The 230,686-nt window shown below is 66.8% G+C and carries 192 protein-coding genes, 1 tRNA gene, 1 rRNA gene, 1 pseudogene and 1 riboswitch (1 of these 196 cut by a window edge); of the genes and pseudogenes, 109 read left to right on the top strand and 86 right to left on the bottom strand.

The genetic code is table 11. The annotated features are described in order from the left end of the window. From ASD22_RS13790 to ASD22_RS13740, 11 genes are all read right to left on the bottom strand, one after another. A protein-coding gene (locus ASD22_RS13790; RefSeq protein ID WP_235577646.1) for an alpha/beta fold hydrolase crosses the window boundary here: on the bottom strand, positions 1–792 show its 5' portion. It extends 354 nt beyond the left edge of the window; the window shows 792 of its 1,146 coding nt (coding positions 1–792); the start codon lies at positions 790–792; its stop codon lies off the left edge, out of view. Continuing rightward, positions 789–2,876 carry an alpha-L-arabinofuranosidase C-terminal domain-containing protein gene (locus tag ASD22_RS13785; RefSeq protein ID WP_235577645.1) on the bottom strand — a complete coding sequence of 696 codons (2,088 nt, stop codon included), beginning with the start codon at positions 2,874–2,876 and terminating at the stop codon, positions 789–791. Before ASD22_RS13785 ends, ASD22_RS13790 begins: the two co-directional genes overlap by 4 nt. A gap of 47 nt (positions 2,877–2,923) precedes the next feature. Next, a complete protein-coding gene (locus ASD22_RS13780) occupies positions 2,924–5,590 on the bottom strand; it encodes a glycoside hydrolase family 3 C-terminal domain-containing protein (RefSeq protein ID WP_056084770.1) in 2,667 nt (888 codons plus the stop codon). Positions 5,591–5,655: 65 nt separating this feature from the next. Beyond that, positions 5,656–7,131, bottom strand: a complete 1,476-nt coding sequence (trpE, locus tag ASD22_RS13775) for an anthranilate synthase component I (RefSeq protein ID WP_056085166.1) — start codon at positions 7,129–7,131, stop codon at positions 5,656–5,658. A gap of 194 nt (positions 7,132–7,325) precedes the next feature. Continuing rightward, positions 7,326–9,350: an ATP-binding protein gene (locus tag ASD22_RS13770; protein WP_056084767.1), complete on the bottom strand. Its 2,025-nt coding sequence runs from the start codon at positions 9,348–9,350 to the stop codon at positions 7,326–7,328. A 32-nt stretch (positions 9,351–9,382) separates the two neighbouring features. Continuing rightward, positions 9,383–9,970: a hypothetical protein gene (locus tag ASD22_RS13765; protein WP_235577655.1), complete on the bottom strand. Its 588-nt coding sequence runs from the start codon at positions 9,968–9,970 to the stop codon at positions 9,383–9,385. An 8-nt stretch (positions 9,971–9,978) separates the two neighbouring features. Beyond that, a complete protein-coding gene (gene pdsR / locus ASD22_RS13760) occupies positions 9,979–10,668 on the bottom strand; it encodes a proteobacterial dedicated sortase system response regulator (protein ID WP_056084764.1) in 690 nt (229 codons plus the stop codon). 115 nt (positions 10,669–10,783) lie between these two features. Beyond that, positions 10,784–11,584, bottom strand: coding sequence for a hypothetical protein (locus tag ASD22_RS13755; RefSeq protein ID WP_056084761.1), 801 nt, complete (start codon positions 11,582–11,584; stop codon positions 10,784–10,786). A 535-nt stretch (positions 11,585–12,119) separates the two neighbouring features. Continuing rightward, positions 12,120–12,797 (bottom strand): ribulose-phosphate 3-epimerase, encoded by a 678-nt coding sequence (gene rpe / locus ASD22_RS13750; protein ID WP_056084758.1) that lies wholly within the window; start codon positions 12,795–12,797, stop codon positions 12,120–12,122. Between the two features lie 150 nt (positions 12,798–12,947). Next, entirely contained in the window at positions 12,948–13,748 is an 801-nt protein-coding gene (gene djlA, locus ASD22_RS13745; protein ID WP_056084757.1) for a co-chaperone DjlA, read from the bottom strand. After that, on the bottom strand, positions 13,745–14,056 hold the full coding sequence (locus ASD22_RS13740; protein WP_056084754.1) for a c-type cytochrome: 312 nt from the start codon (positions 14,054–14,056) through the stop codon (positions 13,745–13,747). Before ASD22_RS13740 ends, djlA begins: the two co-directional genes overlap by 4 nt. A gap of 150 nt (positions 14,057–14,206) precedes the next feature. On the opposite strand from ASD22_RS13740, the gene ASD22_RS13735 reads away from it, so the two are divergent. The 3 genes from ASD22_RS13735 to ASD22_RS13725 are packed head-to-tail and all read left to right on the top strand — an operon-like array spanning position 14,207 to position 16,004. Continuing rightward, the gene (locus ASD22_RS13735; RefSeq protein WP_056084751.1) at positions 14,207–15,103 is read left to right on the top strand and encodes a phosphoribosylaminoimidazolesuccinocarboxamide synthase; all 897 of its coding nucleotides are present in this window, start codon (positions 14,207–14,209) and stop codon (positions 15,101–15,103) included. Positions 15,104–15,129: 26 nt separating this feature from the next. Then, positions 15,130–15,600, top strand: coding sequence for an Mpo1-like protein (locus ASD22_RS13730; RefSeq protein ID WP_056084748.1), 471 nt, complete (start codon positions 15,130–15,132; stop codon positions 15,598–15,600). After that, entirely contained in the window at positions 15,597–16,004 is a 408-nt protein-coding gene (locus ASD22_RS13725) for a hypothetical protein (protein ID WP_056084744.1), read from the top strand. The genes ASD22_RS13730 and ASD22_RS13725 overlap by 4 nt, the downstream gene beginning before the upstream one ends. Before the next feature lie 9 nt (positions 16,005–16,013). On the opposite strand, the gene ASD22_RS13720 is transcribed toward ASD22_RS13725, so the two are convergent. Both ASD22_RS13720 and ASD22_RS13715 read right to left on the bottom strand, forming a co-directional pair. Then, the gene (locus ASD22_RS13720) at positions 16,014–18,137 is read right to left on the bottom strand and encodes a hypothetical protein (RefSeq protein ID WP_056084740.1); all 2,124 of its coding nucleotides are present in this window, start codon (positions 18,135–18,137) and stop codon (positions 16,014–16,016) included. Positions 18,138–18,278: 141 nt separating this feature from the next. Then, positions 18,279–19,607, bottom strand: coding sequence for an amino acid permease (locus ASD22_RS13715; protein WP_056084736.1), 1,329 nt, complete (start codon positions 19,605–19,607; stop codon positions 18,279–18,281). A 136-nt stretch (positions 19,608–19,743) separates the two neighbouring features. Here ASD22_RS13715 and dinB point away from each other — a divergent pair, with 136 nt between their 5' ends. Next, positions 19,744–20,880 carry a DNA polymerase IV gene (gene dinB / locus ASD22_RS13710; protein ID WP_082520277.1) on the top strand — a complete coding sequence of 379 codons (1,137 nt, stop codon included), beginning with the start codon at positions 19,744–19,746 and terminating at the stop codon, positions 20,878–20,880. Between the two features lie 55 nt (positions 20,881–20,935). On the opposite strand, the gene lpdA is transcribed toward dinB, so the two are convergent. The 10 genes from lpdA to ASD22_RS13660 all read right to left on the bottom strand — a co-directional run bounded on the left by lpdA (position 20,936) and on the right by ASD22_RS13660 (position 29,655). Beyond that, positions 20,936–22,708 (bottom strand): dihydrolipoyl dehydrogenase, encoded by a 1,773-nt coding sequence (lpdA, locus tag ASD22_RS13705; RefSeq protein ID WP_056084731.1) that lies wholly within the window; start codon positions 22,706–22,708, stop codon positions 20,936–20,938. Positions 22,709–22,760: 52 nt separating this feature from the next. Next, the gene (locus tag ASD22_RS13700; protein WP_056084728.1) at positions 22,761–23,672 is read right to left on the bottom strand and encodes a mechanosensitive ion channel domain-containing protein; all 912 of its coding nucleotides are present in this window, start codon (positions 23,670–23,672) and stop codon (positions 22,761–22,763) included. A gap of 10 nt (positions 23,673–23,682) precedes the next feature. Further along, the gene (aceF, locus tag ASD22_RS13695) at positions 23,683–25,347 is read right to left on the bottom strand and encodes a dihydrolipoyllysine-residue acetyltransferase (protein ID WP_056084724.1); all 1,665 of its coding nucleotides are present in this window, start codon (positions 25,345–25,347) and stop codon (positions 23,683–23,685) included. Between the two features lie 262 nt (positions 25,348–25,609). Beyond that, a complete protein-coding gene (locus ASD22_RS13690) occupies positions 25,610–25,939 on the bottom strand; it encodes a DUF2845 domain-containing protein (RefSeq protein WP_056084723.1) in 330 nt (109 codons plus the stop codon). A 135-nt stretch (positions 25,940–26,074) separates the two neighbouring features. After that, a complete protein-coding gene (locus ASD22_RS13685; protein WP_056084720.1) occupies positions 26,075–26,650 on the bottom strand; it encodes a DUF924 family protein in 576 nt (191 codons plus the stop codon). Between the two features lie 11 nt (positions 26,651–26,661). After that, entirely contained in the window at positions 26,662–27,108 is a 447-nt protein-coding gene (locus tag ASD22_RS13680) for a DUF2383 domain-containing protein (protein WP_056084717.1), read from the bottom strand. 85 nt (positions 27,109–27,193) lie between these two features. Then, the gene (locus ASD22_RS13675; RefSeq protein WP_156459030.1) at positions 27,194–27,943 is read right to left on the bottom strand and encodes a DUF2884 family protein; all 750 of its coding nucleotides are present in this window, start codon (positions 27,941–27,943) and stop codon (positions 27,194–27,196) included. An 83-nt stretch (positions 27,944–28,026) separates the two neighbouring features. Then, the gene (locus ASD22_RS13670) at positions 28,027–28,554 is read right to left on the bottom strand and encodes a hypothetical protein (RefSeq protein ID WP_056084714.1); all 528 of its coding nucleotides are present in this window, start codon (positions 28,552–28,554) and stop codon (positions 28,027–28,029) included. Then, positions 28,554–29,084 carry a peroxiredoxin gene (locus tag ASD22_RS13665; RefSeq protein ID WP_056084711.1) on the bottom strand — a complete coding sequence of 177 codons (531 nt, stop codon included), beginning with the start codon at positions 29,082–29,084 and terminating at the stop codon, positions 28,554–28,556. Before ASD22_RS13665 ends, ASD22_RS13670 begins: the two co-directional genes overlap by 1 nt. Positions 29,085–29,196: 112 nt before the next feature. Further along, on the bottom strand, positions 29,197–29,655 hold the full coding sequence (locus tag ASD22_RS13660; protein ID WP_056084707.1) for a hypothetical protein: 459 nt from the start codon (positions 29,653–29,655) through the stop codon (positions 29,197–29,199). Positions 29,656–29,865: 210 nt separating this feature from the next. On the opposite strand from ASD22_RS13660, the gene ASD22_RS13655 reads away from it, so the two are divergent. Both ASD22_RS13655 and ASD22_RS13650 read left to right on the top strand, forming a co-directional pair. Continuing rightward, positions 29,866–30,282 carry a universal stress protein gene (locus tag ASD22_RS13655; protein WP_056084705.1) on the top strand — a complete coding sequence of 139 codons (417 nt, stop codon included), beginning with the start codon at positions 29,866–29,868 and terminating at the stop codon, positions 30,280–30,282. Between the two features lie 132 nt (positions 30,283–30,414). Continuing rightward, on the top strand, positions 30,415–31,236 hold the full coding sequence (locus ASD22_RS13650) for a ferritin-like domain-containing protein (protein ID WP_056084702.1): 822 nt from the start codon (positions 30,415–30,417) through the stop codon (positions 31,234–31,236). Between the two features lie 8 nt (positions 31,237–31,244). Here ASD22_RS13650 and ASD22_RS13645 read toward each other — a convergent pair whose 3' ends face one another. The 3 genes from ASD22_RS13645 to ASD22_RS13635 all read right to left on the bottom strand — a co-directional run bounded on the left by ASD22_RS13645 (position 31,245) and on the right by ASD22_RS13635 (position 34,764). Further along, entirely contained in the window at positions 31,245–31,982 is a 738-nt protein-coding gene (locus ASD22_RS13645) for a hypothetical protein (protein WP_056084699.1), read from the bottom strand. An 81-nt stretch (positions 31,983–32,063) separates the two neighbouring features. After that, a complete protein-coding gene (locus ASD22_RS13640; RefSeq protein WP_056084696.1) occupies positions 32,064–32,366 on the bottom strand; it encodes a DUF3247 family protein in 303 nt (100 codons plus the stop codon). Positions 32,367–32,508: 142 nt separating this feature from the next. Next, complete coding sequence (locus ASD22_RS13635; protein WP_056084693.1) at positions 32,509–34,764, bottom strand: glycoside hydrolase family 3 C-terminal domain-containing protein; 2,256 nt, start codon at positions 34,762–34,764, stop codon at positions 32,509–32,511. Between the two features lie 342 nt (positions 34,765–35,106). On the opposite strand from ASD22_RS13635, the gene ASD22_RS13630 reads away from it, so the two are divergent. After that, positions 35,107–35,775: a glutathione S-transferase gene (locus ASD22_RS13630; RefSeq protein ID WP_056084690.1), complete on the top strand. Its 669-nt coding sequence runs from the start codon at positions 35,107–35,109 to the stop codon at positions 35,773–35,775. Between the two features lie 88 nt (positions 35,776–35,863). Continuing rightward, positions 35,864–36,196 carry a hypothetical protein gene (locus tag ASD22_RS13625; RefSeq protein WP_056084687.1) on the top strand — a complete coding sequence of 111 codons (333 nt, stop codon included), beginning with the start codon at positions 35,864–35,866 and terminating at the stop codon, positions 36,194–36,196. 80 nt (positions 36,197–36,276) lie between these two features. Here ASD22_RS13625 and aceE read toward each other — a convergent pair whose 3' ends face one another. The 4 genes from aceE to rsgA all read right to left on the bottom strand — a co-directional run bounded on the left by aceE (position 36,277) and on the right by rsgA (position 44,066). Continuing rightward, the gene (aceE, locus tag ASD22_RS13620; RefSeq protein WP_056084684.1) at positions 36,277–38,973 is read right to left on the bottom strand and encodes a pyruvate dehydrogenase (acetyl-transferring), homodimeric type; all 2,697 of its coding nucleotides are present in this window, start codon (positions 38,971–38,973) and stop codon (positions 36,277–36,279) included. Between the two features lie 151 nt (positions 38,974–39,124). Beyond that, positions 39,125–41,422 carry an NADP-dependent malic enzyme gene (locus tag ASD22_RS13615; protein ID WP_056084681.1) on the bottom strand — a complete coding sequence of 766 codons (2,298 nt, stop codon included), beginning with the start codon at positions 41,420–41,422 and terminating at the stop codon, positions 39,125–39,127. Positions 41,423–41,617: 195 nt separating this feature from the next. Beyond that, on the bottom strand, positions 41,618–42,904 hold the full coding sequence (locus tag ASD22_RS13610; protein ID WP_056084678.1) for a flavohemoglobin expression-modulating QEGLA motif protein: 1,287 nt from the start codon (positions 42,902–42,904) through the stop codon (positions 41,618–41,620). Between the two features lie 106 nt (positions 42,905–43,010). Further along, positions 43,011–44,066 (bottom strand): ribosome small subunit-dependent GTPase A, encoded by a 1,056-nt coding sequence (gene rsgA, locus ASD22_RS13605; RefSeq protein WP_056085159.1) that lies wholly within the window; start codon positions 44,064–44,066, stop codon positions 43,011–43,013. Between the two features lie 213 nt (positions 44,067–44,279). Here rsgA and ASD22_RS13600 point away from each other — a divergent pair, with 213 nt between their 5' ends. The 3 genes from ASD22_RS13600 (at position 44,280) to grxD (ending at position 47,183) form a co-directional block, all read left to right on the top strand. Beyond that, entirely contained in the window at positions 44,280–45,536 is a 1,257-nt protein-coding gene (locus ASD22_RS13600; RefSeq protein ID WP_200945420.1) for an aminotransferase class I/II-fold pyridoxal phosphate-dependent enzyme, read from the top strand. Positions 45,537–45,556: 20 nt separating this feature from the next. After that, positions 45,557–46,159 (top strand): GDSL-type esterase/lipase family protein, encoded by a 603-nt coding sequence (locus ASD22_RS13595; protein WP_056085156.1) that lies wholly within the window; start codon positions 45,557–45,559, stop codon positions 46,157–46,159. Between the two features lie 100 nt (positions 46,160–46,259). Next, positions 46,260–47,183: a Grx4 family monothiol glutaredoxin gene (grxD, locus tag ASD22_RS13590; protein WP_056084675.1), complete on the top strand. Its 924-nt coding sequence runs from the start codon at positions 46,260–46,262 to the stop codon at positions 47,181–47,183. A 23-nt stretch (positions 47,184–47,206) separates the two neighbouring features. Here grxD and ASD22_RS13585 read toward each other — a convergent pair whose 3' ends face one another. Then, the gene (locus tag ASD22_RS13585; RefSeq protein WP_056084671.1) at positions 47,207–47,998 is read right to left on the bottom strand and encodes an AMP nucleosidase; all 792 of its coding nucleotides are present in this window, start codon (positions 47,996–47,998) and stop codon (positions 47,207–47,209) included. 132 nt (positions 47,999–48,130) lie between these two features. On the opposite strand from ASD22_RS13585, the gene ASD22_RS13580 reads away from it, so the two are divergent. Next, positions 48,131–49,075: a DegV family protein gene (locus ASD22_RS13580; protein ID WP_056084669.1), complete on the top strand. Its 945-nt coding sequence runs from the start codon at positions 48,131–48,133 to the stop codon at positions 49,073–49,075. Between the two features lie 159 nt (positions 49,076–49,234). On the opposite strand, the gene ASD22_RS13575 is transcribed toward ASD22_RS13580, so the two are convergent. Beyond that, on the bottom strand, positions 49,235–50,017 hold the full coding sequence (locus ASD22_RS13575; protein ID WP_056084666.1) for an SDR family oxidoreductase: 783 nt from the start codon (positions 50,015–50,017) through the stop codon (positions 49,235–49,237). A gap of 83 nt (positions 50,018–50,100) precedes the next feature. On the opposite strand from ASD22_RS13575, the gene ASD22_RS13570 reads away from it, so the two are divergent. Beyond that, positions 50,101–50,313, top strand: a complete 213-nt coding sequence (locus tag ASD22_RS13570) for a hypothetical protein (protein WP_007081285.1) — start codon at positions 50,101–50,103, stop codon at positions 50,311–50,313. A gap of 214 nt (positions 50,314–50,527) precedes the next feature. Then, the gene (locus ASD22_RS13565; RefSeq protein WP_056084663.1) at positions 50,528–51,373 is read left to right on the top strand and encodes an ATP-binding cassette domain-containing protein; all 846 of its coding nucleotides are present in this window, start codon (positions 50,528–50,530) and stop codon (positions 51,371–51,373) included. A gap of 6 nt (positions 51,374–51,379) precedes the next feature. Here ASD22_RS13565 and sppA read toward each other — a convergent pair whose 3' ends face one another. Further along, a complete protein-coding gene (gene sppA / locus ASD22_RS13560) occupies positions 51,380–53,257 on the bottom strand; it encodes a signal peptide peptidase SppA (protein ID WP_056084660.1) in 1,878 nt (625 codons plus the stop codon). Next, positions 53,254–54,675, bottom strand: coding sequence for an MATE family efflux transporter (locus tag ASD22_RS13555; protein ID WP_056084657.1), 1,422 nt, complete (start codon positions 54,673–54,675; stop codon positions 53,254–53,256). Before ASD22_RS13555 ends, sppA begins: the two co-directional genes overlap by 4 nt. 398 nt (positions 54,676–55,073) lie before the next feature. On the opposite strand from ASD22_RS13555, the gene ASD22_RS13550 reads away from it, so the two are divergent. The 10 genes from ASD22_RS13550 (at position 55,074) to ASD22_RS13505 (ending at position 67,591) form a co-directional block, all read left to right on the top strand. Next, positions 55,074–56,276 (top strand): DUF3667 domain-containing protein, encoded by a 1,203-nt coding sequence (locus tag ASD22_RS13550; RefSeq protein ID WP_056084654.1) that lies wholly within the window; start codon positions 55,074–55,076, stop codon positions 56,274–56,276. Between the two features lie 402 nt (positions 56,277–56,678). Beyond that, entirely contained in the window at positions 56,679–58,853 is a 2,175-nt protein-coding gene (locus ASD22_RS13545; protein WP_056084644.1) for a primosomal protein N', read from the top strand. A gap of 89 nt (positions 58,854–58,942) precedes the next feature. Next, positions 58,943–60,799 (top strand): M1 family metallopeptidase, encoded by a 1,857-nt coding sequence (locus ASD22_RS13540; protein ID WP_056084640.1) that lies wholly within the window; start codon positions 58,943–58,945, stop codon positions 60,797–60,799. Between the two features lie 177 nt (positions 60,800–60,976). Then, positions 60,977–61,921 (top strand): alpha/beta fold hydrolase, encoded by a 945-nt coding sequence (locus tag ASD22_RS13535; protein ID WP_056085154.1) that lies wholly within the window; start codon positions 60,977–60,979, stop codon positions 61,919–61,921. A gap of 131 nt (positions 61,922–62,052) precedes the next feature. After that, positions 62,053–62,637: a sterol desaturase family protein gene (locus ASD22_RS13530; RefSeq protein WP_056084637.1), complete on the top strand. Its 585-nt coding sequence runs from the start codon at positions 62,053–62,055 to the stop codon at positions 62,635–62,637. Between the two features lie 294 nt (positions 62,638–62,931). Beyond that, positions 62,932–63,708 carry a TIGR02391 family protein gene (locus tag ASD22_RS13525; RefSeq protein WP_056084634.1) on the top strand — a complete coding sequence of 259 codons (777 nt, stop codon included), beginning with the start codon at positions 62,932–62,934 and terminating at the stop codon, positions 63,706–63,708. Between the two features lie 421 nt (positions 63,709–64,129). Then, a complete protein-coding gene (locus tag ASD22_RS13520) occupies positions 64,130–65,263 on the top strand; it encodes a TIR domain-containing protein (RefSeq protein WP_162245078.1) in 1,134 nt (377 codons plus the stop codon). Between the two features lie 351 nt (positions 65,264–65,614). Further along, complete coding sequence (locus ASD22_RS13515) at positions 65,615–66,493, top strand: AraC family transcriptional regulator (protein WP_056084628.1); 879 nt, start codon at positions 65,615–65,617, stop codon at positions 66,491–66,493. Between the two features lie 221 nt (positions 66,494–66,714). Beyond that, a complete protein-coding gene (locus ASD22_RS13510) occupies positions 66,715–67,113 on the top strand; it encodes a metalloregulator ArsR/SmtB family transcription factor (protein ID WP_235577644.1) in 399 nt (132 codons plus the stop codon). Next, on the top strand, positions 67,091–67,591 hold the full coding sequence (locus tag ASD22_RS13505) for an SRPBCC family protein (RefSeq protein ID WP_056084621.1): 501 nt from the start codon (positions 67,091–67,093) through the stop codon (positions 67,589–67,591). Before ASD22_RS13510 ends, ASD22_RS13505 begins: the two co-directional genes overlap by 23 nt. Positions 67,592–67,643: 52 nt before the next feature. On the opposite strand, the gene ASD22_RS13500 is transcribed toward ASD22_RS13505, so the two are convergent. Beyond that, positions 67,644–68,534 carry a LysR family transcriptional regulator gene (locus ASD22_RS13500; RefSeq protein WP_056084619.1) on the bottom strand — a complete coding sequence of 297 codons (891 nt, stop codon included), beginning with the start codon at positions 68,532–68,534 and terminating at the stop codon, positions 67,644–67,646. Positions 68,535–68,682: 148 nt separating this feature from the next. Here ASD22_RS13500 and ASD22_RS13495 point away from each other — a divergent pair, with 148 nt between their 5' ends. Together ASD22_RS13495 and ASD22_RS13490 are read left to right on the top strand one after the other, a co-directional pair. Next, entirely contained in the window at positions 68,683–69,282 is a 600-nt protein-coding gene (locus ASD22_RS13495) for an NADPH-dependent F420 reductase (RefSeq protein WP_056084617.1), read from the top strand. Between the two features lie 73 nt (positions 69,283–69,355). Beyond that, positions 69,356–70,150, top strand: a complete 795-nt coding sequence (locus ASD22_RS13490; protein ID WP_056085152.1) for an SDR family oxidoreductase — start codon at positions 69,356–69,358, stop codon at positions 70,148–70,150. 68 nt (positions 70,151–70,218) lie between these two features. Here the strand turns inward: ASD22_RS13490 and ASD22_RS13485 are convergent, their stop codons facing one another. From ASD22_RS13485 to ASD22_RS13475, 3 genes are all read right to left on the bottom strand, one after another. Then, positions 70,219–70,989 carry a YgjP-like metallopeptidase domain-containing protein gene (locus ASD22_RS13485; protein ID WP_056085150.1) on the bottom strand — a complete coding sequence of 257 codons (771 nt, stop codon included), beginning with the start codon at positions 70,987–70,989 and terminating at the stop codon, positions 70,219–70,221. A gap of 131 nt (positions 70,990–71,120) precedes the next feature. After that, the gene (locus ASD22_RS13480; protein WP_056084614.1) at positions 71,121–72,038 is read right to left on the bottom strand and encodes a recombination-associated protein RdgC; all 918 of its coding nucleotides are present in this window, start codon (positions 72,036–72,038) and stop codon (positions 71,121–71,123) included. A 150-nt stretch (positions 72,039–72,188) separates the two neighbouring features. After that, positions 72,189–73,388, bottom strand: coding sequence for an amino acid aminotransferase (locus tag ASD22_RS13475; RefSeq protein WP_056084611.1), 1,200 nt, complete (start codon positions 73,386–73,388; stop codon positions 72,189–72,191). Between the two features lie 224 nt (positions 73,389–73,612). Between ASD22_RS13475 and ASD22_RS13470 the strand changes: the two genes are divergently transcribed. Further along, the gene (locus tag ASD22_RS13470) at positions 73,613–73,819 is read left to right on the top strand and encodes a DUF465 domain-containing protein (protein ID WP_040670585.1); all 207 of its coding nucleotides are present in this window, start codon (positions 73,613–73,615) and stop codon (positions 73,817–73,819) included. A gap of 43 nt (positions 73,820–73,862) precedes the next feature. After that, positions 73,863–74,465, top strand: a complete 603-nt coding sequence (locus ASD22_RS13465) for a GNAT family N-acetyltransferase (protein ID WP_056084610.1) — start codon at positions 73,863–73,865, stop codon at positions 74,463–74,465. A 6-nt stretch (positions 74,466–74,471) separates the two neighbouring features. On the opposite strand, the gene pssA is transcribed toward ASD22_RS13465, so the two are convergent. The 3 genes from pssA to ASD22_RS13450 all read right to left on the bottom strand — a co-directional run bounded on the left by pssA (position 74,472) and on the right by ASD22_RS13450 (position 79,353). Beyond that, positions 74,472–75,875 carry a CDP-diacylglycerol--serine O-phosphatidyltransferase gene (gene pssA, locus ASD22_RS13460; protein WP_056085148.1) on the bottom strand — a complete coding sequence of 468 codons (1,404 nt, stop codon included), beginning with the start codon at positions 75,873–75,875 and terminating at the stop codon, positions 74,472–74,474. Between the two features lie 97 nt (positions 75,876–75,972). Beyond that, a complete protein-coding gene (locus tag ASD22_RS13455) occupies positions 75,973–76,377 on the bottom strand; it encodes a DUF4156 domain-containing protein (protein WP_056084607.1) in 405 nt (134 codons plus the stop codon). Between the two features lie 120 nt (positions 76,378–76,497). Continuing rightward, on the bottom strand, positions 76,498–79,353 hold the full coding sequence (locus ASD22_RS13450; RefSeq protein ID WP_056084605.1) for a pitrilysin family protein: 2,856 nt from the start codon (positions 79,351–79,353) through the stop codon (positions 76,498–76,500). 27 nt (positions 79,354–79,380) lie between these two features. On the opposite strand from ASD22_RS13450, the gene ASD22_RS16800 reads away from it, so the two are divergent. From ASD22_RS16800 to ASD22_RS13415, 8 genes are all read left to right on the top strand, one after another. Next, on the top strand, positions 79,381–79,629 hold the full coding sequence (locus ASD22_RS16800) for a hypothetical protein (protein ID WP_156459028.1): 249 nt from the start codon (positions 79,381–79,383) through the stop codon (positions 79,627–79,629). Continuing rightward, positions 79,626–79,832: a hypothetical protein gene (locus ASD22_RS13445; protein WP_056084602.1), complete on the top strand. Its 207-nt coding sequence runs from the start codon at positions 79,626–79,628 to the stop codon at positions 79,830–79,832. Before ASD22_RS16800 ends, ASD22_RS13445 begins: the two co-directional genes overlap by 4 nt. A 43-nt stretch (positions 79,833–79,875) precedes the next feature. Then, on the top strand, positions 79,876–80,349 hold the full coding sequence (gene trmL, locus ASD22_RS13440; RefSeq protein WP_056084600.1) for a tRNA (uridine(34)/cytosine(34)/5-carboxymethylaminomethyluridine(34)-2'-O)-methyltransferase TrmL: 474 nt from the start codon (positions 79,876–79,878) through the stop codon (positions 80,347–80,349). A gap of 135 nt (positions 80,350–80,484) precedes the next feature. Beyond that, positions 80,485–81,132 (top strand): SCP2 sterol-binding domain-containing protein, encoded by a 648-nt coding sequence (locus ASD22_RS13435; RefSeq protein WP_056084597.1) that lies wholly within the window; start codon positions 80,485–80,487, stop codon positions 81,130–81,132. Then, on the top strand, positions 81,129–82,778 hold the full coding sequence (gene ubiB / locus ASD22_RS13430) for a ubiquinone biosynthesis regulatory protein kinase UbiB (RefSeq protein WP_056084594.1): 1,650 nt from the start codon (positions 81,129–81,131) through the stop codon (positions 82,776–82,778). Before ASD22_RS13435 ends, ubiB begins: the two co-directional genes overlap by 4 nt. A gap of 160 nt (positions 82,779–82,938) precedes the next feature. Next, on the top strand, positions 82,939–83,658 hold the full coding sequence (locus tag ASD22_RS13425) for a pseudouridine synthase (protein WP_056084591.1): 720 nt from the start codon (positions 82,939–82,941) through the stop codon (positions 83,656–83,658). Positions 83,659–83,757: 99 nt separating this feature from the next. Then, the gene (gene arfB / locus ASD22_RS13420; protein ID WP_056084588.1) at positions 83,758–84,180 is read left to right on the top strand and encodes an alternative ribosome rescue aminoacyl-tRNA hydrolase ArfB; all 423 of its coding nucleotides are present in this window, start codon (positions 83,758–83,760) and stop codon (positions 84,178–84,180) included. Next, complete coding sequence (locus ASD22_RS13415) at positions 84,177–84,770, top strand: 1-acyl-sn-glycerol-3-phosphate acyltransferase (protein WP_056084587.1); 594 nt, start codon at positions 84,177–84,179, stop codon at positions 84,768–84,770. Before arfB ends, ASD22_RS13415 begins: the two co-directional genes overlap by 4 nt. 6 nt (positions 84,771–84,776) lie before the next feature. On the opposite strand, the gene ASD22_RS13410 is transcribed toward ASD22_RS13415, so the two are convergent. The 6 genes from ASD22_RS13410 to ASD22_RS13385 all read right to left on the bottom strand — a co-directional run bounded on the left by ASD22_RS13410 (position 84,777) and on the right by ASD22_RS13385 (position 91,428). Continuing rightward, positions 84,777–85,358 (bottom strand): hypothetical protein, encoded by a 582-nt coding sequence (locus ASD22_RS13410; RefSeq protein ID WP_056084584.1) that lies wholly within the window; start codon positions 85,356–85,358, stop codon positions 84,777–84,779. 19 nt (positions 85,359–85,377) lie between these two features. Beyond that, the gene (locus tag ASD22_RS13405) at positions 85,378–86,787 is read right to left on the bottom strand and encodes a DUF2235 domain-containing protein (RefSeq protein WP_082520275.1); all 1,410 of its coding nucleotides are present in this window, start codon (positions 86,785–86,787) and stop codon (positions 85,378–85,380) included. Positions 86,788–86,800: 13 nt separating this feature from the next. Beyond that, positions 86,801–87,316: a hypothetical protein gene (locus tag ASD22_RS13400; protein WP_056084580.1), complete on the bottom strand. Its 516-nt coding sequence runs from the start codon at positions 87,314–87,316 to the stop codon at positions 86,801–86,803. Between the two features lie 338 nt (positions 87,317–87,654). After that, the gene (locus ASD22_RS13395; RefSeq protein ID WP_056084577.1) at positions 87,655–89,445 is read right to left on the bottom strand and encodes a sodium:proton antiporter; all 1,791 of its coding nucleotides are present in this window, start codon (positions 89,443–89,445) and stop codon (positions 87,655–87,657) included. A 76-nt stretch (positions 89,446–89,521) separates the two neighbouring features. Further along, entirely contained in the window at positions 89,522–91,036 is a 1,515-nt protein-coding gene (locus tag ASD22_RS13390) for a YifB family Mg chelatase-like AAA ATPase (RefSeq protein ID WP_056084574.1), read from the bottom strand. 131 nt (positions 91,037–91,167) lie between these two features. Beyond that, the gene (locus ASD22_RS13385; protein ID WP_007081320.1) at positions 91,168–91,428 is read right to left on the bottom strand and encodes an accessory factor UbiK family protein; all 261 of its coding nucleotides are present in this window, start codon (positions 91,426–91,428) and stop codon (positions 91,168–91,170) included. 181 nt (positions 91,429–91,609) lie between these two features. On the opposite strand from ASD22_RS13385, the gene glnK reads away from it, so the two are divergent. The 4 genes from glnK (at position 91,610) to ASD22_RS13365 (ending at position 96,268) form a co-directional block, all read left to right on the top strand. Further along, on the top strand, positions 91,610–91,948 hold the full coding sequence (gene glnK / locus ASD22_RS13380; protein ID WP_056084571.1) for a P-II family nitrogen regulator: 339 nt from the start codon (positions 91,610–91,612) through the stop codon (positions 91,946–91,948). A 125-nt stretch (positions 91,949–92,073) separates the two neighbouring features. Continuing rightward, positions 92,074–92,288: riboswitch (cobalamin riboswitch) on the top strand. A 148-nt stretch (positions 92,289–92,436) separates the two neighbouring features. Then, positions 92,437–94,872, top strand: a complete 2,436-nt coding sequence (locus ASD22_RS13375; protein WP_056084568.1) for a ribonucleoside-diphosphate reductase subunit alpha — start codon at positions 92,437–92,439, stop codon at positions 94,870–94,872. A gap of 16 nt (positions 94,873–94,888) precedes the next feature. Then, entirely contained in the window at positions 94,889–95,113 is a 225-nt protein-coding gene (locus ASD22_RS13370; protein WP_056084566.1) for a hypothetical protein, read from the top strand. Positions 95,114–95,251: 138 nt separating this feature from the next. After that, on the top strand, positions 95,252–96,268 hold the full coding sequence (locus ASD22_RS13365; protein WP_056084564.1) for a ribonucleotide-diphosphate reductase subunit beta: 1,017 nt from the start codon (positions 95,252–95,254) through the stop codon (positions 96,266–96,268). 152 nt (positions 96,269–96,420) lie between these two features. On the opposite strand, the gene ASD22_RS13360 is transcribed toward ASD22_RS13365, so the two are convergent. Next, entirely contained in the window at positions 96,421–98,757 is a 2,337-nt protein-coding gene (locus tag ASD22_RS13360) for a S9 family peptidase (protein ID WP_056084561.1), read from the bottom strand. Between the two features lie 305 nt (positions 98,758–99,062). After that, a complete protein-coding gene (locus ASD22_RS13355) occupies positions 99,063–99,440 on the bottom strand; it encodes a hypothetical protein (protein WP_056084559.1) in 378 nt (125 codons plus the stop codon). A 15-nt stretch (positions 99,441–99,455) separates the two neighbouring features. Here ASD22_RS13355 and ASD22_RS16795 point away from each other — a divergent pair, with 15 nt between their 5' ends. Continuing rightward, entirely contained in the window at positions 99,456–99,608 is a 153-nt protein-coding gene (locus tag ASD22_RS16795; protein WP_156458427.1) for a hypothetical protein, read from the top strand. Between the two features lie 117 nt (positions 99,609–99,725). On the opposite strand, the gene ASD22_RS13350 is transcribed toward ASD22_RS16795, so the two are convergent. Next, positions 99,726–100,625, bottom strand: a complete 900-nt coding sequence (locus ASD22_RS13350; RefSeq protein ID WP_056084556.1) for a LysR family transcriptional regulator — start codon at positions 100,623–100,625, stop codon at positions 99,726–99,728. Between the two features lie 103 nt (positions 100,626–100,728). On the opposite strand from ASD22_RS13350, the gene ASD22_RS13345 reads away from it, so the two are divergent. The 4 genes from ASD22_RS13345 (at position 100,729) to ASD22_RS13330 (ending at position 104,702) form a co-directional block, all read left to right on the top strand. After that, positions 100,729–101,721, top strand: a complete 993-nt coding sequence (locus ASD22_RS13345) for an aldo/keto reductase (RefSeq protein WP_056084553.1) — start codon at positions 100,729–100,731, stop codon at positions 101,719–101,721. A gap of 128 nt (positions 101,722–101,849) precedes the next feature. Continuing rightward, the gene (locus tag ASD22_RS13340) at positions 101,850–103,259 is read left to right on the top strand and encodes a coniferyl aldehyde dehydrogenase (RefSeq protein ID WP_082520274.1); all 1,410 of its coding nucleotides are present in this window, start codon (positions 101,850–101,852) and stop codon (positions 103,257–103,259) included. 55 nt (positions 103,260–103,314) lie between these two features. Next, positions 103,315–104,139, top strand: a complete 825-nt coding sequence (gene queF / locus ASD22_RS13335) for an NADPH-dependent 7-cyano-7-deazaguanine reductase QueF (RefSeq protein ID WP_056084549.1) — start codon at positions 103,315–103,317, stop codon at positions 104,137–104,139. Next, positions 104,136–104,702: a hypothetical protein gene (locus tag ASD22_RS13330; RefSeq protein ID WP_056084546.1), complete on the top strand. Its 567-nt coding sequence runs from the start codon at positions 104,136–104,138 to the stop codon at positions 104,700–104,702. Before queF ends, ASD22_RS13330 begins: the two co-directional genes overlap by 4 nt. A gap of 10 nt (positions 104,703–104,712) precedes the next feature. On the opposite strand, the gene ASD22_RS13325 is transcribed toward ASD22_RS13330, so the two are convergent. Further along, a complete protein-coding gene (locus ASD22_RS13325; protein WP_056084544.1) occupies positions 104,713–105,282 on the bottom strand; it encodes a hypothetical protein in 570 nt (189 codons plus the stop codon). 240 nt (positions 105,283–105,522) lie between these two features. Next, positions 105,523–105,906, bottom strand: coding sequence for an HU family DNA-binding protein (locus tag ASD22_RS13320; RefSeq protein ID WP_007081333.1), 384 nt, complete (start codon positions 105,904–105,906; stop codon positions 105,523–105,525). Positions 105,907–106,235: 329 nt separating this feature from the next. Here ASD22_RS13320 and ASD22_RS13315 point away from each other — a divergent pair, with 329 nt between their 5' ends. Genes ASD22_RS13315 through ASD22_RS13305 form a run of 3 tightly spaced genes read left to right on the top strand, consistent with a single transcriptional unit; the run spans position 106,236 to position 113,835 of the window. Then, positions 106,236–110,942, top strand: coding sequence for a PAS domain S-box protein (locus ASD22_RS13315; protein WP_056084541.1), 4,707 nt, complete (start codon positions 106,236–106,238; stop codon positions 110,940–110,942). Next, positions 110,939–111,397, top strand: a complete 459-nt coding sequence (locus ASD22_RS13310; RefSeq protein ID WP_056084539.1) for a response regulator — start codon at positions 110,939–110,941, stop codon at positions 111,395–111,397. The genes ASD22_RS13315 and ASD22_RS13310 overlap by 4 nt, the downstream gene beginning before the upstream one ends. Further along, entirely contained in the window at positions 111,394–113,835 is a 2,442-nt protein-coding gene (locus ASD22_RS13305) for an EAL domain-containing protein (RefSeq protein WP_056084535.1), read from the top strand. The genes ASD22_RS13310 and ASD22_RS13305 overlap by 4 nt, the downstream gene beginning before the upstream one ends. An 82-nt stretch (positions 113,836–113,917) precedes the next feature. Here the strand turns inward: ASD22_RS13305 and ASD22_RS13300 are convergent. Next, positions 113,918–113,994, bottom strand: a tRNA-Arg gene (locus tag ASD22_RS13300). 222 nt (positions 113,995–114,216) lie between these two features. Beyond that, on the bottom strand, positions 114,217–115,713 hold the full coding sequence (locus ASD22_RS13295) for an outer membrane protein transport protein (RefSeq protein WP_056084525.1): 1,497 nt from the start codon (positions 115,711–115,713) through the stop codon (positions 114,217–114,219). 253 nt (positions 115,714–115,966) lie between these two features. Between ASD22_RS13295 and ASD22_RS13290 the strand changes: the two genes are divergently transcribed. After that, entirely contained in the window at positions 115,967–116,260 is a 294-nt protein-coding gene (locus ASD22_RS13290) for a YcgL domain-containing protein (RefSeq protein ID WP_040670630.1), read from the top strand. A gap of 88 nt (positions 116,261–116,348) precedes the next feature. After that, positions 116,349–119,813: an ankyrin repeat domain-containing protein gene (locus ASD22_RS13285; protein ID WP_056084522.1), complete on the top strand. Its 3,465-nt coding sequence runs from the start codon at positions 116,349–116,351 to the stop codon at positions 119,811–119,813. 124 nt (positions 119,814–119,937) lie between these two features. On the opposite strand, the gene ASD22_RS13280 is transcribed toward ASD22_RS13285, so the two are convergent. Then, on the bottom strand, positions 119,938–121,761 hold the full coding sequence (locus ASD22_RS13280) for a monovalent cation:proton antiporter-2 (CPA2) family protein (RefSeq protein WP_056084520.1): 1,824 nt from the start codon (positions 121,759–121,761) through the stop codon (positions 119,938–119,940). A gap of 103 nt (positions 121,762–121,864) precedes the next feature. Here ASD22_RS13280 and ASD22_RS13275 point away from each other — a divergent pair, with 103 nt between their 5' ends. After that, positions 121,865–122,647 carry a glutaminyl-peptide cyclotransferase gene (locus tag ASD22_RS13275; protein ID WP_056084517.1) on the top strand — a complete coding sequence of 261 codons (783 nt, stop codon included), beginning with the start codon at positions 121,865–121,867 and terminating at the stop codon, positions 122,645–122,647. A gap of 214 nt (positions 122,648–122,861) precedes the next feature. On the opposite strand, the gene ASD22_RS13270 is transcribed toward ASD22_RS13275, so the two are convergent. Both ASD22_RS13270 and hemB read right to left on the bottom strand, forming a co-directional pair. Next, the gene (locus tag ASD22_RS13270; protein ID WP_156459027.1) at positions 122,862–123,536 is read right to left on the bottom strand and encodes a DUF6624 domain-containing protein; all 675 of its coding nucleotides are present in this window, start codon (positions 123,534–123,536) and stop codon (positions 122,862–122,864) included. Positions 123,537–123,551: 15 nt separating this feature from the next. Beyond that, positions 123,552–124,544: a porphobilinogen synthase gene (gene hemB, locus ASD22_RS13265; protein ID WP_056084510.1), complete on the bottom strand. Its 993-nt coding sequence runs from the start codon at positions 124,542–124,544 to the stop codon at positions 123,552–123,554. A 178-nt stretch (positions 124,545–124,722) separates the two neighbouring features. Between hemB and glk the strand changes: the two genes are divergently transcribed. The 4 genes from glk (at position 124,723) to ASD22_RS13245 (ending at position 127,951) form a co-directional block, all read left to right on the top strand. Beyond that, entirely contained in the window at positions 124,723–125,748 is a 1,026-nt protein-coding gene (glk, locus tag ASD22_RS13260; protein ID WP_056084505.1) for a glucokinase, read from the top strand. 179 nt (positions 125,749–125,927) lie between these two features. Next, the gene (locus ASD22_RS13255; protein ID WP_056084503.1) at positions 125,928–126,611 is read left to right on the top strand and encodes an HAD family hydrolase; all 684 of its coding nucleotides are present in this window, start codon (positions 125,928–125,930) and stop codon (positions 126,609–126,611) included. A 96-nt stretch (positions 126,612–126,707) separates the two neighbouring features. Continuing rightward, complete coding sequence (locus tag ASD22_RS13250; RefSeq protein ID WP_056085145.1) at positions 126,708–127,043, top strand: hypothetical protein; 336 nt, start codon at positions 126,708–126,710, stop codon at positions 127,041–127,043. A 296-nt stretch (positions 127,044–127,339) separates the two neighbouring features. After that, positions 127,340–127,951: a hypothetical protein gene (locus ASD22_RS13245; RefSeq protein WP_156459026.1), complete on the top strand. Its 612-nt coding sequence runs from the start codon at positions 127,340–127,342 to the stop codon at positions 127,949–127,951. A gap of 24 nt (positions 127,952–127,975) precedes the next feature. Here ASD22_RS13245 and ASD22_RS13240 read toward each other — a convergent pair whose 3' ends face one another. The 3 genes from ASD22_RS13240 to secB all read right to left on the bottom strand — a co-directional run bounded on the left by ASD22_RS13240 (position 127,976) and on the right by secB (position 132,691). Next, positions 127,976–130,996: a DEAD/DEAH box helicase gene (locus ASD22_RS13240; protein ID WP_056085143.1), complete on the bottom strand. Its 3,021-nt coding sequence runs from the start codon at positions 130,994–130,996 to the stop codon at positions 127,976–127,978. Between the two features lie 152 nt (positions 130,997–131,148). Next, on the bottom strand, positions 131,149–132,174 hold the full coding sequence (locus tag ASD22_RS13235) for an NAD(P)H-dependent glycerol-3-phosphate dehydrogenase (RefSeq protein ID WP_056084496.1): 1,026 nt from the start codon (positions 132,172–132,174) through the stop codon (positions 131,149–131,151). Between the two features lie 7 nt (positions 132,175–132,181). Further along, a complete protein-coding gene (gene secB, locus ASD22_RS13230) occupies positions 132,182–132,691 on the bottom strand; it encodes a protein-export chaperone SecB (protein WP_056085141.1) in 510 nt (169 codons plus the stop codon). 297 nt (positions 132,692–132,988) lie between these two features. Here secB and rpmB point away from each other — a divergent pair, with 297 nt between their 5' ends. Both rpmB and rpmG read left to right on the top strand, forming a co-directional pair. Next, on the top strand, positions 132,989–133,225 hold the full coding sequence (rpmB, locus tag ASD22_RS13225; protein ID WP_007081352.1) for a 50S ribosomal protein L28: 237 nt from the start codon (positions 132,989–132,991) through the stop codon (positions 133,223–133,225). 10 nt (positions 133,226–133,235) lie between these two features. Continuing rightward, positions 133,236–133,403 (top strand): 50S ribosomal protein L33, encoded by a 168-nt coding sequence (gene rpmG / locus ASD22_RS13220; protein ID WP_056084493.1) that lies wholly within the window; start codon positions 133,236–133,238, stop codon positions 133,401–133,403. A gap of 799 nt (positions 133,404–134,202) precedes the next feature. Here the strand turns inward: rpmG and ASD22_RS16465 are convergent. Further along, positions 134,203–134,970 carry a DpnI domain-containing protein gene (locus ASD22_RS16465; protein ID WP_082520273.1) on the bottom strand — a complete coding sequence of 256 codons (768 nt, stop codon included), beginning with the start codon at positions 134,968–134,970 and terminating at the stop codon, positions 134,203–134,205. Positions 134,971–135,347: 377 nt separating this feature from the next. Continuing rightward, on the bottom strand, positions 135,348–136,544 hold the full coding sequence (locus ASD22_RS13210) for a fatty acid desaturase (protein WP_056084485.1): 1,197 nt from the start codon (positions 136,542–136,544) through the stop codon (positions 135,348–135,350). Between the two features lie 163 nt (positions 136,545–136,707). Between ASD22_RS13210 and ASD22_RS13205 the strand changes: the two genes are divergently transcribed. The 5 genes from ASD22_RS13205 to mutM are packed head-to-tail and all read left to right on the top strand — an operon-like array spanning position 136,708 to position 140,925. After that, positions 136,708–137,469, top strand: a complete 762-nt coding sequence (locus tag ASD22_RS13205; protein ID WP_056084482.1) for an ABC transporter ATP-binding protein — start codon at positions 136,708–136,710, stop codon at positions 137,467–137,469. Next, entirely contained in the window at positions 137,466–138,236 is a 771-nt protein-coding gene (locus ASD22_RS13200; protein WP_056084479.1) for an ABC transporter permease, read from the top strand. The genes ASD22_RS13205 and ASD22_RS13200 overlap by 4 nt, the downstream gene beginning before the upstream one ends. Then, positions 138,236–139,591, top strand: coding sequence for a Gldg family protein (locus ASD22_RS13195; RefSeq protein ID WP_056084476.1), 1,356 nt, complete (start codon positions 138,236–138,238; stop codon positions 139,589–139,591). The genes ASD22_RS13200 and ASD22_RS13195 overlap by 1 nt, the downstream gene beginning before the upstream one ends. 1 nt (position 139,592) lies before the next feature. Further along, a complete protein-coding gene (locus ASD22_RS13190; protein WP_056084473.1) occupies positions 139,593–140,084 on the top strand; it encodes a hypothetical protein in 492 nt (163 codons plus the stop codon). Between the two features lie 13 nt (positions 140,085–140,097). Continuing rightward, positions 140,098–140,925 carry a bifunctional DNA-formamidopyrimidine glycosylase/DNA-(apurinic or apyrimidinic site) lyase gene (mutM, locus tag ASD22_RS13185; protein WP_056084470.1) on the top strand — a complete coding sequence of 276 codons (828 nt, stop codon included), beginning with the start codon at positions 140,098–140,100 and terminating at the stop codon, positions 140,923–140,925. 115 nt (positions 140,926–141,040) lie between these two features. Here the strand turns inward: mutM and ASD22_RS13180 are convergent, their stop codons facing one another. The 3 genes from ASD22_RS13180 to yihA form a co-directional block, all read right to left on the bottom strand. After that, complete coding sequence (locus ASD22_RS13180; protein ID WP_056084467.1) at positions 141,041–141,805, bottom strand: hypothetical protein; 765 nt, start codon at positions 141,803–141,805, stop codon at positions 141,041–141,043. Positions 141,806–141,890: 85 nt separating this feature from the next. Further along, positions 141,891–142,523 (bottom strand): thymidine kinase, encoded by a 633-nt coding sequence (locus tag ASD22_RS13175; RefSeq protein ID WP_056084464.1) that lies wholly within the window; start codon positions 142,521–142,523, stop codon positions 141,891–141,893. A 15-nt stretch (positions 142,524–142,538) separates the two neighbouring features. Further along, on the bottom strand, positions 142,539–143,189 hold the full coding sequence (gene yihA / locus ASD22_RS13170; RefSeq protein WP_056084461.1) for a ribosome biogenesis GTP-binding protein YihA/YsxC: 651 nt from the start codon (positions 143,187–143,189) through the stop codon (positions 142,539–142,541). A gap of 383 nt (positions 143,190–143,572) precedes the next feature. Here yihA and ASD22_RS13165 point away from each other — a divergent pair, with 383 nt between their 5' ends. The 5 genes from ASD22_RS13165 to ASD22_RS16460 all read left to right on the top strand — a co-directional run bounded on the left by ASD22_RS13165 (position 143,573) and on the right by ASD22_RS16460 (position 147,366). Next, positions 143,573–144,328 carry a c-type cytochrome gene (locus tag ASD22_RS13165; protein ID WP_056084458.1) on the top strand — a complete coding sequence of 252 codons (756 nt, stop codon included), beginning with the start codon at positions 143,573–143,575 and terminating at the stop codon, positions 144,326–144,328. A 91-nt stretch (positions 144,329–144,419) separates the two neighbouring features. Then, positions 144,420–145,310 carry a thiol:disulfide interchange protein DsbA/DsbL gene (locus tag ASD22_RS13160; RefSeq protein WP_056084455.1) on the top strand — a complete coding sequence of 297 codons (891 nt, stop codon included), beginning with the start codon at positions 144,420–144,422 and terminating at the stop codon, positions 145,308–145,310. 53 nt (positions 145,311–145,363) lie between these two features. Continuing rightward, positions 145,364–146,020: a thiol:disulfide interchange protein DsbA/DsbL gene (locus ASD22_RS13155; RefSeq protein WP_056084452.1), complete on the top strand. Its 657-nt coding sequence runs from the start codon at positions 145,364–145,366 to the stop codon at positions 146,018–146,020. Positions 146,021–146,116: 96 nt separating this feature from the next. Next, positions 146,117–146,935 (top strand): endonuclease/exonuclease/phosphatase family protein, encoded by an 819-nt coding sequence (locus tag ASD22_RS13150; protein WP_007081369.1) that lies wholly within the window; start codon positions 146,117–146,119, stop codon positions 146,933–146,935. Next, a complete protein-coding gene (locus ASD22_RS16460; protein ID WP_056607967.1) occupies positions 146,932–147,366 on the top strand; it encodes a hypothetical protein in 435 nt (144 codons plus the stop codon). The genes ASD22_RS13150 and ASD22_RS16460 overlap by 4 nt, the downstream gene beginning before the upstream one ends. On the opposite strand, the gene ASD22_RS13145 is transcribed toward ASD22_RS16460, so the two are convergent. Next, entirely contained in the window at positions 147,271–148,866 is a 1,596-nt protein-coding gene (locus ASD22_RS13145) for a hypothetical protein (protein WP_056084449.1), read from the bottom strand. The two genes, ASD22_RS16460 and ASD22_RS13145, sit on opposite strands and share 96 nt — an antisense overlap. Before the next feature lie 122 nt (positions 148,867–148,988). Between ASD22_RS13145 and ASD22_RS13140 the strand changes: the two genes are divergently transcribed. The 5 genes from ASD22_RS13140 to ASD22_RS13120 all read left to right on the top strand — a co-directional run bounded on the left by ASD22_RS13140 (position 148,989) and on the right by ASD22_RS13120 (position 156,767). Next, positions 148,989–151,040: a transglycosylase SLT domain-containing protein gene (locus ASD22_RS13140; protein WP_056084446.1), complete on the top strand. Its 2,052-nt coding sequence runs from the start codon at positions 148,989–148,991 to the stop codon at positions 151,038–151,040. A gap of 2 nt (positions 151,041–151,042) precedes the next feature. Then, positions 151,043–151,981: a complex I NDUFA9 subunit family protein gene (locus ASD22_RS13135; RefSeq protein ID WP_056084445.1), complete on the top strand. Its 939-nt coding sequence runs from the start codon at positions 151,043–151,045 to the stop codon at positions 151,979–151,981. Positions 151,982–152,070: 89 nt separating this feature from the next. Continuing rightward, a complete protein-coding gene (locus ASD22_RS13130; RefSeq protein WP_162245077.1) occupies positions 152,071–153,237 on the top strand; it encodes a PQQ-binding-like beta-propeller repeat protein in 1,167 nt (388 codons plus the stop codon). Between the two features lie 44 nt (positions 153,238–153,281). Beyond that, positions 153,282–154,517 carry a multifunctional CCA addition/repair protein gene (locus ASD22_RS13125; RefSeq protein ID WP_056085139.1) on the top strand — a complete coding sequence of 412 codons (1,236 nt, stop codon included), beginning with the start codon at positions 153,282–153,284 and terminating at the stop codon, positions 154,515–154,517. Positions 154,518–154,589: 72 nt separating this feature from the next. Next, on the top strand, positions 154,590–156,767 hold the full coding sequence (locus ASD22_RS13120; protein WP_235577641.1) for an LTA synthase family protein: 2,178 nt from the start codon (positions 154,590–154,592) through the stop codon (positions 156,765–156,767). Between the two features lie 27 nt (positions 156,768–156,794). Here the strand turns inward: ASD22_RS13120 and ASD22_RS13115 are convergent, their stop codons facing one another. From ASD22_RS13115 to ASD22_RS13105, 3 genes are all read right to left on the bottom strand, one after another. Further along, complete coding sequence (locus ASD22_RS13115) at positions 156,795–157,205, bottom strand: VanZ family protein (RefSeq protein WP_056084438.1); 411 nt, start codon at positions 157,203–157,205, stop codon at positions 156,795–156,797. A gap of 8 nt (positions 157,206–157,213) precedes the next feature. Then, entirely contained in the window at positions 157,214–158,407 is a 1,194-nt protein-coding gene (locus ASD22_RS13110; RefSeq protein WP_056084435.1) for an SAM-dependent methyltransferase, read from the bottom strand. Positions 158,408–158,500: 93 nt separating this feature from the next. Then, entirely contained in the window at positions 158,501–160,636 is a 2,136-nt protein-coding gene (locus ASD22_RS13105) for a TonB-dependent receptor (RefSeq protein WP_056084432.1), read from the bottom strand. 265 nt (positions 160,637–160,901) lie between these two features. Between ASD22_RS13105 and ASD22_RS13100 the strand changes: the two genes are divergently transcribed. Next, positions 160,902–161,732: a hypothetical protein gene (locus tag ASD22_RS13100; protein WP_056084429.1), complete on the top strand. Its 831-nt coding sequence runs from the start codon at positions 160,902–160,904 to the stop codon at positions 161,730–161,732. A gap of 77 nt (positions 161,733–161,809) precedes the next feature. Next, positions 161,810–162,556, top strand: coding sequence for a pteridine reductase (locus tag ASD22_RS13095; protein WP_056084427.1), 747 nt, complete (start codon positions 161,810–161,812; stop codon positions 162,554–162,556). Between the two features lie 161 nt (positions 162,557–162,717). On the opposite strand, the gene ASD22_RS13090 is transcribed toward ASD22_RS13095, so the two are convergent. Next, on the bottom strand, positions 162,718–164,616 hold the full coding sequence (locus ASD22_RS13090) for a M61 family metallopeptidase (RefSeq protein WP_056084424.1): 1,899 nt from the start codon (positions 164,614–164,616) through the stop codon (positions 162,718–162,720). Between the two features lie 281 nt (positions 164,617–164,897). Between ASD22_RS13090 and ASD22_RS13085 the strand changes: the two genes are divergently transcribed. Further along, positions 164,898–165,995 carry a GGDEF domain-containing protein gene (locus tag ASD22_RS13085; protein WP_056085137.1) on the top strand — a complete coding sequence of 366 codons (1,098 nt, stop codon included), beginning with the start codon at positions 164,898–164,900 and terminating at the stop codon, positions 165,993–165,995. Positions 165,996–166,035: 40 nt separating this feature from the next. Here ASD22_RS13085 and ASD22_RS13080 read toward each other — a convergent pair whose 3' ends face one another. The 3 genes from ASD22_RS13080 to ASD22_RS13070 form a co-directional block, all read right to left on the bottom strand. Continuing rightward, complete coding sequence (locus ASD22_RS13080; protein ID WP_056084421.1) at positions 166,036–167,523, bottom strand: amino acid permease; 1,488 nt, start codon at positions 167,521–167,523, stop codon at positions 166,036–166,038. A 67-nt stretch (positions 167,524–167,590) separates the two neighbouring features. Continuing rightward, positions 167,591–168,634: a glycerophosphodiester phosphodiesterase gene (locus ASD22_RS13075; RefSeq protein ID WP_235577640.1), complete on the bottom strand. Its 1,044-nt coding sequence runs from the start codon at positions 168,632–168,634 to the stop codon at positions 167,591–167,593. Continuing rightward, positions 168,631–170,379 (bottom strand): alkaline phosphatase, encoded by a 1,749-nt coding sequence (locus tag ASD22_RS13070; protein WP_056084418.1) that lies wholly within the window; start codon positions 170,377–170,379, stop codon positions 168,631–168,633. The genes ASD22_RS13075 and ASD22_RS13070 overlap by 4 nt, the downstream gene beginning before the upstream one ends. A 164-nt stretch (positions 170,380–170,543) precedes the next feature. Between ASD22_RS13070 and ASD22_RS13065 the strand changes: the two genes are divergently transcribed. The 15 genes from ASD22_RS13065 to ilvA all read left to right on the top strand — a co-directional run bounded on the left by ASD22_RS13065 (position 170,544) and on the right by ilvA (position 189,474). Further along, a complete protein-coding gene (locus ASD22_RS13065; RefSeq protein ID WP_056084415.1) occupies positions 170,544–172,529 on the top strand; it encodes a bifunctional 2',3'-cyclic-nucleotide 2'-phosphodiesterase/3'-nucleotidase in 1,986 nt (661 codons plus the stop codon). A 407-nt stretch (positions 172,530–172,936) separates the two neighbouring features. Then, positions 172,937–174,106, top strand: a complete 1,170-nt coding sequence (locus ASD22_RS13060) for a homoserine dehydrogenase (RefSeq protein ID WP_056084413.1) — start codon at positions 172,937–172,939, stop codon at positions 174,104–174,106. Continuing rightward, complete coding sequence (locus ASD22_RS13055) at positions 174,103–175,083, top strand: homoserine kinase (protein WP_056084410.1); 981 nt, start codon at positions 174,103–174,105, stop codon at positions 175,081–175,083. The genes ASD22_RS13060 and ASD22_RS13055 overlap by 4 nt, the downstream gene beginning before the upstream one ends. Further along, positions 175,080–176,402, top strand: coding sequence for a threonine synthase (gene thrC, locus ASD22_RS13050; RefSeq protein ID WP_082520271.1), 1,323 nt, complete (start codon positions 175,080–175,082; stop codon positions 176,400–176,402). Before ASD22_RS13055 ends, thrC begins: the two co-directional genes overlap by 4 nt. Positions 176,403–176,823: 421 nt before the next feature. Beyond that, a complete protein-coding gene (locus ASD22_RS13045) occupies positions 176,824–178,431 on the top strand; it encodes a 2-isopropylmalate synthase (RefSeq protein WP_056084407.1) in 1,608 nt (535 codons plus the stop codon). Next, positions 178,428–179,417 (top strand): branched-chain amino acid transaminase, encoded by a 990-nt coding sequence (locus ASD22_RS13040; protein ID WP_056084406.1) that lies wholly within the window; start codon positions 178,428–178,430, stop codon positions 179,415–179,417. Before ASD22_RS13045 ends, ASD22_RS13040 begins: the two co-directional genes overlap by 4 nt. Continuing rightward, the gene (gene leuC, locus ASD22_RS13035) at positions 179,414–180,826 is read left to right on the top strand and encodes a 3-isopropylmalate dehydratase large subunit (RefSeq protein ID WP_056084403.1); all 1,413 of its coding nucleotides are present in this window, start codon (positions 179,414–179,416) and stop codon (positions 180,824–180,826) included. Before ASD22_RS13040 ends, leuC begins: the two co-directional genes overlap by 4 nt. Further along, positions 180,823–181,404, top strand: coding sequence for a 3-isopropylmalate dehydratase small subunit (leuD, locus tag ASD22_RS13030; protein WP_056084400.1), 582 nt, complete (start codon positions 180,823–180,825; stop codon positions 181,402–181,404). Before leuC ends, leuD begins: the two co-directional genes overlap by 4 nt. Continuing rightward, complete coding sequence (gene leuB / locus ASD22_RS13025) at positions 181,401–182,486, top strand: 3-isopropylmalate dehydrogenase (RefSeq protein WP_056084397.1); 1,086 nt, start codon at positions 181,401–181,403, stop codon at positions 182,484–182,486. Before leuD ends, leuB begins: the two co-directional genes overlap by 4 nt. Before the next feature lie 37 nt (positions 182,487–182,523). Further along, positions 182,524–184,245: a dihydroxy-acid dehydratase gene (gene ilvD, locus ASD22_RS13020; protein ID WP_056084394.1), complete on the top strand. Its 1,722-nt coding sequence runs from the start codon at positions 182,524–182,526 to the stop codon at positions 184,243–184,245. Continuing rightward, positions 184,242–185,231 (top strand): ketol-acid reductoisomerase, encoded by a 990-nt coding sequence (gene ilvC / locus ASD22_RS13015; RefSeq protein ID WP_056084392.1) that lies wholly within the window; start codon positions 184,242–184,244, stop codon positions 185,229–185,231. The genes ilvD and ilvC overlap by 4 nt, the downstream gene beginning before the upstream one ends. 65 nt (positions 185,232–185,296) lie before the next feature. Then, positions 185,297–185,644: a hypothetical protein gene (locus ASD22_RS13010; protein ID WP_056084389.1), complete on the top strand. Its 348-nt coding sequence runs from the start codon at positions 185,297–185,299 to the stop codon at positions 185,642–185,644. Between the two features lie 107 nt (positions 185,645–185,751). Then, positions 185,752–187,617, top strand: coding sequence for a biosynthetic-type acetolactate synthase large subunit (gene ilvB / locus ASD22_RS13005; RefSeq protein ID WP_056085132.1), 1,866 nt, complete (start codon positions 185,752–185,754; stop codon positions 187,615–187,617). Positions 187,618–187,627: 10 nt separating this feature from the next. Then, positions 187,628–187,882: an acetolactate synthase small subunit gene (gene ilvN / locus ASD22_RS13000; RefSeq protein WP_007081402.1), complete on the top strand. Its 255-nt coding sequence runs from the start codon at positions 187,628–187,630 to the stop codon at positions 187,880–187,882. A gap of 2 nt (positions 187,883–187,884) precedes the next feature. Next, a complete protein-coding gene (gene ilvA / locus ASD22_RS12995) occupies positions 187,885–189,474 on the top strand; it encodes a threonine ammonia-lyase, biosynthetic (protein ID WP_056084385.1) in 1,590 nt (529 codons plus the stop codon). A 56-nt stretch (positions 189,475–189,530) separates the two neighbouring features. Here the strand turns inward: ilvA and ASD22_RS12990 are convergent, their stop codons facing one another. Beyond that, positions 189,531–190,652, bottom strand: coding sequence for a GGDEF domain-containing protein (locus ASD22_RS12990; RefSeq protein ID WP_056084382.1), 1,122 nt, complete (start codon positions 190,650–190,652; stop codon positions 189,531–189,533). Positions 190,653–190,871: 219 nt separating this feature from the next. On the opposite strand from ASD22_RS12990, the gene ubiA reads away from it, so the two are divergent. Continuing rightward, complete coding sequence (gene ubiA, locus ASD22_RS12985) at positions 190,872–191,897, top strand: 4-hydroxybenzoate octaprenyltransferase (RefSeq protein WP_235577639.1); 1,026 nt, start codon at positions 190,872–190,874, stop codon at positions 191,895–191,897. Between the two features lie 126 nt (positions 191,898–192,023). Here ubiA and ASD22_RS12980 read toward each other — a convergent pair whose 3' ends face one another. Then, the gene (locus ASD22_RS12980; protein ID WP_056084379.1) at positions 192,024–192,737 is read right to left on the bottom strand and encodes a ComF family protein; all 714 of its coding nucleotides are present in this window, start codon (positions 192,735–192,737) and stop codon (positions 192,024–192,026) included. 137 nt (positions 192,738–192,874) lie between these two features. On the opposite strand from ASD22_RS12980, the gene ASD22_RS12975 reads away from it, so the two are divergent. From ASD22_RS12975 to treF, 8 genes and pseudogenes are all read left to right on the top strand, one after another. Next, complete coding sequence (locus tag ASD22_RS12975; protein WP_056084377.1) at positions 192,875–194,857, top strand: multicopper oxidase domain-containing protein; 1,983 nt, start codon at positions 192,875–192,877, stop codon at positions 194,855–194,857. 99 nt (positions 194,858–194,956) lie between these two features. After that, positions 194,957–195,997 (top strand): biotin synthase BioB, encoded by a 1,041-nt coding sequence (gene bioB / locus ASD22_RS12970; RefSeq protein WP_056084374.1) that lies wholly within the window; start codon positions 194,957–194,959, stop codon positions 195,995–195,997. Between the two features lie 117 nt (positions 195,998–196,114). After that, positions 196,115–197,308 (top strand): 8-amino-7-oxononanoate synthase, encoded by a 1,194-nt coding sequence (gene bioF, locus ASD22_RS12965; protein WP_056084372.1) that lies wholly within the window; start codon positions 196,115–196,117, stop codon positions 197,306–197,308. A gap of 26 nt (positions 197,309–197,334) precedes the next feature. Then, positions 197,335–198,051 (top strand): annotated as a pseudogene (locus ASD22_RS12960) (sulfurtransferase); the annotation flags it as partial. A gap of 170 nt (positions 198,052–198,221) precedes the next feature. Further along, complete coding sequence (gene bioH / locus ASD22_RS12955; RefSeq protein WP_056084366.1) at positions 198,222–198,995, top strand: pimeloyl-ACP methyl ester esterase BioH; 774 nt, start codon at positions 198,222–198,224, stop codon at positions 198,993–198,995. Between the two features lie 10 nt (positions 198,996–199,005). Further along, positions 199,006–199,884 carry a malonyl-ACP O-methyltransferase BioC gene (bioC, locus tag ASD22_RS12950; protein ID WP_056084364.1) on the top strand — a complete coding sequence of 293 codons (879 nt, stop codon included), beginning with the start codon at positions 199,006–199,008 and terminating at the stop codon, positions 199,882–199,884. A gap of 88 nt (positions 199,885–199,972) precedes the next feature. Continuing rightward, positions 199,973–200,740 (top strand): glucose 1-dehydrogenase, encoded by a 768-nt coding sequence (locus ASD22_RS12945; RefSeq protein ID WP_056084361.1) that lies wholly within the window; start codon positions 199,973–199,975, stop codon positions 200,738–200,740. Positions 200,741–200,747: 7 nt separating this feature from the next. Next, positions 200,748–202,343: an alpha,alpha-trehalase TreF gene (treF, locus tag ASD22_RS12940; RefSeq protein WP_056084359.1), complete on the top strand. Its 1,596-nt coding sequence runs from the start codon at positions 200,748–200,750 to the stop codon at positions 202,341–202,343. 10 nt (positions 202,344–202,353) lie between these two features. Here the strand turns inward: treF and ASD22_RS12935 are convergent, their stop codons facing one another. Together ASD22_RS12935 and pyrC are read right to left on the bottom strand one after the other, a co-directional pair. Next, positions 202,354–202,944 carry a DNA-3-methyladenine glycosylase I gene (locus ASD22_RS12935; RefSeq protein WP_056084357.1) on the bottom strand — a complete coding sequence of 197 codons (591 nt, stop codon included), beginning with the start codon at positions 202,942–202,944 and terminating at the stop codon, positions 202,354–202,356. Positions 202,945–203,001: 57 nt separating this feature from the next. Next, complete coding sequence (pyrC, locus tag ASD22_RS12930; RefSeq protein WP_056084354.1) at positions 203,002–204,054, bottom strand: dihydroorotase; 1,053 nt, start codon at positions 204,052–204,054, stop codon at positions 203,002–203,004. A gap of 200 nt (positions 204,055–204,254) precedes the next feature. Here pyrC and ASD22_RS12925 point away from each other — a divergent pair, with 200 nt between their 5' ends. Beyond that, complete coding sequence (locus ASD22_RS12925) at positions 204,255–205,139, top strand: DMT family transporter (RefSeq protein WP_056085128.1); 885 nt, start codon at positions 204,255–204,257, stop codon at positions 205,137–205,139. Between the two features lie 105 nt (positions 205,140–205,244). Here the strand turns inward: ASD22_RS12925 and ASD22_RS12920 are convergent, their stop codons facing one another. Together ASD22_RS12920 and ASD22_RS12915 are read right to left on the bottom strand one after the other, a co-directional pair. Then, positions 205,245–206,198, bottom strand: a complete 954-nt coding sequence (locus ASD22_RS12920; RefSeq protein ID WP_056084350.1) for a pyridoxal-phosphate dependent enzyme — start codon at positions 206,196–206,198, stop codon at positions 205,245–205,247. Further along, complete coding sequence (locus ASD22_RS12915) at positions 206,195–207,208, bottom strand: aldose epimerase (protein WP_056084347.1); 1,014 nt, start codon at positions 207,206–207,208, stop codon at positions 206,195–206,197. Before ASD22_RS12915 ends, ASD22_RS12920 begins: the two co-directional genes overlap by 4 nt. A gap of 66 nt (positions 207,209–207,274) precedes the next feature. On the opposite strand from ASD22_RS12915, the gene pepN reads away from it, so the two are divergent. Next, complete coding sequence (gene pepN / locus ASD22_RS12910; RefSeq protein WP_056084344.1) at positions 207,275–209,926, top strand: aminopeptidase N; 2,652 nt, start codon at positions 207,275–207,277, stop codon at positions 209,924–209,926. 19 nt (positions 209,927–209,945) lie between these two features. Here the strand turns inward: pepN and ASD22_RS12905 are convergent, their stop codons facing one another. Further along, the gene (locus tag ASD22_RS12905) at positions 209,946–210,125 is read right to left on the bottom strand and encodes a hypothetical protein (protein WP_235577638.1); all 180 of its coding nucleotides are present in this window, start codon (positions 210,123–210,125) and stop codon (positions 209,946–209,948) included. A gap of 650 nt (positions 210,126–210,775) precedes the next feature. Between ASD22_RS12905 and mnmG the strand changes: the two genes are divergently transcribed. From mnmG to ASD22_RS12885, 4 genes are all read left to right on the top strand, one after another. Beyond that, entirely contained in the window at positions 210,776–212,653 is a 1,878-nt protein-coding gene (mnmG, locus tag ASD22_RS12900) for a tRNA uridine-5-carboxymethylaminomethyl(34) synthesis enzyme MnmG (RefSeq protein WP_056085127.1), read from the top strand. A 77-nt stretch (positions 212,654–212,730) separates the two neighbouring features. Next, positions 212,731–213,480, top strand: a complete 750-nt coding sequence (locus tag ASD22_RS12895; protein ID WP_056084339.1) for an RDD family protein — start codon at positions 212,731–212,733, stop codon at positions 213,478–213,480. 173 nt (positions 213,481–213,653) lie between these two features. Then, a complete protein-coding gene (locus ASD22_RS12890) occupies positions 213,654–216,002 on the top strand; it encodes a Tex family protein (protein WP_056084334.1) in 2,349 nt (782 codons plus the stop codon). 98 nt (positions 216,003–216,100) lie between these two features. After that, the gene (locus tag ASD22_RS12885; protein WP_056084331.1) at positions 216,101–218,068 is read left to right on the top strand and encodes an autotransporter domain-containing protein; all 1,968 of its coding nucleotides are present in this window, start codon (positions 216,101–216,103) and stop codon (positions 218,066–218,068) included. A gap of 74 nt (positions 218,069–218,142) precedes the next feature. On the opposite strand, the gene ASD22_RS12880 is transcribed toward ASD22_RS12885, so the two are convergent. Together ASD22_RS12880 and ASD22_RS12875 are read right to left on the bottom strand one after the other, a co-directional pair. After that, positions 218,143–219,015 (bottom strand): YbaY family lipoprotein, encoded by an 873-nt coding sequence (locus tag ASD22_RS12880; RefSeq protein ID WP_056084328.1) that lies wholly within the window; start codon positions 219,013–219,015, stop codon positions 218,143–218,145. A gap of 270 nt (positions 219,016–219,285) precedes the next feature. Further along, on the bottom strand, positions 219,286–222,348 hold the full coding sequence (locus tag ASD22_RS12875; protein ID WP_056084325.1) for a TonB-dependent receptor: 3,063 nt from the start codon (positions 222,346–222,348) through the stop codon (positions 219,286–219,288). A 514-nt stretch (positions 222,349–222,862) separates the two neighbouring features. On the opposite strand from ASD22_RS12875, the gene ASD22_RS12870 reads away from it, so the two are divergent. Then, positions 222,863–223,159 (top strand): hypothetical protein, encoded by a 297-nt coding sequence (locus ASD22_RS12870; protein ID WP_156458429.1) that lies wholly within the window; start codon positions 222,863–222,865, stop codon positions 223,157–223,159. Positions 223,160–223,340: 181 nt separating this feature from the next. Here ASD22_RS12870 and glyS read toward each other — a convergent pair whose 3' ends face one another. Further along, positions 223,341–225,479: a glycine--tRNA ligase subunit beta gene (gene glyS / locus ASD22_RS12865; RefSeq protein ID WP_056084319.1), complete on the bottom strand. Its 2,139-nt coding sequence runs from the start codon at positions 225,477–225,479 to the stop codon at positions 223,341–223,343. Then, the gene (gene glyQ, locus ASD22_RS12860; protein ID WP_056084316.1) at positions 225,472–226,383 is read right to left on the bottom strand and encodes a glycine--tRNA ligase subunit alpha; all 912 of its coding nucleotides are present in this window, start codon (positions 226,381–226,383) and stop codon (positions 225,472–225,474) included. The genes glyS and glyQ overlap by 8 nt, the downstream gene beginning before the upstream one ends. Before the next feature lie 95 nt (positions 226,384–226,478). Here glyQ and ASD22_RS12855 point away from each other — a divergent pair, with 95 nt between their 5' ends. Together ASD22_RS12855 and ASD22_RS12850 are read left to right on the top strand one after the other, a co-directional pair. Then, positions 226,479–228,299 (top strand): GspE/PulE family protein, encoded by a 1,821-nt coding sequence (locus tag ASD22_RS12855; RefSeq protein ID WP_056084312.1) that lies wholly within the window; start codon positions 226,479–226,481, stop codon positions 228,297–228,299. Positions 228,300–228,331: 32 nt separating this feature from the next. Continuing rightward, positions 228,332–229,135, top strand: coding sequence for a glutamine amidotransferase (locus ASD22_RS12850; protein ID WP_056084309.1), 804 nt, complete (start codon positions 228,332–228,334; stop codon positions 229,133–229,135). On the opposite strand, the gene ASD22_RS12845 is transcribed toward ASD22_RS12850, so the two are convergent. Further along, positions 229,100–229,783: a rhomboid family intramembrane serine protease gene (locus ASD22_RS12845; RefSeq protein ID WP_056084306.1), complete on the bottom strand. Its 684-nt coding sequence runs from the start codon at positions 229,781–229,783 to the stop codon at positions 229,100–229,102. The two genes, ASD22_RS12850 and ASD22_RS12845, sit on opposite strands and share 36 nt — an antisense overlap. Before the next feature lie 47 nt (positions 229,784–229,830). Here ASD22_RS12845 and ASD22_RS16790 point away from each other — a divergent pair, with 47 nt between their 5' ends. After that, a complete protein-coding gene (locus tag ASD22_RS16790) occupies positions 229,831–230,028 on the top strand; it encodes a hypothetical protein (RefSeq protein ID WP_156459025.1) in 198 nt (65 codons plus the stop codon). Between the two features lie 176 nt (positions 230,029–230,204). On the opposite strand, the gene rrf is transcribed toward ASD22_RS16790, so the two are convergent. After that, positions 230,205–230,318: ribosomal RNA gene (gene rrf, locus ASD22_RS12840) — 5S ribosomal RNA — on the bottom strand. Between the last annotated feature and the right edge of the window lie 368 nt (positions 230,319–230,686).

Here is a 230,686-nt window from a genome sequence, read left to right as displayed (position 1 = left end):
GGTGGCCAGCGTGGCCCGCGCCATGAACGGCAGGTCGGTGGCGTCGGCGGCGGATTTGAGCGATTCCAGCGACGCCAGCGCCTTGGCGTCGAGCTGGTCGCCGGTGCGTGGCGACAGGCAGCACGGGCTCATGATGTACAGCGCGCCGAACACGTCGGGGTGCTTCATGCCGATGCGCGTGGCGCCGTAGCCGCCCATGGAATGGCCGACCAGGCCGCGGCTCAGGCGATCGGGCAGCGTGCGGTAGTGGGCGTCGATGTAGGCGACCAGGTCATGCTGGATGAAGGTCTCGAAATCACCCACGGTGGGCGAGCCCGAATACATCGAACCGCCAAAGACCGTCTTCGAATCGGGCAGCACCACGATCATCGGACGCGCGCCCTTGGCGAACGCGTTTTCGATGGTCTGCGGAACGTGGATTTCCTTGGTCCACTGCTCGGCGCCGATCGAATAGCCGTGCAGCGCATAGACCACCGGATAGTGGCGATCCGGATGGCTGGCGTAGCCGGGCGGCAGCACCACCAGCACATCGCGGTCGGCGGACTCGTGCTCCAGGTTGCCCTCCAGCGAGGCGCCGTGCACCTTGATGTGCTCGACCTTCACCGCCTTCGCCCCGGCCACGGCCGGCGGGCTGTTGTTCAGTGCCTGCGCCTGTACCGGTGCACCCCAGAACGCCAGCGACACCAGCGCCGCGCCGGCCAGGGCAACCACTCGCCTGATGCGTCCGGATGGGCTCGCGCTCGCGGCGTGCCGGTCACGGCAGTGGGTCTCGCTCATGGCTTGGTCGATCATCGGTCACCCTCCAGCGGAAATTCGTAGATCGCGGTGGAGATGGCCGGCACCACCAGCTTCGTACCCAGCGCGGGCACGCTCGATTGTTTGATCGTCACGCCGGGCGCCGCGCCGACCTTGTTTTCCGCGGTCAGGCTGGCGCCGCTCAGGCGCCACAGGGTGCCCTTGCCGATGGTGCGGGCGCCGTCGATCGCGATCGACACCGGCTGCGGCTTGTGCGTGGCATTGACCACGGCGATGGTCAGCGTGCGGCGGTCGGGCGTCAGCGCGGCGACCATGTCCAGCGGATAGGTGGGGCTGCCCGCATTGACCTTGGGGTGGTCGAAACCCACCGGATACTTCGGAGCGGGCTGGGGCGCGTTGCCACTGAGATCGAGCGGGATCATGCCTTCGCCGAAGTGCTCGCCATAAAGCTTGAACACCATGCCGGTGGCGTTGAGCGTGGACGCGGTGGGCGTGATGTCCATCGTGGACGAGCCCGTGGTGAACGCGGCCATGCGCAGGAAATCGGAATGGCGCAGCATTTCCTGCATCACCATCGAGTAGGCCAGCGACAGCTTCAGGTTCGGCTTGGCGCCGATGTACGCGTACTCGTCGATCGACAGGAAGGTGTTCGCCGACTTCATCTTCGGGAAGCGCTGCTGGTAGATGCGCCACTCCTCGGCCTTCATGCGCACCTGGTTGGACGGCGCGCGGGCAAACTCCAGCAGCTCGTCGGCGGGCGGTGCATCAGGGCGCTGTTCGGCGCGGTCGTACCAGTGCTCGCTGATGCCGTCGAAGTTGCCCCAAGCCTCGCGCAGCAGGCCGCCGGTCCAGTCTTCCTCGGTGCCGAACTTGTGCTGGATGCTGGCCAGCGAGGCGTTCTCCTTGGCCTCGCGCGGATGCAGCTGGTCGGGCATCGCGCCCGATCCGATCAGGATGATCGACGGGTCGACTGCGCGCATCGCTGCCGCAAAGCGGTTGTGCTTCTGCATGAAGTAGTCGAGCGTGGTGCGGCCGATCTGCCACCAGCCATACGGCTCGTTGCCGATGTTCCAGTAGCGCACGCCGTAGGGTTCTGGGTGGCCGTGGGCGGCGCGTTTGGCGCCCCATTCACTGCTCGCCGGGCCATTGAGGTATTCCACCTCGTCCGCTGCCGAATGGGCGTCGCCCAGCCCGGCGTTGACGGTCACGTAGGGCTCGACGCCGATCAGCCGGGTGAGCGTCATCCACTCGTCCATGCCGAAGTCGTTGGCCTGCATCGCGCTCCAGGCCCGGTCGTACATCGGCGGGCGCAGGTCGCGCGGACCGATCGCCTCGTGCCAGTCCCAGTTCGACAGGAAATTGCCGCCGGGCAGCCGCCAGAATCCGGAGTTGAGCGTCTTCAGGATCGCCACCGTATCGGCGCGCCAGCCGTCGATGTTGTCCGCCGGCATCAGCGACACCACGCCGACGCGGAAGTGGCCCGTACCGGTGCCGGTGATGGTGAACTTCGCATCATCCGTCCGGCGGCCGGCCACGTAATGCAGCGGCACCGTCTGCCACGACGAGGTCGCCGCAGGCAGCTTCACCGTCTGCTGCTGGCGGGCGCCATCGCCCCACGCCAGCGTGACCGAAACGACCGCGCCGGGCGTGCCGCTGAAAACGATGTGGCCGTCATAGGACTTGCCCTTGGCCACGCCGAGGCCGCCCTGGCCGATGCCGCGGACGTGCGAGCCATCCAGCGCCACCACCACGTCCTGCGCGCCGACGTAGGGATGGTCGCTGGCCATCGTCACCGCCGCGACGTCGCCGATCGGCCGCCACTTGCGCAGCGGCGGCAGCGGCGGTCCATCGAGTCTCGGCGGCTGCACGGGATCGTGCGCGGCATCCACCACGGGGAAATAGAACTTGCGGTCGTCGAGCATTTCGGCCCACAAGGAGCGCGCCACCAGGCTGCCGATCGGCTCGATGAACATGCCGTATTCGTAGCGCGACACCGGCTGGTGCTGCCGGTCAACATGGATCTGTGCCTGCACGGCCGCCGCCTCGGCAGCGGCGGCGCCGAGTGGCAGCATGGCGACCGCGCAGGCCGCAAACAGCATCCCGATTCGAAACTTCCGCATCATCCCTTCCCCTTCGATGTCTTGTCAGCGCCGCGCCGCGGCCGTTGTCAGTCGGGCATCACAATCGCCCGATCCACCGAGAAACGCGCCTCGCGCGTCGCCACGCCGGTATCGGGCTGGCCCGAACCCACGCTGACGGTGTAATCGCCCTGCATCACCTCGCGCTGGCCGTCGGCGGTGACCGCGCTGAGGTCGCGTGGCGAGAGGTCGAAGCTGACGGTGCGCGTTTCGCCGGGTTTCAACGCCACGCGCTGGAAGCCGCGCAACGCCACCTGCGGCGCACCCGGGATCGCCGGGAAACGCAGGTAGAGCTGTGCCACGTCGCCACCTTCGCGCTGGCCGGCGTTGGTCACCACGGTGGACACGTGCAGGCCGTTGGCGGCGCCACCGGCTGCTGGCGTCACGTTGAGTGGCCCGTAGGTGAACTCGGTGTAGCTGAGGCCGAAGCCGAACGGATAGACCGGCTCGCCCTTGAAGTAGCGGTAGGTACGGCCTTCCATGCGGTAATCGCCGAACGGCGGCAAGTCGGCCACGCTGCGGTAGAAGGTCAGCGGCAGGCGCCCGCCCGGATCGGTCTTGCCGCTGAGCACGTTGGCGACGGCCAGGCCGCCGGACTGGCCCGGATACCACGCTTCGAGAATCGCCGCGGCGTTCTGCTTGCTCCACGCCAGGTCGATCGGGCTGCCGTTCATGGCCACCACGACCAACGGTTTGCCGGTGGCCTTGGCCTGCTTGAGCATGGCGATCTGGTCGGCCGGCAGGTCCAGCGTGGTCTTGTCGCCGCCGGCGAAGCCGGGCACGGTGACGCCGGTTTCCTCGGCCTCGAGGTCGGAGGTGAGGCCGACCACGGCCACCAGCACGTCGGCCTGCGCCGCGGCGCGATCGAGATCGGCTTCCGGCGTAGTGGAGATGCGCTTCCACGCCAGGTCGACGCCACCAGTCGCATCGACGGTGACGGGATAACGGTGGCCGCGCTCCAGCGTCACCGTCTTCATCGTCGCCAGATCGTTCCAGCGCGACTTGGTGCGATCGATGAAGGCCGCGCCGTCGAACGTCATGGTGCCGAGTGAGCCGGACAGGCCGAGCCGGTAGGTACCGCTTTCCGTGGGCACCAGGAAGCCGGTCCACACGGTGCGGTGATGGTGGTTGACCTTGGCCAGGTCGAGATCGCGCTGGCCCACGTCGGGCTCGATGCGGCTGACCACCGGCTTGGCCTGGTAACGGATGGCGGCGAGTTGCTTGGCCATGTCGGCGGCGTCGAACTTGGCCGGCGGCGGCGTCACCGGGTTGTAGTAGCGCGCCAGCAGCCCGGGCTTGCCATCGGGCGTTTGCAGCACGGCGGTGGGCACGCGGTCACCATCGGTGATCGACGGCCCGAACGGCACCAGGGTGACCTGGCCCGCGGCCAGCACCTGCCGCAGGCCGTCCAGCACCGAGATCGGCGTGCCGCTGAGCGGCGACGAATAGTTGCCGCGCAGCACGCGCGTGGCGTCGCCCAGCGGGCCGATCACGGCCACCTTCACGCCGGTCTTGAGCGGCAGCACGCCGTCGTTCTTCAGCAGCACCAGGGTCTTTTGCGCGGCATCCAGCGCCAGCTGGCTGTTCGCCGCGCTGCCGATGGCCGACGGCGGCACCGCCGGCGCCGTGCCGGGCAGGCCGGCCAGGTCGCCCACGCGGTAGCGCGCCGCGAACAGGCGCACCAGCGCGCGGTCGATGTCGGCCACCGAGATCAGGTCACGCTGCAGCGCCTCGCTGTAGCGATCCTCCAGCCCCGCGGTATCGGACAAGGTCGCGCCGTTGCATTCGTTGTCGACCCCCGCCCGCACCGCGGCGGCGACGGCGGTGGCGCCATCGGGCGCGTAATGATGGTGGTCGCTGATGTCCTTCACCGCATCGCAGTCGGACACCACGTAGCCGGTGAAACCCCACGCGCCGCGCAGGTAATGCTTCAACAGCATGTCGTTGGCGCAGGCGGGCTGGCCGTCGATGCGGTTGTAGGCGCACATGATCGAGCCGGCCTTGGCCTCGGTGATCGCCGCGCGGAAGGCCGGCAGGTAGGTGTCGACCAGGTCGTGTTTCGACACGAAGACGTTGGCCTCGTGGCGGGTCGACTCGGGCCCGTTGTGCACGGCGAAATGCTTGGGCGTGGCGATGACCTCCGGCCGATCCGGATTGGGCCCCTGCATGCCTTCGACGAAGGCGACGCCCATGCGCGCGGTGAGGAACGGGTCCTCGCCATAGGTTTCCTGGCCGCGGCCCCAGCGGGGGTCGCGGAAGATGTTGAGGTTGGGCGACCAGGTGTCGAGCCCGGTGCCGATGCGGCCCAGTCGCCCCGTCTGGCGCGCCAGCGTGTGCAGCCCGCGCACTTCGGTGCTGATCGCCGCGGCAACGCGCTTGACCAGCGGCGCATCGAAGCTGGCGCCCAGCCCGATCGGCTCGGGGAAGTTGGTGGTGGGCAACGTGCCCAGCGCGCCGTGCAGCGATTCGGTCCACCAGTTGTAGCGCGGGATGCCCAGCCGCGGGATGGCCGGCGCCACGTTGAGCAGCTGCGGCAGTTTTTCGGCCAGCGTCATCCGCGCCACCAGCGCCTCGGCCTTCGCGGTGGCCGCGTCGGTGGCGGTCTGGCTGGCGGCAGGTGCCGCTTGTGCCGCCACCGTGAGTGGAGCCAGTGCCGCCAATGCGACGACGGCCGAGATTCCTGTCCAGATACGCATGCTTGGCTCCCCTTCGATGGTTTCCGCAGTCAGTGACTGCCATGTTTCGCGTTCGATATGTGGCCTTACAGACCCTTGGCCGCCTGCGCCACGGCGCGGAACAGCGCGCGGCCCTTGTTCATCGTCTCCTCCCACTCGGCGGCGGGGTCGGAGTCGTAGACGATACCGGCACCGGCTTGCACGTGCAGGCGGCCATCCTGGATCACCGCGGTACGGATGGCGATGGCGGTGTCGGCGTCGCCCCACCAGCCGATCCAGCCGATCGCGCCGGCGTAGATGTTGCGCTTGTACGGCTCCAGCTCCTGGATGATTTCCAGCGCGCGGATCTTCGGCGCGCCGCTGAGCGTGCCGGCGGGGAACGTGGCTTTCAGCACGTCCATGTAGCTGAGGCCGGCGCGCGCGGTGCCCTGCACCTGCGACACGATGTGCATCACGTGCGAGTAGCGCTCGATCGCGAACGAGTCGCTGACTTCCACGCTGCCGGTTTCGCTGATGCGGCCGATGTCGTTGCGGCCCAGGTCGATCAGCATCACGTGCTCGGCGCGCTCCTTCGGGTCGGCCAGCAGCTCGGCTTCCAGCGCCTGGTCCTCCTCCTCGGTGGCGCCGCGCTTGCGCGTGCCGGCCAGCGGGCGCACCAGCACCTTGCCGTCCTTCAGCCGGGCCAGGATCTCCGGCGAGGAGCCGACGATCTGGGTGGCGCCCAGGTCCACGAAATACATGTACGGCGAGGGATTCAATGCACGCAGCGCGCGATAGACGTCCACCGGCCGCGCATTGAAACCGATGCTGAGCCGCTGCGACGGCACCACCTGGAAGATGTCGCCGGCGCGGATGTATTCCTTCGCCTTCTCCACCATCGCCTCGAACTCCTCGCGGGTGAACGAGGATTTGAAATCGCCCTCGTCCAGCGCCACCGACTGCGCCAACTGCGGGTACGAGGCGCCGCCCTGACGCAGCCGGTAGACCAGCGCGTCGAGCCGGCGCTGCGCCTCGGCATAGGCCTGCGGCTGCGATGGATCGGCGTGCACGATCAGGTACAGCCGGCCCTTGAGGTTGTCGAACACGGCCACTTCCTCGGCCAGCATCAGCAGCACGTCGGGCGTGCCCAGCTCGTCGGCGCGGTCCCACCGGGCGAGCCGGGGCTCGATGTAGCCGATCGTCTCGAAGCCGAAATAGCCGACCAGGCCACCGGAGAACGCGGGCAGCTGCGGCAGCCGCGGCACGTCGTACTGCGCGCGCAGTTTCTCGATCTCGCCCAGCGGGTCATCGAGGTGGCGGCGTTCGGTGACCTCACCCGAATCCTCCACTTCCAGCTCGTGGCCGCGCAGGCGGTACACGCGTTTCGCCGGCAGGCCGATGATCGAATAGCGTCCCCAGGTGGCGCCGCCCTCGACCGATTCGAACAGGAAGGTGTACGGGCCGTCGGCCAGTTTCAGGTACACCGACAGCGGCGTGTCGAGGTCGGAAAACACCTCGCGCACCAGCGGTATGCGCGTATGCCCTTGGGCAGCCAGCGCGTCGAACTCGTCTCGGGAAATCACGTGGATGATCCGGATGGCCAAACGGGGAACGGCCATTGTAGGGGCAGTCGCAAACATCCCGCGAATCGGGCGCTTTGCCCCCTCCCCTGCAATGCAGGGGAGGGCTGGGGAGGGGTTCGCTCTTGATCTTCTCGCCAGCCCCGAGCACCCCCTCCCAACCTCCCCCTGCGCACAGGGGGAGGGGCAGAGCGATCTCAAGCCAGCCGCTGCCGCGGCATGTGCCGCAGCCGCAGGCTGAAGGCCACGCCGCTGCCGTCGTCGAGATTGCGCGCGCTGGCGCTGCCGCCGTGGCGCTCGGCCACCAGCCGCACCACGTACAGGCCCAGACCGAGATGCGGCGCGTCGCCGGGGACGGCCTTGTCGCGCAGGCTCACCAGCGAGTCGAACAGACGGCCCTGCATCGCCGCCGGCAACGGCGCGCCCTGGTTGGCCAGCTCGATCTCGGCGCCGTCGTCGAGCGGGCGCAGGCTGAGCCGCAACCAGCCATCTTCCGGGGTGAACGACAGCGCGTTGTCGAACAGCTTGTCCAGTGCCTGGGCGATCAGCTCGGGCGCGCAGTGCATGGGCAGCGGTGCCTCCGGCAGCACGCAGTCGAGGCGGCGCGTGCCGGCCAGCGCGCGGTAGGCATCGGCGCAACCGCGCACTACATCGCGCAGGTCCACATCCTCCGCCTCGGCGGCGGTAATCGCGCGTTCCATGCGGCTGGCCTCGCCCATCGCACGCACCAGCGCGCCCAGCCGGGCGGCACCGTCGCGGGCGCGGGCAAGGTATGGCTGCGCCTCGGCGGGGAGCTGGGCATGTTCGAGGTTGTCCAGCGAGGACTTCACGATGGCCAGCGGCGTGTTCAACTCGTGCGACAGCTTCGACGCCAACGTGCGCAGGTAATCGGTGTAGCCACCCACCACGTCGAACAGCTTCTCGAAGCTGCGGGCCAGGTCGCCGATCTCGTCGCGCGCGTCGCTCATCGGGAAGGTGATGCGCTGGGTTTGGCCGTCCAGCTGTCCATCGTTCAACTGCGCCCGTTCGGCCGCATTGCGCAAGCGAGCCAGGCGCACGCTGAGGCGGGTGGCGAAGGCCAGCAGGATCGCGCCCGCCAGCAGCAGCACGCCGACACTGGTCAGCAGCAGGCCCAGCAGCGCGCGATTGGCCAGCAGCGGCACCGCGCGGCTGGCCTGTTCCAGCAGCAGCACGCCGTCGATCCGGCCATCGCGAACGATCGGCACGGCCGCCGACAGCACCACGCTGCCGCGCTCCTCACCGGCGCGCCACACGCTGGCGGGATGGCCCGAGGCCGCGGTGGCCACTTCACCGGTTGCCAGCCGCGGCACGTCCTGCGACCACAGATCCGCATCTTCCAGCCGCGCTGCCAGCAGCGAGCGATAGACCAGCGAGGCGAACCAGCCGGGCTGGGCATCCACGCCGGGGCGGGTATTCAGCCCACCGCTGCGTGCCAGCAACCAGCCGCCCGGTGCCAACACGCGTGCCTGCACGCGGTCCGGCGCCAACTGCGCCAGTTCGGCCGACAGCGCCTCCGAGTAGCCCAGCAACGGTCGCACCGGGGCCGCCATGCGGTCGCCACCGGTGGCGGCGACGTAGGCACCCACGCCCAAGCCGCGCAACGGCAGCGTGGCCGGCAGGCGCAGTTCCACCCGGAAGCCGCTGCCGTCCTCCTGCCATTGCGCCGCAAGCTGGTCGGGCAACCCGGGTACCGGCGGATCGAGCAGTTGGGCCACGACGGCACCCGGCGCCGCACTGGCCAGCAGATAGCGTTGTTGCCCGGCGTCGTTGGCCAGCGCGAGGATCAGGTGATCGGCGGCCAGCGCGTTCGCGTCGCCTGCGTCGGCGCGCGTGCGTTGGGTGTCGCTGACCTGCGCGTACAGGTACAAGCCGTCACCATCGCGCGCCAGCAACAGACTGCCGTCGGTCCCGCGACCCGGATTGAGCGGCTGACGCCACGGCGTCAGCGGCGCCCAGTCGTCGGCGTAACCGTCCACGGTGATCGGGTTGACCGCGGTCTGCACGTACCAGCCCGCGTCGCCTTGCGCCTGCACCGCGCCGGTGACCGCCAGGCTGCGCGCCACCGCCCGCGCCGAGGCCAGCAAGGCTTGCGCCTGGCCTTCGCGCAGCAGCGATTCCATCTGCCGCGCGTACTGCCAGCCGGCCACCGGCAAGGCCAGCGTGCACAACGCCACCAGCAGCAGTTTGCGGCGCAGCGTCATGCGCCAGCGGCCCGCATCAACGGCATGACCGTTCAGCCACCACGCGGGCCAGCCGCATGCGCCGGTATGTGCGCTTCGTGGTCACGGTGATAGCGGGTGGCCACCACCACCCGCATGAAATCATCGAGCAGGGCGCGCCGCTGCGGGTCGTTGTCGTTCACCGTCATCGACCAGCTGAGACGAACCCCGCTGGCCTTGCCCGGGTCGCAGAACACCAGCACATCGTCGATGTGGTCGCTGCCCTGATAAACCGTAGCCTCGCAGCTCATGGTCCGGTGCCGCACGGCGAAGCTGGACACCTTGCCGGCGGGATCGAGCTGCAGGTAGCGCTTGTGGTCGGCCTCGATTTCCGCCGCCATCGTGGGCAGTTTCTGCGGCCACACATTGAGCACCATCACGCGCTGTGGCTTGCCGGTCCATTCGCCCTGGTAGAGCACGGCATCGACGCCGATCGCGCGGGCGTACAGGCAGCAGTCGCGGGTCCAGTCCGCCGGTGTGGCCACGGCGATCGACCACGCCGGCGCCGCGCCATCGCGGGCACCGTGCGCCAGCGTGTCATTCGCCGGCGTAGCGGCCGCAGCCGTGCCCACAAAGAACAGCAGCGCCAGCACCATCCACATGCGTGGCATCACGGCTTCCACCGGTAACCCACGCCGTGCACGGTTTCGATCGCATCGAACTCCGGCGCCACCGCGAGGAATTTCTTGCGGATGCGCTTGATGTGCGAGGTGATGGTGGCGTCGTCCACCACCAGTTCCGCCTCGCGCATCAACTGGTCGCGGTTTTTCACGTGGCCGGGGAAGCGGATCAGCGTGTGCACCATCCAGAATTCGGTGACGGTCAGCGGCACCTCGGCATCGTTCCAGGTAATGCGCATGCGCTCGGATTCCAGCTTCAGCGGCCCATGCTCGATCACCGTCTCGCTGGACGCCGGCGCCTGCAACGACGCGATGCGCCGGAACAGCGCCGCGATGCGTGCGGCCAGCTGATGCAGGCTGGTGTCCTTGCTGAGATAGTCGTCGGCGCCCAGGCGCAGGCCGGAGATCACGTCGAAATCCGAATCGCGCGCGGTGAGGAAAATCAGCGGCAAGGTGGCCGACTTCGCCCGCAACTCGCGGCACAGGTCGAAGCCGCCTTCCGGCTCGTCGCCCAGGCCGATATCGATGATCACCAACTCCGGCAGCCGCATCGCGAATGCGCTGGAGGCCTCCTGGCGCGAGGCATAACCGCGGGCGTCGTAGCCGAAACGGTTCAACGCCTCGACGTAATTGGCGCGAATGGACGGCTCGTCCTCGACGATGGCAATGCTGCGACCCATGGCTGGCTCCCGTGTGGAGCGTGCAGCGTGCTATGCGCGCTGCCGCCACGCAAGGCGCGGCGGCGCGACGCCCGCGTTTTGCCATGGGCAACACCCGGGATTGCCTTGCCAGTGCCTACTTCGAGGGACCTTCGACCGCCTTCAGCGCGCCGACACTGACATGCCCGGCCCAACCGTCGAACAACTGCTCGGCGTACACATCCAGCTTCTTCGCCACGAGCTCCACCGGCATGTCGGCCCCGCCGCAGGCGGACATGTTGTTGTTGGCCTGGTATTCGGGCACGACCGTACCGATGTGGGACACGTTCAAGCCGGCGATGCAGACCTGCTGACCCGCGCTGGACCGCGCCACCAGGGCATCGCGCTCATGCTCGAAACGCATTTCCGCGCGCCGCGCCGCGTGCGCATCCTCATACGTGGGCAGCATCGATTGCCACAGGGCCTGCGCCCGTGTCCGCTCTTGCGGCGTGGCCTGTTGCCACGCCGAGGCGAAGATCGCGCTGTAGTTCGGGTCCTTGCGTTCCGCCGCCAGGCCCATCCAGGCCAGCCCGAGCGGGCGGTCGAGCCGGCCGGTGTCGCCCTTGAAGTAGCCGATGCCCAGCAGGAACTGCGCCGACTTGTTGCCCCAGCCGGCTGCAATCCGCAGCATCCTCCTGCTGCGGGGATAATTTCCCTTGGCCAGGTCGCGAACCCCTACGCAGTAGTAGTAGCTGCCCGGCAGGAAGTGCTCCAGGCCCTGCGGGCAATAGACCTTGCTCAGGTCATCGACCGTCCGGTCGATTTCAAACAGGCTCGCCGAACCGGTGCCGCCGGTTGTCGGGGCAGATTTTTGCTGGTCGATGCTGGCGGCGCTCGCGCATGAGGCAAGGCCCAGTGCCCCGGCGAGAATCGCTCCACCCAAGCTCTTGAAATCCATGACCGCCACCTCCTTCGATGTGCGCCGAGGGCCCGGCAACGCCGGTGCCCCGGTATCGCCAGAAATCTGCCGCCGAATTGCCTGCTTCGGACAGTAATCCCACCCCACGAACCGTTCAAATTCGTCGTGTACCCCCAACCCCGTGAACGCCATGCCTGCTTCCGATCGATTGAACGTGGACCCCAACGCCGAGCTGCGCAGCTTCGAACCCTTGCGCGTCACGCTGGCCCTCGGCGCGTTGCTGCTGGGCTTCCTGCTGGGCGCGTACTGACGGCGACACGAATGCGCCAGCGGCGGAAACCTGAACAAATCCGCCGTGTTGGCTCGGGAACCAACCCGGTTTGCCCGGGTCAGAACAGGGGATTGGCTTCGTCATGCCATTGCCGTGGACACCGAGGTCGTCGCTGATCCCTCTCTGCAGCGGCGGCACCGGTCGGCGGGTCAATCGAGTGGTGACTCACACGTCGACGATGACGTTTCTCCCGGCCAGTCCCTGCTGGCCGGGATTTTTATGCGTGGCTCGGCGGCTCGGGGCTCAGCGAGCCTGGGCGATGGCTTCGCGCATCGCGGCGATCTCGGCGCGGTAATCGTCGGCGTGGAAGATCGCCGAGCCGGCCACGAAGGTGTCGGCGCCAGCGGCCGCGATGGCCCCGATATTCTGCGCCGTGACGCCGCCGTCGATCTCCAGCCGGATCGCGTGGCCGCTGGCGTCGATGCGCTGGCGCACCTGGCGCAGTTTCTCCAGCGCGGTGGGGATGAATTTCTGCCCGCCGAAGCCCGGGTTGACCGACATGATGAGGATCATGTCGAGCTTGTCCATCACGTAATCGAGATGGTCCAGCGGCGTGGCCGGGTTGAACACCAGGCCGGCCTGGCAGCCCGAATCCCTGATCAGCCCCAGCGTGCGATCGATGTGCTCGCTGGCTTCGGGGTGGAAGCTGATCAGGCTGGCACCGGCCTTGGCGAAGTCCGGCACGATGCGGTCCACCGGCTTGACCATCAGGTGCACGTCGATCGGTGCGGTGATGCCGTACTTGCGCAGCGCGCCCAGCACCATCGGCCCCATGGTGAGGTTGGGCACGTAATGGTTGTCCATCACGTCGAAATGCACCCAATCCGCACCGGCCGCCAGCGCGGCGGCGGTGTCCTCGCCCAGGCGCGCGAAATCGGCGGCGAGGATGGAGGGGGCGATGATCGGGGCTTGCTTGGTCATTTGGGGGCCGGGAATCGGGAATGGGGAATCGGGAATGGGAAGTTCACGAGGTCCGTGAGGAATACGGTAATCATGATGCTCTGAAACCGATGTATCCAGCCGGCACGTCACGGCCAAGCGCCTAAACCGATTCCCTATTCCCCATTCCCGTCACTTGAACCCGCGCGCTTCCTTGATCCGGTCGTACGCCGCGTTGATCTCGCTGGCGCGCGACTCGGCGCGCTTGCGCATGTCGTCGGGCAGGTCACCCAGGCGGTCGGGATGGTGTTCGGAAATCAGCTTGCGGTAGGCGCGCTTGATCGCGCGATCGTCGGCGTTGCGGTCGACGCCCAACACGGTATACGGGTCGGGGCCCTGGCTGGAGCGTTGCGGCGGCACGTAGCCGCCCGCACCCGGGCCATGGCCGCGGCGGCCGGGGCCGGCGTTCCAGGCGTAGCCTTTCATCGCCATCAGCGCCATCAGCTCCATGTCGCTGATGCGCAGCGCGAACGCCAGCTGGCGCAGGATGGCCATTTTCTCCGGCGGCGGGTTGCCTTCGGCCAGCACGGTCTCGATCACCACATCCAGCACCGGGAACGCGTGGTCGCGGCGCATGCCCACCCACTGGCGCAACTCGTTGATGGTGTGGGTGACGTCGAACTCCGGCTGCTTTCCCACGTTGAAGCTGGTGGCCGCCTGCTTGCGCTGCTCGGCGCCCAGGCCCATGCGGCTCATCAGGCGCTCGGCGATGGCGATTTCCGCCTCCGACACGCGGCCATCGGATTTCGCCACCGCGCCCAGCAGGGTGAACAGCGGACCCACGAAACCACCCGCCTCCGGCGTGGCGCGCTTGCGTTGGCTGTGGCGCAGGTTGTCGAAGATGAAGCCGATGATGGCGCCGGTGATCGCGCCGGCGCCGTGCCCGATCAGCAGGCCGAAGAACGTGAACCACAAGGTATACGAGTAACTCATGGCTGCGCCTGCTTGGGCGACTGTGTGCTGTACCAGCGCGCCAGCGCGTCGAGGTCGGCGGCGCTGACGGCGCCGATGGCGGTGCGCATCACCGGTACGTCGCGGCGACCGTCGCGATACTGCGCCAGCGCGTCGCGCAGGTAGTCGAGCCGCTGGCCGGCCAGGTTCGGCGCACCGGGCATGGTGGCTTCGCCATTGGCGCCGTGGCAGGCCGCGCACAAGCCCAGCCGCGCGGGGCGCGGCACGGTCTGGGCGCAAAGCGTGGAAGCGGCGACAAGGCACAGTCCCGCGAGCAATGAAATTCGCATCGGCAACACATGGGGCTAAAGGTCGACAATTCTAGCAGTGCACCCGCAACCCGCCGCGCGGACCGGACGCCGTGTGCGCCGATGCCACATTTCCGGCCACCCGGCCGCAGCCGTTAGAATGGGCGTCTCTCCCCCAGCGGAACCGCCGTCGTGCCCACCACCTTGCTGCAATCGAACCTGCCCGGCCTGGAATTGATTCACCGTGGCAAGGTGCGCGACGTCTACGCGCTGTCCGACGACCGCTTGCTGATGGTGGCGACCGACCGGCTCTCGGCCTTCGACGTGGTGCTGCCCAACCCGATCCCGGGCAAGGGCGAGATGCTGACCCAGATCTCCAACTTCTGGTTCGCCAAGACCGCGCACCTGGTACCCAACCACCTGCTCGACGTGCCGCTGGCCGAGGTACTGCCGGCCGGCACCGACCTGGCGCTGTACGAAAAGCGCGCGGTGGTGACGCGGCGGCTGAAGCCGGTGCCGGTGGAGGCGATCGCCCGCGGCTACCTGATCGGCTCCGGCTGGAAGGATTACCGCGCCACGGGCGCGCTGTGCGGCATCACCTTGCCGGCCGGACTGCAGCAGGCACAGCAACTGCCCGAACCGATCTTCACCCCGTCGACCAAGGCCGCCGTGGGCGACCACGACCAGAACGTCAGCTACGAAGTGATGGTGGACGCGGTGGGCGCCGAGCTGGCCGGCAAGGTGCGCGATGCCACGCTGGCGATCTACCGCTGGGCGGCGGCCTATGCGGCCGAGCGCGGCATCATCATCGCCGACACCAAGCTGGAATTCGGCACCGATGCCAACGGCAAGCTGTACGTGATGGACGAGATGCTGACGCCCGACTCCTCGCGCTTCTGGCCCGCCGACGAATACCGCGTGGGCATCAGCCCGCCCAGCTACGACAAACAGTTCGTGCGTGACTGGCTGGAAACGCAGGACTGGAACAAGACCGCGCCCGGCCCGGTGATCCCCGACGAGGTGATCGCCCGCACCGCCGCGAAATACGGCGAGGCGCTGCACAAGCTGGCCGGCATCCGGCTCGACTGATCGGCAACCAGGCTCCGGAGATCCCCATGCGCACCATGCAGGATTGGCTCGACAGCTACAGCCGGGATCACCAGAACCCCACCAACCAGGTTTTCCACTGGCTGTGCGTGCCGCCGATCGTGTGGTCGGTGATCGCGCTGTTGTGGACGATCCCCGTGCCGGCGTCGTTCGCGCGGCCGGGCGCGTGGTCGGTGCTGGTGATGGTGCTGGCGTTCTACTGGTACTGGAAGCGCTCGCACCGGCTGGCGCTGGGGTTGCTGCTGGTGTTCGCCGTGCTGGGGCTGTTGACCAACCTGCTGTATTACCGGCTGGGCGCCATGATGTTGTGCTACGCGGCGATCGCCGTGTTCGTGGTGGCGTGGATCGGCCAGTTCATCGGCCACCAGTACGAAGGGCGCCGCCCCAGCTTCCTCACTGATCTTTCCTACCTGCTGATCGGCCCCGCATGGCTGATGGCCAAGCTGCTGCGCAAACTGGGGTTCAAGCAGATCACATGACCACTTTTCTTACCGTGATCAGCAGCCTGCTGTGGTGGGTGCTCTACAGCAGCATGGCGGCGCTGGTGTTCGCGCTCATCGGCTGGTCGGTGCTGCGCTGGACCGAACGCTGCGCCGTGGTGTTCAACCGCATCTACCTGGCCTGCCTGGTCTGGACCATGCTCGGCATGCTGCTGGTGGTGGGCGTGGCCGCCTACGAGGGACACTTGCAGCCGCCGTATGGCGCCTTGCTGACCTCCGGATTGCTGCGCTGGGCGCTGGTGCTGGACATGCTGATCGGCACCGTGCTGCTGTGGCGGCTGGTGCCGCGCATCGACGCCCGCCGCATCCGTCCCGGCAGCGCCTGCATGGCGGTGGCGGTGATCATGGCGATCAGCTTCGGCGTGGCGACCAGCTTGGCGTAGTTTCGCCCCTCACCGCTGCTGCCGATTCGCCTCGCGCACCGCATCGACAAACCCGCCAAACGGGATGTCGGTGATGCCGACCAGCCCCACGTGGCTGTTCTCGCCATCGAGCAGGCGACCGGTCACCGGCTGATCCAGATACTGGAACCAGTGCGCGCCCACGATCTGTGGATCATCGGCGGCCGCCGCCAGGAAGCGCGCGTAGGCCGGGCCGCGTTGCGCTTCGCTCGCCACCGAGACCACTCCCTTGCCGAACGGTCCGCGGTCGTCGGAGCCGAAGTGGAATTCGCTGATCAGCACCGGTTTGTCCAGCGCACGCATCGCGGCGGCGTCGAAGCCGTGTTGCGGCAGGTCGGCGTAGACGTTGAAGCTGACCACGTCGCAATAGCGGGCGCAGGCCGCCACCGCTTCCGGCGTGTTCACCGCGAAGCGGCCGCCCAGGAACAGGTGGTGCGGATCGTGCCGGTGGATGGCCTCCGCCACGGTGCGGAAATAGGCGTCCGCGTACTGCCGCAACCACGCGCGATAGTCGTCGGCGATGGCCGGATGCGCCGCGCTCGGCAGCGGCGCCGCAAAACCGGTGGCGTCGAGCGTGCTCCACGAGGTCAGCGCGATGCCCCAGGCATTGGCCAGTGTTTCGGGCGCCACGTATTTCTTGCGCAACGCGGCGATGAACGCCCGCTTGGCCGGGCTGGCCACGTCACCCGCCAGCGTGCCCTGCGCCAGACCCCAGCGCCCCTGCGCACCCGCGCCGGCCCAGGCCAGTTCGTTGTCGGCGAAATAGCCCAGCAGCCACGGGTCGTCGCGCACGCCGGTGCTGGCCTTGATCACGGCGGCATCGGTCGCCTGCGCGAATCGCGGGTCGAACGGATCGGGCATGCGGCCCCAGTAATCCAGCCCGCTGGCGACATTGGCGAAAGCGCCGGCGATGTTGATCGATCGCGTGTACGGCAGGCGATGCGCCTGTCCCAGCACCGGGTCGCTCCAGTCGCCCAGAGTGTTGAAGCCCCAGGCCTGCAACCGCTCCAGCGTGCGCGCACGCCATGCGGCCAGCCAGCCCGTGCCATCGACGCGATACAGGTTGGCCGCGTAGAAATCGAACCAGCGCCCGTGGTTGTAGCCGATACCCTGGCTGGCGCCCTGCTCCGCGCTGCGATTGTCGCCAGCACCGTAGAACGCGGCCCCTTCGCCATCCTGGGGCGGCAACCCGGTAAACATGAATTCGCGGCCTTCGACATAACTGCGCCCGCCATCGGCGGCCACCGCGTTGACGCCCAGCGAGAAGAACGCATGGCCTGTGGGTGTCACCAGGTGCCAGCGTCCATTCACCTTTTGCGTATGGAACCAACCGGTTTTTGTCAGGTTTTGGACGTCCAGACGTCCGCCGTACTCGTCCTGACCGACGCGCATTTTTGCCTTGTCGAGTGCCACTCGTTCGCTGGCATGCGCGGCACGCAAGGCGGCGTCGGACGTGATCTTCTCCGGCCACTGGCCGCGCGCAGCCTGACCGTAGCGATCGACGATGCCGGCATAGGCCGCGCGCTGGAGCGCCTGCCCGGAAACCGCCTCGACGCGCCCGAACAGCAGCGTCTGCTCCGCCTGCGGCGCCGGCACCCCGAAGCGCAGCGTGTGCACCGTGCGCGGTTCGAGCCGACCTTCCACCGTGGTGGCAAGCAGGATGGGGCGGCCGTGATCGTCGAACGGCATCGGTGGCGCGACCTGCATGCCCATCTGGCGCGGGCTTGTCGCGTGCAACGGGATCACCAGCGTCTGCGGCGGCCCGGCCGGCAAGCCCACCTGCGCGTGCAGGTGCTGATCGGGGTTCGCCCCGCCGATGTCGATGGTCAGCGTGACTGCCCAAGGCATCGCGTTCTGTACCTGCACCTGCAGTTCGTCACCGGCAGCCCATGCGTTGGCTGACGTCACCGTCAATGCCGGCGAAGCGGCCGCCTCGAAGGTGAAGCGCTGCAGGGTAAAACCGTCGACCGTCTGCGGTGCGCCGTCGCGGTGCACACGCTCCAGCGTGACGGGTGCCGTCGCGGCGGGCGCGGCCAGATCGATCGGCGTCATCGACGCCTGCGCGTGGCAGCCGCACAACAGGCCCAGGCAACCGGCGAGGACGATCCGCTTCATGGCTCCGCCGTCTCGATCGAAACGTCGAGTATGGCGCGCGAAGGTGAAGCGCAGCCATCGCGGTGCGCGCAACGCGCGGTCGCCAGGCAACGGCACGGCCACCGCATCGGTTGCCCACCGAGTGCCGACCTCAGCGCCGCATCAACCCGCCTTGCGACCTTCCAGCCAGCGCCAGCCGTAATACACCGGCACGCCCAGCGCGATGATCAGCAGGCTCATGCCCGCGTCGCCGGGGCGGTTGATCGCCGAGGCCACGATCACGCCGAACACGGTGATCACGAACACCAGCGGCAGCAGCGGATAGAACGGCACCCGGTACGGCGCCGGCTCGTCGATGAAATGCTTGCGGTACCAGAACAGCGTGGCGATGCCGAATACGTGGCCCAGCCACTCGCCCACCGTGGTGTAGTTGAGCAGCTGATTGAAACTGCCCGACAGCGTCAGCACGATCGCCCACGCGCCCAGCGCCAGCAGCGCGATCTGCGGCGCCCGCGTGCGCGCATCGATGCGCCCGGCCGCGCGAAAGAACATGCCGTCGGCGCCCATCGTCTGCAGCACGCGGGCACCGCCGGCGATCGCGATGCTGCAATAACCGAAGGTGGAACAGGCGATGCCCGCCGCGATCACGGTGGCGCCGTGCGGACCGAACAGCTTCGCCATCAGGTCCGCCGCGGGCGCCTCGCTGGCGGCCAGGCCCGCATGACCCAGGCCGCCCAGATAGGCCAGGTTGGCCAGCACGTAGCAGATCACCACCCCACCCATGCCCAGACCCAGCGCGCGTGGCAAGGTGCGTTGCGGATCGCGCACCTCACCCGCCAGATCGTTCAGGTAATGGAAGCCGCCGTAGCTGAAAAGCACGGGCAGCAGCGCGCCTGCGAAAGCCCACGACGACACCGGATGCGCGCTGTCGGTCGAAAGCGCCAGGCCGAAATTGCCGTCGGCCAGGATCAACCCTGCCACCACCAGCAAGGCCAATGCGGCCAGCTTCAACACGGTGAACGTATTCTGGATCAGCGCACCGGCACGGATGCCGAACAGGTTGACGCCCACGATGAACACGATCGCCCCCACCGCCACCGGCGACGCATACAGCAGCGGCAAGCCGATCGCCGCGCACAGGTAACGGGCGAACATGGTGGCCACCGCCGCCACGCTGCCGGGGTAGTTGATCAGCGCCATCGTCCAGCCGAACAGGAACGCCGGCAGCAGCCCGAACGCCTCGCGCAGATAGACATAGATGCCGCCCGCCTGCGGCCGCCGCGCGCCCAGCTCGGCGTAACACAGCACGCCGGCCAGGGTCAGCAAGCCGCCGACCGTCCACAGGATCAACACCTCGGTACCCGAGCCCGTGTTGCGCGCCACCGTGGACGGCGTGAGGAAGATGCCGGCGCCGATGACGCCGCCGATCACGATCATCGCCGCGTCCCAACTGTTCAGGCGGCGGGCATAGGCGGCAGGTTGGGTCGTCATGGCCGCCACCTTGCCATTGTGCGGGTGGTTTCGACCAGCCCCATTCGTACCGCGGAGTCGGCCATCCGCATCACTGCTGACACATGGTGACCGTGGCGGGTTCTAGAATCCGGGCATTGGTATTCCGGTTGCCCGCGTGTCCGTCCCTCCACGAAAAATCCTGCACATCGACATGGACGCGTTCTACGCGTCGGTGGAGCAGCGCGACGATCCGTCATTGCGCGGCCAGCCGGTGGCGGTGGCCTGGCGTGGCGCGCGCTCGGTGGTGTGCGCGGCCAGCTATGAGGCGCGCGTGTTCGGCGTGCGCTCGGCGATGCCGGCGATGCGGGCCGAGCGCTTGTGCCCGCAGCTGATCTTCGTGCCGCCGGATTTCGTGCGCTACAAGGCGGTGTCGCGGCAGATCCGCGAGATCTTTTCGCGGCACACCGACCTGATCGAGCCGTTGTCGCTGGACGAGGCCTACCTGGACGTCACCCACCCGAAAACCGACTTGCCCTCGGCCACCGCCACCGCCGAGGCGATCCGGGCGGCGATCCGCGCCGAGACGGCGCTGACCGCATCGGCCGGCGTGGCGCCGAACAAGTTCCTGGCCAAGATCGCCTCGGACTGGAACAAGCCCGACGGCCTCTGTGTCATCCGCCCGCACCAGGTCGAAGCGTTTCTCACCCCGCTGCCCGTCGGCCGGCTGCCCGGGGTGGGCAAGGTGATGGAGGCGAAGCTGGCGGCGCTGGGCATTGATACCGTGGGTGCGCTGCGGGCGCATGCGCTGGCCGAATTGGAGGGCCGCTTCGGTCGCTGGGGCCGCCGCCTGCATGAACTGGCGCGCGGTATCGACAACCACGCGGTGCAGTCCGAACGCCCCACCCTGCAGATTTCCGCCGAAGACACCTTCGAGCATGATTTGCCGCTGGACGAGATCGAACCGCACATCCGCCGCCTGGCCGAAAAAGCCTGGGCCGGTCACCTGCGCCAGCACGGCACCGGCGAGCACCGCCGGGTGGCGCGCACCGTGGTGCTGAAACTCAAGACCTCGGATTTCCGCACCCTCACCCGCAGCCTGACGCCGTCGACACACCCGTCATCGGCCCACGCGCTGGCCGATATCGCCTGTGCGCTGCGTGATCGTGTGGACCAGTCAGCGGATCACCGCTATCGACTGGTCGGCGTGGGCTTGTCCGGCTTTATCGCAGCGGAGGACGAGGCGATGCAGGGCGATCTGTTTGTGGGAGCGACTTCAGTCGCGATGGCTTCGAATGAGAAGCATCGCGGCTGAAGCCGCTCCTGCAGGAGCATTCGCGCACACGGTGCGCTCCTGCAGTTGTCGAGGGTCACTTCTTCTTCGGGATGTACAGGTCGGTGATGGTGCCTTCGTAGACTTCGGCCGCCATCCCCACCGACTCGCCCAGGGTGGGATGCGGGTGGATGGTGAGGGCGATGTCAGCCGCTTCGCTGCCCATCTCGATCGCCAGCGCCAGTTCGGAAATCAGGTCGCCCGCGTTCACGCCGACGATGCCGCCACCGACAATGCGATGGGTCTCCTCGTCGAAGATCAGTTTGGTGAAGCCTTCGGTGCGGTCGATGCCGATGGCGCGGCCCGAGGCCGCCCACGGGAACTTGCCCACGCCGACCTTCAGGCCCTTTTCCTTGGCCTCGCGCTCGGTCACGCCGACCCAGGCGATTTCCGGGTTGGTGAACGCCACCGACGGGATCACCCGCGCATCGAAATGACTCTTCAGCCCGGCCACCACTTCGGCCGCCACGTGCGCCTCGTGGGTGGCCTTGTGCGCCAGCATCGGCTGGCCGACCAGGTCGCCGATGGCGTAGATGTGCGGCACGTTGGTGCGCATCTGCGTGTCGACGTTGATGAAACCGCGATCGGTCACCGCGACGCCGGCCTTTTCCGCGCCGATCTTGCCGCCATTGGGCGAGCGGCCCACCGACACCAGCACGCGATCGAACAGGGTGGTTTCGGGAATGCTGTCGCCCTCGTAACCGACCTCGATGCCTTTTTTGGTGGCCTTGGCGCTGATCACCTTGGTCTTCAGGTGGATGCCCTTGAGCCGGCTGCCGAGGCGCTTGGCCAGCGGCTTGATCAGGTCGGCATCGGCGCCCGGGATGATCTGGTCCATGAACTCGACCACGGTCACTTCACTGCCCAGCGCCGCATACACGGTGGCCATTTCAAGGCCGATGATGCCGCCGCCCACCACCAGCAGCTTCTTCGGCACGTCCTTCATTTCCAGCGCGCGGGTCGAGTCGAGGATGCGCTCGTCGTCCCACGGGAACATGCCCAGCTTCACCGACTGCGAGCCGGCGGCGATGATGGCGTTCTCGAAACGGATCAGCTTCACGCCGTCGTTCGTCTGGACTTCCAGTTCGTTCGGCGAAACGAAGGTACCGGTGCCCTGCACGGTGCGCACCTTGCGCGCCTTGGCCATGCCGGCCAGGCCGCCGGTGAGCTGGCCGACCACCTTTTCCTTGAAACCGCGCAGCTTGTCGAGATCGAGTTTCGGTGCACCAAAACTCACGCCATGGGCAGCCATCGCCTCGGCTTCATCGATCACGGCGGCGGCATGCAGCAGCGCCTTGGACGGGATGCAGCCCACGTTGAGGCAGACACCGCCCAGGCTGGCATAGCGCTCCACCAGCACGGTGTCGACGCCCAGGTCGGCGGCGCGGAACGCCGCGGTGTAGCCGCCGGGGCCGGAGCCGAGCACGACCAGCTTGCATTCGACGTCGGGCGTGCGACCGGACGCGCCTGCGGCAGTCGGCGCCGGCGAGGCGGCAGGTGCCGGGGCGGGCGCAGCAGCCTTCGGCGCCTCGGCCTTGGGCGTCGGTGCCGGGGTGGCCGCCGCGGCACCGCCGGCGACCTCCAGCACAACGATCACAGCGCCTTCCGAAACCTCGTCACCCACCTTCAGCTTCAACTCCTTGACCACACCCGCGGCACTGGAGGGAACCTCCATGGTCGCCTTGTCCGACTCCAGCGTGATCAGGCTCTGTTCCTTTTCCACGGTGTCGCCGGCTTTCACCAGCACCTCGATCACCGGCACGTTGTCGTGGCCGATATCGGGAACTTTTACTTCGATGGTGTTGGCCATGGTTTTTCCTCGGGAGTTGCGGGCTGGCGGTTGTGGCCGCCGGCCACGGGATTCAGGAGACAGGGATAGCGCGTTGGGGCCGGCGCAACTGCACGTCGCGCTGCGGCAGGGGAATCGTTATGCCATGCGCCAGCAAGGCATCATGCAGCGCCCAGTTGTAGGCGGCCAGCGCGGCGCCGGGTCGGCGGGTGGCATCGGCATTCAGCCACACCACCAGCTCGAACTGCAGCGCCCATTCGCCGAAAGCCACCAGTCGCACCTGCGGCGCCTTGTCGCCCTCGGCGTCCAGCGTGAACTTCACTTCGTGCACCGCCTGGAGCGCGGCTTGCCGCACGGTTTCCTTGTCGCTGGCGTAGGCCACGTGGAACGGAACCTTCAGGCGCCGGAAGCCCTCGCGCACGGTCCAGTTGACCACGCGACCGTTCACGAATTCGGAGTTCGGCACCAGGATATCGATGTCGTCGTTGGTGGTGATGCGGGTGGCGCGGATATGGATGTCGCGCACGCGGCCGTGCACGCCGGAAGCCAGGTCGACGAAGTCGCCCACCTTGAGGCTGCGGTCGAACAGCAGCACCACGCCGCAGACGAAGTTGTTGAAGATGGCCTGCAGGCCAAAGCCCAGGCCCACGCCCAGCGCGCCGGCAAACACGGTGAAACGGGCGATCGGGATGCCGCTGGCATTCAGCGCCAGCAACACGCCGACCAGCAGCAACAGGTAGTGCATCAAGCGGCCGAACACGTAGATGGACGACAGGTTGACGTGCTCGTAGCGGCGCGCGTAACGGCGCAGCAACTGCCGCACCAGCATCGACAGCAATACGCAAAGACAGAACAGCAGCACCGCCGCCGCCAGCGAGCCGACGGTCAGATCAAAGCCGCCGCCGTGGAACAGCGGGCGACTCAACCACTCGCTGACCGGCGTAGCTGCGGGCTCCGCGGGAATCAGTGCCGCCGCCAGCAGCATGCGGCCTCCGTCACAGCAGCAGGCGGCGGATGTCGGCCAGCTGGTTGGCCACGAACACGGCGAAACGGGCGGCCAGCGCGCCGTCGATCACGCGGTGGTCGTAGGACAGCGACAGCGGCAACATCAGCCGCGGCGCGAACTCCTTGCCGTTCCACACCGGCTTCATCGCCGACTTGGACACACCCAGGATGGCCACTTCGGGCGCGTTGACGATCGGCGTGAAATACGTGCCGCCGATGCCGCCCAGCGAGCTGATCGAGAAGCAACCGCCCGACATGTCGGCCGGGCCCAGCTTCTTGTCGCGCGCCTTTTTGGAGATCTCGCCCAGCTCGCGCGCCAGGTCCAGCAGGCCCTTCTTGTCGCAGTCGCGGATCACCGGCACCACCAGGCCATCGGGCGTGTCCACCGCGATGCCGATGTGGAAATATTTCTTGAGCACCAGCTTCTCGCCGCTCTCGTCCAGCGAGGCGTTGAATTGCGGGAACGCCTTCAGCGCCGCCACCACCGCCTTGATCTGGAACACCAGAGGGCTGATCTTGGTGTCCTTGTTCTCCGCGCCAAGCTGCTTGCGGAATGCCTCCAGCTCGGTGATGTCGGCGTCTTCGTGCTGGGTGACGTGCGGGATCATCGCCCAGTTGCGGGCCAGGTTGGCGCCGGAAATCTTCTGGATGCGCGACAGCGGCTTTTCCTCGATCTCGCCGAACTTGGCGAAATCCACCTTCGGCCACGGCAGCAGGCTGAGCCCGTTGCCGGCGCCCGCCGCACCGCCGGAAACCGGCCGCGCGCCGGAGGCCAGCGCGTGCTTCACATAGCCGCTCACGTCGTCGCGCTGGATGCGGCCGCCGCGACCACTGCCCTTGACCTGCGCAATGTCCACGCCCAGCTCGCGGGCAAATGCGCGCACCGCCGGGCTGGCGTACGGCGCATCGCCCGGCATCACCACGCTGGCATCCACCGGCGGACGCGCCACCGGCAGGTTGCTGCGGTCGGCTTGCGGCGCGGGGGCGGGCGCAGATGCGGGTGCAGCTGCCACGGGTGCCGGCGCCGGGGCCGGTGCGGCTGCCGGAGCGGCAGGCGCGGCATCGCCGCCTTCGATCATGGCGATCACGTCGCCCTCGGAGAGCTCGTCGCCCACCTTCACCTTCAGTTCCTTCACCACGCCGGCGAACGGCGACGGCACTTCCATCGTGGCCTTGTCCGACTCCAGTGTGATCAGGCTCTGGTCCTTGGTGACGGTGTCACCCACCTTCACCAGCACTTCGATCACCGGCACGCCGGAGTGGCCGATGTCCGGCACCAGCGCGGGGCGCACGCCGCCGGCGGATGGCGCGGGCGCGGCAGCGGCGGGCGCCTGGGGCGCCTCGGCCTGCTTGGCGGGCGCCGGGGCGGCGGCGGCGGCCTTGGGTGCTTCCTGGGCGGCGGGTGCGGCGCCAGCGCCGTCGGCCTCGATGATGGCGATCACCGCGCCTTCGGAAACTTCATCGCCCACTTTCAGCTTCACTTCCTTCACCGTGCCGGCGAATGGCGCGGGGACTTCCATCGTGGCCTTGTCCGATTCCAGGGTGATGAGGCTCTGTTCTTTCTCGACGCGGTCGCCGGCCTTGACCAGTACTTCGATGACCGGAACGTCAGCGTGGCCGATGTCGGGAACACGAGCTTCTTTGAGATCGGCCATGAATGGCTCCTGGAGATGGCGGGGACAATGGTGCGCCGCCGGAGGGGATCGCGGCGGAAACAAGTGCCAATCATAACGAACAGGCGGGTCTTTCGCCCACTATGCGGCGGAGTATGCGGGTCGCGGAGGACGCTCGACGGGGCCGAACCCGCCCATGGCGGATGCGGCAACGCGGGTCACGGATCAACGGCTGGCGTCGACCGCAGGGCGGCGGCGCCCGGGGCCGAAATCACCCGGGTTGCGCCTGGCGGGTAGCGCGTTCTCAGCGGCGCCGGTCGTCGATGTCACCGACCGTGCCATCGATGATGGTCACCGTGGTGAGGTGGTTGCCGCGACGGTATTGCCACTGCTCGCCGCGGTCGGCATCGGTGATCACGCGCACGCCACGACCGCGGCGCGACGTGGCGGGATGGCGCCGGAATTTGCGCGACGGCTTTCCCAGCAGCTCGACCACGCGCATCACGCTGTCGCCGGTGGTGAGGACCTGGTTGCCGACGCGCAAGGTGTTGGAGGCGAAAGTCGCCGTACTGGAGAGGCCGAGCGCGCAGGCGAGTGCCAGTGCGAGCGGCAGGGACGTCGTGGGTTTGGGCATGGTTGTTCCCGATGGCGAGGTAGCCCGTGATGGGCGCCGATCAGGCTGGCGCGGTGCGCCGCGGGACGGTATCGGAAACCGCTGCATGTACGCGAAGGGGTTTGCCGGCATCGGCGCCAGCGCGGCGCCGGTCGATCAGAAGCCGGCGCCCGGCTGTGCCAGGTAGATCGCCTCCTGCGCCGTGGACGAACGGCCCAGCACCGCATTGCGGTGCGGGAAGCGGCCGAAGCGCTCGATGATGTCGCGATGGCGCCGCGCGTAGTCGAGAAAGCCCTCGAACGATGCCCGCTGTTCCGGGCCCGACTCGGCGCAAAGCGCCTCGAACAGCGCCACCGAGCGATGCTGCACGGCGAGATCCTCGGCGTGTTCCAGCGGAAGATAGGCGAACACGCGCTGCAGCGGTGGCAGGGCCTGGTCGTCGCCGCGTTCGATGCCCGCCAGCGCCAGCGACAACGCCTTGGGGTCCTGCGACCAGGCCCGTGCATCGTTGCGGTGGAGATTGCGGCTGAACTGGTCCAGCAGGATCAGCAGCGCCAGCCAGCCCAGCGGCGTACGCGTCCAGCCATCGAGTTCACCGTCGGCCGCGGCGGTGGCGACGGCACCGAAACGGGTGCGGATCTGCGCATCGAAGGCGGCGTCGGCGGCAAACCAGTGCGCGGCGCTTTCCTCGGCAAACCAGAAGGCAAGCACGGCCTCGGCGGTCGGCGACATGGGATCTTCCTTCAATGGCGCGCGGTGCCACCCAGGCCATGCATGTCCAGGTGGATGCCGTGCAGGCGCGGCAGTTGCCGGCGCAGCACCAGCGCCACGTCGGCAGGGGCGGTGGCAATGGTGGCGCGTTCGAACAGGTGCAGCAAGCGCACTTCGTACTGCCCCAGTGCGTGGATCCAGTCGTTGTCCGTGCGCGAGGCGTTGTTGGGCATGCCCGCCGCCCACTGTGCCCGCAGCGTGCCGCGCAAGGTGCCACGCTGCCGGGACGGTTCACCGGTCCTGCGCTGTTGTGCCTGCAGGTCGGCGACCACCAGCATCAGCGTCTGGGCGTTTTCATTCAGCACGCTGCGCAACCCCGGCTCGCGCGCGGCGGTGGCGGCACGGCGGTACAGCCGGCACAGGTCGATGCTGTGCTGGATCAGGGGTTCGTAGATGGAACGGGGAGCGAACAGCGCCACAATCGGCTCCAGCGGGTGATGAAGCGAGATGACGCGTCATCCTCGTCGCTCACCGCTTAGGGAGCCCTGAACGGCGATCGGGCAGTCACTGCCCGATGTGCAGTAGGTTCAGCGGCTGGCCGTTGCTGCCACGCACGCCCTGCTGCAGATCGGCCAATCGAGTGATCGCGGGGCACAAGGCGGCGATCTGCGGTTGCAGCGCCTGCATCCGCTGTTCCAGTCGTGGCCGCAGGCCGCTGGCCAGCCCGGTGGCCTGGTCGCGCAGCGTCGCCGCCGCCTGCAGATCACCCCGCATCGCCGCGTCGAGAGCCTGCTGGCCGAGGTCGTTGGCCAGCAACGGCAGCACGTCGGCGGCGATCTGGTTGGCGTACTGGTCGATGACGTCGCTCTGCCAATCGTGGGTGCTGTTGCTGGCGGCGATGCGCTGCTTGAAGGTGGCCGCGTGGCTGGCCAGGCGACGATCGAGCTCCGCCCGGGTGTCGGCGCCGAGGCTCATGCCCTGGGTCTCCTCCTTCAGCGCCCGCACCGCCATATCCAGCCCGTGCTGCGCCACCGTGCGCACACGCGGCGCCAGCGCGCGCAGCTCGCGCTCGAACAAGGTCAGGCGATCCTGCTGCTCCGCATTCAGCGCTACCGCGGTGCCGTCGGTGCGCAACGTGCCTCGCTGCATCTCGACGTGGAACGGGGCCGGTGACGGCCGGTCGAACAGGATGCTTGAAGGCTTCAGGGTGACGTCGTAACTGCTGCTGGCGTGGCAGGTGGTCGCCCATTCCTGCGCCGACAGCGAGGTGGCCGTCAACGTTGTGCACAGCAAGACAAGCAGGCGAAGGCGCATCGGATGGATCCCTGAAAAACGTTGATCACCCATAACGGCCGGCGCACCAATCCCTGCTGAATGCGCCTGCAGGCAAACGTCCATCAGCGCCGGCGCATGAACCGGGCACGCACGTCCGGCCGACCCAGCCGCCAGGCCAGCCACAGCAGCACCGGCACGGCGACGGCCTTCATCCCCAGCGCCAGCAGGTAACTGTGCGGAAGCTGCGCCACCACCAGCGACACGGCGGTGTCCGCCGGAAACAGCGCCCGCATCGCCGAAGCCAGCAGCACGCCGCTGGCCAGCGCCCACGCCGCCAGCAGCACGGCGGCGACGCGCAGGGCGGAACGCGCCCAGGCCTGACGCAGGATCACGCCCGCGCACAGCACGATGATGACAAACGCGACCAGCAGGTAAGCCGCATCCCACGCCAGCATGCGCTGCAGCGCCGGCACGTGGTCGGTGTCGCCTGCGGGCCAGCGTTGCAGCTCACCCCAGACGGCGCTGCCGTGGTTGATGTATTGCACGCCACCGATCGCGGCAAACAGCAGCAACAGCCAGGTCACCACACGCCATCCCGCCAACCCGCGTCCGGGCGCCACCCGGCCTTCGGCGCGAACCAGCAGCGGCATCAGCCCGCCGCCTTCGACGCGGCGAGGTCGGCCAGCACCTGGGCGGAGTTCTTCTCCGGGTCAACGTCCTCATAGACCTTGGCCACCTTGCCCTGCGGATCGATCAGGAAGGTGGTGCGCCGTGCGTAATGCGAGCCGCCACGGGACGCCAGTACGCCGTAAGCGGCGGCGACGGTGGTGTCCGCGTCGGAAAGCAACGGGAAGGGCACGTGGTATTTGCGCGCGAACTCGGCGTGCGATTTCACGTCGTCGAGGCTGATGCCCACCACCTTGGCGCCCGCCTTGCGCAGCTTGGCGATGTCGTCGCGGAAGGTGCACACCTCGGTGGTGCAGCCGGGGGTGAAATCCTTCGGGTAGAAATACAGCACCAGCCATTGGCCGTGGAAATCGGACGGCTGCAGCCAGTGGCCGTTCTGATCCTGCAAATGGAAGGCCGGCGCGACCTGCCCCACCTGTGGTCCCGCTGCCCATGCCGGGGCCGCCAGACCGAACAACAAGGCCACGACAAGCAAACAGGAAATGCGACGCATGGGCGGACTCTCCATGGATGACGGGAAAAAACGACAGTCCGCAGTTTACGCGTAGAAACGAGGAAGGGCGCCACCGGCGCCCCTCCTTTTTCATCCCGCCTGTCGGCCCCGCTCAGCGTCGCGTGATGGTGAACTTGCCCACTGACACACCGAGGTTGACGCCCTCGCCGGTGCCCGCCAATGCCAGGGACGTGGTGCCCTTGGTCAGCACCTGCGCGCCCGAGCTTTTCACCACGCCCGCCTCGGCGCCGGCCTGGGCGTAATCACCGAACACATCGGAAATATCGTGCACGTCGCTGATCTCGCCCTTGCCGTTGTTGATCCGGTACTTGCCGGCGGTGAGGCCGCCGCCAACCACCTCGATCTTCACATTGGCCGTCTGGCCGTTTTCGCAGGTGATGGTGCCGGTGCCCTCGGCGTGCTTGTAGATCAGCGACCAGCCGGACAGGTTGTAGACCAGATGGCAATCCACCTTGGCATCGGTTGCCTGGGCCTGGCCGGCCGGCATCATCGTCGCCGCACCCGCGCAGGCCAACACGAGTGCCGCCATTCCAAAAGTACGCTTGATCATAGTCATCTCCTTGAGAGGGTGGGAGGGCGAAGCGTGTACATCGCCGCGTGATGCGAATGTGCAGGCAAGCCCGCCATGTCCCGCTCGATGAACACGGCGTTCATCGCGCGGAGAACGCGGTTTGCCCGCACGGTCGCGGCGGTTTGTGTTTCTGCCGACAGGGCTCCTAGACTCGTTGCGTCCGATGTCGAACGGCGCCGAGGAGCAATCATGGTCAAGTATTCGCTGGTGGGTTACGACGGCTCCGATGCATCACGCCGCGCTTTCCAGTTCGCCATCGACCTGGCGCGTTGCAACCATGGCCGCGTGCGCGTGGTGTCGGTGCTGCAGGTCACCGAGGGCGGGGCCGATGTGTCGGCGTTGTTGATGGCCGATTCGGGCACCCAGCGCGCGCGCGAGTTGCTGGACGAACTGACCGCCATCGTGCCCGACGCCAACGAACTGGTTGACGTGGAACTGACCTACGGCAGCCCCGGCGACGTGCTGCTGAGCCAGATCGAACAGCACGGCGTGGATCACCTGGTGATCGGCCACACCGAGCGCGGCGCGCTGGCGCGCTGGCTGCTGGGTTCGGTCTCCAGCAACGTGCTTGCCAAGGCGCACGTGCCGGTCACCGTGGTGCGCTGAAACTTCCGTCGCGCAGCCGGCAAGTCGGGTGGCGTTAATCCGCCAGCACCCACACGACCTATCCTGTCTCATCCCCTCGTCATGTGGCCGCGCGCAAGATGCCGCCACATCCGGTGACTCACAGGAATCGCGTTGACCTATACCACCGCCCTGCCCTGGACCCTCGAAAGCCTGGACCTCGGCCAAATCGACATTGCCCGCATCCGCCACAACGAGGATCTGTTTTTCCTGCTGTGCAGCTCCTCCTTCGTGGAAAGCGGCTCGGACCTGTACGCGCAGAATCTTGTCGACCACTTCGCCGACGACGCCGAGTTGCAGACCTGGCTGACCGAACACTGGAAACACGAAGAGCTGCAGCACGGCCGCGCGCTGGCCGCGTATGTGCGCGCCGTGTGGCCGGAGTTCGACTGGGACGCGGCGTTCGCCACGTTCTGGCACGACTACGGCGCGGTGTGCACCGCCGAGCAGCTGGAGTCGTCTCGCGGGCTGGAGCTGGCCGCGCGCTGCGTGGTGGAAACCGGTACCGCCAGCCTTTACCGCGCCCTGCACGACATCACCGACGAGCCGGTGCTGAAGGAACTCACCGGCTACATCAAGAGTGATGAAGTGCGCCACTACAAGCACTTCTATCGTCACTACCTGCTGTACCGGGAACGCGGGGACTTCGGTCGCTACAAGGTTTTCCGGGCGATTCTGCGGCGAGTGCGCGAGATCAAGAGCGAGGACAGCGATATCGCCCTTCGCCATGTGTTCAACCAGTGCTACCCGCACCTGCGCGAAAACGAGGCGGAGTTCCGCCGCATCAGCGACCGGGCGCAGGGCCTGCTGCGCCGACACATTCCCGCGGAAATGACGGTGAAGATGCTGATCAAGCCACTCGACCTGTCACCGTGGATGCAGAAGGCGATGGCACGCCCGCTGGCGCGCATCACCGAGAAACTGTTCCTGCACTGAGCGGCGTGCTACTTCTTTTTCGGCTTGTCCAGCTTCTGCCACTTCGCGGGATCGAAACCGCCGACCTCGTACAGCAGCGTTTCCTTCTTCTCGCCATCGGCCACGGTGACGTCCATGGTGATTTTCGCCGCGCCGTGCAGCAGCGCCAGGAATTGCTTGTCATCGCGAATCATCAGCGCCGGCTCGCCGCTGGGTGGCGCAAACGCCTTGATCCCCACCGGCTTGCCGTCGACGGTCGCCTTGATGGTGCAATTGCCGCGACAGACGAAGCCCGCGCCCGAGCCGAACAGGAACACGCTCTGGCCCCAGTCGGTATGTCGCCGCAGGATCAGGCGCACACTGTCGTTGCCACCGGGCTTGCTGCTCTGGATGGTGGCAGTCGACTGGGTGCCGCCCTGCATCGGCGCCACCTGGTACAGCCACAACCGCGCCAGCCGGTTTTTCTCGCTGGTTTCGCGATAGCGCTTCTCGATGGCAGGCAAGGTCTTCTGCACTTCTGCCGCCGCCTCGCTCTGCGGGAAACGGCGCACGATGTCCTGGCCCATCGACACGGCCATCTGGTCGTTGCCGATGCGCACCAGCTGACGATACGTGTCGAGATTGGTGGCCGCCGCCTGCGCTTTCGCGGCGGCCTGCTGCTGCTCCGCGCCCGGCGCCGGCGCACCGCCACCGGAACAACCGGCAAGCATCACCAGCCCACAAGGAAACGTGGCCAGGGCCAGACGAAAAATCGTCAGTCGGATCATCGGCAAAGGCTCGCAGGGACAAAGCCACTAGCTTGAATCGTCCACCACTGTGGTGCAACCGCAGCGGCGGCACGGCTGCAGTCACGCCCGCAACGGTGCATTCGTATCGAGCAGCTCCACGTCGGTGATCTGGTCGAACCACACCCGCCGGCGCCAGTCCGACAGGTTCAGGTGCTCCAGCTCCACCACACCATTGACGCCCTCCTTGCCGGTGTCGTCGTAGAACATCTGCACGGTGGGGCGGGCGCACACCACGCCCTCGCAATGCTGGCCATCGACCAGATGCAGGCGGACGCGTGCGCCATCGGACAATGCCTGCACCAGCGTCTCGAAGCGCTGGATATCCCGTGGCTCGGTGTAGACGTGGGTGGCTTGCCTGGTCATGGATGCATCCGTCGAAACGCGTTGCCGGCACGCTAAACGCCATGGCGGCAACGCGGTGTCAACGTGCGGGCGCGGTCACCCCGGAAGGCAGAAAGCCCCTCCGGCAGAGCCGGAAGGGCTTTCGAATGCACTGCAAAACGGGTTACTTGCCGTTGACGTCCACGGTCGTCGCCGGCAGCTTCACCGTCACGCTGGCCTGCGGATCGAGCGCGGACTTGGCCACGGTCACCTGATACTCGCCGCTGGCGATTTTCCAGGTCTTGTCCTTGCTCTGGTACATCGCCAGCAGGCGCGGGTCGACCTTGACGCTGACCTTGCGGCTTTCACCCGGCTTCAGCGCCAGCTTCTGGAACGCGCCCAGACGCTTGGGTGCTTCCCACAGGCCCTTCGGCGACGCGACGTAAACCTGCGCCACATCCTTGCCGGCCACGGCGCCGGTGTTCTTGATCGTGAAGCTCACCGTCAGCTGGCCATCGGCCCAGTGGGCGGCCAGACCGTCATGGCTGAAACTGGTGTACGACAAGCCATAACCGAACGGGAAGAGCGGCTTCAGGCCTTTCAGGTCAAACCACTTGTAGCCCACGGCCGCGCCTTCGCTGTAATTGACGTCGAAACGCAGCTCCGGCTTCTTCGGGTCGCCATCGAGCACCGGACGCGGCAGTTGCTGCTCCGAGGCCGGGAAGGTGATCGGCAGATGGCCCGACGGATTCACTTCACCGAACAGCACCCGGCCGATGGCTTCGCCGCCGCTGGTGCCCGGATACCACGCCTCCAGTACCGCGCCGACGTCCTTCAGCCACGGCATCAGCACCGCGCCGCCGGTTTCCAGCACCACGGCCGTATGCGGATTGGCCTTGGCCACCGCGGTGATCAGCGCATCCTGGTTGTCGGGCAGCGACAGGTTGGGCACGTCAAACGCTTCGGCCGTCCACTGGTGGGCGAACACGATGACCAGATCGCTGGCCGCCGCCAGCCGCGCGGCGGCGGCGGGATCGGAACCATCATTGAACGTGACCTTGGCGTTGCCCGCGCGGGCCTGGATCGCCTTCAGCGGCGACGACGGGAAGTACACCGTGGGGCCGGGGAATGAATCGGGGCCCAGCCCCTTCACCGCCATGCCGCCCACCGGGTAGACCTGCGACGAACCACCGCCGGAAAGCACGCCCACGTCGGCATGGGAACCGATGATGGCGATTTTCTTCAGGCCCGCCTTGATCGGCAGCAGCGCGTTGTCGTTCTTCAGCAGCACCATGCCTTCTTCGGCATCGTTCTGCGTGACCTTGGCATGGGCGGCGAAATCGATGTTGTCCTTCGGGCCGGTGACCGGATCGTCGATCAGCTTGTGCTCGAACATGGCGTACAGAACGCGGCCGGCCATGTCGTCAAGCCGCTTCTGCGGCACCCAGCCATTGGCCACCGCCTCGCCCAGCGCGTCGCCGAAATAGCGCGACTTGTCGAACGGCACGCCGGACTGCTGGTCCAGGCCGTTGTTGGCCGCCTGGACCGTGCTGTGGGTCGCGCCCCAGTCGGACATCACGAAACCCTTGAAGCCCCAGTCGCCCTTCAGCACTTCGTTCAGCAGGTACGGGTTTTCGCAGGCGTAGATACCGTCAACCCGGTTGTAGGAGCACATCACCGAACCGGGCTGGCCCTGTTCGTTGGCGATCTGGAACGCCAGCAGATCGGACATGCGCGCCGCCGCATCGTCGACCTCGACGTTGAGGAAGTTGCGGCCGGTCTCCTGGTCGTTCAACGCGTAGTGCTTCAGCGTCGAGATGATGTGGTTCGACTGGATGCCCTTGATCTGCGCACCGACGATGGTGCCGGCGAGCAGCGGGTCTTCACCGCCGTATTCGAAATTGCGCCCGTTGCGCGGTTCGCGTACCAGGTTGACGCCACCGGCCAGCATCTCGTTGAAGCCGGACGAACGCGCCTCGGCGCCGATCATCGCGCCGCCGGCAAAGCCGACCTCGGGGTTCCAGGTGGCCGCGGTGTTCATGCCCGAGGGCAGCGAGGTGCGCTCGCGCACGTTCGGCCCGCGCTGCGACGCCACGCCCACACCGGCATCGGTCTGCCACTGGTTGGGAATGCCGAGGCGCGGAACGCCGTAGACGAAGCCCGCGGACTGGTGCAGCGATTCCTTCGGCCGCTTGTAATGCTTGCCGTCCAGGTCGGTGCCGAAATAGCCCATCACCAGGCGCAGCTTTTCCTCCTGGGTCATTTCCTTGAGCACCAGCTGGGTGCGTTCGGCGGCGCTCAGGTGGGTGTTCATCCACGGCTTGCCGGCGAGTTCCTGGCGCGTCGGCGCCGGTGCCGGCTCTTGGGCAAACGCGGGCGATGCCATCAGGCCGCCGAGCGCGCACGCGGCGATCAAGCCGATTTTCCTGGGTACCGTCATGTTTCGTCCTCGGGTTGCGTTGGGCGACGCGCCGGCCGGAATGCCACGAGGGTGGGCCAGACGGGAACGTCGATGGGGAAGGAGCGTTTTGCGCCTGGCCGGGTGTCCGGAAGTTTGCTGATTCCGGGCCGGGACACTGCCGATTCATCACCCCTTCAGAACCGCCCTACAGTAGTTGGAGCACGGTTCGGATGTCCAGACGATGGCGATGGCTCGGCGGCCACTCGGAGCATCTGCCGCACAGACGCGAATCAGGCATGCTGTGATGCAGTGCGGCATGCTTGCGCACGTGGCCGGCGCCGCCGGATACCCACTCACCATGTCGCCCCTTGCGGAGCCTTCATGATCGTCGTGCACCATCTCAACAACTCGCGCTCGCAACGCATCCTGTGGCTGCTGGAGGAATTGGGCGTGCCGTACGAGATCAAGCGCTACCAGCGCGACCCGAAAACCATGCTGGCGCCGCCCGAACTGCGCGCGGTGCACCCGCTGGGCAAGTCGCCGGTGATCACCGACGGCAAGCTGACCGTGGCCGAGTCGGGCGCCATCGTCGAGTACCTGGCCGATCGTTACGGCGCCGGTGTGCTGATTCCCGCGCATGGCACGCCCGAGCGCCTGCGCTGCAATTACTGGCTGCACTACGCCGAAGGTTCGGCGATGCCGCCGTTGCTGCTGAAGCTGGTGTTCCAACGGGTGGAACGCGCGCCGATGCCGTTTTTCGCCAAGCCGATCGGCAAGGGCGTCGCGCGCAAGGTGCAGCACGATTTCGTCGACCCGCAACTGGCCTTGCACCTGGACTACCTCGAATCCCGGTTGCAAAGCAGCGACTGGTTCGGCGGCACCACCTTCAGCGTGGCCGACATCCAGTTGAGTTTTCCGCTGGAGGCGTTCGCCGCGCGCGGCGGGCTGGACGAGACGCGGCCGAAACTGTGCGCCTTCCTGCAACGCATCCACTCACGCCCGGGCTACCAGCGTGCGCTGCAGCGTGGCGGCGAGTACCTGCTGGGCTGAACGGTACCCGTGCCCGACCGCGCGGGTATACGCCTCGCTCACGAATGCGCTGGCAGCCTGTGACGTCAGCAGAGTCCAGGAGAACGCCATGCACAGACGTGATATCGAACGGCAGATTCGTGACGCCAGCGAGCAGGCCGGCCAACGCGTTCGCCAGTCCGCGAACGGCGCGGTAGACAGCGCGCAGAACCTCATCGACCGCGGTCGTCGCCGCATCCAGGAGCGTTTCGGCGCGGGCGATGGCCGCTATCGCCGCCAGTTGACCCGCGCCGCGGAAGACCTGGCCGACGAAACCAACTACCACTACCGCCGCATGCGCCGCCAGGTGAATCGCCACCCGGTCGCCACGGTGGCAATCGTGGCCGGCACCATCGGCGCCTTCCTGCTGCTGCGCCGCGCTTTCAGCAGCGATGACGATTGAGTTCGACGGTGCCTGACGGCGCCATCGGAAGATAAAAAAACCGCCCGGGGAGGGCGGTTTTTTTATTGCTTCAGGATCGATCAGACGCTCAGCGGATTCGGCTTTTCCGGATCCAGGTTGTACTGCTTGATGGCGCGGCTGACGTCCTTGGCGCTGACCTTGCCTTCCTTCGCCAGTGCGGCCAGTGCGGCATGGGCGATCCAGCGGCGATCGACCTCGAAGAACTCGCGCAGGTGCTCACGCGTGTCGGAGCGGCCGAAGCCCTCAGTGCCCAGCACGGTGTAGTGCATGCCGTCGGGGATGAACGCACGGATCTGGTCGGCGAATTCGCGCACGTAGTCGGTGGCGGCGACCGCCGGGCCAGAACGCCCGTCCAGCAGGCCGGTGACATACGGCACGCGCTGCTCGGCTTCCGGATGCAGGCGGTTCCAGCGTTCGGCATCGAAACCGTCACGACGCAGCTCGACGAAGCTGGGGCAGGACCAGATGTCGGACTTCACGCCGAAATCCTTCTCCAGCAGCTCGGCCGCCGCGATCACCTCGCGCAGGATCGTGCCGGACCCGAGCAACTGCACGCGCAGCTCGCCCTTCTTGCCCTTGCCGCCGTCCTTGAGCAGGTACATCCCCTTGATGACGCCTTCCTCGCAGCCCTTGGGCATGTCCGGATGGGTGTAGTTCTCGTTCATCACGGTGATGTAGTAGTAGTGATCCTCCTGCTCCTGCAGCATGCTGCGCACGCCGTCCTGCATGATCACCGCCACTTCGTACGAGAACGTGGGGTCGTACGCCTTCACGTTGGGGATGGCGCCGGCCAGCAGGTGCGAATGGCCATCCTCGTGCTGCAGGCCTTCGCCGTTCAGCGTGGTGCGGCCGGCGGTGCCGCCGACCAGGAAGCCGCGCGAGCGCATGTCGCCCGCCGCCCAGCAGAGGTCGCCGATGCGCTGGAAGCCGAACATCGAGTAATAGATGAAGAACGGCAGCATCGGCTGGTTGCTGATGCTGTAGCTGGTGGCCGCGGCCATCCACGAGGCCATGCCGCCGGCTTCGCTGATGCCCTGCTGCAGCACCTGGCCCTTCTGGTCCTCGCGGTAGTACAGCAGCTGGTCGGAATCCTGCGGACGGTATTTCTGGCCGAACGGCGCGTAGATGCCGATCTGCCGGAACATGCCTTCCATGCCGAACGTGCGCGCCTCGTCGGCCACGATCGGCACCACGCGCGGGCCGATGGTCTTGTCGCGCAACAGCAGGTTCATGCCACGCACCAGCGCCATGGTGGTGCTGATCTCGCGGTCGCCGGTGCCCTTGGTGATCTGCTCGAACGCGGCCAGGTCCGGCGCCTTGAGTTTCACGTCGGTGGTGCGCCGGCGCTGCGGCAGCGCGCCGCCCAGCGCCTTGCGGCGTTCCAGCATGTACTGCACTTCCGGGGAGTCCTTGCCCGGGTGGTAATACGGCACTTCTTCCAGCTTGGAATCGGGTACCGGCACGTTGAAACGGTCGCGGAAGTGGCGCACCGATTCCAGGTCCAGCTTCTTCTGCTGATGGGTGGGGTTCTGCGATTCGCCCGAGCCCAGGCCCATGCCGTAGCCCTTGACCGTCTTGGCCAGGATCACGGTCGGCATGCCCTTGGTGTTTGACGCGGCGTGGTACGCCGCATACACCTTGTGCGGGTCGTGGCCGCCACGGTTCAGGCGCCAGATGTCGTCGTCGCTGAGGTTGGCCACCATCTCGCGCGTCTCCGGGTACTTGCCGAAGAAGTTCTCGCGCGTGTAGGCGCCACCGAAGGCCTTGCAGGCCTGGTATTCGCCGTCCACGGTTTCCATCATCAGCTTGCGCAGCACGCCCTTGTGGTCGCGGGCAAGAAGCGGATCCCAGTAGCTGCCCCAGACCAGCTTGATCGCGTTCCAGCCTGAACCGCGGAAGCTGCCTTCCAGTTCCTGGATGATCTTGCCGTTGCCACGCACCGGGCCGTCCAGCCGCTGCAGGTTGCAGTTGATCACGAAGATCAGGTTGTCCAGGCCCTCGCGGCCGGCCAGCGAGATGGCGCCGAGGGACTCCGGCTCGTCGCATTCGCCGTCGCCCATGAAGCACCAGATCTTGCGGTCGCTCTTGGGCACCAGGCCGCGGTTTTCCAGGTACTTGAAGAACTGCGCCTGGTAGATCGCCTGGATCGGGCCCAGGCCCATCGACACCGTCGGCACCTGCCAGTAATCGGGCATCAGCCACGGGTGCGGGTAGGACGACAGCGCGCGGCCCTTGCCGACCACTTCCATGCGGAACAGGTCGAGCTGATCCTCGGCCAGGCGGCCTTCGAGGAACGAGCGGGCGTAGATGCCCGGGCTGGAATGGCCCTGATGGAAAATCAGGTCGCCCGGATGGTCGGCGCTGGGTGCGCGCCAGAAATGGTTGAAGCCCACGTCGTACAGCGTGGCGCTGGAGGCGAAGCTGGCGATGTGGCCGCCCAGTTCACCCGGCTTGCGGTTGGCCCGCACCACCATCGCCATCGCGTTCCAGCGGATCAGCGAACGGATGCGCCATTCCATCGCCGCATCGCCGGGGCTCTTGGCCTCCTGGCTGGGCGGGATCGTGTTGACGTATTCAGTGGTGGGGTTGAACGGCAGGTAGCCACCCGAACGACGGGTGGTATCGACCATTTTTTCCAGCAGGAAATGCGCGCGCTCGGTGCCATCGTGATGGATCACCGCATCAAGCGAATCGATCCATTCGCCGGTTTCGGTAGGGTCGATGTCCTGATTGAGGATATCGTCGAGCTGATCCATGAAGATTCTCCGCGGCGCCGTGCGGTGCCTGACTTGATGTGGGAACCCGCGGCCGGGGATGCAGCGAGCCCATCAAGTTTAGCGGCCGGCCCACCCGTGCGCCACCGCACGGTGGCAGCCCGGTGTCACGGCGGTGCGGCGGCGTTTCGTCTCAGGGCGCCGCCTGAATCCGGGTGCCGATGCGGATCTGCGCCTCGACCGAGGCCACCGCGGTCATGTTGACGATCCGGCGCACCGTCGACTGCGGCATCAGGATGTGCGCCGGCTTGGCCACGCCCATCAGGATCGGCCCGATCACCACGCCGTCGGTGAGCATGCGGCTCATGTTGTAGGCGATGTTGGCCGCATCCAGATTGGGAAACACGAACACGTTGGCCTTGCCCTCCAGCCGCGAGTGCGGAAACAGCTTCTCGCGCAGCGCGGGGGTGAGCGCAGTGTCGGCCTGCATTTCACCTTCCACCTCCAGCCTCGGCGCCTTGGCGCGGATCAGCTCCAGCGCCTTGCGCATCTTGTGCGCGCCGCAGCAGTCGCGGCTGCCGAAGTTGCCGGCCGACAACAGGGCGATCTTCGGGGTGATGCCGAACAGCTTCAGCCGGATCGACGCCTGCAGCGTGGCTTCGGCGATCTGCTCGGGCGTGGGGTCGTCCATCACGTGGGTGTCGAGGTAGAAGAACGTGCCCTTCTCGGTGGCCACCGCCGCCATTGCCGAGGCCGAGCTGACGCCCTCGTCCATGCCGATGATGTCGCGGATATATTTCAGCTTGCTGGGAAACTGGCCGACCATTCCGCACAGCAGCGCATCGGCCTCGCCACGCTCCACCATCAGCGCCGCGATCGCGGTGGGACGCGAGCGCACCACCGCCTTGGCCATCGACGGGGTCACGCCGCGGCGCTCCATCAGCTGGTGGTAGTGCTGCCAGTAGGCGTCGAAACGCGGGTCGGAGTTGATGTTGCAGATCTCCACGTCCACGCCGGGTTTCAGCCGCAGGCCGGCGCGCTTGATGCGTTTCTCGATCACCTCGGGGCGGCCGATCAGGATCGGCACCGCCAGGCCTTGGTCCACCACCGTCTGCACCGCGCGCAGCACGGTTTCCTCCTCACCCTCGGCGTAAACCACCCGCGCCGGCGCCGCCTTGGCCCGCTCGAACACCGGCTTCATCAGCAGGCCGGTGCGGAACACGAAACTGGTGAGCTTGTCGTTGTAGGCGACGAAATCCTCCATCGGCCGCGTCGCCACGCCCGACTCCATCGCCGCCTTCGCCACCGCCGGCGGCAACTGGATCAGCAGCCGCGGATCGAACGGCTGCGGGATCAGGTAATTCGGCCCGAAGCTGGGCGGCTTGCCGCCGTAGGCGCGCGCGCTGACGTCGGACGACTCGCGCCGCGCCAGCGCCGCGATGGCCTTGACGCAGGCGATCTTCATTGCCTCGTTGATCACCGTGGCGCCCACGTCCAGCGCGCCGCGGAACAGGTAGGGGAAGCACAGCGCGTTGTTGACCTGGTTCGGATAATCCGAGCGGCCGGTGGCCATGATGCAGTCAGGCCGCACCGCCTTGGCGTCTTCCGGGGTGATCTCCGGGTTCGGGTTCGCCAGCGCGAAGATGATCGGCCGCTCGGCCATGGTGGCGACCATCGCCGGCTTCAGGATGCCGCCGGCGGACAGGCCCAGGAAAATGTCGGCGCCATCGACGATCTCCTCCAGCGTGCGCATCGGCGTGTCGCGCGCATAACGCTGCTTGTCCGGGTCCAGGTCGGTGCGCTCGCTGTGCAGCACGCCGTGCACGTCGCAGGCCAGGATGTTCTCGCGCCTCACGCCCAGTGCCACCAGCATGTCCAGGCAGGAAATGCCCGCCGCACCCACGCCGGTGGTGGCGATGCGCACATCCTCGATCCGCTTGCCCACCACCACCAGCGCGTTCAGCACCGCGGCGCCCACGATGATCGAGGTACCGTGCTGGTCGTCGTGGAATACCGGGATCTTCATCCGCTCGCGCAACTTGCGCTCCACGATGAAACACTCCGGCGCCTTGATGTCTTCCAGGTTGATGCCGCCGAAGGTCGGTTCCAGGCTGGCGATGATGTCGACCAGCTTGTCCGGATCGTTCTCGTCGATCTCGATGTCGAATACATCGATGCCGGCAAACTTCTGGAACAGCACACCCTTGCCTTCCATCACCGGCTTGGCCGCCAGCGGCCCGATGTTGCCCAGCCCCAGCACCGCCGTGCCGTTGCTGATCACCGCCACCAGGTTGGAGCGGGCGGTGTATTCGGCCGCCGACGTCGGGTCCTCCACGATCGCATCGCAGGCCGCGGCGACGCCGGGCGAATAGGCCAGCGACAGATCGCGCTGGGTCAGCAGCGAGGTGGTCGGCGTGACCTTGATCTTGCCGGGGCGCGGCAGGCGATGATATTCGAGGGCGGCAAGACGCAGTTCTTCAGGAAGAGTCATCGGTGCGTTTTCGGCGAGAAAAGGGAGAATTCCGCGCGGCGGAAGCTTCGTTCGATGTTAGCACCGGGTTAAACCGGCGACCCGTTCCAAAAGTACCGTGCGGGCGGGTTGTGGGAGCGACTTCAGTCGCGATGCTCTTGATGTCGATGAGCCTCAAAAGAAGAAGCATCGCGACTGAAGTCGCTCCCACAGTCGCTACATGCCCACCACCAACTCATCCGCCTGCACGTTCTCCATCTGAATGCCGTTGATGAACAGTGAGAACGCCAGCTTGCCCGCCAGCCCGTGCATGTGTTGCATCCACGGTGGCAGCCAGCGCGGCGGCAGGATGGCGCCTGAGTCGAAATAGGGTTGCAGCGAGATCACGTCGTGCAGCGCCAGCTTGCCGGCGAACAGGTGGCGCAGCAGGTCCATCCGTCGCTGCTTCAGCGCCCAGCGGAAAAACGTGTGCACGGTGAGCAGGCCGGACAGATAAACGTTGTCCTTGGCGAAAGCCGCGCCGCCCTCCAGCGGCACGCCGCGGAACACGCGTTGGGCCGAGTGGAAACTGTCGGCCACGCTTTGGCCGCAGGCGCTGAAGTACTGGTAGACCTCGACGAAGTTGGCGCCGTTGAGCGCCATGTCGATCGCCACGATGCGCAGGCTGATGCGCTTGAGGCGGGCGATGTCGATCGCGCCGGACATCAGTTCGGCGAACACCGCCAGCCCTTCCTGGGTGGCCGTCACCCGTGGCGAGGTGCGCGCCAGCGAAGCGAGCAATGGCTGGCGGCGGCCGTTCAGTGCGGTCAGCGAATGCACGAAGGCCTCGTGTGCCAGCAACTGGTGGCGATCGTACTCGGTGAAGCAGGTGCCGCCGCGCAGGCGGATGCGGGTGGCGCCGGCGGCGGCCTTGGCGGTGAGTTCCGGATCGACCTCGACGCGGATCACCCCCTCGCCGAAAAACGCATCCAGCGTGGCGGCCACGTCGCGGCGCAAGCTGTCCGCCGGTATCGGCACGCCGCTGTCGTCGGCGAGCAGGTCCGCGCCCAGTTCGTTGGCCAGCTCCACGAAATAGCGGGCCGCGTCGAGGTTGCTGCGCTGGCTGCCGGGGATGGGATCGTCAGGGCGGCCGTACAGCGCGATCGACGGCGCGGTGACCGCCGCGGTGCCCACCGACTCCAGCATCTCGGCGGCGATGCGCCACGACTCGGCGGTGCGGCGCAGGTAGTCGTCCAGCGGATCGATATCCTGCGGGTCGTTGCCACCGGCCGCCGCTTCGATGGCGGCCAGTTCGGCCCGCACCGCGGCCAGGTCCGGCCGCGTGTAAGTGACCTGCGGCAGGGTGAATCGGCCCTTGCCGTAGGCGCGGATCATCTCCGCTTCCAGCGACGCCGGCCACGCCACGGTGGGCAGGATGCGGATCTCCCGCACCGCGGCCAGCAGGCGCTGGTCGAGCGCGGCGCAGCGCTGCAGTTGTGCCTCGCTGGCGGGCGGCGTGTTCAATCCCTGGCCCTGCCGGTCCGACGGCGTGCAAGGGCGACACGGCTGATTCGGGCGGTGCACATGGGTCGACTCCAGCGGGCTCGCAGGCGGGTGGTGGGGCGCTCGGCTAATCGCGTTCGCGTTGCCCGCGGGGGCTGTGCGGACGGTCGATCGGGCGGCCCCCGCGCTGGCGGCGCAGGCGCGCTTCCAGCGTGGCGGCCTGCTCCTCGCGCTCGTCATGCAGTTTCAGGTAATTGCGCCAGCGGCCGGGGCTGAGTTCGCCATTGTCCAGCGCGATCTGCACCGCGCAGCCCGGCTCGCTGCCGTGGCCGCAATCGGCGAAGCGGCACTGCTCGGCCAGCGCCTCGATGTCGGCGAACAGGTCGAGGTTTTCCTCGCCGGTGAGTTTCAGCTCGCGCATGCCAGGCGTGTCGATCAGGCAACCGCCGCTGGGCAGCGACAGCAGCGCGCGATGCGTGGTGGTGTGGCGGCCGCGGCTGTCGTGACTGCGCACTTCGGCGGTGGCCATGCGCGCGGTGCCCAGCAAGGTGTTGGTGAGGGTGGATTTGCCTGCGCCGGAGGAACCCACCAGCACCGCGCTGTCGCCCGGCTGCAGGTAGGGCGCCAGCAAGGCCACGCTGGCCGGGTCCTTGCCGTTCAGCGGATGGATCGGCGTGCCGGCCGGCAGCCGTTCGCGCAGGGCGGCGATCAGCTCGTCGGCATCGTCGCGGGTGTCGAGCTTGCTCAGCAGCACCACCGGCTGGGCGCCGGAATCCTCGGTCAGCGACAGATAACGCTCGATCCGGGCCGGGTTGAAGTCGCCGTCCAGGCCGGTCAGCACCAGCACGTAGTCGATATTGGTGGCGATCAGCTGGCGCTCGTAGCGCTCGCCGGCCGCCGCCCGCGACATCACGGTACGACGGGGCCGTACGGTGATGATATGCGGCGGTGCACCGTTGGCCACTTCGACGAAATCGCCCACCACCGGCCGCTCGGCCGGGTCGATGCCGCGTTTCAGGAAACGGCCGTCCGGCTGGGCGCTGAACAGCACCTCGCCATCATGCAATTCGTAGCCTGCGCGATGCTGGGCCACCACACGGGCCAGGCGCAGGCCGGCGGCAGGCAAGGTATCGCCACGCCAGCCGATACGGCGCAGGCGTTCGATGGTTTCGGCGTCACTCATGGCGGGGATCTGCATGCGTTGTCCGGCGGAACCGGAAGGTTGGGACGGTCGTGTCGAGGCGGCCAGCCCGGGGATCAGAGGACACGGCGATTATGCCTTGCCCGCAGTTCGCCGCACGATAGCCCTTTATTAGCCCCCGGCCGACCTCGCGCTGCACTGCATCACGCTGGTAGCATTCAGTAACCGGCGGTGGCGTCGGCTTGACTCATGAGGATGCCGGTGGTGGCTTCGATCAAACCCAGTGCGCACCTGGCGGAAGTGCGCTACGAGATCCGTGGCGCACTCAACCGGCGCGCGCGTGACATGGAGGCCAGCGGCCTCGACATCATCAAGCTGAACATCGGCAACCCCGGCCGCTACGGTTTCGAAGCGCCCGCCCACCTGCGCGAGGCCGTCGCCAGCCACCTGCACCAGAGCGACGCCTACGGCCACGAACAAGGCCTGGAACTGGCTCGCGAAGCGATTGCCGAACAGCAGCGCGCCCGCGGCGCCCGCGGCGTCGATATCGAACACATCTTTGTCGGCAACGGCGTCAGCGAGCTGATCGACCTGTCGCTGCGCGCCCTGCTGCAGCCCGGCGACGAAGTGCTGCTGCCCAGCCCGGATTACCCGCTGTGGAGCGCCGCCACCATCCTCAACGACGGCACGCCGCGCTATTACCGCTGCCTGGCCGAGAACGACCACCTGCCCGATCCGGACGAGATCGAGGCGCTGGTGACCCCGCGCACGCGGGCGCTGGTGCTGATCAACCCCAACAACCCCACCGGCGCGGTGTACCCGCGCGCGTTGCTGGAGCGGCTGGTGGCCGTGGCCGCGCGGCACAAGCTGCTGCTGCTGTGCGACGAAATCTATGACGAGGTGCTGTACGACGGCGCCGTGTTCCAGCCGCTGGCCGAGGTCGCCGGCGACCTGCCCTGCGTCAGCTTCGGCGGCCTGAGCAAGGTGCATCGCGCCTGCGGCTACCGCGTGGGCTGGATGAGCCTGTCCGGCAGCCACGCGCTGACCGCTGACTATCGTGACGCCCTGCAACTGCTGGCCGCGCTGCGGCTGTGCGCCAACATGGCAGTGCAATGGGCGGTGCCGCCCGCGCTGCACAGCGCCCCCACCATCAACGCCCTGACCGCCGCCGGTGGCCGCCTGCACGAGGCGCGCCGGTTGGTGATGGAAGGCGTGGCCGCCAGCCGCCACCTCGATCTGGTGGCCCCGGCCGGCGCCCTGTACGCATTCCCGCGCGTGCGCGCCGAGAGCTTTGGCGACTTCGACGACAACGCGTTCGCGCTGCGCCTGCTGGAAGAGGAGTCGGTGCTGGTGGTGCCCGGCAGCAGCTTCAACGTGCCCAAGAGCCACCATTTCCGGCTCACCCTGTTGCCGCCGCCGGCGCAGTTGATGGAAGTGTTCGTGCGCATCGACCGGGTGCTGGAGCGCATGGCCAGCGAGCAGCCCCGGCGCAAAGTCGCCAGCGCGGCCTGATGACCGGCGGGCCGGCCGCCATGCCGCTCCGCCACCTCGCCCTGGGCGATTCCTATACGGTGGGCGAAGGTGTGCCCGCCGATGCCAGCTGGCCGGCGCAGTTGCGCCGGCAACTGCGCGATGACGGCATCGCCATCGACCCGCCGCGCATCGTGGCGGTCACCGGCTGGACCACCGACGAACTGGCGGCGGGCATGGACGCCGCCGCGCTGGTGCCGGGCTGGGATCTGGTCACCCTGCAGATCGGGGTGAACAACCAGTACCGCGGCCACCCGGCCGCCGGGTACCACGACGAGTTCGCCGCACTGCTGCAGCGCGCCATCGCACTGGCCGACCACCGGCCGGGACGCGTGGTGGTGGTGTCGATTCCCGACTGGGGCGTCACCCGCTTCGCCCGCGAGCAACAACGCGACGGCGCCACCATCGCCGCCGAACTGGACGTTTACAACGCCATCGCCCGCGTCGAAAGCGTCCGTGCCGGCGCCCGTTGGGTCGATGTCACGGCGATTTCCCGCCAGCGGCCCGACGACGTCGTGGCTGATGGCCTGCACCCATCGGGCGCCCAGTACGCAGCCTGGGTCGAGGCCATCGCGCCCGCCGTGCGCGCCGCGCTGGCCCGATAACCACGCTTCTCGCACGGCCACCGCCCGCGGCGCCTTGATCGGCGACAAGGCCCCCACATATCAGGCGGCGTATCATTACCCCCTTTTCCGGAGCCTCCCCATGTCCCTCGACAGCGCCACCCGCGAACGCATCCAGACCCTGCTCAAGGACCACCGCGTGGTGCTGTTCATGAAGGGCGACCGCCAGCAGCCGATGTGCGGTTTCTCCGCCGCGGCCACCAACACGCTCAACGAGCTGCTGCCCGAGTACCACACTGTCAACGTGCTGGAAGACCCGGAAATCCGCGAGGGCATCAAGCTCTACGGCGAGTGGCCCACGATCCCGCAGCTTTATGTGGAAGGCGAACTGGTGGGCGGCGCCGACATCATCCGCCAGATGTACGGCAGCGGTGAGCTGCACACCTTGTTCGGTGCTGCCGCACCGGACCGCACGCCGCCGGAAATCACCATCACCGACGCCGCCGCCGAGGCGATCCGCCAGGGCACGGCCAATGCGCAGGGCGTGGCGCTGCATCTGGAGATCGGCCCCGACCACAGCGCCGGGTTCCAGTTGGCGCCGGCCGGCGACCACGACATCGTGGCGGTTTCGAACGGGCTGGAAGTGCATTTCGACCCGGCCAGCGCCCAGCGCGCCCGCGGCATCGTGATCGACTGGGTATCCACCGTGCAGGGCGAGGGCCTCAGCCTGAAATTCCCCGGCGCGCAGGAAGTCGGCATGCTCACCGTGCAGCAGCTGAAAGACCGGCTCGCCGCCAACGACATCACCCTGGTCGACGTGCGCCCCGCCGCGGATCGCGCCAAGGCCGCGCCGCTGGCGCAGGCACGGGTGCTGGAAGAGGAAGGTTTCGAGCAACTGGCCACGCTGCCGAAAGACACCGCGCTGGCGTTCATCTGCCACTTCGGTGTCTCCAGCCGCGCAATGGCCGAGCGCTTCGCCGCGCACGGCTTCAGTAACGTGCACAACGTGGAAGGCGGCATGGAGACGTGGGCGCGCGAGATCGACACCAGCGTGCCGCGCTATTGATGGGATGACCCCGCGACGGCGATTCAATCGCCGTCGTATTCCTCCTCGAAACGCAGGTGCTTCACGCTGCGACCGTTGCGGCGCACCAGCTTCAACGCCTCGATGCCGATGCGGATGTGCGCCTCCACGAATTGCGAGGTGACGCCGCGGTCGCTGGCCTCGGTTTTCACGCCCTCGGGAATCATTGGCTGGTCCGATACCAGCAGCAGCGCGCCGCAGGGGATCTTGTTGGCGAAGCCGGCGGCGAAGATGGTGGCCGTTTCCATGTCCACTGCCATGCAGCGGGTGCGGCGCAGGTAATCCTTGAACACCTCGTCGTGCTCCCACACGCGGCGGTTGGTGGTGTACACCGTGCCGGTCCAGTAGTCGTGACCCAAGTCGCGGATCATGGTGGACACCGCGCGCTGCAGCTGGAACGCCGGCAGCGCGGGCACTTCCGGCAGCAGGTAATCGTTGCTGGTGCCCTCGCCGCGGATCGCCGCGATGGGCAACACCAGGTCGCCCAACTGGTTCTTTTTCTTCACCCCGCCGCACTTGCCCAGGAACAGCGCCGCCTTCGGGCAGATCGCGCTGAGCAGGTCCATCACGGTGGCCGCGTTGGGGCTGCCCATGCCGAAGTTGATCAGGGTGATGCCGTCGGCGGTGGCGTTGGGCATCGGCCGGTCGCGGCCCTTCACTTCCACCCCGTGCCACTGCGCGAACAGCTCCACGTAGTTGCCGAAATTGGTCAGCAACACGTGCTCGCCGAACTCACCCAGCGCGGTGCCGGTGTAACGCGGCAGCCAGTTGGAAACGATCTCCTGCTTGTCTTTCATCGAAAAGATGCCTGCATTTCTTGCGGTGTGGCCGCCAGCTTAATGCGCGGCGCGGATAGGCGGTGTCACGTGGACTTTCGTTCGGGGCCACATGCTATGTTCAGTCCTAAAACACGTAGCAGGGGACATGTGATGCGCATGGGTCTGGCTGTCGATGCGTCCTGCGATCTGCCGCAGGCTTTCCTGCAGCAACACAACATCGTGGTGATGCCGATCGCGGTGAAGGTGGACGACGAGACGTTTCTGGATGAGCGCAACCCGGCCGAGATCCAGCGTTTCCTGGATCGCCAGCTGGGCAGCCGCAGCCATTCGGCGGAAACCGAGCCCTGTTCGGTGCGCCAGATCGAGAACCTGTTTCTGGAGCGGTTGGTGCTGGAGCAGGACTGCGTGTTCTGCCTCACCATCACCGCCACCCGCAGCCCGATCTTCGATCACGTCAACCGCGCCAGCTTCGCCATCCTCAAGAGCTATCGCGAGGTGCGCAAACAGGCCGGCATGCCCGGGCCGTTCATGATGCGGGTGATCGACACGCGCAACCTCTTCGCCGCCGAAGGGCCCGCCACCATCGAGGCGGTGCGGATGATCGACGCCGATGAGCCCCCGGCCGCGATCCGCGAGCGGCTGCTGCACGTGGCCAACAACACCTACGGCTACATGCTGCCGCGCGACCTGTATTACCTGCGCGCCCGCGCCAAGAAAAAGAACGACCGCAGCGTGGGCCTGGTCAGCGCGATGCTGGGTTCGGCGCTGGACATCAAACCCATCCTGCAATGCCATCGCGGCGAAACCGGCCCGGTGGGCAAGGCCCGCGGCTTCGAGCAGGGCGCGCAGATGCTGTTCGACCACGCCATCCAGCGCGTGCGTGCCGGCCTGTTGGTACCGGCGATGTGCGTGAGCTACGGCGGCGACCTGGCCGTGCTGGCGCAGCTGCCCGGCTATACCGAGCTGCGCGCGGCGTGCGCGGAAACCGGCGTCATGCTGACTGAGGCGCCGATGAGCATCACCGGCATGGTCAACGTGGGCGAAGGCGCCGTCACTTTGGGCTTCGCCGCCGAGGAGCATGAGGTGCGGTTCTGACGGTGGTACCGATGGGGCTGTGACTGTGGGAGCGGCTTCAGCCGCGATGCTCTTGGAGCCGGGATTCGGGATTTGGAAAAGCATCGCGACTGAAGTCGCTCCCACAAGGCGCGCGACGCCTTTGCGATTCCCCATTCCCGATTCCCTATTCCCGGCCCCTCAAAACCCGTAATTCAAAAAACCCCCATCCACGCCCAACACCTGCCCGGTGACATAGCTGGCGGCCGGCAGGCACAGGAAGGCGATGGCGGCGGCCACTTCTTCCGGTTCGCCGATGCGTTTCAGTGGCGTGCGCTCCAGCACTTCGTCCAGGTAATCCTCATCCAGCAGGGCCGGCTCCGAGCGTTGCGTGCGGATGTACCACGGCGCCACCGCGTTGACGCGGATGCCGTCCACCGCCCATTCCGCCGCCAGGTTGCGGGTGAGCTGGTGAAGCGCGGCCTTGCTCATGCCGTAGGGGGAGCCGGTGCGCACATGCGTGGCGCCGGACACCGAACCCACATTCACGATCGCCGCATGCGCGTGCTGCGCCAGTTGCGGATGCGCCAGCCGGCACATCTCGAAGGCGGAAAACAGGTTCTGCTCGAAGATGCCGCGCCATTCGGCTTCGCCGTATTCCAGCGTGGGCTTCACCACATTGCCGCCCACGTTGTTGATCAGCAGCGACAGCGGCGCACCCAAGTCGGCAATCCAGTCGAACACGGCCAACCGGTCCTCCGGTTCGGCCAGGTCGGCGCCGAACGCCAGCACGTCGCTGGCGGGGAAATCGTCGGCCAGCTCCACGCGAACCTGTTCCAGATAATCCTCGTCACGCGCCACCAGCAGCAGGTTCGCGCCCAGCCCGGCCAGCTCGCGGGCGGTGGCGTAGCCGATGCCCTTGCTGGCACCGGTGATCAGGGCGGTATGGCCTTGCAGCTGCCAGGCGTCGATGCGGCTGTTCATGCGCGGAAGCTTACACGACGGCTTGCCGCCAGCCAGCCAGCGGCGCAACACTCGACGCTTACCGCCGCCGACGGATCACGCGCATGAAAACCATCGCCCTGCCGCTGTTGTGCCTGTTCGCCCTGGCCGGCTGCTCCGGCACGCCCGCGCCGCCGCCCGGCGATCCACCCAAGCCGCAGGCCAGTACGCCGTTCGATGCGCTGAAAGCCAGCGAGCAACGCGCCCGCGATGTGCAGAAAACGGTGGATGATCACGCGGCGGAGCAACGCAAACAGATCGACGCGGCGACGGAATAGGCCAACGGCCAGCGCAGGCAACCCCCTCACCTGAAGGACTCCCTGCGGTCGCCAACCTCCCCCTCCGCGCAGGGGGAGGAGCCAGAAGCTGCCAGCGTTTCGCTCCCTCCCTGCTTCGCAGGGAAGGACTGGGGAGGGGTCGCTCTTGATCTGCAGCTTTGGCCGATCACCGCGATCACCGATAATGGCCGTCCATTCATTACCCGGCCATCGCATGAGCTCCTCCCCCATCACCGCCCCGCCCCACGCTGACGTCGCTGCCGATGCGCCGGTGCTGCGCATCGACCAGGCCAGCGTGATGCGCGGCGCGCGGCTGATCCTGGACCGGCTCAGTCTGCAGGTGGACGCGGGGCAGCACACCGTGATCCTGGGCGCCAACGGTTCGGGCAAATCCACCCTGGTGCAGTTGATCGCACGCCAGCTGTATCCGCTGGTACGCACCGATGGCGGTGGCCCCAACGTCAGCGTGTTCGGCCGTGACCGCTGGAACGTCAGCGCATTGCGCCAGCTGCTGGGCATCGTGTCGCCGGCGCTGCAGCTCGACTACACCAGCGATGCGCCGCTGGAAGTGTTCGACGCGGTGGTGTCGGGCTTTTTCTCCGCGCGCGGGCTGGGGCTGGACCACCAGGTCAGCGACAGCATGCGCGAACAGGCCCAGCAGGCGCTTGAGCAGATCGGTGCGGCGCATCTGATCGGCCGGCCGATGGCCACGCTGTCCACCGGCGAGGCGCGCCGCGTGCTGATCGCGCGGGCGCTGGTGCACCGGCCGCGAGCGCTGCTGCTGGACGAACCGTGCGCGGGGCTGGACATGGCCAGCCGCCGCCACTTCCTGGAAAACCTGCGCGAGCTGGCCCGTGGCGGCACCACGTTGATGCTGGTGACCCACCACGTGGAGGAGATCGTGCCGGAAATCGCGCAGGTGCTGTTGCTGCGCGAGGGCCGCGTGCTGCGTCAGGGCAGCAAGGCCGAGGTGCTCACCGGCGCCGCCTTGAGCGAGGCGTTCGGCATGCCGGTGCAGGTGCAGCAGCATGGCGACTACTACGCCGCCACACCGGTCTGAGGCCGCTTACCAGGGCGCGCAGAAACAGTCGGCGTAGACGTTCGGCTTGCCCGCCTCGGCGTTGCGCAGCAGCCGCAACGGCCCCGTCATCGCCGGCACCCGCGCAAACCAGCGCGGCAGTTGCACGCCCCAGCTTTGCAGCATGTGCACCGTGGCGCCCTGGCTGAAACCGAGCATGAAGCGTTCGATGCCGCCCAGCGGCGTCTCCTGGTAGCGCACGCCGTAATCCTTGCCCAGCTTGGCGCGCGTGGCGGCATCGGCGATAGCGTCCTGCAGTCCGCCCAGTTGATCGACCAGCCCGCGTTTCAGCGCCTGCTCGCCGGTCCACACGCGGCCCTGGGCGATCGCGTCGATGGCGGCATAGCTCTGGCCGCGCGCGGTGGCCACGTTGCCCACGAAGTCGCGGTAGCCCTTGTTGATGATGGCCTGGATCACCGCACCCACGTTCGGGTCCAGCGGGCGGGTGATGTCGAACGCGCCGGCCATCGGGCCGGTGGCCACGCCATCGCTCTGCACGCCCAGTTTCGCCAGCGTGCCGGGCACGGTGTAGAACAGGCCGAAGATGCCGATCGAGCCGGTGATGGTGTTGGGCTCGGCGAAAATGCGGTTGGCGTTCATCGAGATCCAGTAGCCGCCGCTGGCCGCCACGTTGCCCATCGAGACCACCACGGGAATGCCGGCCGCGCGGGTCAGTGCCACTTCGCGACGGATCTGCTCGGCCGCATACACTTCACCGCCGGGCGAGTTCACCCGCAGCACCAGCGCCTTTGTCTTGCGATCCTCGCGCGCGGCGCGAATCAGCGCCGCGGTGGATTCGCCGCCGATCGACCCGGGCGACTGCTTGCCACCGGTGATCTCGCCTTCGGCCACCACGACGGTGACGCCCGGCGCCTGCGCAGCATCGCGATCGGGCTGGGCGGCGGCGTAACGCGACAGGCTCACCTCACGGAAACCGTGCCCTTTCTTGTCGGCCGGCACGCCCTGCTTGCGCAGCATCGCGATCAGTTCCGCGCGGGTGGCGGTGCCGTCTACCAGGTGCTGGTTCAGCGCCAGTTGCGCCAGATCGCCCTGGGTGCTGGCGATGTGTTGCGGCAGTTGGTCGATGTCGTCGCGCAGGGTCGCCGGCGCGATCTTGCGCAACGCCGCCACTTCATCCAGGTAGCGGTCCCACAGCCCGTTCATCCAGTAGCTGTCGGCCTCCTTCGACTCGACCGAGGCGTGGTCGAGGATGTACGGCTCGGCCGCGCTCTTGAATTCGCCCACGCGGAACAGGTGTACGTCCACGCCCAGCTTGTCCAGCAGGTCCTTGTAGAACAGCCGGTAGTTGGCCAGCCCGGTCAGCATCACGCCGCCTTGCGGGTCCACCAGCAGGCGGTCGGCGTGCGCGGCGAGGTAGTACTGGCCCTGGTCGAGATTGACCGCCCACGCGATCACCGGCTTGCCCGCCGCGCGGAAACGGTCCAGCGCCGCGCCCACTTCGCGCAACGCGGCAAAGCCGCCGCCCTGCAGGCCATCGGGCAGCAGCAGGATGCGAGTGATCCGCGAGTCGGTCGCCGCCGCGTCGATGGCGCCGACCAGGTCGCGCAACTGCACCTGCTTGGGGTCCTCGCCGGACAGCCGCGCCAGCGTGCGCTGCATCGGGTCGATGCTGTACTGCTCGACCAGTTGGCCGTCCAGCTTCAGCACCAGCACGCTGTGATCCTCCACCGTGTGCTGCATGCGGTTGCCGGCGATGCCGGCCGTCAGCACCAGCAGCAGCACGAACAGCACGCCGAAGAACACCAGGTTGATGATCACCAGCCGGACCACGTTGATGCCGCGTCCCAGCGTGGCCAGGAACGCACCGAAACCACGGCGACGGCGGAGCGGGGGCGGTGGCGTCATGCGCGTTCTTCCACGGAGGTCAAAGTGTCAGCGTAGCCGGTCGGGCCGCCGTGGTCATGCACGCGCCAGCGTTGTTTCCAGGCGCTGCGCCAGAAACGGGTGAACAGCATCACCGCCGCCACCGACAACCCGGCGATCAGCCCCATCCACATGCCGCGCGCGCCCAGGCCGTGGTGGAACGCCAGCCACCAACCCACCGGCATGCCGATGATCCAGTACGCGAACAGGGTGATCGCCATCGGGATGCGGGTGTCCTTGAGCCCGCGCAGTGCGCCGTTGGACGCCACCTGGACACCGTCGGAAAACTGGAACAGCCCCGCCAGCATGATCAGTTGCACCGCCAGCGCGATCACCTTGGGGTCGTTGGTGTAGAGCACGGCGATGTAGTGCGGCAGGGTCAGCAACAGGCCGGCCGAAAACAGCTGCGTCACCAGGGTCAGCCCGATCCCGCAAAAACCCGCGTAACGCACGCCGCGCGCATCGCCGCGACCCACCGCATTGCCCACCCGCACGGTGATCGCCATCGCCAGCCCCAGCGGGATCATGAAGAACAGCGAGGCGATGTTGAGCGCCACCTGGTGGCTGGCAATCACATCCTCGCCCAGCGTGGCGATGATCAGCGCGGTGGCCACGAACAACCCTGCCTCAGCCAGCAGCGACACCGCCATCGGCAGGCCGATGTGGATCAGCGCGCCGATGCGGCGCAGCTGCGGCCGCTCGAAACGGTCGAACAGGCCCAGCCCGCGATAGTTGCGATGGCGCAGCACGTAGAAGCCGAATGCCAGCATTTCCAGCCACAGCACGGTCGCGGTGGCCACGCCGCAGCCGTGCGCGCCCTGCGGCGGGATGCCCAGCTTGCCGAACATCAGCACGTAGCCCAGTGGCACCAGCAGCACCAGCCCGCCCAGGCTGAAATACATCGACGGCCGCGTCAGCGACAGGCCTTCGGACAAACCGCGCAGCGCGAAATAGCAGGTCAAGGCGGGTGCGCCCCAACTGATCGCCAGCAGGAATCGCTGCACCTCGTCTCGCAGGCTGGGCGTCACCCCGATCAGGTCGATCAGCGGCGCCGCATGGCGCACCCCAAACCACAGCAGCACGCCCATGCCCAGCGCCAGCCACAGCGCCTGGTGGAACACGGCGCCCACCTCGCCGCGCCGGCCGGCGCCATCCAGCTGCGCCACCGACGGCGGCACCGCCATCATCATGCCGATGCCGCTGACGATCGCCAGCGACCAGATGCTGGCGCCCACCGCCACCGCGCCCAGTACATGCGCGCTGACGTGGCCGGCCAGCAACGCGTCGATCACGTTGCTGCCGATGGCGGCCAATTGCGCCGCGATCAACGGCAACGCAAGGCGCACCGTGGCGTGCACCTCGTGCAGCAGGCGGGCACGTTCGGGACGGAAGGGTTTCATCGGTCGGGCGGGTTCGAGGGGGCGGCCATTCTAGGGCAACGCTGACCAAGTATCACCGCCGTCACCCACCCTCTCTGTTCGCAGGCCACAGGGCCGTCGACGAAGGCAGACTGGCCGTCTGCCGAGGCGGCGGACCGAAGGCATGCGGACAGAGAGGGTGGGCCTCAAGCTATTGAATCTGAAATGATGAGGTGATGACTGGAAGGCCCGCAGGCGATGCCGCGCGGCTTGGCAAGACGGCCAGTCTTGCCTGCGCCACGCACCCCCACCTGCGGGCCCTCCAGTCATCATGACGGCGGCGATACTTGATCAGCGTTGCCCTGGCTGAGCCAAAGGTCACGTCCGTTGCGCCATCGCGCTGTGCGAAAATCCGGCGCTTCACCGGGACGGGAACGGCGATGAAGCAGCTCACCAGCTACGAGGGATTGCACTGCGCCAATTGCGGCGCCGCGATGCAGGGCGAGTTCTGCCACGAATGCGGCCAATCCATCCACAGTGTGCTGAAGCCGGTGCACCACATGGTGGAGGAAACCGTGGAAACGGTGCTGCACATCGACGGCCGCATCGTGCAGACGCTGCCGCCGCTGCTGTTCAAGCCCGGTTTCCTCACCCTGGAATACTTCGCCGGCCGCCGGGTGCCGTACATCGCGCCGTTCCGGCTGATGTTCGTGCTGTGCCTGCTGAGCTTCTTCGTCTGCCACTTGGCGTTCGACCGGTTCACCGACGCGATCGCCGAGAGCAGCACCCCGACGGTAACCGTCAATGGCAAGCACTTCTCCGACGCCAACACACCGCGCGAGGTGCGCGAGCTGCTGCAACGCCAGCTGGACACGCTGCCGCATATCGACGACTACGGCTTGCTGTCGTCTGCACAGCTCGACAGGTCGGCCATGAACATGCGCAAAAAAGCCAATCGGCGACTCATCGAGCTGGGCGCAGCGCCGATGTCGGCCGCCTCGCTGGCCGCACCGGCGGTGCCTGCGGTGGCGGCATCTACGGGCAAGACGCCAGTCCCCCATGAGCCTGATGCGCTGGACAAAGCCTTGCAGCAGGAATCGCGCCCCGTCCATCTGTCGTGGCTGCCCGATGTGGCGAACGCCCGCCTCACTGTGCTGGGCCAGCGTTGGCACAAGAATGTGCGAGATTTCAAGGATGGCGATGCCACCACCCGCGCCGAGGCCAAGCAACGCATGATCAACGGCGCCTTCGGCGCGCTGCCGATGACCATGTTCATCCTGATCCCGGTGTTCGCCGGCCTGCTCAAGCTGTTCTACGTATTCCGCCGGCGGCTGTACATGGAGCACCTGATCGTGGCCTTGCACAGCCACGCGTTCATGTTCCTGGCGCTGCTGCTGCTCGCCCTGGTCGGCATGCTGTCGGCTTGGCTGCAACCGCACGCCGCCTGGACAGCCGCGCCGCTGGGCTGGCTGCAGACCCTGCTAGCGCTGTGGGTGCCGACCTATCTGCTGATCATGCAGAAGCGCATATACCACCAGGGTTGGCCGATGACGGTGCTGAAATTCTGGTTTGTCGGCTGGTTTTACTTCTGGTTGCTGACGTTCGCGCTGACGGTCGCCGCGGCCCTCGGCATGGCCCATTGAGGCTGCTTTCAAACGCTTGTCATGGCGGGTTTTGCACAGCGTAACCGGCCTGTCAAGGCGCCGTCGGGGGCGATGACAATTGTGTGAACCCTGCCCCAACCGAATTTGCAGGTTGTTGAAACAAAAGATGTTTTTTTGCCTGACCAAAACATGGTCAAGGTGACCAAAAAGGCGCTACGGCGCGCTTCGGGGCACCCCCTCCCCTCTGCATCCACAGACTTATCCACAGCTCTTGTGGATAAGCACAAAAACCGCCAGCGGTTAGTCACTTACCCCCGCTATCTCGATAGTGGGGTAGCAAGTTCGCGCAACTCGATCAACGCGATTTGCCTGCCATCGCGGCGGGCGAAACCTGGGGGTCGACAGGCGGCGCCGTTACACTGGTGCGCCACGAGGTAACCCATGCCCGCTGTCCTTCGCGTCGCCCTGCCGGTGCCCCTGCCCGCCCTGTTCGACTACCTGCCGCCCGCGGTTGGTGAGGCGGGCGTGGGCGCGCGGGTGCTGGTGCCGTTCGGGCGCCAGCGGATGGTTGGCGTGGTGGTGGCGATCGACGCCGAAGCCGCCGTGGAAAGCCGCCGGCTGAAACAGGCGCTGCGCCTGCTCGACGACGAGGCGCTGCTCGATCCCGAGTTGATGCAGACCCTGGCCTGGGCCGCCGACTACTGGCTGGGCGCGCCAGGCGAGGCCTACGCCAACGCGCTGCCGCTGGCCCTGCGCGAACCGAAACCGCTGCCGCCGATCGGCGACGAATACTGGTCGCTGACCCTGGCCGGCCGTAGCGCCCACGACGCCGGCAGCCGCCGCGGCGGCAGCAAGGCGCTGCTGGCCCTGCTGGCCGACGGCGCGTTGAGCGCGCAAGAGCTGACCGAACGCCAGCCCGGTTGGCGCGAGGCAGCCCGTCGGCTCGCGAGCGCCGGCCTGCTGGAGCGCAGCGAGCGGGCGCCCGCGGAACGTCCGCTACCCGCTTCGTCCGCACCGCAGCTCAACGACGAACAGCAACAGGCGGTGGCCGTGGTGGGCGCCGCGCTGGGCGACTACCAGCCCTTCCTGCTCGACGGCGTCACCGGCAGCGGCAAGACCGAGGTCTACCTTGCCTTGATCGAACAGGTGCTGGCGCAAGGCAAGCAGGCGCTGCTGCTGGTGCCGGAGATCGGGCTGGCGCCGCAGACCGTGCGGCGACTGCGCCAGCGGCTTGGCGTGATCGTGGAAGTGCTGCATTCCAGCCTGTCCGAGGGCGACCGCGCACGCGCCTGGCTGCGTGCCCGCGCCGGCAGCGCGCGGGTGATCCTGGGCACGCGCTCGGCCGTGTTCACGCCGCTGCCGCAGGCCGGCTTGATCATCGTCGACGAAGAGCACGACAGCGCCTACAAACAGCAGGACGGCTTCCGCTACCACGCCCGCGACCTGGCCCTGGTGCGTGCGCGTGCGCTGGGCGTGCCGGTGCTGCTGGGCTCGGGCACCCCGTCGCTGGAATCACTCGCCAACGCCGCCGCCGGCCGCTACCGCACGCTGCACCTGCGTGCCCGCCCCGGCGCCGTCCGTCCGCCGCAGGTGCAGATCGTGGACATGCGCGCGCAGCGCCTGCAGCACGGCATGTCGCCCGCGCTGCTGGCCGCCGTGGCCGACACCGTGGCGCGCGGCGAGCAGGCGCTGGTGTTCCGCAATCGCCGCGGCTACGCGCCGGTGCTGCTGTGCCACAGCTGCGGCTGGCATGCCGGCTGTCCGCACTGCGACCGGCCGCTGACCCTGCACGCCGGGCGGCGCCAGCTGATCTGCCATCACTGTGACCACCGCCAGCGCATGCCGCAGGTCTGCCCCGTCTGCGGCGTGGGCGACTTGAAACCCCAAGGCCACGGCACCGAGCGACTGGAAGAAGCGCTGGTGTCGCTGTTTCCACAGGTGCCGGTGCTGCGCGTGGATCGCGAAACCACCCGCCGCCGCGACGCCTTCGAGCAGTTGCTGGCGCAATTGCAGGACGACGCGCCCGCCATCCTCGTCGGCACCCAGATGCTGGCCAAGGGCCACGACCTGCCCAACCTCACCCTGGTCGCCATCGTGGGCGTGGACGAAGGCCTGCACAGCATCGACTTCCGCGCCGAAGAACGCCTGGCCCAACTGGTGGTGCAGGTGGCCGGCCGCGCCGGCCGCGCCCGCAAACCCGGCCGCGTGGTGCTGCAAACCCATCAACCGGAACACCCGCTGCTGCGCAACCTGCTGGCCCGCGGCTACGCGGCCGCCGCTGCCGATCTGCTGGACGAGCGCCGCAAGATTCAGTTGCCGCCCTACAGCCACCAGGTATTGCTGCGCGCCGACGCGCCCCAACGCGACCACGTCGACACCTTCCTGCGCGACGCGCGGGCACTGCTGCCCGAACTGGATGCGGTGCAGATCGCCGGCCCGATGCAAGCGCCGATGCCGCTACGCGCCGGCCGACAACGCGGCCAATTGCTGCTGGAAAGCACCCAGCGCAGCGTGCTGCGGGGAATGCTGCGACCATGGCAACACGCGCTGTTCGCACTACCGTCGGCACGACGCGTGCGCTGGTCGCTGGATGTGGATCCGATCGATCTTTACTGAGCCGCCCGCATCCCGTGCCCAACTTCCGCCACGGGTCGCGGCCGACAGGCCGGTGGCATACTCGCCCTTTTGCCGGCCCGGAGCCTCCCATGCGATTCCTGCCCGCCCTCGCTTTCGGCACGCTGATGCTGCCGCTGGCCGCCCTGGCCAATGATCCCAACTCCTACGCCCAGCCCGACCAGGTGCGGGTGACCCATCTGGATCTGAGCCTCAATATCGATTTCCCGCACAAGCAGCTCGACGGCCAGGCCACGCTGAAACTGGACTGGACGAACCCGCAGGCACAGTCGCTGGTGCTGGATACGCGCGACCTGAAGATCGCGAAGATCGAGGCGGTCGGCCGTGACGGCAAGACCACGCCGCTGAAATATGCGCTGGCGCCGCGCGACAAGGTGCTGGGCAGCAAGCTCACCATCGCCACGCCGAAGCATCCGGCGCAGGTGCGCATCGTCTACACCACGTCGCCCGGCGCGTCGGGCCTGCAGTGGCTGACGCCCGCGCAGACGGCGGACAAGAAGTTGCCCTTCATGTTCTCGCAGTCGGAGTCGATCCACGCCCGCTCGTGGGTGCCGCTGCAGGATTCGCCGGCGATCCGCTTCACCTACGACGCCCACGTCACGGCGCCGAAGGACATCCGCGTGGTGATGAGCGCGCCGAACGACGCGAAGCATCCGCTGGATGGCGATTACCGTTTCAACCAGACGCACCCGATCCCGTCGTACCTGCTGGCCATTGGCGCCGGCGATATCGCGGCGAAGGAAACCGGCCCGCGTTCGGCCGTCTATGCGGAGCCGTCGGTGGTGGCCAAGGCCGCGCACGAGTTCGAAGACACCGAGAAGATGATCGCCACCGCCGAGCAGTTGTACGGCCCGTACCGCTGGGGCCGCTACGACATCCTGGTGTTGCCGCCGTCGTTCCCGTACGGCGGCATGGAAAACCCGAACATGACGTTCGCCACGCCCACCGTGCTGGTGGGCGACAAGAGCCTGGTGTCGCTGGTGGCGCACGAGCTGGCGCATTCGTGGTCGGGCAACCTGATCACGGCTGCGTCGTGGCGCGACATCTGGCTCAACGAGGGTTTCACCACTTACGTGCAAGGCCGCATCACCGAAGCCTTGTATGGCAAGCCGTTGGCCGATGAAGAAGCGCTGCTGTCGGCGCGCGCGCTGCAGAAAGACATCGCCGCGATGCCGGCCAACGCGCAGAAGCTGGCGCCCGATCCGCGCGGTGTGGGTGCCGACGATTCGCTGTCCGACGTGGCCTACGACAAGGGCTCATGGTTCCTGCGCACGCTGGAGCAACGCTTCGGCCGCGCCGATTTCGACGCCTACCTCAAGGGCTATTTCGACCACTTCGCGTTCCAGAGCATCACCACCGAGCAGATGCTCGACTATCTGAAACCGAACCTGATCGAGAAATACCCCGGCAAGATGAGCTGGGACGAGGTGCAGGCCTGGGTCTACGGCACCGGCATTCCGAAGGATGCGCCGCTGCCCGATTCGCCGCGCTTCGACGCGATCGACAAGCAGCGCGGCGAGTTCCTGGCCGGCACGCTGGCCGCCGCCAAACTCGACGCCAAAGGCTGGAACACGCAGGAGTGGATGTACTTCCTCGACCGCCTGCCCGATGCGCCGCCGCTGGCGAAAATGCAGCAGCTCGACGCCGCCTGGCACCTCACCGGCACGCCCAACGCCGAGATCGGCATGCGCTGGTACAGCCACGCCATCGCTGCCGGCGACAAGGCCGTATGGCCCGCCGCCGCCGAGCACATGATCCGCATCGGCCGGCTCTACCTCACCACGCCGCTGTACAAGGCCTTCGCGAAAACCCCTGAAGGTCTGGCCTATGCCGAGCAGGTTTACGCGAAAGCCAAAGCCGGCTACCACCCGCTGACGCAGCAGGCGGTGGAGTCGATCATTGCCAAGGCGAAGAAGGCGCAGCACTGAGGCTCCTTCCCTGCAGCGCAGGGGAGCGAACCTGATTTTCTCCTCCCCCTGCGCAGCAGGGGAGGGAGTTCAACGTCTCCTCCCCTGCGATGTAGGGGAGGAGCGATTTCTCCCATTCCTTCAAGACAAACCACCATGCCTCCAGCCACCAACGCCACCACCCCGCTATGGAAACGCATGCTGCTGCGGCGGCTGAAATTCCTGGCGTGGCTGGGCGGTCTGCTGGTGATCGTGCTGGGCGGCAGCTACCTGTTCGCGCCGCAATGGCTGATGCAGGCCAACCTCAAGCGCGAGGCGATGGCGGCGCATCTGCAGGTGCATGCCGTGCAGGCCGGCGACACCCGCTGGGCGTATTACGAAGGCGGCGAAGGCCCTACCATCGTGCTGCTGCACGGCTTCGCCACCGACAAGACCGAGTGGCTGAAAGTGGCGAAGGAGCTCACGCCGCACTTTCACCTGATCATCCCCGACCTGCCCGGCTGGGGCGATTCCTCGCGCGTGGACGGCGCCAGCTACGGCATCGAGGCGCAGGCGGCGCGGCTGGATGCGTTCGTGCAGACGCTGCACATTGGCCAGTTCATGCTGGCCGGCCACTCGATGGGTGGCGCGATCGCCGGTGTCTACGCCAGCGAGCACCCCGACCACGTCACCGGCCTGGCGCTGCTGGACAGCTTCGGCCTGAAGAACACGGGCAACGCTTTCACGCGCAACGCCGCGGCCGGCAAGAACCCGTTCGTGTTCGACGACCGCGCGGGGCTGCAGCGCGCCATGGCGCTGGCATTCACGCAACCACCCGAACTGGCCGGGCGCTTCGCCGACGTGCTGGTGGCGCGCAACCAGCGTGATCGCGCGTTCATCGAAAGCAGCTTCAACACGCTGCGCCAGCCATCGCAATACCTGTCCCTGCAGCAGCGCCTGGGCCAACTGACCATGCCCGTGCTTGGCCTGTGGTGCCACGACGACAAGGTCATGGACATCTCCGCGCTGGACAGCCTGCGCAACGGCCTGGTGTCCGCCAGCGCCATCAGCACCAGCGTCATCAGCGGCTGCAATCACATGCCGATGCTGGAAAAGCCCGAGCAAACCGCCACCATCCTGACCAGCTTCGCGCTGTCGCATTGACGGGACATGAAGGCCGGGCGCGAATCCCGACCGCTCCGTGATGCGTCACCGCAGGTGACATGGGAGAATGCGCGGGTCCCGGGCCCACAACGGCCCCGGCGCCCCTTGCACGATCACGGAACCATGCAGCGATGATGCGAAACCTTTTGCGCAACGGCGTGGATGCGATCGTGCGGATGTCCTCCACCCGCGCCAACTACTGGGGCGAGCTGGCGGTGGACGTGGCGCTGGGCGCCGTCCTGATGGTTGAAGGCGCACGCCGCCAGCCCGGCGCACTGCTGGGAACGCTGGCCATCGTGCTGGGCCTGTTCGCCTTCAGCTTCGTGGAATACTTCTTCCACCGCTGGATGTTCCACACCCGCATCCCGCTGTTCGCGCAAGGCCACGAGCTGCATCACCAGCACCCACTGGGCTACGACTCCCTGCCGTTCTTCCTGCCACCGCTCATCCTGCTGGCCCTGACCGGCGTGTTCGTGGCCCTGATGCCCACCGGCTTCGCCCTGCTGCTCGCCAGCGCCATCACCTTCGGCTACATCATCTACGGCCTGGCCCACTTCATCATCCACCACGTCCGCTTCAAACAGCCCTTGCTCCGACGCTGGGCCGGTGCCCACCACGTGCACCACTACCACCCGGACAGCAATTTCGGCGTTACCACGCCGCTGTGGGATGTGTTGCTGGGCACGCGTTATGTGCGGCAGGCGCGGGTGGGCTGATTCCGCTGCTCACTTCTTCAGGCAGCTTTTTCGGTCAATCGATATAAATATCCGGCTGGTCGACCACAGCTAGCTTGCCGACGAGCCCGCCGCTTTTGAGCCTCGATGACCGGCGGCTTCCGACCCGAAGCGGACATTGTCATCCATTGCTAAAGGCAGCGCGGGCGCGGCGGGATCGACCGCTCAGCTCGGGCAATAGAGCCATCTGGAACCACGCAGCTCGGGTTGCGGACGGTCTGGCTGCCCCCTAAGGTGTGTCCCTTCCGCGTTTGGCGCGGGTCTAGCGGGTGCCCCATGGCAACACTCAGTCAGCTCGTTCCCGATGCCCAAACCTTGGTCGACATTCAACCCAGCGAACTGGGTGGCTACCTGCTGGAAGTGCTTACAGGTCCGAACTCCCCCGCCCAGCAAGGTATAGCGAACCTCGGGAATTACGTGAACCGCATAGAGGACGAATACGACTATCGCGGCAGCCGTGAACTCCAACAAGAACTTGCAAATTCAATCTCAGCCGCTTGGAACTGGCTGAAGGTTAACGGCCTGCTGTGCTCCGACACGGGCGCGAACCCAGCCTTCGACCGCGTGACCAAGCTCGGTCGCCAGGTTGCAGATGCGAATGGCGTCAAGGCCATGCTGAGTGAAGAACTGTTGCCGAACGCCTTTATGCATCCGACGCTTCTGCGGGACGCTCGCCCCCTCTTCATGCAGGGGCGCTTCGACACAGCCGTGTTCGAAGCCTTCAAGGCTCTGGAAGTAACGACACGCGCGGCCGGCAACTACGGCGCCGATAGGATCGGTGTTCCGCTAATGAGTGCCGCATTCCATCCGGACGAAGGCCCTCTGACAGACAGGACACTGGAACGCGGCGAGAGAGTCGCACTGATGAACCTGATGACAGGCGCCATCGGCAGTTACAAGAATCCAGCATCCCATCGGAAGGTCGAGATCCAGCGCGATGAAGCGCGCGAAATGATCATCCTTGCATCACATCTTCTCAAGATCATCGACGCGAGACTGGCGGCGATCCAAGAGCTGGCTGCGCAAGGTAACGCGCCAGCACAGGGCGCCTAAGGTTCGCTTCCGATCCGAAACGGACATGAAGGACTTGGCACAAAGAGGGCTGCGTGAGTTTTGGAAAGACTCAGTCGCACGGTGGCGGATGCAAAATCCACATGCCTGCGGAGACCTCGACGCTCCCGGAAGTGAGGCATCGTCTAGTCCTCGCCGGCCGATTCAGTCCATCACGTTCGTCTGGTTTGGTCGATGAGGTCGAGATGGGACAGTATGGCCAGTCTTCCGCGGAACGATCTGTGCGCAGCTATTCCGACCGGCTACTTGTCGTAGGCGGGGCATCTTGTATCAGGTGGCGCCGACAAGGGAAAAGCAGCTCGTGCGCCCCAGACATTGCCCGACGTGCGAAAATCGAACTAGGATGCGAATAGCTTGCATCTAAAGTTCGAATCAGAAAGGTTCGCAGATGCTGAAGGTATTCATGAGCTATGCCAGCGACGATCGCTCACTGGTTGATCCTTATTTCCAAAAGCTCCAAGGTGCGAAGTTCGCCCCTTGGATGGACCACCGATCCATTTTACCAGGTGCGGATTGGTCACGCGAAATTCTACTAGCTATCGAACGCTGCGAAGTGATGATCTTGTTTTGCTCCCCTCGTAGCGTCAGCAAGACGGGCTTCGTTCAAGCCGAGGCTCGTCTCGCAATTGAAAAGTTGAAATACAGTCCAGAAGAATTCATCACTGTGATCCCAGCAATGCTGGAACCGTGCGAAGTGCCACGTCACGTGCGAGAGCGCGTGCAAATCGTCGACCTAACTACAGATGGGGCCGTGGACAGGCTGCTCCAATCACTGGAACTGGCTGCATCTCAGCGAAAAATCGCTTATGAGAAGGGAACAATCGCCGGCCCTTTTACAGTGTTCACCGAGAGCCTTTCGAAGAAGCGCACCGAAATACCGAAGTACGATTTGCAGATCCAATATCCTAGCTTCATGTCGACTAGTAATCCGTCCGCTGCGGATGCGCTATCCCTTGTGTTCGCTGGGGAAGCCCATGCGACGCTAATAGATCAACTAACGGAGCACGACACCGAGGTCGGCAACGAGGGTGATGCGTGGTGGAATGCAATGCAAACCACCTACACACAAGGCTTCCAAGTGGTCTTCGCAAATAATCTCTTCGTCAGTGTTCTGACTATGATAGACACATATTACCGCGGCGCTGCTCACGGAAATTCGCATTTCAAGACGTGGAACTTCCGATTGGACGGTGTAACTCGCTCAGCACCCCTCCAGTCGTTATTTACTGATGAACAGGCGGGCTTGGCGCGTCTGAGTGAACTGGCTATCAAGGGCATAGAACGTGAATATTGGAAGCGCGTCGGCGAGCGGCCAGATGCGGAGGCGATGAAATGGATTAGTGAGGGCGCAGGAGCGAAGTGGCAAAACTTTCGGAACTTCAATCTCGATGATGTCGGTGTAACTGTCCATTTTTCTCCTTACTCCGTGGCTGCCTACGTATTCAGTTCCTTCAGCATATGCCTCTCTTACTTTGATCTATTGGAAGTACTGAAGCCGGATGGGCTCCACTCTAAGCTCGCTCATCCCCACTGCTGAGGCCGCTTCTAGGCGGGTATCGCTGAGCACATTCAGGTCAAACCTCAAGGTCAGAGTGGAGTTTTGAATGTCCGCTCTTGGCCGGGAGCGGGCGTTGTGCGGAACGCAGATCCCTCCGCATTGGTGCCCCAGGAAGGCTTAGCCGCACCTGTCGCGTCTGACCGAAGCGAGCGACCCACGGGCGCGCGGTCCGCACCCGAATGGCGCTGCCTCGCGCCAGTGCTTGTCGTTGTACATGTAGCTTGCGACAGCCAGTCGCCTACCGCCGAGGCTCGAACAAAGAGCGCAATATCGGCCGGGCACGCCGCGCCTGTGCGCGTCATCCTGATGCGGCCAAAACGAACGACCAAGATGACCGGCCTGGACCACTACCGCGCGCGGATGCAAAAGGTGCTTGACCACATCGAGCGCCATCTCGATGACGACTTGAACCTCGAAGCTCTGAGCCAAATCGCGGCGTTCTCGAAGTACCACTTCCACCGGCAGTTCGGGGCCTTCTTCGGCGTCTCCCTTCATCGGTACGTCCAGTTGGCGCGTCTGCAACGCGCATCAAAGCAGTTGGCCCATGTGCGAGGGCTGAGCGTCACGCAGATCGCCTTGGAAGCCGGATACGACACGCCCGACGCGTTCGCCCGCGCATTCCGGCAGAGGTTCAAGCAATCACCATCGACCTTCCGGAAGTCTCCCGATTGGGAGCCATGGCTTCTGGCTTTCCGGCCCTTCCATGCCGCCAGGAGCAAGATCATGAGCACCGCCTACACGCACGACCAAGTGACCATCCGCGAGATCGCACCCACCCCTGTCGCGATCTTCGAACATCGCGGCGACCGCCGCACCATCGATGCGACGATCCAGCGATTCATCGCCTGGCGCAAGGCAGCTGGGTTGTCTCCCAAAACGAGCCCGACGTTCAATATCTGGTATTCGGAGCGGGATCCCGTCAACTCTGCCGACTACAGCATGGATCTTTGCGTCGGAATCAAAGCCGGCTACGCGATCGAACCGAACGAATACGGTGTGAAAGCTGGCGAGATTCCCGGCGGACGATGCGCCGTGCTCCGAGTGACTGGGGACACTCACAACCTGGAGCCAGCCGCCCTGTTTCTATATCGGGACTGGCTGCCGGCAAGCGGTGAGGAGATGCGTGACTTCCCCATCTACTGCCAACGCCTGTTCCTTAACCAGCCCGAGTTGGGTACGGCAGCTGAGCTGTTCCTGCCTTTGCGTTAGCCACGCGCAACTGGGCTGCCGCAGGCAGACGAAAGCTCTTGCTCTGGAGTCACGCACAAGGGCAAAAGCATCGCGCACAGGGTGCGCTCCTACAAACATCAAGAGCGTCGCGACTGAAGTCGCTCCTACAGGGAGCGGCGGCTATCGAGCTGCCATGTACAGCCTTGGCCACCTACTGATCCCGTGATTTTCGACCAAACCGCCGGCGGAGTATCCGCCGCTTGCAAGTCGTCAAAGTCCGTCATACAGTGAACCACATGGTTCAGTATCAAGCTCGCCTCGACGCAACGTTTGCCGCGCTCTCCGATGTCACCCGACGTGGTGTGCTGGAGCAGCTTGGGGGGTCGGATGCCTCGATCTCGGACCTTGCCCAAAGGTTCCACATGAGCCTCACGGGCATGAAGAAGCACGTCAGCGTGCTGGAGCAGGCGGGGCTGGTGACGACGGAGAAGGTCGGGCGCGTCCGAACCTGCAGGCTCGGACGGCGCCGGCTGGAGGAAGAGGCCGCCTGGATCGAGCGGCACCGCCAGCTCTGGAGCGCACGCTTCGACGCGCTGGACAAAGTTGTCGAGACCCTGAAACGCAAGGAGAAGGCAGATGGCCAAGGCAAAAGAAGGTAGTCCCGCCGCGACGAACCGCACTGCCGTGGAACGCAAGTCCGACCACGAACTCGTCGTGACACGAACATTCGATGCGCCGGCGCGCATCGTGTTCGAAGCGTGGAGCAAGCCCGAACTGTTCCAGCTCTGGTGGATTCCGAAGTCGGTGGAGCTCACGTTGCTCTCGTGCGACATGGATGTGCGCACCGGCGGCACGTATCGCCTCGTATTCAGCCACCCGGCTTCCGATCAACCGATGGCGTTCTTCGGCACCTACCGGGAGGTGGTCCCGCAAAAACGCATCGTATGGACGAACGAGGAAAGCGATGAGGGTGCCGTGACCACGGTGACGTTCGAGGAGGATGCCGGCAGGACGCGGGTCACCCTGCACGAACGCTATCCCACGACAGCGGCCCTCGACGACGCCCTCGCCGGCTCGGCGGAAGGCCTGCCCGAACAGTTCGCGCAACTGGATGCGTTGCTCGCCACCGGCTGGTGACCATGCGCCGGCTGGTGGATGGGAGGAAGCCCTCCCTCGGCGCTGATCACCGCTAAAGCCGCGGCGACAGCGCCTGCACGAAGTAGTCGGTTACGCGATGCACGCGCGCCGATATGAAGCGGCGTTGCGGCCAGACGACGCTCACGTCGCGGGTGCCCGTCACGAAGTCGTTGAGTATCGTGACGACGTCGGGATGCGCCAGTTCCTCGGCAAGCGACGCTCTGGTGAACATGCCGATGCCCACGCCGGCCAGCACACCCGTACGTATCGCGTCGACGCTGTTGGATGAAAAATTGCCGCGCACGGGTACGTTGAACGGCCCTTCCGGGCCGGTGAACGGCCAATGCGTCGACTCCACCATGCCTTCGTACACAAGGCAGTTGTGGTCGACCAGGTCGGCAGGCGTCTTTGGCGTGCCCTTCAACTCGAAATAGCGGCGTGACCCCACGCATACGAGGCTGGTGCTGCCTATGCGTCGCACCACGGCGTCGGGTTCGTTGACGGTGCCCACCCGGATCGTCAGGTCGATGCGGTCTTCCACCATGTCGCGCGCCGCATCCGAAAGGAGCAGCTCCACCTTCAGTCCGGGATGGCGCGACAACAGCCCGGGTATCAGTGGAAGAACGTGGAGCCGACCGAACGTCGAGGGCGCGGCGATCCGCATGCGCCCGGAGATATCGAGGGTGCTGCTGGTCAGCTCGTTGTCGGCCGCACCGATCTCGTCGAGCAGCGGCTTGGTGCGGTCGAAATAACGCTGGCCCTGATCGGTCAGGGTCACGCTGCGCGTACTTCGATTGAACAGCACTACGCCCAGGCGCTTCTCCAGCGCACCGATGGCCTTGCTGATGGCGGACTGGGTGCTGCCGATTCGTCGCGCGGCGGCGGAAAAGCCGCCCGCCTCCACCACGGCAATAAAGGCGCTCAGTTCTTGAAACCTGTCCATCGCGATCCCCGGGCCGTACGGCCGATTGATTCCAATCCGGAATTGAGCTTATGGGAAATCGCCTGATTATCATTCCTTCCAGCGCTAATTACGATCTCTCCGCACTGAAGCACGGCGCTTCACCTTCCATCATTACCGGAGAGACATCATGCGTTACGCCATCATCGGCGCGGGTCAGATCGGCCAGGCCCTCGCCCACGCTTTTGCCCGCAAGAACATCGACGTTGCCGTGGCGAGCACGCGCCCGCCCGAAGCGATCGCCCCGCTGGCGAAGTCGATTGGCCCCACGATCGCGCCTCGTTCGCTGAAGGATGCGCTGGAAGCCGACATCGTCTTTCTGGCGGTTCCCTTCTGGTCGCATCGGGATGTCGCGAAAGCGGCTGGAAGCTGGAGCGGCAAGATCGTCGTCGACGTGACCAACGCGTACGGCGTGCCCCTGGAACAGCTCGACGGCCTGCCCTCTTCCACCGTCATTGCCCGCGCCTTGCCGGGGGCGCGGCTGGTCAAGGGCTTCAACCACCTGCCGGCCGGCGTGCTGGCCGAAGACCCCTCGGTCAAGGGCGGAAGGCGGGTGGTCTTTCTCTCCAGCGACGACGACGCCGCGATAGCGCCGGTGGCCGCCCTGGCGGAACAGTTGGGCTATGCGCCGGTGGATCTGGGACGGCTCGACGAAGGCGGCGCGCTGGTCCAGGCGCGGGGCAACCGCTGGACCCAGCTTATTTTCCAGGACCTCATCAAGTTCGATTGAACGCGCTCGGCCGAGCGGCGTTGCATCCCGTCGCGCCGCACTTCCGGTGCACTCGCAAACCAAGGAATACATCATGAAAATCGATTTCACGGGCCGCAAGGCCGTGGTTACCGGCTCCACCGCCGGCATCGGCCGCGCCATTGCCGAAGGGCTGGCACGTGCCGGGGCCTCGGTGGTCATCAATGGCCGCACTGAGGAGCGGGTCGCCACGGCGCTGCGGGAGCTGCGCGCGCAATTTCCCGATGCGGATTTTGCCGGCGTCACCGCCGACCTGGCGACACCGGAAGGCTCGGCCGCGCTGGTGGAGCAGGTGCCCGACACCGACATCCTGGTCAACAACGTGGGCACGGCGCACCTCAACAACTTCTTCGAGCAGAGCGACGACGAATGGCTCGACCTGTTCCAGCTCAACGTCATGAGCGGCGTGCGCGCCGCCCGCCATTACGTGCCGAAAATGGTGGAGCGGGGACGGGGGCGCGTGGTGTTCATCAGCAGCGAATCCGGGCTCAACATCCCCAAGGACATGATCGACTACGGCGTCTCCAAGGCCGCGCTGCTCGCCGTGTCGAGGGGCCTGGCGGAACTGGTGGCCGGCACGGGCGTCACCGTCAATGCGGTCGTCCCCGGCCCCACGAACTCCGAGATCCTGTCGGGCTGGATGACGGCGATGGCGGCGGAACAAGGCATCACGCAAGCCGAGGCCGAGCAGCAATTCCTGAAGACGGCGCGCCCGACGTCGCTCATTAATCGGTTCGCAACGACGGAAGAAGTCGCCAACATGGTTGTCTATGTCTGCTCGTATCAGGCCTCCGCGACGACCGGTGCGGCCTTGCGCGTCGATGGCGGCGTGGTGCGTTCCATCGGCTGAGGACGGAGTCGCACGGCGTGGGTGCAGTCGGCCGCCATTACCCTGGTCGGTCGACTCGCCCCGCGGAATCAGTCGGCCACGTCGCCGATCAGCCGATCGAGTTCCGCCTTCAGCACCGCGCCCTGCTGGCGCAACCAGGCGCGCTGTTCGCGCCAATCCGGGAACAGGTTTTCCACCTGGGTCCAGAACCGCGGCGAATGGTTGCGCACCTTCAGGTGGCACAGCTCGTGCGCCAGCACGTAGCGCAGCGCGGCCGGTGGCGCCAACGCCAGCGCCAGATCCAGGTTGATGCGGTCGCGGGTATCCAGGCTGCCCCACAGGCTTTTCATGGGGCGGATGCGCAGCGAGGTGGGCGCCAGCCCCAGTTGCGGCACGTAGCCGGCCATCCAGCGCGACACGTCGCGGCGGATCTGCGCTTCCAGGTGCGAGGCCAGCAGCCCGCGCGCGATCGGCAGCGCGCGGGTGTGCGGGCGCGGGATCACCAGGGTCAGCCCTTCGGCATGCGACTCGATCTTGGGATAGCTGCCTTCGGCCCAGTCCAGCTCGACCAGCTCGCCGCGCAGCGGGAACGTGCATGGATAGCCCAGCCGCAGCGGCGGCAGCGGCTTCACCATCAGGTTCAGCTCATCGAGTTTCAGCTCCAGCCACTCGGCGTGGCTGCGCAGGAAGGCGCTGACCTGGGCCGGATGGGTGCCGTGCGGATAGGTGACGCGGGCGCCCTTGGGCGTGACCGTGAGGCGCAGCCGGCGGGCACGCGGGTGCGCGGCCTTCAGCACGCGGATGAGGCGTCCGCCTGCTGTCGACAGTTCCAGCCAATCGCCTTCGAGATGCTGCGCCATGACCTGCCCGTTGTGCCTGCTCGCCTTGCCGGTGGTGGACTGATGGGCGCGGCCGTCTGCCAAGCTTCCACTTGTCGCGGGCCGGCCGCAAGCATGACGCGCGGCCGGGAGCGCAGGGGCGTGACGCCGGTTCAGCTATCGGCGGGGCGCGGCAGGCCGAACCACTCTTCCAGCTTGCCCAGCAGGCGCTCCAGCTCCAGCGTCAGCAGGGCGAAACTGGCATCCATCTCGGCGTGGGCGTCCTGCTGGCTGTCGCCCAGCTCGTCCATCACCACGTCCAGGAATTTCAGCTTGCGGATGACCAGATCCTCGCCCAGCACGAACGTGATGCGGTCGTCGAAGGTCAGCCCCAGCATGAATACCTGCTTGCCGTTGCGCAGGTGCTCCTTCACTTCCTCGGCATCCAGCTCCTGCCGGCGGCAGCGGGCGATGGCGCCGGTGGCGGTCGCCGGGTCACGCAGTTCGCACTCATCGCCCAGCGCCAGGCCCGCCGGCAGGTTGCCGGTGGAGAGCCAGTCGGTCATCAGCACGCGCGGGCCTTCCTCCGGCGCCAGCGGCACGGCGGGGAAACTGCCCAGCGCCTCGCGGATCTGGGTCAGCGCGTTCTCGGCCGATTTGCGGCTGGAGGTGTCCAGCACCAGCCAGCCGTTTTTCTTGTCCACATAGGCGGCCATGCGCGAGTTGCGCACGAACGCGCGCGGCAGCAGTTCGGTGAGCAGATCCTCCTTGATCCGCTTGCGCTCGCGGCCGCCGACCTTGCGCCCCTCTTCCTCGGCGATCTTCTGCACCTTGCGCTGCAGCTCGTCGTTGATCACCGCCGCCGGCAGCAATTTGTCCTCGCCACCCACGGTTACCAGGGTGGATTGCTTGACGCTGTGCGTGAGCGGCTCGCCCTCGCCGCGGCCCACCGGCGGCACGAAGCCGCGGGTGAACATCTCCAGCGGGCCGCAGGGGCGCAGGCGATGCTCGGCCAGTGCGTCGTCGAGGCGGTCGAGATCAGTGGCTACGGCGGGGGAAAAACGGAACAGCGTGAGATTGCGGAAAAACATTCAATGTCCGGATCGGTGCGGCCGAGGGCCGCGGGCGATTGTTTGGGTTCGCGTTGACGTTGTAGGAGCGACTTCAGTCGCGATGCTTTTCGTCCGAGTGGCGAAAGAGCATCGCGGCTAAAGCCGCTCCTACAGGGGTATGGCGAGATTTCAGCTGACGGCAGCGATCGCCGCCACTACGGCGTCCAGGTTGGCGCGATTCAGCGCGGCCACGCAGATGCGGCCGCTGGTCAGCGCGTAGATCGCGAAATCCTCGCGCAGGCGCTCGACCTGAGCCTTGCTCAGCCCCGAGTACGAGAACATGCCGGCCTGCCGGTTGATGAAGTCGAACTGCGGCAGACCCGCCGCCGCCAACCCATCGACCAGGCCCGCGCGCATTTCGTGGATGCGCGTGCGCATGCCGCCCAGCTCGTCTTCCCACGACGCACGCAGCTCGGGGTTGCCCAGCACGCCGGCCACCAGGTACGCACCGTGAGCGGAGGGGCTGGAGTAGATCGAGCGGATGGTGGTCTTGATGCGCGACAGTACCCGTGCGGCCTCGTCGCGGTCACGGCCGACCATGCTGATCGCGCCCACCCGCTCGCCATACAGCGAGAACGACTTGGAGTACGAATTGGCCACGACGAACGCCTCGATACCGGACGCGGCCAGCAGCCGGATCGCGGTGGCGTCGGCGTCCAGGCCCTTGTCGAAACCCTGGTAGGCGGCGTCGACGAAGGGCAGCAGCTGGCGCTCCTTCATCAGCGCGATCGCCTGCTGCCATTGGGCAGCATCCAGGTCCACGCCGGTGGGGTTGTGGCAGCACGCGTGCAGCAGCACCACGGTGCCCGGCTCCAGCTTGCCCAGGTCCTCCAGCATGCCGGCGAAATCCAGGCCGTGGGTTTCCTTGTCGTAATAGCGGTATTCCAGCAGCTCGAAGCCGGCGGTGCGGAACACCACGTGGTGGTTGCCCCAACTGGGATTGCTGATGGCGATCTTGGCGCCGGCGCCGGCGGTCTGCTTCAGCAGGTCGGCGGCCACGCGCAAGGCGGCGCTGCCGCCGATGGTCTGCGCCGTGGCCACGCGGCCTTCGGCCAGCAGCGGCGAATCGGCGCCGAACAGCAGTTGCTGGGTCAGCTCGTTGTAGGCCTTCAAGCCGTTGATGGGCAGGTAACCGCGCGGGTTTTCCGCCTTGGCCAGCGCCTGCTCGACGTCACGCACCGCTTTCATCAGCGGGATCTTGCCCTGCTCGTCGCAATAGATGCCCACGCCAAGATTGATCTTGCCCGGGCGCGGATCGGCCACGAAGGCCTCGGTCAGGCCCAGGATCGGATCGCCTGGAGCCATTTCAACGGATGCAAAGAAAGACACGAGCAGCCCTCTGGTAAATGGTGGAATGATCAAAACCCGCGGTTGGACGCCAACACCGCTTGCCGCGGCGCCCGGCGATGCATGCCGGCAGGCCATCGCGCACTTTACTGCTTTGCACCATGACTTGTCCCGTGACCGGCCTGCCCCGCGGCTGGTCAGATACTGACCAGCCGCGCGCGGCGGCGGTACACTTGCCAACTTCTCCACTTGTCACCGGCCCCGCCATGCAGGTTCAGGATCACGCTGAAATCGCCCACTTGCTCGCCGAGTTGCGGATGGAGCATCGCGATCTCGACGCGGCGATCGAACAGCTGGCCACCACGCTGGGCCGCGACGAACTGCAGCTGACCCGACTGAAGAAACGCAAGCTGCTGCTGAAGGATCACATCTCCCGCCTGGAGAGCAAGCTGATCCCCGATCTGGACGCCTGACCGCACCCTGCGGCCCTGCGCCGTACGCCGCTGGAATTCTCCGATGCCACCTCTCGCCCCGATATGCCTGCAGGACGACTACGTCGTGCTGGAGCCCCTGAACCTGGATCACGTCCCCGCCCTCGAGGCCGCCGCCGCCGATGGCGAGCTGTGGAACCTGCGGGTCACCAGCGTGCCGCCGCCAGGCCAGGCGCAAACTTACGTCGAAAAGGCACTGCGAGGCCTGGCCGACGGCCACATGCTGCCGTTTGCCGTCCGCGAAAAGCGTAGTGGCGACATCGTGGGCACCACCCGCTTCTATGAAATCGACGCCGAACTGCCGCGCGTCGCCATCGGCTACACCTGGTACGCGAAACGCTGGCAGAAAAGCCACCTCAACACGGCCTGCAAAAGGCTGCTGCTGGAGCATGCTTTCGAGGGGATGGGTTGCGTGGCGGTCGCCTTTCACACTGACGAGTTGAACGAGGATTCGCAGCGCGCCATCGAACGCCTTGGTGCGCAGCGCGAAGGCGTCCTGCGCGCGCAAAAGCGTCGCACCGACGGCAGCCTGCGCAATACGGTGTGCTTCAGCATCCTGGCCGAGGAATGGCCGAACGTGTCGAACTGGTTGGGCATGCGCCTGGACCGGCTGGCCCCGAACGCGTAGAAGCGCCTACAGCAACCGGTTCACCAGCCGGTCCAGCCGCGTGCGGTTAAGCCGCCGCAACAGCTTGCGCACCACCGCGGGGTACTGCCGCGGACTTTCCAGTGCATGGTAGTCGGACAGCCGCGTGGCGTGTTTTTTCAACGCGGCCCACTCAGCCTGATGCCTGTCATGCAGCAGCCGCTGCGGGTCGCGCAGCAGCAGGCCGTTTTCCAGGTCCAGCGCCCACGCGCGCGGGTTGAGGTTGTTGCCGGTGAGTACGGCCACGTCGTCGTCCACGAACAGGCCTTTCAGGTGGTAGCTGTTGTCGCCGTGGTGCCACAGGTGGATGTTGAGCTGGCCGCTGTCGATCTGCCGGCGGTGGGCGCGGGCAAACCGGCGCAGGTTGTTTTCGTACAGGTAGGGCAGCAGGCCGATGGTCTTGAACGGCTGCTCGGGCGGTATGTAGAAATCATTGGCGGTCTTGTCGCCCACCATCAGGTGGATCTCGCAGCCGCGGCGCAATAGTTGCCCCAGCACCGCCCGCACCGGGCGCGGCAGGTTGAAGTACGGCGTCAGCAGGATCACCCGCTCGCGGGCGCCGCGCAGCGCGGCCAGCAAGGCGTCGTTGAGTGCGTTGTCGGTGCGGCCGAAACCCAGCAGCGGCGTCACTGCTACCGCACCATCGCCCAAGCTGTCGTCGACGACGGCGTAGGCAGCCTGGTGCAGTGACTGGCGCAGGTCGCGGATGGCCGGCTGCAACGCCTTCGTGGTTGGCGCATCACCGCTGTTCAACCGGCACACGGCGGGGCTGGCGACAAACTGCCGCTCGACGAAGCCGGCCATCGCGTCGGCCAGTTTCGCATCGCGGAACAGGTGGTAGCGGTCAAGCCGATAGCGGCCGTGTCGGGCGAGGTAGACATCGTTGAGGCTGGCGCCGCTGTACAGCACGTTGTCGTCGATGACGAAGCCCTTGAGGTGCAGCACGCCGAACAACTCGCGGTTCTGCACCGGCACGCCGTAGATGGCCACGCCCGGCCCCAGGCGCCTGGCGTACTCGCGATACATGCCCGCGTTGCCCTCGCTTTTCTGCTTGCCGATCAGGCCGCGGCGGGCGCGATGCCAGTCGACGAACACGGAAATTTCCAGGGCTGGATGACGCGTTTTCGCCGCGTACAACGCCTCGAGGATCTCGCGGCCGCCATCATCGTCCTGCAGGTACAGCGTCACCAGCACGATCCGGCGCGTGGCCTGGGCGATGTGCTGCAACAGCGTGCGGCGAAACGCGGCGGCATCGTCCAGCACCGCGATGGCAGTGGCCGGCACGGCGAAAAAGGGCAACGCATCGAGCGGGTCGGCGCGCCTGCGGCGGAACGGCAGCATGCGTCGCGCGATCCGGCCTGGGGCTTTCAGCAAGGTGGTTTTCGAAGGCATGCGCTTGATCATGCCGGCCATCATCGCAAACCCGCGTGTACGGGCCGGCGTGAAAAAAGGCGCCCGGGGGCGCCTTCGGCGTGCAGGAACGGCCAGCTCAGTTGCCCTTGACCGGGAATGTCTGCGCGCTGCCGGGCGCGGGTGTGGCCGCAGGTGTGGCGGACGAGCGCACCGGGCTGATCGTGCGCGTGCCGCACTGGTAGACGCCCCACGCCTGCGAGCCGTCGGCGGGTTCGGCCAGCGGCTTGACGGTGTCGGCGTGCATCTTGGCGGCCTCGTTGCGGGCCATCACTTCCAGCTCTTCGCGGATCGTCATGCCGTTGCGGTTGACCGGGCCGATGTGGTCCATCACCGAGACGGTGACCTTGCCCAGTTCGTGGCAGGCCGACACGTCGCCATTCCAGGCCGTGCGCACGTTCTTGGCCGCTTCGTCCATGGTGATGCCCCACGTACACGCGCTCAGCGCCAGCACGGGGACGAGCAACAGCAGGTTCTTGCGCATGGAAAACTCCGTGTGTGAAGTGGGCGGAAGGATCGCGCCGCGACCGCGCGGCAAGGCGCCATCGTAGCGCGAGGGCGGTGCCGCGTGCCGGCGATGGCACGCGACATCCCGCCCGCGGGCTTATTTCGGCGCCACCGGCTTGCCGTCGGTATCCAGTACCTGGATGTCACCCAGTTTCAACGCACGGATCGGCGCCTCGACCTTCTTCAGATCACCCACGATCACCCAGGTCAGCTGGTCGGGATGGATGATTTCCTGCGCGGCGGCCTGCACCGAGGCATCGGTCTGCGCCTCGATGCGCGACTTCAGCGTGCGCACGTAATCGTCGGGGCGGTCGTACTGCACGATGTCCTGCAACGCACCCATCACCGCCGAGGTGGTCTGGTAGCCGCCCGGCATGCTGCGCACGTCGCCCACCTTGATCTTGTCGATCTCCTGCTCGGTGAGTGGTTGCGGGCCGATCACCGCGCGGGCCTCCTTCAACAGCTCGGCGATGGATGGCGCGGTCTTGTCGGTCTGGACCGGCGCGTACAGCAGGAACGGGCGCTGGCCCAGGGCGTTCTGCAGGATGCTGAAGGCACCGTAGGCCCAGTGCTTGTCCTCGCGCAGGTTCATGTTGAGGCGCGAGGTGAAGGTGCCGCCGAACGCGCCGTTCATGGTCTGGATCTGCAGGTTGTTCGGCGCCTCGGTGGAGGGCGCCAGGCTGCCGGCCAGGATCAGGCTTTGCTGCGCGTCGGGGCGGTCGATCAGGTAGACGCGTGCATGCGGCGGCGGTGCCACCTTGCCGATGTTCTTCGCCGGCACCTTGCCCGCGGGCGCCTGCCATTGGCCGAATGCGGCGTTCAGCGCCGGGATGATCTTCGCCAGCGTGGTGTCGCCGGCCACCAGGATGCGCACGTTGTCGGGCCGGATGTAGTCGGCCATGAAGCGGCGCATGTCGGCGGCCTGCAGCGCCTTGATCGACGCATCCGTACCCGAGCCGGTGAACGGGATGGCGTAGGCGTGGCCCTTGCCGTACAGCAGCGGCGGCAGGGTGCGCAGCGCGATGCCGACGGGCTGGCTCTTTTCCTGCGCGATGCCGGCCAGCCACTGGCCGCGCACGCGGTCGATATCCGCCTGGCGGAAGGCGGGCTGACGCACGATGTCGGCGAACAGGGCGAGTGACGGTTGCAGATTGTCGTCCAGCGCATTCAACGAGGCGTTGCAGAAATCCAGCCCGCAATCGGTATCGATCAGCGCGCCCAGCCGCTGCTTGCGCTTGGCGATCTCGACCGAATCCAGCTCCCTGGTGCCCTCGTCCAGCATCGACATGGTGAAGCTGGAGGTACCCAGCTTGCGGCCCTGGTCGGCGGCGTAGCCCGCATCGAACAACAACCGCACCTGCACCGCCGGCACGGTGTGACGTTCTGCCAGCACCACCTCGATGCCGTTGGCCAGGCGGCCGCGCTGCACGGCGGGGAAGCTCAGGTCCGGATAGCTGTCGACCGTGGGCACGCCCTTGCTGCGGTCGACACTGCTGTCGACGGCGCGGAAATCACCGGCGGGCGAAAGCACCGGCGCGGGTTTGCCGGGGACGGCGGCCCGACCGGCGGCCGCGGCGCTGTCGGTGCTATCGACCTTGCCCGGCACCACGGTCAAGGTGTAATCGCCGCGGGCGATCCAGCGGTTCGCGGCGGCGGTGACGCTGGCCGGGGTGGCGGCCATGAATTCGTTGAACTGCTTCAGATAGGCGCCCGGATCACCGTGATAGAGCTGCCCCTGGGCCAGGATCGAGGCCTGCGTGTTGACGCGCTCCAGCCCGCGCACGAAGGAGGCGCGGGTTTCCGTCTTCACCCGCGCCAGCTCGTCGGCGCTGGGGCCGTGCGCCAGGAAGTTGCGCCATTCATCGGTGATGGCCGCCTCGACGCGAGCCGGGTCGACGCCCTGCTTCACGTCGACCTGCAGCTCGAACAGGCTGGCCAGCGAGTGCTGCTCCACACCCACCGAGACGTCGTCGGCCAGCTTGTCGCGGTAGACCAGCCGCTGGTACAGCCGCGAGGTCTTGCCGCCGCCCAGCACCGCGGCGGCCAGCTCCAGCAGGTTCTCGTCGGTGCTGCCACGCGGCGGCACGTTCCACTCGCGGTAGATGCGCGTCTGCGCCACGTTGTCGGTCATGGTGCCGCGGGTGGACTGCTCGCGCGGCGCCACCCACGGTTGTGGCCGCGGCACGCGCGGGCCCGCGGCGATGTCGCCGAAGTACTTCAGCATCTTCTCTTTCACCACTGCCGGCGTGATGTCGCCGGCCAGCACCACCACCGTATTGGCGGCGCCGTAGTAGTCGCGGAACCACTGCTTCACGTCGCCCAGCGAGGCGGCGTTCAAGTCGGCCATCGAGCCGATGGTGTCGTGGTGGTACGGATGGTTGGCGGGGAACGCCTCGGCCTGGATCAGCTCGCTGGCGCGGCCGTAGGGCTGGTTTTCGCGCTGGCGCTTTTCGTTCTGCACTACGCCGCGCTGTTCGTCGAGCTGCGGCTGGCCGATAGCGCCCAGCAGATGGCCCATGCGGTCGGACTCCATCCACAGCGCCATGTCCAGCGCGGTGGTGGGCACGGTTTCGAAATAGTTGGTGCGGTCGAGCCAGGTGGTGCCGTTCTGGTCGGTGGCGCCAGCCAGTTCGAACGGCTTGAAGAATTCGTCCTTGTGGTTTTCCGAACCCTGGAACATCAGGTGCTCGAACAGATGCGCGAAGCCGGTCTTGCCCTTGGGCTCGTAAGAGGAGCCCACGTGGTACCACACGCTCACCGCCACCACCGGCGCCTTGTGATCCTCATGCACCACCACGGTCAGTCCGTTGGGCAGGGTGAACCGCTCATAGTCGAGCGCGGGGATCGTGCTGGCGGCATCGGTGACGGCGGGGGGATCGGCCAACGCCGGCACGATGCCCACGGAAAAAGTCAGCAAACCGGCAAGCCACAACGCGTGCGTTTTCAGGGTCACGGTAATTCCTTGGCGTGGGTGAGGCCCTTGAGCCTAGGCGGCACGGCGGCCGCAGCGCAACTGGCGCAAGGCACGTCGGGTGAAGGCATGCGGACAGTGTCGTCCGGCGATGTCCGCGCCCGTTCGGACGATGTCCGCGGACATGACACGCATTTTCAAGATCGTATCTTTATTCCGCAGAATCATCAGCTTGCGATGGATAGAAAGGCTGGCACGACGATTGCTCTTCTGGCCATGCAGGGGTTTTCAATCACGGAAAAGGAAGAGCGATCATGAAATTCGAAACGATGATGTTGCACAGCTTGTTCGCGGCCTGCTTCGCGCTGTGCGTGCTGGTGATGGGCGCGATGCTGCGCGCGCAGCCGGTGGAGCAGCCGGCGTCGGGTTCCTCGGTCACGACGATGCTGCTGGACGCGCCCGACAGCTGCGTGTTGCCACACGACGGCGTGCTTTGCCCGCCATCGACGCAGGTGTTGTAAGGCCGACGCAGACGCGGGGGCGACGAATGCCGATAATGGCCGAATGCTCCATGTCATTCTGTTTCGCCCCGAGATCCCGCCGAACACCGGCAACGTGATTCGCCTGTGCGCGAATACCGGTGCCGCGCTGCACCTGATCCGCCCGCTGGGTTTTGAGCTCGACGATGCGCGGCTGCGTCGCGCCGGGCTGGACTACCACGAGTACGCCAGCGTGGCCGTGCACGACGACTTCGCCGCTTGCCTCGACGCGATCGGCACGCCACGCGTGTTCGCATTCTCCACCCGCGGCCAGGTGGCACACGTCGACGCGCGTTTCGCCGATGACGACGCACTGCTGTTCGGCTGCGAAACCGCCGGCCTGCCTGCCGACGTGTTCGAGACCATCCCCGCCAACCAGCGCCTGCGCCTGCCGATGTGCCCGAACAGCCGCAGCCTCAACCTGTCGAATTCGGTGGCCGTGGCGGTGTATGAGGCGTGGCGGCAGCTTGGGTTCGTAGGGGCGGGGAATCGGGAATAGAGAATCGGGAATGGGAAAAGCAGAAGCCTCGGCATCCGCGCATCCTTCGCGCTGGCGAAATACCGCTCTTCCGGCTCCCCGTTCCCTATTCCCCATTCCCGGCGGCGCAAGCGCCGCCCCGCTACAATCGCCGGGATGAACTCCACGCCCAATACCTGGATGCCGCAGCCGCTGCGCAAGCTGGCCGGCCGCGCGCTGCAAACCTCGCTGAACCACACGTTGTCGCTGGATCCGGACACGCAGCAGAAGCTGGCCGCGTTGAACGGACGCCGCGTGCAACTGCATCTGCGTGGGCCGGAGCTGGCACTGGCGATCACCGTCGACGACGGAAAACTGCTGGTGGGCCCGCCACAAGACGACAGCCAGCTGCGCGTCGCCGCCACGCCGGGCAGCCTGCTGGCGATGCTGTTTCGCCGCGACGACGACGGCATCGCACCGGGCAAGGTGGAGATCGCCGGTGATGCCGAGCTGGCGCGCCGACTGGAGAAACTGGCCAGCAAGTTCGCGCCCGATTTCGAGGAGGCGTTTGCGCGCAGCTTCGGCGACGTACTCGGCGTACCGCTGGCCAAGGCCGTCCGCCGCGGCCTGAGCCACGCCCGCGAAAGTGCCGCGCATTTCACCGAGGACGGCGCCGACTGGCTGCGCGACGAAGCGCGCGTGGCGCTGGCGCCGGGCGAGGTGGAGGATTTCCTCGACGGCGTGGATCACCTCCGCGAGCGCAGCGAACGGATGGAGTCGCGCGTGCAGCGGCTCATCGCGCGCCTGCAGGGCAGCGCCGCATGACGCCGCTCAAGGTCGTGCCGCGGCTGCTGCGGGTGGCCTCGGTGCTGCTGGCGTATCGACTGGACGAGCTGGTCGACGCCACTCACCTGTACCGTCCGCTGAAACTGCTGCGCCCGTTGCTGGCGCGACCGCGTGCCAACGTGGCGCAGCTGTCGCGCGGCGAGCGGTTGCGGCTGGCGCTGACCGAGCTGGGCCCGATTTTCGTGAAGGCCGGTCAGGTGCTGTCCACCCGCCGCGATCTCGTCCCTGCCGATATCGCCGACGAACTGTCGCTGCTGCAGGATCGGGTGACACCGTTCCCCGGCGCCGAGGCGCGCGCCATCGTCGAGCAGCAATTGAACGCATCGACCGACCAGCTCTACGCGCACTTCGACGAAACACCGCTGGCCTCCGCCTCCATCGCCCAGGTGCACGCGGCTACCTTGCGCGATGGCCGCGAGGTGGTGGTGAAGGTGCTGCGCCCCGGCATCGACGCGCAGATCGCCCGCGACGTGAAACTGCTGCGCTCGCTGGGCGAACTGGCACAACGCTGGCATCCGAACGCCGACAAGATCCGGCCGCTGGACGTGGTGGCCGAAGTCGAGAAAATGCTGGAAAACGAGCTGGACCTGCAGCGCGAAGGCGCCAGCGCCAGCCTGCTGAAACGCAACTTCGCCAGCGGCGTGGACCTGTACGTGCCGAGCGTGCACTGGGAACTCACCGCCGCACGCGTGCTGACCCTGGAGCGGGTGAGCGGCGTCAGCAGCGACGACATCGCCGCCATCGATGCGGCCGGCATCGACCGCAAGGCACTGGCCGCCAAGGGCGTGCGGGTGTTCTACGAGCAGGTGTTCCGCGACAACTTTTTCCATGCCGATGCGCACCCCGGCAATATCTGGGTGGACACCGCACGCACCGGCGAGCCGCGTTTCATCGCGCTGGATTTCGGCATCATGGGCTCGCTGCCCGAGGCCGACCAATACTGGCTGGCGCAGAATTTCATCGCCCTGTTCGAACGCGACTACGCCCGCATCGCGCAACTGCACGTGGCCGCCGGCTGGATGCCCGCCACCTTGCGGCTGGATGAACTGGAGGCGGCGGTGCGCACCGTCTGCGAGCCATATTTCACCCGCCCGCTGTCGCAGATTTCGCTGGCCGAACTGGTGGTGAAACTGTTCCAGACCGCGCGCCGCTTCGAGCTGACCTTGCAGCCGCAACTGATCCTGCTGCAAAAAACCCTGCTCAACATCGAAGGCGTGGGCCGCATGCTCGATCCGGAGATCGACATCTGGGCGGTGGCGCATCCGGTGCTGAAACGCATCCTGCGCGAACGCTACAGCCCGTTGCGCACCCTGCGCGACGTGCGCAAGCGCCTGCCCGAATGGCTGCACCACGCACCGCAGTTTCCCGAACTGGTGCGCGACGCCCTGCGCCAGGCAGGCAGCGGCGAACAGCGGGTGGTGAGCGATCCATTGGCCCTCACCCTGTTGCGCGACAACGCCCGGCGCCAGCACAAGCTGCTGGTCTGCGGATTGTTGGGTGGCGCCTTGCTGATCGGCTCGGCGTTGTTGTGGACGCTGGCTCCACAGCACGGCCTCTGGCCGCCGCTGGGCGCCGGCGTGGCCGGCCTGTTGGCATTCGCGATGGGCTGGCCACGCTCGCGCTGAGCGCTAAACACCGCCTGCGGGAGCGGGTTGTGGGGGTGGGATTGTGGGAGCGACTTCAGTCGCGATGCTTCTGCTCTGATGCCCCAAAGCAAGAGCATCGCGACTGAAGTCGCTCCCACAGAAGTCGCTCCCACATCTTCAATTTTCCTGACGAATCGACATGCTTGAAATTCTCCATCAGGACGACGCGCTGATCGCGGTGAACAAGCCCGCGAACCTGGCCGTGCACCGTTCGAAGATGGTCGGCAATGCCGACACGTTTCTCATCGATGAATTGCGCGAGCAGATCGGCGACAGCGTGTACCTGGCGCACCGGCTCGACCGCGCCACCAGCGGCGTGCTGCTGGTGGCGCGCAACAAGGAGATCGCGGCTGCGCTGGGCGAGCAGTTCATGGGCCGCACGGTGCACAAGCAATACCTGGTTGTAGTGCGCGGCTGGCCGGAACCAGCCGAAGGCGTGATCGATTACCCGCTGCCCGGTTCACGCGAAACCGGCCCGCGACGCGAGGCACGCACGCGCTACCGCCAACTGGCCACGATCGAGGTACCGATCGCACTGGGTCGCTATCCGCAGCAACGCTACGCCTTCTTGTTGGCCGAACCGGAAAGCGGCCGCTTCCGCCAGATCCGCAAACACCTGGCGCATATCCATCACCCGGTCATCGGCGACTGCCAGCACGGACGCGGCGATCACAATCGCCTGTACAAGCAGTATTTCGGCTGCCATCGAATGCTGCTGCATGCGTGGCGGCTCGACTTCCATCACCCGCTGAGCGGCGCGCCGATGACGCTGGAAGCGCCGCTGGACGATGCGTTTGCATCGTTGCTGGCACGGTTCGAATGGGCGTTGCCACAGAATGCCCGCGTCTCCGGCCACTAGAACATTCCCGCGCCGCTCATCCCGAGCGTAGCCGCGCGGCGGCGGCGACCGGATCGAGCGCGCCTCGCTCCGCGCAACGCTTCCCCCTAAACTTGCCGCATGCTGACTGTCAGCCCCACCCTCTCGCTACCCGAATCCGAACTCGTCGAACGTTTCCTGCGTGCCGATGGTCCCGGCGGGCAGCATGTGAATCGCACCGAGAGCGCGGTGGAGTTGCGGTTCGACGTCATCAACTCGCCCTCGCTGCCGGACGACGTGCGCGAACGGCTGTTGGTGCGGCGCGACCGCCGGCTCACCGCCGAGGGCGTACTGGTAATCCAGGGTCGGCGTTTTCGCGACCAGGCGCGCAACCGCGACGACGTGCGTGAACGGCTGGCCGAGCTGATCCGCAGCGTGTTGCGGCCACCCAAGAAACGCGTGGCCACCCGCCCCACACGCGCCTCCAAAGAACGCCGTCTGGCTGGCAAACAGCAGCGCGGCAAGATCAAGCAGACGCGTTCGCGCGAATGGAGCTCCGAATGAACGCACCGATGTTGCCACCCACCCCGCCGCTGGCGCCACGCCTCAACAGCCGGTTCTGGCCATGGCTGGCGCGCGTCATCCTGCGCCTCAGCGGCTGGCGGTTGCTGGGCGAACTGCCGAACCTGCCCAGGCTGATCATCATCGGTGCGCCGCATTCGTCGTACTGGGATGGCGTGTGGGGGCTGGTGATGAAGGTGGCGCTGGGCGTGGACATCAGCATCATGATCAAGCGCGAAGTGCTGAACGGCCCCTTCGGCATCATCCTGCGACCGCTGGGCATGATCGGCATCGACCGCCGCGCCGCCGCCAACGTGCCCGCGCAGATGGTGCAGCGTTTCGCCGAACGCGAACGGATGTGGCTGGGCATCACGCCCGAGGGCACGCGCAAGCCGGTGCGGCGCTGGAAGCAGGGCTTCCTGCGCATCGCCCACGGCGCCAACGTGCCGATCCAGACCCTGTTCCTGGACTACCCCACGAAAACCTTCACGCTGGGCCCACTGGTGCACGCCAGCGGCGACGTGGACGTGGACATGCCCGCGATCCGCGCGTTGTTCAAGCCATACCGGGGCAAGCACCGCAATACGGAGTGAGCGGGCTCAGTCGTCCAGCAACACATACTGGCCGTCCTTGCCGAAGCGTGCCGGTTTCCTGCCGACTCGTGCGCACAGCGAATCGCCGCAACGGTTGATTGCGCCACGCTGCGTCGCCCGCAGGATGTCCTGACCGAAATGCAGTTGCGCCAGTTGCTGCGCGCTGCGGTGGATGGTCCACGCCGCCGAGCCCATGGCCAGCAGGGAGCCGAGCAGCAAGGCGACTGCCGCGTTCCAGACCAGGCTGCGCCGCGCGCTGGTCAATCCCCTGCGCTGTTCATCCATCGCCCGGACAGCCGCCTGGGCGCTGTTGGCACTTTGCTGCAACCGCTGCCGCAGCTCGTCCACGGCCTGTCCGGTGCCTTGGGCTACCGCTTGCTGTGCGTTGTTTCCGATCACCTGCAGTGCGCGCTCCGCGAACCGCTCGCCACCCGCATCCAAGCGGCTCACACCTTGCTCGAGCGCAGCGGTTGCCGCTTCGATCCGCTGCACGGTGTGCGCGTTGCGTGACTCCAGACGATCGGCAATCGCCATCAACCGGATCAATGCCTGCCGCACCGTCTCGACATCATCAGCGGAACTATCCATGGCCACGTCCTTGGCTGGTCTAACGACTGAATCCCTGTGCCTGCGGCAACATCTGCTGCGCGGCTTGTTGTTGCGCCAGCAATGACACGTCCCACGTCGCGTTCAGGCTGTCGGCCTGCTGCTGGAATTGCTGGCCGTCCGCCGTGCGCAGATAGGCATGCGCCGCCTCGTGCTGCGCCCGATCCCACACCGTGTTGTCCGGGTTCTGCGACGCCAGATACATGCGGTCGATCCATTGGTCGAGTTCGCTGCGCGTGGTGTCGTGCGGCGCCTGCAGCGCGCCCGGCACCGGGCCGTCGGGCATGGCTTGCCGCTCGAATTGCCGGTTCAACGTTTCATTGCGCGGCTCGGCGTTGTACGCATCGGGCACCCGTTTCATCGCATGCCTGGACACCTCCCGCTCGTTGTAGCCGTCCGGCTGGAGCCGGTCGATCTTGGGCCACAGGCGATACAGCAGCAAGCCTTCCTGCGAATGGTGGACCACGTTCAGACGCGGATCGTCGGGCTCCGAAGACTTGGCCAGAAACGGCGTGTCGCTCAGGCCGTTGAGGTAATCGATCGCAAGGTTGCCGGTGCGAGTCGACAAGCCGTCTCGGTGGTAACTGCCGCCGACATCCGAATGCGCGCCGGGCACGTAGATCCCGGCAAAGCGCCCGTCCGACGAGATGCCCGGATCGATGATGCGGTCGGACTTGAACAGGCCGCGGTGCTCGTCCATTGCGATGAACTGGATGCCGGATATCACCGACGGCGGCAGCCGCCGATCCATCGTCATCGCACTGCCGGTGCCCACCGGATCGAACATGGCCACCGCCTGCGCTACCTGATGTGGTGGCACCAATGGTGGCTTGGTGTATTCGACGTGCTTGATCTGGTGATGGGAATCGTAGGTGTAACGCGCGCCGGCGGGATCCTGAATGCCGCGCTCCTCGACCAATCGCGCAAACAGTGCTGCCTCTTCGCTACCTCGGCTGAAGCTGACACTGGCTACGCGGATATGTACGTCCGGATCTTCGCGCCGCCATTGCTTCGCGCGCTCAATGAATTGCTTGTACATCTCCTCGGCCCGCTCATCCACGGTGTTGCCGCGCATGTTGTCCAGCACAGGTGAGAAGAATCCATGTTGCTGAGTACCCGGCCCGGGAACATAGCCGAAACCAATCCTCGCATTGCCGGCTTGTTCCACCTGTCGAGCGATAAGCCCAACGTTGGTCGCATGCTCGGGATCGTGGATGGCGTCATTGCCGGTGCCATCCAGCGCAGCAATGAAGAGACGCTCATGCGGATGGTCCGCATGGATGAGGATCGGCTCCTCGAACGCGGCCAGTTGCGCCCGGCCCTCGGTGTAAATCGGCAAGCGCGGCGCAGCAGGATCGGCGCGTACTCCATCACCGAGGATGCCATCGGGGTCCATCCGGTCGTGCTCCATGACGGCGCTCCCTTCAGTATGTATGTGTCCAGGCCAGGATCACGTCGTCCCGGAAATCGCTGTCCTTGTTGCCCGGGATCTGCTCGGTCTTGGTGGCAATGAATGCCTTCATGTAGACGCTGATCGTGCGGTCGTTCACTTCGAGCAGAATGCCTGGCTCGCCTCCCCAGGAGCGATCGGGGATTTCGGCATCGGGCACGCTGTACAACGCACGTTCGTCCTTGAAGATGGCTCCGATATCCACCTTGGCGGTATGTGCCACACCGTCCAGCGACGTCCAGTTCACCTCGGCCGGCGGCGGAAAATTCCGGATGCCCAGATAGGAGGCGAACGGCCAGTGATCCCTGTAATCCGCCGAGGGCGGCGGCGGCGAAGGCCGTTCCTCCGCCTTGAAGTTGAAGTCGTTGTAGATCACGTGACAGCGGATGGTGTTGTAGCAGAACACCTGGAAATCGTGCTTCACGAAGCGCAACGGAAACATGGAGGAGCCCGATGTTTGCGCGCTGCTGGAATCGGACTGGGTCGACATGGCGGGGTAGCATCCTGTCATCAGCAACAGTGTGGCGGCGCAGAGGAAGGCGCGGAAGGAGGACGTTCGATCAGACATGAGCACTCCCTGCTGGGTCAATGGTGGCGTTGACGGTACGACGCGCATGCCGGCGCAATCCTCGAACGACAGAACGGACATGGCGGGATCTTCCTTGGCGGGACGCATCGATGCGTTATACCGGATACGGGTCCGGCGCGATGTCGGAGCGCGCCGTATTCTGCGAAGGCGAACCGTAGCCCGATCGTGGGCGTGAACGGGGCTAATGAGAGATGGTCACGCGTTCGATGGTTCGGACCGCCGTTCGCACCCGCTGCCGGTCACTCGCCTCTGTTGGGCGGCACCAGCGCGATCACGGTCCAGCCTGGCCGCGGCTCCAGCTCGCGCTTGGAGGAGGCCACCCGCAGCACACCCTTTTCCTCGACGCCGAACATCAGCACCGTATCGGAGCCGTATTGCTCGATGAAATGCGGCCAGTCGAAGGTGGCGGTGAGCCGGGTGGACTTCACGCGCCAGCCGTTGGCCAGCATCTCGCCGAAGCGGCCGTGGGTCATGTTCTCGTCGAACAGCGGCGGTGACAGCAAACCACCGGAGAACGCTGCGCGCTCGGTGCTTTCCTGCGGTGTCAGGTTGCGCAGGCGATAGACCTTGTCGCGCCCGAATTCCTGCCGGTAATACACACAGGCCAGCGAGTTGCGCTCGCGGTTGGTGCTCATGCCCAGCATGCGGCCGATGCCGGCAAGATCCAGATGGCGCTCCGCGTGTGGCGAGGCGGGGTTGCCGAAGAACGTGCTGAGCCCGTCCATGCGCGCCTGGCGGATGCCATCCCAGTCATCGTCGGCCAGCACGATACGGAAGCCAGCGTCCTTCAGTGACGTACCGATCGCGCGCGCCACGTGGTCGGAGCCGAAGATCAGCACGCCGCGCGGCTCCGGCTCGGCCACTTTCAGCCACAACGCCAATGGCCGCGCGGTGGCGCTTTGCAGCACCACCGTGCCAATGATCAGGGTGAACACCAGCGGCACCAGGGCGTCGGCGCCGGGCACGCCAAGCGCGTCCAGCCGCAGCGCGAACAACGCCGATACCGATGCCGCCACGATCCCGCGCGGCGCCACCCAGCTGATCAGCGCCCGCTCACGCCAGGTCAGGCTGCTGCCCATGCTGGACAGGGCCACCGTCACCGGTCGCACCAGCAATTGCGCGATGACGAACAGGGCGATGCCCGCACCCAGCATGCCATCGGGTAGCGGCCAATGCAGACGCGCCGCCAGCAGAATGAACAGCAGCGACACCAGCACCGTGGTGAGGCTTTCCTTGAAGTCGAGGATGTCGTCCATGTGCACGTTGCGCATGTTGCCCAGCGCGATGCCCATGATGGTGACCGCCAGCAGGCCGGATTCGTGGGTCAGCGCATTGGAGACGCTGAAGGCCAGCGGCACCGTCGCCAGCACGGCGTAATTCTGCAGGTACTCGGGAATCATCTGCCGCCGCAGCAGGAAGCCGATCACCATGGCGGCCAGCCCGCCGATCACCGCGCCGCAGAGAATCGTGGCCACGAAGATGCCCAGCGTGTGGCCCTCCTGCTGCGACACGATGGCCTCGTAGATCAGCACTGCGAACAGCGCGCCCAGCGGATCGATCACGATGCCTTCCCAGCGCAGCGTGTTGGCGATGCGCGCGTTCGGACGCAGCGTGCGCAGCATCGGCGCGATCACGGTGGGGCCGGTGACGCAGGCCAGCGCGCCGAACAGCAGCGCGATCGGCCAGCTCAGCCCCGCCACCAGATGCGCGGCCAGCGCCAGCAGCAGCAACGCGGCGACCGCGCCATAGCTGACCAGCCCGCGCACCGCATTGCCGATGCCCGGCAATTCGTTGAAACGCAGGGTGAGGCTGCCTTCGAACAGGATCAGCGCCACCGCCAGCGACACGATCGGGAACAGCAGGTCGCCCAGCAGCTTGTCGGGATTCAGCACGCCGGTGGCCGGCCCCAGGATGATGCCCGCAAGCAGCAGAAACAGGATCGCCGGCAGCCGCACCCGCCAGGCCAGCCATTGCGCCAGGAAGCCGATCATCAGCATGCCGGCGAGCATCAAGCCGAGCTCGATAGTCATCGCATTCCTTGGAAATATCAGGGCGCCATCGAACCATGCGCCGGCCGGCGCGTCCAGACAGCGGCAGATTGTCGCGCTAGCGGCCCGGGCTCTGGACCCGCCGATATTGCAGCGCCTCGGCCAGGTGCTCGCGTTCGAGCAGGGCGGTGCCACCGTCCAGATCGGCAATGGTGCGCGCCACCCGCAGCACGCGGTGATAGGCGCGGGCCGACAGGCCCAGGCGCTCCAGTGCGGTCTCGAACCAGCGCCGTTCCGGCGGCCCCAGCGCGCAATCACGCTCCAGCTCGCGCACGCTGATCTCCGCGTTGGGCCGACCCGCCCGCATCAGCGATTGCCGCCGCGCGGCCAGCACTCGCGCGCGCACCGTGGCGGAGTCCTCGTCATTCCCGGAACGCGGCCCGCCCAGATCAGCCAGTGGCACCTGCGGCACTTCAACGCAGAGGTCGATGCGATCGAGCAACGGCCCGGAAATGCGCGAGCGGTAGCGCTGGATCTGGTCTGGCGTGCAGTGACAGCGTTGCGTGGGGTCGCCCGCGTAGCCGCAAGGGCACGGGTTCATCGCACCCACCAGCTGAAACTGGGCGGGAAACATCGACTGGCGCGCGGCGCGCGAAATCAGGATCTGGCCCGACTCCATCGGCTCGCGCAGCACCTCCAGCACCTGCCGGCTGAACTCGGGCAGCTCGTCCAGAAACAGCACGCCGTTGTGCGCCAGCGAAATCTCGCCCGGCCGCGGATACGACCCGCCGCCCACCAGCGCCACCGCCGATGCGGTGTGATGCGGCGCCCGGAACGGCCGCCGGCGCCAGCGCGCCAGATCGATGACCTGCCCCGACACCGACGCCACCGCGCAGGTTTCCAGCGCCTCGGATTCGGACAGCGGCGGCATGATGCCCGGCAGGCGCTCGGCCAACATCGTCTTGCCGGTGCCCGGCGGGCCCATCAGCAACAGGTGATGGCCGCCCACGGCGGTGATTTCCAGCGCCCGACGCGCCTGCAATTGACCGCGCACGTCGCGGAGATCGGGGCCGTCATCGGCGCCACCGGTGCTGGGCGTGGCGACCGGTGCGGAAAGCTCTTCCGCCCCGCGCAGCCAGCTGCACACCTCGGCCAATGTACGCGCCACCCGCACATCCACATCCGGCACCAGCGCGGCTTCGGCGGAGTTTTCGTAAGGCACCAGCACCCGGCGACCACGCGCACGCGCGCGCAGCAGGGCCGGCAGCACACCCGAGACGCGGCGCAGCGCGCCGGTCAAGGCCAGCTCGCCCAGGAATTCGCAGTCATCCAGCTTGTCGCGCGGCACCTGTCCGCTGGCCGCAAGAATGCCCAGCGCGATCGCCAGGTCGAAGCGGCCGCCATCCTTGGGCAGCTCGGCTGGCGCCAGGTTCACCGTGACGCGGCGGCCGGGATATTCGAAGGCCGTGTTCTGGATCGCCACGCGTACGCGGTCACGGGCTTCGCGCACCGCGGCCTCGGGCAAACCCACGATATTGGTAGACGGCAAGCCACCGGAGAGATGCACCTCGACCATGACCTGCGGCGCGGCGATCCCTTCCTGGGCACGGCTGAGGGTAACGGCGAGGCTCATGCAGACACAGGTCGGCGCTGGGAACGATCGCTGACAGGCACGCCGGGCGACTCCATCCGTTGATAAATAACCGCCCCCGATCGTTCTCGGGGTGAGGTGACGGATCGGGGGCGGCTCCCGGGAGCTGGGTGTTACGGTGTCCCGCGGTGGGCGACGGCAGCCTCCAATTCGGCCACGCGTTGCTCGAGTTCGTCGATTTTCGCGCGTGTGCGCGCCAGAACCTGGGTCTGGACGTCGAATTCCTCGCGGGTGACCAGGTCGAGGCGGCGCAGTCCCTGCGCCAGAACATCCTGGAAGTTGGCTCGCAAATCCTGATGCGCCTGTGCCAGTCCTGGCGGTACCAACGACACAAGCCGCAGGGCAATCTGATCGATATCCTGCCTATCCATCATGGACAGCGCCTCGCACTCGTCGAGGTAAATATTAGGTGAACGGAATTCGGGTACGCCATCAGGATGCTCCGTCGGGATGTGTAGGGATTGTCCTACACGGTACCGGCAAGGCGACAGCGCCCGCGTGCGTAGGCAGAATGGGCGTCATGCACCGCGCGTGCCCCCATACCGAGGACATTCCATGAAGCTGGTCGTGGCCATCATCAAGCCGTTCAAGCTGGACGACGTGCGCGAGGCGCTGGCGGAAGTCGGCGTGCAAGGCGTCACCGTCACCGAGGTGAAGGGCTTCGGCCGCCAGAAAGGGCATACCGAGCTGTATCGCGGCGCCGAGTACGTGGTCGATTTCCTGCCCAAGATCAAGCTGGAGGTGGCGGTGACCGACGACCAGGTCGACCGCGTGCTGGAAGCCATCCAGCAGGCCGCCCGCACCGGCAAGATCGGCGACGGCAAGATCTTCGTCAGCCAGTTGGATCAGGTCACCCGCATCCGCACCGGCGAGATGGACCACGACGCGCTGTAAGCGGCTTGCGCAGGGCGAAACCCACGCGCGGACACCCGCTCACGTCACCCATGACGACACCTCCGCGCTGAAAACCCGGTTTTGGGGCACACACAAGCTATTGGGTTGACCACGCCAAACGTACCCGATATGTTGTGTGCGTCGGTGCCCGGCCGACCCAACATCGGTCGGGCTTAAAAGGGAATCCGGTGTAAATCCGGAACTGCCCCGCAGCGGTAAAGCGGAAACGAACACCTCCACATGCACTGGTCCTCTGCGGCCGGGAAGCGGGGGCAAGTAGGTGGATCGTCGTGATCCTCGTCCGCAAGTCCGAAGACCTGCCGGCACATCGGGGCGAACATGTCCCGGTGCGTAGTGACGGTTTCCGCGGGGAAACACGTCGTGGCGCGGGCCTTTGTCGGGGCCGCGTGCGGCTCCCCCGGGATCCATCGCTTCAGGCCCTGCGCGCGGGAGCAGGTGTTTGATGTCCATGCCGGAGCCACCTGCCCATGCAAGCCCTCGATACCGCCGAACGCGAGCGCGCCATCGCGCCCGCCGAACCCCCTGTCGCCCTCCCCGAAACCGCGCTCACCCTGACCCCGCCGCACAGCGCGGCGTCGATGCACGTCACCAAGCGCAACGGCGGCCAGGAAGCCGTCGACGTCAACAAGATCGTGCGCGCCGTGACGCGCAGCGCCGAAGGCCTGCACGGGGTCGATCCACTGCGCGTGGCGCTGAAGACCATCGGTGGCCTGTACGACGGCGCCACCACGCAGGAGCTGGACCAGCTGTCGATCCGCACCGCCGCCTCACTGACCGCCGAAGAACCCGAATACGGCCAGCTCGCCGCGCGCCTGCTCGGCGCCTACATCGACAAGGAGGTCAGCGGCCAGGAGATCCAGAGCTTCTCGCAGTCGATTGCGCGCGGCGCCGAGCTGGGCATCCTCAACGACCGCCTGCGCGATTTCGTAGCCACCAACGCACGCAAGTTGAACGACGCGATCGACCCGTTGGCCACGCGCCGCTTCGAGTATTTCGGCCTGCGCACCGTGTACGACCGCTACCTGCTGCGCCATCCGCAACTGCGGCTGGTGATCGAGACGCCGCAGCATTTCTTCATGCGCATCGCCTGCGCGCTGGGCGGCAACGAGATCGGCGAGACGCTGGAGCTGTACCGGCTGCTGTCGTCGCTGGAATACATCGCCAGCTCGCCCACCCTGTTCAACGCCGGCACCTGCCACGAGCAGCTCAGCTCCTGCTATTTGCTGGATTCGCCGGTCGATTCGCTGGAGTCGATCTACGACAAGTACGCCGATGTGGCGAAGCTGTCGAAGTTTGCCGGCGGCATCGGCCTGGCCTATTCGCGGGTGCGCTCGCGCGGCTCGCTGATCCGCGGTACCAACGGCCACTCCAACGGGTTGCTGCCTTGGCTGAAGACGCTGGACGCCTCGGTCGCCGCGGTGAACCAGGGCGGCAAGCGCAAGGGTGCGGCCTGTGTGTATCTGGAAACGTGGCACGCCGACATCGAGGATTTCCTGGAGCTGCGCGACAACACCGGCGACGACGCCCGCCGCGCGCACAACCTCAACATCGCCAACTGGATCCCCGACGAATTCATGCGCCGGGTCGAGAGCGACGGCAACTGGTCGCTGTTCGACCCGAAGGTGGTGCCGCACTTCGTCGACAGCTGGGGCGAGACATTCGACACCGCGTACGCCCAAGCCGAGGCCGATGGCCTCGCGGTGAAAACGGTGAAGGCACGCGAACTCTACGCGCGCATGATGCGCACGCTGGCACAAACCGGCAACGGCTGGATGACGTTCAAGGACCGCTGCAACGCCACCAGCAATCAGACGGCCAAACCCGGGAACGTGATCCACCTGTCCAACCTGTGCACCGAGATTCTCGAAGTCAGCTCGGTGGACGAGACGGCCGTGTGCAACCTGGGCTCGGTGAACCTGGCGCGCCACGTCGTCGATGGCGTGTTCGATTACGACCAGCTCGCCGCCACCGTGCGCACCGCGGTCCGTCAGCTCAATCGCGTGATCGACCTGAACTACTACCCGATCGCCACGGCGCGCACGGCGAACATGAAATGGCGGCCCGTCGGCCTCGGCGTAATGGGTTTGCAGGACGTGTTCTTCAAACTGCGCCTGCCGTTCGACTCGGCCGAAGCACTGGCACTGTCGACCCGCATCGCGGAGGAAATCTATTTCAATGCGCTGTCCCAGTCGTGCGAACTGGCCGAGGTAGAAGGCATGCATCCCGGCTTCGCCGAAAGCCGCGCCGCAAATGGCGAACTGCAATTCGACCATTGGCCGAACATCACCCCGCATAACATGGCGCGCTGGGACGCCCTGCGCGAAAAGATCAAGCAACACGGCCTGCGCAATTCGCTGCTGATTGCGATCGCGCCCACCGCCACCATTGCGTCCATCGCCGGCTGCTACGAATGCATCGAGCCGCAGGTCAGCAACCTGTTCAAGCGCGAGACGCTGTCCGGCGATTTCCTGCAGGTAAACCGCTACCTCGCCGACGAACTGAAAGCGCTGGGTCTGTGGACACCCGAGGTACGCGACGCAATCAAGCTGGCCGAGGGTTCGATCCAGAACATCAACGCCATCCCCGAACGCCTGCGCGCGATCTACCGCACCGTGTGGGAACTGCCGCAGAAAGCACTGATCGAACTGGCCGCCGCACGCGGCGCGTACATCGACCAAAGCCAGTCGCTGAACCTGTTCATGGAAAACCCGAACATCGGCCAGTTGAGCTCGATGTACATGTACGCGTGGAAGGCCGGCATCAAGACCACGTATTACCTGCGCTCACGACCGGCGACGAAGATCGCCAAGACCACGGTGTCGGCAGCACCTGACCAGGCTCAGGCGAACGCCGCGGTGTTTTGTTCACTGGAGAATCCGGAGTATTGCGAAGCCTGCCAATAGCGCATGAGGTGTCGCGATGAAGCGTTACCGGAATCTCGACGGAAAGTCCGGCGTCACCGCCTACGAGTGCGGTGACGGTTTCATCCGCGTCCGTTTCGTCAATGGCGATATTTACGAATACACCGACAAGGCCACCGGCCGCGAACACATTGCGAACATGCAAAAACTGGCGCAAGCCGGCCTGGGGCTTTCCACCTATGTCAGCCGCTTCGTGCACGACGACTACGCACGCAAGCTATAAGCCCCTCTCCCTTCGGGAGAGAGGTTGGGGAGCGCGTTCGGGCTTGCACGAACCTTGGCGCAACCCCGAACCCTCATCCGCCCCTTCGGGGCACCTTCTCCCAAGGGAGAAGGATTCAACATATGCCGAGGCACAACCATGACCCATCCGAACAACCACATCCTCGACCCGGGTTTCGAACTCACCCTGCGCCCGATGCGCTACCCCGGTTTCTACGAGATGTACCGCAACGCGATCAAGAACACCTGGACCGTCGAGGAAGTGGATTTCTCGATGGACACGCGGGATCTGGACACGAAGATGTCCGCTGCCGACCGCCATCTGATCCGGCGCCTGGTGGCGTTCTTCGCCACCGGCGACACCATCGTGTCGAACAACCTGGTGTTGAACCTGTACCAGCACATCAACGCGCCGGAAGCGCGCATGTATCTCTCCCGGCAGTTGTACGAGGAGGCGCTGCACGTGCAGTTTTACCTCACCCTGCTGGACACCTACATCCCCGATCCGGCCGAGCGCAACGCCGCGTTTGCGGCGATCGAGACGATCCCCTCGATCCGGCAGAAGGGCGCGTTCTGCTTCAAGTGGATCGACTCGATCCAGGGCCTGCGCCGGCTGGAGACGCGCGCGCATCGGCGCCAGTTTCTGCTCAACCTGATCTGCTTCGCCGCCTGCATCGAAGGGCTGTTCTTCTACGCCGCCTTCGCCTACGTCTACTACCTGCGTTCGCGCGGACTGCTGCACGGCCTGGCGGCCGGCACCAACTGGGTGTTCCGCGACGAGAGCTGCCACATGGCGTTCGCCTTCGACGTGGTACGCACCGTGCGCGAACAGGAGCCGGACCTGTTCGACGCGGACATGCGCGCCCAGGTCGAGCAGATGATGGAAGAGGCGATCGCCTGCGAAACCCAGTTCGCCGAGGACGTGCTGTCCGGCGGCGTGGCCGGAATGTCGGTGAAGGACATGCGTCAGTACCTCGAGTACTGCGCCGACCAGCGCTTCGCCCAGTTGGACATGCCGAAGAAATACGGCGCGAAGAACCCGTTCGACTTCATGGACCTGCAGGACGTGCAGGAGCTGGCCAACTTCTTCGAGCGCCGCGTCTCGGCGTATCAGGTCGGTGTGCAGGGCGAGGTGGCGTTCGATATGGCGTTTTAGAGCCGGGATTGGGGATTCGAGATTGGGGATTCGGAAAAGCGTCGCGCGGCAACACGTGCCTCATGGGCACCTCATGGCGACGCCCTTTGCTTACGGGATGAAAAAAGGCCGAGACTCCGGCCCGGCCTTTTTCATCGATCAGGCCCTGGCGCTCACTTCCACGGCCACGCCTTCAATTCGTACTCCCTCGGTGGCGTATTGCCGGCGAGGTACTGCACGAAATAGTCCCAGCGTCGGCGGGTGGCGTACGGGGTGGATTCGGCGTAGCCATGGCGGGCGTTGGGGATCATCAGCAGATCGAAATCCTTGTTCGCCTTGATCAGCGCATCGACCACCAGCAAGGTGTTGGATGGCGGCACGTTGTCGTCCATGGTGCCGTGCACCAGCATCAGGCGGCCCTTGAGATTCTTCGCGAAGCTCTGGTTGGCCTGGGCGTCGTAGTTGGTCTTGCCGTCCTTGTCGGTGATCAGCAGGCCCTGCCATTTCTCGGCCCAGTCGTCCTCGTAATTACGGTTGTCGTGGTTGCCGCTTTCGGCCCAGCCGACCTTGAAGAAATCGGGGTAATGGAACATCGCGCCGGCGGTGGCATTGCCGCCACCGGAGTGGCCCCAGATGCCCACGCGGTCGAGGTCGATCCACGGATATTTCTCGCCCAGTTGCTTCAGGCCGGTGACCTGGTCGGGCAGCGTGTTGTCCTCGACATGCTCGAAATACGCATCGTGGAACGCCTTGGAGCGCCATGGCGTACCCATGCCGTCGATCGCCACCACAATGAAGCCCAGCTCGGCCATGGACTGATGATCGCTGCGCGCGGATGAAAAGCTGCGGCCGCGCACCGAGCCGGTCTGCGGGCCGGGATAGATGTAGTCGATGATCGGATATTTCTTCGACGCATCGAAGTTCGTCGGCTTGAACATCATGCCGTACAGGTCGGTCTTGCCGTCGCGCGCCTTCACCGTGAACGGAACCGGCGGCACCCAACCGGCAGCCTTCAGGCGCGAGATGTCGGCGGTGGCGATGGGCGCCACGGTACGACCATCCACCGTGCTTCGCAGGGCGGTGATTGGCGGCACGGCGGGGGTGGACCAGGCATCGACAAACAGACGTCCATCCGGCGACAGCGTCACCGTGTGGTCGGCCGCCTCCGGGGTCAACAACACGGGCTTGCCGCCATCCAGGCTGACCTTGAAGAACTGCTGGTAATACGGGTTCACGCCCGCCGTGCGGCCCACGCCGCGAAACCACACGGTGCGGGTTTTCGGATCGAGCTTGAGCACCTCGGTGACATTGCCCTCGCCGGTGGTGATCGCGTGCTTGAGCTTGCCGTCGGTGAGGTCGTAGAGATACAGGTTGCCCCAGTTGTTGCGCTCGCTGAACCAGATCGCCTCGTTTGTCTCCGGCAGGTAGCGCCAGTTCACCGCGCCGTTGCCGCTCTCGTAATACGTGGGCACCTTTTCCTCGAACACGGTGCGCACCTTGCCGGTGCGCGCGTCGGCGATGCGGAACCACTCGTGCTTGTGGTCGCGCGAGGTGGAGACGAAGGCCAGGGTCTTGCCGTCGGGCGCCCATTTCACGTCGTCCCAGCCGCCGTCGGGGCCGCAGCTGACGTCGTCGCACAGGGTGGAGCGGTGCTGGTCCGGCGGCATCTGCAAACGCGTGATCTTTTTCGCGGCGACGTCGATGATCACGCGCTCGATCATCGTCACGTCCTTGTCGCCCACCAGCGGATATTTCCACTTCTCCAGTTCGGGATGGCCGACCCTGGTCTTGATCAGGTACATGTCGCCGGTCTTGCGCTGATCCTGCTGGAAGGTGGCGATCTGCTTCGAATCGGGCGACCACTCGACGATGGCTTTGTCAGTGTGTTTCCAGCCGGCGTTGTCGGTGGCGTAGCCGAAGTCCTCCACGCCGTCGGTGGTGAGCTGGGTCTCTTCGCCGGTGGCGACGTCGCGCAGCCACAGGTTCCAGTCGCGGATGAACGCTTCGCTCTTCTTGTCTGGCGACAGCGCGCCCGGCTCGTCACCGGTTCTCACCAACGTGGCGCGATCGACGCAGCTGGCCGTGGCGGCGGTCAGGTCGCACACGTAATGCTTCTTGCGCACCACGATGTCGATGCGGCCGTCCGTCCTCGCCTCGTAGCCGGTCACCGGCAGCTTCTTCGCATCGACCGGCTTGCCGCCGGCGTCGCTCAGTGCAGTGGCCAGTTTTGCCTGGTCGAACAAGGGCACGGTCTTGCCGCTGGCCGCATCCATCCGCACGAAATGATCGCCCTTGGCGTCGTGGTCCACGTACCAGAAGTGAGCGTCGTCCAGCCAATGGACCTCGGTCACCGCGTGATCGACCAGCGGCACGGTGTTGTAGCTCATGAACCGCTCCGCCTGCGCGTAGTCGCTCGCGCCCAGCGTGCGCCCCTGCGCGGCAACGCCGCCCGACAACAACCCCATCACCACCGCGCCAAGCAGGCGTGGCTTGCCGATCATCGAATGCATGCATTCCTCCACAGACGGATGGCATGCGCGCCACGATCCGCGCGCACACCTGACCGCAGGATGCTAGCGCATTGCCCACCGGTGCCCCCCGTGCCAAAGGTCCATCCGTCAAACGCGGCGGTGCTCCGGGGAACGTCGAAGTCAGCGGTCCGCCTTGCGCGAATGCTTACCTGCACCGGCCGCCGCTGAACGCACCTGCCGCCCCGGTGGCGGTCCGGCGGGAAAAACGGTGCGCCTTGCGCGCCGGCTTCAACCCGCCGGGCCGTTTGCTGCCCGGACGGCCCGGGCAGTGACGCAGCGGGCTGTCACTGGATGTAACCGGATTCCTGGGTATCGACCTTGATCCGGATGAGTTTCATGGAACCGATGTTGCCCATGCCACCGTTGGAGAAGGTCAGCACACCCTCACCCTTGTAGTGGTACTCGGTGCGCGAGTTGTCGCCACCGAAGTGGAAGGGAATCCAGGCTTTTCCGGTCATGTACACCTTCTGGTCGGTCGGCGGACCGATCAAGTCCATGATCTGCTTCGAATGCATGCCCACCTGGATCTTGGCGAACTTGCTGCCCGGTGCCGGCGTTCCGATGACATCGGCGGCCTTCGGCGCACCGGCGCAAAAGCCCGCCGGAGCATAGCTGGCGAACAGCGCCAGCGACGACATGAATACGATCGACTTGATACTCATTGATTTGCTTCCTCCATGAATGGTGGCGGCCACAGCGACGAAACGGGTACGGACCAGGGCGACCTTGCACCGCCAAAACGGAACACCCGGGCGCAGGCCGACTTCGGTCTTGCTGCAGATGAAAAGATTGCGCCGGGTTGGATTGGCGGCGAAATCCTCGATGGATGATGGACAGGTGCACGGGGCGCAACAATCGGCGAACCCGCAGCGAAACGTAGGGGTTTTCCGAGCCTCGCGCCGTGGTGGTCCAGATACGTCTGCAGGCCCGGATGGACGACAAGACTCTCAGCACTGCGCGGCGGTCAGCTCCACCAGCCAGTCGATGAAGACTCGCAGGCGCGCCGGCATCTGCCGCTGCTGTGGATACAACACGGTGATGGGCAGCGATGGCGGCGGATACGCGGGCAGGATCTCGCGAAGCCGGCCCGTCTTGAACCCCTCCGCGATGCGTTGGCGCGTCATCTGGGCGATGCCCAGGCCCGCTTCGCAGCAGCCGCGATAGGCATCCATGCCGCTGACGCTGACACAACCGGGCAGCGTGACCTCGCGACGGCGTCGGCCGACCATGAACTCCAGCGGCTCGGCGCGGCGGGTGTTGGGCGAAACCCAGTTCACCGCGACATGCCCATCCTGCAGCGCGGCCAGTGACTCGGGCAGGCCGTGCCGGCGCACGTAACCGGCGCTGGCCACGGTGGCCTGCTGCAGCATCCCCACCCGTCGGCCGACCATGCCCGAATCACCCAGATGGCCGATGCGCAGCACGCAATCCACGCCTTCGCGCACCAGATCCACGAAGCGGTCGCCGGTGCCGATGTCCAGCTCGATCTGCGGGTAGCGTGCGAAGAACGTGGGCAAAGCGGGGATCACCAGCAACCACCCCAGCGAGGCGGGGAGATCGATCCGCAACCGACCCTTGGGCTGTATCGCGGCCTCGCGAAAATCCGCCTCGACCTCGTCCATGTCGGCCAGTAGGCGTCGGCAGTGTCCGTAATAGGTTTCGCCGTCGCGGGTGGTGCGCACGCTGCGGGTGGTGCGCTGGAGCAGCTGCGCGCCGAGGCGCGTCTCCAGCCGCTTGATCGCGTGGGTGACGGTGGCGCGCGGCAGGTTGAGGTCATCCGCCGCGGCGGTGAAGCTGCCCAGTTCCACGATGCGCGTATACAGCCGCATGGCTTCGAGACGGTCCATGGCGATTGTTGGTTGTTTTGGAATGGTGATGTCCATTATTGACCATTTATCCGGCCAACGGGGCGGCGCATCATGCGTCCACCTTCCACCACGGAGCCCCGCCATGCAGACCCGCACCCTCGGCCGCAACGGCCCGCAAGTTTCCGCCCTCGGCCTCGGCTGCATGGGCATGAGCGCGTTCTATGGCGCGCATGACGACGCCGAATCGATCGCCACCATCCACCACGCGCTGGAGCGCGGCTTCAACCTGCTCGACACCGCCGACATGTACGGCCCGCACACCAACGAGGTGCTGGTGGGCAGGGCGATCAAGGGTCGCCGCGAGCAGGCTTTCGTCGCCACCAAGTTCGGCATCGTGCTCGACCCGGGCAACCCGCAGGCACGCGGTATCGACGGCCGGCCCGAGTACGTGCGCGCCGCCTGCGACGCCAGCCTGAAGCGGCTGGGCATCGACACCATCGATCTGTATTACCAGCACCGCGTCGACCCGAGCGTGCCGATCGAGGACACCGTGGGCGCGATGGCCGAGCTGGTGACCGCGGGCAAGGTGCGTTACCTGGGCATGAGCGAAGCGTCCGGCGCGACATTGGAGCGTGCCTGCAAGGTGCATCCGATTGCCGCGCTGCAAAGCGAGTTCTCGCTGTGGACGCGCGACCCGCAGGAAAACGGCATGCTCGCCGCCTGTCGCAAGCTCGGCGTCAGCCTGGTGGCCTATTCGCCGCTGGGCCGCGGCTTTCTCACCGGCGCGATCCGCACCCCCGACGATTTCGAGGCCAACGACTACCGCCGCAACAGTCCGCGTTTCATGGGCGACAACTTCGACCGCAACCTGCAGGCGGTCGAGAAGGTGAAGGCACTGGCCGCCGACAAGGGTTGCTCGCCGGCGCAGCTGGCGCTGGCCTGGGTGCTGGCGCAGGGCGACGACGTGCTGGCGATTCCCGGCACCCGCAAACGCAGCCGGCTGGACGAGAACCTGGGCGCGCTGCAGGTGCAGCTGCGCGCCGACGAACTGGCCGCGATCGACGCGGTGTTCTCGCCCGGAGCGGTGGCCGGCCGGCGTTACACCGACGCGGGCATGCACATGGTCAACGTCTGACACTCCGCGGCGGGGCGACGAATCACCCGGTTCGCGACGATGGCGTGATAGAAAGGAGGCGAACATTCGCGGCGCGGGCGTCATCGAAACGCCGCGCCGCGAATGGCCACCAGCACTGCGGAAATGCCTTGACCGATCCCGTCGCATTGAACGAAACGCTGCAGCGCATGCGTCACGCGCAAAGCGGCAATCCCCTGCCGGCATGGTCGGTGCGGGCGGGCCGGCTGCGCGCGCTGCGGACGCTGCTGCGCGACCATCGCGCGGAGCTGGCGGCCGCCATCGACGCCGATTTCGGCCGCCGGCCGACGCAGGAAACCGACCTGCTGGAGCTGTTCCCCAGCCTCTCGGCGATCAGCCATGCGCTGCGCCACGGGCGGCGCTGGATGACACCACGACGACGCCTGGCCGGCGCGCTGTTTCTGCCCGCGCGCATCGAACTGCGACCACAGCCGCGGGGCGTGGTGGGCATCATCGTGCCGTGGAACTACCCGCTGTACCTGGCGGTGGGGCCGCTGGTCGACGCGCTGGCCGCGGGCAACCGCGTGATGTTGAAGATGAGCGAATTCACCCCGCGCTTCTCGGCCCTGTTCGCCGCGTTGGTGGCGCGGCATTTCCATGCCGACGACGTGGTTGTGGTCACCGGCGCGGCTGACGTGGCGCAGGCGTTTTCCGCGCTGCCGTTCGACCACCTGCTGTTCACCGGCTCGACCGCGGTCGGGCATCAGGTGATGCGCACGGCGGCGGCCAACCTCACCCCGGTGACGCTGGAGCTGGGCGGAAAATCACCGGCGATCATCGGCCCGGGCGCGCGCTTCGAGCACGCGGTGGAACGCATCGTGTTCGGCAAGCTGGTCAATGCCGGGCAGACCTGCATCGCGCCGGATTACGTGTTGTTGCCGCGCGATCGCATGGACGACTTCGTGGACGAGGCACGGCGCGTGATGGCGCGGATGTATCCGCAACTGGCGCAGAACGGGCAGTACGCCAGCATCGCGTCCGACCGCCAGTACCAACGACTGACCGCCCTGCTCGATGATGCCCGCGGCCGTGGTGCCCACGTGCATCCGCTGGGCGACGCCGCGGCGGATGCCACGCACCGGCTGCTGCCGCCGCTACTGCTCAGCCGGGTCGACGACAGCATGGCGGTGATGCGCGAGGAGATCTTCGGCCCGCTGCTGCCGCTGCTGCCCTACGACACCATCGACCAGGCCATCGCCAGTGTGGCGGCGCGCCCGCATCCGCTGGCGCTATACCTGTTCGAGAGCGACAAGGCGCTGATCGAGCGCGTGCTGTCGCGCACGACCGCCGGCGGCGTTTCGGTCAACGACACGCTGTACCACATCGCCCAGCACGGCTTGCCATTTGGCGGCGTGGGCGCATCGGGCATGGGTGGTTATCACGGCGAAGCGGGTTTCCGCACGTTCTCGCACCTGAAGCCGGTTTTTCACCAGGCGCGGTTCAACGGTGCCGGCTTGTTCAATCCGCCCTATGGCGAACAGTTCCGGCGCCTGCTCGACCTGCTGCTGCGACGCGGCTGAACCGCAGCCACGGGGCGACGAGACACCTGCGTCGCGTATCAATAGACTTCCCGGCATGAATTCTCCCGAACACTCCCCGCTGGGCAAGGAAACGCCGTACGCCGACCGCTACGACCCCGCGCTGCTGTTTCCCATCCCGCGCGACAGCAACCGGGCGGAGTTGGGCCTGGCCGAACCCCTGCCGTTCCACGGCGTGGATATCTGGAACGCGTACGAATTGTCGTGGCTGGACCCGCGCGGCAAACCGGTGGTTGCGCTGGCCGAATTCCGTGTGCCGGCGACGTCGCCGCAGCTGATCGAATCGAAATCCTTCAAGCTGTACTTGAACGGTTTCGCCGGCGAGCGCATCGCCGACGCGGCCACCCTCACCCGCACGCTGGTGCGTGACCTCTCGTCCGCCGCCGGCGCGGTCGTCGGCGTGCAGCTGGGCGACGCCCGCGCGGCGGTCTACCCGGTCAACGATATGGACGGCCATTTGCTGGACGACCAGGCCATCGATATCGACGATTACGGTCCGCCGAACGCCGATTTCCTGCATGCCGACCGCAGCGCCACGCCGGTGGCCGAGGCACTGGTCTCGCATTTGCTGCGCTCGAACTGCCCGGTGACGGGCCAGCCGGACTGGGGCAGCGTGCAGATCGCCTACCGCGGCGCGCCGATCGACCACGCGGGGTTGTTGCGTTACCTGGTGTCGTTCCGCAATCACAACGAGTTCCACGAGCATTGCGTGGAGCGCATCTTCGTCGACCTCAGCCGGCGCTGCGAACCGCAGCAACTGAGCGTGTACGCGCGCTACACGCGACGCGGCGGGCTGGATATCAACCCGTTCCGCAGCAACACGCCGGTCACTCCACCCAACCTGCGGACGGTGCGGCAATGAAGAACGATCGGGCTCGTTTCCGGGCGGCAACCATCGCATGCCAGGCACTGTGGCTGCTGGCACTGGGCGGCTGCGGCAAACCCGACACGCCGCCAGCCGCGCCGGTACCGGCACCTGCCCGCACGGTGCAAGCACCCGCCAGCGTGGCGCGGGTGGTTCCCGCGCCGGTGTCCTCCACGGCGGCGACGCCCGCACCGGCGGCAAGCGTCGCCGGTGCCGCGGCGATCAAGGTGATGCAGCTCACGCTGGGTACGAGCGTCGATGACGCCCACAAGATCACCGCGCCGGGTACGCGCTTCGCGCCGGACGCGAAAACGCTGTATGCCAGTGTGGATACGCGTGGCCAGACCGCCAAGTCCACGCTCAACGCGCGCTGGCGCTATCTGGAGGGCGACGGCCAGTTGATCAGCAGCATCAGCCAGTCGATCGCCGCCGACGGCCCGGCCACCACCACGTTCACGCTGCACAATCCCGATCTGTGGCCCGAGGGGAAATACCGGATCGAGATCTTCCTCGACGGTGCGCCGGTGATCCAACGCGATTTCGAGATCGCCAAACCCTGACCGCGCCGGGTCAGCCGGCCCGTCCGCCGTTCTCCCGCGTCACCGAGCCACCGAGATAGCGGTATTGATCGGGCGGCAGGTACAGCGGAAACAGGGTCGACTCCTCCTGTCGCAACAGCCGGCCCAGCAGGCTTGCCGCGCGCGCCACATCGGGTACGAAACGGCGGCGGCAGGTGGCATCCCACGGGGCGCCGAGATATTCCACCAGGATCGCCTCGATGCGCAGCACGTGGCGCCGCACGTCGGCCTGCACTTCGCTGAAGTGGACCATCGCCATCGTGTCGTGCTCGAGCGCACAACGCAGGTACGGATAAAACTGCACGTCCTTGATCAGCGCCGTTCGCCGGAAACCATCGGCGAAATCCTGCAGGCAGGCAATCTGCGTGCTTTCGTCCGACGTACGGCAGGCATCGAGCAGGGCGCGCATCAGCCCCCTTGCGGTCGCCGCATCCAGCTTCAGTTCGGCAACGAGGCGCTGTCGGTAGCGGACCGGAAACAGCGAGCCGCCGTCACCGGAGCTGGCCGTGGTTTGGCCCTCCGGAACCGGCGTTCGTTCAAGCATGCCGCGCAGCAAACGCATCGAAGCCCCCGTCCCTGAACCCCGGCCACGCCATCGCGTCGGCGCCGGGTCAAGTCCGAGTCTAGATTAATTTCGGAGTGATTCGACGAAATTGTGCGCTACCGCACGGAAATTCTTGCGCGCACATGTTTGAAACGATGCGCCATGAGGGAGGTTGTTTGCCTCCGAATCGTTTCCCCCACGACGGGAGGAACGAATCGGATGCGGCGGCATCACGCACGCCGCATCCAGGGTCCGACGTCAGGCAGCGGCGTCTTTCAGCTTCTTCAGCGGACGCACCTTGATCTTGACCGAGGCAGGCTTGGCGGCAAACACCTGCTCCTGCTTGGTGAACGGGTTGATGCCCTTGCGCTTCGGCTTGGCCGGCACCTTGACGGCGGTGACCTTCAGCAGGCCCGGCAAGGTGAACTCGCCAGCACCCTTCTTGTTGACGGAGGCGGTGACGGCGCCTTCCAGCGCAGCCAGCACAGCGCGCACATCTTTCGCAGCCACGCCGCTGCTCTCGACCAGGTGCGCGAGCAGCCCGGACTTGTTCAACGGTTCCTTGATCGGTTTCGGAGCAGCGGCAGGTTTGGCCACTGCTTTGGGTGCTGCGCCCTTCGTCTTGTTCGTCGTCTTGGCCATGGATTAATTCCGTGTATTCGATGATGGATGGTGGGTTTGCCGCGAAAACCCCTCTCGGCAATGTGGAATGTAGGGCAAGCGTGTTGGCTCGCCAAGTCATGATGCAGCTACAAAAGCGCTTACATGTCGCATCCCGGCGACAAGAACACCCCCGGCGAGGTCTTTCACGTCGATGTTCCCGTACCGGCGCGGGCGTGTTTTACTGCATGCCGCAGGCGAGGACAGGTGGATTCCAGGGGCGACTTTCCGGGGTTCATCGCTGCCGTTGCACCAGCAGGGTGTGCCTTGCGGCGTTGCGGGCGGCATGATGGAGTCATCAGGGGGATGACATGGCTGACGCCAGGCGGCATTTGCGGTTTCCGGTGACCGGCGCACTGCTGGTGCCCGCGCTCGCGCTGCTGGATGCCTGCGGCGCGATGCTCGCCGGATCCTTTTCGGTGGAGCGCGTGGCGCTGGATGCGTTGCTGGCCGTGCTGGCCTCGTCGGCCTGGTCGACGGCGCGCGGACAGAGGCGTGCCGGGCTGGTGCTCGCCCTGTGTGCCACGGCGTGGGCGGCGCTGCTGATCAGGGCCGGGCATGTGCCCGAAGCCAGGCTGCCGCTCTGGTACATCACGCTGCTGGTCGTGCCGGCCGCCATCTGTGCCACCGTCACCACATCCGCCGCCGTGCGCGCAGCGGCACGCGGTATTGCCATGGTCGCCGTGTTTGCGGGACTGGCCTACCTGCTGCGGGCGTGGAGCGAACCACACACGGCCATGAGCCTGTTGCTCAGCGCGCTGCAGATGCTGGCGCTCAGTTGCACCGGATGGCTGTTCGCTTCGTTGCTGGAGGAACCCGCGCGGCCTGCGGCCATCGCGCCGGCCGCGTTGTCGGGCATGGGCTGGATGGGTTTGCTGGGCTGGATGGTGCAGGCCAACGCGCTGGTGCAGGGCGGAACGTTCCTGGTGCCGATGGCGTTCAACACGGCGCTGGCCTTCGTGCTGCTGGGCCATGCCTTGTGGCTGCTGGGCAGTGGGCGCACGCTGGCGGCGTGGTACCTGGGCCTGCTGTGCATCCCGCTGGCGGTGTCACCCTTGCTGGCGGAGTACCTGGACCGGGTCGACATCGTCGGTGAACTGCTGTGGCGGCAGCAGGCGATCCAAGCCGAGAACGCCATTCCCGGCCGACTGGCGCCCAACACCGCGTTGTCGTTGCTGCTGGCCATCGGCGGGTTGACGTGCGCGCTGTTCGCCCGGCGAAACCCTGCCTGGTGGAGCGCCACCTGGGCCTGCGGCCTGCTGATTTCGCTGGCCGGCGTACTGACGCTGGTGGGTTACATCTTCGCGCTGCCGGGCATGCGTACGCTCGGCCCGCATACGCCAATGTCGCTACCGGTGGCGCTGGGCATGTTGCTGCTGGGTATCGGGCTGGCCGCCAGCAATCCGCGTCCGCCATCGCAACACCACTATCGCACCGTGGTTTTCCCGGCGGTCATCTGCCTGCTGACGGTGGCGTCGTCGCTGCTGTTGTGGCGGTCGCTGGAACAACAGCAAAGCCGGCTGGAATGGGATGCGCTGCAAAGCCGCCGCGACAACGTCGCCAACCTGCTGCACGAAGGCATGAGTTCGCGGATGGAGGCCTTCGAACGGCTGGCGTCGCGCCTGGCCGGCATGCCTGCCCCCATGCGCGAGCAGCTTTTTGCGCGGGATGCCACGAACTATCTCCGCGACATGATGGGCCTGCGCGCGATGGGCTACGCCGACGCCGGCCACGTGATGCGACAGACGCTGGTACGGCCATCCACATCCGCCGCTCGATCCGACGGCCAGCTGTTTGCGCCCGCGCGCATCTTCGACCAGGTCGACGCCGGCGAAGGCGCCGTGCTCAGCGCGCCACTGACACTGCTCAACGGCAGGCAGGGCCAGTTGATCGTGGTGCCGGTGCGCGCCGACAACGCGACACAGGGCTACGTCGTGGGGGCGTTCCAGTTCGATCGGCTGTTTCCGAGCCTGCTGGACGCCATGCCCGGGTTGCACGGCCTGCTGATCACCCAGCATGGCCAGACGCTGTACGCGCAAGGTGACCATGGCGCGGCGCAGTCTCCCGCCAGCATGGATCTGCAGCTGTACGGCCAGTGGTTGAGCGTGAGCGTCTACCCCGGCACGGGCGGCGGGCATGGCCGCATACCGCAGCTGGTGTTGCTGCTGGGCTTTGCCCTTGGCGGCCTGCTGGCGGTTGCGTTGCGGCTGTCGGCACTGGCGCGCGAACGCACGCAACGGGCGGAGGCCGACAGTGCACGGCTGAGCGAACAGGGCCGCGAACTGGAGCGCGCGCTGGAGGCGTCGCGATTGATGATGGACAGCGCGCCGGACGTGATCTGCGTGCTGGATCGCGAGGGCCGTTTCCTGCAACTCAGCGCCGCGGCGCAGCGGCGCTGGGGGTTCGCGCCGGAGTCGCTGCTGGGCAAGCCGCTCACGGAGGTCGTGCATCCGGATGATCGCGAGAACACCGCCGCGGCCGCCGCCCAAGTGCAGCAAGGCGTACCCAACCCCAACTTCCGCAACCGCATCGTGAGCCACAACGGGCAGGTGCTGTACATGCAGTGGTCGGCCGTGTGGTCGGAGCAATCGCACTGCATGTACGTGGTCGGCCGCGACCACACCGAGCTCCATCGCGCGGAGGATCTGGAGCAGCGCCAGCGGCAGATCCTCACCGCCATCGCTCGCGGCCATGCATTGCCGCAGGTGCTGGAATCAATCGTGGCCGCGTACGAAACGGCGCACCACGACGCGACCTGCTCGATCCTGCTATTGCGCGACGGCCGCTTGCACCACGGTGCCGCGCCCGGGCTGCCGGCTGGTTTCCGCCACGGCATCGACGGCTCCCCGATCGGTCCGGCGGCCGGCTCCTGCGGCACCGCGGCGTGGCGCGGCGAGCGCGTGGTGGTGACCGACATCGCCACCGATCCGCTGTGGCGCGATTACGCCGCGTTGGCCCTGGCGCACGACCTGCGCGCGTGCTGGTCGACGCCGGTACTGGCCCGCGATGGTTCCGTGCTGGGCACGTTCGCGGTGTACTACAACGCACCGCACGATCCGTCCGCCGCGGAGATGAGCGGCATCGACACGCTGGCGGCGTTGACCGGCGTGGCGATCGAGCACGCCGACGCGTTCACCCGGCTGAGCGAGAGCGAGCAGCGTTTCCGCTCGCTGTTCGAGCATCACCCCGACGGCGTGCTGGCGCTGGACCTGGATGGCAGGGTGATACGCCGCAACCCGGCGGCCAATGCCTTGCTGGGGCTGGACCGGCCGCAACGGCTGGCCTTCGTGCACAGCTTCGCGCCGGTCGACGGCGCGCGCGTGCAAGCGGCGCTGGACAACGCCACGCGCGGCGAATCCGCACGCCTGGACGTGGCCGCGCTGGACGCGAACGAGCAGCGCTTCGCGGCACATCTGGTCAACATCCCGATCATCGTGCAGGGCGAACCGCGCGGCGTCTTCGCCGTGCTGCAGGACCACCGCGAACTGCGCCACGCGCAACAGGCGCAGGCCAGCCAGCTGGCGCTGATCTACGCGATCGCCGAAAGCGTGGGTGAAGGCCTGGTGGCGGTCGATGCCGATGGCCAGCCGACCTTCCTCAACCGCACCGCGTCGCGCACGCTGAAGCTGTCGGCCGAACGGTTGCCGACCGGCGACGAACTCCCCGACAACATGCGCGGCACGCTGCAGAAAATACTCGGCGGCGTGGCCCATGCCTCCGACGATGACGCCGCGTTCAAGCTGACCGACGGCAGCGTGCTGGACGTGGCCTACCTCGCCACCCCGCTGATCATCCGCAACCAGCTGGCCGGTGCGGTGATGGCGTTCCGCGACATCGGCGGGGTCAAGGCAGCCCGGCGCGTGCTGCAGCAGCGCAACCAGTTCTTCGAGATGTCGCAGGAGGTGTTCTGCATCGCCGATCCGCTCAGCGGCGTGTTCCTGCAGGCCAACCCGGCCTACGCCCGACTGCTGGGCCTGGACGAAGCGGACATGCTGGCCACTCCCTTCATCGACCTGCTGCATCCGCTGGACAAGGCGCCCACGCAACTGGCGATCCAGCGCCAGCTCGATGGCGTGGAATCGATCAACGGCCTGCTGACCCGGATGCGCTGCGCCGACGGCAGCTACCGCTGGCTGGAGTGGGTGTCGATCAGCGCGGCCGATGGCCTGCTCTACGGTGCCGCGCGCGACGTGACGGCGCGCCAGCAGGCGGACATGGCGCTCGCACGGGCGATGGACGACTTGCGCATCCGTAACCGCGAGCTGCAGGATTTCGCCTATGTCGCCTCGCATGACCTGCAGGAGCCGCTGCGCAAGATCCAGTCGTTTTCCGATCGCCTGCTGTCGCGGCTGTCGGCCACGCTGGACGAGTCTTCCAGCGATTACCTGCAACGCATGGGCCACGCCGCCCACCGGATGCAGGCGCTGATCGACGACCTGCTGGCCTATTCCCGCGTGGCCACGCGCAACGTGGCGGTCAGCGCCGTCGACCTTTCGAACACCCTCAGCGCCGTCATGGACGACCTGGAAACGCGCATCGCCGAGGCGCAGGTGGTGATCGAGGTGGGCACGTTGCCGGTGATCCAGGCCGACCCGACCCAGATGCGCCAGCTGCTGCAGAACCTGCTGGCCAATGCGCTGAAATTCCGCGCCGCCGACCGCCCCTGCCACATCAGCATCACCGCTACCCGGATCGAAAATGCCGACGCCCCGGGCGCCGCGCGCTGGGAATTGCGCATAACCGACAACGGCATCGGCTTCGAGAGCAGTTACGCCGAGCGCATTTTTGCCCCGTTCCAGCGCCTGCACCCGCGCAACGTCTATGAAGGCACCGGCATCGGCCTGGCCATCGTGCGGCGTATCGTGGAGCGCCACGGCGGCTCGGTACGCGCCGAGGCGCAGGCTGGACAGGGGGCCAGCTTCATCGTCATGCTGCCCGGGTCGGCCAGCACGCCAGAACCGGCCGATCCGCAGGATGCCTCCTCTATCGACGGAAAGTTTCTGGGAGTGGATTCATGAGTCAAGCCCGTGCCGCGCTGTCCATCCTCATGGCCGAGGACGATGCCGACGACCGCGTGCTGATGCGCGACGCGTTTCGCGACAGCGGTGTCGAGGTGGAACTGGAATTCGTACCCGACGGCGTGGAGCTGATGGCGCGCCTGAATGCGCTGATCGACGCACCCGACGGCGAACTCCCCGACCTGTTGCTGCTTGATCTCAACATGCCGCGCATGGATGGCCGCGAGGCCTTGCATGCGATACGCGAACACGACGGGCTGAAACACCTGCCGGTGATCATCCTCACCACGTCGCGCGCCCGGCTCGACATCCTGGCCAGCTACCAGCTTGGCGCCAACTCGTTCGTGACCAAGCCGAGCCGCTTCGAGGAGCTGATCGCGGTGCTGCGTTCGCTGGAACGCTACTGGACCGACATCGTGCAGCTCCCCACCGAGAAACAGGGGAGCGGCGAATGAACGCGGCGCCGCTGCGGGTTCTCGTGGTCGATGACGATGAGGACGATTTCGTCCTCATCCGCGACCTGCTCAACGATGCCCCCGGCAGCCACTACGCGTTCGACTGGTGCGCCACGCCGCAGCAGGGCCTGGAGGAATTGCGCAAGGGCGCGCACGACGTCTACCTGGTGGACTACCTGCTGGGGCCGTCCAGCGGGCTGGACCTGATCGAAGCGGTAAGCCGCGAAGGCCTGTCGCGCGCGTTCATCGTGCTGACCGGGCGCGGCAACCACGCGGTGGACGTGGCCGCGATGGAGGCCGGCGCCAGCGACTACCTGGTGAAGGGAACGATCGATGCCGAGCGGCTGGACCGCAGCATCCGCTACGCCGTCGATCGCATGCATTTCATGGAGGCGCTGCGCGACAGCGAGGCGCAGCACCGGCTGCTGTTCGAGCAGAGCCCGGTGCCGCTGCTGGTGTTCGATCGCAACACCCACGCCATCCTCAACGCGAACGCCGCCGCGCACGTGCAATACGGCTGGTCGCCCCTGCACCTGTTCGGGCAGAACATCGACTCCGTATTGGCCCCGGAGGAGCGCGCCCGCTTCCTGGCCGACCTGGAGAGCGGCGAGCTGTTTTCCGCCACCGCACAACCCTGGGACATCCAGCACAGCGATGGCCGGCAGTTGCAGGTCGAGGGCCTGTTTCATCCATTGACCTACCACCGCGTCAACGCGGTGCTGGCGCACCTGCAGGACATCACCGAGCGCCGCCGCGTCGAGGCGCAGTTGCGGCTGCTTGAACGCGCCATCCAGTCCACCGGCAACGGCGTGGTGATTGCCGACGCGCGCGAGCCGGGCGCACCGGTGACCTTCATCAACCACGCATTCGAACACATCACCGGCTACAACGCCGCGGAAGTGATCGGCCAGAGCTGCCGCCAGCTGGGTTTCGAGGACAGCAGCGAAAGCGAGCGCGCGATGGTCCGCCGGGCGCTGGCCGAACAACGCGACTGCAACACGGTGCTGCGCGACCAGCGCAAGGACGGCACGCCATTCTGGAACCAGCTTTATTTCGCACCGGTGCGCGAACCCGGCGGCGAAACCTCGCATTACATCGGCATCCTCAGCGACATTACCGAGCATCGCGACACCGAGGCGCGGCTGGCCTACGCGGCCACCCACGACGTGGCCACCGGCCTGGCCCGCTTTCCGGTCATCGAGACGATGCTGCAGGAGCACGCCGAGCAGCGGGCGGACGAACCCTTCAGCCTGGTGTTCGCCGACATCGATCGCTTCCACGCCGTCAACGAGGCGATGGGCTACGAAGTGGGCGACCGGGTCATCGCGGAGCTGGCGCAGCGCCTGAGCGCCCATGTCGGAACGCGCGGCCGCGTGGCCCGCTTTACCGGCAACGAGTTCGTGGTCGCCCTGCCCTACATCGACCGCGAGGAGGCGACGGTGCTGGCCGAGCAACTGCGCCGCGCGGTGGCCGAGCCGGTGACGCTGGGCGATGGCGAGGTGCGGGTCACCATCAGCGTGGGCGTGGCCACGTATCCCGGCCGCGTGCACGACATCAACGACCTGCTGCGCCGCGCCGAAGCCTCCATGTCGCGCGCGAAGCAACTGGGGCGCGATCTGGTCTGCGAATACTCGACCGACGACATGCGCCGCATGGAAGACCGCCGCATGCTGGGCATCCGCCTGCGCCATGCGATGCAGCATGACGAGCTGCATCTGGTGTACCAGCCGGAAATCCGCAGCAGCGATCGCGCCGTGATCGGTTTCGAGGCGCTGTTGCGCTGGAACAGCCCCGAGATGGGCCTGGTGATGCCCGAACGTTTCATTCCGGTGGCCGAAGGCCTGGGCCTGATGCCCGAGCTTGGCGGCTGGGTGCTCGATCACGCCTGCGCCCAGTCGCGCGCGTGGATGGATGCCGGCCTGGGCGATTTCTTCGTGGCGGTGAACGTGTCGGCGCAACAGATCCAGCGCGGCAACTTCGCCGAACAGGTGGCCGAGACGCTGCGTCGCCATGGCTTGCCGGCCGACCGGCTGGAACTGGAGTTGACCGAAAGCGCCCTGCTGGAAAACGTCGACCGCGCACTGCACTCGATGCAGCAGCTGTCCGCACTGGGCGTGCATCTTTCCTTCGACGATTTCGGCACCGGCTATTCCAGCCTGTCCTACCTGCGCCAGTTCCATGTCGACAAGCTGAAGATCGACAAGTCCTTCGTCTGCGACATCCCGCGGGACGCCAGCAGCGTCGCCATCGCCCATACCGTGGTGGCAATCGGCCATCAATTGCGCATGACGGTGATCGCCGAAGGCGTCGAAACCGCCGAGCAGGCGCAGCTCCTGATCGACATGGGTTGCGATGCGCTGCAGGGTTACCTGTTCAGCCGCCCCATGAAAGGGCCGGCCGTTGCCGAGTGGCTGGCGGATTATCAGCTCGAGGCGTGAGCGGCGCCGGCTGGCGCAGGAACGGCGCAAGGTCATCGAGCCGCAACGGCATGGCCGATCGCGCAAGCGGAAAGAGTCAAGGTGGTGCGCCCGGCGGGATTCGAACCCACGACCACCGCCTTCGGAGGGCGGTACTCTATCCAGCTGAGCTACGGACGCATGCATTGATGGCCGGCCGTTCCATGCGAGGCGCATGGCGGCGGACGCGCAGTATAGCCGAGTTGTCTACGTGCGCACATTGGACGCGTGCCATGCACGGATAGCTCACGACGACGTCTGGCGGTGGCCTCATGACGCCACATCGCGAGCGCGACCCATGAAACGAAAAGCCTCCCCGTTCGCACGGGGAGGCTTGGGTCGTGACCCGGGTTTGTCGGGGAATCAGAACTTGTACGTGGCCGACACGCCGAGCAGGTTGCCGTAGTCCTCGAAATTGCCCGCCAGTCGGTTGCCGGTGGAATCGATGGTATCGACGTGCGCGTTGTTAACGAAGATGTGCGCGTACGAGGCGTTGATCTCGAAGTTGTCGCTGGCCTGGTAGCTCAGGCCCACCGTGGCCAGCTTGCGGGTGGAGTCAGGCACGCGCGCGCTGCGGGTGGCCAGATACGTCGGCGTGCTGTCGACGGCAATGCCGGCACGCACGGTCAGCTTGTCGTTGACGTTGTAGTCGCCGCCCACGGACGCATACCAGGTGTTGCGCCAGTTGTAGTGCTCGGTCGTCGACGGCTGGCTGTTGCCGTAGTTCACGGTCAGATCCTGGAACGCGCTCCACTTGGTCCAGGCCAGGTCGATGCCGAGGCCGAAGCGTTCGGCCTGATGCCAGTAGCTGGCGCTGGCCACGGCCGGGGTGGTGAAGTCCGCGGTGCCAGTGGTGTGCTGGAACGGCGGGATGGAGGCGGCCAGCTGCGGGTTGGCGAGCAGCGCGTCGTAGCCGGCGGTGGTGGTGAAGTTGCCGGTGCCTTCCAGGGTGTGGCTGATCTTGGAGCGGTAGTTCAGCGCCAGCTTGTCGTTGGGGCTGAGCTTCCAGTAGCCGCCCAACTGCCAGCCGTAGGCCCAGTCGTCGCCCTTGATGCGGGCGAAGCCGTCACCACCGACCGGCGTGGCGGCCGCTACACCCGCGGCGGCAGCCTGGGCTTCCTGCATGGCAGCCTGAATCATCGCCTGAGCGGCCTGCGGCGAAAGCTGGCCGGCGGCAGCGGCGGCCTGGATTTTCGCCACGCCAGCGGCGGCATTCGCGCCGATGCCCTGCTGGATGCTCAGGCCCACCGCGTTGTAATTGATGGCGCTGGTCAACTCGGCCGAGGTCTTCTGCGCGATCACGCTGGCGCCAAGGCTGAAGTTGTCGGTGACGTCGAACGAGGCGGACAAGGTGGCGTCCAGCGACTGGAACTTGGATTTGACCGCGCCGTAGCGACCCTTCCAGTTGCGGTCATATTCGGTCTGGAAGCCGAACGGCACGGAGAAGCCGAAGCCCAGATGCATGCGGTCGCTGACCTGGGTGGCGAAGAACAACGCCGGCACCGGCAACGTGGTGCCGCCATCGCCGCCGTTGCCGCCCTCGATCGGGCGTCCCATGACGTCGGTCGCCGTGCCGCTGAACTTGGTGCTGAAGTTGATGGCGGTGACGTCGGCCTGCAGATAGGTGCCCTTGAGGTCGCTCATCGCGGCGGGGTTGTTGACCACCACCGACACGTCGCCGCCAGCGGTAGCCGAGCCGGCATAGGCGCGACCCATGGCCTTGGCGCTGTTTTCCTTCAACTGGAAGGCGCTGGCATCGGCGTTGGAGGGCGCAACCAAAGCACCCACGATGGCCAGGCTCAACGCGGCGAGCGTGAGCGGCCGGGCGGTGCCGGAAAGGATACGGAATGAAGTTTGCATCGCTTGCTCCTGCTTTTGTTCGTACGGGGCCCGGTTCGGGGTGGTAGTTCTGTATAAATTAATACAATCGTTTGAACGACCTTTGGGCACTTTGCCCACTCTGCCAAGCAGTTGCAAGTGTGGCAGCAGCAATGTCCACGGCCCGCAAACACGGTTTCCGGAGCAAACGGGGCGGGGCCTGTCGCAGACGGCCAGGCTGGCAGGTTCAGGTGGTACCGTGGAGAATCGCCGCACCCCCTTCCGGATGCCCGCCATGCCCTGTTTTGTCTACGCCAGCCTGCGCAAACACGACAGCTACGTGTGGCTGGCCGAGCGCGATGCGTTCGACGTATTGCCCGAATCGCTGATGCTGTTGCTGGGCGAATTGCGCTTCGTGATGGAGGTGCAACTGGACGAGCAGCGCAAGCTGCCGAACGAGGACACCTTGCAGGTACTCGATCACCTGCGCACCCAGGGCTGGCATCTGCAGGTGCCGCCGCAGGAAACCCTGGCCGCCGCCAACCACCCCGCCTACCGGCGTGAACTCCACGGCGACCGCGACGATTGAAGATCACCGGATACACGGCCTGCAGCGCCCGCGTACGCGTTAACGCTGGGTTATCGTCTGGATTCGTCACGGTTTCTATACTGTCGACATGACCCTGCCCAAATCGCGACGCCGCCCACCCCTCCCGCATGCCCTTGCCTGGTTCATTCCGGGGCTGCTCGCCGTCGCCGCCGCCGGCCTGGCCACCCACCCGCTGACGCTGATTCCGCTGCTGCTGGCCAACGCGCTGACGATGGCCGCCATCTGCCACGCGATCGGCTTCGACCCGGAACCCCGCTTCGTACGGACGGTGTTGCGCCGGGGCGCGGCGCACCTGGTGATGTTCACCGGCTACACCGCACTGGTGTTCGTGCTGGTGGCGTGGCCGATGCTGCAACTGAACCTGTCACACGGGCTGAGCGCCGCGCTGGCGCTGGCGGCCACCTGCGTGATTGCGCTGGCGGTGCTGTGGCGGCTGTGGCCGGCGTTCGGGCTGGTGTTCGTATGGGATGACGCCTACCCGCAACAAAGCGACGGCTCATGGATTTTCACCGCCACCTTGCGCAGCCTGGCGTTCGGTCGCCACCTGTCCAGCGAGGAGCGTTTTTTCAGCCACTTCCTGCCGGCGGCCTTTTCGCTGCTGGTGATGGCGTTCGTGGCCATCGCGCTCACCGGCCTGTACGGCGTGCTGCCCTCGGAGCTGCGCATCGCCGCACTGGCCGTCTATGGCGTGGTGGTACTGCCGCTTGGCTGCCTGGTGGTGGCCAACCGCACCTTGCGTGCCCTGCTTTGCACGCGCAGCGGCAAGGGTCGCAAACGGCCTCTGCTGGCGGACGATGTGGAAAATCCGCCGCGCCCGGCACCGGTGCCGTTGAACGAACAGGAGCGCATCGCCGGCACGCCCGAGCAGGCCCAGGCCTTGCTGGCGGCGACCCGCGACGGCGACATCGAGCGGGCGCTGGCGCTGATCGAGGCCGGTGCCGATCCAGATACCGCGCCCGACCCCGCCGATCGCGACCAGCGCCCCGTGCTGATGCTGGCGGCGCTGCTGCCGGACACCCGCCTGCTGCGCGCGCTGATCACCCGCGGTGCCGACGTCAATCGCGCCTCCGGCGGGCTGACGCCGCTGCTGGCCGCCACCCGCGACAGCCGCCACGGCCGGCCCGAGGCGGTACTCACGCTGTTGGCCAATGGCGCCAGCCCGACCGTCACCGACGCCGAAGGCAACACCCCGCTGCATGGCGCCGCGTTGAGTGCCGAGCCCGGTGTCGCGGCGATGCTGCTGGATGCCGCCGCGCCGATCAACGCGCTGAACAAGGCCGGCATCAGCCCGCTGGCCGGCGCCTGCCGCGCCGCCAACTGGCCGCTGGCCAAATTCCTGCTGGAACACGGCGCCAAACCCGCCCCCGCCGATGGCGAACCGGCACTGGTCGCCGCGGCGGGCATCGCCGACGACGACGTGGCCGGGGTGAAGCTGCTGCTCAAGCACCGCGCGGCGGTCAACGCGGTCGATGCCCGCCATCGCAGCGCGCTGCAGGCCGCCGCCGCGGAAGGCCACGAACAGATCGCCCGCGCCTTGCGCGCTGCCGGTGCCGACGTCAACCTGGTCGACCAGCACGGCAGCACGGCGCTGATGGAAGCTGCCCGCGCCGGCGCCTGTGGCGTGGTGCAACTGCTGGCCGAGGCGCAACCGGACGCGCGCCAGCGCGACGAACACGGGCGCGATGCGCTGACCCTGGCCTGCCAGTCGCCGCACGCCCACGCCGAAACCGTCCGCGCGCTGCTGGCGCTCGGCGCCGAACCCAAACTCCCCGGCAGCGACGGCCGCAGCGCGCTCGACCATGCCACCGCCGCAGGCCGCTGGGATCTGGTGGCGCTGCTGGACCCGGAAACGCCGCTGCCGGCCAACCTCAGCCACGACACCCTGGCCGAGGGTTCCGACACACCGGCGCATCTGCTCGATGCGCTGCGCTTCGGCCATTGGGCCGTGGTTTCCGGCTTCGCCGAGCGCGTGCGCCAATGGCCGCCCGCCGAGCTGGCGCAGCTGTATCTGCAACTGGCCACCCCCGGCCTGCGCCATGCGCGGTGCTGGCTGCTGGATCACGGCCTCGGCGCCGAGGCGCGCCTGCCCACGCAGCAACTGGACGACGCCGAAACCGATGCCGGCGATCCGACCGAAACCGCTTTTTCACCGCTGGGGCGGCGGCTGTTCGATGCCCTGCTGCAGCGGCTTCCGGGTTCGGCCGAGGCGGTCGGGGAATTGCTGCAGGCCGGCGCAAGCCCGGCCGGCGCCGGGCTGCTGGCGCAGGCCCTGGTGCGGTTGCACGGCAGCGCCGACTTCAACGCGCTGCCGCTGGAGATGCTGGAGCGCGGCGCCGACCCGTTCGGCCCCGATGCACGCGAACGTTCGCCGCTGCATCTCGCCGTGGTCAACGCGCAAACCGACGTACTGCAAGCATTGCTGGCGCGCGGTTGCGATCCGAACACCCGCGACCGCGAAGGCCGCACGCCGCTGTTCGCCGCACTCGAGCACGGCCCGCAAGCCCTGCCGCTGGTGCGCCTGCTGATCGCCCACGGCGGCAACCCCGAGGCCGCCGACGCCAACGGCGAAACCCCGCTGGGCCTGGCGCTGGAAGACCCCGCCATCGAGCGATGGCTGAACTGGGCCGACTGGCGCCTGCCGCGACGCCCGCTGCGCGCCGGCGACCTGCCGCTGGCCGCAGCCGCCGGCGCCACCGCCGCGGTGCAGCGGCTGCTGGAACTCGGCTTCGCCGTAGACACGCCCGACCCGCACGGCGCCACCGCGCTGCTGCACGCCTGCGGCGCCGGCCATCGCGACATCGCCAACCACCTGCTCGATGCCGGTGCCGATGCCACGCTGGCCGCGAGCAATGGCGTAACGCCGCTGGGCGCCGCCGTGGCGGCGCGCCGCGAAGCCCTGGTCAATCTGCTGCTGCAACGCGACGTGGCCGTCGACCAGCGTCTGCCCAACGAAGCGACCGCGTTGATGGTGGCCGCCGCGATGGGTTATCCGGAGATCGTCGAAATGCTGCTGGAGGCGGGCGCCGAACTCGGCGCCGTCGATGCGCGCGGACGTGGCGCCTTGCATGCGGCAGCGCAGTTCGGTTTCGAGCACAACGACAGCCTGCGGGCACGGCGCCTGTTCGACGTGCTGCTCAAGCACGGCGCCGACATCAACCGCGCCGACAACGAAGGCATGACGCCGCTGCTGTTGTTGCTGGGCGCGCAGTTGCGGCCGGGCAGCGAATGCGACGCCACCCACATCGGCGCACTGGTGCCGGTGCTGCTGGAAGCCGGCGCGCGCGCCGGGCATGCCGACCAGCGCGGCGTCACCGCGCTGCATGCCTGCGCCATGCATGCCCTGCTGCCGCCGGCCCGCGTACTGCTGTCACGCGGCGCCGATCGCAACGCCGCCGACGCGTTCGGCCGCACCGCCGCCGACGTGGCGCGGCAACTGGGTTACATCGACATCGCCCACGAACTGGCCGCCCGCGCCAGCGCCATCCCCAGCGTGCGACAGACCCTGCGCCAGCCGGCACAACCCGCCGACTGAGCACCGTCTTCCCTTCTCCCGCTGCGCGGGAGAAGGTGCCGCAGGCGGATGAGGGCGCTCTTGCCTTTATGCTGCAAGCAGAGCGTTTGGACGGCTAAACGCTGCCGTTGATTGACTCCTTCCCTCAGGAATCCTCGGGCCGCACCGTGCCTTTCTCGCGCTCCCGTTCCGCCCCCGGCTCCGCATCGGCTTCGAACAGCTTCTGCAGGTCGACCAGCGCATCGCGGGTGCTCTGTATCAGCTTGGTTTCGTCGTCGTAGACCAGCGCCTGCTTTTTCAGCAGGTCCTCGTCGTAGCGTCGAAACCGCTCCACCCGGTCGACCGCGAATTCATGCGTCAGGCCCAGCGCCTCCAGCGTCTTGAGGGTCATCTTGAGGCTGGAGTGGAAGGTTTCGCGGATGGGCTCGTCCACGCCCATGTCCATCAGCCGGAACACGTGCTGGCGATTGCGCGCGCGGGCGATGATCTTCAGGTGCGGGTATTGCCGCTTCACCAATCGCGCCGTGCGCAGGTTTGCTTCGGGGTCGTCGGTGGCCAACACGAACACTTCGGCCTTTTCCGCCTGCGCCGCGCGCAACAGCTCCGGCCGCGCGGGGTCGCCGAAAAACAGGTTGATGGTGCCGAAGCGGCGCGAGACATCAACCTGCTCGGCCGAGTGCTCCAGCGCCACGAACGGAATGCCCTGCGCGCGCAGCACGCGAGCGATGATCTGGCCCATGCGACCGAAGCCGGCGATGATCACCCGCGGCGTATCGGTATCGATCGCGTCGAACTCGCGCGAAGGCTTTTTCGGCCCGCGCTGCAGGCCCCGCGACGCCAGCACCACCAATAGCGGCGTCAGCGCCATGGTCAGCGTGATCGTCAGCACCAAGGCATCGCGCTGGGCCACGGCAATCAGGTGCTTCTCCGCCGCCAGGCGCAGCACCACGAACGCAAATTCGCCGCCGCAGGCCAGCAGCACCACCAGGCGCAGCGTGTCGGAGCGGTTGAGCCCGCCCAGCAAACGACCCAGTGGCCACAGTAGCAGGCCCTTCAGCACCAGCAACGCCGCGACCAGGCCGAAAATCAGCCCGGGCCGTTTCAGCAGCAGCGACAAGTCCATCGACATGCCCACGCTGATGAAGAACAGCCCCAGCAGCAGGCCTTTGAACGGCTCGATGTTGGATTCCATCTCGTGCCGGTATTCCGAATCCGCCAGCAGCATGCCGGCCAGGAACGCGCCCAGCGTGGCCGACAACCCCGCCAGCTCCATCAGAAAGGCCACGCCCATCACCACCAGCAAGGCGGTGGCGGTAAACACCTCCACCGAATCGGCGCGCGCCACGAAACGGAATACCAGCCGCAACAGGTAGCGACCACCCACGCCCACTGCCACGATCACCGCCACCGTGCGCGCGATCGCCAGCAGGTCGAAACTCTGCGCCGTCGACGAGGCCAGCAACGGCACCGCGGCGATCAACGGGATAGCGGCCAGATCCTGAAACAGCAGGATCGAGAAAACCTGGCGCCCGTAGGCAGAGCCGGCCTCCTTGCGCTCGGCCAGGATCTGCAGGCCGAACGCGGTGGAGGACAGCGCCAGACTGCCGCCCACGATCACCGCCGCCTTGCCGGTAAGGCCGAACAGGTAATACGCCACCGCGCCGATCGCCATGCTGGTGGCCACCACCTGTAGCAAGCCGGTGCCGAACACCGAGCGGCGCATCACCCACAGCCGCTGCGGCGACAACTCCAGGCCGATAACGAACAGCATCAGCACCACGCCGAACTCGGAGATCGTGGCCACGCCTTCGGTATCGCTGACCAGCCCCAGCAACGGCGGCCCGATCACCACGCCGGCCAGCAGATAGCCCAGCACCGAGCCCAGCCGGAACCGCTTGGTCAGCGGCACGGCAATGACCGTGGCCAGCAGAAAGACCACCGCCGTCTGCAAAAATTGGTGACTTTCCACGCGTATCCCGGCTTCGTCGCAAGCCTCGATTATTCCATGCGCCGCCCCGGCCGGGGTGACCCGTCACTGACACAGCGGCGCACGGCTCCGGCATCATGGCGCCATGAAACGACTCGCCATGGTTATCGCCTTGCTTGGCACTTCGCTCGTCGGCGCGACGGCTGCCGCCGGCAACGTGCCGGTTTACGGTTACACCGTGACGCACACGTGGCCGCACGACACCCACGCCTACACCGAGGGCCTGTTCTATCTGGACGGCTATTTGTACGAAGGCACCGGTAACGTGGGGCAGTCCTTCGTGCGCAAGGTGGACCTGCAAAGCGGCAAGGTGCTGCAGCAGCAGGCCACGCCGGGGCCGGGGTTTTTCGGCGAAGGCATCGTCGCCTGGAAGGACCGCCTGATCGAACTCACCTGGCGCGGCCAGCAAGGCTTCGTCTTCGATCTGGCCACGCTGAAACCATTGGCGCGCTTCAGCTACCCCGGCGAAGGCTGGGGACTGACCAGCGACGGCACGCACCTGCTGATGAGCGACGGCACCCCCACCCTGCGCCGGCTCGATCCGGAAACCCTGCAGCAAGTCGGCAGCATCGACGTCACCGCCGACGGCGATCCGCTGGCCAACCTCAACGAACTGGAATGGGTTAACGGCCAGATCTACGCCAACGTGTGGCTGACCCAGCGCATCGCCCGCATCGACCCGGCCAGCGGCAAGGTGGTCGGCTGGATCGACCTGAGCGGGTTGGGGCCGCGCCCGGAAGACACGCCCGACCCAGGCAACGACGTGCTCAACGGCATCGCCTACGACGCCGCGGATGACCGGCTGTTCGTCACCGGCAAACGCTGGCCGCATGTGTATGAGATTCGCTTGACCGGGCCTCGCCACTGAATTGCCCTGACCCGCAGAAGCTCCTTCGCCATCAGGTATGCCGGCGATTTTTCCCGTATACGCTGCACCACCGCACCCGGCCCACGAAACAGGCGCCATGACGAAACAGCTCGACGCATCCGCCGCCGGCAAAGACCATTACCTTATTCTCAACGGTCTTCGCGGCGTGGCCGCGGTGATGGCGGTGCGCGCTTGAACAGCACGATCCCGGATCTCATTTACCGAAAATGAAATCCATGCGGCATTTGTAATCGTTTTCCGGCTCCAACCCCATCGACGCCCGGCGTTTGTCGAGGCTGGCCGGGTCTTCAACTGGGCTGAGCGTGCGGTCACCCCGCTCATCCGTGCCGAACTGGGTTCCATACCGCTGCGGCCTTCCCTCGGCCACCAGTATGCGGTCGGTAAGGAACGCCACATCCATCTTCGACACTTCGTTGCTATCCACCAATGGCTCCATCAGCTTGAGCGCCTTGGTCTGCAACGCGCGATCACGATCGGCATGCTGGATCAACATGAAGATCTCGAAAATGCCCTTGTGCCCGACTTCCGCAACACTTGGAAACCCATCACTCTGGATCTGTTGCCTTAACCACATCAGATTCGACTGATCGATCCGATTGACGTTGGCGACCAGGGATTTGTCCGCCGGGTTGGCGATAATGGCGTTACGCGCTGCCTGGTCGGCATCGAAACGCTTGTATATTTCCGCTCGAAGTGGCGCGTTCGATATCTGCTCAGCCGCATGGGGTTTCGCCTCTTTCTGCGCGGACATCCACGCCGCATCAGACGGACAAGCTTTCGCAAATGCCTCATCACTCAGATCGCGCGCAAAAGCGCTTGTGGTGGCCAACAGCGTTACCGCGCAAATTGCCAGGAACAACTCCTTCACCCGACCTCTCCTTGTCTACTCGCCGCGCAGCCACCGCGCCGCGTCGATCGCGAAATAGGTGAGGATGGCGTCGGCGCCGGCGCGCTTGAAGGCGGCCAGCGACTCCAGCACCACCGCCTTCTCGTCCAGCCATCCATTCTGCGAGGCCGCTTTCAACATCGCGTATTCGCCGCTGACCTGATAGACGAACGTGGGCACGCCAAAAGCGTCCTTCACCCGGCGCAGCACATCCAGATAAGGCATGCCCGGCTTCACCATCACCGCGTCGGCACCCTCGCTGATATCCAGCTCCACCTCGCGCAGCGCCTCGTCGCTGTTGCCTACGTCCATCTGGTAGGTGTGTTTGTTGCCCTTGCCGAGGTTGGCCGACGAACCCACGGCATCGCGGAACGGGCCGTAGAACGCGGAGGCGTATTTCGCCGAATAGGCCAGGATGCGGGTGTGGATGTGGCCGGCTTCCTCCAGCGCGTCGCGGATGGTGCCGATGCGGCCGTCCATCATGTCCGAGGGCGCCACGAAATCCATGCCGGCTTCGGCCTGCGCCAGCGCCATTTTCACCAGCGCTTCGACGGTGGGCTCGTTCATCACGTAGCCGTCCGCATCGATCAGGCCGTCCTGGCCATGCGTGGTGTACGGATCGAGCGCCACGTCGCCGATCAGGCCCAGATCGGGGTAGGCAGCTTTCAGCGCACGGGTCGCGCGCTGCATCAGGCCATCCGGGTTCCACGCCTCGGCGGCGTCCTCGCTTTTCACCGCGGCGCCCGGCGACGGGAACAATGCCAGCGCGGGGATGCCCAACCGCACGCATTCGCCGGCCAGTTTCAGCAATTCGTCGATCGACAGCCGCTCCACGCCCGGCATCGAGGGCACGGCTTCGCGCTGGCCTTCGCCGTTGATCACGAACGCCACCATGATCAGGTCGCTGGGCAGCAAGGTGTGCTCGCGCATCAAGGCGCGGGAGAAGGGGTCACGACGCATGCGGCGCATGCGGACGGCGGGGAAATTCATGGGTGTGGGCTCGCGAAATCGATAACCGCCATTTTAGCGCCAGGGCGCAAAACGGCGCCCCTGAAACGGCGACTGGAAGGCCTTCAAGGCCCATTCCACCACGTATGGTTGGGTAAAACACTGGACGAACAGCCGCCGCAACGTGCACGCTAGGGGTTTTCCCGTCGCCAGGAAGATCATGAGTCAGCCCAGCCGTACCCCGACCTTGCTCGCCGATCTCGGTGGTACCAACGTGCGTTTCGCACTGGCGGACACCGATCTGACCGCGCCGCTGCTGACCGACAGCATCCGCCGCTACCGGGTAAAGGATTTCGACACCCTGGCCGAGGCGATCCGGCAGTATTTCGCCGACACCGGCTTCAGCGCGAAGCACGCGATCATCGCCGCCGCCGGGCGCATCGCCGACGGCGAGACGGTGCAGATCACCAACAACCCCTGGGCGGTTTCGGCGCAGTTGCTGCGCGACAAGCTGGACATGAACTCGGTGCGGCTGGTGAACGACTTCGCCGCCCAGAGCATGGCCGTGACCCTGCTGACCCCGAAGGATCTGGTGACCGTGGGCAAGCCGCCGCTGCCGCGGCTGGGCAGCCATGCATCGCAGACCTTTGTGGTGATGGGGCCGGGTACCGGACTGGGCGTGGGCGGACTGTTGCTGCGTGACGGCAGCTGCAGCGTGCTGGAAAGCGAGGGCGGCCACGCCGGCTTCGCGGCGCACACTGCCGAAGACGTGGAGATCCTGCACCGGCTCAACCAGCGCTTCGGGCGCGTCTCCAACGAACGCATGATCTGCGGCAACGGCCTGGTCAACCTCTACCTTGCACTGGCCGACATCGCCGGCCAGCCAGTCGAGGAACTGACGCCGGAAAACATCACCGCCCGCGCCGTCTCCGGCGAAGACCCGCTGTGCGTGCGCACGGTGGAGACGCTGGCCGGCATTTTCGGCAGCGTGGCCGGCGACCTGGTACTGACCATGGGCGGCTGGGACGGCGTCTACCTCACCGGCGGCGTACTTCCGAGCCTGCTGCCGTGGCTGCAGCATGGCGGCTTCCGCGAGCGCTTCGAGGCCAAGGGCCGCTTCCGCGACACCATGGAGCAGGTGCCCACGGTGGCGATCACCCATTCGGAACCGGGCCTGCTGGGCGCCGCCGCGCTGGCGATGCAGGAAACCGGGCACGCCTTGTGGGCTTCTCCCGGGCAAAATTGACAGCGCTATCAGGACCACGCCGGATGCGCTGAAACCACGCTGATGGCGAGCCTGAGGCCGGCATCGACCCGCGACCATTGGCCCGTCTGGACGGCCAATCGCGATCGCACGCGCCTTGTTGTCGCCGCGCTCATCGCCTGACCGTCATACTGGCGTCGACTACTCACTGGAGAACCCCGATGCCACGCAGCGACACTGCTTTCCTGTTCGATCTCGACGGTACGCTGGTCGACAGCGTCTACCAGCACGTGCTGGCCTGGAAGGAAGCGCTGGAGCGCGAAGGCGTGGAGCTGGCGGTGTGGCGCATCCACCGCAAGATCGGCATGAGCGGCGGCCTGTTCGCCAATATCCTGCTGCGCGAAACCGGGCTGGAAATCACCGAAGAGCGCCTCGCGCGACTGCGGAAGTGGCACGCCGAGGCCTACAACCGCCAACACGCGGCCAGCGCCATACGCCCTCTGCCCGGCGCGCGCGAACTGCTGGATTACCTCACCGCGCAGGACATCCCCTGGGCCATCGCCACCAGCGGACGCATGGCGACCGCCGCGGCCAACCTGGAGGCGCTGGGCGTCGACCCGGCCAAGGTGCACGTGGTGACCCGCGACCAGGTGCGCCATGCCAAGCCGGACCCGGACCTGTTCCTGACCGCCGCGCGCCGCCTGGGCGTGGACATTCACCAGTCGCTGGTGATCGGCGACAGCGTGTGGGACATGCTGGCGGCCCAGCGCGCGCATTCGCTGGGCGTGGGCGTGCTGTCCGGCGGCTACGGCCGCGGTGAACTGCAGGAATCGGGCGCCTTCCGCGTGTACGACGATCCGGCCGACCTGCTGCTGCACATCGACGAGGTTGCGGCGCGCAACTGAACACCGCAACCGGCAACGGCTTGCTGATGAAAAATTAATCCTCTGCGCAGGCCGCCCGGTTAGGCTTCGAAGCCGCCCTCCGCCACAGGAATGACCATGCGCCGATTCGTCGCCTGTATTCCCCTGCTGCTCTTGCTGACGGCGTGCTCGCCCACGCCGCCGGCCGACGCGCCCACCGCCGCACAGCAAACCCAGCCAGCCAACACCCCACCGGCGAATGCCGCGCTGGGCTCGCCCGGCTGGTACGCGTGGGTCGACCGCACACTGGCCATCAGCGACAACGGCCACGGCCCCGATCACGGCTCCGCCGAATGGAACCAGGCCGTGCAGCAAAAGCTGGGGCAGGAAGCGCCGCAATCGGAGCCCGGGTCGCCGCAGTGGCAGCAGTCGGTGGATGCGTTGCTGCGCACGCGTGTACCGCCGCAACCGTGACTCCGCGCCCTGCCGGGCACCGCGACGGCGCCACCCGGTAGCACGCACACCCCGCCGGCGGCTTCTCCGGACGAGGTAGGATGAAACGCGTCACGGCGCCCCTTGCCGTGACCGCTTGGCCTGGCAGGCCTCATTCGGGCGGGTCACAAGGAGGTTCCATGAAAAGGTACTGGTCCGGCGTACTGGTCCTGGGCATGGTGGTTTGCATGCCATCGATGGCGTGGAGTGCCAGCGCGGAGAAAGCCTCCGCGGCGGATGGTCCGGCCACGGCACCAGCGCAGGAACGCGTCTATTGCATGAGCGGCTGGGAGCGCTTCCTCCCCGGCGAGTACTACGCCTGCCGCGCGCGATATCACCTGCAACGCCAGCATCCTTATCAAGCCGTCAAGATGCTCAAGGAAGCGGCCTACTGGGCCAACAAGGACGCGCAGCATGCGCTGGGGCTGGCCTACGTCAATGGCGACATCGCCGGCATCGCAGCCGATCGGCCGCTGGGCATCGCGTGGCTGGCGCTGGCAGCGGAGCGCAAGAACAGCGATTTCGTGCGCGATTACACGACAGCCGTGCTTGGCAGTTCGCGAAGCGACGTTTCGCAAGCCTCGAAGATTTACCTGAAGCTGCGCAAGACCTATGGCGACAGCGTCGCCGGGGACCGGGCAACCCGCCGCTTCGTGCGGGAAGTGGAGCCGCTGGACCGTAGCGCGGCCGTCGGCGGCAACATGGTTTACATCGACGGTTTGACGCCGCTTCCGCAGGGCGCCTTTTCCCTGTCGCGGAAAATCCACAAGGAGGCCGAGAGGTTCTTCGAAGGATTGCAGGGCACCGTTACAGTCGGCGTGCTTGAGCGCGTCCAGGCACCGTCGCCCGCGTTGCGGGAGCAATACAAGGCCGATTTGCCCGAAAAGTAGCCTCGCGCCGGGTTGGCCCGACGCTCAACCCGCCGGTGCCAGCAACGTATCCAGATCGAGCTGGTCGAAACTGAGCTTTTCGCGGGTGCCTCCGCCTTCCAGCACGGCGTCGGCCAGTTCGGCCTTGCGTGCTTTCAGTTCCTCGATGCGTTCTTCCACCGTGCCACTGGTGATCAGGCGGAACACGAACACCGGCTTGTCCTGGCCGATGCGGTGCGCACGGTCGCTGGCCTGCGCTTCGGCGGCGGGGTTCCACCACGGGTCGTAGTGGATCACGGTGTCGGCCGCCGTGAGGTTGAGGCCCACGCCGCCGGCTTTCAGGGACAGCAGGAACAGTGGCACTTCACCGTTCTGGAACCGCTGCACCGGCTCGGCGCGATCGCGGGTGTCGCCGGTGAGGGTGACGTAGGGGATGTGGCGACGGTCGAGCTCGGCGGCGATCAGCTTGAGCATGCCGGTGAACTGGGAGAACAGCAGCACCTTGCGGCCTTCATCGATCAGCGCGGGGAGCATATCCATCAGCAGCTCGAACTTGGCCGACTCGTGCACGCCCTGCGCCGCCTCCAGCTTCACCAGCCGCGGGTCGCAGCAGACTTGCCGCAGCTTCAGCAGCGCATCCAGCACCACGATGCCGGAATGGGCGATGCCGCGCTGGGCGATCACCTCGCGCAGTTCCTCGGTCAGCGCCAGGCGCAGGCCTTCGTACAAATCACGTTGGCGGCCTTCCATCACCACGCGGCGAGTGATCTCGGTCTTGGGCGGCAATTCGGTGGCCACCTGCGCCTTGGTGCGGCGCAGGATGAACGGCGCCAGCCGCAGGTTCAGCCGCTGCTGGCATTCCTCGTCGCGCTGCTTCTCGATCGGCACGCGGTAGTGGCGGCGGAATGCGCCCTCGTCGCCCAGCAGGCCGGGCACGGCGAGATCGATCTGCGACCACAGTTCACCCAGGTGATTTTCCAGCGGCGTGCCGGTGAGGCAGACGAAGCGCGGTGCACGCAGGCTCAGCAGCGCGCGGCGCGCCTGGGTGCGGGGGTTTTTCACCTGCTGGGCCTCGTCCAGCACGATCAGCGCGAAGGCCTGCTTTCTCAACGCAACCACATCGCGCGGCAGCAAGGCGTAGCTGGTCAGCACGATGTCCTGGTCGCCGAGCTGGGTGAATTCCTCGGCGCGTTGCGGCCCGTGCAAGGTGAGCACGCGCAGCATCGGCGCGAAGCGGGCGATTTCCGATTGCCAGTTCGGGATCAGGCTGGTCGGCACCACCACCAGCGCTGGCTGGGTCAGCGCGCCGTGCTGTTTCAGCGACAGCAGGTGGGTGATCAGCTGCAACGTCTTGCCCAGGCCCATGTCGTCGGCCAGCACGCCACCCACGCCGGCTTCGGCCAGCGCGTTCAGCCAGCGCAGCCCCTCGCGCTGGTACGGGCGCAGTTCCACCGTGAGCCCTTCGGGCACGACATCGCTGGCGCGCTCGGCCGCATCGCGCAGGCGCGCGGCAAAACCGAACAACGGCTCGGCCGCATCCAGCGTGCCGCCACCGGGCATCGCCGCGGCCAGCTCTTCCAGCCGGCCGGCCTGCACCTTGGGCAGGTGCAGTTTCTGGCGCGGTTTCTCCAGGTATTCGGCCAGCGGCGCCAGCAGGCCGCGCAATTCCTTCAGCCGCACCGGCACGCGGCGGCGGGCATCGACCGGCGCGTACCACACCGCATCCTCCGGCTCGTTCGGCGCGGGGCTGAGGTTCAACTGGTGCTCGGCCAGCGCCTGCGCCACGGCGGGCAGCAGGCTGTGGCGCTCGCCGTCCAGTTCGATGCCGACCTCCAGGTCGAAGGCATGATCGTCGGCGTCTTCCACCGCCTGGCCGTACCAGCGCACCGGGCCTTCGAGCACCTCGAACGGGAAGCTGGGCGCGTATTCCAGCTGGAAGTTTTCCTCCTCCAGCCGGGGTCGCAGCGCCAGCCAGCGCGCCGGCGTGTTGACCTCCAGCGCGCCGGCGTGGCCGGTGCCGGGGAACAGCCAGGCGTCCTCGGGCAGGGTTTCGGCCACGTCCCAGGGCAGGCCCTCGGTATCCACGCCCGGCGTGAGCCCGGCGCGTTCGAGTTGCTCCATGGCGGAGAGTTCTTCCGCGCGGCGGCGGGTGATCTCGACCAGCTGGCCGTCGCGCACGCGCCGCACCAGCGGCTCGCCGCCGCGGCCGGGGAGCCGCTCGCCGGCGTAGTCGAAGGCCAGCCGCGCATAGGCCAGCGGCGGCGTGCCGGCGGCCAGGCGTGCGTGGCGGGTCAATGCATGCAGGGTCAATACCGGTTTGGGCGCCAGTTCGGATCGGCGCATCTCGCCGAAAACCTGCGGCGGCGGCAGCCGTGTGGCCAGCCGGCTGGCCGGCAGCAGGTCGCGCAGGCGATGTCCGTCCTCGGGTTTCAGCGGCGGCAATTCCAGCCAGCGGGTTTCCTCCGCCGCGGCGTCCAGCAAACCCAGCGCCGCATGTTCGGCGTCGAGGTACCACAAGGCATCGATGCGCAGCAGCCGCTGGCTGTTGGGCAGTAACGGCAGCAGGCGCTGGCTGCCGTCGGGCGCCATCGACCAATGCCAATTCAGCGGATGCGGCCGGCTGCGCGACAGCCGCAAGCCGCCCAGGCCGCCCAGGAAGCAGGGCGCGGTATCCAGCATCTCGGCCAGCAGGGTGTCGCCCACGTGACCGCTGAGCCGCGCATAGCTGCGTCCCTTGCGCACGCTCTGCGGCAGGCCCAGCACGGTGGCGGCCAGGCGCTGTTCGTGCGGCGCCAGTGTCACCTGCACCAGATGGCGGCTGTCCAATGGAACCGGGCGCGCGTATCGGCCGTGTTCGGCCACGGTGAGCAACACCGGGGCGGCATCCATGCAGGCGAAGGAGGCGTTGTCCTGCGGGATCACTTCAAGGAAAAAGCCGAGCACGACCGGCTCGTCGGCTGCCGCCACGCGCGGCTTGGCCAGCAGTCGTCGCCACGCTAACGGAAGCGTGTCGTCAGCGTTGGCTGACGCGCCGCCGGCGCGCTGTTTCCCGTCCGGTTGCTGCATGCGCATGCGGTCCATGGCGACAAGCAAAACATTGAGCTTAGCAGGCGCGCCGCGCATTGGCGGCACACTTGCCACTCACCGGAAACAGGGTTCGGTCGGTGCGAGCACGCGGCACGTTTTCGCGCTACCGTGGCCGGCTGGCCGCGGTTTGATCAGTGGGTGCGGAACAGGCCCGGCGGGTATTCCGCTTTCTGTTCGCGCGCCATCAACCGGCGCAACGCATCCACCGGGGTGACCTCGCCGTGCAGCACGGCGTGCACGGCTGCGCTGATGGGAAGATCCAGCCCGTGCTTGAGCGCCAGGCGGTTCACTTCGTCGGCGGTGAGGATGCTTTCCACCACCTGGCCGATCTGGCGCAGGGCTTCGTCGATCGCCACGCCGCGGCCCAATGCCAGGCCGAGACGGCGGTTGCGCGACAGGTCGCCGGTGCAGGTCAGCACCAGGTCGCCCAGGCCGGACAGGCCGATCAGCGTTTCGGGGCGCGCACCCAGGGCCATGCCCAGGCGCAGCATCTCGTTCATGCCGCGGGTGATCAGGCCGGCGCGGGCGTTCAGGCCCAGCTCCATGCCGTCGGCGATACCGGTGGCCACGGCCAGCACGTTCTTCATGGCGCCGCCGAGCTCGCCACCGAGCACGTCGCCGCCCGAATACGCGCGCAGATTCGGCGCGTGCAGCAGGCCGGCCAGTTGCCGCGCGAAGGCCTCGTCTTCCGAATGCACGGTGACGGCACTGGGCAGGCCAGCCGCCACCTCACGTGCGAACGACGGACCGGTGACCACCGCGGTGGCACGGCCCGGCAAATGTTCTGCCACCAGCTCGTGCAGGAAGCGGCCCGTGCCCGGCTCGAAACCCTTGGTGGCCCAGGCGATCGCGCTGCCCGCATCCAGCAGCGGCGCCACCTCGGCCAGCATGGAGGTGAAGGCGTGGCTGGGCACCGCGATCAACACGATGTCCGCGCCACGCAAGGCCGCGGCCAGGTCGCTCTCGCAACGCAGTTCCGGCGGCAGTTCCACATCCGGCAGGTAACGCTGATTGCGATGGGTTTGCGCGATCGCCGCCAGCGCGGCGGCATCGCGCCCCCACAGGCGGGTAGGCACCCCGTTGCGCGCACTCAGCGCGGCCAGCGCGGTGCCCCAGGAGCCGGCGCCGAGCACGACCATGGTCGGGAGATCAGCCATTTTCGACTCAGCTGTTGAGCGTGGTCGGGGCCTCGTCACCGCCCTGCATGCGGCGCTGCTGTTCACCATAAAGCGCGTCGAAGTTGATCGGCTGCAACAGGAACGGCGGGAAGCCGCCTTCCAGCACCAGCGACGAAATCACCTGGCGCGCGTACGGGAACAACAGGTTCGGGCAGTAGCTGCCGATGATGCCGGCGTGCTCCTCCTCGCTGAAACCGGCGATGCCGAACAGGCCAGCCTGCTCCACCTCGGCCAGGTACGCGGTGCGATCGCCCAGCGTGCAGGTCAGGGTGAGGCTGAGCGCCACTTCGTACAGGTCGTTGCCCAGGTCGGTGGCCTTCTGGCCCACGTTGAGCTGGATCTGCGGCTGCAGCTGCTCGTTCTCGCCCATGGCCTGGAACACCTGCGGCGCATTGGGCGCCTCGAACGAGACATCCTTCACGTAGATCTTCTGCAACATCAGTTGCGGCTGGCTGCCCTGGCCATTGGCCTGGCCGTTGTTGACTACTTCTGCCATCGGAAATCCCTTGGAACGCGCTTGCGTCGATTCAAAGGGGCTGATTGTTCCATACATCCCCCACTCGCGCACGCGCATTCCGCACCGATGATTGCGCATTGCCCTGTTTTTCTGGGAGAATACGCGGCTCGCCACGTCGACCTGATGCTTTGGGCCATCCGCCACGCGATGCGGATTCACGACACGCGACAGCACCACCTCCAGCATCGCGGGGCGCCCAGGCGCCGCTGGGCCGATGCTGCCCTGGCCAACGGGCGGCAAATCAGGCTTCAAAAAAGCCATTCAACGGAGGTCGTCATGGCCCGTGTATGTCAAGTCACCGGAAAGGGTGTGCAGAGCGGCAACAACGTCTCGCACGCCAACAACAAGACCCGTCGCCGCTGGTTGCCCAACCTGCATGAGCGTCGCTTCTGGGTCCCCGGCGAGAATCGCTGGATCAAACTGCGCGTTTCCAACCATGCGTTGCGCACGATCGACAAGAATGGCATCGAAGCCGTGATTGCCGAAATGCGCGCCCGCGGCGAAAAGGTCTGAGGATTGAGCCATGGCTAACAAGACACAAGACAAGATCCGCATGATCTCCTCGGCCGGCACCGGCCACTTCTACACCACCAAGAAGAACAAGAAGAACACGCCGGAAAAGTTCGAGTTCAAGAAGTACGACCCGGTGGTGCGCAAGCACGTGATCTACAAGGAAGGCAAGATCAAGTGACGTGACGGCGCGTTCGCGCATCGCGCGAACGCCTTTGCCGGAACGTCATCCCAGCGAAAGCTGGGATCCAGTGAAACACCCAAAACCCGCCCTCGTGGCGGGTTTTTCTTTGTCTATGGCAAAGGAGCAGCGGTGATCGGCGCATGGCTGACGACCTTGTGGGCCGCCGGCCCGGATTGGACCATCTGTTCGCCACCGCCAGCCACCCACCTTTCGGAACGCATCACTTTAATCTTTAGCAGAACCTATGGGGCGTTCGTGCGCAACTACGTCAAGTGGGTCCATGCGTAGCCATGCTGCAATGTTGCTGTCGCAGAAATGGGCGCGAGATAAGTTCCTGTCAGCCGCAAACGGAGGTTAGACAATTGAAAGTCTTAGTTGCTTACGGAAGCCCTTTTTTAGGATTGCGATTTGCCGGCCCGTTCGAGGATGACAACGCGGCTGCGGAATGGGCCGAGATTGAGTTAGATGATGTACCGCACTGGTGGGTGGTCGAGCCGGAGAGATGCGATGGCGACCAACACGCAGTCGTGGTCAGCCGAGACGATGACGGCCTTTTCGTCATAGCGATTTGCGACGATCCGCAGAGGGCGGCTGGGCATGTAAAGCGCAGCGCATACGCGAACCAACGTTTCTGGACACAATCAATCGAGAGGCCGTGATCGTTGTTCTCAATGTTCTCGTATGACGCAGGCCCGTGGAATATTTCAGTATGGGAGGCATGCAACTGCGCCGGAGAGTAAGTATCGGCGTAGCGCCACGACCAGGAAACATGGCTCGGGATCACGTTCGCCCCTGCCTATCGCACCCTGTATTGACCTTGCCCCAGGAATTCCAGAAATCCGGAGTCACGCAGGACCTGAAGCTGCTGTCGAATTTTGGCTCTTACGTGTCTGTTACCGGGATGCAACCGAGCGATCGAGTCTTCGTGCTGATACACGTCGCTTAACTGAAATTGGGGTTTTTCGAGCCGCTCGACGCAATTCATCACGTCGAGAAGCCATCCGCGCTTTTCGAGCTGCGGCTGGTCTCTCAGGAACAACGTGCGCCGCCACGCCTTCAAAACGTCACCTTTGGCGATTGCGACACCATCGGTGATGATGCTGACGCGGCCGGCTGGGGGGACTTTTCGAACGAGGATATTGCAGCCAACCCATCCGGCTCGGCGCGCCGTCGGTGCAAGTGGTTTACGGCGTTCGATGATCTCCGGTACGAAAAACTGACTGGGAATCACGAAGAGATTGCGCACCCGGGCTTGTGCTCGATCATAGGTTAGGCCCAGAAGGTTGGGAGCTTGGTTGCTCCGTAATCGGCGCAGCATGGCGGAATAGGCGCCGTCCACGATCCGAGAACCGAACAGGCCTTGCTTGGACTTCAGCTCGAACTGCTCGTGGCAGGTGAGGCAAAGGAAATCTGCGGCCGGTGTGTTGTTTGGGTAGGATTCGAGCGAGTGCCCACAGCTCGGGCAGAAAAGATGAGTGCTTACCCAACGCTCAGTGACTACGCGCGCCCATTGTGTAGGACCTTTGTAATGGGCGGCGAGAAGCGCATCGAAGTTCAAGTCCACTAGCGGGTCCTTACGGATACGGGTCAAAAAGCGCAGAGATAGCCGGCGGTGAGGTCGATTTCCGCTTCCGGACCTGAGCGCGCTTTTGCTGTTACAGCGGCGGTCCCATCGCCATCCCTACCTTGCCGTCACACGCACGGTTGTCATACGAAACCGCCGACGAGTTGGGCGAACAGCTCCGATTGAAGTACGAGGCCGGCTCGTCAATACGCGATCTGTCGGAGGACACACAGTATTCGATCGCCCGTATCCGCGGGCTTCTCGCTGCCGCCAACACCACCCTTCGGCCGCGAGGCGGATCGCGCTAACGGTCACAATCAAAAAGCAAAACCCGCCGAACGGCGGGTTTTGCGCGCAGACGGCAGCTTTTACAAATCTCAGGCAGCGTTGGCGACCGTATAGCCCTTCAGCCGCTGGGCGAAGTCCTGCAGGGCGCGGATGCCGCTCTCCTCGGCTTCGTGGATCCATTGCTGCAGGCCTTTCAGCGCCTGGTCGGCGCCGCGCTGTTCCATCAGGGCCGCGAGGCGGTTGCGGAAGTCGTAGACGGTTTGCAGGGTGGGACGGCGGGCAAGTACGGCCTGCAGTTTTGCGCTGCTGTCCTGATCCAGCCAGCGGCCGCCGTCGGCCAGGGCGCGACGCATGCGGCGCGGCATGGATTTGATGTTGTCGCCGGCGTGGGTCGCTTCTTCGCGCAGGGTGGGCACGATCACGCCGCGGTAGTAGTCGGTCATGGCCTGGAAACGGTGGGTCAGCACGGCCTTCAGGGTGTCGGCGTCGGGCAGGCGCACGTTGGGGCGCACGTCCAGCGACGGCGCCACGCGCAGCACCTTGGCCAGGCCCACGGCGCGCAGGCCGCAGATGGCCGCCCAGCCGATGTCGAATTCCCACTTGCGCAGCGCGAACTTGGCCGAGCTGGGGAAGGCGTGGTGGTTGTTGTGCAGCTCCTCACCGCCGATCCAGAACGCCCACGGGATCAGGTTGCGCGCAGTGTCGGCGCTCTCGAAGTTGCGGTAGCCGGCCCAGTGACCGATGCCGTTGACGAAGCCGGCGGCCCAGAACGGGATCCACACCATCTGCAGCGCCCACATCGCGGCGCCGATCACGCCGAACAGCGCCACGCTGATCACCAGCATCAGCGCCGGGCCCCAGTACGGGTGCGCGCCATAGAGCTTGTGCTCGACCCAGTCGTCCGGCGTGCCGCGACCGTACTGCACCATGTCCTGCTTGTTCTCGCAGGCATCGCGGTACAGCGAGACGCCGTCCCAGAACACTTTCTTGATGCCGTAGATCATCGGGCTGTGCGGGTCTTCCGCCGTCTCGACCTTGGCGTGATGCTTGCGATGCACCGCCACCCACTCGCGGGTGACCATGCCGGTGGTGAGCCAGCCCCAGAAACGGAAGAAGTGCGCCAGCGCCGGATGGAAATCCACGCCGCGATGGGTCTGGCTGCGATGCAGGTACAGCGTCACCGTGAAGATGGTGAGCTGGGTCATGATCAGCAGGTAAACGAGCTTCTGCACCCAACTGGCGCCGGTGAGGCCGTCGTTGAGGAAATTGAGTACCGCGTCGAGCATGGAAAAAATACCGGGAAGTGGATGAAGCAATGGCGCGACTGGCAGCGCGCCAGCGCGAAACACAATGATACCAGTCGGTCAAGCGGAAAAAGCTAACCGGCCGTTAGCCTGCATGCATCCGTGCCCTGTTGTTTAACAGTGGGGGCGCCGTGACAATCACGCAATGACCACGATCATCTCCTCCTCGCCGCCCGTCGTCCTGCAACTGGACCGACTCAGCCGCCGCCGCGCCGGCCGGCACGCCGTACGGAGCCTCGATCTGTCGCTGCACGCCGGTCAGGTGCTGGGCTTGCTGGGCGTCAACGGGGCGGGCAAATCGACCACCTTGTCGATGATCGCCGGCGCGCTGCGCCCCGACAGCGGTGGCATCCGGTTGCGTGGTGAGGATTTCCTGGAACACCCGGAACTGGCCCGCAGCCGCATCGGCTGGCTGCCTGAACGCGCGCCGGTGTGGGCAGAACTCAGCGTCAGCGAGCATCTCGACGCGCACGGCCGATTGCGCGGCCTGAACGGCAGCACCTTGCGCGCCGCCCGCGAACGCGTGCTGGACCGTCTCGACCTGCAGCCGCTGGCCCGCCGCCTGGCCGGCGTGCTGTCGCAGGGCCAGCGCCAGCGCCTGGGGCTGGCCTGCGCCCTGCTTCACCGGCCCGAGCTGCTGGTGCTGGACGAGCCGGCGAACGCGCTCGATCCGGTGCAGGCGGTGGCCTTGCGCGGGCTGATCCGCGAGCAGGCCGCGGCCGGCACGGCGGTGATCCTGTCCACCCACCTGCTGGCCGAAGTCACCGCCGCCTGCGATCGCGTGGCGATCCTGCACGACGGCTGCCTGCGCCACGACGGCCCGGTGCAGGCGGACGATCATCAGGCACTGGAACGCACCTTCTTCGAGATCGCGATGCACGGCGACGCCGCGGCGCGCGCCGCATGAGCGGCGGCGTGGCCGGTACGTTCGCGGTGGCGCGGCTGGAATGGCGGCGCATGGTGGTGCGGCCGCTGGCCTGGGTGCTGGCGGCATTGACGCTGGCCTGGCTGGCGTGGAATTTCACCCTGCTGCTGGGTGGCTTCCTGGCCGGCCAGGTGCAGCGCGCCGCGTTGCCGGATGGCCCGGGTTTCACCGATCTGGTCGCGGTGCCGTTGCTGGGCCAGCTGGCCCAGCTGTCCTTCCTGGTGGTTCCGTTGCTGGGCATGTCGGTGATCGCCGGCGAGCGGCGCAACGGCACCTTGCCGCTGCTGTTTGCCGCCGGCCTGCCCGCCTCGCGCATCGTGCTGGGCAAATACCTGGCGCTGCTGGGCTGGCTGCTGTTGTGGCTGGCATTGACGCTGGCGATGCCGCTGGCGTTGGCGCACGCCACCGATCTGGACTGGGGCAAGCTGGCCGCCGCCACGCTGGGTCTGGCGCTGATGCTGGCGGTGCTGGCAGCGCTGGCTGTGACCTGCTCGGCTTTTGCCTCGCATCCGGCAATCGCCGCCGCGGCCGCGTTGATCATCGCGCTGGCGTTGTGGAGCGTGAACGTGGGCGCACAGATGGCCGGCATCAACGGTGGCGTACTGAACTGGCTGGCGATGAGCACGCATGAGCAACCACTGCTGCGCGGGCTGGTTTCCACCGCCGACCTGGCCTGGTTCGCGCTGCTGATCGTGGTGGCGCTGGCGCTGGCGTCGCGACGGCTCGACAACGAGCGGGAGCGCGGCTGATGCGCGCACTATTCAGACGTCTGGACGGTTGGCTGTTCGCCGTGATGCTGTTGCTGGCCGCCGGCGCGCTGGGCTTTCTCAGCACGCGTTTCGCCCATGTATCGGATTGGACCGCCGGCGGCCGCACCAGCGTGTCGGCGCAAAGCCGCGCGGTGCTGGCGCGGCTGGATGGCCCGGTGGAAATCACCAGCTACGCCAGCCCGCAAGGTGACCTGCGCCAGACCGTGGCCGGCTTCCTGCAGCGCTACCAGGCAGTGAAGCCCGACCTGCAACTGCGCTTTGTCGATCCACAGCAGGACCCGGCCGCGATGCGCGAGCTGGGCATCACCGTGGATGGCGCGCTGATCATCCGCTACGGCCAGCGCGAGCAGCGGCTGGACGAACTCTCCGAGCGCAGCCTCACCAACGCGCTGGAGCGCCTGATCCGCGGCAGCGACCGCATGGTGGCCTTCGTCACCGGCGACGGCGAGCGGCGCGCCGACGGCAAGGCGAATGCGGACATGGGCACGTTCATGGCGCAGCTGGAAAGCCGCGGCATGCGCGCGGTGCCGTTGAATTTCAGCCAGGTCAGCGCGGTGCCGGAACACACCGACCTGGTGGTACTGGCCAGCCCCACGGTGGCACTGCCGCCTGGCGCGGTGCAGGCCCTGGTCGACTACGTGCAACGCGGCGGCAACCTGTTGTGGCTAACCGAGCCGGCGAACGACACGCTGGGCCTCGATCCGCTGGCCAGCGTGCTGGGTGTCCACGTGTTACCTGGCGTGCTGGTCGACGGTTCCGGCGCCGCCTTGGGCCTGCACGATCCGCGCATCATCACGCGCGGCGACTACCCGGCGCAGGCGATCACCCGCGGTTTCACCTTCACCACGCTGTTTCCGCAGGCGTCGGCGCTGGCGCAAGTCAGCCAGCGCGACTGGGCGGTGGCACCGTTCCTGCGCTCGGGCCCGCAAAGCTGGACGGAATTCCAGCCGATCGCGAACGACGCCACGTCGGATATCCGCTTCGATGCCGCCGCCGGCGAGTTGAAGGGGCCGCTGGATTTCGGGCTGGCGCTGAGCCGGCTTTCGCCCAGCCCGGACAAGAGCGAGCAGCGCGCCGTGGTGATCGGCGACGGCGATTTCCTCTCCAACACGTTCCTGGGCAACGGTGGCAACCGCGCGCTGGGCGAGCGCGTATTCGACTGGCTGCTGGGCGACGACAAGCTGGTCGACCTGCCGCCGCGCGGCGCGCCGGATCGGCTGCTGCAGATCTCCCAAGGCGGGCTCAACGCGATCAGCGTGGGCTTCCTGATCGTGCTGCCGCTACTGTTGCTGCTGATCGGTGGCGCCATTGTGTGGCGTCGGCGGCGGCGCTGAGATGACGCGCGCCAGTCGCCGACGTCTTGCCCTGCTGGCCGTGGTGGTCGCACTGCTGGCCGTGGCGGGATGGCAGTGGCAGCGCGATGCGCAGGCTGCACCCGGCAGTTTGCTGACCCTGGAACCGGCCTCGGTCGACCATATCGCACTGGCGATTTCTGGCGCGCCAGCGGTGCATTACGAAAAGCGCGACGGTCACTGGTGGATTGTGGATGGCACGCCCCGCCGCACCGATGACGGGCGCCTCGCCGAACTGGCCGATACCGCCGCCGCCAACGTGCTGAGTTGGCGGCCGGCCGCCGATTTCCAGCCCGCGAAGATCGGCCTGGCGCCGCCCTCTGCCGTGCTGACCCTGAACGGCCAGCGCATCGAATTCGGCGAGACCTCGGTCACCGGTCCGCAGCGCTACGTCCGCGTGGGTGATCGCGTTGCGCTGGTCCCCGCCCACTACACGCCGCGGCCGCCCACCGGCCACGTCACCGATCTGCACTGACGGCGGAACATCTGTGCCCGAACTGCCCGAAGTCGAAACCACCCGCCGCGGTATCGCGCCGTACCTGATCGGCCGCCGCGTGCTGGGCGTCACCTTGCGCCGGCCCGACTTGCGCTGGCCGATCCCGCCGCAGATCACCACCCTGCTGCCCGGCCAGCGCATCGAGGCGGTGGAACGGCGCGCGAAGTATTTGCTGCTGCACACCGAAGCCGGCAGCGCGTTGCTGCACCTGGGCATGAGCGGCGTGCTGCGCGTACTGCCGCCGAACGCGCCGGTGGGCAAGCACGATCACGTGGACATCGCGCTGGAACGCACGATCGCGCAGGCGCCGCGCATCCTGCGCTTCACCGATCCGCGCCGGTTCGGCTGCCTGCTGTGGCAGGCGCCGGGCGAAACCCACGAACTGCTTGCGGGCCTCGGCCCCGAGCCGCTGACCGATGACTTCGACGGCGACCTGCTGTGGCGCCGCTCGCGCGGCCGCAAGGCGGCGGTGAAACTGTTCCTGATGGACAACGCGATCGTGGTGGGCGTGGGCAACATCTACGCCAGCGAGGCGCTGTTCGCCGCTGGCATCGACCCGCGCCGTGCCGCCGGCACGGCGTCGCGCGCCCGCTATGCGCGGCTGGCCGCCGAGGTGAAACGTATCCTGGCCTGGGCGATCGAACGCGGCGGCACCACCTTGCGCGATTTCATCAGCCCTGACGGTGCGCCCGGCTATTTCTTTCGCGAGCTCAATGTCTACGGCCGCAGCGGTGAGCCGTGCCACGTCTGCGGCACGCCGATCCGGCAGGTGACGCTGGGGCAACGCTCCACGTTCTGGTGCCCGCGCTGCCAAAAGTAGGAGCGCACGCTGATGTAGGAGCGACTTCAGTCGCGACGCTTTCCTCGCCACCAAAAGCAAAAGCTGTCGCGGCTGAAGCCGCTCCTACAGGGTGGTTTTGCGTTACCGCAAAGCCTCAATCAGGCCAGTGGAACGCAACATGGGTGTTGTTGAACTGCGGGTCGTCGGCGCTGCCGCCGGGTTCGGCCACCATGTCGCTGGACAGGCCGTCGACGGCGAGTTCCTGGCCGGCGCGGAAATGGCCGCCCATCGACAGGAATTCCATCAGCCGCTCGCACATGCTGCCGGCGCGGCCCAGCTCGCTTTCGGGCACGTTGCGTACGCTGAGGTCGGGGCGGCCGAACTTGCGCATGCCGCGGGTGCGCACCCAGGAGCGGTCCGGCGTTTCATCGGCGTTGCACAGGATCAGCACGTGATTGCGCGGCGGCGCGCCACCGGGCACCAGGTAGCGCTGACGCCACTGGTCGGCGCTGAACAGGCTCAGGATCTGCGGATCGAGGATCGAGGTGCCACCCACGTCGAGCAGGCCGGCCAGCACGCCCAGCGTGTCGTGCAGGTAGTCGAGGCTGTTGCGATCGTCGATCTCGCCGCGCACCACCAGCACCTCGGGCGCGATGCGCGCCTGCTGGGTGATCTCGGGATTCTCGGTGTGCAGGATTTCGCCCAAGGCGCCCTGCAACGGGTAACCATCCCACTGGCGCAGCACCGCGTTCTGGAAGCGCTGGATCTCGATGCCCTGGGGCAAACCCGGGCTCTGGTAGCGCATCGACGGGATCACCAGCTCCGCGTCGAACTTGCCGAACACATAGAACACCAGCACGGCTTTCTCTTCGCCCGGGGTCCAGTACGGGCGCGGCCAGGCGGGGCTTGTCTCGGTCATGCGGGATTCCTTGGGATGCGCGAAAACGGTGGGCGGTCGGTCAAGGTAACGGCAGCATTGTCGCCAGCGGGTGAGCCCGGCAACGTCATCGCGGCTCGCCCAGCGGCAACACGGGCTGCTGCAGTTCGATGGAGCCGTCGCCCTGGTTGATCTTCTTGAACTCGGCCCGGCTCACCGAGACATAGCGCTCGTTGCCGCCGATCTCAACCTGCGGGCCGTCGGTGACGGCGCGGCCGTGCTCGTCCACGCGCACCACCATGGTGGCCTTGCTGCCGGTGTGGCAGATGGTCTTGATCTCCTGCAGCTCGTCCGCCCAGGCCAGCAGGTATTGGCTGCCCTCGAACGGCTCGCCGCGGAAATCGGTGCGCAGGCCATACGCCAGCACCGGGATGCGCAACTGGTCGACCACGTCGCTGAGCTGCCATACCTGCGCCTTGGCCAGGAACTGCGCCTCGTCGACAAACACGCAATGCAGCGGGCCGTGGGCCGCGATATCGGCCTGCACCAGCGCCAGCAGGTTTTCCTCGGCGCGGAAGCGGCGCGCATGCGCCTTCAGGCCGATGCGCGAGGCAACCACGCCCTCGCCGTAACGATTATCCAGCGCCGGAGTGAGGATCAACGTGCGCATGCCGCGCTCGTGATAGTTGTACGCGCCCTGCAACAGGTTGGTGGTCTTGCCGGCATTCATTGCCGAGTAATAGAAATAAAGCTTGGCCATGACGGAACGGGGACGTCAGCGGTCGTGGGCCGGAGCCGTTTCGCGCGGCGTGCGCAGCAAAGTCATCACCGCTTCGCGCGCCTCGTCCACGCCGGTGTTCGCGGAGGACGAGAAAATCTGCGCGGTGGCGTGCGGGCTGTTGTCGGCGAACTGCTTGCGCAAGGCGGCCAGCGCCTGCATGGCCTGGTTGCGCGACAGCTTGTCGGCCTTGGTCAGCAGCACGTGGCACGGCAGCTGGGTGGCGAAACAGAACTCCAGCATCATCCGGTCGAATTCCTTCAGCGGATGGCGGATGTCCACGATCAACACCAGCCCGCGCAGGCTGCGGCGCTGGTGCAGGTAGGCGTCGATCTCCAGCTTCCAGTGCTCGCGCATCTCCAGCGGCACCTTGGCGTAGCCGTAGCCGGGCAGGTCGATCAGGCGTGGCTCCAGCGACACGCCGTCGATCTGAGTCGGCGGCAGGCTGAAAGCCACCATCTGCTGCGTGCGCCCGGGCGTCTTCGACGTACGCGCCAGCCCCTTGTGATTGGTCAACGCATTCAGCGCGCTGGACTTGCCCGCGTTGGAGCGGCCGGCGAACGCCACCTCGGCGCCCTGATCGGCAGGCAACTGGCTGATGCGATGGGCGGCGAGTACAAACTGCGCACCCTGTAAGAGTCTGCTCATGATGTCCAGATGCCCCGCGTAGCCGTCGAGTGGCTGCCAGGTGGTAGTGGGCGGCGCAGCGCCTGACTGGCTGTCAGGCCAAGCCGCGCGCTGCCGCCTGGCGGCCACTCGACAGCTACCCTTCGGGCCGGGTCTGTTTGCGCGCAGGCCGGCGTCATCGTTCGGTCGTGGACGGACGTCCACTCCCTCACTCTTTCTTGGCCTGCGTGCAAACAGCTCCCGGCGCGGGGCGTCTGGACATCACGAGCAGACTCTGAGGGATTCGGCATGGGGATGGTTTGACCAAGGTACGGTGGCACAGGGATAATTCTGCGGTTTCTGCCGATCGCGGGCCCATGGGCGCAATCAACGGCAGTGTCTGCAGTCTCTCGGGAGTCAATTGTATGAGTTTTCGGTCCGCCGGTTTTCGGCCAGCTGTTCTCGGGGCCGCCGTAGCCCTTGCCTTGGTGCTGTCCGGCACGGCCCTGGCGCAGGATGCCCAGCCGGCTGCCGCCGCCACGGCCGCCCAACCGGCTGCTTCCGCTGCGCCTGCCGTGGCTGCAACGCCCGCCGCCGTGAAGCCGGGCGACGCCACCGCCGGCCAGGCCAAGGCCGCCGTATGCGGCGCCTGCCACGGCATGGATGGCAACTCCGCCGATGCGCAGTACCCGAAGCTGGCCGGCCAGAGCGAGCAATACATCGTGCGCCAGCTGACCGACTTCAAGTCGGGCAAGCGCCAGAACCCGATCATGATGGGCATGGCCGCGCCGCTCTCCGAGCAGGACATGCATGACCTCGGCGCCTACTTCTCCACCAAGAAGCCGCTGCCCGGCGTGGCCGATCAGGCGCTGGTCGAGCACGGCGAGAAGCTGTACCGCCAGGGCGATTCCAGCCGCGACATCCCGGCCTGCATGGCCTGCCATTCCATCGACGGCAGCGGCAACCCCGGCGCGATGTACCCGCACCTGGCCGGCCAGCATGCGCAGTACGTGGAAGCCACGCTGAAAGCCTGGCACGACGGCACCACCTGGGGCGACGACGCCCACGCCAAGATCATGCCGTCGATCGCCGCCAAGCTCGACAGCAAGGACATCGCCGCCCTGGCCAGCTACATCGAAGGGCTGCACAGCGCCGACGCCGAATCGACCACCCAACCCTGATTCCCCGTGCGCCGGCCCTGTGCCGGCGCTTTCGGTTTGGGCCCCCACTCTGGCGCTTGCTCTCGCTGCGCCACACCCGTCGAGGTGATCCATGTTGAAACGTCTGCCGCTTCTCTGTGCCGCCCTGTTTGCCCTCGCGGCCTGCAGCAATTCCAGCGATACCACCAGCGCACCGACCGCCGCCCCCGTGGCAACGGCCACCGCCACCGCTCCAGCGGCACCGGCCAGCGTGGCGCCAGCACCGGCGGCGACCGCCACCACCATCATGGCCCCGGCCATGGCCAGCACCGCGCCAGCACCGGAGAGCGCCGTCGAGCCTGAGGCGGCCACCCCGGTCGCCAGCAGTGCCACGCCGTTCGTTGACGACGGCAAATGGGTCGAAGGCAAGAACTACTTCCTGATCGAACCGGCGCAGCCCACCAGCCAGCCGGGCAAGGTCGAGGTCACCGAGGTGTTTTCCTACGGCTGCCCCGCCTGCAACGCGTTCCACGCCACCGCCAACCAGATCGCCGCCAGCCTGCCCGCCAACGCGGTGATGACCTACCTGCCGGCTTCGTTCAACCCGCCGGAAAACTGGGTGATGCTGCAGCGCGCGTACTTCACCGCGCAGGCACTGGGCGTGGCCGAAAAGGGCAACGACGCCATGTACGACGCGGTGTGGAAGACCCGCGCGCTCAGCGCCATGAACCCCGCCGGCACCGGCCTCAAGCCCGCCAGCGCGCTGCCCACGATCGCCGATGCGGCCAAGGTCTACGCGCCGTTCGGCGTCGACCCGAAGGAATTCGAGGCGGTGGCCGCCTCGTTCGCCACCAACCTGAAAATGAAGCGCGCCGATGAGCGCGTGAAGGCGCTGGGCATTGAACAGACGCCCAGCATGGTGGTCAATGGCAAGTACCGCTACACCGTTGGCAGCGCCGGCGGTTATGCGCAGACGGTCGAGCTGACCCGCTGGCTGGTGGCGAAGGAAGCCGCCGGCAAGTAAGTCGCGCCCGGCACTTGAGGCGGGTCGCGAAGCCACCCATATCGAGAGGTCACATGAAGACATTTTCCCGCTTGCGTGTGTTGACCCTGGCCGCCGGCCTCATGCTTACCGCCGCCTGCACCGCGCAGCCCGGCCCGGCCACGCCCGCGCCTTATACCGAGGGCTCGGAGTACGTCACCTTGCCCGCGCCGAACCAGCGGCTCAGCAATGACGGCAAGGTCGAGGTGGTGGAGATCTTCTCCTACGGCTGCGTGCACTGCGCCCACTTCGCGCCGATGGCCGAGAAGCTGCGCAAGGAGCTGCCCGCCGGCGTGACATTCAAGCTGCTGCCCGCACCGTTCAGCGCGGAATGGCTGCCATATGCGCGGGCCTACTACGCCGCCAAGCAGCTGGGCGTGGTCGAGCGCACGCATCAGGCCTTGTTCGACGCCAAGTTCAAGCAGAACTACCCGATCAACTCACTGGACGATCTGGCTGATTTCTACGCGCGCCAGGGCGTGGATCGTGCCGAATTCCTGCGTATCGCCAACTCCGACGCAGCCACGGCCGCGATGAAGAGCGACCTGGACCTGATCCGCCATTGGCAGGTCGACAGCACGCCCACCATCGTGGTCGACGGCAAATACCGCATCACCGGCGTGAAGACGCAGGAAGAAATGGCTGCGGTGGCGCTGTGGCTGGCCAAGCGCGAGCTGACCGCCAGGAAATAAGCCCGGCGTCGGCCAGCGCACACGCTTTCACGTTTGCTGTTCCATGCTTGGCACCGCATCGGCCCGCCGACGCCTCCTTTCCCACGATGTGATGCGATGAACCGCGCCGTACCCACCACCAGCAGCCCCGCAAGCGGCAACGAACGCCGCTTGCGCCTGCTCAGCTGCAACATCCTGGCGGGCGGCAGCGTGCAGCGTTATCGCGAGTACGTCACCCGCAGCCTCAGCGCGGTGCTGCCCGGGCGCAGCAAGATGGACAACCTGGACCGGCTGGCCGAGGTGCTGCCGCAGTTCGACGTGATCGGCCTGCAGGAGGCCGACGCCGGCAGCCTGCGTTCGGGTTTCCTCAACCAGACGCGCTACCTGGCGGAAACCGCCGGCATGCCGTTCTGGAGCCACCAGCCCAACCGGCCGATGGCGCGGCTGGCGCATTCGGCCAATGGCCTGATCAGCCGGATGGAGCCGCACGCCGTGCTGGATTACCCGCTGCCCAGCCGCATCCCCGGCCGCGGCGCGCTGCTGGCGCAATTCGGTGAAGGCCCCAATGCGCTGGCGGTGATGATCGCGCACCTGTCGCTCAGCGCCGCGGCCCGCGCGCAGCAACTGGGCTTCATCGCCGAGCTGCTGCAGGATTTTCCGCACGCGGTGCTGATGGGCGACCTCAACACCGAGCCGGGCAGCACCGAGATGGCCCGGCTGTTCGCCAAATGCAGCCTGCAGCCGCCCGCGCAGGCGACGCCCACGTTTCCCAGCTGGAAACCGCGGCGGGCGCTGGATCACATCATCACCTCGCCCGGCATCGTGCTGGACAAGGTCTGGGCGCTGCCTCAGGCGTTCTCCGACCATCTGCCGCTGGCGGCGGAAATCCGCTTGCCGGCCAACGTCGGCAGCGTCGCCAACGGTCACCGCGAATGACGACCACCGCCGGACAACGGTGGCGAACCGCCCTGCCCTGGCTGCTGCTGGCGCTGGTGGGCGTGGGCGCCGCGGTGCTGCGCTACGGCCTGATCGAAAGCAGCGCGATGGGTCAGCTGTGCGGCGCCGCCAACGGCCCGTGGTGGTGCAGCGTGCGGCAATGGCTGGTGCTGGGTTTCCTGCATGACATCTACGGTATCGCGGCGCTGATCGCCGCGGCTGCGGCTCTGCTGCACCGAAGCGCATGGCTGGCGTGGCTGGCCGCGGCGCTGGGCGTGTTTGCGCTTGAGCTCTATTGCTTCGAAGCGGGCGCGCTGGCCCTGCTGATCGGCTGCCTACGCCTGTTGCGTCGGCAGGCCACGCCGCCGCGCAGCGCGCCACCAGCCGAGCAACACCGGCACGGCCAGCAGCAGGTTCAGTCCCAGCCATAACCAGCTGGCGGGATTCAGGCCACGCTCCTGCACCAGCACGATGCTGCCCAGCAGCAGCAAGGCGACGGCCAGGAAGCGCGCCTCCAGCAACGGTGCCGACACCGCGCGCGGGCTCAGCCACGCGGCCAGCGCAAAACCCACGCAAGGCAACGCGAACAGTCCCAGCGGGAAATCGCGGTAGCGGCCGTCGAACACCAGCAGCAAGCCGTAGAAAGCCAGTACAAACAGCCAGCCGAAGCGCACCGGCAGCATCGGCAGTTCCGCCCGCTGCTCGCCATCCAGCCGTGCCGCGATCCAGCGCGCCAGCCACAGCGCGGTGCCCAGCGCGCAAAGGCAGGCGATGGTCGAGATACTCCATTCCCAGGCGTCGCGGCAGGCGTAGGCCATTTGCCGCGCCTGCCACGCCAGCGCACCGCCACTGGCCCAGCCGGCCAGCATCAGCGCCAGTCGTCCGCGCCAACGCCGCCGCCAGCCGCCGACCAGCACGAACAGCAGCGCGCCGGCGCCCGCGGCGGCTTCACCGATCCACCAGCGCGGCTCTTCCACCACCGGTCCCTGCATCGGGAATTTGGCTTTCGCCTGCGCGTCGAAGATGCCCCAGTAACCGCCGACGGTGCCTTCCTGCGCCCGCTTCCACGGTTGGTCGAACGCCTCGATCACGTTGTACGGCAGATCCACCTTCGCCGCGTAGCGCAGGAACTCGCGCAGGTAGCGCGCCTCGTTGATCACGCTGGCGGCGGCCCGCTGGCGCGGCCGGCCCGCGCTGGGCCAGCCGGTTTCGCCGATCATCACGCGCCGCCCGGGAAACGCCTGCTGCACCCGGGCATAGACCTCGGCCACGTGTTGCACGGCGCGCTCGGGCGCCACCGGCTTGTCTTCCCAATACGGCAGGATGTGGATGGTGATGTAGTCCACCGACGCGGCCAGTTGCGGGTAGCGCAGCCAGAATTCCCACACGTCGGCGTAGGTCACCGGCGCGTCCACCGCGTCGCGCACCTGACGCACGTAGCCCGCTAGCGCCGACGCCGACAATTCGCCGCGCAGCAGCACTTCGTTGCCCACGATCACGCCGCGCAAGGCCTGCGGTGTTTCTTTGGCCGCGGCGATGCCCAGGCGTACCTGTTCCTCATTGGCCTTCGGATCGGCGCCCAGCCAGATGCCCATCAGCACTTTCATGCCGTGGCGCGCGGCGATCCGCGGCACGGCGCTGAGGCCCTGTCCCTGCGAGTAGGTGCGCACGCAGTCGAAGCGTTGCGACAACACCTGCAGATCGGCATCGATCCGCTGCGGGCTGATGAAGGCGTTGGGATCGAGCGGGGTCTCCCCCGCATCGCGGAACGGTGCGTAGGACACGCAGGAAATCCGCGCCGACGGCGCATCCGGCAGCGCCACCGGCCGCCCTTCGACCCACCAGCCCAGGGCAACCGCCAACGCGGCGAGCAACAAACCCAGCCAGACGAACACCTGCGGGCGGTAGCGGGGCAACGATGGGGACGGCATGCCGGTCCTTGGTGGGTTGAAGCGTGGGAGCGCGCCAGTTTAGCAGCGCCGGCACCACGGCCTTCACGGCGGCGGTACGGGACGCATCCACTACACTGGGGATCGGCCAAAGAGGAGCTTCCATGTTTTTGAGTGCAGCGCCACGGCGCTTTATCTGCGGGTTGCTGGCAGCGGCCGGTGCTTTGCTGGCCATGCCACAGGCGCAGGCCGCGGCCTCCATCGATGCGCAGCGCACCGCGTTCAAGCAGGCCTACGCCGCCGCCAGTCAGGGCGATCCCGGCTGGCGTACGCTGGCGGCCGGCCTGCACGACTACCCGCTGTACCCGTACCTGCCGGCCGCGGCGCTGGAACACGACATCCGCCTGATCGACCGCGCCGCAGTCGAGGATTATCTGGCGAGCTACCCCGACCTCATCCCCGCCGCCGACCTGCGCCGCGATTTCCTGCGCGAGCTGGCGCGACGCGAGGACTGGGCCGACTTTACCGCGCTGTACCAGCCCGGCCTGGGCGACGCGCTGGCCTGCAACGCGCTGCAGGCCAGCCTGGCCGGCGGCGGCACGCTCGATTTCCAGCGCGACCTGGCCGCGTTGTGGGCCAAGCCCGACCTGCCCGGCGCTTGCGATCCGGTGCTGAGCGCCGCGCACGACCAGGGCCTGCTGACCACGGCGCGCTTGTGGGATCGGATCGATCGCGCCGCCGACGCCGGCAAGGCCGGCACCGTCGCCAGCCTGGCATCCTGGCTGCCTGCCGCCGATCAGCCCACCGCGCTGCACCTGGCGCAGGCCTGGCGCGACCCGGCCGCCGCCGTGGCCGCCGCATCCGGCTGGACCAGCAGTGAGCGCAACACCCGGGCCGCGACGCTGGCCCTGACGCGGCTGGCACGACGCCAGTCCACCAGTGCCGACGCGGGCTGGCAGACGCTGCAAGGCCGCTTCCCGTTCAGCGAGGCCCAGCGCAACCACATTCTCGCCACGCTGGCGCTGTTCCACGCCACCGATTTCGACGACCGCGCGCTGGCACGGCTGATCGCCCTGCCGCCTGCCGCGCAAACCGACGCCACCTTCGAGTGGCGCGCCCGCGTGGCGCTGGCGCGACAGAACTGGCCGGCGGTGATCGCGGCAATCGAGGCGATGCCGGCGACGCTGCGCCAGGACGGCGAATGGCGCTATTTCCATGGCCGCGCGCTGGCCGCACAAGGCGATGCCGCCGAGGCGAAAAATCAGTTCAAGACGTTGGCGGACGAAGCGACCTTCTTCGGTTTCCTGGCCGCCGACGAGCTGGGCCAGCCGTACGCCATCTGCCCGCTGACGCTGGCCGACGACCCCGCACAGCAGGCCGCTCTGCTGGCACGGCCGGGGCTGCAACGCGCGCTGGAGCTGTTCGCGGTCGACCTGCCGAAACCGGCGCGGCGCGAATGGAACCGCGCCCTGCAAGGCGCCGATCAGGCCACCGTGCGTGCGGCCGCCGCGCTCGCCAACCAGCGCGGCTGGTACGACCGCGCCGTGTTCGCCTTCAGCAGTGGTGACGCCTTGCGCCTGTACGACCTGCGTTTCCCGCTGGCCAGCCAAGATGGCCTGGTGCCCCAGGCCGAAGCAGCCGGGATCGATCCGGCGTGGGCCTACGGCATCCTGCGCGCGGAAAGCGCCTGGATGAGCGACGCCCGCTCCGGCGCCGATGCGCGCGGACTGATGCAGTTGCTGCCCAGCACCGGCGCGCTGGTGGCACGGCGCAACGGCATGAGCTGGGGCGGCGGCGACACCCTCTACGACCCGGTCACCAACATCGCGCTGGGCACGCGTTATCTGGCCCATATGGCGTCGCGTTTCGACGGTTCGCCATGGCTGGCCAGCGCCGCGTACAACGCCGGTCCCAACCGCGTCGACCAGTGGCTGGCCGCGCGCGGCACGCTGGCGCCGGACGTCTTCATCGCCAGCATCCCGTTCAAGGAAACGCGCGAATACGTGGCCCGCGTGATGGCGTTCAGCGTGATCTACGACTGGCGCCTCAACGGCACCGTGATTCCGCTGACGACCCGCCTCAGCACCATCGGCCAGCCGTATGCGACAGCGGCGGCGAACGCCGCGCGCAAGGCCATCAGCTGCCCGGCCAGCACGGCACCGGCGGCGGCAACGTCCGCCGCCGCGCCGGTCGCCACCTCAGCCGACGGGCGTTGAGCATGCCCGCCCAACAACTCGTCGTGCTCGGCGGCACCGGTTTCGTCGGCCGCCACCTGGTGCCGCGACTGGCCGCCGATGGCCACCGCGTCGTGGTGCTGAGCCGCAACCGCGAGCAGCATCGCGAGCTCGGCGTGCTGCCCGGGGTGCAGGTGCGCAGCGCCGACGCGCACGATCCGGCTGTCCTGCAGCGCGAGCTGGCCGGCGCCGATGCCGTGATCAACCTGGTCGGCATCCTCAACCCGCGCGGCATCCACAGCTTCGAGCACGTGCACGTGGAACTGGTCGAGAAAGTGATCGAGGCCTGCCGCGCCAACGGCGTGACCCGGCTGCACCAGATGAGCGCGCTGAAGGCCGGCCAGGGCCTGTCCAACTACCTGAAATCGCGCGGCCAGATGGAGGCACGCGTGCGCCAGTCCGGCCTGGACTGGACCCTGTACCAGCCCAGCGTGATGTTCGGCGAAGGCGATGGCCTGGTGAACCGGTTCGGCCGCCTGCTGCGTCAGCTGCCGGTGCTGCCGCTGGCGCGCGCCCAGGCGCGGCTGGCGCCGACCTGGGTGGGCGACGTGGCCGCGGCCATCGCCCGCTGCGTCGACAACCCGGCGCTCGGCCGCCAGCGCTGCTTCGAGCTTTACGGGCCCGATGTGTTTTCACTGGGCGAGATCGTGCGACTGATCCGCGACGCCAGTGGGCGCCGTACGCCGATCCTCGCACTGCCCGACGGCCTCGGCCGGCTGCAGGCGCAACTGGCCGAACTGCTGCCGGGCAAACCCTTCTCGCTGGACAACTTCCGCTCGCTGCGCACCGATTCGGTGGGCAAGAACGACGGCTACGCCATGCTGGGCATCACGCCACAGGCGTTCGCCCCCTGGCTGCCACGGCTGCTGACGGCCTCCGCGCGGCAACGACGGCTGTCGGCCGCGCGTTCGTTGCGCCGCTGAGGCGCCTGCCACACAGTGGGGCACTTTTCGGCAGGCCGTCTGCCGGGAACCACCTGAAGGGGTTTACACGAATGTCATCGAGCTCCTGGATGCGAATGCTGGTGCTGGCCACCGTGGCGTGGGGCGGCGTGCTGTGCACGTCGGCGGCGCGGGCGGGCATGTTCGGCTGCACCCCCGAGCGCAGTGGCGTGTGCGCCACCAGTGGCTGGCGCGATGCGCTGCTGAATGCCAACGCGCCCGAGCTCATCGCACCGGCGTGGAAGTTCCATACCGGTCGATTGAACCGCTCCAGCCCGGTGGTGGCACACGACACCGTCTACGTCGGCAGCCACGACGGCAACCTGTACGCGCTGGGCGCGGTCGACGGCAAGAAGAAGTGGACGTTCCACACCGACGGCGAACTAACCTCCTCGCCGGCCACCGATGCCACCTCGGTCTACGTCGCCGCCGGCGATGGCACGATCCACGCCGTCGACGCTGCCAGCGGCAAATCGCGCTGGACGTTCCGCACCGGCAAGCCGTTGCCGCCGCCGTACATGGGCTGGGATTTCTACCAGTCCTCGCCCGTCGTGGCCGACGGCGTGGTGTACGTGGGCAGCGCCGATGGCCGCGTGTACGCGCTCGACACGGCTGACGGCAAGCCGTTGTGGTCGTTCCAGACCCAGGCCCGCGTGCGTGCTACGCCAGCGGTGGCCGATGGCGTGGTCTACGCCGGCAGCATGGATGGCAAGCTCTACGCGCTGGACGCCCGCAATGGCAAACCGCGCTGGACGTTCAAGACCGCGGGCAATGCCCAGTTTCCGCTGGGCGAAGTGCAATCGTCACCCGCCGTGGCCGGCGGCACGGTGTATTTCGGCAGTCGCGATGGCTTTCTCTACGCGCTGGATACCCGCACCGGCACCAAGCGCTGGGCGTTCGACAACCAGGGCTCATGGGTGATCTCCAGCCCCGCGGTGGCCGACGGCGCGGTCTACGTCGGCACTTCCGATGCGCATACCGTGCTGGCGGTCGATGCGGCCAGCGGCAAGCAGCAATGGTCGTTCGATGCCCGCGGGCGCGTGTTTTCCTCGCCGGTGGTGGTCGGCAAGGCCGTGTACGTGGGCTTATGCGATGGCGAGCTGGTGGCGCTGGACCGACCCACCGGCAAACTGCTGGGCTACGTGTCCACCGAAGGCACGGTCTACTCGTCGCCCGCGGTGCACGACGGCAGCGTGTATTTCGGTAGCGACGACGGCTTCATCTACGCCGCCCGCTGAACACCATGACGATGCGCATGCGCGGCGCGTGGCAAGATCGCGGCATGCGTATCTATCTTGTCGGCGGCGCCGTCCGCGATGCCCTGCTGGACCGACCGGTGGTGGACCATGACCACGTAGTGGTCGGGGCCACGCCGGACGACCTGCTGGCGCTGGGTTACCGGCCGGTGGGCAAGGACTTTCCCGTGTTCCTGCACCCGGACACGGGCGAGGAATACGCGCTGGCGCGCACCGAGCGCAAGACTGGTCGCGGCTATCACGGCTTTGTATTCCAGGCCGACGCCACGGTGACGCTGGAGCAGGATCTGGCGCGCCGCGACCTCACCATCAACGCGATCGCGCGCGACGAACACGGCGCATTGACCGACCCGTTCGATGGCGTGCGCGATATCGAGGCGCGGGTGTTGCGCCACGTGTCGCCGGCGTTCGTGGAAGACCCGGTGCGGGTGCTGCGCGTGGCCCGTTTCGCCGCCCGCTTCGCGCCGCTGGGTTTCACCGTGGCCGCCGAAACCATGGCCCTGATGCAGCAGATGGTGCGCGATGGCGAGGTCGATCACCTGGTGCCGGAGCGCGTGTGGGCGGAAACGCGCAAGGCGCTGACCGAGCCGCGACCTTCGGCCTTCCTGCGCGTGCTGCGCGAAGCCGGCGCGCTGCGCGTGCTGTTTCCCGAGGTGGATGCGCTGTATGGCGTGCCGCAGCGCGCCGAGTTCCACCCGGAAATCGACACCGGCGTGCACGTGGAAATGGTGCTGGATGCCGCCGCGAAACTGGCGCCGCGCAACGACCTGGTCGGCTTCTGCGCGCTCACCCACGACCTGGGCAAGGCGTTGACGCCGGCCGATGCGCTGCCCCGCCACATCGGCCACGAACAACGCGGGTTGGCCCCGCTGCGCCAGCTGGCGGCGCGATTGAAGGTGCCCACCGAACATGCTGCGCTGGCCGAGGCGGTGTGCCGCGAGCATCTGAATGCGCATCGCGCGTTCGAACTGAAACCGGCCACCGTGGCCAAATTGCTGTCCTCGCTGGATGCCTTGCGGCGCCCGGCGCGACTGGACGCTTTCCTGGCCGCCTGCATGGCCGACAAGCGTGGCCGCCTCGGTCACCAGGACGACGCTTACCCGCAAGCGGATTACCTGCGCGAGGCCTGCGCCGCGGCCGCCGCCGTCAATGCTTCCGCGTTCGTGGCGCAAGGCCTGGCCGGGCCGGCCATCGGCGCGGCGATGGAGCGGGCGCGCATCGACGCCATCGCCACGGTGAAAACTAAGCTTCCAGCAAGCTGATCGCGCTATAAAGCCGCAACACTGATCGCCCGCCCGGGACGCCGATCAACCCCACGCTTGCTGGAGCTGCCCGTGTCGCGCACCTACCCGCCCTCTTCAACATTGCGCCAGCGTTTCCGCCCGCTGCTGTGGCTGGGCATCGTCTTCCTGGCGATCGCGTTCGTCACCCGGGTGGTGTTGCTGGTGATGTCCGGCGCGGAAGTGCCGCACACGCCGGGCAACCTGCTCTACGCCTTCGGCGTCGGGCTGGGCTACGACCTGATCACCTTCATCTACGTGGCCTGGCCGATGGTGCTGTTCCTGTGGCTGGTGCCGACGCGGACCGGACGCATGCACGGGCTGCGGCGCTGGCTGCTGTGCGCCGCCGCGCTGGTGCTGACCTGCGCCCTCTGCCTGGTGGTGCTGCACCTGATGTACCACGCCACCTTGAGGACCACCTGGCCGGCGATCCTGCCATTCCTGTTCGTGCTGCCACTGACCGCGTTCACCTATACCTCGCGTGCCGGCCAGTGGGTGCTGTACGGCTTCGCGCTGCTGTTGCTGTACGGGCTGCTGTTCGTGGCGGCGTCCGAACTGGTGTTCTGGAACGAGTTCAGCGTGCGCTTCAATTTCATCGCGGTGGACTATCTGGTCTACACCACCGAGGTGATCGGCAATATCCGCGAGTCGTATCCGATCGACCGCTGGCTGGCTCTGCTGGTGGTCGGCGCGCTGGTGCTGTTCGCGATCAGCCGGCGCGGCCTGCGCGCGCGCGATGACGGCAGCCGCTTCTGGCAGCGCGGCAAGGTGGCGCTGCTGTGGCTGGTGCTGACCATCATCTCGGTCGCCGCGGTGAACGGCGGCATGAAGGACCGCACCGGCAACAACTACGTCAACGAACTGGCCGGCAACGGCATCTACCAGTTCTTCAACGCGTTCCGCAGCAGCCATCTCGACTACGCGAAGTTCTACCGCACCCTGCCGGAGGACGAAGCGTTCCGCCGCGTACGCGAGATGCTGAAGACGCCCGACGCCACCTATGTCAGCGACGACCCGCGCGACCTCACCCGCGCGATCCGCCATGCCGGGCCGGAGCGGCACCTCAACGTGGTGCTGATCAGCGTGGAAAGCCTGTCCGGCGATTACCTGGCCACGTTCGGCAACAAGGAAGGCATCACGCCGTATCTCGACTCGCTGGTCGGCCAGAGCATGTTCTTCGACAACCTCTACGCCAACGGCACGCGCACCGTGCGCGGGCTGGAAGCGTTGTCGCTGTCGGTGCCGCCCACGCCCGGCGACTCGCTGCTGAAGGAAAAGCACAACGAAAACCTGTTCTCGCTGGCGGACATCTTCAACGACCGCGGCTACCAGTCGGACTTCGTCTACGGCGGTTACGGCGAGTTCGACAACATGAACCAGTTCTTCGGCAGCAACGGCTACCGCACGGTCGACCGTCGCGACATCCCGAAGAGCGCCACGATCCACAGCGAAAACGTGTGGGGCGTGGCTGACGAGGATATGTACACGCTGGCGCTGGGCCAGATGGACCAGATCCACGCGGCGGGAAAACCCTTCTTCCTGCACATCATGACCACCTCCAACCACCGCCCGTACACCTTCCCCGAAGGCCGGGTGAAGCAGGCAGAGCACACCCGCGCCGGCGCGGTGGCGTACACCGACTGGTCGATCGGTGATTTCATCAAGCGGGCGCGGGCGAAGCCGTATTTCAACGACACCGTGTTCGTGATCACCGCCGACCACTGCGCCTCCAGCGCGGGCAAGACCAGCGTGCCGGTGAACCGCTACCACATCCCGCTGTGGATCTACGCGCCGGCGCACATCAAGCCGCAGCGGGTCGAACGGCTGACCAGCCAGATCGACATCGCCCCCACGTTGCTGGGCCTGCTCGACTTCAGCTACCGCTCGCGCTTCTTCGGCTACGACGTGTTCCAGCTGGAACCGGGCCGCGAACGCGCTTTCCCGGCCACCTACGAAAAGCTGGGCTATCTGCACAATGACGTGCTCACCGTGCTGGAACCCGGCCGCAAGCTGGAGCAGATGAAGCCGGATTACGTCACCGGCGACGGCGCCGCCATCACACCGCAGAACGAGGAGCAGATCGCCCAGACGATCGCCTACTACCAGGTCGCCAGCGACCTGTTCAAACGCGGCAAGCTGGTGCGCCGGCCGGACGACGCCCTACCGGTGCAGCCACTGACACCACCGACCGTCACCGCGCCTGCCGCGGCTGCCAGTAGCGGCAGGCGATGACGCCAGGCGTGTGGGCGCGCTGACCCCTCACCGGGCGCGCCTGCGACCAACAGCCGTTTCGATGCCCGCCAGCACGCGGGCCAGTGGCGTGCGCAGCAACAGCAACCCCACGAACACGCCGACCACATCGGCCAGCACGTCCCAACCGCTGGCATCGCGTGGCGGGTCCAGCCACTGCGCAAATTCGATGAACAATCCGAACGCGAGACAGCCCAACACGGTCCAAGCGCGTGCGCGATGGCCGCGGTAAACATTGCCCCACCAGCCCATCAGGCAGCAGAAAGTGGTGGCGTGCAGCAGCTTGTCGCCGTAGGTGAATGACAACGTGATGCCCGGGTCCGGCGTCAGCGCCATCCATGTCACGAACAGCATGATCGCGCCGCCCAGCACCACCCAAGCCCCATGCCAACGCAACCTTCCGGACGTCTGGACGTCCATCGCCTTGCTCAAAGCCGTCCGCCCTGGTCGGCCGCCATCAGCTCGGCCGGCAACGCCAGCACATCGAGTCCGCGCGCCAGCAGCATCGCCTGGAAGCGCTCGCCCATCTGGTCGGGCAGCATCAAGGTCTTGACCTGCTGCGACAGGCGGTAGCGCGCGTGTTCGTCCGCAGCCTGCGCCTGCTCGTGCTCGAAGATGGCCTGCAGGCCGGCGCCGATCAGGAACTGCGCCTGCGGCAGGTAGGCGGCCACGGAGAAGCCGGCGCTGTTGCCGGCCTCGGCCAGCGCAGTGAAATCGACCGAGGCGGTGAGGTCGTTCAGGCCCGGCAGGTACAGCGGATCGTTGTGCGCATGGTGGCGGTAATGCGCCATCAGCGTGCCGTCATCACGCTGCGGCAGGTAGAACTCGCGGCGCACGTAGCCGTAGTCGATGAACAGCATCAGGCCCGCCACCAGCGAACCGGCCACGGCCTGGATCCAGTACGGCAGCTGCGGCAGGATTTCCGAGCGGTAGCCGGCGGGGAACTCGTTGCCGATGTCGCGCTCGACATGGCGCACGGCGCCACCTACCAGTGCATCGGCGGGGCGATCGACGCGCATCAGGCGGCCCTCGCCATCCAGCGCCACGTATTCCTCGTACACCTCGCCGTCGCGCAACGTGAAACGCGTCGCCGGCAGCGCGTCGATCACCTCGTTGGCGAACAGCACGCCGCGCCAATCCTGCTCGGGCGGACGATCCAACCAGCGCACGCGGGCATTCAGATCGGCCGGCAAGCTGGCGGCGAGGCGTTCGCGCTGGCGCTCGCGCAGGTCAGCGCTGGGCTCAAGAATCAGGTAATGACGCGGCAGCGTGCCGCTGTCCGCGAAGGCCAACAAGGCCGCTTCGGCAAACGCACCGCTGCCGCCGCCCAGCTCGAGGAAATCCGCCTCGTCGCCCAGCGACGCCAGCGTGGGCTGCAACGCGTGGATCACGCAGCGCGCAAACAACGGCCCCAGCTCGGGCGCGGTGACGAAGTCGCCGGCGGCGCCGAACTTGGTGCGGCCGGCGCTGTAGTAGCCCAGCCCCGGCGCGTACAGACAACGCTCCATGTATTGCGAAAACGGCAGCGGCCCGTGCGAGGCGATCATCTCGCGCAGCAGCTGCAGCAGATGGTCGGAATGCGCGCGCTCGTCGGCGCTGGGTTCGGGGAGTCGGGAAGGCATCGGCTTTGACGGGTGGTGATAGCGCCGCAAGCATAGTGGATACGGCCCACCGCTCCTGCCATTCCCGATTCCCCATTCCCTGTTCCCAGCTCCTCAAAAATCCTTCTGCACGCTGAGGTAGACGCCACGGCGCGGGGCGAACTGCGGGGCGCCGACACCGATGCCACTGCCATCGCGCAGCGCGTAACTGCGGTCGAGCGCGTTGAGCAGCGCCAGTTGCGTGTGCAACTTGCCGCTGTCACCCAGCATGAAGTCATGCGCGACGTTGAGGTTCAGCTGGAAATACGCCGGCAGCGAGGCACCGTTGGGCACGTCGCCGTCCTTGCGCAGGCCGCTGCCGAACAGGTAGTCGGCGCCGACCTTGGTGCGATCGTTCAACGCGTAGTGGATGCCGCCGGACGAAGTCAGCTTCTGGTCGTGATCCAGCAGGGTCCAGTGGTTGTCGATGTAGGCCAGGTCAGCCGGATCGAAGTTGTACTGGCTGGTGATGATGCGCTTGCCGATGGCCTTGCCCAGCGAGGCGTTGAAGTACGCCGACAGCGGTCCCTGCGCGTAATTGGCGGTGAATTCCACACCCTTCACGCGGCCGTCGGCCAGGTTGAAGGTGGAATAGACCAGCGCCGAGCCAAACTGTCCTTCATCCTGCAGCCGCTGCACCTTGCGGTAGTACGCGTCCACACCAATGGTCCAGGCCGTGCCGATGGTTTGCTGGATGCCGGCATCGAAATAGTCCGAGCGCTCGGCCAGCGGCGTGTTGTTGCCGCTGTCGGCCACCGCGTTGGTGGTGCCGTCGAACTTGGCGATGTTGCTGCTGGCGATCATCTCGGTGGCCGGCGGCGTGAAATAGCGCGAGTAGCCGGCATGCACCACGGTGCTGTCGCTGGCCTGCCACACCAGGCCCAGGCGCGGGCTCAACTGGCTCTCGGTGCGGGTCAGCTGGTACTTGTCGCCGCGCAGGCCGTAGTTAAGCGTCCAGTCTTCGCCGAGGCTCCATTCGTCCTGCACGTAGGCGGACCAGGTTTTGGCAATGAGGCGGCTGTTGTCGAGGATGTTGAGCGGCGTGGTGCTGGCCTGGTTGCCGTCGGCATCGGCGGGAAACACCCACGCATCGTTGCCGCTGGCGGCGCGCTCGAAGCTGCCGTAAAGGCCGTAGCGCAAGGTGTGGCTGCTGCCCATCGGCATCGCGAAATCCGCCTGCAGCGTGCTGGCGCGATTGCTGCGGCCGACGTCGGAGGCGACGCCGTTGAACATCAGTTCGCCGATCCGGTCCGGACTGTAGGCCACGCTGGTGTAGCGCTGGCCCAGCGACACCTGGTAGTTCGTCGCGCCCACCTTGCCTTGCAGGGCCAGCACGCCGAAACGGGTGTTTTCGCGCTGACGCTCGTTCAGATCGGCCGAATTGAAATCCACCGTATCGAGGTAGCCGAACTCCGGTTGCTGGTTCGGGTTGTTGGGGATTTCGAAGCGGTTGTTGCTGACGCCGAACAGGAAGCTGAGGCGGGTGGTGTCGTTGATCAGGTAGCTGATGTCGCCGAAGCCGCGCGCCTGGTTGGTGTGGTCGTGGACGGGCTTGCGGCTGGCGGTGGGGTTTTCGATGCCGGCGTCGTTTTCCATGTAGTTGCCGGTAAAAAACCAGCTCCAGCGATCGGCGTTGCCCCAGATCGAGGCGTTCGGATTGAGCGTGCCGAACGAGCCGCCGGTGATGCCCACGCTGCCGCCGTTGCCAAGGTCATGGCCGCTGCGGGTGGTGATGTCGACCACGGCCGCCGTGCGCAGGCCGTACTGTGCCGGCAGCGCCCCGTCGAGCAGCTTCACGGTCTGGATCGTGCGCGTGTCCAGGGTCTGGCCGAAGCCGGAGATCGACTCGGGGATGATCACACCGTTGATGCGGTATTGCAGGTTGGCGTGATCGCCGCGCACATGCAGGCCGCCGTAGGAATCCTGCACCACGCCGGGCGCCTGCAGCAGCACCTGGTTCATCGGCGTGGACGCGCCCAGCGGCAGTTGCGCGATGGCCTTGTGGTCGATCACGTACTGGCTGCTGCCGGTGTCGGGCGACAGCGCGTTGCGCGCCTGGTCCAGCGCGGCCGACACGTCGATGACGCTGAGATTCTGCGCATTGCTCTCCTGGGGCAGCGCGGTTGCCGCTGGCGCATCGGCCGCAAGGGCGCGGGTGGACGGCACGGCCAGCGCGACGGCAAGGCTCGCGGCGAGCAGGGAAGGGTTCATCAGGGATTCCAGTGGGGCGGGGAGATTTATTGTTATGTTATAACATATCTATTCGATCGCAAGCGCCCCCTGCCGCAAGTCACGGGCCGCTGGGAAGCCCTGCTTTTTGTAGGAGCGACTTCAGTCGCGATGCCTTTCGTCGATGAACCAGAAGCATCGCGACTGAAGTCGCTCCTGCGAGCCCGTGGCGCCACCCGCGCTTCACGTCGCGTGCCTACACTGGCGAGTGAGTGCGTCCACACCGGCACGCCGCCACGGAGTCCGCATGCCAAGTCGCAGCGAAAACGTTCCCGCCACCCTCATGCCCACCGACCACGGCCGCATCGCGCAGGCCGTGCTGGACTTCGTCAGCCAGGTACCGGCGAGCCGCATCGGCCACAGCACCGACCCGGACAGCGAGGCGCGCAAGCTCGCCACCCGCGCGGCCCAGCGCGCGGCGCTGGCGGCCGGTTCACTGGCCTTGCCGCCCGGCCCGCTGGGCTGGCTGACCTTGTTGCCGGAGTTGGTGGCGATCTGGAAAATCCAGGGCCAGATGGTCAGCGACATCGCCGCCGCCTACGGCCGGCACGCCACGCTGGGGCGCGAGCAGATGTTGTGGTGCCTGTTCCGGCACACTGCGGCGCAGGCGTTCCGCGACCTGGTGGTGCGCATGGGCGACCGGCTGGTATTCCGCCGCATGTCGCACAGCGTGGCGCAGCGGGTGGCGCGCCAGGTGGGCGTCAAGATCACCCAGCGCACCTTGAACAAGGGCCTCTCGCGCTGGCTGCCGGTGATCGGTGCACTGGGCGTGGGCGCGTATGCGTACTACGACACGGGACAAGTGGCGCAAACGGCGATCGAGATGTTCGAGAGCGAGATCGCCGTCGAAGGTGACGCCGACGAAGGCGCTGGTGATGGCGCCGCGCCGGCCAAGCCGAAAGCGAAACCGTCGCGCAGCAGCGGGGAGAAGTCCGTCGTCGGCGCCGCACGCAAGGTGGCGGGCACCGCGCGCAAGGCGGCCAAAACGGCGCGCAACGTCGTGGGCAGCGCAAGCAAGGCGGCCGGCGCGGCGCACAAGACGGTCAGCCGGAAACCGCGCAAGCCCACGCCGGAATGAGCGTGGCCGCAGCGTGGCGGTGACGCCCCGCCGGGCTTTGCGGCAAGCTGTGGGTCGAATCGTCGTGGAACCGATGCATGAAGTCACCCACTGAACGTCCCGTCGTCCTGATCACCGGCGCCGCCCGCCGCGTGGGTGCGGTGATCGCGCACACGCTGCATGCGGCCGGCTACGACGTGGCGCTGCACTATCGCCACTCCGCCGCCGAGGCCACCGCGCTGGCCGACACGCTGGAACGGCAACGCGCAGGCAGCACCTTGCTGCTGCAGGGCGAGCTCGCCGATACCGCCGCGCTGCCCGCGCTGGTCGAGTCGTTGCTGGCGCATTACGGCCGGCTCGATGCGCTGGTCAACAACGCTTCCGCGTTCTACCCCACTCCCGTGGGCGAGGCCACGCCGACGCAATGGAACGAGCTGTTTGCCTCCAACGCGCAGGCGCCATTCTTCCTCAGCCAGGCGGCCGTGCCCGCGCTGCGCGAGGCGCGCGGCGGCATCGTGAATCTGCTGGACATCTATGCCGAGCGGCCGCTGGCGAACCACCCCTTGTACTGCATGGCCAAGGCCGCGCTGGCGGCGATGACGCGTTCGCTGGCACTGGATCTGGCACCGCTGGTACGCGTCAACGGCGTGGCACCCGGCGCCGTCATGTGGCCGAGCGACGGCAAGCCTTATGACGATCAACAGGCCATGCTGGCACGCACGCCCATGCAGCGCGCCGGCACGCCCGAGGACGTGGCCAGCGCGGTGCTGTGGCTGTTGCGCGATGCGCCGTTCGTAACCGGACAGGTGTTGCGCGTGGATGGTGGGCGCACGCTGTCGGTGTAACAACCGCAGCGCGGGAGGCCCCAGCTTTCCCTTCCCCCGTTTACGGGGGAAGGTGCCGAAGGCGGATGGGGGCCTCTTGATTTCGCTTTTGCACGGCGAAAAGCGCCCTCATCCGCCCTCCGGGCACCTTCCCCCGCAAGCGGGGGAAGGAAAGGCATCAGTCAGCGTGCCTTGAGCAGCTTGCCCAGCGTGTCCGGCTTGCTGTCGTCGCGCACCAGGTGCGGGTACTTCAGGCCGCCGTGGTAGTCGATGCGCACGGTCTTGTACTCGTCGAAGTTTTTCACCAGCAATTCCACCGGCTGGTTCTTGTCCTTCGCCGCGGCGGTGATCGCGTCCTTCAGCGCGTCGGCGTCGTACTCATGGTTGTTGACCGCCACCACGATCATGCCGGGGGAAATGCCGGCCTTGAACGCGGGGCTGTCCCACAGCACGTCGCCGATGGCGCCGCCCTTGCCGATCGACAGGCCGATCGAATAGGTGAGGTCGGCGGAATGCCGGCGTGCCTCGGCGGCCTTCACCATGTCGGACGGTTTGTCGTCGTAGACCAGCTTCCAGCCGTGCCCCTCGACGCCACCGATCAGCGGGCCGTGGCCATCCAGCCGCGTGCGCAGGTAGCTGTTCCAGTCATACGGCTGGATGTCGTTGAGGGTCTTGACCACGTCCTCGAACACGTAGGTGTTGACGCCCCAGTCGCCGTCGTTCATGCCGAAGAAGGCCTTGGCGAAATCGTCGATGGAGTGCTTGCCGCGGCTGAGGTCGCGCAGCTTGGCGTCCACGTCCAGCCAGATCATCTGGCCGCCGGAGTAGTAGTCCTCGCTGGCCTGGTAGTTGCGGTACGGCAGCGGCGCGCGCTGGGCGATGATCGGGTCGTTGGTGGTGTCCTGCAGGTTGCGCCAGCTGGCCAGGCCCGGGCGGCCGCGGTCATAGCGCGCCGCCACCTCGGCCAGCGCGTCGCGCGTCTGCGCTTCGCTCCACAGGCCCGAGCGCGCCGCCATCACGAAGCCCCAGAACTGGGTCTGGCCTTCGTACACCCACAGCAGCGAATCCTCCATCGGCACGTTGAAGCTGGGCGTGGTGAGGTCGGCGCCGCGGCGGTATTTGCCGTCCCACGAGTGGTTGAATTCGTGCGGCAGCAGGTCGCGGTCCAGTACGTTCTTGTCCCACTCGGTGAAGTAGCCGGTGCCCACGCCGTTCTCGCTGGAGCGGTGATGCTCCAGGCCGTTGCCGCTCATCTTGTCGCTCAGCGAGAACAGGAAATCGTAGTGGTTGTAGTGGCGCGCGCCGTACAGCTTGTACATCTGCTGCACCAGGTTGCGGTGCACTTTCAGCTGCTCCGGCGTGATCTCCAGATACTTCGGCGCATCGGCCACGATGTTGAGATGCACCGGCACCTTGGCGCCCGGGTCGAGATCCACGCGCTTGAAATATTTGCCCGCGTAGATCGGCGAATCGACCAGGTTGTCGTAGCTGATCGGCTTGAAGTGCACGGTGTCGCCGTCGCGCGACGCCACTTCCAGCGCACTGCCGAACTGCCAGCCGGCGGGGAATTTCACGCTGGCCTTGGCGGTGATCCCCTTGGTGGCGTAGCCGGCCGGGTACAGCGAGCTGGCGTTCCACTGCAGGTTCAGCATTTCCGGCGTCATCACCACGCGGCCCTGGTTTCTTTCCTGCGGCGAGAGAAACTGGAACGCCACCTCCACGCTGCTGGCGCCGGCCGGCACATCGACGTGGAAGGCGTAGACGTTCACCGTGTCGCGCTTCCACGGCAGCGTCTTGCCGTTGGCGGTCACTACCAGGCCGGCCAGCTTGTCGATCGGCCCGGTCGGCGAATGGTTGCCCGGCAGCCACTGCGGGTACAGCAGGGTCAGCGGACCGGGCTGCGCCGGGATGACCTCGTGCACGCGGAAGATGCGATGGGCCACGTCGGTGGCATCCACGTTGATCTGCACGGTCCCTTCGAACGGCACATCGCGCGGCGGTGGCACATCGGCGAAAGCCGCGAAGGAGCTGATCCCGAGGGCAACGGCGGCGAGGGCTGAAGTGAGGCTGGTGAGTTTCAAAAGCTTCTCCGGGGAAAGGGATCGGATCGGGCGCCCGACAGGCAGCGCCGCACCCGCAGCGCAAACGTAGCCACGCGGCTCGCCTGGAGCGTGTTTCGCAGGCAAAGCTGTCATGACAGAGATACGGCCCGTCGATGCTAGACCGGCGCCCCTGCGCTTAACCCATGCCGAAGGTCACGGCCCCACCCACTGGCGTGGCCTTGGCATCGATCTTGCTGAGTCACCCTCAGTGTCTTTGCGAGTTGATCCGTTCCCGCACCGCTTTCACCCACGAGACCTCCATGGCCGCCTTGTTCGAGAGCCGACGACACACCGACGACGCCGACCAGCGCCGCGAATACGTTCGCTATCTGGCGCGGCAGCGTGGCCCGATGATCCATGCACTGATGCTGGTGGCCACGCTGGCTTATGCCGTGGCGGCCATCGCCAGCACCTTCATCCGCAGCTCGGCCCTGCCGTTGCCGCTGCGATTGGCGCCGCTGCTGCCGCTGCTGCTGGTGGCCATGACGGCACGCCGCGCAAGCGAACCGCGACACCTCAGCCTGCTCGCGCTGCTGTGCGTGTTGTTGCTGGAAGGCGGCATCAACCTCAACAGCATCGGCAATGTCCACGGCGCCTCGGGCGTGATGCCGGGGTTGCTGCTGCCGGTGGCTTCGTCGGTGATCTGGCTGGCCCGCTGGGACTTCCTCTGCGCCATGGCGCTATGTGCGCTGGGCCCGCTGCCGATGCTTTTGCTCGGCGACATCGACCACACGCGGGTGGTGCAGTACGTGGTCTACATGTTCATCGCGATCATGCTTTCGACTGTGCTGCGGGCCTTCATGGCACGCACGCTGTTTGCGCAGTTTCAACTGGAGCAGCAGTTGCGCGAGCGCGCCAACACCGACGATCTCACCGGATTGCTGTTGCGCAACCGCTTCCTTGAACTGGCCCGACGGGCGCTGCGCGAGCTGCACCAGCTACAGCGGCCGGCATGCCTGCTCTATCTGGATGCCGACCACTTCAAGCTGCTCAATGACAACCACGGCCATGCCGCCGGCGACGCCGCGCTGGTGGCACTGTCCCGGGTATTGCGCAGGCAGTCACGCGGCACGGATCTGCTGGCGCGCATCGGCGGCGAGGAGTTTGCCCTGCTGCTGCCCGGCCTCGACCTGGCCCAGGCGTGCGGGCGCGACGAACTGCTGCGCCAGGCCGTACGCAAGGTCGAACGGCCGGACGGCCCGCTGACCATCAGCGTCGGCGTGGCCGCCTGCCAGCTGTCGCACGAAAGCATCGAAGCCCTGCTGGCCCGCGCCGACCAGGCGATGCGCGAGGCAAAGCGCGAAGGCCGCGACCGGGTCATCAGCAGCCGGCACCGCGCGGCCGAACAGGTCAATTGACGACGCCCGGCGGCACCTTGCCGCCGGGCGCCTCGTCACATCACGGTTCGCGTTCCAGCCGGCTGTGCCGGATGCCGAAGCCGAAATAGATGACCAGGCCCAGCGCCATCCAGATGATGAAGCGCTCGATGGTGATCCACGGCAGGCCGCCCAGCAGGTGGAAGCGGCCATCGCTGAACCATGGCCAGCCGATGATCAGGAACAGCGAAAACAGCATGCCCGCCGGAGCCACCAGCCACAGCGCCGGAGTGCGAAAGCCGCGCGGAAGATCCGGCCTGCGCACGCGCAACAGCAGCACCGAGCCGCAGATGATGATGAACGCGGCCAGCGTACCGATATTCACCAGCTCGGCCACCTCGCCGATCGGCAGCGAACCGGCCACCAGCGCGGTGAACACGCCCAGGATGATGGTCGGGCGCGCCGGCGTGCCGTACTTCGGGTGCACGCTGGCGAACCATTTCGGCAACAGGCCGTCGCGCGCCAGCGCAAACCAGATGCGCGCCGCGCCCAGCATGAAGGCGAACATCACGCTGGTGATGCCGGCCACCGCCGCCACCGAAATGATCCCGCGCACCCAGTGCAGGCCCAGCGCCTTGAACGCCGCATCCACCGGCGCCGGGCCGGCCAGTTGCTGGTACGGCACCATGCCGGTCAGCACCAGCGACACCATCACGTACAGCGCCATCGACACCGCCAGCGACAGCAACACGGCGCGCGGCAGGTCGCGCTGCGGGTTGGTCGATTCCTCCGCCGCCGTGGTCAGCGTGTCATAGCCGAACACCGCGAAGAACACGATGCTGGACGCGGCCAGCACGCCGCCCCAGCCGTACTGGGTCAACCCTTCGCTGGTGATCGCCGCGGGGATGAACGGGTGCCAGTTGTCGGTGTTGACGTAGAACACGCCCACGCCGATCACCAGCGCCACGCCAATCACCTTGATCGCCACGATCACGGTGTTTGCGCGCGCGCCCCATTCGGTCTTCACCGTCAGCATCCAGGCGATCAGCAAGGTGACCGCCGCGGCGATCACGTTGAACACCTTGCCGCTGTCCGGGTTTTGCGGGTCGTAGGCGCCCTGCGCCCAGACCGGCAAGTGCACGCCGAACAGCTGCTCGATCAGTGCCTGCACATAACCGGACCAGCCGATCGCCACCACGCCTACGATCAGCGCGTATTCGATCAACAGGTCCCAGCCGATGATCCAGGCGAACAACTCGCCCAGCACCGCGTAGCTGTAGGTATAGGCGCTGCCGGTAACCGGGATCAGGCCGGAAAACTCGGCATAGGCCAGCGCGGCGCAGGCGCTGCCCAGGCCGGCGATGAGAAAACTAAGCACGACCGCAGGGCCGGCATTGGCGGCGGCCTGCTGGCCGGCGAGAACGAAAATACCCACGCCGACGATCGCACCCACGCCGATCGCGGTGAGCTGCCACAACCCCAGCACGCGACGGAAATCGCCGCGCTGCCCGGCCTCGGCCTGCAGGTGTTCGATTGATTTGTGACGTACCAGTTTGGCGATAAAACCCATAGAGCTTTTCCCCTTGCGACAATGGGCCAGCATAACAAAGGCTATTTTTGGCGCATTTCACGCGGTTTCAGCGCTGTTCTAGTGCCTTGCGCCCCAACGCGGGATCGTCGGTGAAGAAGCCATCGATGCCGGTAGCGAGATAGGCGCGGATCTCGGCGATGGAGCCGGCCTCGTTGCATGCTTCCGGTGCTCCGCCATCGTGAAAATCGGCGGCAATGAAGATGTTTTCCGGGCGAAACGTGTACGGCTGCACCTGCAGCCCCGCCTCGTGCGCGTCGCGCACCAGCGTGGTCGGATGCGCCAACCGGCCATCGGCGCCAAGCGGAATGATCATGCGCGTCGGCGGCGCGATCGCATCGGCATACGTGGCGATCCGGTGCAGGCCTGCGGGCGTGAGCATCTGCGCATAGGTCAGCGTGCCATGCGCGGCCAGCACATCCGCCGGTTGCGGATGATCGTCATCGATCAATTGCAGCAGGCTGATGTTGGCGCGTTCCGGTCCCAGCCGGCGACGCAGGTACAACAGGTTGCCGATCTCGAAGGACTGCAGCTCCACCGGCGCATGGCGCGTGTAGCTGTGCGCGGCCAGGATATCCAGCACGCGATCCTCCATCGGCAGACCGAGTCCGCGCGAATAGCTGCCGTGCTTCAGCTCGGGAATGAGACCGATGGTTCGCCCGTGCAGGTTCGCCTGGACCGCCAGGAAATCGATGATCTCCTCCAGCGTGGGAATCGCGAACATGCCGTCGTAGCGCGTCCCGCGCAGCGGTGGCAGCCGCTCGCGGGCACGCAACCGTTTCAGCTCGGCCAGGGTGAAATCCTCGACGAACCAGCCCTCGACCAAGTCGCCATCGATGCGCTTGCGCGTGCGGCGGCGGGCGAACGCGCGGTGATCGGCCACGTCGGTGGTGCTGCCGATCTCGTTGCCGTGGCGCGCCACCGGGACGCCGTCGCGCGTCATCACCAGATCGGGCTCGATGAAATCGGCGCCGTCAACAATCGCCTTGGCGTACGACGCCAGCGTGTGTTCCGGCCGCCATGCGCTGGCGCCGCGATGGGCGATCACCCGCACCTGCGCGGCGATCGACAACGCCGGCGCCGGCGTTGTCACCGGGTGGCGGCAGGTGCGCCCAGCTGCTGCAGCCAAGCCTGCCGCGTGGGTCGATCCACCGGCACGCCATCAGCATTGCAACTGCCCAACCGGCACAGTTCGGCGCGGATCCGCGGCGCGTGCTGCACGATGATGTGGAAGATCGCGTTCTGCTCCAGCTCGCCATGGAACGCCGCCGCGCCGGGACCGCTGGCGAAAATCGCCACGTCCTCGCCGCCATGCGTTTCACCGCCCAGCGGCACCACCGCCTCCTGCATGTAGTCCGGAGCGGTGGTGTCGACGTGGGTGAGGTCAGGCCGCCCCTTGCTGATCGCCGTGAAATGTTTCGGCTGGTGCGGGAAATGTTTCGGCCCCTCGGGCTGCTCGTCGCTGGCACCGGTGTAGCCGGGGCCGTTGGCGAAACCCAGCGTGGTGTACGGCAAGCCGGTCGCGTCGTGCGCCAGAGCGCCCGTGCTTTCCTCGTCGTAACTGTCGGTGGTGCCGCGCACCTTGCCCAGGATCGGGTTGCCACGGCGCGGGTAGCCGGCGAAGGTCAACGTATGGCTGTGGTCGGCGGTCACCACGATCAGCGTATTGGCCGGGTCGGTGGCGTCCAGCGCGGCCTGCACCGCGTCGGCCAGGCTGATCGTTTCATCCAGCGCGCGGTACGCGTTGCCCGCATGCAGGGCATGGTCGATGCGGCCGCCCTCGACCATCAGGAAGAAGCCGTTCGGGTTCTGCTTGAGCACGGTGATCGCACTGCGCGTCATCTGCGCCAGGCTGGGTTCGCCGCCGGGGCCTTTCGAGCGCTCGTGTTCGTACTGCATGTGCGACGGCTCGAACAGGCCCAGCAGGCGTGGCGTGTGCGCCAGATCCAGCGCATCGAGCTGGGCGGTGTTCCAGACGTATTTCCCGTCGGGGTGTTTGGCCGTCCATTCATCAATGAGGTTGCGGCCATCGCTGCGTGCTCCCGTTTTCTTCGGGTATTCCGGATCGGCTACGCCGGCGGGCAGAAAATTCCGCCGCCCGCCGCCCATCGCCACGGTGAGTCCGTTGGCGGCGGGAAAGTCGATCAGCTGCGTCGCGAAATCCTTGCAGCCTTCGGCGCGTGCCGCGGCCGGCATCGCCGCGTCCACCTCCCAGTTGCGCTCGGGGAGATGCCCATAGGTGGCCGCGGGTGTGGCATGCGTGATCCGCGCCGTGCTCACCGCGCCGGTGCTCATGCCTGCGGCGGCCGCCAGTTCCAGCGTACTCACCAGTTCCTGCCCGCGGCTGGCGGCGCAGTCCTGCCGTTTCGGCACCTGCGACACGCCGATGAAGCCGGCGCGCGTCTTTACGCCGCTCATGATCGCGGTCATGGTGCCGGCCGAGTCGGGGGTCTGCTGATCGGTTTCGTAGGTGCGCGACAACGCGCTGAACGGCATCTTCTCGAAGCTGAGGCGGTAGCTTTCGCCATCCACGCCCTTGCGCTGGCCGGCCATGACGTGCGCGGCCGCGATCGTGGGGATGCTCATGCCGTCGCCCAGGAACACGATGACATTCTTCGCCCGCTGGCCATCGGCATGCGCCTGGGCGGAAGCCTGCGCGGCCTGCGCCGCGCCATTGCGGAACCACCATTGCGGCGTCTCGCCCTGCGGCCGCTGGATGGCCGGTACATCGATCGCAGCATGTGCGGACGTCGTCGACGGCGCGCTGGCGCAAGCACCCAGCAGCGAGAGCGTGATGCCGAGGATGAAACGGCCGGCGATGGTTGGGCGATGGTGCATGGCGATCCTCGGTGGGCGCGCGGGACGGCGCGAGCGCGGCATGATAATCGTTGAACATGACAAATCGGGTGATCACCGCCGACCGTGACTGACAGCATTGGCGTCGATGCGGCCGCATGCCTATCCTGCCGCTTTGCGCCCGGACGGCGCACGGAACCTTCCCCATGTCGAACCGCGCGCTGCTTCCGCTTGTTTTCGCCACCGCGCTGCTGGCCGGATGCGCCAGCCAGCCAGCCCGGCTGGTTTCGGCGCCGGAAGGCGCACGGGCGAGCGTGGCGATCCTGGAGACCACCGACGTCCACGCCAACGTACTCAGCTACGACTATTACAAGCTGAAATCGGACGACTCGCTGGGCTACGAGCGCACCGCCACGCTGATCCGCCACGCCCGCGACGAGTTTCCCAACACCTTCCTGTTCGACAGCGGCGACACCATCCAGGGCACGGTGCTGGCCGATTACCAGGCGTTGGTGAAGCCGGTGGGTTGCGGCCAGGAGCTGGCGATCTACCGGGCGATGGACGCGGTCGGCTACGACGGCGGCACCGCCGGCAATCACGAGTTCAACTACGGCCTGGGCTTCCTGTCGCAGGTCACCGGCACGCCGATGAATGTCGACGGCGGCCACGCCGACCGCTGCGCGGGGCCGCACTTTCCGCTGGTGCTGGCCAACGTATACAGCGCGCGCGATGGCAAGCCGATCTTCCAGCCGTGGACGGTGGTGACCAAGACCATCGAGGCGTATACCGCCGACGGCAGCAAGCTCGGCGTGCCGTTGAAAGTGGGCATCATCGGCTTCACGCCGCCGCCGATCATGGACTGGGACAAGCGGAACCTGGCCGGCAAGGTCACCGTCAGTGGCGTGGTCGAGGCGGCGAAAAGATACCTGCCGCAACTGCAGGCGCAGCATCCCGACCTGATCGTGGCGATCCTGCATGGCGGCCTCAACACGGCGCCGTACACCCCGACCATGGAAAACGCCGGCTGGTACCTGGCCGGCGTGCCCGGCATCGACGCACTGTTGCTGGGCCATTCGCACACCGAATTTCCCGGGCCGCGCTACGCGGGCATGAAGGACGTCGACGCGAAACGCGGCCTGGTGCGCGGCGTGCCCGCCGTGATGGGCGGCTTCTTCGGCAAGGACCTGGGTGTGATCCAGCTGGTGCTGGAGCGCAAGGACGGCCGCTGGGTGGTCAATCGCGACGAAAGCCACAGCGAGGTGCGGCCGATCTGCAAGACGAAGGATGATTGCGTGCCCGCCGATCCCGCCATCGCACCGCTGGTGCAGAAAGCGCATGAAGCCGCCATCGCCTACATCGACACCCCGATCGGCAAAAGCACGCTGCGCATGAGCAGCTATTTCGCCGACGAAGGCAACCTGACCGCGCTGGCGCCGGTCAATGCGGCACAGGCCGATTACGTGCGCAACCAATTGCCGCGACTGCATCCGGAGCTGGCGAAGGTGCCGGTGCTTTCCGCCGCGGCCGCCTTCCGCACCGGCTTCGGCGGCGTCGACGATTACACCGACGTACCCGCCGGCCCGCTGACCCTGCGCAGCGCCGCCGACCTGTACTTCTACCCCAACACCCTGGCCGCGGTGAAAACCGACGGCGCCGGGGTCAAGGCGTGGCTGGAAAAATCCGCCCAGCGCTTCAACCGGATCGACCCGGCCAAAACCGGCGAGCAAGCGCTGATCAACACGCGTTTCACCGGCTACAACTTCGACCAGATCCAGGGCGGCATTCATTACCTGATCGACGTGTCGAAGCCGGTGGGCCAGCGCATCGTTTCACTGACCCTCCACGGCAAGCCGGTGAGCCCGACCCAGCCGTTCATCGTGGTCACCAACAATTACCGCGCCAACGGTGGCGGCCATTTCCCCGGCCTGGACGGCGGCAGCATCGTGCTCAGCGTGGCGGACGGCAACCGCGAAGTCCTGGCCAAGTGGCTGGAACAACGCGGGACCGTCGGCGCCGCCGCGCTGGAACTGGCGACCTGGCGTTTCGCGCCGCTCAAGACCCGCGGCCCGGTGGTGTTCAGCGCACCCGGCGGCAAGCTGCCCGTGGCGCGTGCAGCAGGACTGACGAACATCAGCGTGCTTCGCGACAACGGCGACGGCACCGCGACCTACGCCATCGACCTGACGCACTGATCGGCGGCGCACCGATCGGCGCGGTACGGCGCAAGCGGCGCTCATTGCGGCGCCGCATTCCATCCACACGGCGTGTGCAGCACGCCGGAAGCGTCGCCCTGCACGCCGCATAAAGTTACAAATGAATCTGTTGACTGCAGTGCAGCAACGCCTTTATGGTCGACTTCATGTCGCCGTCATCCACGCCAGCACACATGCATCCCATGCCGCCTGATCGCGGCTCCGTGTCGCCGTCGTTCGACGCCATGATCATTACCGCCACGATTACCCCGATTACCATTACTGGCTTCGGGTGGGTATCCGTGCGCGCATAGAGTTACAGACGCAAACGGCCCCGCCCTCGATGATGCGGGCCGGCACACACCGATCACCGCCAGCGAGCACGGGCCTCTTCCGGAGAGGCAATCGTGAACACCTGCGCACCACCACTCGTCGATCAACTGCAGCCCTTGCCGCTGACCGCGACCACGCCCGGCTCGACCGTGCGCCGTCGCGTACTGGCTGTCGGGCTGATCGGCCCCGGTCGGGTCGGCAGTGCCCTGCTGGCGCAGTTGCGCGCCGCCCAACCGCGACTGGCTCGCGATGCCGGGCTTGATCTGCGACTGTGCGGCGTGGCCGCCAGCAAACGCATGTGGCTCGATTGCGACGACCCGGAACTGCGCGTCGGCCTCGGTAGCGGCGCCGAGCGCGCCCAGATCTGGCGCCCGGGCAACCTCGACGAATTCGCCGCCCATGTGACGGGCGAGGACGGCCGCCACGCCCTGCTGATCGACTGCAGCGCCAACGACGCCGTAGCCGAGCGCTACGCCGACTGGCTGGCGGCGGGCATCCACGTCGTCACCCCGAACAAGCTGGCCGGCAGTGGTCCGCTGGACCGCTGGCACGCGATCCGCGTCGCCTGCGCCAACGGCGGCGCACGTTTCCGCTACGAAGCCACCGTTTGCGCCGGCCTGCCGATCGTGCAGACCTTGCGCGATCTGCTCGATACCGGCGACGAACTGCTGGCCATCGACGGCATGTTCTCCGGCACGCTGGCCTGGCTGTGCAACCGCCACGACGGCAACCATCCGTTTTCCACCCTGGTCCGCGAAGCCCATGCACTGGGCTATACCGAACCGGACCCGCGCAACGACCTGTCCGGCATGGACGTGGCGCGCAAGCTGGTGATCCTGGCGCGCGAGGCCGGCTGGCCGCTGTCGCTGGACGAGGTCGACGTGCAGAGCCTGGTGCCGCCCGAACTGGCGGCCTTGTCGCCCGAGGCCTTCATGCAGCGCCTGCCCGAACTCGATGCGCCGATGGCCAGCCAGCTGGCCGCGGCCCGCGCCGGCGGTGGCGTGCTGCGCCACGTTGCCAGCCTCGACCGCCACGGCCACGCCAGCGTGAAACTGGTGGTCCTGCCGGCCGATCACACCTTCGCCCACACCCGCCTGACCGACAACATCGTGCAATTCACCACCCGCCGTTACTGCGACAACCCGCTGGTCGTGCAGGGGCCTGGCGCCGGGCCGGAGGTCACCGCAGCGGGCGTATTCACCGACTTGCTGCGTATTGCCGAATCGCTGGGGGTGCGCGCATGAACGCGTCCGCCATCGCTCCCGCACGCAACGAAGCCGGCCGAGACGTCGCCTGCGCGGTGGCCTATGCCAGCGTCGGCAACGTGGCGGTGGGTTTCGACATCCTGGGCCACAGCCTGGCCGGCCCCGGTGACCGCGCCGAGGTGCGGCGCATCGAGGCACCCGAAGTACGCATCGATGCGATCCGCGGTTGCGTCACCGCGCTGCCGACCGACCCGCAGAAAAACACCGCCGGCGTGGCCCTGCTCGCATTCCACAAGGCGATGGGGTTGGACCATGGCCTGGAACTGACCCTGCACAAGGGCATCGCGCTGGGCTCGGGCATGGGTGGCTCGGCCGCTTCCTGCGTGGCCGCGCTGGTGGCCGCCAATGCGTTGCTGCCGCAGCCGCTTTCGCACGAAGCGCTGTATCCGTTCGCGCTGCAGGGCGAGGCGCTGGCCAGCGGCAGTCAGCACGGCGACAACCTCGGCCCGATGCTGCTGGGCGGCCTGGTGCTGGCCACCAAGACCCGGTTGTTGCGCGTGCCGGTGCCGGCAGCGTGGCATTGCGCGCTGGTGCACCCGCACTACGTGCTGGAAACGCGCAAGGCGCGCGCCGCACTGGCGGGCAATTACGCGCTGGGCGAGTTCGTGTCGCAAAGCACGAACCTGGCCTTGCTGCTCACCGGCTGCTACCGCGGCGAGGCCGCGCTGGTGCGCGAAGGCCTGAAGGATGTGCTGGTCGAACCGCGCCGCGCCGCGCTGGTACCCAATTTCGCCAAGGTGAAGCAGGCCGCGCTCGATCACAACGCGCTGGGCGCCAGCATTTCCGGCGGCGGCCCCAGCGTGTTCGGCTGGTATGAATCACGCGCCGAAGCCGAGAGCGCAGCTGCCGCCATGCACGCCGCCTTCGCCGAAGCGGGGCTGGACAGCGACGCCCTGGTGTCGCCAGTGAACGGCCCGGCTGCCGCCGTCATTTCCGCCATCGAGGGCAATCCATGAGCCGCATCGAACCCCTGCTCTACACAAGCACCCGCGCACGCAGCCCCTCGGTGGAGATCAGCCAGGCGATTGCCGCCGGGCTGGCACCGGATGGCGGCCTGTATGTGCCCGAGGTACTTCCCAGGATCGACCCGGCCACGTTCGACCCGCGCGGCAGCATCGCCGACACCGCCGCCACGCTGCTGGCGCCGTTCTTTGCCGGCGACCCGCTGGCCGACGAACTGGCTGCCATCTGCGCGGAGGCGTTCGTGTTCGACGCCCCGCTGCGCCCGCTGCCGCAACATCCGCAGAGCCTGATGCTGGAGCTGTTCCACGGGCCCACCTCGGCGTTCAAGGATTTCGGCGCCCGCTTCCTGGCGGCATGCCTGCAGCGCTTGCCGCGGGCGAGCGGCCAGCCGTTGACGATCCTGGTGGCCACCTCCGGCGACACCGGCGCCGCGGTGGGCGCAGCCTTCCACCAGCGGCCCGGCGTGCGGGTGGTGATCCTCTACCCCGACGGCAAGGTCTCGCCGCGCCAGGCGCACCAGTTGGGCAGCTTCGGCGACAACGTCACCGCGCTGCGGGTGGATGGGCGTTTCGATGATTGCCAGCGGATGGTCAAGGCGGCATTGAACGACGCCGCGTTGCAGGCGCAGGTGCCGATGTCGTCAGCCAACAGCATCAGCCTCGGCCGACTGCTGCCGCAGATGAGCTATTACGCGTACACCGCGCTGCGCTGGTGGCATGCGCACGGCGAGCCGCTGAACTTCATCGTGCCCACCGGCAACCTGGGCAACGCACTGGCCTGCCTGTGGGTGCGCGAGATGGGTCTGCCGATTGGCGAAGTACGCCTGGCATGCAACGCCAACGCCACGCTGGCGGATTATTTCGGTGGCGCCGAGTACACGCCACGCGACGCGGTGGCGACGCTGGCCAACGCGATGGACGTGGGCGCACCGAGCAATTTCGAGCGGCTGCGCTGGACCTACCCCGATCCGTCGGTGTTGCGCCACCTGCTGCGGGCCGACTGCGTGGATGACGCCACCATCCGCGAAACCATCGCGCTGCATGCACGCCAGCATGGCGAGGTGTTCTGCCCGCATACGGCCACGGCGATGCATCTGCTCGACCAGTTGCGCGCCGCCGGCGACAGCGCCAGCTGGGCGGTGGTGTCCACGGCCCACGCCGCCAAGTTCGAAAGCGTGGTGGAACCATTGCTCGGCCACCCGCTGGACGTGCCACCGGCACTGGCGGCGATGCTCCAGCGCCCGGCAACCGCGCTGCCGTTGGCGGCCACCGACGCGGCGCTGCACGACTGGCTGCTTGCGCACAAGGCCTGACCAACCGTACGTCGACGAATGGTTGAATCGCCATGATGGCCCGCAAAGTACGCCTTGCGCCGATGGACGTCCGGACTTCTGGACGTCCATACGGTGGCGTGCGTTATCCGTTGTGTTCAATTACAAACGTAAGTGTTGACAAGCCACAGGGTGTGCCGTACGGTCAACGACATGTCGCAGCGCAGCACACATCGCCGCATCACCGGAATGAATCATCCCGCGATGGTTGCTGGTCCGCCGCGATTGCGCGGCGCGCTCATCCTTGTCCTTGTACTCGTACTCCTTATTACCAACGGAGGTGCGGGCTGAGGGCATGTGTCCAGGTAGTTAGAAGATAACCTGATGACTCCCGAAGAACCCCGCACCCGGAAACGAATGCGGGGTTTTTTCATGCCCTTGGCGCCGCCCCGCGGAGCCAGCGATGAATAACCAACCGGCAGCAACGAACGACAGCAGCAACGGCGAAGACACAACGCCCGATCGCGTATTGATCTTCGACACCACCCTGCGCGATGGCGAGCAGGCGCCCGGCTTCTCGATGGATCTGCACGCCAAGCTGAAACTGGCGCATGCGCTGGAGGAACTCGGCGTGGACATCCTTGAGGCCGGCTTCCCGCAGGCCTCACCGGATGACTTCAACGCGGTGGCGAAAATCGCCCAGTCGTTGACGAAGACCACCGTTGCCGGCCTGGCCCGCTGTGTTCCCGGCGACATCGACAGCTGCGCCCGCGCGCTGGAAGGCGCGCGTCGCTCGCGCATCCACCTGTTCCTGTCCACCAGCCCGCTGCACCGCGAGCACAAGCTGGGCATGAGCAAGCAGCAGGTCGTGGAAGCCACCGTGCGCTCGGTCGAGCGTGCCCGCCAGCTGTGCCATGAGGTGGAGTTTTCCGCCGAGGACGCGCTGCGCACCGAGCCGGACTTCCTGGTCGAGGTGTTCAACGCCGCCGCCGCCGCCGGCGCCACCACGCTGAACGCCCCCGACACTGTCGGCTACACCACGCCGGCGGAGATGTTCGAGTTGTTCACCTACCTGCGCAAGAACGTGCGCAACGCGGAGAACCTGATCTTCTCCAGCCATTGCCACAACGATCTGGGCATGGCCGTGGCTAACAGCCTGGCGGCGGTCAGCGCGGGCGCGCGACAGATGGAATGCACCATCAACGGCATCGGCGAACGCGCCGGCAATGCCGCGCTGGAGGAACTGGTAATGGCGCTGAAGGTGCGCGCACCGCACTTCGGCGTCAGCACCGGCATCGATACGCGCAAGCTGTATCCCACCTCGCGGTTGCTGACCCAATTGACCGGCCAGGGCGTGCCGCGCAACAAGGCGATCGTGGGCGACAATGCATTCGCACACGAATCGGGTATCCACCAGCACGGCATGTTGAAGCATCGCGGCACCTACGAAATCATGCATCCGCAGGATGTGGGCATCGCCGAAACCAGCCTGGTGCTGGGCAAGCATTCCGGCCGCCATGCGCTGCGTGAGCGGCTGCAGAAGCTGGGCCACACGCCGGACGACGCCACCTTGGACGGCATCTTCGCCCGCTTCAAGATGCTGGCCGACCAGCGCCGCGACATCCACGACGACGACCTGCAGGCGCTGGCGCTGGGCCAGGACCCGGACACCACCGGCCCCTGGAGCCTGCTGCAGTTGAACGCCAGCTCGCAGCTGGGTGGCGGCAGCTCCACCGCGGTGACGCTGGTCCACGAGGATGGCCGCGAGGTCGCCGAAACAGGTGCCGGCGACGGCCCGGTCGACGCCGTGCTGCACGCCATCACCCGCGCCACCGGCATCGAACTGGCGCTGACCCAGTTCCAGATCCGCGCGATGGGCGAAGGTGGCGATGCCCAGGGTCGCGCCGAACTCACCGCCCGCCACGGCAGCCTTGACTGGCACGGCAACGGCGTCAGCACCGACATCGTGGAAGCCGCCGCCCTGGCCGCGCTGGCGATCGTCAACCGCATCGAACGGCAGGCTCCGGCCCGCTCGCATTCCGCACCGAAAGCACTGGAATCCACACCATGAGCACGCCTTTCATCTGGCACAACGGTCAGCTCAAGCCCTGGGCCGAGGCCAATGTCCACGTCAGCACCCACGCGCTGCACTACGGCTCCTCCGTGTTCGAGGGTGAGCGCGTGTACGCGACCCACCGCGGGCCGGCGTATTTCCGGCTGGAGGATCACACCCGGCGCCTGTTCGAGTCGGCCAAGGTCTACGAGATCGAGATCGGCTACACCGAGGCGCAGATCAACGCCGCCTGCATCGAGCTGATCCGCGCCAACAAGATGGAATCGGCCTACGTGCGCCCGATCGTGTTTCGTGGCGCCGGTGGCCTGGGCGTGCTGCCCAAGGGCGAGGCACCCGTGGACGTGGCCATCATGGCGCTGGACTGGGGCGCCTACCTCGGCGAGGCGGCCGAACGCGGCGCCGACGTGTGCGTGTCGTCGTGGAACCGGCCCGCGCCCAACACCATTCCCAGCTGGGCCAAGGCTGGCGGCAACTACCTCAACAGCCAGCTGATCGGGCTGGAGGCGCGCCGCGGCGGCTATGACGAGGGCATCGCGCTGGGTCACAACGGCCTGCTCAGCGAAGGCGCCGGCGAAAACCTGTTCCTGGTCAAGCGCGGCAAGCTGCTCACGCCGCCGTCCAGCGCCGGCATCCTGGCCGGCATCACCCGCGACACCGTGCTGACGCTGGCGGCCGACCTGGGCCTGAGCGTGGAAGAACGTGACCTGCCGCGCGAGGCGTTGTATACCGCCGATGAGATCTTCATGACCGGCACCGCGGCCGAGGTCACGCCGGTGCGCTCGGTCGATCGCAAGAACGTGGGCGACGGCACGCCCGGCCCGATCACCAAGGCCCTGCGCCAGGCATTCTTTGGCCTGTTCGACGGCCGTACCGAAGACCGCTGGAACTGGCTGAATGTTGTCAGTGACCGCGACAATCAAGAACCGGCCACCTACGGCCGGACTCCCCAACAACAGCCAGCGTCGACTGGAGCCAATGCATGACCGCAAGAACCCTGTTTGAAAAAGTGTGGGACGCCCACGTGGTGGCGCCCGAATCCACCGATACGCCCGCCGTCCTGTACGTCGACCTGCATCTGGTGCACGAAGTCACCTCGCCGCAGGCGTTCAGCGAATTGCGCCAACGCGGCCTCACCCTGCGCCGCCCCGATCGCACCCTGGCCACGCTCGACCATTCCACGCCCACGCTGCCCACCGGCGCGGACGGCGTGCGGCCGTACACCAATGCCGCCGCCAAGGCGCAGGTGGAGCAATTGGAAGCCAATTGCGCCGAATTCGGCGTCACCCTGCATGGCTGGGACAGCGACCAGCGCGGCATCGTGCACGTGATCGGCCCGGAACTGGGCGCCACCCAGCCGGGCATGACCATCGTCTGCGGCGACAGCCACACCTCCACCCATGGCGCGTTCGGCGCGCTGGCGTTCGGCATCGGCACCACCGAGGTGGGCCACGTGCTGGCCACCCAGTGCCTGCTGCAGCGCAAGCCGAAAACCCTGGCCATCCACGTGGACGGCAAGCTGGCCCCCGGCGTGGGCGCCAAGGACCTGATCCTGCACATCATCGGCAGCATCGGCGTCGATGGCGGCACCGGCTACGTGCTGGAATACCGCGGCCCGACCATCGAGGCGTTGTCGATGGAAGAGCGCATGACGGTCTGCAACATGTCGATCGAAGCCGGTGCCCGCGCCGGCCTGATCGCACCGGACGAAACCACCTTCGCGTGGCTGAAGGGCCGCCCGATGGCACCGCAGGGCGCCGACTGGGACGCCGCCGTGGCCCGCTGGCGCGCGCTGCGCAGCGACGAGGGCGCCAGCTACGACCGCGAGGTGCATTTCGACGCCAGCAAGATCGGCCCCACCGTCACCTACGGCACCCACCCGGGCATGGCCAGCGCCCTGAGCGCCACCTTGCCGGAACCCACCAACGCGCAGGAGCGCCGCGCCCGCGACTACATGCATTACGAGCCGGGCCAGTCGATGGAAGGCATGGCGGTGGACGTGGTGTTCATCGGCAGCTGCACCAACTCGCGCCTGCCCGACCTGCGCGAGGCCGCCAGCGTGTTGCGCGGTCGCCACGTCGCCGAGGGCGTGCGCATGCTGGTGGTGCCCGGCTCCGAGGCGGTGCGCCGCGATGCGGAGCGCGAGGGCCTGCACCAGGTGTTTCTGGATGCCGGCGCCGAATGGCGCGTGCCGGGTTGCTCCATGTGCATCGCCATGAACGGCGATCTGGCGCAGCCGGGCCAGCTGGTGGTGTCCACCTCAAACCGCAATTTCGAGGGCCGCCAGGGCAAGGGCGCCCGCACCGTGCTGGCCAGCCCGGCCACCGCGGCCGCATCGGCCGTGGCCGGCGTGGTCGCCGACCCACGCGTGTACCTGACGGAGGCCGCAGCATGAAACCGATTACCCGCCTGCAGTCACGCACCGCCGTGCTGACCGACGAAAACATCGATACCGACCGCATCATCCCGGCGCGCTTCCTCACCACCACGGTGCGTGAAGGCCTGGGCAAGCTGTGCTTCAACGACTGGCGCTACCAGAGCGACGGCTCCGACAACCCCGCCTTCCCGCTCAACCAGCCGCAGTCGCAGGGCTGCGAGATCCTGGTGGCCGGGCGCAACTTCGGCTGCGGCTCCTCGCGCGAACACGCGCCGTGGGCGCTGCTCGACTACGGCATCAAGGCCGTGCTGTGCAGCGAGATCGCGGACATCTTCCGCAACAACGCGCTGAAGAACGGCCTGCTGGCGATCGTGATCGCCGAGGCGCAGCACCGCTGGCTGCTGGACAACCCCGGCGTGGAACTGACCATCGACGTGCAGGCGCAGACGATCACCCTGCCCGACGGCAGCAACGTCGCGTTCACGCTGGAGCCGTTCGCCCGCCACTGCCTGCTGAACGGCGTGGATCAGCTCGGCTTCCTGCTGCAGCACACCGACGCCATCGGTCAATTTGAAAAACAGGAGAAAGCGGCATGAAGGCACGCATCGTCACTCTGCCCGGCGACGGCGTGGGTCCGGAAGTCACCGCCGCGGCTGTCGCCGTGCTGCAAGCCGTGGCTGGCCACTACGGCCACGAGTTCACCTTCGACGAACAGCTGATCGGCGGCTGCGCCATCGACGCCACCGGCGAGCCGCTGCCCGCCGCCACGCTGGCCGCCTGCAAGCAGGCCGACGCGGTGCTGCTGGGCGCCGTGGGCGGGCCGAAATGGTCCGATCCGAACGCGCCGGTGCGCCCCGAGCAGGGCTTGCTGGGCCTGCGCGCCGCGCTGGGCGTGTACGCCAACCTGCGCCCGCTGCAGGTGCATCCGGCGCTGGCCGACCTGTCGCCGCTGAAGAATGAGCGCCTGCAGGGTGTGGACGTGCTGTTCGTGCGCGAACTCACCGGCGGCGCCTATTTCGGTGCCAAGACCCGCACCGACGACACCGCCACCGACGAATGCAAATACACCGTGGCCGAAGTGGAACGCGTGGCCCGCCGCGCCCTCGCGCTGGCACGCGGCCGCCGCAAGCAGCTCACCTCGGTGGACAAGGCCAACGTGCTGGAAACCTCGCGCCTGTGGCGCAGCACGGTGCAGCGCATCGCCACCGAATTCCCGGACGTGAAGGTCGAGCACCAGTTGGTCGATTCGATGGCGATGCTGCTGCTGAGCCAGCCGTCGCGCTACGACGTGGTGGTCACCGAAAACCTGTTCGGCGACATCCTCACCGACGAGGCCGCCGCGCTGGCCGGCTCGCTGGGCCTGCTGCCGTCGGCGTCGCTGGGCGAAAGCCGCGTAGGCCTCTACGAGCCGATCCACGGCTCGGCCCCGGACATCGCCGGCAAGGGCGTGGCCAACCCGGTCGGCACCATCCTCTCCGCCGCCCTGCTGCTGCGCCACTCGCTGCAGCTGGAAGCCGAAGCCGTGGCGATCGAAGCCGCCATCGACCGCGTGCTGAGCGACGGCCCGCACAGCCGCGACATTGGCGGCCAGGCCGGCACGCAGGACGTGCTGGACGCGGTGCTGCAGGCCCTGGACGGCTACGCCAGCGCCGCCCCTTCCCTGCGCTCGGCCGGCTGACCGGACGCCCCCTTCCCCATGTCCTACTGGAACCGCCATGCGTAGTGATGCAATCAAGACCGGCGCCGATCGCGCTCCCGCCCGTGCCATGTTGCGCGCCACCGGCATGGATGACGACGCGATCAAGAAGCCGCTGATCGCGGTGGTGCACACCTGGTCCGACGTCAGCCCGTGCAACCTCAACCTGCGCGATCTGGCTGCGGAAGTCGCCAAGGGCATCCGCGCGGCGGGCGGCACGCCGGTGGAGTTCAACACCATCGCGGTTACCGACGGCATCGCCATGGGCACGGCCGGCATGCGCTATTCGCTGGTGAGCCGCGAGGTCATCACCGACTCCATCGAGGCGGCGGTCGAGGGCCACCTGTGCGACGCCATGGTGGTGCTGTGCGGTTGCGACAAGACCATCCCCGCCGCCGCGATGGCGATGGCGCGGCTGGATATCCCGGCGGTGGCGCTGTACGGCGGCACCATCGCGCATGGCCTGCACAAGAACCGCCCGATCACCATCCAGCAGGTGTTCGAGGCGGTCGGCGCGCATGGCGCGGGCAAGATCGACGATGCCGAGCTGCGCTCGGTGGAATGCGATGCCTGCGGCGGCGCCGGTGCCTGCGGCGGCCAGTTCACCGCCAACACCATGGCGATGGTGCTGACCACGCTGGGCTTGTCGCCGATGGGCCTGAACGACATCCCCGCCACGCATCCCGACAAACTCGCCGCCGCGCAGCGCTGCGGTGAGCTGGTGATGGAATGCCTGCGCGAGGATCGCCGCCCCAGCTCGATGTTCAACCGCACCGCGCTGAGCAACGCCGCACGCATGGTCGCCGCCACCGCCGGCTCCACCAATGCCGTGCTGCATCTGCTGGCGATCGCCCGCGAGGCCGGCGTGCCGTGGACGCTGGAGGACTTCCAGCCCGCTTCGGAGAACACCCCGGTGATCTCCGACCTGCTGCCAGGCGGCCAGTACACCGCGGTCGAGCTGTTCGACGCCGGCGGCATTGCCCGCGTGGCGCAGGAGCTGATCGCCGCCGGCATGCTGCAGGACGCGCCCACCGTCACCGGTCGCACACTGTTTGCCGAAGCCGCCGAGGCGCCGCGTTTCGAGGACCAGCAGGTGGTGTTCCCGGTCAGCGCACCGATCAAGCCGCGCGGCGGCTATTCCATCCTCTACGGCAATGTCGCGCCGGAAGGCTGCATCCTGAAGATCCCCGGCAAGAACAGCGCCGGCCATGGCGCCACTCATTTCGAAGGCACCGCCCGCGTGTTCGAGAGCGAGGAAGCGGCCTTCACCGCCGTGCAGGAAGGACGCATCGGCAAGGGCGACGTGGTGGTGATCCGCAACGAAGGCCCCGCCGGCGGCCCCGGCATGCGCGAGATGCTGGGCGTCACCGCCGCGCTGATCGGCCGCGGCCTGGGCGATGACGTGGCGCTGATCACCGACGGCCGGTTCTCCGGCGCCACCCACGGTTTCATGGTGGGCCACGTGGCGCCGGAAGCGGCGCGTGGCGGCCCGATCGCGCTGCTGCGTGACGGCGACCACCTGCGCATCGATGCCAACACCCGCGAGCTGGTCACCGATGCCGACCTCGACGGCCGCCGCGCCAGCTGGCAGCCGCCCGAGCCCAAAGTCACCCGCGGCGTGCTGGCCAAGTACGCGCGGCTGGTTGGTTCCGCCTCCGACGGCGCCAACACCCATCCCGATACGGCGGTGCAGACGCCCGCCCACACAAACAAACCAACCAAAGCAGGAGTTACCGCATGAGCAACAACGACACCCTGGGCAATGCCCGCATCGCCGTTCTCGGCTACGGCAGCCAGGGCCGCGCCCACGCCCTCAACTTGCGCGACTCCGGCCTCGACGTCGTCGTCGGCCTGCGCAAGGGCGGCCCGTCCTGGGAGAAGGCCAGTGCCGAAGGCTTCAAGGTGGCCGAGCCGGGCGAGGCGGTGAAGGGTGCCGACCTGGTCGCGGTGCTGACGCCCGACATGGTGCAGGCAGACGTCTATACGCAGAGCATCGAGCCGAACATCAAGCCCGGCGCGGCGCTGCTGTTCGCGCACGGCTTCAACGTGCACTTCAAGCGGATCGACCCGCGCAAGGACATCGACGTGATCCTGGTGGCCCCCAAGGGCCCCGGCGCGCTGGTGCGCACCGAGTATGAGCGCGGCCGCGGCGTGCCCAGCATCTGGGCGGTGTACCAGGACGTGTCCGGCCAGGCCGAGGCCAAGGCGCATGCCTATGCCAACGGCATCGGTGGCGGCCGCGCCATGCTGATCAAGACCGACTTCAAGGAAGAGACCGAGACCGATCTGTTCGGCGAGCAGGCCGTGCTGTGCGGCGGCGCCTCGTCGCTGGTGCAGGCCGGCTTCGAGACCCTGGTGGAAGCGGGCTACCAGCCGGAAATCGCCTACTACGAAGTGCTGCACGAACTGAAGCTGATCGTGGACCTGTTCTACGAAGGCGGCATCACCAAGATGCTGCAGTTCGTCTCCGAGACCGCCCAGTACGGCGACTACGTCAGCGGCCCGCGCGTGATCGACGCCGGCGTCAAGGCGCGCATGAAGGATGTGCTGACCGACATCCAGAACGGCACCTTCGCGCGCAACTGGATCGCCGAGTACGAAGCCGGCCTGCCGAACTACAAGAAGTTCAAGCAGGCCGATCTCGAGCATCCGGTCGAGGTGGTGGGTGCCAAGCTGCGCGCCCGCATGCCGTGGCTGCAGCCGGAAACGGCGAAGCAGGCAGGCTGATCGACGTCCCGTTCCCCGGTTCGCCGGGGAACGGAGCGGCAACGTTTTTCCATCGGGGACACGACGTGAAACGTTTTCACATTGCGCTGGCGGTTCGCGACCTGGCCGAGTCGATCGACGACTACAGCCAGCGACTGGATGCCCAGCCGAGCGCCGTCGTCGCCGGCAAGTACGCGATGTGGCGTACCGACCTGCTGAACTTCTCCATCAACCAGATGCCGGAGCGCGCGGGCCAGTTGCGCCACATCGGCTTCGAGGACGACCTCGCCGAAGGATTTTCCAGCACCTCCGACGTCAATGGCCTGGTATGGGAAAGCTTCTGCGCGCAGGAACAGGATCTGAAGATCGCCGAGACCTATGGCGTTCCGGTCAGGTCAGGACGACCACCACGGGAATCGACCTCCCACTCATGACACAAACGTTGGGGTGACCGGTGCGCCGCACCGCCACCGCATCGCGTCCAAGCACCCGGCGGCTGCCGGCCATGCCAAGGAACCGCAACATCGTGAATGCACAACTGATGAACACCAAGTCCACCCCGGCTCCCGCCGGCGACCTGCACCCGCTGGCGGCGAAGTCGATGAGCGGCGCCGAGGTCATCGTGCAGGTATTGGCGGACGAAGGCGTCGACGTGATGTTCGGCTATTCCGGCGGCGCCATCCTGCCGGTCTACGACGCCGTATTCCGGTACAACGCCACCCATCCGAACGACGACGGCAGCGAGCCGTTGCCGCTGATCGTGCCGGCCAACGAGCAGGGCGCGGGCTTCATGGCCGCCGGCTATGCGCGCGCCTCCGGCAAGGTCGGCGTGGCCGTGGTCACCTCCGGCCCCGGCGCCACCAACATGGTCACCCCGGTGCGTGACTCGATGGCCGACTCGATCCCCATGGTGGTGATCTGCGGCCAGGTCGGCGTGGCCGCCATCGGCAGCGACGCGTTCCAGGAAGCGCCGGTCAGCACGATCATGGGCGCCTGCGCGAAGCACGTGTTCCTGGTGACCGATGCCAGCGTGCTGGAAGCCACCTTGCGTACCGCGTTCGAGATCGCCCGCAGCGGGCGGCCGGGGCCGGTGGTGGTGGACGTACCCAAGGATGTGCAGAACACCGCGCTGACCTTTGCCGGCCAGGGCCAGCTGCCCATTCCCGGCTACCGCGCGCGCCTGCGCAACGTGCAGTCGGCCCAGCTGGACGATGCCGGTTGCGCCAGCTTCTTCGACGCGCTGGCCCAGGCCAGGCGTCCGTTGATCTACGCCGGCGGCGGCGTGATCGCCTCCGGCGCCGCCGAGGCCCTGCGTGATTTCGTGGCCGATTTCGGCCTGCCGGTCACCACCACGCTGATGGGGCTGGGCGCGTTCGACACCACCGATCCGCTGGCGCTGCATTTCCTGGGCATGCACGGCACCGCCTACGCCAACTACGCGGTGGAGGATTGCGACTTCGTGCTGACCCTGGGCGCGCGCTTCGACGACCGCGTGGCCGGCGTGCCGGACAAGTTCGCTCCCCGCGCGAAATTCATCGCCCAGGTGGACATCGATCCGGCCGAGATCGGCAAGGTCAAGGCGGTGGACTGGCACCACATCGGCGACCTGCGACGCACGCTCGAGCGCCTGCGCGAGTACGGCGCGGCGCACGGTATCCACCCGCGGCAGGACGGCCGCTACGCCGCCTGGCACGCGCATATCGCCGAGCTCAAGCGCGTGCACGCGCTGAACTACGACCACGACAGCGAGCTGATCCAGCCGTACGCGGTGATCGAGGCGATCAACCGCATCACCGACGGCCACGCGATCATCAGCACGGGCGTGGGCCAGCACCAGATGTGGGCGGCGCAGTATTTCGATTACCGCGCGCCACGCCACTGGCTCAGCTCCGGCTCGATGGGCACGATGGGTTTCGGCCTGCCCGCGGCCATCGGCGCGCAGTTTGCGCGGCGCGATGCCACCGTCATCGACATCGATGGCGACGGCAGCATCCGCATGAACCTGGGCGAGCTGGAAACCGTCACCACGTATGGCCTGCCGGTGAAGATCGTGCTGCTCAACAACCGCGGCGACGGCATGGTGCGGCAGTGGCAGAAGCTGTTCTTCAAGGGCCGCTTCGCCTCCTCCGACAAGAGCCTGCACACCAAGGATTTCATCAAGGCCGTGCAGGCCGACGGCTTCACCTGGGCGCGCCGGCTGGAGCGCAAGGAGGAACTGGCCGACACCATCGCCGAGTTCCTGGCGTTCGAGGGCCCTGCCTTCCTGGAAGTGATGATCGATCCGGACGCCGGCGTCTACCCGATGGTGGGCCCGGGCATGTCGTACGCCCAGATGATCACCGGTGATTTCATCGCCTCGCGGCAGCGCGCCGCCGGCGACGAAACCCTACGCAACGACATGTTTTGAGCGGATGCCCATGAACGCCGTCACGCAACACACGCTTACCATCATGCTGCAGAACGAAACCGGCGCGCTGGTGCGCGTGGCCGGGCTGTTCGCCTCGCGCAGCTACAACATCGACTCGCTCAACGTGGCCGCCACCGCCGACCCCGCCATCTCGAAGCTGGTGCTCAGCATCCGCGGCGACGACCAGGCCGTGGTGCAGATCGTGCGCCAGACGCGCAAGCTGATCGACGTGCTTGAAGTCAGCCACCAGGCAACGGCGGACTGATGATGAATGCCGTCACCAGCAAGGCGCCGGTGCAACCGGACGGGGTGCCCTCGTTGTCCGACGAGGAGTTGCTGCGGCGCATGTACGCCGCGCGCGTCTACGACGTGGCGCGCGAGACGGCGTTGCAGCCGGCACCGCTGTTGTCGACCCGCTACGGCCGGTCGGTGGCGTTGAAGCGCGAGGATCAGCAACCGGTCTTTTCGTTCAAGCTGCGCGGCGCCTACAACAAGATGAGCCGCCTCGACCCGCCCCAGCGTGCCTGCGGCGTGATCGCCGCGTCCGCCGGCAACCATGCCCAGGGCGTGGCGCTGGCGGCGGCGAAGCTGGGCATCCACGCGGTCATCGTGATGCCGGTGACGGTACCGAAGGTCAAGCTGGATGCCGTGCGCCGCATCGGCGGCAGTTCCGTCGAAGTGGTGTTGTGCGGCAACTCGTACAGCGAGGCCCAGGCCGAGGCGCTGCGCCTGCAGTACGCCCACAGCTACACCGTGGTGCACCCGTTCGACGACCCGGACGTGATCGCCGGCCAGGCCACCATCGGCCTGGAGATCCTGCGCCAGCACCCAGGCCCGTTGGATGCGGTGTTCGTGCCGGTGGGCGGCGGCGGCCTGCTGGCCGGCGTGGCCGCCTGCATCAAGTCGCTGCGCCCGGAGGTCAAGGTCATCGGCGTGCAGGCGGCCGACTCCGATGCGATGGCCCGCTCGCTGGAAACCGGCGAACGGGTGACGCTGGACGAAGTGGGCCTGTTTTCCGATGGCACCGCAGTGAAGCAGGTCGGCGTACGCACCTATGCCCTGTGCAAGCGTCACGTTGACGCCATGCTGCGGGTCGATACCGATGCGATCTGCGCCGCCATCCGCGACGTGTTCCAGGAAACCCGCAGCGTTCCCGAACCCGCTGGCGCGCTGGCGCTGGCCGGTCTCAAGCAATACATCACCGACCAGAAGGCCGCGGGCGAGGAGAGCGAGGGCGCGCTGGTGGCGATCGTCTCCGGCGCCAACATGAATTTCGATCAGCTGCGCTTCGTGGCCGAGCGCGCCGAAGTCGGTGAGCAGCACGAGGCCGTGTTCGCGGTGACCGTACCCGAGCAACGCGGCAGCTTCCGCCGTTTCTGCGCCACGCTGGGCGATCGCAGCATCACCGAGTTCAACTACCGCGTCGGCGACACCCGGCTGGCGCACATCTTCGTGGGCGTGCAGACCACCGGCCGGAACGAACGCGAGGCCTTGATCGCCGCCTTCCACGCGCAGGATTTCGGTGTGCTCGACCTCACCGACGACGAGTTGGCCAAGTTGCATCTGCGCCACATGGTGGGCGGCCGCTCGCCACTGGCGCAGGACGAGCAGCTGTACCGTTTCGAATTCCCCGAGCGCCCCGGCGCGCTGACCCGCTTCCTGGGCCACATGCACCCGGACTGGAACATCAGCCTGTTCCACTACCGCAACCAGGGCGCCGATTACGGCCGCATCCTGGTCGGCATCCAGGTGCCGCCGGACGAACGCGAACTGTTCCAGCGCTTCCTCGAAACGCTGGGCTATCCGTATCGCAACGAGAGCGACCACAGCGCCTATCGGCTGTTGCTGCAGGGCTGACCCGCGCGGCTCGGCCAGGGTAGCTCGGCCAGGGTAGCTCGATCAGAACAGGTCGGTCAGAACAGGTCGATGCTTCCCGCCGCCGCGCCGCCGGAGGCCAGCAGGCCCTGCGCCGTCAGCGCCTCGAAGCCCTGCACGCAGTTGCGCCCGTGCTCCTTGGCAAAGTACAGCGCCTTGTCCGCGCGCTCGAGGATGGTCGCGGGGTAGTCGTGCTCGCCGATACGCGCATAGCCGACGCTGACGGTGACGTGCTCCACCTGCGGAAAGACGTACGCGGCCATGCGCAGGCGGAACCGCTCCAGCACGCTGCGCACGGTGGCTTCGTCATGCGCCGCCAGCAGGATCACGAACTCCTCGCCGCCGAAGCGGAACAACACGTCGGACTGGCGGAAACAGGCGCGCATCTGCTGTGCCAGCAGCAGGATCACCTCGTCACCGTAGACATGGCCGTAGCTGTCGTTGATGCGCTTGAAGTGATCGATGTCGAGGATGGCCAGCCAGACCTCGTCGCGCGCAGACGGCCCACCATGACGGCGCTCGTCAAGCGCTTCGGTGGTGATCGCCGCAGGGTCCGGCTGCAACAGGCGTCGCAGGTGCCGTTCGAACGTGCGGCGGTTGTACAAGCCGGTCAGCTTGTCGCGCTCGCTCTCGTTGAGCAGCGCGGTGTAATTGGCATAGATGCGCGCGAAGCCGGCGACCAGCGGCAGGCTGTCGCCGCAAGGCACGTCGCTTTCCAGTTGCAACGCGCCCACCGCGCGGCCTTCGGAAAGTATCGGCACGATCAGCCGGTGCAGCCCTTCGGCACCCTGTTCCGCATGCGCGTCCACCCGCTCCAGTCCCTGGCGCAACAGGTGCAGCGACGGATCATTCGGCGCCGGCTCGAACGCACGCAACTCGTAATGGCCATGGGCGCCCACCGTGCAGCGCACCACGGTACGCAGCCGGCCAAGGTTGTCGGCGGTGTATTTGCCCAGCGACACGCTGTGCGCCGAAGTCAATTCGGCCAGCGACAGCACCAGGCTGTGATCGAGCGCATCGACGTCGCGGTGATGGGTGAACGCCGCCACGGAATCGAGCAGGCGCGAATGCGCCAGCAACCGGGACGCGTCGACAGGCTCGACGTTGGCTGTGCCCGACGCCGCCTGGTTCTCCCGCCCGGAGCATTCACACTCGACCATCACTCCTCCCGAACTCCAAGGCGCCATCCGCCCAAGGCCAGAGGTGGCGGAGGGCCGAAACGGCAGGCCTGAACATGTATCGGCTGTTTGTCATGGCGCTTTAGGGCGACCATGGTCGAAGCCGGCGTGTTTTCCTCGTCGATCCACGCCGCGGGCAGGGTCGCAGCGGGCGTGCGGCGTGGCACAGCCACGGCACCGGGCTCGGGCTAAACTTCGCCCATGGCTCCCACGTCCCGCAAGCGCCGCCCGCAGAAAGCCGCCCCCTCGCCAGCCCCCCGCCCGCGCCCTGGCGCGGCGACGCGACCACGCGCGAAGGCGCCGCGCCCGGCCGACAGCTCCACCACGGCCACGCGGGTCCTGAACTGGCTGCTGCGCCGCTGGCCTGCGCGCCACCGCGAGAAGGCGCTGGATTACCTGGTGCTGACCCGCATGGACCGCCCGATCGGCGCGCTGCTGCTGCTGTGGCCGACCTGGTGGGCGCTGTGGCTGGCGGCGGGCGATTTCCCGTCCTGGAAGCTGCTGGCCATCTTCACCCTGGGGGTGTTCGCGATGCGCGCCGCCGGCTGCGCCATCAACGATTACGCTGACCGCCACCTCGACCCGCAGGTGGCCCGCACGGCGGGGCGGCCGATTGCCGCCGGCCGGGTCACGCCGCGCGAGGCGCTGCTGGTGGCCGGCGCGCTGCTGGCGGTCGCGTTCGTGCTGGTGTTGTTCACCAACCGGCTGACCATCGAATTGTCCTTCGTGGGCGCGGCGCTGGCGGCGCTGTACCCGTTCACCAAGCGCTACACCTACATGCCGCAGGTGGTGTTGGGCGCGGCGTTCGGCTGGGCGATCCCGATGGCGTTCGCGGCCACGACCGGCACGGTGTCACCGGTGGGCTGGCTGCTGTTCATCGGCAACATCCTGTGGTCGGTGATCTACGACACCGAATACGCGATGGTCGATCGCGAAGACGACCTCAAGGCCGGCGCCAAGTCCACCGCGATCCTGTTTGGCGATGCCGACGTGCCGATCCTGGGCGTGCTGATGGGCACGTTCCTGCTGGCGATGCTGTTCGTGGGCCAGCGCGCCGCGCTGGGCTGGCCGTTCTGGCTGTCCCTGCTGGCAGTGGCCGGCTTGTTCGCCTGGCAGTTGTGGCTGATCCGCGACCGCCAACGCGACGCCTGCCTGGCCGCCTTCCGCCACAACAACTGGGTCGGGCTGGCGCTGTGGATCGGCATCGTGCTGGCACTTGCCATGTAGGAGCGCACCCTGTGCGCGATGCTTTTGCGGGATTCCGGATTCCGGATTCCGGATTCGGGATTCGGGATTCGGGATTCGGGATTCGCAAGAGCCAAGAGCCAAGAGCATCGCGCACAGGGTGCGCTCCTACCGGTTGCCGGCCCGCGCCAGCGCCCACACGTCGACCCTCTGCACGCCTGCACGTTTCAGCACACGGGCGCATTCGGCCAGGGTGGCGCCGGTGGTCATCACGTCGTCGATCACCGCCACGTGCGGCGCCAGCGCCACGCCCTCGCGCAACGCGAAGGCGCCACGCACGTTGCGTCGGCGAGCTACCGCATCGAGCTCGGTCTGCGCCTCGGTGCGGCGCACGCGCTGGATCGCATCGACGCATAGCGACAGGCGCAGTTCGCGCGCCAGCGGCCGTGCCAGTTCCAGCACCTGGTTGTAGCCGCGCTGGCGCAGGCGGCTGCGGTGCAGCGGCACGGTCAGGATCTGCCGGGGCAATGCCATGGGGCGGCTTTCGCGCTGCCACAGGCTGGACAGCACGCGGCCGGCAGCCAGGTCGGCGCCGAATTTGAAGCGTGATTCCAGCCGGTTCAACGGCCAGCCGTAGCGGAACGGCGCCCACGCGGCATCCCATGGTGGCGACCGCCGCTGGCATTCGCCGCACAGCGCGGCGGGCGCGGCCAGCGGCAGGGCGCAGCGGGCGCAACAGCTCCGGTTGCGCGGCAGTTCGTCGCTGCAGTCGGCACACAAGTCCATGCCGTGCGCGCCCGCGCCCCCGCACAGCAGGCAGCGCAGTGGCAACAGCCAGTGCAGCAGCACCGGCCAGGATCGCTGGCGATGGGTCGTGTCCATGTACCTACCGTTCCGGCATCGCTCGATGGTAGCGGCAAAAACCGGTTCGCGCCGATTGCACGTTCACGCTCTACACTCGATGATCGACGGGTACGCCGTGTCGCGTACCCATCGTCTCTTCCCACCAGGAGGCCTGCATGATCTCGTCGCACGACAACCAAGCCGCTCCATCGACCTGGCCGACACTCGCCGGCACCGCGCTGCGCGTAGCCTTCGGCGTGATCTGGGCGGTAAGCGCCGCGCTGACCTGGACCGATGGTTTTGCCGATCACTACGTGGGCTACCTGCACAATGCCGCCACCGGACAGCCGGCGTGGTCGGCGTGGTGGTTCCAGATGTGGATCGCCCTGGTGACACCGAACGTGGGCCTGTTCGTATGGGCCACGCGGATCGCCGAGACCTTGCTGGCGCTGGCCTTGCTGCTGGGCTTCGCGCGCAAGATCACCTATGTCGTGGGCATTCTTTTCAGCCTGCTGATCTGGAGTACGGCCGAGGGCTTCGGCGGGCCGTATTCGGTGGGCGCCAACAACATCGGCGCAGCGATCAGCTTCGTGCTGATTTTCGCCGCCCTGATCGTGATCAACCTGCGCGCCGGCCCCAGTCCATACAGCGTCGACTACCTGATCGAGAGCCGCTGGCCGAGCTGGCGCCGGTTTTCCGAATGGAACAGCCGTGTACCGCTGGAGCAGGTGCAGCACCTGTCCTGGCGCGTGCAGGGTCCGGCGCTGGCTGGCGTGCTGCTGCTGGTGGCGCTGCTGCTGGCCGGTCTGCACAGCGCGTTGAACGTGCGCAGCGCCAGCCCCGCCGCCGCCGCCGCCGCGGTGACGCCGCTGTCGCTGGCTTCCACCCAGCCGATCAAGCAGGCGCGTGATGCACGCCTGCCGCCACTGCAACCGGGCGACAGCGTGGACGTGCAGATCACCTCCAGCGACGACACCGTGGAGATCGCCAGCGGTGTGCAATACCAGGCCTGGACGTTCGGCAAGACCGTACCCGGCCCGGTGATCCATGTGCGCCAGGGGCAGACGGTGAACGTCACCCTCACCAACCGCGGCACCATGCAGCACTCGATCGACTTCCATTCGGCAATCACGCCACCGAGCCTGCATTACGTGGACATCATGCCGGGCGAGTCGATCACCTTCTCGTTCGTGGCCAAGGTGCCGGGCGCCTTCCTCTACCACTGCGGTACGCCGCCGGTATTGCTGCACATCGGCAACGGCATGTATGGCGCGATCATCGTCGACCCGGCCGAGCCGCTGCCGCCGGCGGCCGAAAGCTACGTGCTGGTGCAGGGCGAGTGGTACACGCAGCAGGTGTCCGGCACGCTGATGGCGGGCAACTACGAGAAGATGCAGCAGATCCGCCCCGACGAAGTGGTGTTCAACGGCGCCGCCTTCCAGTACGTGCAGCATCCATTGACCGCCAAGCCGGGCGATCTGGTGCGCCTGTACGTGGTCAACGCCGGGCCGAGCCTGTGGAGCGCGTTCCACGTGATCGGCGCGATCTTCGACAAGGTTTACCCCGGTGGCAACCCGGCGCAGGCCATCGACGGCGTCTCCACCTACACGGTGGGGCCGGGCGAGGGCGCGGTGTTCGACCTCACCCTGGACGAGGCGGGCCACTATCCGTTCGTGGATCACTCGATGGCGCACGCCGTGCTGGGCGCGCAGGGCATCCTGGAGATCGCCACGCCGGGCGAGGCGCTGGCCAAGCCGCAAATCACCAAGGCACCGGTGGATGAGAACGCCGCGCCGCCGCCGGCGGCCACCGGGCCGTACACGTTCGATCCGGCCCACGGCGCGCAGCTCTATGGCACGTATTGCGCGGCCTGCCACCAGCCCACCGGTCTGGGCCTGCCCGGCGCGTTTCCGCCACTCAAGGGCAACCCTGCCGTGCTGAACGCGGATCCGACCAAGCAGCTCGACGTGATCCTGCACGGCCTGCATGGCGAGGCCATCGATGGCGTCAGCTATCCCAGCGCGATGCCGCCGTTCGCCGCCAGCCTCAACGACGCGGACATCGCCGACATCGCGAACCACGAGCGCATTTCGTGGGGCAACCAGGCCAAGCAGGTCACTGCCGAACAGGTCAAGGCGGTACGCGACGCCGTTAAATAGCGCGGCGGGCGGCCGCCTCGTCAACCTTGCTGATTCATTTAAGGTTGACGAGGCGGCGAGCCCCGCCCACACTTCGCGGCCTCTGCCCTGGAGTCCGCCATGCCTGCTGCCGTCCGTCACGACTGGACCCGCGACGAGGTCGTCGCACTGTTCGCCCTGCCGTTCAACGACCTGTTGTTCCGTTCGCACGCCGTGCACCGCGAACACCACGACCCGAACGCGGTACAGGTGTCGACCCTGTTGTCGATCAAGACCGGCGGCTGCCCTGAGGACTGCGCCTACTGCCCGCAGGCGGCGCGCTACGACACCGGCGTGCAGGCGCAGAAACTGCTGGAGATCGACGAGGTGCTGCAGCGCGCCCGCGCCGCGAAGGAGGCGGGCSCCAGCCGCTTCTGCATGGGCGCGGCATGGCGCGGGCCCAAGGATCGCGACATCCCCAAGGTTGCCGCGATCGTGCGCGCAGTGAAGGACCTGGGCCTGGAAACCTGCGCCACGCTGGGCCTGCTGGGCGACGGCCACGCGCAGGCGCTGAAGGACGCGGGGCTGGATTACTACAACCACAACATCGACACCGCGCCGGAGTTCTACGGCGAAATCATCCACACCCGCGATTACCAGGATCGCCTGGTCACGCTGGAACAGGTGCGCGACGCCGGCCTGAAAACCTGCTGCGGCGGCATCGTCGGCATGGGCGAGACGCGCGAGCAACGCGCCGGCCTGCTGCAGGCGCTGGCCAACCTGCCCGCCCATCCGCAGTCGGTGCCGATCAACCAACTGGTACCGGTGCCCGGCACGCCGCTGGCCAATGCCGAGCCGCTGGATCCGTTCGAGTTCGTGCGCGCCATCGCGGTGGCGCGCATCCTGATGCCGCGCTCGATCGTGCGCCTGTCCGCTGGTCGCCAGCAGATGGACGACGCGGTGCAGGCGCTGTGCTTCTTCGCTGGCGCCGGCTCGATCTTCCTGGGCGACAAGCTGCTCACCACCGGCAATCCCGACGTGGCCGCCGATCACGCCCTGTTCCGCCGACTCGATTTGCATCCGATGGAAGTCGTCGAACAGGCGAACACGGTGCATACCGATATCGCCGAGGGCGCGGCGGCGGGTTGCGGGCAAGGTTGCGGTTGCAGTGCGGCAGCTTAAAAGCAGGAGCACCCCTCCCCAACCCTCCCCTGCAAGCAGGGGAGGGAGCAGAGCGGCTTGTCCCCTCCCCCTGCTCGCAGGGGGAGGCTGGGAGGGGGTGATCTTCCCTCCTGAAGCATGACCCGCCCCGACCTGCTCCAACGCCTGGCCGCCCAGCGCGCCGAACGCGAAGCCGCCCAATTGCTGCGCCGCCTGCGCACGGTCGACCACGCCGACGGCCCCTGGCTGGAAAGCGGCGGCCGGCGTCTGTTGTCGTTCTGCAGCAACGACTACCTGGGCCTGGCGCAACACCCGCAACTGATCGCCGCGTTCCAGCGCACGGTTGACGCTGAAGGCGTGGGCAGCACCTCGGCCCATCTGATCTGCGGCCACCGGCGCGACCATGCCGCGCTGGAAGAGGCCCTGGCCGCATGGACTGGGCGCGACCGCGCCCTGCTTTTTTCCACCGGCTACATGGCCAACCTGGGCGTGCTGCAGACGCTGCTCATGCGCGGCGACCTGTGCCTGCAGGACAAGCTCAACCATGCCTGCCTGCTGGATGGCGCGCAGCTTTCCGGCGCCGAGTTGAAGCGCTATCCACACGCCGACGTGGCGGCCGCGGCGCGGCAATTCGCCAGCCGCGGCGAGGCCGCTGCGCTGCTGGCCACCGACGGCGTATTCAGCATGGACGGCGACGTGGCGCCGCTGCGCGAGCTGGCCGATCTATGCACGCGCGAACAGGCCACCTTGATGGTCGACGATGCCCACGGCCTGGGCGTGCTCGGCGCCGACGGCGCCGGCAGCCTCAGCGTGGCGGGTCTGGGCCAGGATGACGTGCCCGTGCTGATGGCCACGCTGGGCAAGGCGCTGGGTTGCGCCGGCGCATTCGTGGCCGGTTCGGCCTCGCTGATCGACGGCCTCACCCAGCTGGCCCGGCCCTACATCTACACCACCGCGATGCCGCCGGCCGTGGCCGCCGCCGCGCGGGTCGCGGTGCAACTGGCGCAGTCCGAAACGTGGCGTCGCGAAAAACTCACCGCCAATATCGCCCGCTTCCGCCGTGGCGCCGCCGAGCTGGGCCTGCCGCTGCTGCCGTCCTCCAGCGCCATCCAGCCGCTCATGCTGGGCGACGCCGACACCGCCATGGCCGCCTCACACCACTTGGAACAACACGGCCTGCTGGTCGGCGCCATCCGCCCGCCCACCGTGCCCGCCGGCAAGGCGCGCCTGCGCATCACGCTGTCGGCGGCCCATGACGACGCCCACGTCGACCAGTTGCTGGCCGCGCTGGAAACCCTGCCCGCACCGGCCGCTTCGCCCCGCCGCGTATAATTGCGGGCTTGCTTGCGAAGTTTTCCATGTCCATCGTCAACATTGCCGCCTATAAATTCATCCGCCTGGACGACCTGCCCGGGCTGCGCGAACACCTGCGCGAACGCTGCGAATCGGCCGCGCTGAAGGGCACCATCCTGCTGGCGCCCGAAGGCATCAACCTGTTCCTGGCCGGCGGCCGCGAGGGTATCGACCAGTTCCTGGCGCACCTGCATGCCGACGCACGCTTTGCCGACATGGCAGTGAAGGAATCGCTCTCCGACAGCGTGCCGTTCGGCCGCCTGCGGGTGCGCCTGAAGCGCGAAATCATCAGCATGCGCCAGCCGACCATCCAGCCCGAGGGCGGCCGCGCGCCCGCCGTCGATGCCCCCACGCTGCAACGCTGGCTGTCGAGCGGCCACGACGACGCCGGCCGCGACGTGGTGCTGCTGGATACCCGCAACGATTACGAAATCGCGCTGGGCCGCTTCAGCGGCGCGGTCGATTACGCCCTGGCCAACTTCACCGCCTTCCCCGCCGCCATCGCTGCCGATCGCCAGCGCTACGCCGGCAAGACCGTGGTGTCGTACTGCACCGGCGGCATCCGTTGCGAGAAAGCCGCGCTGCACATGCAGGCGCTGGGCATGGACCACGTCTACCAGCTCGAAGGCGGCATCCTGAAATACCTCGAACAGACCGACGGCGTGCACTGGCAGGGCGACTGCTTCGTGTTCGACGGACGCGTGGCGGTGGATGCGAAGCTTGCGGTAGCGACGCCGCCGCGCACTGCTCCCCCTCTCCCCTGCGGGGCGAGGGCTGGGGAGAGGGGACGCGCTGGCGGCCCTGTTGATGCGAAGCGCGCTCCGATCATCCCTCCCGCAAGCCCCGCCCCCTCTCCTCAATCCTCTCCCCGCAGGGGAGAGGAGGCCAACGCGTGAAGCTTTTTGTCGAAAAGGCGGGCCACGGCCCCATCCCACTGGTGATGCTGCACGGCTGGGCCATGCACGGCGGCGTGCTGGCGCCGTTGGTGGAGGCGCTCGACGACCAGTGCACGATGTATGTGGTCGACCTGCCCGGCCATGGCTATTCGCGCGACAGCGAGCTGCCGCTGGAACCGCGCGCCTGCGCCGCCGCGATCGCGGCGCAGACGCCACCGGCGATATGGCTGGGCTGGTCGCTGGGCGGATTGATCGCGCTCACCGCCGCACTGGACATGCCGCGCCAGGTGCGCGGCCTGGCGATGTTGTGCGCCACGCCGAAATTCGCACGCGACGCCAGCTGGCCGCATGGCGCCGACGAGACGCTGGTCCGTCAGCTGGCGACCGATCTGGAAACCGATTACCACGCCACGCTGGAGCGCTTCCTGGCGCTGGAGGCGATGGGCAGCGCCGACCCGCGCGCAGAATTGCGCCACCTGCGCACACTGGTATTCGAGCGTGGCGAACCGGACCGGCGCGTGCTGCAGGAAGGCATCGCGCTGCTGGAAAGCAGCGATCGCCGCGCCGCCCTGCCCGACCTCACCGTACCCAGCACGTGGATCTCCGGTCGCCGCGACCGGCTGGTGCCGCCGCAGGCGATGCAGTGGTCGGCCAGCCAGTGCGCCGGGCGCTATCACGACATACCACAAGCCGGCCACGCGCCGTTCTTCGCCCACGCCGATGCCGTGGCGCAGGCATTGCAGCCCTTGCTGGCCACTTTCGAACGATGAAACCGATGCCATGACCGCGTTCCAGCTCGACCCATCCCGCATAGCCCATCAGTTCGGCCGCGCCGCCGGCACCTACGAAAAGCACGACGTGCTGCAGCGCGAAGTGCAGTCGCTGCTGCTCGATCGTCTGGACTTCTATTTGCAGACGCCGCAGCGCGTGGTGGACATCGGCGCCGGCACCGGCCGCGGCAGCGCGTTGCTGAAACAACGCTATCCCAAGGCGGAAGTGATCGCCATCGACCTCGCGCTGCCGATGCTGCGCGCCGCGAAAAAACACAGCAGCTGGCGCAAGCCGTTCCTGCGCGTCTGCGCCGAAGCGACCGCCTTGCCATTGGCCGACCACAGCGTCGACGTGCTGCATTCCAACCTCTGTTTCCAGTGGGTCGATACACTGCCGCCGCTGTTCGCCGAATGCGTACGCGTGCTGAAACCCGGCGGCATGCTGGTCTTTTCCAGCTTCGGCCCGGACACGCTGAAGGAGCTGCGCGCGGCCTGGGCCGAGGCCGACCAGCAAGCCCACGTCAGCCGCTTCCTGGACATGCACGACGTGGGCGATGCGGTACTGGCCGCGGGCCTGCGCGACCCGGTGCTCGACGTGTGTCGCTACACCCTCACCTACAGCGAACCGCGCAAGCTGCTGCAGGATCTGCAGGGCCTGGGCGCCACCAACGCCGACCGCGCGCGCGAGCGCGGCCTCACCGGCAAGGCGCGCTACCAGCGCATGCTGGAAGCGTACGAGTCCATGCGTTTGGACGGCCATATCCCGGCCACCTGGGAAGTGGTCACCGCGCACGCATGGGGGCCGCCGCAAGGACAGGCGCGGCGCGGCGCAGGCGGTGTCGAGATCGCCAGTTTCTCGGTCGACAGCCTGCGCGGTTCGCGGCGCTGACCTGAGCCCCACGCGCTCCCCGCTCGCATCGCGTTCACACCACCGCGGCTTATCCTCGAAGACATTGTTTTCGATGCAGGGAGCCGCGATGAAGTTGCAAGGCAAGGTGGCATTGGTGACCGGTGGCGCGCAGGGTATCGGCCGCGCCATCGCCACGCGGCTGGCGCAGGAAGGCGCCGCTGTCATCATCGAGGATCTGTCGGACAACCCGCGCGCCGAGGAGACCCTGCAGGAGCTGCAGGCGACGGGCGCCAAGACGGCACTGCTGGTCGGCGACGTGGGCAAGGTGGCCGATGGCCAGCGTGTGATCCGCGAAGGCGTGGCCGCGATGGGCCGCATCGACATCCTGGTCAACAACGCCGGCGTGGAGCGGCGCGCCGGCTTCCTGGATGCCAGCGAAGCCGATTACGACCTGGTGATGCACGTCAACCTGAAAGGCCCGTTCTTCATCACCCAGGCCTTCGCCAGGCACGTGCGCGAACGCGGTGGCGAGGGCCGGGTGATCAACATCAGCTCGGTGCACGAGGAATTGCCGTTTCCGCATTTCGCCAGCTATTGCGCCAGCAAGGGCGGCCTGAAAATGCTGACGCGCGACCTGGCCATCGAGCTGGCGCCGCTGGGCATCACCATCAACAACATCGCGCCGGGCGCGATCAAGACGCCGATCAACGCCGACCTGATGGACGACCCCGCGCTGCTGAAGGCGCTGCGCGCGAACATCCCGCTGAAACGGCTGGGCACCCCCGAGGACGTGGCCGGCGTGGCGGCCTTCCTGGCCAGCGACGATGCGGCGTATATCACCGGCACCACGGTGGGCATCGACGGCGGCCTGCTGTGGAACTACCACGAACAGTGAGCCGGCGATGACCGTACTGGACCCGCATGCCAACGCCGAGCGCGCCGCCCGCGCCGCACCGGCCGACACGCTCACACCAGCCGATCGCTATCAGGAGCTGTTCGTGGCGGTGCAATCGGGCCGCGTGTTCGAAGACAGCAAGACCTTCGTCGATTGCGCGCCGCGCGGCGATCCCGAGAAAATACTGGACGCCTACCGCTGCCAGAGCGACGCGGCGGACTTCGATCTCAAGGCGTTCGTGAAACAGCATTTCTCGCCGCCGGAAGTCCATCACAGCCACTACGTCTCGACACCCGGCCAGCCGCTGCGGGACCACATCGACGGCTTGTGGAACGTGCTCACGCGGCAGCCGCGCGAGCACCCCGCGCACAGCTCCATCCTGCCCCTGCCCAACCCCTACGTGGTGCCGGGCGGGCGCTTCAGCGAGCTGTACTACTGGGATTCCTATTTCACCATGCTGGGCCTGGCCGAGAGTGGGCGGCAGGATCTGCTGCGCGACATGGCCAACAATTTCGCCTACCTGATCGATACCTACGGCCACGTGCCCAACGGCAACCGCAGCTATTACCTCAGCCGCTCGCAACCACCGGTGTTCGCGTTGATGGTGGAGTTGTTCGAGCACAGCGGCATCTGCGCGGCGATGGAATACCTGCCGCGGCTGCGCAAGGAATACACCTACTGGATGGACGGTGCCGACGACCTGCGCCCCGGCGACGCCCACCGCCACTGCGTGCGGCTGGAGGACGGCAGCCTGCTCAACCGCTACTGGGACGACCGCGACACACCGCGCGAAGAGTCCTACCTGGAAGACGTGACCACGGCCAAACAATCCTCACGTCCGGTGCACGAGGTCTACCGCGAACTGCGTGCCGGCGCCGCCTCCGGCTGGGATTTCAGCGCCCGCTGGTGCGACGACGATGCCAGCCTGGCCAGCATCCGTACCACCTCGATCCTGCCGGTCGATCTGAACGCGCTGCTGTACAAGCTTGAACGGCAGATCGGATTGCTCAGTCGCGCCAATGGCCAGCGCGAACAGGGCGACGCCTTCCAGCAAAAAGCGCGCGCGCGGCGCGCGGCGATCGACAAGATGCTGTGGAACGAAAAGGCCGGTGCCTACCTCGATTACGACTGGCAACGGCAGGCACCACGCACCGCATTGAACACGGCTACCGCCACCCCGCTGTTCATCCACATCGCCACCCGCGAGCAGGCCCGGCGCGTGGGCGAAGCGCTTCGCGCGCGATTGCTGCAGGACGGCGGCATCGGCACCAGCGAAAGCATCAGCGGCCAGCAATGGGACCAACCCAACGGCTGGGCGCCACTGCAATGGCTGGCCATCGGCGGCCTGCGCCATTACGACGACCCGCTGGCCGACGAGATCGCCAAACGCTGGCTGCACACGGTCGGCAGCCTGTATCAGCGCGAAAGCAAATTGGTCGAAAAATACGTGGTGATGAAACAGGACGACTGCGCCGTGGGCGGTGGCGGCGGCGAATACCCGCTGCAGGACGGCTTCGGCTGGACCAACGGCGTCACCCGCCGCCTGCTGCGCGAAGACCCGGCCAACGAGGCCAATACCGCGAAAGCCGCCAGCCGGAATTGATCGGCGTTCGCTACGGCTGGCGCGGCCGGGATCCCGGGTGCCGGAAACAACCGACCAGATGGTCGTTGATCATGCCGGTCGCCTGCAGCAGCGAGTAGCAGATGGTGCTGCCCACGAAGCGGAAGCCGCGCTTCTTCAGCGCCTTGCTCATGCGATCGGAAAGCGCGGTGCTGGCGGGCACCTCGGACGATTCATGCCAGCGGTTCACCAGCGGCTTGCCGTCGACGAAGGACCACAGGTACGCGTCGAGGCTGCCGAACTCGTCAATCACCTCGAGCGCGGCAATCGCGTTGCCGCGGGTCGATGAGACTTTCAGGCGGTTGCGGATGATGCCGGGATCGAGCAGGCGCTTTTCCAGCGCGCGGTCCGTCATCGCGGCGACGCGGGCGATCTCGAAATCGTGGAACGCCTTGCGGTAGTTGTCGCGCTTGGTCAGCACGGTGCGCCAGGACAAGCCGGCCTGCGCGCCTTCCAGGCAGAGGAATTCGAACAGCGCGCGGTCGTCGTGCAGCGGCACGCCCCATTCGGTGTCGTGGTAGTCGCGCATCAGCGCGTCGCTGCCGGCCCAGGCGCAACGCACGGGATTCGAGGGGACGCTCATGGAAACAGGCCTGGCGGGAAAGCGATCATGTTGCCACACGCTGCCGCCACCAAAGGCTCAGGCCGCCGCGTTGTCGGTGATCGACCACGCGATCGATTCGCCCGCACGCATCGGCCGGCAGGTGGCGCCGGCCATGGGGAACTCGTCGGGCACCTGCCAGGGCGTGCGCTCAAGCGTGAGCCGATCCTGGTTGCGCGGCAGGCGATAGAAATCCGGGCCGTGGAAGCTGGCAAAGGCTTCGAGCTGATCCAGCTTGCCGGCCTGCTCGAACGCTTCGGCGTACAGCTCGATCGCCGCGTGGGCGGTGTAGACGCCGGCGCAGCCGCAGGCCGCTTCCTTCGCTTCGCGGATGTGTGGCGCGCTGTCCGTGCCGAGGAAGAAATGCGGGTTGCCACTGGTGGCCGCCTGCAGCAGCGCCGCGCGATGGGTTTCGCGCTTCAACACCGGCGCGCAGTAGTTGTGCGGCCGGATGCCGCCCTCGAACAGCGCATTGCGATTGAGCAACAGGTGATGCGCGGTGATGGTGGCGGCCACGTTGGCCGGCGCGGTGCTGATGAAATCGACGGCGTCGCGGGTGGTGATGTGTTCCAGCACCATGCGCAGGGCCGGAAATTTTTCACGCAGCGGCAGCAGGTGACGCTCGATGAAGACGCGCTCGCGATCGAAGATGTCGACCGCCGGATCGGTGACCTCGCCGTGCATCAGCAACGGCAGCTGATGTTTCTCCATCGCCTCCAGCACGGGATAGACGTGCGCCAGATCGCGCACACCCGCTTGCGAATTGGTGGTGGCGCCGGCCGGGTAATACTTCACCGCGAAAACGCTGTCGCTGGCGGCGGCGCGGGCAATCTCGTCGACCGTGGTGGTTTCCGTGAGGTACAGCGTCATCAACGGCTGGAAGCGCGAGCCGTTCGGCAGGCTGGCGAGAATGCGCCGGCGGTAATCCTCGGCCTGGGCCACGGTGGTTACCGGCGGCTTGAGGTTGGGCATCACGATGGCGCGGGCGAACCGCTTTGCCGTATGCGCGATGACCGACGCCAGCGCCTCGCCATCACGCAGATGCAGGTGCCAGTCGTCGGGGCGGGTGATTTCCAGGCGCGTAGGGCTCATGGCATGCAGACTCGAAACAGGTTAAGGGGTGGCGACCGCCGCGCAACAGGCGGTCTCGCGATTTGCCCATGGTATCGCGGCGGGGCGCAAAGCCGCTGCGTCGCGCCACCGAAACGCCGCGCGCCCATGATTGCCACGGACACGCCACTTCGCTGCGGCACGCTACACTGCGCCACCTTCCGTATCGCCCCATCATGACCATTTCCCCCTCTCCGCAACGCGGCGCGCTGTTCGCGTTGATCGGCACCATCCTGATCTGGGCCTACAGCTGGGTGGTGATGAAACAGGTGCTGGCGTATGCCGGGCCGTTCCACTTCGCCGCTTTGCGCTACCTGCTCGGTGCCGGCGTGCTGTTTGTGGCACTGCTGCTGTCGCGCCAATCGCTGCGGCCGCCGCCGTTGCTGCTCACGCTGGCGATCGGCCTGTGCCAGACCGCCGCGTTCCAGGGGCTGGAACAGTGGGCGCTGATGGACGGCGGCGCCGGCCATGTGGCGTTGCTGGCCTACACGATGCCGTTCTGGGCGGTGTTCCTGGCATGGCTGGTGCTGGGCGACCGCCCCACCGCGCGCCACTGGGTTGGCGTGGCGCTGGCCGCGATCGGCCTGGTCTGCATCATCGAACCCTGGCACGAGCTGGGCAGCGCACTGAGCACCACGCTGGCGATCGCCGGCGGCGCGGCCTGGGCGGCCGGCACGGTGCTCAGCAAGCGCATGTTCCAGCGCCACGCGCCGTCGGTGCTGAACCTCACGGCATGGCAGATGCTCTTGGGCGGCATGGCGCTGGGCGTGTTGGCACTGGTGACGCCGGAGCGCGACATCGAGTGGAGTGGCGCCTTCATCGCCGGCCTGGCCTACAGCGTGCTGTTGGCGTCCAGCCTGGCGTGGTGGCTGTGGTCGATCGTGCTGCAGCGCCTGCCGACCACCGTGGCCAGCGTCTCCAGCCTGGGCGTGCCGATCGTCAGCGTGGTGCTGGCGTGGCTGATCCTGCACGAACGCCCGTCGTTGATGGAGTGGGTCGGCATCGTGCTGGTGCTGCTGGGATTGCTGGCGATCAGCGGTGTCGGCGCACGGCGGGCTATCCGCTGACACTACTGTGGGAGCGGCTTTTGTGGGAGCGGCTTCAGCCGCGATGCTCTTGTTCTGGAGCTCCAAAGAAAGGGCATCGCGACTGAAGTCGCTCCCACAGCGCATTCACCAGGGCAACGCACCAAGGTCAACGTTGCCACCGGTAAGCACCACACCCACGCGGCGGCCAGCGAACCGCGGCGGCTGCTTGAGGATCGCCGCCAGCACCGTGGCGCTGGACACTTCGACCAGCACTTTCAGCTCGCGCCACAACAGCTGCATCGCGGCCACGGTTTCGTCGTCGGTCACGGTGATGACCTCGACATGGTGCGCGCGCAGCGCCTCCAGGTTGTGCTCGCCCACCAGCGCACGCAGGCCATCGCAAAGCGTGTCGGGGACGACGGTGGTGACCCGCGAACCCTGCGCCAGCGATCGCGCCGCGTCATCGGCGCCGGCCGGTTCGGCGCCGAACAGCGCCAGCGTTGGATCCAGCGCATGCGCAGCAATCGCCACGCCGGTGGCCAGCCCGCCACCGCCCACCGGCGTCATCAAGGTGTCGATGTCCGGCACCTGCTGCAACAGCTCCAGCGCCAGCGTGCCCTGCCCCGCCATCACCCGGGTATCGGCGTAGGGGTGCACGAAGACGGCGCCGGTCTGGCGCTGCAGTTCGGCGGCCGTCGCTTCGCGTGCGGCCTGCGTGGGGGCGCAGCGATGCACGGTCGCGCCGGCGCGTTCGATCGCCTCGACCTTGGCGCGCACCGCGCCCTCGGGAATCACCACGTGCGCCGCGATGCCGCGCGTGGCCGCGGCCAGCGCCAGCGCGTTGCCGTGGTTGCCGGACGAATGCGTGATCACGCCGCGCGCGGCCTGATCATCGTCCAGCGCCCACACCGCGTTGCAGGCGCCGCGAAACTTGAAAGCGCCGCTGCGCTGCAGGTTTTCGCACTTGAAATGCAGCCGCGCGCCGGCCAACGTGTCCAGCGCGTCGCTGCGCAGCACCGGTGTGAGCTGCGCATACGGCGCGATGCGCGCAGCGGCGGCACGGATATCGTCGAGGGTGGGGAGTGCGTCGCGATTCATGCCGAGGCCACGGCGTCCATGTCGATTTCCACGCCGCAGCGGAAGCGACGCTCGGCGCCCGGCATCAACCGGATCGTGTCGGCACACTCGGGCCGGTTGAACGCGTTGGCCATGCATTCCATCGGCTCCAGCGCCACCGCGCCGCGCACGTCGCGCGTCACCGTGTCGGCGGTGAAGGCGTGCATCATGCCGCGCTCCTGCCACACCGCAATGCCCACGCCGCTGGCCGGGTCGCGCAGATAGGTGCGGATGCGCCCGTCCGTTTCCGGCTCCAGGTCGGTGTAGCCCTGGTCGATGATGGCGTCGTCGATGCGCCGCGACACGCGGAAATCCAGCGCGGGCGCATCATCCAGCGCCACGTACGCGGGCGCGCCGGGCAACGCGATGAGGTTGGCGTCGGTGTGGATCAGCGTTTGCGCGGGTATCTGCAGCTGCCAGTCGTCCACCTCGCCGGCCGGCAGGCGGAAGTACGGATGCCAGCCGAAAAAGCACGGCGCGACGCTGTTGCCCACGTTGCGCATGGCCGCCTCCAGCGTGAGCCCCTGCGCGTCCAGCGTATAGGTGATGTCGAGATCGATCGCATGCGGGTAGCCCGGTTGCGGCCGGATCGACGACGTCGCCAGGGTCAGTTGCGCGCGCTGCTCGTCGGCCGACAGCGCCACGATGTCGAAATCCACGCCACGCACGAAGCCGTGACGGCTGGCGCGCTGATCGCCCACCACACCCGGCTGCAGATCCTGCGCCTGGCCATCGAATTCATAGCGCGCGGCGGCAATGCGGCCACCGAACGGCACCATGATGGCGAAGCGCGAGCTCGGCCGGCTGACGATCTCGGCGGCATCGCGATAGCCGTCGGCGAGATCATGCAGTACGCCGCTGACCATGATCTTGAAGGTGAGCAAAGCCGCGCCGTGGCGGGCAATCTGCACGTGCCGTTGCTGCGCTTGGTCGGTCAGCACCAGGACGGTTTGCTCGTCCCACAAGACCTCTTCGACGGTATAGCGCGTCATCGGATGCTCCTGTCGCGAAAAGGCCCATGTTAGCCTGATCGCCTCTCACACCCATCTGTTTTCCGCATGAATGCCCGCCCTGAACAACTTGCCGCCCCCACCCGCCTGGACGCTTACCGCGCGCCGGCGTGGCGCGTCGAAACGGTCGAACTGGACTTCGACCTGGCCATCGACACCACCGAAGTCACCGCGCGATTGCACTTGCGTCGCGACCCCGCACAGACGCAACCGCTGCGTCTGGATGGCGAAAACCTGGAGTTGCTGTCGATCACGCTCGACGGCACCACGCTTTCACCCGACGCCTTCCGCTACGCCAGCAACGTGCTGGAGGTGGACGGCGCACGCGATGGCAGCGTGCTGGAAACCCGCGTACGCCTGCGCCCCGCGGCCAATACCGCGCTGGAGGGGCTCTATCTTTCCGGGTCGACCGAGGCGGGTTTCCTGCTGACCCAATGCGAGGCCGAAGGTTTCCGGCACATCACGTTCTTCCCCGATCGGCCGGACGTGCAGGCACGCTACACGGTCACCCTGCGCGCCGATCGCGACCGCTTCCCGGTGTTGCTGGCCGGCGGCAATCCCGATGGCGCCGGCGTATTGGACGATGGCCGGCACTGGGCGCGTTTCGTCGATCCGCACCCGAAACCCAGCTACCTGTTCGCCGTGGTGGCCGGCCGCCTGCAGCCGATCGAACGCGACTACGTCACCGCCGAGGGCCGCGCGGTCACGCTGAAAATCTGGTCGGAAGCCGACGTCATCGATCGCTGCGATTACGCGATGGATGCGCTGGAGCGCTCGATGCGCTGGGACGAGCAGACCTACGGCCGCAACTACGACCTGGATGTTTTCCACGTGGTTGCCACCCACGATTTCAACATGGGCGCGATGGAGAACAAGGGCCTCAATATCTTCAACGCGAAGTACCTGCTGGCCGACCCCGACTCCAGCACGGACGACGAATACCGCCATGTGGAATCGGTGATCGCACACGAGTATTTCCACAACTGGAGCGGCAATCGGGTGACCTGTCGCGACTGGTTCCAGCTATCGCTGAAGGAAGGGCTGACGGTGTTCCGCGAGCAGAGCTTCTCGGCCGACATGAACTCCACGTCGCTGAAGCGCATCGAGGACGTATCGCTGCTGCGCCGCGCCCAGTTCCCCGAGGACGCCGGCCCGCTGGCCCATCCCGTGCGCCCGGCGCAGTACAGCGAGATCAACAATTTCTACACCGCCACGGTGTACGAGAAAGGCGCCGAACTGGTGCGCATGCTGGCCGGCCGCCTGGGTCCCGAGGGTTTCCGACGCGGCATGGACCTGTACTTCGCGCGCAACGATGGCCGCGCCGCCACGCTGGAGGATTTCCTCGGTGCGCTGGGCGAAGCCAACCACACCGACCTCGGCCCCTACCTGGCGTGGTACGGCCAGGCCGGCACGCCCCGCCTGCATGCGCGCGGCGAGTACGACGAAGCCCGCCGCAGCTATGCGCTGACCTTGCGCCAGCACACGCCAGCCACGTCAGGCCAGCCACAAAAACAGGCCCTGCCTATTCCGGTGAAGCTGGCGCTGTTCGACGGCGGCGGGCGGATGATGGACTTGCATCTGGACGGCCAGACGGCCAAACCGCAAACCGATTGCGTGGTTGTGTTGGAGGCGGACGAGCAGACCTTCATCTTCCGGGACGTACCGACGGCGCCGGTACCGTCGCTGCTGCGCGGCTTTTCCGCGCCGGTGATCCTGGAGTACGACTACGACGCCACCGAACTGGCGCTGCTACTGCGCCACGACCCTGACGGCTTCAACCGTTGGGAGGCCAGCCAGCAACTGGCCACGCTGGCCTATGTCGAGCTGCGCGATGGCGGCGCCAGCCACGCACTGGAGGCGTGGCTCGACGCGTTGTCTGTCTTGTTCGCCCACAACGATGTCGAGCCCGCCCTGCTGGCCAACCTGCTGACGCCACCGAGCGAAGTGGAGTGGGCCGAGCGGGAGGCCAGCGTCGACCCGGCCCGCATCCACGCCTTGCGCCAGCAACTGCAGCGGCAGCTGGCGGAGCGCATCGGCGCCGAGGCGCTGCATCAGCGTTATCTGGCGCTGGCCGGCGAAGCCAGCCTTTCCCTCGATGCCGCCAGTCAGGCCCGACGCCGGCTGAAACAGCGCGTGCTGGAACTGCTGTGCCTGATCGACCCCGGCGTGGCGCAGCCACTTGCCGCTACCCAATACGCCAGCGCACCTGGCATGACTGATCGGCTTGGCGCGTTGATGGCCTTGTTGCGCAGCGACGCCGCGCAGGCACCGGCGGCGCTGGCGCACTATCGCCAGCGCTATGCCGACAACGCGCTGGCATTGGACAAATGGTTCATGGCGCAGGCACAGGTGCCGGGCGAGACGGCGCTGGATCGCGTGTTGACGCTGGAGCGTGACGCCTCGTTCACCCTGAAGAATCCCAACCGCGTGCAGTCGCTGCTGGGTGCATTCGTGCGCGCCAACCCCAGCGGTTTCCACCGTGCGGATGGCGCGGGTTACCGCTTCCTGGCCGAGCGACTGGTGCAGCTAGATGCGCTCAACCCTCAGGTAGCCGCGCGGCTGGCTACCGCTTTCAACGGCTGGCAACGGCTGGAGCCGGGCCGTCGTGAAGCGGCCCGCAGGGTCATCGAGGACCTGGCCAATCGCGAGGGGTTGTCACGCAACCTGCGCGAAATCGTGGCCAACGTACGGAAGCAGTAGTCCGTCGCAAGGGGCTGGATCAGGCGGGCAGATGGTCCAGCGCCTCGCGCAGGTTGTTCATGCGCGAAACCAGTCGTGGCAGCAGGCTGGAGCTTTCCTCGCCCGCGCGCTCCTCGATATTTTCCATGGCCAGTTCCACCCGGCCCATTTCGATCAACAGATCGTGATGGGCATACACCGGTTCAAAATCGAAGTTCATGGTCAAACGTCCTCCCTGGGTTGCCGTGCCTGCTGCAACTGGCATGCCAAAAAGAGGGGGAGATACGCTCACGAGTGGAAATGTAGGCCTCGGCTGCCGTGGAGTGTCAGCTGTTGCCGCGATTGGACACAAACTCCCGCGCCAGTCACTGCGTGTTCACGCGCGCGGAGTAAATATCGACTGAAGCTTCAAGACCGCCGCTTGGCCTTGAACGCGCCAGTTTTCACGGCTTCTGGCGTCCGGCAACACGGTCATCCTGGATTCCCCCTGTTCCTGAGACCGCCGGACGCCAGATCTAAGCAGCCCCCAGACCCCGCGCTTGCGCGGGGTCTGGCTTTTCCGGCTCCGCAACCCGCGCTTGCGCGGGGTCTGGCTTTTCCAGCTCCTCAACCCGCGCTTGTCGCGGGTCTGGTTTTTCCGGCGCCGCAAAAGGCGACGGCACCCCAAAGGGTGCCGTCTAGGCTTCCTTTCCCGGTACGCGATCAAACCCCTGTCGTTCGATCTCGGCGCGCCGGGCGCAGCGTCTGCCCGGGAAAGTGCAGCCCGGGAAAAGCAGGATGCGTGCCAGCACAGCCAAATCCTGCCGCAACGGGTTGATGGCAGTACCATTGCGCGTATTTCGTCACCTTTTGCACGACCAGGGCAGTTTCATGCGTCATCCCACCCACTACGACGTCATCGTGATCGGCGGCGGCCATGCCGGCACCGAAGCAGCGCTTGCCGCCGCGCGCACCGGCGCGCGCACGCTGTTGCTCAGCCACAACATCGAGACGATCGGGCAGATGAGCTGCAACCCTGCCATCGGCGGGATCGGCAAGGGCCACCTGGTGAAGGAGGTCGACGCGCTGGGCGGCGCGATGGCGCACGCCGCCGACCGCGCCGGCATCCAGTGGCGCACCTTGAACGCGTCGAAAGGCCCGGCCGTGCGCGCCACCCGCTGCCAGGCCGATCGTGGGCTGTACAAGGCGGCGATCCGCCACATGGTGGAAACCCAGCCCAACCTGGAGCTGTTCCAGCAGGCGGTGGACGACCTCATCATCGAGAACGGCCGCGTCTGCGGCGTGGTCACGCAGATGGGCTTGTCGTTTGGCGCGCGCGCGGTGGTGCTTACCGCCGGCACCTTCCTCGCCGGCAAGATCCACATTGGCCAGGCGCAATACGCCGGCGGCCGCGCTGGCGATCCACCTTCCAGCGCATTGGCCGCGAAACTGCGCGAGTTGCCGATCGCCACGGACCGCCTGAAGACCGGCACGCCGCCGCGCATCGACCAGCGCAGCATCGATTTCAGCACGCTGCAGGAACAGCCCGGCGACTCTCCGGCACCTGTATTTTCCTACCTCGGCACCCGCGACGAACACCCGCGCCAGGTCAGCTGCTGGATCACCCACACGTCCGAGCACACCCACGAACTGATCCGCGGCGCGCTGGACCGCTCACCGCTGTACACCGGCCAGATCGAGGGCATCGGCCCGCGCTATTGCCCGTCGATCGAGGACAAGGTGGTGCGCTTCGCGGAGAAGTCCTCGCACCAGATCTTCATCGAGCCCGAAGGGCTGGACACCTTCGAGATCTACCCCAACGGCATCTCCACCTCGCTGCCGTTCGACGTGCAGCTGGCGCTGGTGCGCTCGATCAAGGGCTTCGAGAACGCGCACATCACCCGCCCGGGCTACGCCATCGAATACGACTATTTCGACCCGCGCGGACTCAACCCGTGGCTGGAGACCAAGGCCATCCCCGGCCTGTATTTCGCCGGCCAGATCAACGGCACCACCGGCTATGAGGAAGCGGCCGCGCAAGGCTTGATCGCCGGCATGAACGCCGCGCTGGCCGTGCAAGGCAAGGCGCCGTGGTATCCGCGCCGCGACGAGGCCTACATCGGCGTACTGATCGACGACCTCACCAGCAACGGCACCATCGAGCCGTACCGCATGTTCACCTCGCGCGCGGAATACCGGCTGCACCTGCGCGAGGACAACGCCGACCTGCGCCTCACCGAAACCGGCCATGCGCTGGGCGTGGTGCCGCAGGCGCGCTTCGACGCACTGCGCGCCAAACGCGAGGCCGTCGAGCGCGAAATGCAGCGGCTGGGCGGTTTGTGGGCCGGCCCCAACAATGGACTCGGGGCGGCCGTCGAACGCGAGCTTGGTATTGCGGTGAGCCGCGAAACCAGCGCCGCGGATCTGCTGCGCCGGCCGGAAATCGACTACGCCCAGCTCACCGCCATCACCGAATTCGGCCCTGCCGTGGCGCGCGACGACGTGGCCGCGCAGGTCGAGGTGCAGATCAAGTACGCCGGCTACCTCGAGCGCCAGCGCGAGGAGATCGAGCGCCAGCGGCGCCACGAGCACACCGCCATTCCCGCCAGCTTCGACTATGACAAGGTACGCGGGCTGTCCGCCGAAGTGCTGCTGAAGCTGAAGCGCACGCTGCCCACCACCGTCGGCCAGGCGGCCCGCGTCAGCGGCGTGACTCCCGCCGCCATTTCGTTGCTGCTGGTGCATCTGAAACGTCGCGACGCGGCCTGACTTCCGGAGTTTCCGGTCACATCGCCTCCGCCCGCGCATGGCATCATGGCCGGCATCACCAAGCAGGAACATGCACGATGGAAGTCTGGATCGGTCGGGACGGTGAGCGCCACGGCCCGTATACGGAAGCCGATATCCGCCAATGGCTGGCCAGCGGGGAAGTCAGCCCCGCCGACCTGGGCTGGTACGAAGGGCTGGCCGACTGGCAACCGCTGTCGGTGCTTTTCCCCCAGGCGCAACCCGAAACCTCCGACACCCCGCGGGTGCCGCCGCTGCCGACAACCAACGACAACGCGCTGGAGGACGTGGCCAGTTTCTGGAAGCGCCTCGGCGCCTGGATCATCGACTATCTCATCCTGTTGCTGCCCACCGCCCTGATCGCCCTGTCGATGGGTGCGCCGGCTGCGTTCGAGCACTTCATGAGCCAGGTGGAAAGCGGCATCGCCCCGATGGTGGCAATGGCCGACTATTCCCGCACGGTGCGGCCGGCGGCGATGTGGTCGCTGCTGGTGGGCTTCCTCTATTACGCGTTTTTCGAGTGCTCACGGTGGCAAGCCACGCCGGGCAAGCTGGCGCTCGGGCTGCGCGTTACCGACATGGATGGCCAGCGCCTCGGCTTCGCCCGCAGCGCGCTGCGCAATGCGGTCCGGCTGGCCAACGCGATTACCGCGCTGATTCCGCTGATCAGCTATCTGACGGTCGCCTGGACCTCGCGTCACCAGGGCCTGCACGACATGTTGGCAAAAACCCTGGTGTTGAACGGCCGCGCCAGCGACGCAGGCAACCCCTCATCGCCGCCCGGCAACAGCAACACGTTCAGTGCCTGACCGGCATCGGCGCCGTCGCCCTGAAGCACGGCGCCCGAGCGAGCCCCCTCGAATCCGCCGCCGAACTGATCCGCGCGCCGCGCGCTGAACAGCGTTGGCCTGCTTGTTATCATCGGCGGTTCGACCACAGTGAACCGACGCCACGCGCCGTCGCCAGGAATTGAAAGCCACCCATGCTCAGCATCGAACAACGCATCGCCAACGATATCGCCGCCAGGACCGAACAGGTTCGCGCCGCCGTGGATCTGCTCGATGGCGGCGCCACCGTGCCGTTCATCGCGCGCTATCGCAAGGAAGTCACCGGCGGGCTCGACGACACGCAACTGCGCCTGCTGGAAGAGCGCCTGCACTATCTGCGCGAGATGGAAGACCGGCGCGCGGCGATCCTGGCCAGCATCGAGGAACAGGGCAAGCTCACCGATGCGCTGAAAAGCGACTTGCTCGCGGCCGACACCAAGGCGCGGTTGGAAGATCTGTACCTGCCGTACAAGCCCAAGCGCCGCACCAAGGCGCAGATCGCCCTTGAAGCCGGGCTGGAACCGCTGGCGCTGGGCCTGCGCAACGACCCCACGCAAACGCCGGAAGCCTTCGCCGAGGCCTTCGTCGATGCAGAGAGGGGTGTAGCCGACGTGCGCGCCGCGCTGGACGGCGCCCGCGCCATCCTGATGGAAAGCATCGCCGAAGACGCCGCGCTGGTCGGCGAGTTGCGCGACTGGCTGTGGAGCAAGGGCCAGATTCGCGCCAAGCTGGTTGAAGGCAAGGAGGCGGCAGGCGCGAAATTCCGCGACTACTTCGATCACGTCGAACCGATCGGCAAGATCCCCTCGCATCGTCTGCTGGCGCTGATGCGGGCGCGCAACGAAGGCGTGCTGGAGCTGGAACTGGCGCCCGATACCGACGCCGACCAGGGCCACGCCGAGGCCGAAGGCCGCGTCGCCGCCCGCGCCGACATCCACAACCGCGGCCGCGCTGCCGATGCCTGGCTGCGCGAAACCGTGCGCCTGACCTGGCGCGTGAAACTGCATCTGCACCTGACCCTGGACCTGTTCGGCCGCGTGCGCGAAGGCGCCGAGGACGAAGCGATCCGCGTCTTCGGCGACAACCTGAAAGACCTGATGCTGGCCGCACCGGCCGGCGCGAAAACCGTGATGGGCCTGGACCCGGGCATCCGCACCGGCTGCAAGGTGGCCGTGGTCGATCCCACCGGCAAACTACTGGCCACCGACACCATCTATCCGCTGGAGCCGCGACGACAGTGGACCGAATCGCTGGCCGCGCTGGCGCGGCTGTGCAAGCAGCACGGCGTGGACCTGATCGCCATCGGCAACGGCACCGCCTCGCGCGAAACCGACAAGCTGGCCGCCGAACTCATCAAGGGCCTCGCCAAGACCCATCCGGAGCACAAGCTGTCGAAGGTAGTGGTGAGCGAGGCCGGCGCCTCGGTGTATTCCGCCTCGGAAACCGCGGCCAAGGAATTCCCCAACCTCGACGTGAGCCTGCGCGGCGCCGTGTCGATCGCGCGCCGGCTGCAGGATCCGCTGGCCGAACTGGTGAAGATCGAACCCAAGGCCATCGGCGTGGGCCAGTATCAGCACGACGTGAACCAGATCAAGCTGGCGCGCGCACTGGACGCCCGCGTGGAGGATTGCGTCAACGCGGTCGGTGTCGACGTGAACACCGCTTCGGCCGCGCTGCTGTCGCGGGTAGCCGGCCTTTCCGCGAGCGTGGCTGAAAACGTGGTGAAGCACCGCGACGGCAACGGCCCGTTCGCCAATCGCAAGGCGCTGCTGAAAGTGCCGCGGCTTGGTGACAAGGCGTTCGAGCAGTGCGCCGGCTTCCTGCGCGTATCCAACGGCGACAACCCGCTGGATGCCAGCGCGGTGCACCCGGAGGCCTACCCGGTGGTCGAGCGCATCATTGCGCAGTGCGGCCGCGAGGTGAGAAGCGTCATCGGCGACGCCAGCTTCCTGCGCGCGCTGAAGCCCGAACAGTTCACCGACGAAAAGTTTGGCGTGCCCACCGTGCGCGACATCCTGAAGGAGCTGGAGAAGCCCGGCCGCGATCCGCGCCCTGAATTTGTGGCGCCCACCTTCGCCGAAGGCGTGGAGGACGTGAAGGATCTCAAGCCCGGCATGATCCTCGAAGGCCGCGTCACCAACGTGGCCGCCTTCGGCGCATTCGTCGACATCGGCGTGCACCAGGACGGGCTGGTCCATGTGTCGGCGCTGTCGCACACCTTCGTCAAGGATCCGCGTGATGCGGTGAAGGCCGGCGACATCGTCAAGGTCAAGGTTATGGAAGTCGACCTGCCGCGCCAGCGCATCGGGCTGAGCATGCGACTGGATGACGAACCGGGCCAGGCGCGCGGCGGCAAACCGGCGGGCAATGGCGAGCCGTCGTCGCGTGGCGGCGCCCGCGATGGGCGCGGCAGCACACGCTCCGGCGGCGGTGCGCCCAAGCCGACCACCCCTCCCGCCAACAGCGCTTTTGCGGATGCGTTGGCCAAGGCGCGCCAACGCTGACGCCGCGCCCCGGCCGCCGTGCACCGCAGCATGCGCTTCCGTATGGATTGGATTAACGTAACTCGGACATAACAAGTTTTCCGATCAGGAGTGCTTCCATGCCGCGTTCTCGTTATCTCGCCGGGGCCATTTCCGCAGCACTGCTATTCAGCGCCAGTGCCAGCGCCGCCCAGTTCAGCAACGTCGTCGTTTTTGGTGACAGCCTCAGCGACAGCGGCAACCTTTCCACGTTCGCGCAATCGCAGGTGCCCATGCGGTTCACCACCAACCCTGGCACCACCACGATCGAAAACGTGGCGACGGATCTGGGGTTCCAGCTGGCACCCTCGCTCGCCGGCGGCAGCGATTACGCGTGGGGCGGCGCCGGCATCAACACCAATTCGCCGGGCACGCCGGCAGGCGTGCCGACCATCACGTCGCAAATCGATGGCTATCTGGCGGCCGGCGCAGTGGATGGCAAGGCGCTTTATTCGGTCTGGGGTGGTGCCAACGATATTTTCTATCACGCCACCGCTGCAGGTGCCGGCGCGACCGCGCAGCAGTTGATCGCTGCCAATACAGCGGGCTTGCCGGCCACGACGGCCGCACAGGTGGCCGCACAGATCAGTTCGCAGGTCATGGCGACCGCCGGCGTCAGTTCGTTCGAAACGGCCGAGCAGGTGCAGGCCAATGTCGCCGCCGCCGCGCAGCAGGAGGTCAAGCTGATCGGCGAGCTGCAGGCCGCGGGCGCCACCAACATCCTGGTGTTCAACCTGCCCAACGTGGGCATCACGCCCTCGGCCAGGTCGCAGGGCGCGGAAGCGGCCGCCTCGCTGAGCGGCTTGAGCCTGATCTTCAACGGCCAGCTCAACGCCGGTATTTCGCGGTTGGGCACCGGCATCATCCCGATCAACACCTACAGCCTGTTGAACGAAGTGGTGGCCAACCCGCAGATGTACGGCTTCAGCAATGTCACTGACCCGGCCTGCACCGGCGGCAGCGGCAGCTCGGTGGCGTGCGCGCCGCAAGGCACGCCGGGCGCCACGGTCACTTATGCGCCGGGTACGGAAAACAGCTACCTGTTCGCCGATGGCGTGCATCCCACGACCGCGGCCCACGCCATGCTTGGCCAATACGTGCTGTCGGTACTGCGCGCGCCGGAACAGGTATCGCTGCTGGGCGAAGCCCCGCTGGCCGCCAACAACGCGCAGACCCGCGCGATCCGCAACGAGATGCTGGCCGACAGCGCCGGCAGCGACACGCGCGCCTTCGTCAACATCGATTACGGCCGCCAGCGCTTCAAGGCCGTCAACGGCGCACCGAAAACCGACAGCAACAACGTCAACCTCACGCTGGGCGCCGACGTACGCGCCACCGATCATGTTTCCGCCGGCATGGCGCTGGGCGTGGGCCAGCACACCGCCGATTTCGCCGGCGGTGGCGGCTACAAGCTGCAGGACATCAGCGGCCAGGCTTATGTCACCTACCATGCCGGCGGCGGCTACGTGGGCGGTTACGCGAACTTCGGACAATCCAACTTCAAGGACATCGAGCGTCGCGTGGCGATCGGCGCCGCCCATCGCAGCGAAACGGGCAAGGCCGACGGCTCGCATCTGGGCGGCGGGCTGACCGGTGGCTGGTGGTTCGATTTCAATGACCTGCGTACCGGGCCGTTCGCCACCGTGGAATGGCAGACCGTCAAGATCAATGGCTACACCGAAAACGGCAACGACAGCACCGCGATGTGGTTTGGTCGGCAGCAGCGCGACGCGCTGGTGGCTACCGCCGGCTGGCGCCTGCAAGGCCATTGGCAGGCCGGCAACACCGTGCTGTCGCCTTTCGCCGAAGTGGCCTGGAACCACGACAGCAAGGCTGACCCGCGCACCGTCAGCGCCGGCCTCAACAGCATGAGCGGCACCTTCGCCCTGACCGGCTTCATCCCCGACGACAGCTGGGGCACCGCCGACGTGGGCCTATCGGCGCAGCTGACGTCCAACATCAGCAGTTGGATCGGCTACAGCGGCCGCTTCAGCGACAACAGCCAGAAGTACAACAGCGTCAACATCGGCATGAAGATCGGCTTCTGATGATCTGATTGTCATGAAAAAAGCCGCCAGTTTGCGCTGGCGGCTTTTTTATCTGCTGCAGGGGAAGCCTGCTGCTACTTGTTCTTGCCGCCCGTCGCCAGGCTCAGGATGTTCACGGCCTGCTGGTGCAAGCTCGACGCCGTATCGGAATCCAGCGTCTCGGTCTTGCCATCCGCCTCGTGCAGCTTCAGCACCAGGGTGCCGTTCTCGGCCCAGCTCGCGCTGTCGGTGGACGTCGGCTTGGCGTTCCGGCTGGCCTTCTTCTGCTGCACCGCCGCCCACGGCTTGCCATCCCGGTAGGCGAAATCGGTGCTGGTAAAGCCCTTGTCGCCGTAATCCACCAGCTCGCGGATGAACTTGATATCACCGGCCTGACGGAAAATCTGCCACCCGCGGGAGACGCCATCACCCAGCTTGGTGCCGCTCTTGACCATCATGCCGCCGATCTGCTGCTCCAGTGAATTGAACGCAGCCAGGTCCTTTTCTGCCGCAGTCTGCTCGGCTACCAGTTGGATCGACACCTCGTTCTTGGCGCCATTGGTCAGCACGGGAGCCTGCAGCGGCATGGTGTACTGGCGTTCGCCATCGGTCAGCTGCGCCTTGACCACATACAGGTCCGACGGATTGACTTTGGCGGGATCGAAAGTGAGCTCGAACGACTGCGGAAACGTCGTCGCGGGCGACACCGTCTTGCTGGCCAGCGGCGCCGTGCCGGTCTGCGCCGTCGACGACACGTTGACCAGGCTGATCACCAGGTTCGCCTTCGGCGACAACTGCGCCGGCTCGCGCAAAGCAACCGTGCCGCTCACCACGTTGGCCACGACGTCGGAAGCCGCGCTGCCCGACGCGGCAACGCCCGCGCCGTTCTGCTGCGACGAAGGGGATGCATTGCACCCGGCCAAAACCAACGCCGCAAGTGACGTCAGCAACAAAACCAGCTTGCGCATGGGGAAACCTCGAATTCTGCGTTCAACGGACACGAACCTGTCAGACGTCGTAACGCCACAGTCATTCGCGGGGGAAACCCGGAGCATAGCGGAAACAGTCCGGCTGGAAAAGTCAACCGGGTATTCACCCGCGTTAGCGGGTTTTCCGCCCCGTCGTCCGGACACCGGGCTGGGCGGAACGCGGGTTTGCCCACGCACGAAAAAGGCCGCCGGAGAACCGGCGGCCTTCTTGTCACTCAAACAGCAGTGAATTTGCTACCTAACTCACCATCAATAGTCGTACGACACACCGAAGCGGACGTAACGCGGGGTCGTCGCACCGTATGGACGGCCATAGCTTGCGCTCGTCGAGATCGGATAGGTCTGCGTGATCACCTGATTGTCGAACACGTTGTAGACCATGGCGTTGAAGGCCAGCTTCTTGCCCGCCCACTCCGGACGGTACTCGGCGCTCAGATCCACGCGGTACGTCCAGGGGTGACGCGTATCGCCCGGCTGCGTCCACTTGCCGTTGCAATAGTGATAGTACGGACCGTAGCCCAGACCAGGGTTGGTCTGTCCCGGGCCGTAGTAGCCCAAGCAGGTCTTCGGCGCACCAGACGCAATGGCCACGTTGCCCGAAACCAGCCATTCCGGAGCAATCTGATACGAGCCATACGCTTTCAACTGATGGCGACGATCATTAGCCAGCGCGCCGTTGGCGTACTCCATAGTCGCGGCGTAATCCCAGTCCACCGTGGCCGACACGTCTTCCTGACCGATGTCCGAACGAACCTGGCCTTCGCTGTTGCCGTAGCTGCGCGAATACAGGTAATCGATCTTGCCGAACCACTTGCCGTCGAACGGATGCTCCAAGTACAGATCGAGACCGTAGTAGTGACGCTTCATGGTGGTGTTGAAGCCGAAATCTTCCTTCCAGCGCATCGGCACTTCGTAATAGCCGCCGTCCAGCTTCTTGATCGAGTACACCGCATCCTTACCCGGGTTCATCAGGAAGCTACCGGGAATCTGACCAACGTCATAAGTGGTGGGATCGATGCCCATCTCGTCCATCTTGGCAAGGATCGAGGGCGCATCACCGATGTCGTCGATCGCGTTGCGAAGATTGCGGTAGGTAGCCTTCGCACCGAAGACCCACGCGTCACCCAGCGACTTGTCGAAACCGAAGATGTACTCGTCCTGGTACTCGGACGTCAGATCGCCCGCCGAACCCACCTTCGGGTCACGCGGCTGACCGTACTCACCATTGGCAGAAAACGGCTGGCCAGCACCTACGCTGGTATCGAGGGCGTGCAAGCCGACGGGCACGCCATTAGCATCAATACTGTCGTAGGTGTAGTACTCGCGGGTATACAGCGACGAACCTGCCGAACGCTGCGCCACACTGCTGGGCAGGGCGAGATAGTAGCGACCGGCGTTGCCGTAGACCTTGAAGCTGGAGTCGCCATTGACGTCCCAGCTGAAGCCCAGGCGCGGGGCCCACTGCGGCGACGTCAAGCGCAGATACGGTTCGCCACCGGCGTTGTAGTTCGTGAACTGGTCGTTGCGCAGACCCAACTTGACCAACCAGCGGTCATTGATCTGCCAGCTGTCCTCGATGTACTGCGCACGCTGGACGACACGGAACGACCCATCGTCGTGATACCGGTACCGTGCGACGTAGAAGCCCGTATCACCACCAGGCTGCGATCCGGTGTTAACCACCCAAGGGCGCTTCTCCCAACCCGCACCCGTATCGGGTCCACCGACAACGTACGTGTCGGCATCGCCGTCCATGGTGTCGTATTCCCAGGCGTAGCCCAAGCCCGAATCCGGGAACTTGGTACCAGCATCGATATTGTTGACGGTCTGGTTGTCGATACCACCGGTGATCGTGTGATCGCCCAGCTTGTAGCTCAGGTCAACGCGCAAGTTGGTGCTGGTCGAACGGTGGCCGGGCAGGTTGATGGTGGACACCGTCTGGGTGTTCTGGTTGCCGGCGCCCGGGACATCCGGGTTCTGATCGGGGTAACCGAACAGGTACGGATAAGTCGGATCGTATCCGGGCGTGTCGCTGTACCAGGTGCCCTTCATCTTGCCGTACATCACGGTCGCGGTCAGGTCATCGGTGATGTAGCTGGTGAACTTGCCCAGATAGATGTCCGCACCCTTCTTGGTGCTGGTGTCGTAACTGTTGAAACCACCCTCTTCCTGGGTGTCGTAGTCGAAGTTGTTCATCACGCCCTCGTAGGAGGACTTGTTCGACGCCGCGGTGACTTCAAGAATGTTGCGATCAGTGATGTTCCAATCCAGCTTGGCGTACCACTTCGGGTTGTCGTAGCGGTAATGCGTGACATACGGAGCCGCGTTGGAGCCGGTGCTCTTACCCTGCTGACGTTCGGCTTCCACCGCCGCGAAAATGAACAACTTGTCCTGGATCAACGGGCCGCCGACATAGGCATCCACCGTGGTCGTCCAGGACTTGTTGTCGTGGCGATACTGGCGGATGTCGCCTTTCGAGCCGTCCTTGTTGCGGTAATACCAGTTGTCCGGGTCGGCCTTGAGGTCATCCGGGGTCCACAGGACCTGACCACCGAAGTGCCACTCGTTGGTGCCGCGCTTGCCGACCTGGCTGATCACGCCACCATCGGAACGACCGTAAGCCGCACCGTAGCCGCCGCTGAGGATTTCCTGCTGATCGATGGCGCCATAGGGAAGGCTGATGCCACCAAAACCGCTAAGCGGATCGGTGGTATTCAAACCATTGAGGTAATAAGCATTCTCGGTGACGGACGCGCCACCGAACGAGACAACGGAACCGCCGGTCGCGTTGGTGAACAGCGAGCTACCCTGGGTGACGCCCGGTGCCAGCAAGGCGATGGCTTCCGCGCTGCGGGCCAGCGGCAACTTGGCCAGCTGCTCGGCGGTGATGACGGTGCGCGAGTCGACGCCGGTCACGTCGATGGTCGGCAAGGCGTTCGCCTGGACCGTGACCGCGGCGAGGTTCCGTGCGCCCTCGGCACCGCCGAAGGAGACTTCCGTGCCCGAACCCACGCGCAAAGTGACGTTGGAACGGGAATCGACAGTCTTGCCGTCCCGCTGCAAGGTAACCGTATAGCTGCCGAGCGGCAGCGAACCGATGTCATAACGGCCCGACGAATCGACCCCGACCTGACGGGTCACGCCGGACGAGCTCTTGACCGTTACGGTATCGCCGTTGCCGGCGGGAACCTGGCCGAAGATGCTGCCGGTGGTCGCCTGGCCGAAAGCCAAACCGGCAAAGCCCAAGCCGACGGCCATGGCGAGCGCGGTGCGTGGAAGCTGGCGCGCGATGGATGTTTTCCGCGAATTCATAGTGGTGACTCCAAGGTTCTACCCGGGTATCCGGGCGCATGAAACTTATTGTTGGGACCCTAAACTGCCGCCTTCGCTATTGCCGAAGTGCCGCTTCGACCTGCTGCGATTGCTGCGAAGTTCGCCCGACGTTAATTCATGAAATCATGGTGGTCAACACTTTACTAACACGCGTGTACGAAACCTTAACATTTGCACCAGCAAGAACGGGGCTCTTGAGTAACGAAATATTTCGTGCTAGAGCATGAGCAGCGTGCCGCATCACGACAGAATAGTCAGTTCATTCAACAAACTGTATCGATGGTTTCCGCAGTAACGATTATTGTGAGCACGGATGCCCCGGATTTCGTGCAAGCCGAGGTTAAAGTTCGACCCCTGTCAGCGTTCCATCGAATGGGATTGAAACCTTATGAAAACATTCTCGTCCTCGTCGCTGTTCATCGCTTGCGTCATCCTGGCCACCCCGCTGTATGGGCAGGATGCGCAGAAGGGTCGTTCCGAAGCCCGAATGGAAATGTCGCGGCAGATCAGCACATCGGGCCGGGAGCCATTCGACGTGCAGGCCACCCGTGAAGCGCTGAAGCGCGCGCACCGCAAGCCGCTGATGACGCCGATGGAGTCCACCGAAGCGTTTCTTTCCCTCGATCGCAACAGCGACAAGGTGTTGTCTTTCTCCGAGGTGCCGCCGCGAATGCCTCTGCTGCGGTCCCAGTTCACGCGGTACGACCTCAATGGCGACCATCGCCTGACCTACAGCGAATTTGCGAACTACACCGACGTCGTACCCAGCGATCTGGCGCACAACCCATGACATCGATCCGTTGTCATGAGTGACGGGAACCGGCGGCCGCCAGATCCGAATGGACGCCCAGACGTCCGCGCCCACCGCCGCAATGGCGGGACGTGCAGGTCGCTGATCGTTACAGCCGGTGCTTCTCAGGAACGGTGGTCGACCGCCTATCAGCACGATTGATCCGATGCCCGACGCGCGGCTACAGCCTGGCGATGTCGGCAATCGCCGTGAACTGATCCTGCAGTTGTCGCAACAAGGCGGTGCGATTGGCACGGGTGGCCGGGTCTTCCGCATTGACCAGTACGCTGTCGAAGAAGCTGTCCACCGGGGCCTGCAACTGGGCCAGGCGGCTCAGTACGGCGGTGTAATCACCTTGGGCCAGGGCATCGCTGGTATCGCGACGGGCAGCGTCCAGGTCGGCGGCGAGCTGGCGTTCGGCGTCGGTTTCGAAGAGTGCCGGGTCCACGGCGGGCAGCGCGGCGCCCCCCTCGGACTCGGATTTGCGCAGGATGTTGGCCACACGTTTGTTGGCGGCAGCCAGGCTGGTGGCCTCGGGGCGGCGGCCAAATTCAGCCACGGCACGCAGGCGGCGGTCGAAGTCGATGAGGCTGCGCGGCTGCACGGCCAGGACGGCCTCGAACTGATTGGTGTCGAAGCCCTGCTCGGCGTAGTAGCCGCGCAGGCGGTCGAACACGAAATCACACAGTTCAGCCGCCAGGACGGCGCGGCGGCCGGGCTTCAGCGCAGGTACGACGCCATCTTTGCCGGGTTTCAGCGCTGCCGACAGCGCGCTGTCGGGTATGAGTTCCAGCGCTTCCAGGAAGCTGCCGTGCAGATCGAGGTCCATGCTCGCCTCGATCAAGGTACGCGCCAGGCCGAGCGCGGCGCGGCGCAGGGCGAAGGGATCCTTGTTGCCGCCGGGTTTCATGCCGATCGCGAAGATGCCGGCCAGCGTATCGAGTCGTTCGGCAACCGCCAGCACCTGGCCGATCGCGTCGCTGGCGATGGCGTCGCCGCCGAAACGCGGCTGGTAATAGCTGTCCAGCGCGTTCGCCACCTGGGCCGGTTCGCCATGGCGATTGGCGTAATAGCGGCCCATCACGCCCTGCAGTTCCGGGAATTCGCCGACCATGCGGGTCAGCAGGTCGCATTTGCTCAGGCTTGCGGCACGCGTGGCGAGCCCGGCGTCGGCGCCGACGCGGTTGGCGACGATGCGCGCCAGTTCCGCCACCCGCACGCTCTTGTCCCACAGACTGCCCAGCGCCTGCTGATAGGTGACGCTCTTGAGCAACTCCTGGTTGTCGGCGAGTGGCGTCTTGAGGTCTTCATCCCAGAAGAACTTGGCGTCGGCGAAACGCGGCCGGATCACCCGCTCGTAACCCTTGCGGATCTCGGCTGGCTCCTTGCTCTGGATATTCGCGATGCCGATGAAGTGTTCGGTGAGCGCGCCGTTGGCGTCGAATACCGGGACGAATTTCTGGTTGGCGACCATGGTGGTCACCAGCGCCTCGGGCGGCACTTCGAGAAAGTCGCGCTCGAACGTGCAGGCAATCGCCACGGGCCATTCGGTGAGGTTGGCCAGTTCGTCCAGCAGGGCGTCATCCATGCGCGGCACGCCGCCGGTTTCGAGCGCGGCCTGCCCAACCTGCTGGTGGATCCGCTGGCGGCGCTCGACCGGGTCGGCCAGCACGTGCGCGGCGCGCAGCGTGTCCAGCCAGCTGTCGGCATCGGCGATCGTCACCGGCTCGGGATGCATGAAACGGTGCCCGTGCGAGATGCGGCCGCTCTTCAGGCCCAGCACTTCGCCGGGAACGACCTCGGCCCCGTGCAGGATCACCAGCCAATGCGCGGGGCGCACGAAGCTGTAGTCGTGATCGGCCCAGCGCATCGCCTTGGGAATCGGCAGATGGCCCAGGGCCTCGTTGATGACCTCGGACAGCAGCGCCGAAACCGGCTGGCCCGGGTTGACCGTGCGCCAGACAAACCAGGCGCCCTTGTCGGTCTCGAGTTTCTCCAGCTGGTCAACGCCGACGCCGCAGGAATGGGCAAAGCCCAGCAGCGCTTTCGAGGGCTGGCCGTCGCTGCCGTGTGCGGCCGCCAGTGCCGGGCCCCGGCGTTCGATCGATTGCGGCGGCTGATGGGTGGCCACGTGCGGGATATGCACGGCGAGCCGCCGGGGCGACGCATAAAGGATGGCGTGATCCAGATCGGCGCCGATGCCGCGTTTGGCCAGGCCGTCACAGATGCCGCGCAGGAAGGCCGCGGCGAGATCATCCAGCGCCTTGGGCGGCAGCTCTTCGGTGCCCAGTTCGATCAACAGCGATTCATGCTCAGCCACGGGCCTGCTCCTTTGCCTGTTTCAGCCCCGGAAAACCGAGTTTCTCCCGTTGCGCCACGTAGGTTTCAGCCACGGCGCGCGACAAGGTGCGCACGCGCAGGATGTAGCGCTGGCGTTCGGTGACGCTGATGGCGCGACGGGCGTCGAGCAGGTTGAAGGTGTGGCTGGCTTTCATGACTTGTTCGTAGGCGGGCAGCGGCAGGTTGGCGGCCACCAGTTTGTTCGCCTCGCTTTCGCAGACGTCGAACCAGTGCAGCAACTCGGCCACGTTGGCGTGCTCGAAGTTGTAGGTGCTCTGCTCCACTTCGTTCTGGTGGAACACGTCGCCGTAGGTCACCGTGCCGCGCGGGCCGTCGGTCCAAACCAGGTCGTAGACGTTGTCCACGTTCTGCAAGTACATGGCCAGGCGTTCCAGGCCGTAGGTGATTTCGCCGGCAACGGGTCGGCACTCGAGTCCGCCGGCCTGCTGGAAGTACGTGAACTGGGTCACTTCCATGCCGTTCAACCACACTTCCCAACCGAGCCCCCAGGCACCGAGCGTGGGCGATTCCCAGTTGTCCTCGACGAAACGCAGGTCGTGCACCAGCGGATCGAGGCCCAGCTCTTTCAGCGAACCGATGTACAACTCCAGGATGTTCTCGGGATTGGGCTTGAGCACCACCTGGTACTGGTAGTAGTGCTGCAAGCGATTGGGGTTGTCGCCATAACGGCCGTCGGTGGGTCGGCGCGAAGGCTGCACGTACGCCGCCGCCCAAGGCTCCGGGCCCAGCGCGCGCAGGAAGGTTGCGGGATGAAAAGTGCCGGCGCCGACTTCGGTATCGAGCGGCTGCAGCAACACGCAACCCTGCGCCGCCCAATAGCGGTTGAGGGTCTGGATGATGTCCTGGAACGTGCGGGCGGACATGGTTCTCCGTGACCTTGCGATAAAGCGCGTTAGTATAGCGGCAGCTTGCCTCGACGCTGGTTGCGGCCAGCCGGGGCTCACGGGAATTCATTCGGATGGCCATGTCACCGCCAATCGCGTCGCTGCTCGGCCGCCGCGGCCGACTGCAACTGGACGATCTGCTGGCTTCGCTGGTGGTGGATGGCTTTCTGCTGGGTGACGATGCGAAACGGGTGCGCATGGGTATCCGCGCCGGACGCGCCACGGTGGAACTGCACCCGCTGGTGCTCGTGGCCAACGCCAAGTTGCCCAATCAGCGCGACCCCGGCCGGCCGCTCAGCCTGGAAACGCTGACCGAATGGCTGGCGGCGAAAGCCGACCTGCCGTACCTGAAAATCGATCCGATGAAGATCAACGCCGGCGCGGTCACCCAGGTGGTCAGCCACGCGTATGCGCAAAGGCACCGCATCCTTCCGGTCGCCGCCGCCCCCGACTCGGTGACGTTCGCCACCTGCGAACCGTTCGATGCGGCATGGGCCAGCGACCTGTCGCAGATGCTGCGGCGCGACGTGAAGCGGGTGGTGTCCAGCCCGCTGGACATCAATCGCTACCTGCAGGAGTTCTACGGCGTACAGCGCTCGATCCAGATGGCGCAGGACGCCAAGGGCAATGGCTACGACACGTCCGCCCTGCTCAACTTCGAGCAACTGGTGGAACTGGGCAAGACGGGTGAAGTGGGCGCGGACGATCGCCACGTGGTGCATATCGTCGATTGGTTGCTGCAGTACGCGTTCGAACAGCGTGCATCGGATATCCATCTGGAACCACGCCGCGAGGCCGGCCAGATCCGTTTCCGCATCGATGGCGTCATGCACAAGGTGTTCGAGCTGCCGCCACCGGTGATGACGGCGGTCACCGCGCGCATCAAGATCCTCGCCCGCATGGACGTGGCCGAGAAGCGCCGCCCGCAGGACGGCCGCATCAAGACACGCTCCTCGGCCGGGCGCGAGGTGGAACTGCGCATCTCGAACATGCCCACCGCGTTTGGCGAGAAAGTGGTGATGCGTATCTTCGACCCCGACCTGGTGGTGAAGGATTTCGCGCAGCTCGGCTTTTCCGCCTCGGAGGGTACCCAGTGGCGCAGCATGGTGGAGCGACCGCACGGCATCGTGCTGGTCACCGGCCCCACCGGTTCGGGCAAGACCACGACGCTCTATTCCACCCTCAAGCATCTGGCCACGCCGGCACTCAACGTATGCACGGTGGAAGACCCGATCGAGATGGTGGCGACCGAGTTCAACCAGATGCAGGTGCAGGCATCGATCGATCTCGATTTCGCCGCCGGCGTGCGCACGCTGCTGCGGCAAGATCCCGACATCATCATGATCGGCGAAATCCGCGATCTGGAAACCGCGCAAATGGCGGTGCAGGCGTCGCTCACCGGCCACTTGGTGTTGTCCACGCTGCACACGAACGACGCGCCCAGCGCCATCACCCGCCTGCTCGATCTGGGCGTACCGCATTACCTGCTGCAATCCACGCTCACCGGCGTGGTGGCGCAACGTCTGGTGCGAACGCTATGCGTCCACTGCAAGGAAGCCACCTCGCAGGATCCTCACACGTGGGCCGTGCTAACCCACGGCTGGTCGATGCCCGTGCCGGAGCAGGTGTTCCGCCCGGTGGGCTGCCTGGAGTGTCGCAACACCGGTTTCATGGGTCGCACCGGCATTTACGAAATGATGATGCTGTCCCCGCACTTGCGGGCGCTTGTGTCGGCGCAACTGGATCTTGGCAAGTTCGGCCAGGCCGCACTGGATGAAGGGATGCGCCCGTTGCGGATCTCGGCGGCCGACCAGGTCGCCAAAGGCCTCACCACCGTGCAGGAAATCCTCACCGTATTGCCCCCGATCGACGCGCTTGGCGACAGCGCACCGTAACCCGCCTCTTTCCACCTGCCCTTCCAGCCCGCATGAAATTTCCACCCAACCGTTTTCCGCCGTCCAAACCCGTTCTGGTGATTCGCACCGGTCACGCGCCCAAACCCATCCGCGCCCGACATGGCGACTTCGCCCACTGGTTCTGTCTCGCGGCGCGGTTGCCGTCCAGCCAGGTTCGCGTCATCGACGTGACCGCCGGCGAACGCCTACCGGCGCCCAATGAGGTGGCGGGAGCGCTCATTACCGGTTCGGCCGCGATGGTTACCGAGCGCGCCGCATGGAGCGAGCTCACTGCCGGCTGGATCCGCAACGCCATGGACGCCGAACTGCCGATGTTCGGCATCTGCTTTGGCCATCAGCTGATGGCGCACGCCTTGGGCGGCCGTGTCGATTATTTGCCCGGGGGGCGCGAGATTGGCACCTTGCCGATCGGCTTTCTGGCCGACGCCCCGCTTGACGCCCTCACCGAGGGAATGCCGACCAGCTTTCGTGCCCACACCACGCACGAACAAAGCGTTGTGGAAATTCCACCCGAAGCCACCGTGCTCGCCCGTTCCGAGCGCGACCCCAACCACCTGGTGCGCTATGGCAAGCAGGCCTATAGCGCGCAATTCCACCCGGAATTCAATGCCGAGGTCATGCGTGCCTATATCCGGCGCAAACATGCCGACATGCAGCGGGAGGGGTCCGACCCGCGCCAGATCTTCCGCGAGGTGGCGGCTACGCCGGTGGCCCGCGGGTTGTTCCGTCGGTTCGTCCATCTCCACATGGGGCAGAAGGCGGCGCCCTCCCCCACCGACTCAATAGCGCAAGCGGCGCGCCACGGCATCGCGTGAGAACAGCGCGAACACCAGGCCGACCATGAATCCGCCGATGTGCGCCCACCACACATAGGCGCCGTAGCTGGGGCCTGCATAGCTGAAAAGCAGCTGCAGCAGCACCCAGATACCGATCAACAGGTAGGCCGGCACGCGGACGAATTCCAGATAGAGCCCCAACGGCAATACCAGCCCGAGCTTGGCCCGCGGAAACAACGCGACATACGTGCCCACCACCGCCGAGACCGCGCCGCTGCAGCCGATGATCGGCAGCCGCACACCGGCCAGGGACAAGGCCCCGATCAGGTTGGCCACGATCCCGCCGATCACGAACAACGCCAGGAACCGCAGCGATCCCAACGCCCGCTCGCCCGGCAGACCGAAAATAAGCAAAAACAACAGGTTGCTCATCAGGTGCAACCACGTGACGTGAATGAACAACGCGGTAAACAGACGCAGCAACGCAGGGTCCACCAACTGCGGCAGCCACGCCTCGTGGGTATCGAAGATATTGGCGGGCACCGTGCCCCATTCCAGCAACAGCGCGATGCGCGTCGGCACAGGCGTCAACGCCAGGCCCACGAAACACATGACGCAAAGACACACGATCAGCGCGGTCGCCCAATGCCACCGGGCGCGTCGACGCGTTTCGACATGGACAAACAAGTGCGCACTCCTCAGGTGCGCGACATGGCGCGCCTTCCCCATCATAGATGAGCATCAGCTTGTCCATATCGCGCGCACTGTGCGCGGCGCTGATCCACCGCATCGACTCGACGAACAAACCAGGCCAGATATCGACGGAAGCCGTTCTCAACAGCGCTATCCAATGCCCGGACGGTGCGCTTCGTCAGCCGGATAAAAAGAAGCCGCGCAAAAGAAAAACCCCCACCGTTTCCGGTGAGGGTTGATCAGGATAAAGCCCCTGGCGGTGACCTACTCTTGCATGGGCGAGCCACACTACCATCGGCGCATGCATGTGGTGATCACCGGCCGCGGTGCGCCCGATGGCCTGGTCGAAGTAGCCGACACGGTGCGCAAAAGAAAAACCCCCACCGTTTCCGGTGAGGGTTGATCAGGATAAAGCCCCTGGCGGTGACCTACTCTTGCATGGGCGAGCCACACTACCATCGGCGCATGCGCGTTTCACTTCTGAGTTCGGGATGGGATCAGGTGGTACCACGCCGCTATGGCCGCCAGGGAAGGGGTTGAAGCAGCGCACCAAGCGCCGGCTTCAGTCTGGAGCACAAAGCCTTTCTGAAGAGTCCGCCATGGATGGCGGGTTTTGCTCTTCGCGAAAAGGACTTCGCGTCAAATAAATCATAAACGAGTGACAAGCGTCGAGGTGAATTCGATTCTGAAGAGTCCGCCATGGATGGCGGGTTTTGCTCTTCGCGAAAAGGACTTCGCGTCAAATAAATCATAAACGAGTGACAAGCGTCGAGGTGAATTCGATATCGAACGTTGGCCATGCCAAGGACACACGAAGCGTCTTGGGGTTATATGGTCAAGCCGCACGGCTCATTAGTATCAGTTAGCTCCATGCATTGCTGCACTTCCACACCTGAC

The organism is Rhodanobacter sp. Root480 (assembly GCF_001426645.1).
In the GTDB taxonomy this organism is placed as follows: domain Bacteria; phylum Pseudomonadota; class Gammaproteobacteria; order Xanthomonadales; family Rhodanobacteraceae; genus Rhodanobacter; species Rhodanobacter ginsenosidimutans.
This window is presented reverse-complemented; position numbering and strand designations above follow the sequence as displayed.

Excerpts from the sequence above, each read along its gene's own strand:
- ASD22_RS13125 (WP_056085139.1), top strand. The coding sequence starts at position 153,282 with ATGCGTATCTATCTTGTCGGCGGCGCCGTCCGCGATGCCCTGCTGGAC.
- rpe (WP_056084758.1), bottom strand. The coding sequence starts at position 12,797 with ATGACCAAGCAAGCCCCGATCATCGCCCCCTCCATCCTCGCCGCCGAT.
- ASD22_RS13080 (WP_056084421.1), bottom strand. The coding sequence starts at position 167,523 with ATGGGTTTTATCGCCAAACTGGTACGTCACAAATCAATCGAACACCTG.
- ASD22_RS13305 (WP_056084535.1), top strand. The coding sequence starts at position 111,394 with ATGAACGCGGCGCCGCTGCGGGTTCTCGTGGTCGATGACGATGAGGAC.
- ASD22_RS13315 (WP_056084541.1), top strand. The coding sequence starts at position 106,236 with ATGGCTGACGCCAGGCGGCATTTGCGGTTTCCGGTGACCGGCGCACTG.
- djlA (WP_056084757.1), bottom strand. The coding sequence starts at position 13,748 with ATGAGTTACTCGTATACCTTGTGGTTCACGTTCTTCGGCCTGCTGATC.
- bioC (WP_056084364.1), top strand. The coding sequence starts at position 199,006 with ATGACCGCGTTCCAGCTCGACCCATCCCGCATAGCCCATCAGTTCGGC.
- glnK (WP_056084571.1), top strand. The coding sequence starts at position 91,610 with ATGAAGCTGGTCGTGGCCATCATCAAGCCGTTCAAGCTGGACGACGTG.
- ASD22_RS13235 (WP_056084496.1), bottom strand. The coding sequence starts at position 132,174 with ATGGCTGATCTCCCGACCATGGTCGTGCTCGGCGCCGGCTCCTGGGGC.
- ASD22_RS13290 (WP_040670630.1), top strand. The coding sequence starts at position 115,967 with ATGCCCTGTTTTGTCTACGCCAGCCTGCGCAAACACGACAGCTACGTG.
- ASD22_RS13115 (WP_056084438.1), bottom strand. The coding sequence starts at position 157,205 with ATGGACGTCCAGACGTCCGGAAGGTTGCGTTGGCATGGGGCTTGGGTG.
- pepN (WP_056084344.1), top strand. The coding sequence starts at position 207,275 with ATGAATGCCCGCCCTGAACAACTTGCCGCCCCCACCCGCCTGGACGCT.
- ASD22_RS13350 (WP_056084556.1), bottom strand. The coding sequence starts at position 100,625 with ATGGACCGTCTCGAAGCCATGCGGCTGTATACGCGCATCGTGGAACTG.
- pyrC (WP_056084354.1), bottom strand. The coding sequence starts at position 204,054 with ATGAGCCCTACGCGCCTGGAAATCACCCGCCCCGACGACTGGCACCTG.
- ASD22_RS13145 (WP_056084449.1), bottom strand. The coding sequence starts at position 148,866 with ATGCCGTCCCCATCGTTGCCCCGCTACCGCCCGCAGGTGTTCGTCTGG.
- ASD22_RS13505 (WP_056084621.1), top strand. The coding sequence starts at position 67,091 with ATGGCCAAGGCAAAAGAAGGTAGTCCCGCCGCGACGAACCGCACTGCC.
- ASD22_RS13370 (WP_056084566.1), top strand. The coding sequence starts at position 94,889 with ATGAAGCGTTACCGGAATCTCGACGGAAAGTCCGGCGTCACCGCCTAC.
- ASD22_RS16460 (WP_056607967.1), top strand. The coding sequence starts at position 146,932 with ATGACGACCACCGCCGGACAACGGTGGCGAACCGCCCTGCCCTGGCTG.
- trmL (WP_056084600.1), top strand. The coding sequence starts at position 79,876 with ATGCTCCATGTCATTCTGTTTCGCCCCGAGATCCCGCCGAACACCGGC.
- ASD22_RS13205 (WP_056084482.1), top strand. The coding sequence starts at position 136,708 with ATGACCACGATCATCTCCTCCTCGCCGCCCGTCGTCCTGCAACTGGAC.
- ASD22_RS13250 (WP_056085145.1), top strand. The coding sequence starts at position 126,708 with ATGCGCCGATTCGTCGCCTGTATTCCCCTGCTGCTCTTGCTGACGGCG.
- rpmB (WP_007081352.1), top strand. The coding sequence starts at position 132,989 with ATGGCCCGTGTATGTCAAGTCACCGGAAAGGGTGTGCAGAGCGGCAAC.
- glk (WP_056084505.1), top strand. The coding sequence starts at position 124,723 with ATGAGTCAGCCCAGCCGTACCCCGACCTTGCTCGCCGATCTCGGTGGT.
- ASD22_RS13320 (WP_007081333.1), bottom strand. The coding sequence starts at position 105,906 with ATGGCCAAGACGACGAACAAGACGAAGGGCGCAGCACCCAAAGCAGTG.
- ASD22_RS13055 (WP_056084410.1), top strand. The coding sequence starts at position 174,103 with ATGAACGCGTCCGCCATCGCTCCCGCACGCAACGAAGCCGGCCGAGAC.
- mnmG (WP_056085127.1), top strand. The coding sequence starts at position 210,776 with ATGCGTCATCCCACCCACTACGACGTCATCGTGATCGGCGGCGGCCAT.
- ASD22_RS12935 (WP_056084357.1), bottom strand. The coding sequence starts at position 202,944 with ATGAGCGTCCCCTCGAATCCCGTGCGTTGCGCCTGGGCCGGCAGCGAC.
- thrC (WP_082520271.1), top strand. The coding sequence starts at position 175,080 with ATGAGCCGCATCGAACCCCTGCTCTACACAAGCACCCGCGCACGCAGC.
- ubiB (WP_056084594.1), top strand. The coding sequence starts at position 81,129 with ATGACGCCGCTCAAGGTCGTGCCGCGGCTGCTGCGGGTGGCCTCGGTG.
- rsgA (WP_056085159.1), bottom strand. The coding sequence starts at position 44,066 with ATGAGTGACGCCGAAACCATCGAACGCCTGCGCCGTATCGGCTGGCGT.
- ASD22_RS12850 (WP_056084309.1), top strand. The coding sequence starts at position 228,332 with ATGAAATTTCCACCCAACCGTTTTCCGCCGTCCAAACCCGTTCTGGTG.
- ASD22_RS16790 (WP_156459025.1), top strand. The coding sequence starts at position 229,831 with ATGAGCATCAGCTTGTCCATATCGCGCGCACTGTGCGCGGCGCTGATC.
- ASD22_RS13485 (WP_056085150.1), bottom strand. The coding sequence starts at position 70,989 with ATGGCGCAGCATCTCGAAGGCGATTGGCTGGAACTGTCGACAGCAGGC.
- ASD22_RS13165 (WP_056084458.1), top strand. The coding sequence starts at position 143,573 with ATGAGTTTTCGGTCCGCCGGTTTTCGGCCAGCTGTTCTCGGGGCCGCC.
- ASD22_RS13780 (WP_056084770.1), bottom strand. The coding sequence starts at position 5,590 with ATGCGTATCTGGACAGGAATCTCGGCCGTCGTCGCATTGGCGGCACTG.
- ASD22_RS13355 (WP_056084559.1), bottom strand. The coding sequence starts at position 99,440 with ATGAGTATCAAGTCGATCGTATTCATGTCGTCGCTGGCGCTGTTCGCC.
- ASD22_RS13785 (WP_235577645.1), bottom strand. The coding sequence starts at position 2,876 with ATGCGGAAGTTTCGAATCGGGATGCTGTTTGCGGCCTGCGCGGTCGCC.
- ASD22_RS13770 (WP_056084767.1), bottom strand. The coding sequence starts at position 9,350 with ATGACGCTGCGCCGCAAACTGCTGCTGGTGGCGTTGTGCACGCTGGCC.
- ASD22_RS13640 (WP_056084696.1), bottom strand. The coding sequence starts at position 32,366 with ATGACCAGGCAAGCCACCCACGTCTACACCGAGCCACGGGATATCCAG.
- ASD22_RS13405 (WP_082520275.1), bottom strand. The coding sequence starts at position 86,787 with ATGGAGCACGACCGGATGGACCCCGATGGCATCCTCGGTGATGGAGTA.
- ASD22_RS13570 (WP_007081285.1), top strand. The coding sequence starts at position 50,101 with ATGAAAACCATCGCCCTGCCGCTGTTGTGCCTGTTCGCCCTGGCCGGC.
- ASD22_RS13360 (WP_056084561.1), bottom strand. The coding sequence starts at position 98,757 with ATGCATTCGATGATCGGCAAGCCACGCCTGCTTGGCGCGGTGGTGATG.
- ASD22_RS12880 (WP_056084328.1), bottom strand. The coding sequence starts at position 219,015 with ATGCGCAAGCTGGTTTTGTTGCTGACGTCACTTGCGGCGTTGGTTTTG.
- ASD22_RS12885 (WP_056084331.1), top strand. The coding sequence starts at position 216,101 with ATGCCGCGTTCTCGTTATCTCGCCGGGGCCATTTCCGCAGCACTGCTA.
- ASD22_RS13535 (WP_056085154.1), top strand. The coding sequence starts at position 60,977 with ATGCTGCTGCGGCGGCTGAAATTCCTGGCGTGGCTGGGCGGTCTGCTG.
- ASD22_RS13285 (WP_056084522.1), top strand. The coding sequence starts at position 116,349 with ATGACCCTGCCCAAATCGCGACGCCGCCCACCCCTCCCGCATGCCCTT.
- treF (WP_056084359.1), top strand. The coding sequence starts at position 200,748 with ATGACCGTACTGGACCCGCATGCCAACGCCGAGCGCGCCGCCCGCGCC.
- queF (WP_056084549.1), top strand. The coding sequence starts at position 103,315 with ATGAATTCTCCCGAACACTCCCCGCTGGGCAAGGAAACGCCGTACGCC.
- ASD22_RS13195 (WP_056084476.1), top strand. The coding sequence starts at position 138,236 with ATGCGCGCACTATTCAGACGTCTGGACGGTTGGCTGTTCGCCGTGATG.
- ubiA (WP_235577639.1), top strand. The coding sequence starts at position 190,872 with ATGGCTCCCACGTCCCGCAAGCGCCGCCCGCAGAAAGCCGCCCCCTCG.
- ASD22_RS13490 (WP_056085152.1), top strand. The coding sequence starts at position 69,356 with ATGAAAATCGATTTCACGGGCCGCAAGGCCGTGGTTACCGGCTCCACC.
- ASD22_RS12905 (WP_235577638.1), bottom strand. The coding sequence starts at position 210,125 with ATGAACTTCGATTTTGAACCGGTGTATGCCCATCACGATCTGTTGATC.
- leuC (WP_056084403.1), top strand. The coding sequence starts at position 179,414 with ATGACCGCAAGAACCCTGTTTGAAAAAGTGTGGGACGCCCACGTGGTG.
- ASD22_RS13725 (WP_056084744.1), top strand. The coding sequence starts at position 15,597 with ATGACCACTTTTCTTACCGTGATCAGCAGCCTGCTGTGGTGGGTGCTC.
- ASD22_RS13070 (WP_056084418.1), bottom strand. The coding sequence starts at position 170,379 with ATGCACCATCGCCCAACCATCGCCGGCCGTTTCATCCTCGGCATCACG.
- leuD (WP_056084400.1), top strand. The coding sequence starts at position 180,823 with ATGAAACCGATTACCCGCCTGCAGTCACGCACCGCCGTGCTGACCGAC.
- pssA (WP_056085148.1), bottom strand. The coding sequence starts at position 75,875 with ATGCCTTCGAAAACCACCTTGCTGAAAGCCCCAGGCCGGATCGCGCGA.
- ASD22_RS13330 (WP_056084546.1), top strand. The coding sequence starts at position 104,136 with ATGAAGAACGATCGGGCTCGTTTCCGGGCGGCAACCATCGCATGCCAG.
- ASD22_RS12875 (WP_056084325.1), bottom strand. The coding sequence starts at position 222,348 with ATGAATTCGCGGAAAACATCCATCGCGCGCCAGCTTCCACGCACCGCG.
- ASD22_RS13720 (WP_056084740.1), bottom strand. The coding sequence starts at position 18,137 with ATGAAGCGGATCGTCCTCGCCGGTTGCCTGGGCCTGTTGTGCGGCTGC.
- ASD22_RS16795 (WP_156458427.1), top strand. The coding sequence starts at position 99,456 with ATGAATGGTGGCGGCCACAGCGACGAAACGGGTACGGACCAGGGCGAC.
- ASD22_RS13545 (WP_056084644.1), top strand. The coding sequence starts at position 56,679 with ATGCCCGCTGTCCTTCGCGTCGCCCTGCCGGTGCCCCTGCCCGCCCTG.
- ASD22_RS12890 (WP_056084334.1), top strand. The coding sequence starts at position 213,654 with ATGCTCAGCATCGAACAACGCATCGCCAACGATATCGCCGCCAGGACC.
- ASD22_RS13730 (WP_056084748.1), top strand. The coding sequence starts at position 15,130 with ATGCGCACCATGCAGGATTGGCTCGACAGCTACAGCCGGGATCACCAG.
- ASD22_RS13410 (WP_056084584.1), bottom strand. The coding sequence starts at position 85,358 with ATGGATAGTTCCGCTGATGATGTCGAGACGGTGCGGCAGGCATTGATC.
- ASD22_RS13140 (WP_056084446.1), top strand. The coding sequence starts at position 148,989 with ATGTTTTTGAGTGCAGCGCCACGGCGCTTTATCTGCGGGTTGCTGGCA.
- ASD22_RS13575 (WP_056084666.1), bottom strand. The coding sequence starts at position 50,017 with ATGAACAGCCGCATCGACGCCTGGCAGCTGCAAGGCCATACCGCCCTG.
- glyQ (WP_056084316.1), bottom strand. The coding sequence starts at position 226,383 with ATGTCCGCCCGCACGTTCCAGGACATCATCCAGACCCTCAACCGCTAT.
- aceF (WP_056084724.1), bottom strand. The coding sequence starts at position 25,347 with ATGGCCGATCTCAAAGAAGCTCGTGTTCCCGACATCGGCCACGCTGAC.
- ASD22_RS12980 (WP_056084379.1), bottom strand. The coding sequence starts at position 192,737 with ATGGACACGACCCATCGCCAGCGATCCTGGCCGGTGCTGCTGCACTGG.
- ASD22_RS13180 (WP_056084467.1), bottom strand. The coding sequence starts at position 141,805 with ATGACCGAGACAAGCCCCGCCTGGCCGCGCCCGTACTGGACCCCGGGC.
- ASD22_RS13175 (WP_056084464.1), bottom strand. The coding sequence starts at position 142,523 with ATGGCCAAGCTTTATTTCTATTACTCGGCAATGAATGCCGGCAAGACC.
- ASD22_RS13365 (WP_056084564.1), top strand. The coding sequence starts at position 95,252 with ATGACCCATCCGAACAACCACATCCTCGACCCGGGTTTCGAACTCACC.
- ASD22_RS13160 (WP_056084455.1), top strand. The coding sequence starts at position 144,420 with ATGTTGAAACGTCTGCCGCTTCTCTGTGCCGCCCTGTTTGCCCTCGCG.
- ASD22_RS13500 (WP_056084619.1), bottom strand. The coding sequence starts at position 68,534 with ATGGACAGGTTTCAAGAACTGAGCGCCTTTATTGCCGTGGTGGAGGCG.
- ASD22_RS13655 (WP_056084705.1), top strand. The coding sequence starts at position 29,866 with ATGGTCAAGTATTCGCTGGTGGGTTACGACGGCTCCGATGCATCACGC.
- ASD22_RS13615 (WP_056084681.1), bottom strand. The coding sequence starts at position 41,422 with ATGACTCTTCCTGAAGAACTGCGTCTTGCCGCCCTCGAATATCATCGC.
- ASD22_RS13040 (WP_056084406.1), top strand. The coding sequence starts at position 178,428 with ATGAGCACGCCTTTCATCTGGCACAACGGTCAGCTCAAGCCCTGGGCC.
- ASD22_RS13100 (WP_056084429.1), top strand. The coding sequence starts at position 160,902 with ATGCCAAGTCGCAGCGAAAACGTTCCCGCCACCCTCATGCCCACCGAC.
- ASD22_RS13660 (WP_056084707.1), bottom strand. The coding sequence starts at position 29,655 with ATGATCAAGCGTACTTTTGGAATGGCGGCACTCGTGTTGGCCTGCGCG.
- ASD22_RS13495 (WP_056084617.1), top strand. The coding sequence starts at position 68,683 with ATGCGTTACGCCATCATCGGCGCGGGTCAGATCGGCCAGGCCCTCGCC.
- ASD22_RS13480 (WP_056084614.1), bottom strand. The coding sequence starts at position 72,038 with ATGTTTTTCCGCAATCTCACGCTGTTCCGTTTTTCCCCCGCCGTAGCC.
- ASD22_RS13345 (WP_056084553.1), top strand. The coding sequence starts at position 100,729 with ATGCAGACCCGCACCCTCGGCCGCAACGGCCCGCAAGTTTCCGCCCTC.
- ASD22_RS13665 (WP_056084711.1), bottom strand. The coding sequence starts at position 29,084 with ATGCGTCGCATTTCCTGTTTGCTTGTCGTGGCCTTGTTGTTCGGTCTG.
- ASD22_RS13245 (WP_156459026.1), top strand. The coding sequence starts at position 127,340 with ATGAGCGGCTGGGAGCGCTTCCTCCCCGGCGAGTACTACGCCTGCCGC.
- ASD22_RS13390 (WP_056084574.1), bottom strand. The coding sequence starts at position 91,036 with ATGAGCCTCGCCGTTACCCTCAGCCGTGCCCAGGAAGGGATCGCCGCG.
- hemB (WP_056084510.1), bottom strand. The coding sequence starts at position 124,544 with ATGAATTTCCCCGCCGTCCGCATGCGCCGCATGCGTCGTGACCCCTTC.
- ASD22_RS13150 (WP_007081369.1), top strand. The coding sequence starts at position 146,117 with ATGAACCGCGCCGTACCCACCACCAGCAGCCCCGCAAGCGGCAACGAA.
- lpdA (WP_056084731.1), bottom strand. The coding sequence starts at position 22,708 with ATGGCCAACACCATCGAAGTAAAAGTTCCCGATATCGGCCACGACAAC.
- ASD22_RS13110 (WP_056084435.1), bottom strand. The coding sequence starts at position 158,407 with ATGCCTTCCCGACTCCCCGAACCCAGCGCCGACGAGCGCGCGCATTCC.
- ASD22_RS12945 (WP_056084361.1), top strand. The coding sequence starts at position 199,973 with ATGAAGTTGCAAGGCAAGGTGGCATTGGTGACCGGTGGCGCGCAGGGT.
- ASD22_RS12915 (WP_056084347.1), bottom strand. The coding sequence starts at position 207,208 with ATGACGCGCTATACCGTCGAAGAGGTCTTGTGGGACGAGCAAACCGTC.
- ASD22_RS13630 (WP_056084690.1), top strand. The coding sequence starts at position 35,107 with ATGATCGTCGTGCACCATCTCAACAACTCGCGCTCGCAACGCATCCTG.
- ASD22_RS13210 (WP_056084485.1), bottom strand. The coding sequence starts at position 136,544 with ATGCTCGACGCGGTACTCAATTTCCTCAACGACGGCCTCACCGGCGCC.
- ASD22_RS13130 (WP_162245077.1), top strand. The coding sequence starts at position 152,071 with ATGCGAATGCTGGTGCTGGCCACCGTGGCGTGGGGCGGCGTGCTGTGC.
- ASD22_RS13555 (WP_056084657.1), bottom strand. The coding sequence starts at position 54,675 with ATGAAACCCTTCCGTCCCGAACGTGCCCGCCTGCTGCACGAGGTGCAC.
- ASD22_RS13515 (WP_056084628.1), top strand. The coding sequence starts at position 65,615 with ATGACCGGCCTGGACCACTACCGCGCGCGGATGCAAAAGGTGCTTGAC.
- ASD22_RS13550 (WP_056084654.1), top strand. The coding sequence starts at position 55,074 with ATGAAGCAGCTCACCAGCTACGAGGGATTGCACTGCGCCAATTGCGGC.
- ASD22_RS13670 (WP_056084714.1), bottom strand. The coding sequence starts at position 28,554 with ATGCCGCTGCTGGTTCGCGCCGAAGGCCGGGTGGCGCCCGGACGCGGG.
- ASD22_RS13530 (WP_056084637.1), top strand. The coding sequence starts at position 62,053 with ATGATGCGAAACCTTTTGCGCAACGGCGTGGATGCGATCGTGCGGATG.
- ASD22_RS13065 (WP_056084415.1), top strand. The coding sequence starts at position 170,544 with ATGTCGAACCGCGCGCTGCTTCCGCTTGTTTTCGCCACCGCGCTGCTG.
- ASD22_RS13385 (WP_007081320.1), bottom strand. The coding sequence starts at position 91,428 with ATGATGGATAGGCAGGATATCGATCAGATTGCCCTGCGGCTTGTGTCG.
- ASD22_RS13415 (WP_056084587.1), top strand. The coding sequence starts at position 84,177 with ATGAACGCACCGATGTTGCCACCCACCCCGCCGCTGGCGCCACGCCTC.
- ASD22_RS13255 (WP_056084503.1), top strand. The coding sequence starts at position 125,928 with ATGCCACGCAGCGACACTGCTTTCCTGTTCGATCTCGACGGTACGCTG.
- ASD22_RS13635 (WP_056084693.1), bottom strand. The coding sequence starts at position 34,764 with ATGACGGTACCCAGGAAAATCGGCTTGATCGCCGCGTGCGCGCTCGGC.
- ASD22_RS13190 (WP_056084473.1), top strand. The coding sequence starts at position 139,593 with ATGACGCGCGCCAGTCGCCGACGTCTTGCCCTGCTGGCCGTGGTGGTC.
- ASD22_RS12990 (WP_056084382.1), bottom strand. The coding sequence starts at position 190,652 with ATGGTCGAGTGTGAATGCTCCGGGCGGGAGAACCAGGCGGCGTCGGGC.
- ASD22_RS13765 (WP_235577655.1), bottom strand. The coding sequence starts at position 9,970 with ATGTGGATGGTGCTGGCGCTGCTGTTCTTTGTGGGCACGGCTGCGGCC.
- ASD22_RS13400 (WP_056084580.1), bottom strand. The coding sequence starts at position 87,316 with ATGTCGACCCAGTCCGATTCCAGCAGCGCGCAAACATCGGGCTCCTCC.
- ASD22_RS13715 (WP_056084736.1), bottom strand. The coding sequence starts at position 19,607 with ATGACGACCCAACCTGCCGCCTATGCCCGCCGCCTGAACAGTTGGGAC.
- rpmG (WP_056084493.1), top strand. The coding sequence starts at position 133,236 with ATGGCTAACAAGACACAAGACAAGATCCGCATGATCTCCTCGGCCGGC.
- ASD22_RS13675 (WP_156459030.1), bottom strand. The coding sequence starts at position 27,943 with ATGCGCCTTCGCCTGCTTGTCTTGCTGTGCACAACGTTGACGGCCACC.
- ASD22_RS13095 (WP_056084427.1), top strand. The coding sequence starts at position 161,810 with ATGAAGTCACCCACTGAACGTCCCGTCGTCCTGATCACCGGCGCCGCC.
- ASD22_RS13435 (WP_056084597.1), top strand. The coding sequence starts at position 80,485 with ATGAACTCCACGCCCAATACCTGGATGCCGCAGCCGCTGCGCAAGCTG.
- bioF (WP_056084372.1), top strand. The coding sequence starts at position 196,115 with ATGACCCGCCCCGACCTGCTCCAACGCCTGGCCGCCCAGCGCGCCGAA.
- yihA (WP_056084461.1), bottom strand. The coding sequence starts at position 143,189 with ATGAGCAGACTCTTACAGGGTGCGCAGTTTGTACTCGCCGCCCATCGC.
- ASD22_RS13135 (WP_056084445.1), top strand. The coding sequence starts at position 151,043 with ATGCCCGCCCAACAACTCGTCGTGCTCGGCGGCACCGGTTTCGTCGGC.
- ASD22_RS13375 (WP_056084568.1), top strand. The coding sequence starts at position 92,437 with ATGCAAGCCCTCGATACCGCCGAACGCGAGCGCGCCATCGCGCCCGCC.
- ilvN (WP_007081402.1), top strand. The coding sequence starts at position 187,628 with ATGAACGCCGTCACGCAACACACGCTTACCATCATGCTGCAGAACGAA.
- ASD22_RS13540 (WP_056084640.1), top strand. The coding sequence starts at position 58,943 with ATGCGATTCCTGCCCGCCCTCGCTTTCGGCACGCTGATGCTGCCGCTG.
- aceE (WP_056084684.1), bottom strand. The coding sequence starts at position 38,973 with ATGGATCAGCTCGACGATATCCTCAATCAGGACATCGACCCTACCGAA.
- ASD22_RS13600 (WP_200945420.1), top strand. The coding sequence starts at position 44,280 with ATGCCGGTGGTGGCTTCGATCAAACCCAGTGCGCACCTGGCGGAAGTG.
- ASD22_RS13685 (WP_056084720.1), bottom strand. The coding sequence starts at position 26,650 with ATGTCGCCGACCGCCGAGGCCGTGCTTGCCTTCTGGTTTGCCGAGGAA.
- ASD22_RS12870 (WP_156458429.1), top strand. The coding sequence starts at position 222,863 with ATGTCGCGGCAGATCAGCACATCGGGCCGGGAGCCATTCGACGTGCAG.
- ASD22_RS13645 (WP_056084699.1), bottom strand. The coding sequence starts at position 31,982 with ATGATCCGACTGACGATTTTTCGTCTGGCCCTGGCCACGTTTCCTTGT.
- ASD22_RS13465 (WP_056084610.1), top strand. The coding sequence starts at position 73,863 with ATGCCACCTCTCGCCCCGATATGCCTGCAGGACGACTACGTCGTGCTG.
- ASD22_RS13155 (WP_056084452.1), top strand. The coding sequence starts at position 145,364 with ATGAAGACATTTTCCCGCTTGCGTGTGTTGACCCTGGCCGCCGGCCTC.
- ASD22_RS13520 (WP_162245078.1), top strand. The coding sequence starts at position 64,130 with ATGAGCTATGCCAGCGACGATCGCTCACTGGTTGATCCTTATTTCCAA.
- ASD22_RS13565 (WP_056084663.1), top strand. The coding sequence starts at position 50,528 with ATGAGCTCCTCCCCCATCACCGCCCCGCCCCACGCTGACGTCGCTGCC.
- ASD22_RS13395 (WP_056084577.1), bottom strand. The coding sequence starts at position 89,445 with ATGACTATCGAGCTCGGCTTGATGCTCGCCGGCATGCTGATGATCGGC.
- ASD22_RS13470 (WP_040670585.1), top strand. The coding sequence starts at position 73,613 with ATGCAGGTTCAGGATCACGCTGAAATCGCCCACTTGCTCGCCGAGTTG.
- ASD22_RS13105 (WP_056084432.1), bottom strand. The coding sequence starts at position 160,636 with ATGAACCCTTCCCTGCTCGCCGCGAGCCTTGCCGTCGCGCTGGCCGTG.
- ASD22_RS13755 (WP_056084761.1), bottom strand. The coding sequence starts at position 11,584 with ATGGATTTCAAGAGCTTGGGTGGAGCGATTCTCGCCGGGGCACTGGGC.
- ASD22_RS13085 (WP_056085137.1), top strand. The coding sequence starts at position 164,898 with ATGGCCGCCTTGTTCGAGAGCCGACGACACACCGACGACGCCGACCAG.
- ASD22_RS13240 (WP_056085143.1), bottom strand. The coding sequence starts at position 130,996 with ATGCAGCAACCGGACGGGAAACAGCGCGCCGGCGGCGCGTCAGCCAAC.
- ASD22_RS13310 (WP_056084539.1), top strand. The coding sequence starts at position 110,939 with ATGAGTCAAGCCCGTGCCGCGCTGTCCATCCTCATGGCCGAGGACGAT.
- ASD22_RS13455 (WP_056084607.1), bottom strand. The coding sequence starts at position 76,377 with ATGCGCAAGAACCTGCTGTTGCTCGTCCCCGTGCTGGCGCTGAGCGCG.
- ASD22_RS13325 (WP_056084544.1), bottom strand. The coding sequence starts at position 105,282 with ATGCGTTTGCTGCGCGGCATGCTTGAACGAACGCCGGTTCCGGAGGGC.
- grxD (WP_056084675.1), top strand. The coding sequence starts at position 46,260 with ATGTCCCTCGACAGCGCCACCCGCGAACGCATCCAGACCCTGCTCAAG.
- ASD22_RS13045 (WP_056084407.1), top strand. The coding sequence starts at position 176,824 with ATGAATAACCAACCGGCAGCAACGAACGACAGCAGCAACGGCGAAGAC.
- ilvC (WP_056084392.1), top strand. The coding sequence starts at position 184,242 with ATGAGCAACAACGACACCCTGGGCAATGCCCGCATCGCCGTTCTCGGC.
- ilvD (WP_056084394.1), top strand. The coding sequence starts at position 182,524 with ATGCGTAGTGATGCAATCAAGACCGGCGCCGATCGCGCTCCCGCCCGT.
- ASD22_RS13595 (WP_056085156.1), top strand. The coding sequence starts at position 45,557 with ATGCCGCTCCGCCACCTCGCCCTGGGCGATTCCTATACGGTGGGCGAA.
- ASD22_RS13580 (WP_056084669.1), top strand. The coding sequence starts at position 48,131 with ATGCGCATGGGTCTGGCTGTCGATGCGTCCTGCGATCTGCCGCAGGCT.
- ASD22_RS13200 (WP_056084479.1), top strand. The coding sequence starts at position 137,466 with ATGAGCGGCGGCGTGGCCGGTACGTTCGCGGTGGCGCGGCTGGAATGG.
- leuB (WP_056084397.1), top strand. The coding sequence starts at position 181,401 with ATGAAGGCACGCATCGTCACTCTGCCCGGCGACGGCGTGGGTCCGGAA.
- ASD22_RS13295 (WP_056084525.1), bottom strand. The coding sequence starts at position 115,713 with ATGCAAACTTCATTCCGTATCCTTTCCGGCACCGCCCGGCCGCTCACG.
- ASD22_RS13700 (WP_056084728.1), bottom strand. The coding sequence starts at position 23,672 with ATGCTGCTGGCGGCGGCACTGATTCCCGCGGAGCCCGCAGCTACGCCG.
- ASD22_RS13525 (WP_056084634.1), top strand. The coding sequence starts at position 62,932 with ATGGCAACACTCAGTCAGCTCGTTCCCGATGCCCAAACCTTGGTCGAC.
- ASD22_RS13445 (WP_056084602.1), top strand. The coding sequence starts at position 79,626 with ATGAAATTCGAAACGATGATGTTGCACAGCTTGTTCGCGGCCTGCTTC.
- ilvA (WP_056084385.1), top strand. The coding sequence starts at position 187,885 with ATGAATGCCGTCACCAGCAAGGCGCCGGTGCAACCGGACGGGGTGCCC.
- sppA (WP_056084660.1), bottom strand. The coding sequence starts at position 53,257 with ATGACGCCACCGCCCCCGCTCCGCCGTCGCCGTGGTTTCGGTGCGTTC.
- ilvB (WP_056085132.1), top strand. The coding sequence starts at position 185,752 with ATGAACACCAAGTCCACCCCGGCTCCCGCCGGCGACCTGCACCCGCTG.
- ASD22_RS13625 (WP_056084687.1), top strand. The coding sequence starts at position 35,864 with ATGCACAGACGTGATATCGAACGGCAGATTCGTGACGCCAGCGAGCAG.
- ASD22_RS13275 (WP_056084517.1), top strand. The coding sequence starts at position 121,865 with ATGAAACGACTCGCCATGGTTATCGCCTTGCTTGGCACTTCGCTCGTC.
- ASD22_RS12855 (WP_056084312.1), top strand. The coding sequence starts at position 226,479 with ATGGCCATGTCACCGCCAATCGCGTCGCTGCTCGGCCGCCGCGGCCGA.
- ASD22_RS12975 (WP_056084377.1), top strand. The coding sequence starts at position 192,875 with ATGATCTCGTCGCACGACAACCAAGCCGCTCCATCGACCTGGCCGACA.
- ASD22_RS13690 (WP_056084723.1), bottom strand. The coding sequence starts at position 25,939 with ATGCCCAAACCCACGACGTCCCTGCCGCTCGCACTGGCACTCGCCTGC.
- ASD22_RS13425 (WP_056084591.1), top strand. The coding sequence starts at position 82,939 with ATGCTTGAAATTCTCCATCAGGACGACGCGCTGATCGCGGTGAACAAG.
- ASD22_RS13585 (WP_056084671.1), bottom strand. The coding sequence starts at position 47,998 with ATGAAAGACAAGCAGGAGATCGTTTCCAACTGGCTGCCGCGTTACACC.
- pdsR (WP_056084764.1), bottom strand. The coding sequence starts at position 10,668 with ATGGGTCGCAGCATTGCCATCGTCGAGGACGAGCCGTCCATTCGCGCC.
- ASD22_RS12895 (WP_056084339.1), top strand. The coding sequence starts at position 212,731 with ATGGAAGTCTGGATCGGTCGGGACGGTGAGCGCCACGGCCCGTATACG.
- ASD22_RS13740 (WP_056084754.1), bottom strand. The coding sequence starts at position 14,056 with ATGCGAATTTCATTGCTCGCGGGACTGTGCCTTGTCGCCGCTTCCACG.
- ASD22_RS12920 (WP_056084350.1), bottom strand. The coding sequence starts at position 206,198 with ATGAATCGCGACGCACTCCCCACCCTCGACGATATCCGTGCCGCCGCT.
- secB (WP_056085141.1), bottom strand. The coding sequence starts at position 132,691 with ATGGCAGAAGTAGTCAACAACGGCCAGGCCAATGGCCAGGGCAGCCAG.
- arfB (WP_056084588.1), top strand. The coding sequence starts at position 83,758 with ATGCTGACTGTCAGCCCCACCCTCTCGCTACCCGAATCCGAACTCGTC.